The following is a 230,686-nucleotide window of genomic DNA, read 5'->3' on the forward strand; positions in this document are numbered from 1 at the left end:
TTCCTGACGGAAAGCGGTTTTGAGACGGAAGATGTCGTCATCTCTGGGGACGACGCGAATCTCGCTGTGACCCGTTATACGGAAGAATTCAGCCAAGAAGATATCAATGCCTTGAAAACAGCGGCAGTAGAGGAATACGGCGTAGAGCCGAACGTTTCCACTGTGTCGCCGACCGTTGGGCAGGAATTGGCAAAAAATGCGCTTTACGCGCTCCTAATCGCTGCAATCGGCATCGTCATTTACGCGACGCTGCGCTTTGAGTGGCGCATGGGTGTCGCTTCGATTGTTGCATTGATCCATGACGCATTCTTCATTGTTGCAGTGTTCAGCTTGCTAAGGCTTGAAGTCGACATCACGTTCATTGCCGCAGTGCTGACCATTGTCGGTTATTCAATCAATGATACGATTGTCACGTTCGACCGCATCCGCGAGAACATGAAGCGCGTGAAGAAAATCGAAACGGAAGAGCAATTGGCTGATGTGGTCAATAGATCACTGCGCCAGACACTCGTCCGTTCGGTCAACACAGTGCTGACAGTGGTGCTGGTCGTCGTTGCACTATTAATATTTGGTGCTCCTTCGATTACAAACTTCTCAATAGCGTTGTTGATTGGCTTAATTGCCGGTACGTATTCATCGATTTTCATCGCAGCTCAGCTATGGCTCGTGCTTAAAAAGCGCGAACTGAATAAAAAAGGCCCGATTGACATCGAGAAACTTGAAGAGAAAAACAAATGGGGTTCTGATGAACCTGTCGTATAAGTTTATAAAGGAAAAGAAACAGGGTATGGATAAAATGACCCTGTTTCTTTTTTTATTACCTTGAAAGGAGATGAATTTATTATGAAATTACAATGGTTGATTTTGCTTGGCCTTATTTTTGCAGTCATTATCGCGTTATTCGCAGTTGTCAATGTCGATTCGGTACCGGTCAATTATGTCTTCGGCGAAGCGCAATGGCCGCTGATCCTCGTTATTCTTGTATCGGCACTGCTCGGCGTCTTGCTCAGTTCGACAGTTGCCATCATCCGCACTTTTTCGTTGAAGCGCAAAGTCAAAGCTCTTCAAAAAGAAATGGCTGTTAAAGAATCATTGATTGCAACACAGCAGAACGAACTTGGTGAATACCAGAAGTTGGATGTTCAGCCTGAAGCAATGGTTGTTACTGACGGCAAAACGGTAGAAGATAAGGAAAGATTCTAGGCAAAAGGAGCGGCCTTCGATGTTAAATGGAGGCAACTCCTTTTTGTCTGCATTTTTTTCCTGTATAATGGACCGGTGAGGAAGTGATTGTCGATGATTGAATCCAAAAAAAGATGGCGCTTGACCACTCCCGATGAAGGATTGGTGCAAGCCATACAACAAGAATTATCCATTTCATCGGTATTGGCAAAAATTTTAGTGACGCGCGGTATTTCGAGCGCTGAAAAAGCGAAGAACTTCATGGCTGTCGGGATGGAAAACATACATAATCCCTATTTGATGAAAGACATGGACATTGCGGTTGAACGCATTCGCCGTGCTATTGAAAATCAGGAAAAAATTGTTGTCTACGGCGATTATGATGCCGATGGAGTTACAAGTACAACGGTCATGATGACGGTATTGGAAGACTTGGGGGCAGAAGCCTCGTTTAAAATCCCGAACCGTTTCAAACACGGCTATGGACCCAATAAAGAATTATTTCAGCAAGCAAGTGATGAAGGCGCAACGCTCATCGTCACTGTCGACAATGGCATTTCAGGAATTGATGAGGTCGCGTTCGCGAACAGCCTTGGGCTTGATGTCATCATCAGCGACCACCACGATATCGGAGACGTAATGCCGGATGCATTAGCGGTTATACACCCGCGCCACCCGGAAGGCACATATCCGTTCGGCGAGCTTGCCGGAGTGGGTGTGGCGTTTAAGATGGCGCAAGCGCTGTATGAAGAAGTGCCTGAGCATTTATTTGAATTGGTGGCAATTGGCACGATTGCCGACTTGGTACCCTTGCACGGCGAAAACCGCATCCTGGTGAAAGCGGGGCTTGCGGCGCTTAGAGATTCTCCGCGCCCGGCAATCGAGGCGCTTTCGGAAGTGTCCGGCGTCAAGCAGCGCGACATCACGGAAGAAACAATTGGATTTATGTTCGGACCCCGTGTCAACGCTATTGGCCGGCTCCAGGACGCAGATCCGGCAGTGCGCTTATTCATGACTGAAGATATGGCAGAAGCGAGAAACTTGGCTGGAGGCCTCGACGTGCTGAACAAAGAGCGCCAGGCAATCGTCAAGCAAATTGCCGAAGAAGCGACTGCGCAAGTCGAGCAGCGTTATCCCGATGGTCCGCCGCATGTGATCATTGTCGCGCAGGAAGGCTGGAATCCCGGCGTCGTCGGCATTGTGGCATCGAAATTGGTGGAGCAATATTACCGGCCGGCGATTGTGCTGTCGCTCAATCCAGAAACCGGAAAAGCGAAAGGCTCTGCCCGCAGCATCGAAGGATTCCACCTTTATAATGAGCTGGCAGAAAACCGTGACATCCTGCCGCATTTCGGCGGCCATCCGATGGCTGCTGGCATGACGCTGGACATCGAGCATGTCGATGAATTGCGCAGCCGTTTGAACAAGCAGGCGGAAGCGGGATTGTCTGAGGAAGATTTGGTGCCGGTTGTGGAAATCGATATTCCGGTGCGCTTGGATGAAATTGACACCGAAACAATTGAATCGATGCGTATGCTGGCACCGTTCGGCATGGGCTTTGCAAAACCGAAGTTTTTCCTTGGCGATGTGACGGTGTCGTCAATCCGCAAAATCGGCGCGTCGCAGAACCACTTGAAAGTGGAACTCGCGCAGGATGCGGCCACCATAGACGCGGTCGGTTTCGGCTTAGGTCCGGTTGGCGATGAACTGACGCCCGATGTGAAAATCGACGTGATCGGCGATTTGCAGGTCAATGAATGGAACGGCCGCAAAAAGCCGCAGCTGATGATTGAAGATGTCCGCACCGACGAATGGCAATTATACGACATTCGCGGCATCCGCCAAGTGGCTCGCTGGTCGAAATTGATTCCAGACAAAGGCCAAGTGTTCCTGGCGTTCCGGCCGGACACGGCTGCCGTCTTCGAAAGTTTGATCGGCCAGACGATTCTGGGGCCGGAGGATTTGAAAAAGCTCGAAGCACACAAGCACCATCTCGTGCTGCTTGATTTGCCGGATTCCGAGAATGAGCTGGCGGCTGTGCTCGCGGAACTCAAGCCGAAACGGATTTATGCGCATTTTTATGCCAAAGAATCGCAGTATTTCGAGCAGATTCCAACACGCGAACAATTCGCTTGGCTGTTTTCGTTCATTAAGAAACGCGGCACGTTCGACTTCAAGAAACATTGTGATGAACTGGCGAAGCATAAAGGCTGGAGCCGCGAAACATTATTTTTCATGCTGCAGGTGTTTTTTGAACTTGATTTTGTTACACTTAACAATGGACTTACAGAGCTTGCTAAAGCTCCGAGCAAACGTGATTTGACTGATGCGCCTATTTACAAAAAACGTGAGCAGCAAATCGCTTTGGAACAGAAGCTGCTGTATGCATCTTATAGAGACTTAAAACAGTGGTTTGACGCGAAAGTGGCAGCCAAGGAGGAAGAAATATGGATTTGAAACAGTTCGTTACAATTGTAGAAGATTGGCCGCAGCCCGGCATTCGCTTCAAAGATATCACAACGATCATGGACAATGGCGAAGCGTATAAATACGCGACAGACCAGATTGTGGAATACGCGAAACAAGTCAACGCTGAAATCATCGTTGGTCCTGAAGCACGCGGTTTCATCATTGGCTGCCCCGTTGCTTATGCCCTCGGCATAGGTTTTGCACCTGTTCGCAAAGAAGGCAAACTGCCGCGCGAAGTTATCCGCGCTGAATACGGCCTGGAATACGGCAAAGACGTCTTGACGATGCATAAAGATGCCATTAAACCAGGCAAGCGCGTGTTGATCACTGACGATTTGCTGGCTACTGGCGGCACGATCGAAGCAACAATCAACCTTGTTGAACAACTGGGCGGCGTAGTCGTCGGTTGTGCATTCCTCATTGAATTGACATATCTTGATGGCCGTGACAAATTGGTCGGCTATGATGTAATGACATTGATGAAATATTAATCACCTTCCTCCGCCTTTTGGGCGGAGGTTTTTTATTTGGATACATAACGGCTTTGAAAAAGGGTAAGGACTATGGAGGTGATGATTCATGCATTTAAGCAAATACCATGATCCAGCGAAAAACAATGCGCTGCTGGCAGAGATTCTCGAGGATACTGCGACAATCAGCGACATTACGGAAGAAACACGGAGTCTTTTCCGCAGCATACAAGGCAATGGGCCGAAGCCGGGCGGAACCTACCGGAAAGATTGGCGCGATCTCTTGTGGGCATTGCTCGCACAAGAAAATTCCATTGAAGATCCGAATGGTTATGCTGAACTCGTCGAAGGCGATGAAGCCGTGCCGGAATGGAAACAGGAGCTCGATGAAGAATACAAAGTGTTGGAAGAAGCGTTGACGCGCTGCGTCAATGTCGAAGATTTCGGCGCGAGGGGCGATGGAGTGACCGATTGCACAGCCGCTTTCAAAAAAGCTTTCGGCAGTGGCCGCACCGACGTTTATGTGCCGAAAGGCATCTTCGTTGTGCGCAAAATCGAGATGCCATCTTTTTCGCGGCTGCGGGGAGAAGGCAAAGGTGCGACGGTCCTGAAGCTCCACGATAAAGCACCTAAGCGGCAGCGGCTCGTCATGAATGCCAATCCGTTTCGCGGCAACCACCACATCTCGGTCGAGAACATCGGGCTGGACTGGAACGTCGAACGGCTGGGCGATGTTGAAAACACAAGTGCCGGCAATAACTTCTCGAGCTGCCTGACTTTTGCCAAAGTCACATATGGCTGGGCAAAAGGGGTGGCAGCAGTGAATCCCGGACTGCATTGCTTTGACGTGTCGTCGACTTTCTATAATTACGGCGGCGACGGCAAGCGTGCTAGAGGGGGCAGCCAGTTTATCTGGATTGACCGCTGCACAGGCTATGGGTTCGGGGATGACGGCGTAACGACTCATCACAGCGATTACATCTTCATTTCAAATTCGCATTTTTGCGACCCGAGCGGCCGTTCCCATAAGAAAGGATTTTCCAACTCGAACGGCATCGAAATTGATGACGGCTCGCGCTTTGTCTGGCTCCTGAACAATTCGACTTCAAATTGTTTCGGCGGAGTGGAAGTCAAAGCCCACGCTACTTCATCAGCGGCAACCGGGGTGTTCATTTCGGGCCATTTGTCGGTCCGCGACAACCGCTCGTTCAATTTCCGCCATATAGGCCATCACACAGCGGACGATCCGGATTCCATGACCGCGTATAACATCCTTGCCCAGCGGCTCGTCTCGGTTGCGCCTGTCTTCACTGAGATGTACGCAGGGTCAGCGCCGCGCGCGCTGGTGGTGTCGGGCTACCGCAATGTCGCAATCAACCATTTCTTGTTTATCGGCGATCCGGATACTGATTACAGCAATAATCCAGCGGCCGCAATCCAGTACAAAGCGGGGCATGTGTCACTTTCAAACGGCACGATCACAGGCTTCCGAAAAGCGAAAGCGGATGTCTTCGTCGCGGGAGGCAGCCAATGCGCTCACGACGTCACAGTCCGCAAACTCCGTTGCCTGCAATCTTCGGAGCGGGCCGTGCAGATCGGCAAAGGCAGCAAAAATATTATTGAAGAAGAAGTATTCCAGGAATAGCTGCTGGTTTATTTTATTAAGCAACTATATAAGTTGAACTAATTAAATAGCATAGAAAAATGCTTCGGACGCTTGGGGCAGAGCAAAGACGGTTGTTTCTGCATCGCTGCGCTAGCTTCGAAGCAAAGTAAATGGTCCAAATTCCATTTGGCCATTTACTTGCCTAGCCCCTTGACGCGCCTTCGCTAAGAAATATCTCGATATGGAGCAAAACAGCGGAGACGCCTGCGGGAAAGCGAGACAGCCGAGACCCCGCAGGGAATGATTGGGCAAAAGTAATTTGCATAATCATTTGCGACGAAGCTAGCGAAGCGATGCAGGAGCACAAGGTTTTCGAAGCGACCGAGGAGGCTTGGCGCTCGCCCGCGGCAAGCTTAGCTGTTTTGCGGAATATCGATTATAAGTGTTCACTAGTTTAACTTATATAGATCTGAGGAGGAAAACGATATGAAATTAACCGGAAAGAAAATATTAAGTTTCGTCCATCATGAATTTGAAGACTTGGAATTATGGTACCCGATTCTTAGGCTGCGCGAAGAAGGCGCTGAAGTGCATCTTGCAGGCGAGGAGGCAGGCAAGGCCTATATCGGGAAATACGGCGTGCCGGCAACTTCGGATTTTGCGTGGGGCGACATCACACCGAGCGACTACGACGCGCTGCTGGTTCCAGGCGGATGGGCGCCGGACAAAATCCGCCGTTTCCCGGAAGTGCTGAACATTGTGCGCTTCATGGACAAGAACAACAAGCCGATAGGCCAAATTTGCCACGCCGGCTGGGTCTTAATCTCGGCGGACATCCTAAAAGGCAGAAAAGTGACGAGCACGCCGGGCATTAAAGACGATATGAGCAACGCCGGTGCTGAATGGTTCGATGAAGCGGTTGTCGTTGACGGCAATTTAATTTCGAGCCGCCGCCCGCCGGATTTGCCGGATTATCTCAGAGAGTTCATTAAAGTCATGGAGAAACTGTGACAAAGCTTTACTTTTGGCCCAATTGTTTTTTATAATGTATAGATATACTTACGCAAAAATTAAAAGCAAGGTGGGCAATTATGGCGAAAGATCAAGTTAGGACTCCCGAAGACGTATTTGAAATGTGTGCGTCTTATATGAATGCCGATCATGTGAATACGATTAAAAAAGCTTACGAAGTGGCATTGAAGGCACATGAGGGGCAGTTCCGGAAATCCGGCGAACCCTATATTGTCCACCCTGTTCAAGTCGCCGGAATTCTGGCGGAATTGCAGATGGACCCTTCTACAGTTGCGGCGGGCTTTTTGCATGACGTCGTTGAAGACACCGAAGTCAGCCGCGAAGACATCGTCCGCGATTTTGACGAAGAAGTGGCGATGCTTGTTGATGGCGTGACAAAGCTCAGCAAGATTAAATACATGTCGAAAGAAGAGCAGCAAGCTGAAAACCACCGTAAAATGTTCGTAGCGATGGCGCAGGATATCCGCGTCATCCTCATCAAATTGGCTGACCGTCTGCATAATCTTCGTACGTTGAAATACCAGTCGGTTGAAAAGCAGCGCATCAAAGCGAACGAAACACTGGAGATTTTTGCGCCGATTGCTCACCGCCTAGGGATCAATACGATCAAATGGGAGCTTGAAGACACAGCGCTCCGTTATTTGAATCCGCAGCAATATTACCGCATCGTCAACTTGATGAAAAAGAAGCGGACTGAGCGGGAAGATTACTTGAATAAGGTGATGGATGAAATCCGCATCCAATTGGACGAAGTCCAGATTGAGGCGGATCTTTTCGGTCGCCCAAAACACATTTACAGCATCTACAAGAAAATGGCGCTGCAAAACAAGCAGTTCAACGAAATCTATGATTTATTGGCAGTGCGCATTACGGTCGACAGCATCAAGGATTGTTACGCCGTTCTCGGCATTATCCATTCAACATGGAAGCCGATGCCTGGCCGTTTCAAGGATTACATTGCGATGCCGAAACAGAACCTCTACCAGTCGCTGCATACGACGGTCATCGGGCCGCAGGGCGATCCTTTGGAAGTGCAGATTCGCACAGAGGAAATGCACCGCATCGCCGAATACGGGGTAGCTGCGCATTGGGCGTATAAAGAAGGCCGGAAAGTCGATATGCCAAAAAACACGGTCGATTCCCGCTTGACGTGGTTCCGCGAAATCCTGGATTTCCAGAACGAAGCGGACAACGCGGAAGAGTTTATGGAATCGCTGAAATACGATTTATTTTCCGATATGGTCTATGTATTTTCGCCAAAAGGCGACGTCATCGAAATGCCGGCTGGCTCTGTGCCAATCGATTTCGCATACCGGGTGCATTCGGAAATTGGCAATAAAACCATTGGCGCCAAAGTCAATGGCAAAATGGTGCCGCTTGATACGGAATTGAAAACGGGCGACATCGTCGAGATCCTGACATCGAAGCAATCGTTCGGCCCAAGCCGCGACTGGCTGAAAATCGCCAAATCGACGCAGACGAAAAACAAGATCAAGCAATTTTTCAAAAAGCAATTGCGCGTCGACAATGTCCAAAAAGGCAAAGACTTGATTGAGAAGGAAATCCGGGCGCAGGAATTCAACGTCAAAGACATTATGACAAATGAAAATATCAAGCGTGTCTGCGAAAAATTCAATTTCGCAGGCGAGGACGATATGTACGCGGCAGTCGGCTTCAGCGGCATCACAGCGCAGCAAGTCGTTAACCGCCTGGCAGAACGCCAGCGCAAACGCCGCGAACAAGAAGAAGCCATCGAGAAAATCACGGTGGAAATGAAATCGCCTGCACCGCGCAAGCAGACCGATTCAGGCGTCATTGTCCGCGGCATCGACAATATGATGATTCGTTTGTCCCGCTGCTGCAACCCGGTGCCTGGCGACAGCATTATCGGGTTTATTACGAAAGGCCGTGGAGTTTCTGTCCATCGCGCCGATTGCCCGAATGTCCATGCCGACCAGACCGACCGCTTGATCCCGGTTGAATGGGAAAACGCGGAATCACCAGAGAAAAAAGACTACGCAATCGATATCGAAGTCCAGGCGTATGACCGGACAGGGTTGATCAACGAAGTGATGCATATGGTCAGCGAAGCGAAGACGACAATCACGGCGGTCAGCGGCAAAGCTGACTCCGATAAAATCGCGACGATCAACATGACCATCATGATTCCGCACATTTCGCACCTGAACCGGGTAGTGGAAAAGATCAAGCAGATTCCCGATGTCTATTCCGTCATACGCGTCACGAATTAAGGAGGCATTATGCGGGTCATATTACAGCGTTCGAAAAAAGCGTCAGTGACTGTCGGCGGCGAAAGGGTCGGATCGATCGATTCCGGCTTTGTGCTGCTCGTCGGCATCACACATGGCGATACTGAGCAAGACGCGGCTTATGTCGCTAATAAGATTGCCGGACTGCGGCTTTTTGAAGACGGCGAGGGCAAGATGAACTTGTCGATCCAAGAAGCCGGCGGCAGCATCTTGTCGATTTCCCAGTTCACGCTTTACGGCGACGTCAGAAAAGGGCGCCGGCCAAGCTTTACCGCAGCGGCGCGCCCTGATATTGCCGAGCCGCTTTGGCTGAAGTTCAACGAAGAATTGCGGTCATGCGGCCTGTCTGTCGAAACCGGCGTGTTCGGGGCAATGATGGACGTCGAACTCGTCAACGACGGCCCCGTCACAATGATCATTGAATCGAAAGAATGAAAAAGGAGCTGTCCAATAAGTCGAAATAACAGACTTATTGGACAGCTCCTTTTCTAACGTAGCGCAGGGGAATACTATTGCTCCTGTCTCTGCATCGCTACGCTAGCTTCGAGACATGAAAGTGCGTTGCATCGCTGCGCTAGCTTCGTCGCAAAGGAGGTGCCCCAAATTACTTTTGGGGCACCTCCTTTTTTACATGAAAAAGCGGCATAGAGGAGATCCCCCATGCCGCTGGATAGTTATTGGCTTAATTTCGCATCGAAATAATTGACGATGCCATCATACAAGCCGAGTGCCGCTTGTTCTTGGAATTTGCTTGAAGTGACAATGCGTTCGTCGTTGTAATTGCTCAAATAGCCCAGTTCAACGAGCACAGCCGCTTGCTTGTTTTCCCTCAAGACGAGGTAGTTGCCATGGCGTGCGCCGCGGTTCCGCAAATCGATTTTGCCGCTAAGGCCTTCGTTGATCGATTCGGCAAGCGCTTGCTGGTAATCGAGCATGTAATACGACGTGAAGCCGGACACGCTATTGTCGTCGGTTGCGTCATAATGGAGGCTGATAAAAGCATCTGCCGCCACGCCATGGCCCGTGGAAACCCGCGAGCGCAAGTCGACATAGACATCCGATTGCCGTGTCAACAGCACTTCAGCGCCTGCAGATCGCAAGTGGTGAGACAAGATTTCCGAGGTTTTCAACGTCAAGTCTTTCTCTTTTGTTTCGCGAACTCCGACCGTTCCGCCGTCATTGCCGCCATGCCCGGGATCGAGCACGATCGTCAAACCGTTGAGCGTGCCTTTTTTGCGTGCCTGAGGTTCAGGGGCCTCCGCTGATTCGACTTTCATTTCGCCGTTCGTTACGACCCAGTCTGCGACAAAGGCATTTTGGCCATCCGGCAATAAAACCTGGTACCAATCGCCTTGCTTATCGACAACCGCGAATTCTTGGCCGGCATCAGCGCGGCTTGCGACGGCTGAAGCAGTGGACGGGCCCGTGCGCAAATTCGTTCCATCTGTCAAGATGGTGATGTTTTCGGCTTTCGGGCTTGCCGCTTTTTGAACCGGTTTATCAGACAAGTGGCCATGGAATGCATAGACCCAGCCGCTATCTTTTTCAGAAATTTGGATCTCGACCCAATTTCCTTCAATCGAACGGACCGGGAAAACTTCGCCCTTTTTTACGGTTTTCTGGATAGAAGAACTTAAATCCGGCTGATTCCTTACATTCAAGGCATCCACTGCGATTTCGAACGAAGAGACATCGCTTTTAGCAGGGGCGGGTTTTTCCTGGTTTTGGCCCGCAGTGCTTATGTATTGTTTGGAAACGAATCCTTTGACGCCCCGGAAATCGATTTCAAGCCAATTTCCTGCATCATTGACGATGAGGGCTTGGTCGCCGGCGCTCATCTGCGCCAGCACGGAAGAGGAAATATCCGCTTGAGCACGGATGTTCAAGTGGTCAACAGCAGCGACTGCTGTTTGCCCGGAAGCTTTGTTTGTTTCGTTGCTGCTGGTTTTTCGGGCCAGCCAAGAAGCGATCCAGCCGGAACCGCTGCCTGTGCTGATTTCCAGCCAATCACCGTTTTCAGAAACGATTGTGACTTTCTCCCCTTTTTCAAGCGCTCCGGAAACGCTATAGGAAAGGCCTGGACCGCTGCGGATGTTAACTGTCGATCCGGTAATTTCCGCTTCGCCGCCAACCGCCAATGCGGGGTTTGCCGAAAGCGGAGGAATTGTGCCGGCAATCATTAAAAAAAGTAGAATAAGACCAATTAACCATTTTGCGTTCATTCTGCACCACCTTTATAATCTATCTCTCTGTATTATGAAAAAAAAACGGCCGTTTGTCAAAAAAGGTTGACAAGATTTGTGGGAGTCCTTAAGATTAACTTTATTATCCTTATATATTAGCTGTTGACGAAGAAAGTAATTGCATGATCGACTGAAAAGAGAGGGGAAGTCCTAGGCTGTAAACTTTCCTGCAGGGATCTGCGACGAAAAACACTTAAGAGGCTCCTTTCTGAACGGCGCAACTGGCGTTTATTAGGAAAAGACGGAACCGGCCGTTACCCGGAATGAGAGGATGCTGGCATTATTTACATGGCATCAACTAGGGTGGAACCGCGGAAGCTTATCAAAAGCTCTCGTCCCTTGCGAAAGCAAGGGGCGGGGGCTTTTTTGTATGAAAAAAAAAGGAGTGGAAAAAATGGGCAAGAATATCCAAGCGCCGCGCGGCACATACGACGTGCTGCCGGACCAATCCGCCAAATGGCAGGAAGTTGAACAGAAAATTATTGAGTTATGCCGCCTATATCAATACAAGGAAATCCGGACGCCGATTTTTGAGCACACGGAATTATTCCAACGCGGCGTCGGCGACACGACCGATATCGTCACCAAAGAAATGTATACATTCAAGGACCGCGGCGATCGCAGTTTGACGCTGCGCCCCGAAGGCACCGCTTCAGTCGTGCGGTCATTCGTGGAAAATAAATTATTCGGTTTGCCGGACCAGCCGGTGAAATTATTTTATACGGGCCCGATGTTCCGCTATGAGCGCCCACAAGCCGGTCGTATGCGCCAGTTCGTGCAGTTCGGCGTGGAAGCGATCGGTTCGAAAGACCCGGCAATTGACGCGGAAGTGATTTCACTCGCAATGGAAACTTACCGTGCTGTCGGCTTGAAAAGCCTGCGCCTCGTCATCAACTCGCTGGGCGACACGGAAAGCCGTTTAACACATAAAGAAGCGCTGGTGGCGCATTTCGCACCGCACATTTCTGAGTTCTGCCCGGACTGCCAAGCGCGTTTGGACAAAAATCCGCTGCGCATTCTGGACTGTAAAGTCGACCGCAACAATCCTTTGATGGCCACTGCGCCTTCATTGGCAAATTATTTGAACGAAGAATCGCGCCAGTATTTCGATGAAGTGAAAGGCTATCTTGAAGAACTCGATATCCCTTATGTCGTCGATCCGAATCTTGTACGCGGACTGGATTATTACAACCACACCGCGTTCGAGATCATGAGCGACGCGGAAGGCTTCGGTGCCATCACGACGCTAGCGGGCGGCGGGCGCTATAACGGACTTGTCGAAGACCTCGGCGGGCCGGAAGCACCGGGCATCGGTTTTGCGATGAGCATCGAGCGGCTGTTATTGGCACTCGAAATGGAAAACGTGGAAATCGGGTTATCGGACACGTTGGACGTCTACGTGATCGCGATGGACGAAACGGCGAAGAAAAAAGCATTCAGCGTCGTGAAAGACTTGCGTGTGAATAAATTATCGGCAGATATGGATTATACAGCGCGCAAGCTGAAAGCGCAGATGAAATCGGCTGACCGCAAAAAAGCAGGATTTGTTGTTGTCATCGGTGAAACGGAAATGGCAAGCGGCAAAGCAAACGTCAAGGAGATGGCAACAGGCGAGCAGCACGAGGTTTTATTCGCTGACATTGCCAGCACGGTATTGAAAAAGAAATCATTGGAGGAATAGATATGTCGAGAACACATTATTGTGGAGAAGTCAGTGAAGCCGCCATCGGGCAGCGTGTATCATTAAAAGGTTGGGTGCAGAAGCGCCGTGATTTAGGCGGCTTGATCTTTGTTGACATGCGTGACCGCAGCGGCATCGTGCAAGCAGTATTCAATCCGGAAATTTCAGCGCCAGCAACAGAAATCGGCGAGACGCTGCGCAACGAATTCGTTATTCATATTGAAGGGCTTGTTGTAGCACGTGCGGATGGCCAAGTTAATGCGGCGATGAAGACCGGCAAAATCGAAGTACAAGTGGACCACGCAACAATCATCAACGCGGCGAAAAACCCGCCGTTCGCAATTGACGACCAAACGGAAGTCAGCGAAGATTTGCGCTTGAAATACCGTTACCTGGACCTGCGCCGGCCGGCGATGTACGAAACGTTCAAAATGCGTTCAGACATCACAAAATCGATCCGCCGTTTCTTGGACAATGAAGGTTTCCTGGAAGTGGAAACACCGATTTTGACGAAATCGACTCCAGAAGGCGCACGCGATTATTTGGTGCCAAGCCGAGTCCACGAAGGCGAATTCTACGCGCTTCCGCAATCGCCGCAATTGTTCAAGCAAATGCTGATGGTCTCTGGATTTGACAAGTATTACCAAATTGCACGTTGTTTCCGTGATGAAGATTTGCGCGCTGACCGCCAGCCTGAATTCACGCAAATCGACATGGAAATGAGTTTCAAGACGATGGAAGAAATCATCGAAATGAACGAGCGGTTGATGGGCATCATGATGAAAGACGTCAAAGGTGTCGACATCGATGCACAATTCCAGCGCATGAGCTATACCGAAGCGATGGACCGTTATGGTTCGGATAAGCCAGACGTACGCTTCGGCCTAGAACTTGTGAATGTTTCGGACCTGGTAAAAGATTCATCATTCAAAGTATTCTCTGGCGCCATCGAAAACGGCGGCCAGGTGAAATTGATCAATGTCAAAGGTAGCGCGGCAAACTACTCGCGCAAAGACATTGACGCTCTTGGCGAATTCGCTGCACGCTACGGCGCGAAAGGCCTTGCTTGGCTGAAAGTTGAAGCGGACGGCGTTAAAGGGCCGATCGCGAAATTCTTCGAAGGCGAAGCAGCTACAGCATTGACCCTGCGCGCTGATGCAGAAGCCGGCGATCTTTTATTATTCGTAGCGGATTCTGCTTCGGTTGTTGCAGACGCATTAGGTGCGCTGCGCATGAAGTTCGGCAAAGAGTTGAATTTAATCGACAACTCGGTTTATAAATTCCTATGGATCACGGACTGGCCGTTATTCGAATACGATGAAAAAGACGGCCGCTACTACGCAGCCCACCATCCGTTCACAATGCCGTTCGAAGAAGACATCGACAAATTGGATACAGAGCCGCAGAACGTCCGCGCGCAGGCCTATGACCTTGTGTTGAACGGCTATGAACTAGGCGGAGGCTCGCTGCGCATTTACCGCCGCGACATCCAGGAAAAAATGTTCAAGACGCTCGGCTTTTCCGACGAAGAAGCGCGCGAGCAATTCGGCTTCCTGATGGATGCATTCGAATACGGCACGCCTCCGCACGGAGGGATCGCTTTCGGCTTGGACCGCTTGGTAATGCTTCTTGCTGGCCGCACAAACTTGCGCGACACGATCGCATTTCCGAAGACGGCGAGCGCCAGCGACTTGCTGACAAGCGCACCGAGCCCGGTATCAAATGCACAGCTTGATGAATTAAGCCTATCTCTGAATGTTCAGAATACTGAAAAATAACCAGTATAAATTAGTTGTCGAATCAAAAAAGGTGTGCTAACATACAAGTAGTAGAGAATCCTGATGTGTTCGTTACGAGCAATTCAGTTTTGACCCAACATTTTGTCGTCGGGAGACCAGATTTCATCATGGCTAACATGCCCTAACCGGAAGTTATAAGTGATGACGAGGTCACCCACCTGCTTGAAGCGGGTTCAAAAACGATGCGCACCAAAACGGACGGCACGATTGGGATTCTCCGTTATTTCAAATTTTCGCCTCCCGGCAATTTGTCGGGGGGTTTTTATTTGTGTATAATCCCTAGTAGGTTAATCTGCATTATTATTTTATTTTGAAGGGTAGGCAAATCATGTTACATCAATTTTCCAGAAACGAATTAGCAATCGGCACAGAAGGCATGGATATGTTGAGAAACTCCACAGTCGCGATTCTTGGCATCGGCGGAGTGGGTTCATTTGCAGCAGAAGCATGCGCACGCAGCGGTGTCGGCCGGATCATCTTGGTCGATAAGGATAACGTCGACATCACGAACATCAATCGCCAGCTAGTTGCGAATTTATCAACGGTCGGCCAGTCGAAAGCTGGCGTCATGCAAAAGCGCATCGAAGACATCAACGCAGACTGTGAAGTCATTTCGCTGCACATGTTTTATACAGAAGAAACGTTCGAGGAGTTTTTCAGCTACCAGCCGGATTACGTCATCGATGCATCCGATACAATGATTTACAAAGTCCATTTGATCCAGGAATGCGTCAAGCGCGGAATCCGAATCATTTCAAGCATGGGTGCGGCGAATAAAACCGACCCGACGCGCTTCCGCATTGTGGACATCTCAAAAACGCATACCGATCCGTTGGCGAAAATCATCCGCAAGAAATTGCGCGCATCGGGCATCTATAAAGGTGTTCCTGTCGTATTCTCAGACGAAAGCCCGATCATCGTCCGCGAAGATGTTGTCGGGAAAGTAGGCAAACCCGAAGCGGAAATCCGCAAAGCCCAGATGCCGCCAAGTTCAAACGCCTTCACGCCTTCAGCGGTCGGCTTGATCTGCGCGAGCTGGGTTGTCAACGACATCACCAAATCGATTCCGATCAACCGCGTACGAAATAATTAATAGGGAGCCGGCTCGCACGATGAGCCGGCTTTTATATTTGAAAACGGCTGAGCGCGCGTAAAAGTTTCTGGACGCGCATAAACTTCAAAATCACCAAAACAAAAGCCATTTCCGCATGCGGAAATGGCTCAAACAATCTATTTTTTTCGGAACGATTTCAGTTTATCGTAGATGCCGGCGAATTTCTTCTCGGAACCGGCAATAATCGGTTTGTAGAATTCGGCGTTTTTAACTTCTTTCGGCAAATAATCCTGATCGGCCCAGCCGCCGAATGTGCCGAGTGGCGTATCGTGCGGATACTTATAGCCGCCGTGGCCGAGTTCGGCGCTGCCGGCGTAATGCGTGTCGCGCAGGTGCATCGGGATGTCGCCGACTTCGCCTTTATTGATCGAAGCAATTGCGGCGTCAATCGCTTTGTAAGCGGAATTCGATTTCTCGGACAAACACATTTCAGCAACTGCCTGAGCGAGCGGGATGCGGGCTTCCGGCAATCCGAGGCGGTCCGCAGCCTGGCAAGCGGCGAGTACGTGCGCGCCGACTTCCGGGCTCGCAAGTCCGATGTCTTCATAAGCCATGACGAGCAAGCGGCGCGTCACCGCTGTCAAGTCACCGTTTTCGAGCAGATGCGCCAAATAATACATGGCGGCATTGACGTCGCTGCCGCGCACGGATTTTTGCAGCGCGGACAATAAATTAAAATAATGGGAGCCCTTTTTGTCGCCGAAGACGCCGACGCGTTTTATCATTTGTTCGACCATTTGGTCTTCGACAATGTATTTGCCGTCGAGTTCGTCTGATGCGACGACAATCGATTCGAGCATCGTCAGCGCTTTCCGCGCGTCGCCGTTTGTGCCGTCGGCGATTCGATTGACTTGCGTTTCGGAAATTTCGATTTCGTAATTGCCGAGGCCGCGCTTCGGCTCGGCCAACGCCGAGTTCAGCAGTTGGACGATGTCGGCGTGCGTCAGCCGTTTGAGCTGTTTGATTTCGCCGCAGCGTGAGCGGATCGCCGGATTGACGTCGTGGAACGGGTTTTCCGTCGTCGCGCCGATCAATACGATGGCGCCGCTTTCGACATGCGGCAGCAGGGCATCTTGCTGGAGTTTATTGAAACGGTGGATTTCGTCCAAAAACAGCAGCACTTTGCCGGTGATGCGCGCTTCAGCGACGACTTCCTCGACATCTTTTTTACCGGACGTCGTCGCGTTCAACGCGATGAACGGCAGTTCTGAGGTGCCGGCGATAGCGTGGGCAATCGATGTCTTGCCGATTCCCGGCTCACCGTAAAGGAGCATCGACGGCACGTGGCCGTTGTGGATCATTTTATATAAAGCCGTATGCGGTCCGATGACGTCTTTCTGGCCGATCACTTCGTCGATCGTACGAGGACGCATGCGGAACGCCAATGGTTCATTTTGCAAAAGTAAAACCCCTTCCGTACATTCGTTCCGCTTTCAGTATATCGCGGCGCGAAATAAATGTCATTGCAAGTCCATTGCGCAGAGATATGCTATACTTTTAGGAAGAATAATTGGAAACTAACTTCGAGGTGTAACGATGAAAATATCGACTAAAGGCCGCTACGGCTTAACTATTATGATCGCATTGGCAAAACATTACGGCGAAGGCCCGATGCCGCTGCGTAAAATCGCTGCGGATTATAATTTGTCCGAAGCTTATTTAGAGCAGCTGGTCGGCCCGCTCCGCAACTCCGGACTGGTGAAAAGTGTACGCGGCGCTTACGGCGGCTATATGCTGACGCGCAGCCCGAAAGACATTTCAGCAGGGGACGTCATCCGCGTACTCGAGGGGCCAATCCAGCCGGTTGAAGGCATTGAAGACGAAGACCAGCCGCAGCGCGAATTGTGGGTACGCATCCGCGACGCCGTGAAAAATGTCTTGGATACAACGTCGATCGATGATTTGGCGAACCAGCAAGAAACTGAAAACGATAATTATATGTTCTATATATAAGGAGTTAATCAATCATGAATCGAATTTACTTAGACCATGCGGCCACTTCTCCGATGCATCCGGAAGTGGCTGAAACATTTTCACTGGCGCTCAGCACTGTCTACGGCAATCCTTCAAGCATGCACGGCACGGGGCGCATCGCGCGCAAAGCGCTTGATGATGCACGCCGTGTTTTCGCGCGGAGCATCAATGCAAACGATCCGGAAATCATTTTCACGAGCGGTGGGACGGAAGCCGATAACTTGGCGATTTTCGGCACTGCCGCGAAAAAGCCGGGCGGCCATATCATCACGTCGGCTGTAGAACACCACGCCGTTTTGCATGCTTGCGAGAAACTTGAGCGGGATGGCTATAGCGTGACTTATCTGCCAGTTGATGAAAACGGGCTTGTGCGAGCAGAAGACGTGAAAAATGCGTTGCGCAGCGATACAATCTTAGTGACCATCATGCTCGGCAACAATGAAGTCGGGACGGTCCAGCCGATCGAAGAAATCGGTATGCTGCTCCAAGGCACGGACGCAGTGTTCCATACAGACGCCGTCCAGGCTTATGGTGTCATGCCGATCGATGTGGAAAAGCTCCATGTCGATTTGCTGTCAGTATCGGCGCATAAACTGAACGGCCCGAAAGGCATCGGCTTCCTGTACCAGCGCAAAGGCGTCGCTTTGGCTCCGCTTTTTTACGGCGGTGAACAAGAACGCAAGCGCCGTGCGGGAACCGAAAACGTTCCAGCGATCTCGGCATTCGCTAAAGCGGTGGAACTCGCGCTAGCAACTATGCCTGAAAAAACGGCGCTTTATTTGACGTTTAAAGACAGGTTTAAAAACGTCTTAACGGACGAAGGCATCCCTTTCAAGGAAAACGGGGCCCACAGCCTGCCGCATATCCTGAACCTCAGCATTCCGGGAGTCGACATCGAGTCATTCCTGGTCAACCTCGACATTGCCGGCATTTCGGCCTCGAGCGGTTCAGCTTGCACAGCGGGTTCGATGGATCCGTCCCATGTTCTGGTTGCCATGTACGGCGGACAGGCGGACGAGCTCCGCAATTCCATCCGCTTCAGCTTCGGGCTTGGCTTGGACGTTGAACAAGTGCAGGAAGCTGCACTGAAAACAGCACAAATCTGCAAGCGTTTAGCGCTTAAATGAAAAGGTGAGATATTATGACTGCAAAAGCAATTCAAGATACACGCGTTGTCGTCGGCATGTCCGGAGGGGTCGACTCTTCGGTTGCCGCTTATTTATTGAAAGAACAGGGCTATGATGTCATCGGCATCTTCATGAAAAACTGGGACGACACCAATGAATTCGGCGTCTGCACCGCGACGGAAGATTACGAAGACGTCATCCGCGTCTGCAACCAAATCGGCATTCCGTATTACGCCGTCAATTTCGAAAAGCAGTATTGGGACAAAGTGTTCACGTACTTCCTCGAAGAATACAAAGCAGGGCGTACGCCGAACCCGGACGTCATGTGCAATAAAGAAATCAAATTCAAAGCGTTTTTGGAGCATGCGTTAAGCCTCGGCGCCGATTATTTGGCGACCGGCCATTACGCGCAAGTCGAGCACGCAGAAAACGGCGAAACGAAAATGCTGCGCGGCCAGGACAACAACAAAGACCAAACGTATTTCCTTAATCAGTTGAACCAGGAGCAATTGTCGAAAGTCATGTTCCCAATCGGCCATATGGAGAAAAAGAAAGTGCGTGAAATCGCATTGGAAGCGGAACTTGCAACGGCAACAAAAAAAGATTCGACCGGAATCTGCTTTATCGGCGAACGCAATTTCAAGGAATTCCTCGGCCAATATCTGCCGGCGCAACCAGGCGAGATGGTGACGATGGAAGGCAAGAAAATGGGCTCGCATGACGGTTTGATGTATTACACTATCGGCCAGCGCCAAGGACTCGGCATCGGCGGAGCGGGCGATCCGTGGTTCGTCATCGGCAAAGACCTTGAGAAGAACATCTTGTTCGTCGGGCAGAATATCCACCACGAAGCCCTGTTCTCAGACAGCTTGAGCGCCGTGAACTTAAGCTTTACATCGGATACAGCGCCTCAAGGCCTGTTCACGTGCACAGCGAAATTCCGCTACCGCCAAGCCGATGTAGGCGTTACCGTGGAAATGAAAGGCACTGAAGCGCTTGTGACATTCGATGAGCCGGTACGGGCAATCACGCCTGGGCAAGCAGTCGTTTTCTATGATGGCGACGAATGCCTTGGCGGCGGGACGATCGACCGCGTTTTCAAAAACGGCGCGCGATTGGAGTATGTAGGCTAATGGGACAATCAGCGATGAATTATAATGAAATCGGCATCCAAGCGCTGCAAGCAGGCGACACGGAAGCCGCAATCCAAGCATTTACGCAAGCAATTGAAGAACAGCCGGAAAATCCGCTCGGCTATATCAATTTCGGCCACGTGCTGACATCGATGGACGATGTCGAGCGGGCAGAACGCTTTTTCCAAAAAGCGCTGACGCTTGATGAAACATCCGCGACGGCTTATTACGGCCTTGCGAACTTGTATTTCAATGCGGAGCGCTTTGATGAAGCGTTGAAGCTTTATGAAAAAGCATTACATTACGGACTTGAAGGCTCGGATGCGCTTTTCATGATCGGCAAATGCTTCGAAAAAATGGACCAGCCGAAATTGGCGCTGCCTTACCTTCAACGGGCAGTGGAACTTGACGGTACCGACGTGCAAGCGCGCCTTAGCTACGGCATTGTCCTGGCCTCGATGGAATTGTTCACATTGGCAGAACCGCAATTTTTGGAAGTGCTGGCGCTCGACGCCAATCACGCCGATGCGCATTACAACCTGGGCGTGCTGTATGCCGTGTCGACAGATCGTGTTGAAGACGCAATGCATCATTTGAAGCAGGCTTACACGCTCGACGACCGCAACGAAATGGCGCGCTACGCGTATGACATGATCGCAGCAGAGCGGCAATAAAACATAAAAACAACATTAACCATTGTGAAAGGAGACGGCGACGATGACTGGACAAATTGATTTATTCCAAGAAGAAACGTACTTTGTGCTGGGCAGGCCAGTCGTCTCGATTTTTCACAATCCCCAAAACTTATTCTCCATCGCGAAAGTGAAAATCCAGGAAACCAATACCTCGTACCAGGAAAAAGAAATCATCGTCTCGGGCTATTTCCCGAAATTGTCGCTTGAGGAGTCCTACCGCTTTACGGGTGCTGTGAAAAACCATCCGCGCTACGGCGTCCAATTCCAGGTGGAAACCTTCACGAAAGAAGTGCCGGAAACAGAGCAGGGGATTGTGCATTATTTATCGAGCGATATGTTCAATGGCATCGGCCGCAAAACAGCGGAGACGATCGTCAAAAAATTGGGCAAAGACGCCATTAAGAAAATTCTTGAAGATCCGGAAGCGCTCGATGCGGTACCGCGGCTTTCTGATGAAAAAAAAGATACGATCCGTTCGACGCTGCAGCTGAATCTGGGGTTGGAGCGCGTCATGATCCAGCTCAACGACTGGGGCTTCGGCCCGCAGATTGGCATGCGCGTCTACCAGACCTATCGCGAAGATACGATCGACATTTTGACGAAAAATCCGTTTATTTTGATTGAAGAAATCGAAGGGATCGGTTTCCACCGCGCGGATGAACTCGGTGCGAAGCTCGGTATCACCGGCAGCCATCCGGACCGCATCAAGGCGTCGATTCTGCATCTGCTGAACCAGGCGTCGCTGTCGGAAGGCCATGTCTACGTCGATGCGAAAATGCTCATCCCGCAAGTCAAAGAAATGCTGGAAGCGAGCCAACGGGAAGACATTCCAATCGATGCGATTTCCAAAGCGATGATTGAAATGAATGAAGAAGGCAAAGTGTCGGGAGAAGAAACCCGGCTTTATTTGCCGTCGCTGTATTATTCGGAAGTCGGCATTGCGACAAAGCTTGAAACGATGCTAGCGTCGCAGGCGAACCGCGACCGCTTCCCTGCGTCGGAAGTGCGGAAAGCGCTCGGCGAAGCGGAAGAGCGGCTCGGCGTCAACTACGCGGAAACCCAAGTGGAAGCGATTGACTCGAGCATTAATTCCTCTGTCATGATTTTGACTGGCGGACCAGGTACCGGTAAGACGACTGTCGTGCGCGGCCTTGTTGAAGTTTATGCTGAGCTACACGGTTTGTCGCTCGACCCGAAAGAATATGCCAAGAAAAAAGAGCCGTTCCCGATCATTCTTGCAGCACCTACGGGACGTGCCGCGAAGCGCCTGAGCGAGTCGACGGGGCTTCCAGCCATGACGATCCACCGTTTGCTCGGCTTTAACGGACAGGAAAAAGACGAAGAAACCGAAAAAGAGATCGAAGGCCGCCTGATCATCATTGATGAAATGTCGATGGTCGACACGTGGCTCGCGCATCAATTGCTGAAAGCGGTGCCGGAAGATGCCCAGCTTATTTTCGTGGGCGACCAGGACCAGCTGCCACCGGTCGGGCCTGGCCAAGTGCTCCGAGATCTGCTTGAGTCGAAGCGCATTCCGACGGTCGAGCTGACCGACATCTACCGCCAGTCTTCTGGCTCCTCGATCATCGAACTCGCGCATCAAATGAAAAACGGGCAGCTGCCCGCTGATATCACCGCAAAAACGGCAGATCGTTCGTTCATCAAAGCGGGCCCAGACCAAATTGCATCGGTCGTGGAGAAAGTCGTCAAAAGTGCTCTGGCGAAAGGGCATTCGATCAAAGATGTTCAAGTGCTCGCCCCGATGTATAAAGGGCCTGCAGGCATTGACGCGCTGAACCGCATGATCCAGGAAATGGTCAATCCGAACGCCGACGGCAAACGCAAAGAATTGGTGTTCGGTGACATCACGTACCGCATCGGTGACAAGATTCTTCAGCTCGTCAACCAGCCGGAAAGCAATGTCTTCAACGGCGATATGGGCGAAGTCGTGGCAATCCTAAAAGCAAAAGAAACGGTCGAGAAGCAGGACATGCTCGTCGCGTCATTCGACGGCATCGAAGTGACTTACGAGCGCAGCGACCTCAACCAGCTGACGCTGGCGTATTGCTGCTCGATCCACAAATCGCAGGGATCGGAGTTTCCGACGGTCATCATGCCGATCGTCCGCGGCTATATGAAAATGCTGCGCCGGAATTTACTGTATACGGGCATCACCCGCAGCAAGGATTTCTTGATCTTGTGCGGCGATCCGCAGGTGTTCCGCTACGGAGTCGAGCGCACTGACGATACGCAGCGCATGACGACGCTGAAAAGCCGTCTGCAGCTATCGGAAGCGCCGCCTGCACCTAAAGTGGTTGAAGGGGCGCCAGAAGAAGCTGCAGCGGAGAAATCGGCTGTGCCAGTAGGTGCCGCGCCAACCCAATCGGGTCCAGCAAGCTTGACGGCGGAAAACGCCCACGCCATTCATCCGCTCATCGGCATGGAAGGCATCAAGCCCGCAAATTTTATTGAAGCTTAAAAGCATCCCATTGCGGATGCTTTTTTTCGTCTGGAAGCGTATTTATTCCGAAACGGAGCGTATTCGGGATTTTATAGAGCGTATTTCTACCGCAATGGAGCGTATTCGAGCGGCAACCGGGCGTATTTCAATAATTGAAGGAATAAACGCACCCTCCGCGCAAGAAAAAGCACGGCTATTGACATAGCGGAATCTTTTTCTATATAATTCAGGATATACATTTATACACAAACACCCAGATGGAGAAAGTACAGAATTGCGCGCGTTCAGAAAGAGGTTCCCCGGCTGAAAGGACCTTCGCCCCGCTGTTTTGGAAAGCTACTCCGGAGTGCAGCTAATCCCTGCCGTCACAGCCGCGTTAAGGCATAATGAGAGACACGGAGTTTTTTTGTCCGTGTAATTAGGGTGGTACCGCGAAATAAAGCCTTCGTCCCTTGCGCCAGCGCAAGGGATGGGGGCTTTTTAATATGGCTAGGAGGAGAAAATATGAAAAACATGAAAGCTGCAGACATCAGAAGATTGTATATCGAATTCTTTAAAGAAAAAGGCCACGACCAAGAGCCGAGCGCTCCGCTTGTGCCGTTCGAAGATCCTTCACTGTTATGGATCAACAGCGGAGTAGCAACGCTGAAGAAATATTTTGACGGACGGGTGATTCCGGCTAATCCGCGCATCGTCAACGCACAGAAATCGATCCGCACGAACGATATTGAAAACGTCGGTAAAACGGCGCGCCACCATACGTTTTTCGAAATGCTCGGCAACTTTTCAATCGGCGAATATTTCAAAACAGAAGCCATTCATTGGGCGTGGGAATTCCTGGTCGATCCAAAATGGATGGGCTTCGATCCGGAATTGCTGTCGGTGACGATTCATCCGGAAGATGAAGAAGCTTATAGCATCTGGCTCAATGAAGTCGGCGTGCCGGCTGAACGCATCATCCGCCTCGAAGGCAACTTTTGGGACATTGGCGAAGGCCCAAGCGGACCGAACTCGGAAATTTTCTATGACCGCGGCGAATCATACGGCAGCGATCCAAGCGATCCTGAGATGTATCCGGGCGGCGAAAACGATCGCTATTTGGAAGTTTGGAACTTGGTGTTCTCGCAGTTCAACCACAATCCGGACAATACGTATACGCCATTGCCGAAGCAGAACATCGATACAGGCATGGGCTTAGAGCGTATGGCTTCTGTCGTGCAAAACGTGCCGACGAACTACGATACGGATCTTTTCGTGCCGATCATCCAGAAAACTGAAGAGATTTCCGGCGTGCGCTACGGCACAGACGTCGAAACCGATATGGCGTTCAAAGTCATCGCTGACCATGTCCGCACTGTAGCATTTGCAATCGGCGATGGCGCATTGCCATCAAACGAAGGCCGCGGCTATGTCCTGCGCAGGCTGTTGCGCCGCGCTGTCCGCTATGCGAAAAAGCTGGGCATCGAAAAACCGTTCATGTTTGAGTTGGTCCCTGTCGTCGGCGCAATCATGAAGGATTTCTATCCGGAAGTAACCGACAAGCAGGATTTCATTATCCGCGTAATGAAGCTGGAAGAAGAACGTTTCCATGAAACACTTCACGATGGTTTGGCGATCTTGTCAGAAGTTGCAGCTCGACAAAAAGCTGCCGGGCGCAGCGAAATTCCGGGAGAAGATGCTTTCCGTCTTTACGATACGTACGGTTTCCCGGTTGAATTGACTGAGGAATACGCAGAAGAAGAAGGCATGGCAATCGACCACGCCGGATTTGAAACGGCGATGAATGCGCAGCGCGACCGTGCACGCAAAGCACGCCAAAGCGTCAATTCGATGCAGACGCAATCGGAAGTCTTAGGCAATATCAAAGTGGCCAGCGAATTTATCGGCTATGACCGTACGCTTGCAGAAGCGTCTGTGCTCGTCATCGTTAAAGACGGTGATGTGGTAGAAAGTGCTCAAGAAGGCGACGAAGTGCAAGTCATTCTCGACAAAACGCCATTCTACGCGGAAAGCGGCGGGCAGATTGCCGACCGCGGAACGCTTGGCAACGATCTGGTGCAGGCGACTGTGCTGGACGTTAAAAAAGCGCCGAATGGCCAGAACCTCCACTCTGTCCGGATCGATTCTGGCGAATTGACGGCTGGTTCAGTGGCAGCGGAAGTGGAATCTTCCCAGCGCCGCCACACGGTGAAAAACCACACAGCAACGCATTTATTGCACCAAGCGCTGAAAGATGTTCTGGGTACGCACGTTAATCAGGCAGGATCTTACGTAGGGCCAGACCGCCTGCGTTTCGACTTCTCGCATTTTGGAGGCGTCACCAAAGAGGAAATCACGCACATCGAACAAATCGTCAATGAAAAAATCTGGAACGGCATCGCAGTCGATACCGGCTTCCATGATTTGCAGGAAGCGAAAAAAATGGGTGCGATGGCTTTATTCGGTGAAAAATACGGCGATATTGTCCGTGTTGTGGAAATCGGCAATTTCTCGAAAGAGCTTTGCGGCGGCGTCCATGTTATGAATACAGCGGAAATCGGCTTGTTCAAAATCGTTTCGGAAAGCGGCATCGGTGCTGGCGTACGCCGGATCGAAGCGGTTACCGGAAAAGGCGCTTACGAAAACTTGCGGGAAACGGAACAAATTTTGGAAGAAGCCGCTTCGCTTTTGAAGTCTTCACCGAAAGACATGGTCCAGAAAGTTCAATCGTTCCAGCAGGAAATGAAATCATTGCAGCGCCAAAACGAATCGCTGATGGCGAAAATCTCCAATGCACAGTCGTCTGAAATTTTGACTGCGGCTCGTCAGATCAATGACATCACTGTCTTGTCAGCGAAAGTCGAAGCAAAAGACAATAATCAGCTGCGCCAGATGATGGACGATTTGAAACAGAAATTCGACAAAGCGGTAATCGTTCTAGGCGCTGTCGACGGCGACAAAGTCATGCTGATCGCAGGTGTTACAAAAGATTTGGCAGGCGGGAACTATCATGCCGGCCAAATCGTCAAACATGTAGCTGAGCAATGCGGAGGCAAAGGCGGCGGCCGCCCTGATATGGCGATGGCAGGCGCTAAAAATCCTGAAAAATTGGAAGCGGCTCTGGAATCTGTCTACGAACAGCTCAAATAGGTTTTATAAATGCCGGTTATCGTTTATAATGTAAGTCAGGCAGCGAGAGTCAAATTCTCCTATCTAAATCCGAAACGAGGTGCTTGTCGTGAGTTCATTTGATCAAACAATGAAATTCAATCCGTCTGATGAGTCGATGGAGCAGGAAGTGAAGCAAGTCATGCTTCAAGTCCATACGGCACTTGAAGAAAAAGGTTATAACCCGATCAATCAGATTGTCGGATATTTACTGTCAGGTGATCCGGCTTATATTCCTCGCCATCAGGATGCACGCAATATGATTCGCAAACTTGAGCGGGATGAAATCCTGGAAGAGCTTGTGAAATTCTATATCAAAAAGAATAACGGGGAACAAGAATGAGAATAATGGGACTGGATGTCGGTTCGAAAACAATCGGCGTCGCCATCAGTGATGCGTTGGGCTGGACTGCCCAGGGCATTGAGACCGTCAAGATCAACGAGGCGGCCGGTGAGTTCGGCATGGCGCGCCTGGGTGAATTGATCAAACAATTCGAAGTTACCCAAGTTGTCGTCGGATTTCCGAAAAACATGAACAATTCAATCGGTCCACGTGCGGAAGCATCGCAAAAATTTGCAGCTTTGCTCGAAGAAGTATATGCTATACCGGTGGTACTATGGGATGAGCGGCTAACGACAATGGCTGCAGAGAAGATGTTGATCTCTGCGGATGTAAGCCGCAAAAACCGCAAGAAAGTGATCGACAAGATGGCCGCAGTGATGATTCTGCAAGGCTACCTTGATTTTAAAAAATTATGAGGTGACGCAAATGGAACATGGACAAGAGCACATTACAGTCGTTGATGAAAACGGCGACGAACAATTATTTGAAATTTTATTCACATTTGAAAGTGAAGAATTCGGAAAATCATACGTATTGTATTTCCCAGTAGGCGCTGAGGAAGATGACGAAGGCGAAATCGAAATCCAAGCATCTTCATTCACTGAAAACACTGATGTAGACGGTAAAATCGCAGGCGGAGAACTTCGCCCGGTTGAAACGGATGCAGAGTGGGATATGATCGAAGAAATGCTGAACACGTTCCTTGACGAAGAAGAAGAGAACGAAGAACAGTAATCTTAAAAGGAGAAGGACGGAATTGCTTGTTGATTCCGTCTTTTTCTTTTGTCAGGAATTAGGTATACTGGAAAAGGAAAAAGCTAAGGGGGGGAACCCGTGGACAAAGGGTCAAAAAAAGAGATCATGTTTGAACGGATGAAAGAAAAAAAGAAAGAAGGAAAAACCGTGAGGCGCATAGTGGCAATCATCACTCTTGTTGTGCTCTTGATCGTCGGCATCGTCGGCTTCCAGACATACAACTTCGTGAGCGGAGCATTAAAGCCGGTTGATCCGGATTCTGAAAAAGTGGTGGAAATAGAAGTGCCGATCGGTTCAAACCTCGACAGCATCGCTGAACTTCTTGAGAAAAACGGCATCGTCAAAGATGCGCGCGTCTATAAATATTACGTCAAATTCAATAACGAATCGGAATTTCAGGCAGGCACGTACGGTTTGCTGCCGTCGATGACGCTCGATGAAATCACGCAAAGCTTGAAGACGGGGAAAGTCTACCGCGAGCCACTATTCGCAATTACAATTCCTGAAGGGCTGACGCTTGAGCAAATTGCCGAGAATGTCATCGCCAAGAAAACCGATTTCACTGCGGAACAATTTATGGAAAAAATCACGGATGAAGCTTACGTCGACGAGCTAATGGTGAAATACCCAACTTTGTTGACGGACGAAATCAAAAATGAAAATGTCCGCTACGATTTGGAAGGCTATCTTTATCCGGCCACTTATCCGTTTTATGAAGAAGATCCGTCGCTGACACTGATTATCGAACAAATGCTCAATGCGACGCAAGCAAACGTGGTACAATTCGAAGCTATCATGCAGGAGAAGAAAATGACGCCGCATACGCTGCTGACATTCGCCTCGCTGCTTGAGGAAGAAGCGACGTCGCAGAGTGACCGTCAGGCGATTGCCAGTGTGTTCTTTAACCGCATCAATGAAGACATGCCGCTGCAAACGGATCCGACCGTCATTTATGCGATGGGCGAGCATAAAGAGCGTCTATTCAATAAAGACTACGAATTCGAACATCCGTACAGCACTTACACGAACAAAGGGCTGCCGCCGGGGCCAATCGCTTCAGCAGGGATCGAATCGATCCAAGCCGTGCTGGATCCAGCAGATACGAAATATTTCTATTTCCTTGCGGATTCATCAGGCAAAAACCATTTTGCTGAGACCTATGATCAACATTTGGCAAACCGCGATAAATTCATCGGCCAATAAAAAACAATAACCCGACAAGAAGGAAGCGACCTCGCATTCCTTCTTGTTTTATGTTAGTATAAGTAGTAATTTTTGCTAGCGCGAGAAGGGGCTTGAATAATGGGACAACTAGAATTGGCAGAGACGCTGAAGTCGATCAAAAGCTACGCTGTTCAGCATCATGTGCCGATCATGGAAGAACAAGGCATCGATGAACTGACCCAGCTGTTGGACCAGCAGAAGCCGGCGTCTATTTTGGAAATTGGTGCGGCCATCGGCTTTTCTGCGATAAAAATGGCGCAGGCTTTGCCGGTTTGCAAAATCGACACAATTGAGCGGGATGCCAGCAGATTCGAGCAGGCACAGAAGTTCATCTCGGAATCGGGCTACGGAGAGCGCATCCGCATTTTCCACGCTGATGCACTGGAAATGGACTTTTCCCTTCTGAAGTCTTCTTATGAAGCCATCTTCATCGATGCCGCCAAAGGGCAATACGAGCGCTTTTTTGAGAAGTATGAAACGCTGCTGCCGGAGGGCGGAATCATCTATTGTGATAATATGCTTATGCACGGGATGGCGGACCAGCCGCTCGCCGATATACCGCGAAGAAAGCGGACGATGATCCGCAACATCAAGAAATTCAGGGACCATATGATGGAAAATCCGCTGTACGAGGTGCAATTACTGCCAGTAGGCGACGGTATTATGGTCTGTAAGAAGAAAAGCCAATAAAAAAGTCGATTTGCAAGGAGCTTGGAATAATGTCGAAAAACCGTCCGGTGGTAATCGGGATAGCAGGAGGTTCGGGCTCGGGTAAAACCAGCGTCACGAATTCTATTTATGAAGTGTTTAAAGAACATTCGGTCGTCGTGATCGAACAAGATTATTATTACAAAGACCAAAGCCATTTGGCTTTTGAAGAGCGTCTTGAAACGAATTATGACCATCCATTGGCGTTCGATACGGATTTGCTTATCGGCCATGTCAATAAACTACTGGACCGCGAAGCGATCGAAAAACCTATCTACAACTACGCAATTCATACACGTGCTGAAGAAACGGTACATATTGAGCCGAAAGATGTCATCATCCTTGAAGGTATTTTGGTTCTAGAAGACCAGCGTTTGCGGGAATTGATGGACATCAAATTATTCGTCGATACCGATGCGGATTTGCGCATCATCCGCCGCTTGCTGCGGGACATCAACGAACGGGGCCGGACAATCGATTCGGTGATTGAACAATACCTGACAGTAGTGCGCCCGATGCACAATCAATTTATCGAACCGACAAAGCGCTACGCGGACGTTATCATTCCTGAAGGCGGCCAGAATGAAGTGGCAATCGACTTGATGGTTACAAAAATTAAAACAATTCTTGAATAGATTGCCAGATTATAATATGATGATACGAGACTGACGGATGTACCGCATCTAGGGTCAGCAGTTGAAGGAGTGGGGAAAAATGGCTACTGAAAAACAATTTCCGATGACAGCTGCAGGAAAGCAGAAGTTGGAGGATGAACTAGACTTTCTGAAAACGATCAAACGCAAAGAAGTGGTTGAACGGATTAAAATCGCCCGTGATTTTGGTGATTTATCTGAGAATGCAGAGTATGACTCCGCAAAAGAAGATCAGGCATTCGTCGAGGGACGCATTTCGACATTAGAATCGATGATCCGCAACGCAGTAATCATAAATGAAAACGAAAAAAATAAAGATATGGTCCGTTTGGGCACAACGGTGACTTTCGTCGAAGTTCCGGACGGCGACGAAGAGTCTTATACAATCGTTGGATCAGCAGAAGCGGATCCGCTTGAAGGCCGTATTTCCAATGATTCGCCTATCGCGAAAAGCATGATCGGCCGCACTGTCGGCGAGATTGTCAAAGTGTTGACGCCAGGCGGCGAAATGGAAATCAAAATCGTATCAATCACTTGATGTAGAAAAACGGCCATTCCAACAAAGAATGGCCGTTTTTGGTAAAAATCGCTCTCCCTTGGAACATTACGTGCGCCCAATCGTCCTATGCGTTATGTGGCAACACGCTAAAAACATTTAAAGAGGAGGCATTTAAATGGCTAATGAAGAAAAACGATATCCTTCTCGCTTGAATAAGAAGAATCGATCCAATCCTGTCATGAATAATAAAAACCGGTCCAACTCGGTCTTGAACATGATGATCGGGCTGGTCTTCACTTTGATCCTCATTACAGGAGCATTTATTTTTCTTGATAAGGAAGAAGGAAGCATTGAACAGCCTGAATCGGTAAAAATCGCTTCTGAAACGGAGCAAGAAGAAAGCGGCGCAGCGGATGAACCGGAAGGCGAACCTGCTGACAGCGGCACTAAAGCCGACTCTAAAGAAGAAGAAGCTACTACCGAAAAGGAAGAGAAGCCTGAAGAAACAAAAGAAGGCAAAGTAACCGGGGGAACCATCACGAAAGAAGATTCAAACGATCCGGTCGTTAAAGAAACGATCATCAATACCAGCTGGGAGCCAGTCGGCACAAAGCAAAAAGGCGAGCACGTTTCCGTTTATGAAAAAGGCTCAGCAGACTGGAATGAAAAAATCAAAGCGATTTCTTACGCTACAGGCTTGGCTGAAGGCGATATGTACATCATGATGATTAAAAACGGCGGAGGCCCGCAGAAATCAATCGGAGTGGTGCAGTCCAAAGACCAATCGAAGAAATACCGCGTCCATATGGAATGGGTTGACGGCAAAGGCTGGAGCCCAGTCAAGTTGGATGTCCTAAAAACACTGAAGGGCGCCTATTAAAAAGGCGTCTTTTTTTATGGCTATATTATTGTCTAATGATATCTAATTATCGATATTCCGCAAAAATAACTGCGCTTGCCGCGGGCAAGACATGGGCCGAAGCTTGCAAGGTCCATGTCTTTGTCCCGAAGCTAGCGCAGCAATGCAAAAGCAGAAGGTCTTTAGCAATGAGACGAGTGTTCTTCTCGGCTTCTTGCGTGAGCCATGCCCTAAGCGTCCGAAGTGGAATAAAGAAGTAGATTTCTTGTGTTCAAATTTTATAGTTTCCTTATATAGAAATGAAAACAGCTAACAGAAAGGAAGTAGAATAGATGAAAATCGGTGTGATTGGTGCAATGGAAGAAGAGGTTCATTTGCTGCGTGCAAGCCTTGATAACGTAAAAACGGAGGAAATCGCTAATTGCGAATTCACCTCTGGAACGTATAAAGGGCAAGAAGTTGTTTTATTGAAAAGCGGCATCGGCAAAGTTAATGCCGCGATGTCAACAACGCTGCTGCTTCAGCAATTCAAACCGGATGTTGTCATCAATACCGGCTCTGCTGGAGGCTTTGATGCGGAACTTGAAGTCGGTGCAATCGTCATTTCCGATGAAGTCCGCCATCATGACGTTGACGTCACTGCTTTCGGCTATGAAATGGGCCAGGTGCCGCAATTGCCGGCTGCATTCCTGTCCAGTGCAGATTTGATGGATCACGCGGTGAAAGCGGTGGAAGAGCTTGGTGAGCATGCTTATGCAGTTGGCCTTATCGCAACCGGTGATTCGTTCATGGACGATGCGGAGCGCGTGGAAAAAGTTCGCGGCCATTTCCCGTTGATGAAAGCAGCCGAAATGGAAGCGGCGGCTGTTGCCCAAGTATGCCATCAGTTCGGCACGCCGTTTGTCGTTATCCGGGCGTTATCGGATATCGCTGGCAAACAATCCAATATTTCGTTTGAAGAATTTCTGCCAGTGGCGGCAAAACATTCCACACAAATCGTATTAAACGTTGTAGACCGCATAGCGGCCCAATAAAAAAAGCTGGAGGCGGCAATCGAGCCACTTCCAGCTTTTAAACTTTTTTAAGGGTGAATGTACTGACCATCAACAACGAGCACAGCAAGAACAGGAACATATAAGCGACGGGCGGGATGACCGCTAAGCCGAAATAGGACAAGGTGACAACTGTGCCTGCCGCTGTGATCGGCAAGCCGGTGAAATAACCGGTAGACTCTGAAATGTTAAAGCGTGCCAAGCGGAACGCGCCGCTTGCGATATAAATGACAGTAAATGCCATGCCGGCAATGCCGAAATCTACAAGCACAAGCTCGTACATCAGGATTGCCGGGGCTACTCCGAACGAGATGATGTCGCTCATGGAATCCAGCTGTTTGCCGAGTTCCGACTCCTGGTTGAATTTCCGTGCGACCATGCCATCGAAACGATCTAAAAACGCGGCTATGAAAATGAATAAAACACTAAAGCTATAATAGCCGTTAAGCGCTGCCATTAAAGACGCGCCACCAAAAGCCATATTGCCAATCGTGATCATGTTTGCGGCTTGGGATCTCAATTTTTTAATTGTGTGATCCATCCGTTCTATGAGTAGCAATGGAAAACACTCCTTTGTCATAAACTTCTTTAGTTCATTATACTGCCTAAGGCCAAAAAATGGTAGACTATTTTAAGCAACGGAGGTGTCTATATGAAGAAAAAGCTTTACCAACGTTCGATCGAATTGACTAATGGCCCGATTACTTCCGGCCTAATCAAGCATTTCGCCAAGTCGCGGCTTAGCCGTAGAGCGGTTCCGGGATATATTAAGACTTATAAAATAGATATGGCGGATGTCGTCGGGCCGCTGAATTCATTTCCAACGCTGCATGACTTTTTTATCCGCCAGCTGAAAGATGGAAGCCGGCCGAGTGCAGAACAAGCAGTGGTGTCGCCCGTCGATGCCAAAGTGGAAATCGCCGGCGATCTCCATGATAACATCCATTTCTTGGTGAAAGGGCAGCAATATTCTTTGGAAGATCTGCTGGCCACCCCGGAGCTGGCTGATTTCTACCGCGATGGCAAATACATTGTACTGTATCTGTCCCCAGCAGATTACCACCGCATCCATAGCCCGGTCGATGGGAATGTGCGGAAGCAATATGTTTTAGGGAAAAAATCGTATCCGGTGAACCAGGCGGGGCTGCAATTCGGCAAAGCCCCGATCAGCGGCAATTACCGGATGATCACCGAGCTCGACTATGCCTGCGGCAGGCTCCTGATGGTCAAAGTGGGTGCCATGTTCGTCAACTCGATCGAGCTGACAAACTTCGGCACGAGCTGGAAAAAAGGCGAAGAAGCTGCATATTTCAGTTTCGGTTCAACCGTCGTGATGTTTTTTGAGCGCGGCAAAGTCGAGTTCAGCGCCAATGTGCAAAACGGAAATTCAGTCAGGGTGGGAGAAGCCCTCGTCCATATGTTATAATCAGTTGAATTAAGTCCGTAGAAACAGGAGTTGTCAATTATGTATCATAAATTCGTACCAAGCCAATATGTAAAAAAAGTGTTTGATATCACGCCGCAAATGCTATTGGACAAAGGGATCCGCGGAATCATTACCGACCTCGATAATACGCTGGTGGAATGGGACCGTCCGGAAGCTACACCAATGCTGATCGATTGGCTGCGCTCAATGAAAGATGCGGGGATCCAAGTGGTCATCGTTTCGAACAACAACGAATTGCGCGTGAAATCTTTTGCGGATCCGCTTGGCATTCCGTTTATCTACCAGGCACGGAAGCCGATGGGCCGTGCATTCAGAAAAGCGCTCAAGCTGATGATGGTCAACCGTGAACACGTTGTGGTCATCGGGGATCAGATGCTGACCGATATCTTCGGCGGCAACCTCAATAAGCTTCATACGATTCTTGTGTTGCCAGTGGCTCAGTCCGATGGCTTTTTTACCCGTTTCAACCGGTTGGTGGAGCGCAGAATCATGAAAAGACTTAAAGATAAAGGCCAGATTATGTGGGAGGAAGAAAATTGAACGAAATGCCAACTTGCATCGGATGCGGTGCGTTAATCCAGACAGAACGCCAGGGAGAATTAGGCTATGCACCGCCATCTTCCTTAGATAAAGAAGAAATCATCTGTCAGCGTTGCTTCAGATTGAAAAATTACAACGAACTTCAGCCTGTATCGTTGACGGATGACGATTTCTTGAAAATTTTAAACGGCCTCGGCGAGAGAAAAGGCCTGATCGTTAAAATAGTCGACATTTTCGACTTTAACGGCAGCTGGCTGCCAGGACTTCATCGCTTTGTCGGCAGCAATGATATTTTGCTGATTGCCAATAAATCGGATTTATTGCCAAAATCGGTCAAGCAACATAAATTAATCAATTGGATGAAACAGGAAGCGAAAAAACTTGGCTTGAAACCGATTGACGTGCTGACAGTCAGCGCTCATAAAGGTACTGGCATTGTTGAAGCGATGGAAGCGATTGAGCATTACCGGAAAGGCCATGACGTCTATGTTGTCGGCAGCACGAATGTCGGGAAATCGACATTCATCAACCGCATCATCAAACAGTCGACCGGGCATTCAGATATCATTACGACTTCCCATTTTCCAGGAACAACACTTGATATGATTGAAATCCCGCTTGATGACGAAAACTCGCTTTTCGACACGCCAGGGATCATCAACCACCATCAATTGGCGCATTTTCTGCATTTAGAAGATTTGAAGATGATCATGCCTAAAAAAGAAATCAAACCGCGCGTCTTCCAGCTTAACCCGGAACAAACGCTTTATATCGGCGGCTTGGCCCGCTTTGATTTCATCCAAGGCGACCGCTCTTCATTCACGGTCCATGTGTCCAATGATTTGCCGATACACCGGACAAAATTGGAAAATGCAGATGCCTTGTACGAACAGCATTTAGGCGGAATGCTGGCACCGCCATCCGCGGAATTCAAAGACGACTTCCCGGAATTGGTGCGCCATGAATTCCGAGTCAAAGATAGCAAGACCGACATTGTCTTTTCAGGGCTTGGCTGGATTACGGTTCAGCATCCCAATGTGGTCATTGCCGCCTATGCACCGAAAGGCGTGGAAGTTATTTTGCGGCCATCCTTAATCTAGGGGGATTTTGATGAAAAAATGGTATGCAGTCATTGGGGATCCGATCGGACATTCATTGTCTCCGTTTATGCACGAGAAATGGTTTGAAGAGCATAACATCGACGCGGTTTATATTCCGGTCCGTGCGGAACCATCCGAACTTGAAAAAGTGTTTCATGCCATGAAAACTTTAGGCGTCAGCGGCTTTAATGTGACGCTGCCCCTTAAACAGGCCATTATACCGCTGCTCGATAATCTTGACGAAACGGCCATTGCCATGAACGCAGTCAATACGGTAACGTTTGATGGCAAGCGGACAATGGGCTGGAATACAGACGGCGATGGCTTTGTGCGTTCGCTGATGGCAAAGCAGCCGGACCTTAAAGGCAAAGTGCTGGTCATCGGTGCGGGAGGGGCGGCAAGAGGAATCGCTTTCGCTTTGAAAAAGGCAGGCTTTGAATCGATCACCATCACCAACCGCACTTTCCGGCGCGCCGAGGAATTGGCGAAAGCCATGAACGGAGCCGCGTTGACGCTGAGGGACGCTGAGGGGTCGCTTGCGGAGTTCAGCACCATTATCCAGACCACTTCTGTCGGTCTTGCCGAAGACGAAGGGCTGCCGTTATCGCTCGACCATGCGGCAGCCGGCACGCTTGCAGCGGACATCATCTACAATCCGCTCGAGACGCCGTTTTTGAAAGCGGCTGAAGCAAATGGTTGCCGGACATTGAACGGCATCGGCATGTTCGTTTATCAAGGCGCTATCGCTTTCGAGAAATGGACGGGCGCCAGTCCGGATACAGAAGAAATGATTAGAATTCTTACGGAAAAATTAGGAGGCAATTATGTTAACAGGTAAACAAAAGCGTTTTTTGCGCAGTGAAGCGCATCATTTAGACCCGATTTTTCAAGTTGGAAAAGGCGGTGTCAGCGGAGCAATGCTGCGCCAGATCGAAGAAGCATTGGAAGCCCGCGAATTGGTGAAAATCAGCATTCTTCAAAACAACGAAGACGGCAAACATGATGTTGCTGAGCAGCTGTCCCAAGGTACTAAAGCGGAATTGGTGCAATTGATCGGCCATACGGTCGTTCTTTACAAGCCATCCGTCAACAATAAACGCATCGAGCTGCCAAGAAAAGGATGAAAAAAGTCGGGATATTGGGCGGAACATTCAATCCTCCTCATCTCGGCCACCTGATCATGGCCAATGAAGCTTTTCATTCTGCCGGGCTTGATGAAGTTCGCTTTATGCCGAATTTCATCGCACCACATAAAGAAGTAAGCGGTACAAATGCAGGCCAGCGTCTGGAAATGGCCCGCCTGGCAATTGATGGGCATACCGGTTTCCGTGTAGAGGATTTTGAAATACAGCAAGGCGGCGTTTCGTATACGTATGACACCATGCTGAAATTGATGGCCCTCGAACCGGACACCAAATTTTACTTTATCATCGGCGGCGACAGCATCGCCGACCTGTCTTCCTGGCACCGGATTGATGAACTCGCCAGGCTGGTCCGTTTTATCGGCATCAGCCGGCCAGGCTATGAAAATACAACCCCGTACCCTGTGCGGATGATCGATTCGCCGGAAATGCATTTGTCATCGACGATGCTCCGCGACAGGATGGCGCAAGGCAGAACCATTTCATTTCTCGTACCGGAAAAAGTGGAAGCTTTTATTCGAAAGGAGCGGTTATATGGACCAGAGTGCAATGTTGCAGAAGGTGAAGACACGCCTTCCTGAAAACCGTTACAATCATGTTCTAGGCGTGCTCGGCACATCGGTGGAATTGGCGAAACGTTTTAATGTGCCGGAAGAAAAGGCGCAAGTGGCAGCCATTCTGCACGATGTCGCGAAGTTTTCGGACCGGCAGTGGATGCAATCGGTGATTATTTCCCAGAAAATGGATCCCCTATTGCTCGATTACCACGCGGAATTATGGCATGCGCCTGTCGGGGCATATGTTGCGAGCTACGAATTCGGCGTAAACGATGAAGATGTATTGAACGCCATTCGCTATCATACAACGGGTCGGGCAGGCATGTCTGACTTAGAAAAAATCATTTATGTTGCCGACATGGTCGAACCCAACCGCAAGTTCACTGGAGTCGAAGAATTGCGACAATTAAAAGAACAGGGATTGGATGTTATGATGGAAGCCTGCATCAAACATTCCATAGAATTTCTTGTATCAAAAAATCAACCGGTTTTTCCGGATTCATTGAAGTGTTACGAATACTTCACGAAACAGAAAGGGAAAGTGAAAGAATGACTAAACAAACTTTACTCCAAATGGCTTATAATGCCGTAGAAGATAAAAAAGCCGAGGATATTGTGGTTTTGAATATGGAAGGCATTTCGCTATTAGCGGATTACTTCCTCATCTGTACAGGAAACTCAGACCGCCAAGTGCAGGCAATTGCGCGTGCTGTGATTGAACAGTCCCACGAAGCCGGCAACGAAGTGAAAAGTGTCGAAGGATTTGACGCTGCGCGCTGGATTCTTGTTGATATCGGAGATGTAGTGGTTCATGTATTCCATAAGGACGAGCGTGATTATTACAACCTTGAGCGTCTCTGGAGAGAAGCGCCGACAATGGAAATATGAGGTATGGAAAATTTGCGTCAGTTTATGATGAACTGATGGAAGATATTCCGTACGAAAAGTATGTGGAATGGGTCGGGTCCTATGTCCAGTCGGGGAAACTCCTCGATCTGGCTTGCGGGACCGGGACCCTTTCGCAGCTTTTTAGCGAAGTCGGATTCGATGTGACGGCGAGCGATTTGTCGGAAGACATGCTGACCGTTGCGAGCAATCGCTTCACTGAAGCAAACTTAGCAATTCCGGTGCTGCAATTGTCGATGGACAATTTAGAAGGCATCGGCGGCTTTGATGCCGTGACGATTGCCATCGATTCGCTCAATTATTTGGAAACGGAAGAAGAAGTTAAACAAACTTTCACTGAAGTGCATGCCGCTTTAAATAAAGGCGGGCATCTTTTCTTCGACGTCCATTCTCTTTTTAAAATAGATCTTGTCTATATGGACAGCCCGTTTGTCATGGATGGCGAAAACGTCGCCTATATTTGGCATACGGAAAGGGGCGCCCATGCCCATAGCGTCATCCACGATATTACGTTTTTCATGCGTCATGGAGAAGCGTTCGAACGTTTTGAAGAAACCCATGAACAGCGGACATTTCCAGTAGAAACCTATAAGGCTTGGTTGGAACAGGCAGGCTTCCAAGTGGAATCAGTAACCGCCGACTTCACCGGGCAAAGCCCGGACGATGAAAGCGAGCGCATCTTTTTCCACGCAATTAAATAACCTGCAAAACCCCCGCGGCACGCCCGCGGGGGTTTTCATGCGCTTTTGCGAAGCAGGAGCCAAAAAATCGATAGACAGCAACTGGTAATTCGTATACAATTCAGACAGCTTCATTAATTGCCTCCTTGTGAAAGGAGCGCTCACCGCTGAACCTATCCCAGCTTCGCGGAAAATTAGGCTGGCTTGCCATCCCGGCAGCTGCAGCCCTGGCCATGGCCATCTATATCCTCTTCCCCCAGAGCGATCCGGAACTTGTTCCGGCTGAAACTCTTGAACAAATCCAAGCTGAGCCACCTCAGCAGACGGAAACCCCCACCCAGCAAGATGCACTCCCAGAAATCATCATGATCGATATCAAAGGGCAAGTCGCAAGCCCAGGCGTTTTTGAATTGCCGGCAGGCGCGCGTGCCAAGGACGCCATTGCAGCGGCGGGCGGCTTTTTGGAATCCGCCGACCCGACGGCCATCAATCTTGCGTTGAAAGTCCAGGATGAAATGGTGTTATATGTGCCGGCGGCAGGCGAAGAACTCCCTGTGCTTGCCAGCCCTGTGCAGGCAGGATCAGCAGCAGGGCCTGATGGCGGGTTGATCGACATCAATTTGGCTACGGATGTGGAATTGATGGAACTCCCGGGAATCGGACCTTCAAAAGCTGCGGCCATTATCGCGTACCGGACAGAAAACGGCAATTTTGAAAAAATCGAGGATTTGAAGGATGTCACGGGCATAGGTGATAAGTCTTTTGAACAATTGAAAGACGGCATCACGGTTCGGTAAAAAGCATTTGAGCCGGATGGACGGTTGACGAAAATCCACCCTCTGCTACACTTATTTTAAACAGACAAGCAGGAGGCAATTAGATGAAGCGAATAACTTGGGACCAATTTTTCATGGCGCAAAGCCATTTGCTGGCACTTAGAAGCACATGTACACGTTTGGCCGTCGGAGCGACAATCGTTCGGGATCGCCGCATCATGGCGGGGGGCTATAATGGCTCTATTTCCGGCGGCGACCATTGCATCGACCAAGGCTGCTTCGTCGTGGACAACCATTGCGTACGCACCATCCACGCGGAAATGAACGCCTTATTGCAATGCGCGAAATACGGCGTCAGCGTCAACGGAGCGGATATGTACGTCAGCCATTTCCCGTGCCTGCAATGTTCGAAATCGATCATCCAGGCAGGCATCGCCCGGTTGTATTATGCGGCTGATTACAAAAATCACTCCTACGCCATCGAGTTATTTGAGCAGGCCGGTGTGGAAGTCATACAGGTTATGTTCGACGAACGTAAAATCGATTTCCTGAGCGTCGAGAAAAACAGGCTGTACATGGAAATGCTTGAAAAGCTGCGGGAAAAAGGCAGCACTGAAGAAGAATTGGCCCATTTTACTGAACGGGTGAATGAATTATTCGGAGAAGTGGAAGTGTAAGCGGAAATTTTCTTCTATACAACGCGGCGGCGGTCATTATTGCCACCTATGCAGCCCATGAAACAGCGAAAGAGCTTGTCTTCATCGGGCTGCTTTTTTGTTGGATGTTCTGGAAACGCGAAAGAGCGAAACTGTTCATTCACATATTTGCAATAACTATCCTTGCTTTTGTGCTGCAGGAGCAGCGCGTCCCCGCTGTGAATACAGCCCCAGCTTACAGTGGTGAACTGGATTTTGCAGGAAACTACACGATTGACGGCGATAGCTTGCGCGGCTTTGCGGAACTTTCGCCTGGGCAAAAAGTTTATGCCTCCTACCGATTCAAGGATGCTGAAGAAAAAGCGGCGATTGAAGCATTGCTGCCGGCATCGAAGTTGGCAGTTTCCGGTACATTCGAGGCCGTTTCAGAACCTTCGCATCGATTCTCGTTCGATATGGCCCGCTATCTTGAAACAAACGGGGCTTCTGCGCTGCTCGTAATTGGAGCGATTGACGGGGCACAAGCACAGCATACGTTTTATGCCAAGATGCTGCAGCAGCGAAAAAAGCTGGGCGCGCACATCAATGCGACGTTTCCTGCAGCACTCGCCACTGAAGCGGAAGCGTTGCTGATAGGAGAGCAGCGGGGGATGGGCATCGAGGAACGGCAAATTTACCAGACGCTTGGCATCACGCATCTCTTTGCGATATCCGGGCTTCATGTCACGATTGTTGCGGGGCTCGCTTATTGGATCCTGGTCCGGATGCGCGTCCGCAAAGAATCCGCGCTGCTCGTGCTGCTGGCTGTGCTGCCGCTTTACGCCATCATGGCGGGAGGTGCACCATCCGTGTTGCGCGCAGTGTGCATGGTCAGCTTAGTATTGGCCGGCAAGCTCGCCAATATCCGGACAGGAGCATCCAGCGTGCTGCTCGGAAGCCTCATATTCTTCGTCATTTGGAACCCGTATGCCATCTACAATATCGGTTTTCAACTATCATACGGTGCTGCGTTCGGCATCATCTACTCGCGGCAGCTTTTGGCTAGGTGCACATCTGCTTTTCAGCAAGGGCTGCTGATTACGTCAATTTCACAAATGACGCTTTATCCTATTCTGCTGTTCCATTTTTTTGAAATTTCATTGTCGGCTTTTGTCGTCAACAGTCTTTTTGTGCCGCTTTATACCTTGGTCATTCTGCCCGTGAACTTGCTTGCCCTAGGTCTGACGCTGGTATTCCCGCCGGCTGCGGATGCATTGTTCTTCATTTATGGACCTTGCAGAGAGTGGATCGGGGACGGGATGCGCTGGCTTGCGTCGTGGCCGCATCAGATGTGGAATCCGGGGCGTCCCGCGCCATGGCTGGTAATGGGGCTCATAGCGAGCGTTGGGCTGTTTTACGGTCTCGCCGAAAAAAGATTTCGTGCGCGGCAGCTATTGATTGTTCTTTTGCCGGCAACTTTGTTTACGGCTATGCCATACCTAGATCCTAGTCTGAAAGTGGCCTTCCTGGATGTCGGCCAAGGCGACAGTGCGATTATTGAGTTGCCCCATAGGCGAGCCGTATATGTAATCGATACCGGAGGGCTTTTGCGCTTCGGTACGGAAGAATTCCGTATGAAAGAGCGGCCGTTCGAAATTGGAAGGCAAGTGGTGGTGCCATACCTGAAAGGGAAAGGCATCTCGGCAGTCGACCTCCTCATACTCAGCCATGCAGATGCAGACCACGCCGAAGGAGCCGAAGAATTATTCAAAGCGCTGCAGATCCACAATCTCCATCTGACACCCGGCTCTCAAACGACGCCGATCATGCAAGAGTTGGCTATCGATGCCAGTGAGGCAAAGCTGAGCTATCCCATAAGCGGGAGCGGCTGGACGGAAGGAGCAACCCGATTCCGTTATTTGTCTCCAACAGATACCGAATACAGCGGCAATGACGATTCATTGGTGCTGCTGTTACAAAACAGCGATTTCCGTGCACTGTTCACGGGAGATTTAGAGCTTGCAGGTGAAGAAAAAATTGTGGAAGCTTATAGGGGGGAATTAACCAACCTAAGCATCTTGAAGATCGGCCACCACGGCAGTAAAACGTCCAGTGGACAAGAATTCCTGGAAGCGGCAATGCCAAAGCTGTCGATTTTCTCCACCGGCAAAGACAACCGGTATGGGCATCCGAACCCCGAAGTGGTAAAACGTTTCAAGGACTTAAAGCTGCCGGTGTTGAACACAGCGGAAACCGGCACAATCGAAGTGGAATACCTCAACGGTGAGTTGAACATCCAGAAAATGCGCTGACACCAAAAATGGCCGCTTGAAAAACGAGAATAGAAAAGAGACAGTGCGGCAGTAAATTTTGCCTGCTGTTTTTTTCTTTAGCTATCAGAAGCGGCATTCCATATTTTACAAATAATTGTATACTGAATGTATATCGTGATTTCTGAGTTACCAAAGGGTGGGTGTGGAAATGGCAGAATGGCTGTTGGGGTTGTTATATCAAGTGGTGGCTGGAATTGGAAGGATTCTGGGCTGGATCGTTTCAGATATGGCAGAAAATAAAATATGCAGGGTTATAGAAAATTATTTTACAAATGACACGAAACTAGAAAAAAACGTAAAAGAGCTGGCTGGAGAGGGGTGGTTTGATGAACTGACCAACGATTTCCGCTATAGCCATATCATTTGGAATAATAATCGGGTCAGGCGCTATTTAAGCGATAATTCCAATATCCGTTTATTGAAAAAACATGAAGAAGAACAGCTGAAGTTTATCGAAATGATGAAACAGGAACATAGAAAGTTTGCAGGCATTTCATCGAAAGAATCTAGATAAGCGATCCGATAGAGATCGGGTTAGGGAAAGATTTAAGGCGCAGTGTTTTAGAATGAATTTCTGTAAGAGGCTATTTCCGGTGAATAATCGGAAATGGTCCTTTTTTCTTAAACACGCTTTTATTGAAAAAGTTTGGTTTATTTTCTATGTAATATGGAATGAATTAGGATATGCCAAATAGATTATTTTTTAAATAGTTAAATAATTAAACCATAAAGGATTGCTATTAATGTTTTCTTCCTAATATACTATATTTGGTAAATATAAAAAATATACATTAGGAGGAAAAAGTTTTGAAAATAAAAAAGCCGTTTTTGAATGTTTCATTAGCTGCACTTCTTGTATTGTCGGCAGCACCAGGGGTTCTTGCCCACGATGCGTTGGATGGCAGTGATTTGTCGAAAGGGGAACGCAGTGTTTTCTCCAATGAGCAATTAATTAACTTAAGCGACTCAAGCATCAGCGGTTCTAAAAATCTTTCATTCCTAAAAGAAGGAGCAGCCGCTCAACTCAAGGAACTAAATGGCGTGCAGAATAATACAGCTGATGTCTATGCCCATAAAGGTTATGCCTATGTTGGGACCCATACGGCCAATGGCGGGAACGGCGGCGTTCGGGTATTCGATTTGAAAGATCCAGCCAATCCAGAAGAAGTGGCTGTGTTCGGTCACGATGATGTGCCGGGAACCTGGCAGGAAAAAGTCATCGTCCAGAGCATCAATACACCTCATTTCAAAGGGGATTTAGCAGTGGTCAGTGTACAGCAGCTCAATCGGAATAATCCCGAGACATCAGGCGGATTCTTGCTGTACGACGTAACCGACCCTTCGAACCCGGAAAAACTCGGCTATTGGGAAACATATGCATCCACTCGCGGCACACATGAGCTTTACCTAACGATGCAAGGTGACCGCGCATTGGTATTTGCGTCAAATCCATATGCAGATTTCTATAGCGGCGGAGAACAAAAAGATTTCCAGATTGTCGATGTATCGAATCCAGCAAACCCGGAAACGCTTTGGCAGTTTGATCCGCGCTCACTGCCTGAAGTTCCGGATTCATTCAACGGCTATAACTGGAACGCCCCGGACGGCAAATCAAGAGCCGTCTTTAACCACAGCGTCATCACGGACCATAATGCGCAATTCGCTTACGTCTCTATGTGGGACCTCGGAACGGTCATCTTTAACATCAAAGATCCGGAAAATCCTGTATTCGTCGGACGCACGGATTTCTCTTCTGAACAACAAGGTGCAGCACATTCTGCAGCGTTGGCAAAAGGGGGCAATGTCCTGATCGAAACGCGTGAAGTGTCTAGCCCGGTTCGGCCAGGTTACGAAAAATCATACGGTTATACGCGTATCTTTGATATCAAAGACAAATCGAATCCAAAGCTTTTAAGCGAGTTTAAAACGGATTTGACTGAGAAAGTTGAAGACGGACCGACATTCGCAAATACCGTCCACGATCCAAAAGTGCATGGCAACACATTGTATTTGAGCCATTATGCCGGAGGCGTTTATGCAGTCGATATTACAGATCCAAGCAAGCCTGAACAGATTGGCCAATACACGCCGGACCAAGCCGATGTATGGGGCGTATTCGTGGACCGCAATTACGTACTGGCATCTGATATGGGCCAAGGATTGAAAGTATTGCTGAAAAACAATGCCCCACAAAAAGAGCAAGAAACAAAATAAACGCTAGCTATAGCAGGCAAAATAAAAAGGCCCCCGCAAAAGCGGGGACCTTTTTTTCTATTCATCGAGCTACGAATTGTACGACAGCCGCAGTGATAAAGATAAGTGCAAAGAAACCGAATGAAACAACAAACCCCATTCCAGCGTCTATTGCGTCGTTACGCTTCGACTGTACATTCTGTTCAAATTCATTCATTGCTACCCCTCCTAATTCCCTCTAATTATAAGTGAAGCGTGTGGAAAAATCTAGATTGAAGTCAAACTAATTAGCGTAAAAAAGGTGCCGACACAAAAATGTCAAATTACCACGCAAGCTTAAAATCCTTTATAGTAGAAGAAGGGGGTGCAATCCATGATCACTTCAGTATGGAAAGCCATCCGCAGCGGACAGATCGATCCTGTTTATGTCATTGCGGGGACAGAAAGTTATTTTATTGAAAAAACCTTGAATTTATTGAAAGAAAAAATGACCGATGGCGAACCGGAGTTTATCCATTTCGACTTGGATGAAGTGCCGGTCGACCACGTCATAGATGAGGCGGATACGATTCCGTTCTTCAGCGACCGAAAATTGATCATTGCGCGCAACGCATCGTTCTTGCGGGCAGCCGAACGCGGCAAAGAAAAAATCGACCACAACTTGAAGATGCTGGAGACGTGGCTTGAAAATCCGCCATCGGGCTCCGTGACGATTTTCGTCGCGCCTTATGAGAAATTGGACGAACGCAAAAAAGTCACCAAGCTTATGAAACAGCATGCGGTGATGATTGAAGCGAAACCGCTTCAGGCGAATGACCTCGAAGTGTGGGTGGAGCACGAGGCAAAAAGCTACGGCAAAAAAATTACGAAACGCTCGGCACAGCGCCTGATTGAAATGGCTGGCACGAATTTGACGCTGCTGTCTTCGGAAATCGAAAAGATGGCACTGTATCTCGGGTCAGAAGAAGAGATTACAAGCGAACTGATCGAAAGGATGACGGCACGCACGCTTGAGCAGGACGCCTTCAAGATGCTGCAGGCCTACTTGGATGGCAATATCTCTGAAGCGCTTAGCGTCTATTACGACTTGATCCGGCAGAAAGAAGAGCCGGTAGCGCTGACGGCGCTGCTTGCGTCGCAGATCCGTTTCATGGTCCACGTGTTTTACCTGCAGAAAAAAGGATACCATGCCCAGCAGATTTCCAAGCAGTTGAAGGCCCACCCATATCGGGTCAAACTATTGGTAGAAAAGCGCCAACAAATTCCGGAGCATCGCTTGCTCGAAGTTCTGAATGATCTCGCTGACATCGATTTGCAGCTGAAAACGCAAAGCGGAAACCGCGAGCGCATCCTGGAATTTTTCCTGATGAAACGCAAACAGCCGCGCAGCAAAGCTCAACTTTCATAAAAAAGACAAAGTAAAAAGACCGATTCCCAAGGGAACCGGTCTTTCGTCTTTTACGCTTGTTTCATCAAGCGAGATTTTCTACGAGCTGCAGTGTTTTTGTGGATAAGACCTTTAGAAGCTGCTTTTTCCACCTGTTTGATAGCCGCTTTGATAGAGTCGCTAGCGTTATCATCCTTGTTAAGAAGAGCTTGCTCAGCTTTTTTAACAGTAGAACGCATAGTTGATCTCTGGTGAGCGTTTTGAGCGTTTTTCGTTTCATTCGTGCGGACACGTTTGATAGCAGATTTAATGTTTGGCATGTATTTCACCTCCTAGACAAATAGGAACAGAGACGCGAAGGCCTCTTGTCTTTTATGTCTCTATACAACATGAATTATTTTATCAAATCGCGGAACGGATTGCAATAGATACGTGCAAAGAAGTTTGCCTTGACACTGAAATGATTTCAACAGGCTTTCATTGCTCAATAGTTGCTCTACTGCTATAATTCAAAGTAGTTTATATAGGAGTGAAGAGAATGAATCATGAGGAACGAGTAGCACGCCAAAGCAAAATCCGTAACTTCTCCATTATCGCACACATCGACCATGGAAAGTCTACACTAGCAGACCGCATATTGGAAAAAACGGAAGCTCTGACTTCCCGTGAGATGAAAGCGCAATCCCTAGACTCCATGGATTTGGAGCGTGAACGCGGCATTACCATCAAATTGAATGCTGTACAGCTGCATTATAAAGCGAAAGACGGAGAAACGTACATCATGCATTTGATCGATACTCCGGGCCACGTCGATTTTACGTACGAAGTTTCACGGAGCCTCGCAGCTTGCGAAGGCGCTGTTCTTGTCGTTGATGCGGCGCAAGGCATTGAAGCCCAAACGCTGGCCAACGTCTATTTGGCTTTGGACAATGAGCTCGAAATCCTGCCAGTCATCAATAAAATCGATTTGCCGGCCGCCGATCCTGAGCGTGTCCGCCATGAAATCGAAGAAGTGATCGGTCTTGATGCATCAGAAGCGGTTCTTGCTTCTGCGAAAGCAGGCATCGGCATTGAAGATATTCTGGAACAGATCGTGGAAAAAGTTCCTGCACCGACTGGCGACCCAAGCGCACCTTTAAAAGCGTTGATTTTTGATTCGCTTTACGATCCTTACCGCGGCGTTATCGCGTATATCCGGATTGTTGAAGGCACAGTGAAGCCGGGAGACCGCATCAAAATGATGGCTTCAGGAAAAGAGTTCGATGTCATCGAAACAGGCGTCTTTACACCGCATGCCTTATTATTGGAAGAATTGACAGTCGGCGATGTTGGATTTATCTCAGCAGGCATCAAGAATGTCGGCGATTCGACAGTCGGCGACACAATTACGCTGGCGAAGAACTCGGCGACCGATGCGCTGCCAGGCTATCGCCGTTTGAACCCGATGGTGTATTGCGGCTTGTATCCAATCGATACGTCAAAATACAACGACTTGCGCGACGCACTTGAAAAACTGGAATTGAACGATGCTGCGCTGCAATTCGAACCGGAATCGTCGCAAGCGCTTGGCTTCGGCTATCGCTGTGGATTCCTTGGGCTATTGCACATGGAAATCATCCAAGAGCGCATCGAGCGCGAATTCAACATCGATTTGATTACAACTGCGCCAAGTGTTATCTATGACGTCCACATGACGGATGGGGAAATCCTGAAAATAGACAATCCTGCCATGATGCCGGATGCACAGAAAATCGCAGTGGTTGAAGAGCCTTACGTAAAAGCGACAGTCATGGTGCCAAACGATTACGTCGGTGCTGTCATGGAAATCTGCCAGAAAAAACGCGGCAACTTCCTGACAATGGACTATATCGACGCAACGCGCGTCAGCATCGTCTACGAATTGCCGCTTGCCGAAATCGTCTACGATTTCTTCGATCAATTGAAATCCGGCACAAAAGGTTATGCGTCATTCGACTATGAGCTGATAGGCTATAAAGAGTCGAAATTGGTGAAGATGGACATTCTGCTGAATACCGAACAAGTCGATGCATTGAGCTTTATCGTCCACCGTGATTTTGCGTACGAACGCGGCAAAGTCATCGTTGATAAATTGAAAAACTTGATTCCGCGCCAGCAATTCGAAGTGCCGATTCAAGCAGCAATCGGCCAAAAAATCGTTGCTCGCCAAACGATCAGCGCAATGCGCAAAAACGTGCTTGCTAAATGTTACGGCGGCGATATTTCCCGTAAACGCAAACTTCTTGATAAGCAAAAAGAAGGTAAAAAGCGCATGAAGCAAGTCGGATCAGTCGAAGTTCCACAAGAAGCATTCATGGCCATCCTGAAAATGGACGACCAATCAAAATAAATCGAGGAGAGGAGGCCGATTTTGTGCCTCCTTTTGCTATTGTGTTTAAACTAAAGAAGAATGGATTAATATAACGCTTCGGCGGCTTTGGGCATGGCTCTTGCTATGAGCCGGGAAAAACACCCGTCTCATAGCTTCGCCTAGCCCTTTGACGCCCCTTCGCTGGATAAGCTCTCTAAAATTTAGAGAACTAAAGTAATTCATTTCTTTTAATAAAAGACATGGAGCAAAAAATGCCGAGACGCCTGCGGGAAAAGCGAGACAGCTGAGACCCTGCAGGAGCGCAGCGACGAAGCGGCTCAGCGCTCGCCCGCGGCAAGCGAGGCATTTTTTGCGGAATATCTCAAAAAATCTTAAAAAATATCTAACTCAACTTATTTAGAAAGAAGGGATGACATGGTAAAAGGATTGTATATCCATATCCCATTCTGCCATCAGATTTGCCATTACTGTGATTTTAATAAAGTATTCTTCAAAGACCAGCCCGTGGATGCGTACATCGATTCGGTTGGGAAAGAGCTAGCGCATTGGAAGCGAGAAGGTGCGCTCGATAAGCCACTCGAGACGATTTTCCTCGGAGGCGGTACGCCGACTTCGCTGACGCCGGATCAGCTGCGTAAATTATTGGCTTATGTTCATAAATATGTACCAATGGCGGAAAACTTGGAATGGACGTCGGAAGCCAATCCGGATGAGCTTACGCGCGAGAAGATGCAGGTCTTGTTCGACGGCGGCGTCAACCGCTTGAGCATGGGCGTGCAGTCATTCGATGCCGACTTATTGAAGCGGCTCGGCCGCACGCACAGCAATAACGATGTCCACAACGCCGTCCAAGCTGCGCGTGAAGTGGGCTTTACGAATATTTCATTCGACTTGATGTACGGCCTGCCCGGCCAGACGATGGAAGAATGGGAAGAGACGCTGAGGCAGGCATTTGAATTCGATTTGCCGCATTTCTCAGCGTATTCCTTGATTATTGAACCGAAAACGGTTTTCTATAACTTGATGACGAAGGGCAAGCTCAACACGGTGACAGAAGATCTGGAAGCTGATATGTACAATAAGCTGATGAATGAAATGGAAGCCCGTGGTTTGAAACAATACGAGATTTCGAATTTCGCGCGCCCAGGATTCCATTCGAGGCATAATCTCCTCTACTGGGACAATGCCGAATACATCGGCGTCGGTGCAGGAGCCCATGGCTATGTCAACGGTATTCGTTATTCAAACGCCGGTCCGTTGAAAAAATACATGGCGCCGCTTGACGAAGGGCAGCGGCCTGTGTTGAATACGCATGAAGTGCCGGTCCATGAAAAGATGGAAGAGGAAATGTTCCTCGGCCTGCGAAAAACAGACGGCGTGTCTGCCGAACGGTTCCAGGAAAAATTCGGCCAGCCGCTCGAAGCGGTCTACGGTGGAATCCTGGAGAAAGAAATTGCGAAAGGCAATCTTGCAAAGGAAGGCGGCAACTTGAAGCTCACGCGCCAAGGAAGATTTGTCGGCAACGAAGTGTTCGAGCAATTTCTTTTGGGCGAATAAATAACGCTAAAGGCTGTGCATAGAAAGGATGGACCCGGTAAATGGGTCCGTCCTTTTTTCATTTTGCTTCGGCTATCAGCCGCCGGCTTTTGGCTACGCCGAATAAAAATACAAAAAAAGGACCTCATCCGTTGACAAGGTTTCGGGAATTTGTTAATTTTAATATAGTCTTAGCACTCGAACCTATAGAGTGCTAACAGAGGTGATGATCATGTTAACAGAACGGCAGTTGCTCATATTGAAAGTAACAGTTGATGATTATATTGAGTCAGCTCAGCCGGTAGGATCGAACCAACTATCAAAAAAATCCGAACTTCCATTCAGCCCGGCTACGATACGCAATACGATGGCCGATTTGGAAAAGATGGGCTTTCTTGAAAAGACCCATACTTCTTCAGGTCGCATCCCGTCCCAAAAGGGATATCGTTATTATGTCGACCATATGCTGACACCGCGTCCGCTGCCGAAGCAAGATATCCTGCAACTGCAGTCGATCTTCGATGATAAAATCGCTGAAACAGAAGAAGTCATCAAGCGTTCAGCGATGATTTTATCGGAATTGACCAATTACACGGCGATTCTGCTCGGCCCTGACGTCCGGAAGCATACGGTGAAAAGGCTGTCGATTGTGCCGCTTGGCTCTGACAGCGCCGTGGCGATCATCGTCACTGATTCGGGCCATGTTGAAAATCGGGTATTCCCGATTCCTCCTGGCCTTGATCCGTCCGATATCGAGAAGATGGTCAACATCCTGAACGAGCGGCTGGCAGGCGTTTCATTGAACGACTTGCACATGCGGCTTGAACAGGAAACCTTGTCGATATTCAGGCAGCATGTCAACCGCTATGCCGAACTTTTTTCAACTTTCCGGCAAGCGGTCGTGCTGCCGCATGAAGACAATGTCTATTATGCGGGCAAGTTGAATATCCTGAAACAGCCGGATTTCCACGACATCCATAAAATCAGGAGCCTGATGGACGTCATGGAGGAATCGAAGCACATTCCGATGATCATGCCAGCCGGCAGCCTCGGACTCCAGATTCGCATCGGCTCGGAAAATACCTTGTCTGCGATGGAAGATTGCAGTGTTATTACCGTCGCTTATGCAATCGGGGAGGAACAGACGGGTTCGATTGCTATAGTAGGTCCAAAGCGCATGGATTACAAACGAGTCGTGACGCTTCTGGATACGCTGAGCGGCGATCTGTCCAAAGAACTGACCCGGTTAATGCGGGGCAAGTGAACAAAAGGAGGAACTGGATTTGGCTAAGAAAAAACAAGCTCCAAAAAACGAAGAAATAATTACAGAAGATGTGTTGCATGAAGAAGCAGCAGCTACTGACGAAACTGTCGTCGAGCCTGCCGAAGCAGTGGCACCTGAATCGGCTGCCGAAGAACAAGCGGTGGACGAAGGGGAAAAGCTGCGCGAAGAACTTGAAGCGGAACGCAATAAATACTTGCGCCTGATGGCGGATTTCGATAATTACAAGAGACGGGCGGTCAAAGACCGGCAGGAAGCGGAAAAATTCCGTGCCCAGTCAGTGCTGGTGGATCTTCTTCCGGTCCTTGATAATTTCGAACGCGCCCTCGCAATGGGCACAGGGAGCGAAGAATCGTCTTCTTTATTAAAAGGAGTCGAAATGGTCCAGAAATCATTGCTTGAAGCGGTCAAACGCGAAGGGCTTGAAGAAATCAAATCGGTCGGGGAAGCATTCGATCCGAATGTCCACCAAGCTGTCATGCAGGAAAAAGACGATTCGGCTGAAGCGGGTTCTGTATTAATGGAACTCCAAAAAGGGTATACACTCAAAGGCAGAGTCCTTCGTCCGGCAATGGTAAAAGTAAACGAATAAAAACAGTAATGGAGGAATTTTAAATGAGCAAAATTATCGGTATTGACTTAGGTACAACTAACTCAGCAGTCGCAGTATTAGAAGGCGGCGAACCAAAAATCATTCCAAATCCAGAAGGCAACCGCACAACTCCTTCTGTTGTAGCATTCAAAAATGGCGAACGCCAAGTCGGGGAAGTGGCAAAACGCCAATCAATTACAAACCCGAACACGATCCAGTCGGTCAAACGCCTTATGGGCACACAAGAAAAAGTGACAGCTGAAGGCAAAGAATATTCGCCACAGGAAGTTTCTGCAATGATTCTTCAATACTTGAAAGGCTATGCAGAAGAATATCTTGGAGAAAAAGTGACAAGAGCGGTTATCACAGTTCCTGCTTATTTCAATGATGCAGAGCGCCAAGCGACTAAAGACGCTGGCCGTATTGCCGGACTTGAAGTAGAGCGCATCATCAACGAGCCGACTGCAGCAGCACTTGCATACGGCCTTGATAAAATGGATACAGATGAAACAGTCTTGGTTTATGACCTTGGCGGCGGTACGTTCGACGTATCGATCCTTGAACTGGGCGACGGCGTTTTCGAAGTTAAATCGACTGCAGGCGACAACCGTCTGGGCGGAGATGACTTCGATAAATTGATCATCGATTACTTGGTGCAGGAATTCAAAAAAGAGAACGGCATCGACCTTTCAAAAGACAAAATGGCGACTCAACGTTTGAAAGATGCAGCTGAGAAAGCGAAAAAAGACCTTTCAGGTGTTTCTTCCACTCAGATTTCATTGCCATTTATCACGGCTGGCGAAGCTGGGCCGTTGCATTTGGAAGTGACAATGTCACGCGCGAAATTCGACGAATTGACGCATTCATTGGTTGAACGCACTATGGGGCCAACTCGCCAAGCATTGAAAGATGCCGGCATTTCTTCTGCTGATTTGGACCGCGTCATCTTGGTCGGTGGATCTACACGGATCCCGGCAGTACAAGAATCCGTTAAGAAATTGACAGGAAAAGAGCCGCATAAAGGCGTTAACCCGGATGAAGTAGTAGCAATGGGTGCAGCAATCCAAGGCGGCGTCTTGAGCGGCGACGTGAAAGATGTTGTATTGCTTGATGTTACACCGTTGTCACTCGGCATCGAAACAATGGGCGGCGTGTTCACGAAATTGATCGAACGCAATACGACAATCCCGACTTCTAAATCGCAGACATTCTCGACTGCGGCTGACAACCAGCCGGCTGTTGATATCCATGTATTACAAGGTGAACGCCCGATGGCCGCAGCCAACAAAACGCTTGGCCGTTTCCAATTGGCTGATATTCCGCCAGCACAGCGCGGCGTACCGCAAATCGAAGTTACTTTCGACATCGACAAAAACGGTATTGTCAGCGTAAAAGCGAAAGACCTGGGCACACAAAAAGAGCAGACAATCACAATCCAATCGAACACTTCACTTACGGATGAAGAAATCGACCGCATGATCAAAGAAGCGGAAGAAAACGCGGACGCGGATGCGAAAGTGAAAGAAGAAGTTGAACTTCGCAACGAAGCAGATCAAGCAGTTTTCCAAACGGACAAAACGATCACGGATCTTGGTGAAGTGGTAACTGAAGAAGAGAAAACACAAGCTGAAGAAGCACGCGACGAATTAAAGTCAGCGCTTGAAGGCGACAGCATCGACACAATCCGCGAGAAGAAAGATAAATTGCAGGAAATTCTGCAAGGCCTTTCGATGAAAGCGTACGAGCAAGCTGCACAAGCACAGCAAGCTGCCGGTGAACAAGGCGGCGCTCCAGAAAACGATGATATCGTTGACGCAGATTTTGAAGAAGTAAACGACGACAAAAAATAAAAACATGAAAAAGTCAAAGCAAAGCAAGCTGCTTTGGCTTTTTCAATGTCTTTGCAACCGCAATTAGAACCGTGTACAATAACAGTTGATTGCAAGAGGGAGAGTGACGTATGAACAAGCGAGATTATTACGAGGTGCTTGGTGTAACCAAGACTGCTTCTAAAGAAGAAATAAAAAAAGCGTACCGGAAATTGTCGAAGCAATTCCACCCGGATATCAATAAAGAAGCGGACGCTTCTGAAAAATTCCAGGAAGTGAAAGAAGCATACGAAATGCTGAGCGACGACCAGAAACGGGCGCAATATGACCAATTCGGCCATCAGGATCCAAACCAAGGCTTTGGCGGCGGTGGCGGTGCAGACGGTTTCGGATTTGAAGATATCTTCAGTACTTTCTTCGGCGGCGGCACGAGACGGCGCGATCCGAATGCACCGAGAAAAGGCGATGATCTTCAGTATTCGATGACAATCGAATTTATGGACGCCGTATTCGGCAAAGAAACGGAAATTGAATTGCCTAAAGACGAAACATGCGGCACATGCCACGGCTCAGGCGCAAAACCTGGCACGAAGCCGAAAACTTGTCCGTATTGCGAAGGTTCCGGCCAATTGAATGTTGCACAGGATACGCCGTTCGGCCGTATGGTCAACCGACGTGCCTGCCATCATTGCCAAGGGTCTGGCCAAATCATCGAGGAGAAATGCGCAACATGCCGCGGTGAAGGAACAGTCCGCAAAACGAAAAAAATCAAAGTCACCATCCCTGCAGGCGTGGACGATGGCCAGCAATTGCGCGTATCGGGCCAAGGCGGCGCCGGCGTCAATGGAGGACCAGCTGGAGATCTATATGTTGTATTCCGCGTCAAAGCGCATAAGGAATTCGAACGAGAAGGCGACGACATCTATTTGGATCTGCCGATTACGTTTGCGCAGGCAGCTCTCGGCGACGAAATCGAAGTGCCTACTGTTTCCGGCAAAGTGAAGCTTAAAATTCCTTCAGGCACCCAAAGCGGCGCACGTTTCCGCTTGAAAGGCAAAGGCGTCAAAAATGTACACGGCTATGGCACTGGAGACCAGCACATTGTCATCCGAGTGAAGACACCGACGAAACTCAACGAGCGCCAAAAACAGCTGCTTCGTGAGTTTGCTGAAATCAGCGGCGATATTCCGGAAGAGCAAGGCAGTTCGCTATTCGATAAAATCAAACGCACCATTAAAGGTGAGTAAAGGAGCCAATCCTACATGAAATGGTCAGAACTAGCAGTCCAAACGACAAATGAAGCCATTGAACCCGTTTCCAACATATTACACGAAGCGGGTGCCAGCGGCGTCGTCATCGAAGATGCGGAGGATTTGACGAAAGAGCGCGAATACAAATTCGGCGAAATCTATTCGCTTAATCCGGATGATTTCCCGAAAGAAGGCGTCATCTTGAAGGCTTATCTGCCCGTCAACAGTTTTTTGGGAGAAACGGTCGATGCCATCAAATTGGCGATCAATAACTTGGTTGACTATGACATCAATATTGGCGCCAATGTTGTCACAATCAGTGAAGTGGACGAAGAGGATTGGGCAACCGCTTGGAAAAAGTATTACCATCCAGTAAAAATTTCCCAGCGTTTTACAATCGTTCCGACCTGGGAAACGTATGAACCGGTTTCGAGCGACGAACTGATTATCGAACTGGATCCGGGCATGGCGTTCGGCACGGGCACCCATCCGACGACGGTTATGAGTCTGCAGGCACTTGAGAAGACAGTCCAGCCTGGACAGCGCGTCATCGATGTCGGTACCGGTTCCGGTGTCTTGGCGATTGGAGCGGCATTGCTTGGCGCTTCACATGTGCATGCGTTGGATTTAGATGATATTGCGGTCACAGCTGCTAAAACCAACGTCAAGCTCAATAAAGTACAGGACCGGACAACGGTCGTTCAGGGCAATTTACTGGACACGATCAAAGAGCCAGGCGATGTCGTAGTCGCCAATATTTTGGCTGAAATCATCATTTCATTTACCGATGACGCGTTCCAAGTGGTAAAACCGGGCGGCCATTACATCACTTCTGGAATCATTTCCGCTAAAAAGAATGATGTGAAAGAAGCGCTTGAGGCATCCGGCTTTATCATTGAAGACGTTATGATGATGGAAGACTGGGTCACGATCATTTCAAAAAAACCGGAATAACGGGGTGCGGAAATGCAAAGATATTTCATAGAAGGCAAATTTCCCGAAAACCGAATAATAACCATAACTGGCGATGATGCAAAGCACATCGCCAAAGTTATGCGCCAAGGCATCGGCGATCAATTTATCGCGGTCATTGAAGAAAGGGCATTTCTTGCCACGATCAAGGCTGCAGACTTCGATATTGAAGCGGCAGTCGGATCGGCAATTGAAGCAGAAGTGGAAATGCCGAAACAGGTAGCCATCGCCTGCGGATTGCCAAAAGGTGATAAACTCGATTTGATTGTGCAAAAAGCGACAGAACTCGGGATGCACGAAATGATTCCGTTCGCGGCGGAGCGGTCCATCGTCAAATGGGATGCGGGAAAAAGCGAAAAGAAACGCAGCCGGCTGGAGAAAATTGCTAAAGAAGCGGCAGAGCAATCCCACCGGACGCACATCCCGCACATACATAACGTCCATAGCTTCAAGCAATTGATGGAGAAGGCTGAGGACTATGATGCTGTTATCGTTGCTTACGAAGAAACAGCCCGCGACAGCGCAAGGACGCGGTTTGCCGAAATTTTAAAATCAATGTATGATAAAAGTTCATTCCTTTTGATTTTCGGTCCGGAAGGCGGAATCTCAGAAAATGAAGTGGAAGCCTTAAAACAAAACGGCGCGATCTTCACATCTCTTGGGCCGCGGATCTTGCGCACCGAAACCGCTCCTTTATATGCATTGGCTGCAATATCTTATGAATTTGAGTGACTGAATGACAAATAATATGAAAAACAGAATGGAGTTTTTGAACATGACAAACATCGCATCTTATATCGACCACACATTATTAAAGCCTGAGGCGACAAAAGAGCAGATCGTCAAGCTTTGCCAAGAGGCCGCTGAATATAAATTTGCTTCTGTCTGCGTTAACCCTGCTTGGGTATCGGTATCTGCCAAAGAATTGTCTGACAGCCCGGTAAAAGTCTGCACAGTAATCGGCTTCCCGCTTGGCGCTTCGACTTCAGAAACAAAAGCATTCGAAACGGCTGACGCTATCGCTAAAGGCGCAGAAGAAATCGATATGGTCATCAACATTGGCGCGTTGAAGAGCGGCGACGAAGAACTTGTGAAAAATGACATCAAAGCTGTCGTTGAATCAGCAAAAGGCAAAGCGATCGTCAAAGTGATCATCGAAACTTGCCTCTTGACTGATGAAGAGAAAGCTGTTGCTTCGCGCTTGTCGAAAGAAGCAGGCGCAGATTTCGTCAAGACTTCTACCGGCTTCTCTACAGGCGGAGCAACAGTTTCGGATGTCAAGCTAATGCGCGAAACTGTCGGTCCGGACCTTGGAGTGAAAGCGTCTGGCGGCGTAAGAAGCCTTGAAGATCTTCAAGCAATGATCGATGCCGGAGCGACTCGCATTGGTGCCAGCTCGGGCGTGCAGATCATGCAGGGTCTAACTTCAAAATCCGATTATTAAGTATTGACCTTAGATGCGGATTGCGTTATAATTTTATAGTATATAACACTAGTTGTTATCTGCTTCAACGTGTGTTCGGAGGGAGGGAAAAAGAGATGACAAAAACAACTGTTCGTAAAAACGAATCAATTGAAGATGCTCTTCGCCGCTTCAAACGCACTGTTTCTAAATCCGGAACAATGCAAGAGGTAAGAAAGCGCGAGTATTATGATAAACCGAGCGTGAAACGCAAACTGAAATCAGAAGCTGCGCGTAAACGTAAATTTTAATTGACTTTACTTTAAATTGACTATTAAAAAATATGAACGACAGCCTAAACCGTCTGCACATTCTTTGTGCAGGCGGTTTTTCTATGCCATTTTTAAGCTATATTAGATTAACTTAAGTATTGGTGTAAAAAATCGCTTCGGTCGCTTGGGCAGAGCAAAGACGATTGTCCGTGTCCCTGTCCCTGCATCGCTACGCTAGCTTCGGGACATGAAAGACCGTTGCATCGCTACGCTAGCTTCGGGACATGAAAGTGCGTTGCTTTTGCGCAAGCTCGTCGAAAAGACATGGACCGAAGATCTTTGGTACATGTCTCCACAGCTGTTTTGCAGAATATCGATTATGAATACTCATTAGTTCAACTTACATAAAAAAGTCGCCGCCAGCCGTTCATAATTTCATCACTCTTTGCTGGAAGCACCTCGTTTTGTAAGCGCATTCTTTCGTTTTCACGAAATGTTTCATCTATAATAGAATTATCAGCGGAATGTGAAACCATTTCCGCTGCCGTACGTAGAAATAGACAGCAGTAAAATGAAAGGAGCGATTCCCTTGCGCAGCGTCAAAGCCTTTGTGGCTTTTGGATTTCTGTTATTATCTTTTGCAATGCTGCTGCCGGCGTTCAACGCGGCTGGACCCACTGTCTACGTCGTACCGATTGAAGATGAGGTCGAGCGGGGCCTGCAGGCGTTCATTGAACGGGCGCTCGAGGAAGCGGAGGACGCGGGAGCGGAAGCGGTCATTTTTGAAATCGATACGCCGGGCGGTTTTGTCAATGCGGCAGACGGCATTGCGAGGCTGCTGAGCGACACGCCGCTCGATACCATCGCTTTTGTCAACCGTGATGCTTTGTCAGCCGGTGCGTTTCTGGCATTGAATGCGGATGAAATCTACATGCATCCAAACAGCCGCATGGGCGCTGCACAAGTGATCGACCAAGCTGGCAATGCGGCAGGGGACAAAGCGAACAGCGCTTGGCTTTCGTCAATGGAAAATGCAGCCGCATCGTCAGGGCGTGATCCGCTATATGCATTGGCAATGGCGGATGCCGGAATAGACTTGCCTGAGCTGCAGGCCGCTGAAGGACAGCTCCTGACTTTAAACGCCGTTGAAGCCCAAGAAGTGGGCTATTCGGAAGGGACAGTTTCTTCGATAGAAGAATTGCTCACGGCGAAAGGATGGCAGGATGCGCAGGTGGTTGCCGTAGATGAAACCTTCTCCGAGACATTGGCCAGGTTTTTGACAAATCCTATCGTCGTACCGTTTCTGCTGTCGATCGCGGCGCTCGGCTTGCTGCTGGAATTATTTACACCGGGGCTCGGCATTCCGGGATTCATGGGCTTGCTTTCGTTGATGCTCTTCTTTTATGGGCATCTGGTGGCAGGATTGGCCGGATATGAATCAATCGTCCTGCTGGTCATCGGACTGGGTCTGTTGATCACCGAGTTTTTTGTCCCTGGCGGCATTGCCGGCATTTTGGGAATCGCAGCAGTGCTCGGCAGCATCTTTTTGGCCGGTGGAGATCCGATGACCACGGCCATCTCAATTCTTATTGCAATGATAGCAGCTACAGCAGGGATGGTGATTATAGTGAAATTTTTCGGCAAACGGCCGCATCTTTTTAAGCGATTTATTTTGTCAGATGCGACGGACACCAAAAGCGGGTATGTGTCAGCGGTCAATCGTCCGGAGCTGGTGGGGCAAATTGCCGTAACCGCCACCGCCCTTCGGCCATCCGGCACAATCAAGCTTGACGATGAATGGATCGATGCCGTATCAGACGGCCGCTTTATCGATCCAAAAACGCAAGTGAAGATCATCAAGGTCGAAGGATCGCGGATTGTTGTCCGCGAGCTTGAAAAAGAAGAGGAGGAATAATTCATGGGTATTGAAGCAATCGGATTAGGTGCAATAATTATCGGCATTATCATCGTACTCGCAATATTCTTCACGTTTGTGCCAATCACGTTATGGATTTCGGCATTAGCTGCAGGCGTCAGAATCAGCATTTTCACGTTAATCGGGATGCGCCTGCGCCGTGTTATTCCATCGCGCATCGTCAACCCGCTGATCAAAGCATCAAAAGCGGGATTGACAGTTACCATCAATCAACTGGAAAGCCATTACTTGGCCGGCGGTAACGTCGACCGCGTTGTCAACGCATTAATCGCTGCTCATCGCGCCAACATCGAATTGCCGTTCGAACGTGCAGCAGCAATCGACCTAGCAGGGCGCGACGTATTGGAAGCCGTACAAATGTCAGTAAATCCGAAAGTCATCGAAACGCCGTTCATTGCCGGTGTCGCAATGGACGGGATTGAAGTAAAGGCGAAAGCCAGAATTACTGTGCGCGCGAATATCGACCGCCTAGTCGGTGGTGCGGGTGAAGAAACGATTGTAGCTCGTGTTGGTGAAGGGATTGTCTCGACACTTGGTTCAAGCACCAGCCATAAGAAAGTTTTGGAAAATCCGGATTTGATTTCACAGACAGTGCTTTCCAAAGGGCTCGATTCAGGCACGGCATTCGAAATCCTGTCGATCGATATCGCGGATGTGGATATCGGCAAAAACATCGGTGCTGAACTTCAAACAGAACAAGCAGAAGCCGACAAGAAAATCGCTCAGGCAAAAGCCGAAGAACGCCGCGCGATGGCCGTTGCCAGCGAGCAGGAAATGAAAGCCAAAGTTGTTGAAATGAGAGCGAAAGTTGTCGAAGCTGAAGCTGAAATTCCAATGGCGATGTCCGAAGCACTTCGTTCAGGCCATATGGGTGTCATGGACTACATCAATTACAAAAACGTCCAAGCGGACACAAGCATGAGAGATTCAATTGCACGGACCGGCTCTGATAAGTCAGACGATAAATAAAAGCCGCTAGCAAAGGAGGTTTTCGCATGGAAGGTCTCATATTGGCACTCGTCATCATGGCGATTGGCGCATTTTTCAATAACAAAAAAACAGATGGCGCAGAAACATCGGACAAAAGGCGGCCCGCACCGGCAACTACCGGACAACGCACCCTTAGACGGGTCGAAGACTACGCCAGGGAAAAGTACGGCGAATTGCAGACGCAGATGAAAGAACACCCGGAGCAGGCAAAAAAAGTGATGGAAAAAGTCGATCAAGCGAAAGCGAGGGTGCCGCGGCGTGAAATCCAACAAGCGATGAAACCAATCGCTTCGACTGGCAGGCTGTCCACCCATAAAGCACCTGAAGATCTCCGTACTTCGCGCAAAAGTGAGGATTTGGCTGATCTTTTTCCACTAGAGGCGAAAGATCTGCAGAAAGCGATTATTTTTTCGGAAATCCTGTTGCCACCCAAATCAAAAAGATGAATGCAAGCCGGCCAAAAACATTGGCCGGTTTTTTATTTTCTATAATAATATTATGTAATCTAATTATGGGAGAAATTGTTTTACAACTCTTCATCATAAATGATACAGTTGTTTTATAAAAAAATTTGAAATTTCAAGGAGCGACTACATGACAGACAACCCATTACTAGAACTGCATGTGAAGGATCCAAATGAAGCGGTGCTGCTGCTCGGGATTTCCGATAACCACATGACATTGATTGAAGAAGCATTACAAATCCAAATAATTACCCGCGGTGAAGTCATCCGGCTGTCAGGCTCGGAAGAAGGCCAACAAGTAGGTAAATTATTAATAGAGCAATTGCTGAAAGTGATCCGCAAAGGCATCAACATCGACCAGCGCGACATCGTTTCGGCGATTGAAATGGCGAAAGCTGGCACCATCGAGTATTTCGCTGAATTATACGATGAAGAAGTGGCGCGCAACGCCGCTGGCAAAGTGATCCGCGCGAAAACAATCGGCCAGCGCCAATATGTGCATGGCATTCGCGCCCATGACCTGATTTTCGCGGTCGGGCCAGCCGGCACCGGCAAAACGTATTTGGCGGTCGTGATGGCCGTTCAGGCTTTGAAAAATGGCCATGTCAAAAAAATCATCCTAACCCGCCCAGCTGTTGAAGCTGGCGAAAGCCTAGGATTTCTGCCAGGCGATTTGAAAGAGAAGGTCGATCCATACCTGCGGCCATTATACGACGCTTTGCACGACGTTCTTGGCTTGGAGCAAACCAACCGTTTCATTGAGCGCGGCACGATTGAAGTGGCTCCTCTCGCTTATATGAGAGGACGTACGCTCGACGAAGCTTTCGTCATTCTCGATGAAGCGCAGAATACCACGAAAGCCCAAATGAAGATGTTCCTGACACGGCTCGGGTTTGGTTCGAAAATGATCATTACGGGCGATAAGACCCAAATCGACTTGCCGCGTGGTGCAGAATCGGGGCTCATTGCAGCTGAAAAAGTATTGCAAGGCGTACGCGGCATCCACGTCCAATATTTAGAGCGTGGCGATGTTGTCCGCCATCCACTTGTGTCAAAAATTATTGAAGCATATGAAAACCAGCCTTCTGTCTAGGTTGGTTTTTTTCTGGTCATTTTAAGTGCAAAATTTCAAATATATAGAAATCTTCCGTGATATCCTCCCAATTAATTGGTATGATAAGAGTACTAGAAGCGGGGTGTCGTTATGGCAGAACGATGGAAGCGAATATATGAAAAAGCAGGATACCGGACGTTATCGATGGCGCTGCTGCTGGGCATCGGGTTGGCGATTTTTGGATTCCTTTATAATTCAGTAGCAGGCGAAAGCTATGATATTGAATTGTTCCAGCTGTCGGACGAAACAATCCGGTCAGCAAAAACAGTGGAAGACCCTGTCAGGACTGAACAAGAAAGGCAGCGGGCAGCTGCGGAAATATTGCCGAGCTACCAGTTCAATGAAGAAAGCGCGGACAATCAGTTGGCAGTCATCGAGTCGCTATTCGGTTATGTCAGCGATGCCCGCGCAACGCCGGGGCAAGAGCCAGAAGAAGGGCCAAAGATGCCTGAGATGCTGAATGCCTTGAGCGAAAGCTTACGGCTTATGGAGACGAGCGACAACGGTTTACGGCTGACTGAAGAGATGCAGCGCGAACTGCTGCTGCTGCCTGAAGAAAGCCTGCAAGCCATGGAAGGGATCATCAAACGGCTTGTTGAAGCGGAACTTGCAGAACCCATCCGGCTGGACGAATTGCCGGGGGTCCGCAATAAGGTCGAGCAGCAATTGCGAGAGGAAAGCGGAATTCCTGCTTCTGTCTTGCAGGCGGCGATTTCCATCGGGCGTTTCGCGATTGTCCCGAATGACATCATCAATGAGGAATTGACGCAAGCCCAAGCTAAACAGGCAATGGCAAGCATCGAGCCGACGCGCATCCTTCAAGGCCAGGTCCTTGTACAGGAAGGCCAAGTAGTGGATAAGGAAATCTATCGCCAACTGCAATTGAGCGGCATGACGCAAGACCAGGCGGATTATAAACCGGTCTATGGGCTGGCGCTTTTCGTGCTTATCGCAGTGGGGATATTGGCGGTCATCGTAAAGCGCACCCATAAGCCCCGATTGAACAAAATGACTTATCTTCTTGTCATGGGAGCAGTGCTGCTGATCTCGTTGTCGTTAATGAAACTGGTGGCTTCGGTCAGCGGCAATTTCGATGTCTTCATTGCGTTCCTGTTTCCTTCCGCGTTAGCGGGGATGCTCGTGCGATTGGTACTGGATGAACGGGCTGCGGTCTACATGACGTTTTTAGTAGGGGCCATCGGGGGTATGATGTTGCAAGAGGGCAGTGCCTTCACGATGCAGATGGAAATCACGCTTTACATCCTTTTCGGGGGATTGGCGGGTGTTTACTTGATCGACCAGGAAGGGCGCCGCGGCAAAGTGCTGCAAACAAGTTTGGCGGTTGCCGCCACCAATGCGCTGTTCATCGGTTTTTATTTATTGATTGCCCAAAGCCAGTATGACTGGCGTGAAATCGGTTTTTATTTCGCAGCCGCGCTGGTATCGGGGATTGCTTCTGGAGCGATGGCGATCGGCTTGCTGCCATTCTTTGAAATTGCATTCGGTATTTTGTCGACGATGAAGCTGATTGAGCTGTCGAATCCCAATCATCCACTGATTAAACGCATCTTGATGGAAACGCCTGGAACCTACCATCACAGTGTAATGGTGGCAAACCTGGCGGAAGCTTCGTGTGAGGCAATCGGAGCGGATGGTTTGCTCGCGCGCGTCGGCTGTTATTACCACGACATCGGTAAAACGGTGCGGCCGCAATTTTTCATTGAAAACCAAGTCCATATGAAAAACCCGCATGATTCGCTGCCGCCTGAAATGAGCCGCGACATCATTATCGCCCATGGCACACTGGGTGCAGACATTCTTCGCGAGCATAAGATGCCGAAAGAAATCGTCGATATTGCGGAACAGCACCATGGCACGAGCTTGCTGAAATTCTTCTATTACAAAGCGAAAGAAAAAGATCCGTCGCTCGATGATGAAGAATACCGTTATGCCGGGCCGAAGCCTCAGTCAAAAGAAGCAGCTGTCATCTCAGTAGCAGACAGCGTAGAAGCTGCTGTGCGGTCAATGAAAGAACCAACATCAGAAAAGATAAAAAAATTGGTCAATGCGATTGTAGAAGATAAACTGAAAGATGGGCAATTCGATGAATGTGACCTGACCATGAAAGAAATTCATGCAATCAAACAGATCATGTGTGAAACATTGAACGGGATATTCCATTCCCGCATCGAATATCCGGCAGAAACAAAATAATGGGAGGGATAGCCATGCTGACAATCGATTTGATGGATGAAACGGAAACATTGAAAAAAAGCGAACTGTCATTTGTGGAAAAAGTGCTGAAGCACGCTGCAGAGACGGAAAATGTGGGCGAAGCTGAAGTCTCGGTGACTTTTGTGACGAATGATATTATTCAGGAAATGAATAAAGAATACCGCGGCAAGGACACGCCGACCGATGTCATTTCATTCGCCATGGAAGAATTGGGCGAAGGGGAGCAGGTAATCGTCGGATCCGAAGAGCCGCGTATGCTTGGGGACATTGTCATATCATTGGACCGCACGAAGGAACAAGCGGGGGATTACGGCCATTCATTCGAACGCGAGCTTGGCTTTCTAGCGGTACATGGCTTTTTGCACCTGCTTGGCTACGACCATATGGATGCAGAAGAGGAAAAGGAAATGTTTTCAAGACAAGAGAAAATCCTTGCTTCACTCGGCATAACGCGTGGCGAGCATGGCGGGAACTAAGTTTTTTCAGTCTTTTAAATTTGCTGGCCAAGGGATTGCGGCTGCAACCAAGCGCGAGCGCAATATGAAATTCCATTTAGCGGCCGCGGCTTTGGTGATTCTGGCTGCTGCTCTGACAGGCGTATCCAGCAGTGAATGGTTGGCAATCATCGGGGTGATCGGGGGAATGATTGCGCTGGAAATGATCAATACCGCGATTGAGCGGGTCGTTGATTTGGCATCGCCGGAACTGCATCCTTTGGCGAAAGAAGCGAAGGACATTGCGGCGGGCGCAGTTTTGGTATTTGCCGCCGCAAGTGCTATAATTGGGTTACTAATATTTCTACCAAAATGGTTTTAACTTACAGAGGTGATTCGGAATGGAAAAAGGACAATTGATCAAAGAAGCAATAACAGCACGCGAACAGGCATATGTGCCATATTCGAAGTTCAAAGTCGGCGCCGCGCTGATTACTAAAAGCGGGAAAGTATACCACGGCTGCAATATCGAAAACGCAGCTTACTCAATGACGAATTGTGCGGAACGGACAGCGATGTTCAAAGCCGTATCAGAAGGCGATAAGGACTTTGCAGCAATCGCTGTTGTCGCCGATACAAAAGGCGCGGTTTCGCCGTGTGGGGCATGCCGCCAAGTAATTGCGGAATTTTGTGCGCCGGATATGCCGGTTTACTTAACAAATTTGCAAGGCGACGTACAGGAAACGACAGTCAGCGAACTGCTTCCAGGCGCGTTTTCAACGGAGGATTTAGATTATGCAGCAGGGAAATAATAATGGCTTCAAATCAGGTTTCATTTCGATTATCGGCCGCTCGAATGTCGGGAAATCGACATTCCTGAACCGTGTTGTCGGGCAGAAAATCGCCATCATGAGCGATAAACCGCAGACAACCCGCAATAAAGTGCAAGGCGTTGTTACAACAGACGAAAGCCAGATGGTTTTCATCGACACGCCAGGCATCAACGAACCGCGCCATAAACTGGGCGACTTCATGCTGAAAGTGGCAAAGAACACGTTCCGTGAAGTGGACGTGTTGCTTTTTGTCGCCAGTGCGGATGAGCGCATTGGCAAGCAGGACCGTTTCGTTCTCGATATGCTGCAAGGCATCGACGTGCCAGTTTTCCTGGTACTGAATAAAATCGACCAGGTCCACCCAGACGATTTGCCGAAAATCATCGAATCCTATAAAAAAGAATTCGATTTTGCTGAAGCTGTGCCGATTTCGGCCATTCAAGGCAATAACGTCGATAATTTGTTGGCGAAAATTGCTGAACGTTTGCCGGAAGGTCCGCAATACTACCCGTCCGATCAAGTGACGGACCATCCAGAGCGTTTTATCATCTCTGAACTGATCCGTGAAAAGGCGTTGCATTTGACGCGCGAAGAAATTCCGCATTCGATTGCTGTTGTTATCGAGAAAATTGCACCGGACGCGGAGCATGAGGGCATGATCCGCGTTCAGGCAACGATCATGGTCGAACGCGATTCCCAAAAAGGCATCGTCATCGGCAAAAAAGGCGTATTGCTGAAAGAAATCGGCTCACGCGCCCGTAAAGATATCGAAAACCTGCTAGGTTCTAGAGTTTATTTGGATCTATGGGTTAAAGTACAGAAAGATTGGCGCAACAAAGCAATGCACCTCCGCGATTTCGGGTTTAGAGACGACGAATACTAAGGAGCCGGCTTATGCTGAACCAATTAGAAGGTATTGTGATCCGCGCCCGCCCGTATGGTGAAAACAATAAAATCGTGACCTTATTTACGCGCGATGCCGGAAAAATCACGTGCATGGCGCGGGGGGCGAAAAAACCGTCCAGTCGTTTGGCAGCGGTGACGCAGCCTTTCACGCATGGCAGCTTTTCCATCTTCAAAGGCAAAGGGATGGGGACACTGCAAGGCGGAGATCAGCTGGAATCGCTGCGCCATATTCGGGAAGACATCATGAAAACCGCTTATGCCAGTTACATCGTCGAGTTGATCGACCGGCTGACAGAGCAGGACGAACCCCAGCCAGCCATTTATGAGTTGTTGTATCAAGCGCTGCACGCAATTGAGGAAGATTACGACCCGGAAGCGATTTCGCTATTCGTAGAATGGAAGATGCTGCCAACCGCAGGTTTGACGCCGACACTCCACGAATGTGCGAATTGCGGGGCGACAGATGGCGAATTCGCATTCTCGTTCCAGGAAATGGGCTTCTTATGCCATCGCTGCTTCCATATCGACCGCTACATCATCCGGCTCAGTCCATCGCTCGTGAAGCTCATCCGTACGTTTTATTTCGTGCCGATTGAGCGTGTCGGGTCGCTGAAACTGAAAAAAGAAACGAAATCGCTCGTTAAAGGAATCGTCCGTTCGATTTACGAAGAACAGGCGGGAATCCGGTTGAAATCGAGGAGCTTCCTCGAGCAGCTTGATCGGACGCCAGAGTTTCTGCCGAAAAAACCAGAACAAGACCCGCAGCAGGATGAATTTTCCTGAGCGGGCCTTTTTTTGTAAGGATAATAAGTTAGGAGATGGTTACTGTCCGCATTTTAGGAATACTGTTCGTTCGAGTTGAAATACGGTCCGCAACTGCTCCAATACTGTCGGGAACCACTCCAATTCTGTCCGTAAGCCGCTAAAAAAGCAAACCAATAAAAAAAACCGGGGCATCACGAAGATGCACCGGTCTAAAATGATTAGAAATGGATGTGTTTTTCGATATAAGCTTGTACTTCAGCGATCGGCATGCGCGTCTGTTCCATCGAGTCACGGTGGCGGACAGTAACTTGGCCGTCTTCGACTGAATCGAAATCATACGTGATGCAGAAAGGCGTACCGATTTCATCCTGGCGGCGGTAGCGTTTACCGATTGACTGGGAATCATCGTAGTCGACCATGAAATGCTTGGCAAGGCCAGCGAACACTTCAGTCGCGCCGTCAGCCAACTTCTTCGATAATGGCAAGATTGCCGCTTTGTACGGCGCAAGGGCAGGGTGCAGTTTCAGCACAGTGCGCTTATCATCGTTTTCAAGTTCTTCTACGTGGTAAGCATCTACAAGGAAGGCAAGTGTTACACGGTCCGCGCCGAGTGAAGGCTCGATGCAGTAAGGCACGTAGCGCTCATTCGTGATCGGGTCGATGTAATTGAAATCTTCGCCGGAATGTTCCATATGACGCTTCAAGTCGAAGTCTGTGCGGTCAGCGATACCCCAAAGCTCGCCCCACCCGAATGGGAATTTGTATTCGATATCGACAGTGGCATTCGAGTAATGCGACAACTCATCAGCGTCGTGTTCGCGCAGGCGGATATTGTCTTCGGACATGTCGAGGTTCAACAGCCAGTTTTTGCAGAAATCGCGCCAGTAAGCGTACCATTCCAAGTCTTCGCCCGGTTTGCAGAAAAATTCAAGTTCCATTTGTTCAAACTCGCGCGTACGGAATGTAAAGTTGCCTGGCGTAATTTCGTTTCGGAAACTTTTGCCGATTTGTGCGATGCCGAATGGCATTTTCTTGCGCATCGAGCGCTGAACGTTCTTATAGTTGACGAAAATCCCCTGAGCCGTTTCCGGCCGAAGGAAGATTTCGTTTGTGGAAGCTTCAGTAACTCCTTGGAACGTTTTGAACATCAAATTGAATTGGCGGATGTCCGTGTAATCTTGTTTGCCGCAAACAGGGCATTTGATTTCGTGTTCTTTGATCAGTTCAGCCATGCGGTCGAATGATAGGCCGTCGACGATCATCTCAATGCCTTTTGCGTCAAGCGCGTCTTCGATCAATTTGTCTGCGCGGTGGCGCGTTTTGCAGCTCTTGCAGTCGATCATCGGATCGTTGAAGTTTCCGACGTGGCCGGAAGCCACCCATGTTTTCGGATTCATCAGGATCGCAGCGTCTAAACCGACGTTATGCACCGATTCCTGGACGAATTTTTTCCACCATGCTTTTTTGATGTTGTTTTTCAGTTCGACGCCAAGTGGGCCGTAATCCCACGTGTTTGCTAGGCCCCCGTAAATTTCAGAACCTGGGAATACAAAGCCTCTGTGTTTTGCTAACGCTACTACATCTTCCATTGACATAAAAAAACCTCCATAAAATAAAAAATCGCACACGTCCCGGACATATAGTCCGAGGACGAGTACGTTATGACCCGCGGTTCCACCCCGATTGGCTGCACAGCATGCAACCCTCTTAAAAAATATGGCTCCAGAACGCCTTTTCCTGTCCTTGCGGGCTTTCACCATCCCCGCTCGCTGCATGTAACAGTACTTTAATTTCCATCATTGCCAGCTATTTAATTCTATAGTATTGTAACATGGCATTCTTTTCTTCGCAATATAGCCTTAATTAGTATATAATAATTAACATTGAGTATAACATATTTTGAGGCGGTGAGTCCGATCGAACTCAATAAGAGACAAGAAGAGATATTGCGCATCGTCAAAGGCAATGGCCCGATTACGGGTGAGCAGATTGCAGACCGTCTGCATTTGACGCGTGCTACATTACGGCCCGATTTGGCCATTTTGACTATGGCAGGGTTCCTGGATGCCCGACCGCGTGTCGGTTATTTTTATTCCGGCAAAAAACCGGGCCAGGACATTTCGGATACGATGAATAATATGAAAGTAAAGGATTTCCAGTCGATTCCGGTAGTTGTCCGCGAAGACGTCAGTGTTTATGACGCCATCAGCCAGATGTTTCTTGACGATGTCGGCACCCTGTTCGTCGTCGATAAGAATTCTTATTTGACTGGCGTCCTGTCCCGCAAGGATTTGCTGCGGACGAGCCTTGGCAGCCAGAATCTAGGTGCCATCCCTGTACATATCATTATGACGCGGATGCCGAACATTACATTCTGCACAAAGAACGATTCGCTGATCCAAGCGGCACACCGCCTGATCAACCAGCAAATTGACGCGCTTCCAGTCGTTGAAGAGCAGCCAGACGGATTCAAGGTCGTCGGCCGCCTGACCAAGACTAATATTACGCGCGCATTTTTATCTTTATCGGAAAGCCATGAATTGTGAGGTGCATAAAATGAAACAACTCCGCATGTTCGTTGTCTCCGATTCAGTTGGGGAAACGGGTGAATTAGTCGCCAAAGCCGCAGTAAGCCAATATTTGTATGCGGATCAAAATGCGGTGATGAAACGATTCCCGTATATCGATTCCGTTGAGCATCTGCATGAAATCATCCAGCTCGCGTCACAGCAAAACGCATTTATCGTTTACACGCTTGTTTCAAAAAAGCTGAGAACGTATTTGTCTACGGAAACGGTGAAGCTCGGCGTTCCCGCTGTCGATTTGATGGGGCCTCTTATGGACGCGCTCGAAGAAGAACTCGGGGCGAAGCCGCTTGAAGAAGCCGGCCTTGTGCGGAAATTGGACGACGATTATTTCAAAAAAGTCGAAGCAATCGAATTTGCGGTCAAGTATGACGACGGACGCGATCCGCGCGGCATTCTGATGGCCGATATTGTGCTTGTCGGAATTTCCCGGACTTCCAAGACGCCGTTATCGCAGTATTTGGCGCATAAACGTTTAAAGGTGGCAAATGTCCCACTGGTGCCTGAAGTGGATCCGCCGGAGGAATTGTATCAAGTGGACCCGGCTAAATGCTTCGGCCTCGTGATTTCCCCGGACAAACTCAATCACATCCGCAAAGAACGTTTGATTGCGCTTGGCTTGAACGACGATGCCAATTACGCGCAGATCAATCGCATTCATGAAGAAATCACTCATTTCTATAAAGTGGTTGACCGCATCGGCTGCGAAGTTCTCGATGTCACGAATCGGGCAGTAGAAGAAACGGCCAACTTAATTTTAAATAAACGAAAATAGAGCGACAGATGAAACCACCTGTATAGGCGGTTTTTCTGTTTTAATTGTGGATTATTTCAGGAAAACGTTTTATAATCAAGAATTGTGGATAAAACTATATTAAGGCGCGCAAAACGTGCGTCATCTTTTTGCAAAAAGATGAAGGAATTCACCAAAGAATCTCGAATTAAATATGTTAAGCAAAAAAGAATGGTGATGAAATGTCAAATCGAGTTCCTGAAGAAGTAATCGAGCAAATCCGCTCTACAGCAGATATTGTAGATATAGTCGGCGAGTACGTGCAGCTGACGAAAAGGGGGCGCAACTGGTTTGGCCTATGCCCTTTCCATGGTGAAAGCACACCTTCATTTTCTGTAACATCCGACAAGCAGATTTTTCATTGCTTCGGATGCGGCGCAGGCGGAAATGTTATTACATTTTTAATGGATATTGAAAATGTGACTTTCCAGGAAGCTTTGGCAAAGCTTGGCCAACGCGCGGGAATTGAAGTGGAAGTCAATACGTCGGGCGATTCCGCACCGGCGATTTCCAAAAGCGACAGCCAATTGATTGTGATGCATGAATTTGCTGCTGATATGTACCACCATATCTTGCTCAATACAGAAGAAGGGCAGGCAGCATTGGATTATTTGGAGAATCGGGGATTCACCCGTGAATTGATTGAGAAATACCGCATTGGCTGGTCTCTTCCAGAGTGGAATTACATGGCGACGGCGCTGCAGCGCAAAGGCTTCAGCGAAGAGGAATTGGCAGTAAGCGGATTGGCGATCCAGCGTGAGCAGGGCAATGGATATTTTGACCGTTTCCGCGGTAGAATAATGTACCCGATCATGAACGAAAGCGGCAAAACTATCGCATTTTCGGGAAGGGTCCTTGAAAACAACAAACAGGAAGCCAAGTACATGAACAGCCCGGAATCGCCCATTTTCCAAAAAAGCCAGGTTCTCTACAACGTCAACCATGCAAGAGGAGCGATACGCAAAAACCGGAAAATCGTTTTATTCGAAGGCTTTATGGATGTCATTGCGGCGTCCAAAGCCGGAGTTGAAAACGGTTTGGCGACGATGGGGACATCCCTGACTGCCCAGCATATCCGTGCGATGAAGCGTTTCGCGCAGGAAGCAGTCATTTGCTTTGACGGGGATGATGCAGGATGGGAAGCGGCGAAACGGGCTGCAATCGCCTTGAATGAAGAAAATTTCAAAGTTGAAGTAGCGGTTCTGCCAGGCAAAATGGACCCGGATGATTATGTCAGGGAAAACGGCAGCGAAGCCTTTAAAGATCAAATTATCGGCAAACCGCATGCTTTCATCGCGTTTGCCATGATGCATGCACGCAGGCACAAGAATTTTCAATATGAAAATGACTTGCTGCAATATATCCAAGAAGTGCTGCAATTGTTGGCGGGCCGTTCTTCCTCAATTGAGCGCGACTTATACATCAAGCAATTGTCAAATGAGACGGGATTGTCTGAAGAGGCGATTTTACAGCATTACCGCAAACTTGAAAATAAGTCGATAGAACGCAGCCGGCCGCCAAAAGAACAGCCCATTAACAACCAACCGGCGAAGCGGAGCCCTAAAAAAACAACTTCGCTGAATCGTGCAGAGCGTCTCCTTTTTTCGCATGCATTGGCCGATCAGCGAGTTATGGCTAAATTAGCGGCGGTCCAGTCGGGCATGCCATTTATCAGTGAAGAATACCAAGCGCTGTATGTCCAGCTCCTCGGCTTTTACGAAGAATGGGACAAAGCCGATTTCCATAAATTTTTGGAAACACTGCAAGATCCGGAGCTCCGAAAAATTGTCATGGAGACCGCAATGACTGAACGAGATCCGGAACATTCCGAAGAGGAAATAAAGGACTGCATCAAACATCTTGAAAAGCATTTGGTCGAACAAGAAATCAATCTTAAGATCCAGCAATCAAAAGAGGCGGAAAAACAGCATGATTTAAAACGTGCACTGCTTCTAGCCCAAGAAGTGATTGCTTTACGGAAATCATTGTAAAATCAATTCCGGTTTTTTTAAAGGAGGAAGTCGTATGGCTGAGAAATCAGAACACCAAAACGAAGTAGAAGCAAGCAATGTGTCATTGAGTTCAGAAGCGCCAGAAGCAACAGTCGAAGAAGCGAAAAAGCAATTAATTGAAATAGGTAAAAAAACCGGAGAACTGAATTATGAGCAGATTGCCGATAAATTAGCGGTTTTTGAAATGGAATCGGATGCAGTGGAAGAATTCATCGATCAGCTTGAAGGCCATGGCATTGAGCTTGAACGCAAATCAGATGACGAAGAGCATTTGGACCGCCTCATGAAACCGACTGAAGACAAATTCGATTTGAATGACCTGAGCGTTCCTCCCGGCGTCAAAATCAATGACCCAGTTAGAATGTACCTGAAGGAAATCGGCCGTGTCGACCTTTTGAAAGCCGAAGAAGAAGTCCGTCTCGCAAAATTGATCGAGCAGGGCGATGAAGAAGCCAAGAAACGTTTGGCTGAAGCAAACTTGCGCCTGGTTGTCAGTATCGCAAAACGCTATGTCGGACGCGGCATGCTGTTCCTGGATTTGATCCAGGAAGGGAATATGGGCCTTATCAAAGCGGTGGAAAAATTCGATTACTCGAAAGGCTTTAAATTCAGCACATACGCCACATGGTGGATCCGCCAGGCCATCACACGCGCGATTGCTGACCAAGCACGGACAATCCGCATCCCTGTGCATATGGTCGAAACGATCAATAAATTGATCCGTGTCCAGCGCCAGCTGCTTCAGGATTTAGGACGCGAACCTTCACCGGAAGAAATCGGTGAAGAAATGGATTTATTGCCTGAAAAAGTGCGTGAAATCTTGAAAATCGCACAAGAGCCGGTATCGCTGGAAACGCCGATCGGCGAAGAAGACGATTCGCATTTGGGTGATTTTATCGAGGATTCCGATGCACAATCGCCATCGGACCACGCTGCTTATGAATTATTGAAAGAACAGCTTGAAGACGTCCTGGATACGTTGACAGATCGTGAAGAAAACGTCTTGCGCCTGCGTTTCGGTCTTGACGACGGCCGCACGCGCACACTTGAAGAAGTGGGCAAAGTTTTCGGCGTCACACGCGAACGCATTCGCCAAATTGAAGCGAAAGCGCTGCGCAAACTGCGCCACCCTTCCCGCAGCAAACGATTGAAAGACTTTCTGGAATAAGCCGAAACCGTTCCCTCCAACAAAAGGGAACGGTTTTTTTCGCTAATTTGGGTTAAAGGTTGAGTTTGTCTAAATTTTTCCTATATAATGAATACTGAAAGCGCATACACAAAGGGGATGTAATTAAAATGAATTTTGATTTGACGCAAGAACAACAGATGATTAAGAAAACGCTCAAGGAGTTCGCCGATAAAGTGGTCGCTCCTGGCGCCATTGAGCGCGACCGCACAAAACAGTTTCCAACTGAGATTTTCAAACAGCTGTCCGACATGGGGATGATGGGATTGCCGTTTGAGGAGAAATACGGCGGAGCGGGAGCGGATACGACGAGCTTTGCGATTGTCACGGAAGAGTTGAGCCGTGCATGCGCTTCGACAGGCATCACATATTCGGCGCATATTTCACTTGGCGGTGCACCGCTTAGCCTTTTCGGCACCGAAGAACAGAAAGAGAAATACTTGACGCCGATCTGCACAGGCGAATCGTTCGGCGCATTCGGATTGACGGAGCCGAATGCGGGATCTGACGCTGGCGGCACGGAAACACGCGCTGTGGAAGACGGCGATGACTGGGTCATCAACGGATCGAAAGTATACATCACGAATGCCAGCCATGCGAAACACTTGGCAATCACGGCGATCACTGGCATGAATGACGGCAAAAAAGAAATCAGCGCAATCATCGTGCCGACTGACGCTGAAGGGTTCACGATTATCGATAATTACGATAAAATGGGCTTGAATGCATCGAACACGACTGAATTGGTGCTGGAAAACGTCCGCGTACCGAAAGAAAACTTGCTAGGGAAGCGTGGAGAAGGCTTTAGGCAGTTCCTGGTGACATTGGATGGCGGTCGCATTGGCATCGCTGCGATGGCTGTAGGGATCGCTCAGGCGGCCTTCAACAAAGCGTTGAATTATTCGAAAGAGCGCAAGCAATTCGGCAAAACATTATCGGAATTCCAGATCACACAATTCAAGTTAGCGGATATGGCGATGAAAATCGAATTGGCCCGCAACATGGTCTATAAAGCGGCTTGGTTGAAAGACCAAGGGCGCCCGTTCACGAAAGAAGCGTCAATGGCGAAATTATATGCGTCTGAAATGGCAATGGAAGTAGCCGACGAAGCCATCCAAATCCACGGCGGCTATGGCTATATGAAGGAATACGAAGTGGAGCGCTATATGCGCGACGCGAAATTGCTGGAAATCGGCGAAGGCACTTCAGAAGTTCAGCGCATGGTCATCGCTCGCCAAATCGGCTGCTAAATTACTGATTTTGTCACAATCTGCTAAAACTTATCCATTAAGACTTTTCGTTTTGTAAATAATACAGTACAATAATGAATGATACGAACACTATCATTAACGCAGAACTTAAAGAGGAGGGGTAACGGATGCAAAAAAATGCAATTGTACCTTATATCTTAATCATGGCTTTCGGTATTGGTCTAATTTTCTTCTTATCATTAGAAGGCGTTGGCAACCAAGAAGAAATTGCTGAAGAACATGCAACTGAAGAAGAAGGCGGAGCAGAGGGCGAAGCAGAAGGCGAAGGCGGCGGAGAAGCTGCTGCTGAATTCGATCCAGAAGCTGTCGCACAGCAAAGCTGTGTTTCATGCCACGGTTCAAGCTATGAAGGCGGAGTTGGTCCATCATTGATCGACACGGAGCTTGACCAAGCAGGAATTGAAGAAATTATTGCTAACGGTAAAGGCGCTATGCCAGGTGGCCTTGTTGAAGCCGACAACATTCCAGCAATGGCTGAGTGGATTTTAACACTCGAATAGTATTGAAAACCCTTAGTTCTTTGAGCTAAGGGTTTTTCTTTCATTATCTAGCGGCAACAGCCAGGCTCACGGGTCATATGCTGTTCAGGCTGTGTGGCAAAAAGCGCCACTTCGCCAGTCCATCTTATGCCTGTCGAGCCTAAAAGGCCGTTTCCGCTTATCTAAGTTAGGAGGCATTACATGAACGCTCAACAATTATCATACCGGCTTAGCCGAGTTGCAAGCCACGTACCGAAAGGGGCTATTGTCGCAGATATCGGCAGCGACCACGCGTATTTGCCATGTTATTTAGTAGCGGAAGGGCTCGCGGAAAGGGCCATTGCCGGAGAAGTGGTGAAAGGGCCTTTTGAGTCAGCGAAAAAACAAGTCCGGCAGGAACGCTTGGAAGACCGGATCACCGTCCGGCTTGCCAGCGGCCTGGCGGCTATCGAAAGGGAAGACGGCGTCACAGCAATTACGATCGCGGGCATGGGCGGTCCATTAATTGCGTCTATCCTCGAACAGGATAAAGCGCTCCTTAACGGGGTCCAGCGTTTGATCTTGCAGCCTAATGTCCATGCAAAAGCGATTCGCGAGTGGGCCGCAGCAAATGGCTGGCGCATTATCGATGAAGAAATTTTGGAAGAAAACAGCAAGATATATGAGATTGTCGTGCTCGAACCTGCAGAAGATGCTGTAGAGTTCGCGGAAAAAGAGCTGCTGTTCGGCCCAATGCTTATGGCGCAGCGTCCGGACGTTTTTCATGTGAAATGGCAGCGCGAAATGGCGCAATGGAAAAAGATTGTGATATCGATGGAAGCGAACGCCGAAGCCACTGACATTGTGGAGAAAAAGCAGGAATTGACACGAAAAATAAAACTGGTTGAAGAGGTGCTGAATGGTGAAATTTCCTAACGGACAGCAAATCATCGAAGAGTTTGAAAAATGGTCGCCGAAATATTTGGCGATGGAAGACGATCCGGTCGGCTTGCATGTCGGAACATTGAACAAAAAAATTGAACGGGTTTTGGTGACGCTTGACGTCAACGAAGCGGTCGTTGATGAAGCCATCGAAAAAGGTGCGGCGTTGATCATTGCACATCACCCGCCGATTTACCGTCCGCTGAAAAACCTGCAGACGGATTTCCCGCAAGGGCGGTTGATGGAAAAGCTCATCAAGCATGATATTGCTGTCTATGCTGCGCACACCAATCTTGATGTTGCAAGGGGCGGTGTCAACGATTTGCTGGCGGACGCACTCGGCCTTCAGAATACGACGGTAATGGTGCAGACCTACGAAGCGGAATTGGTGAAAATTGCCGTCTTCGTTCCGGAAAGCCACGAAGACCAAGTGCGCGAAGCTTTAGGTAAAGCAGGCGCAGGCGCAATCGGCGAATATGAATTCTGCAGCTACACGGTATCGGGCACGGGGCGTTTCCGGCCGACGCAAGGCGCAGATCCGTTTATCGGCGAAACCGGCAGGATGGAAAGGACGGCTGAATCGAAAATCGAAGTGGTCATCCGAAAACATGAAAGGGACCGTGCCATCAAGGCGATGATTGACGCACACCCTTATGAAGAAGTGGCGTACGATGTTTTCCCCCTTGAAAACAGGGAGCTGCCGATGGGGCTTGGACGAGTCGGTACGCTCGAATCCGGCATGGCATTGGAAGATTTCGCGGAATTTGTCAAAGAACGGCTCGATGTGCCGGCAGTGCGCGTGGTCGGGGATTTCTCAAAGCCGATCAAGAAAGTCGCAGTGCTTGGAGGCGACGGCAATAAATACATTACCGCCGCGAAACGCGCGAGAGCGGATGTCTATGTAACAGGAGACCTTTATTTCCACGTCGCACAAGATGCGGAGGCGATGGGGCTTGCCGTTGTCGACCCAGGCCATCACGTAGAAAAAGTGATGATCCAAGGGGTAGTTGATTATATGGCAGAACATAGCGGCTTGAAATGCACATTCCTGCCGTCGGAAACGAATACCGAACCGTTCCGGTTCAAATAAATCCATGTAATATGAAAAAGACACGCTCCGAGTGGGGGCGTGTCTTTTTGCTGTAATTTGGTTTTATTCGCCGACCGGGTATGGTTCGATGCGGTCAGAAGGTTTCGGGTGTTTGATCTTCGGCAAAATTTTGTTCAACGGCACAGAGCGCGCCAAATCGTGCGTCGATGGATCTTCGGGATCGTATTTATCCAAAAACACCATCACTTCTTTGACGATCGGCGTCGGCGTCGAAGCACCAGCTGTGATCGCTACGGTTTCAATGCCTTGCAGCCAGTCCAAATTCAGCTCGGACAAATCGGAAATGCGGTAAGCAGGGGTACCGGCGATATCTTGCGAAACTTGCGCCAAGCGGTTCGAGTTATTGCTCATTGGATCGCCGATGACAATCAGCAAGTCCGCATCGACTGCTTGTGTCGCGACAGCTTCTTGCCGTACTTGTGTCGCTAGGCAAATCTCTTTGTGGACTTCCGAATGCGGGAATTTCTCTTTGAGGCGTTCCATCAATTCAACAACATCCCATTGGCTCATTGTCGTCTGGTTCGTAACAATGATCTTTTCGGAATTCAACTCAAGCGCATTGACATCTTCTACAGTTTCCACTAAATGGACAAGATCCGGTGCGACGCCGATTGCGCCTTCCGGTTCAGGATGTCCGCTTTTGCCGATATAGATGATATGAAAGCCTTGGGCTGTTTTTTCGCGGATCAAGTCATGTGTCACAGTTACGTCCGGGCAAGTGGCGTCAATCGATACGAGGCCTTTGCGTTTAGCCAGTTCACGCACTTGTGGCGAAACGCCGTGTGCGGTGAAAATGACCGTGCCTGTTTCCACTTTCTCCAAAATTTCGAGACGGTTTTTGCCGTCAAGCGTGATGATGCCGTCTTGTTCGAAAGCATCGGTGACGTGTTTATTGTGAACAATCATTCCGAGTATATAGATGGGGCGTGGCAAAGTTTCATCCATTGCCGCATTTTTCGCGATGACCATTGCATCCACTACTCCGTAGCAATAGCCCCTTGGCGATATTTTCATTACTTTCATAACCGCACTCCTTTCAAAATCATAACTTCATTATAACGGAGACGGCACTGCTTTACAAAAGTTGCATTACGGAAAAAGTGATTTTGTGCTATAATGTCAAGAGCATAAGGAGGGGATTCAATCCCATGACAAAATTTAATGATTACAACCTGAAGCCGTTTATACTAGAAGCGGTAGAAAAACTAGGCTTTAAAGAGCCGACGCCAATCCAAAAAGAAATAATGCCCCATATATTGAAAGGCACTAGCGCTATTGGACAATCCCATACAGGGACAGGCAAAACACATAGTTTCATCATTCCGATCGCTGAACGGATCGACACGAGCCGCCAAGAAGTGCAGGCGGTTATTTGTGCGCCGACACGCGAACTCGGAACGCAGATCTACGCTGAGATGATGAAGCTTGTCGAAGGGTCCGACATCGAAGTGAAGAGCTTTATCGGCGGCACAGACAAACAGCGTTCGATCAATAAACTAAAGACTCAGCCGCATATCGTCATTGGTACGCCAGGGCGTTTGAGAGACTTAGTGAAAGAAAACGCGCTATTGGTCCACACAGGAAAAATCTTGGTAGTTGACGAAGCGGATCTGGCATTCGATCTTGGCTTTATCGAGGAAATCGACCAAGTGGCCGGCAAAATGCAGGAACACCTGGAGATGTATGTCTTCTCGGCGACTATTCCTGAAAAATTAAAGCCGTTCCTGAAAAAATACATGGAATCACCCGTCCATGTTAAAATCGGCGACAAGCGCCCTACTGCAGAAGGATTGGATTTCTATTTGATTCCTGCCCGCAGCAAGCGCAAAGTTGAACGTTTGAAGGAGATTATGGGAATCATCAACCCTTATTTGGCGATCATTTTCGTCAATACGAAAACCAATGCAGATTATGTCGCTGAAGAACTTGGCAAAGCGGGAATCCGCGTCGGTCGTGTGCATGGCGATTTAGCGCCGCGCGAACGGGTAAAAATGATGAAACAAGTGCGCGATTTGGAGTATCAATACATCGTAGCGACGGATTTGGCTGCGCGCGGCATCGATATTCAAGGCGTCAGCCATGTCATCAATTATGAATTGCCGGAAGACCTGGAGTTCTTCATCCACCGTGTCGGACGTACTGCACGCGCTGGCATGAAAGGCTTGGCCATCACGATTTTCAATCCGGAAGAAGAAGATGCAATCGTCCGTGTCGAGAAGATGGGAATCCCGTTCCAGCAAAAAGACATCGTCAATGGCGAGTTTGTTGATTTGAAAGACCGCCACAGCCGTAAAAACCGTGTCAGAACGGTAGATGCAGCTGACGTAAAAGCAAAATCGATGGTCCATAAACCAAAAGCCGTCAAACCAGGCTATAAGAAAAAGATGAAATGGAAAATGGACGAAATCAAAAAAGTGGAACGCCGCAAAAATCGTAAAAAGTAAGGAGTTTTTTCATGTTATTGGGATCACACGTATCAATGAGCGGGAAAAAAATGCTGCTTGGCGCAAGCGAAGAAGCCCTTTCATACGGAGCGACCACTTTTATGGTGTATACGGGCGCGCCTCAGAACACGCGCCGCAAGCCGATTGAAGAGTTGAATATTGAAGCGGGGCAGGCGCATATGGCGCAGCATAATTTGTCGAATATCGTCGTCCATGCGCCATACATCATCAATATCGCCAATACCTTGAAGCCGGAAACTTTTGCGCTCGGCGTGGAATTTCTCCAAAAAGAGATTGAACGCACGGCTGCACTTGGCGCCAAGCAAATCGTGCTTCATCCCGGTGCCCATGTCGGCGCTGGCGTTGAAGCGGGTACTGCAAAAATCATCGAAGGCTTGAACGAAGTCTTGTCACAGGATTTTCCGGTGAACATCGCACTGGAAACAATGGCTGGAAAAGGCACGGAAATCGGCCGGAGTTTCGACGAATTGGCTGCGATCATCAACGGAGTTACCCATAACGAACGCTTGTCGGTTTGCTTTGACACATGCCACACGCATGATGCAGGATACGCTATCAATGAAGACTTTGATAGTGTGCTTGCGGAATTTGATCGCATCGTCGGCATCGATCGTTTGCAGGTTCTGCACATCAACGACAGCAAAAACGTCCGCGGAGCTGGCAAAGACCGCCATGAAAACATCGGCTTCGGCGAAATCGGCTTCCAGGCGCTGCACGGCATTGTCCATCACAAACAATTGATGCACGTGCCGAAGATCCTAGAAACGCCATACGTCGGCATTGACGCAAAAAACAAAAAAGCGCCATACGCTTTTGAAATCGAGATGTTCAAGAACGGTGTTTTTACGCCGGGCGTCATCGAAGAACTGAAAGCCCCTCTGTAAAGAGAGGGCTTTTTTTTATGAGTTTTATTGGTTTACAAGAGTGTGTGCTTGTTTTATACTTTTCTAATGATGTAAATCGTAATCATTATGAATTGGAAAAGAGGCAGTGTTATGAACGCGCCATTAATTAACATTCAAGACATCAGTTTTGAATACGAGCAAACAAAAGCACTTGAGAATATTTCATTGAAAGTGGAAGAAGGGGATTTCCTGGCGATTCTTGGTCCCAACGGTTCCGGCAAGTCGACGCTGCTGAAAATCATGCTCGGCTTGATCAAGCCGACAAAAGGGAAAATCGAATTGTTCGGGACGGACTCGAAAAATTTCAAACATCGTGAGTGGATCGGCTACGTGTCGCAAAAATCCAATTCGTTCAACTCGGGCTTCCCAGCGACAGTGGAAGAAGTCGTAGCAGGCGGGCTCGCCAAAAAGTCCGGCTTGTTCCACCGCCTGCCGAAAAATTACAAAGCGCAAGTGAAAGAAGCGCTGGAAGCGGTCGGCATGGATGCATTCATTCACCGCAGCGTCAGCGAACTTTCAGGCGGCCAGCAGCAGCGAATTTTTATTGCACGCGCGCTCGTCGCTAAGCCGAAAGTGCTGATCCTCGATGAACCAACGGTGGGCATTGACCACCAGAACGTCCAATCGTTTTATAATATGTTGGCGTCGCTGAACCGCGATAAAAACATCACGCTGGTGCTGGTAACGCATGACGTTGATACGGTGACCGATAAAATCACCCATGTCGCATGCTTGAACCAGACTATCCATTTCCATGGCTATAAAGAAGAGCTGGACACGATGAGCGATGAAAAGCGTAAAGCGTGGTACGGCCATTCCGTGCGGAAAATCCATCACGCCGGAGGTGCTCATTGACCATGATCGACGCTATATTTTCCTATGAATTCCTGCAAAACGCCTTTGCAGCCGGTTTGATCATCGGCGTGATTGCGCCGCTGCTCGGCGTCTTTATCGTCGTGCGCCGGCTGTCGCTTATTGCCGACGCTTTGAGCCATGTGACGCTTGCCGGCATCGCTGGCAGTTTGTACTTGAGCCAAAGCGTCGCAGCTTTTGCACTGCTAAATCCTTTATTCCTGGGCATCGCCGCTTCTGTATTCGGTTCGGTGCTGATCGAGCGCTTGCGGAGCCTTTATAAGCATTACGAAGAATTGGCGATTCCGATCATCCTGTCGGCAGGCATCGGCTTCGGCGCGATCTTCATCTCACTCGCTGAAGGCTTTTCAAGCGACTTGTTCGGCTATCTATTCGGTTCCGTGTCAGCTGTCAGCCGTGAAGATCTTGGCATTGTCGCGGCCATCGCCGTTATCGTCTTTTTGTTTATCGGCATTTTCTTCAAAGAATTATTCGTCTTGTCGTTTGACGATGAATACGCGAAAGCTTCAGGCCTGCCGGCGAAGTGGATCCATTTCCTCTTCATGATCGTCACAGCGCTTGTAATTGCGGGCTCGATGCGCATCGTAGGCATCTTGCTGGTATCGTCATTGATGACAATTCCGGTCGCAACGGCGATGCGTTTGTCTAAGAGCTTCAAAGAGACGATTATCCTGTCGATCGTCTTCGGTGAAATTTCGGTCATCGCCGGCCTTGTCACAGCCTTTTACTTCGACCTGGCACCCGGCGGGACAATCGTCGTCACATCCATCATTTTGCTGCTGTTTGTCATCGGTTTCAAAAAGCTTTCAGTGTCAGTGAAAAAGGGGGCAGTCGCATGAACATCGAAAAAGCATGGGACATCTTAAAACAGAACGGCTATAAGGAAACTTCAAAACGCACGCAGATATTGGAACTCTTTTCCCAGGACGACCGCTATTTGACGGCGCGCGACCTGTTGGATGTCATGCAAAAAGATTACCCGAGCATGAGCTTCGACACGGTCTACCGCAACTTGGCGACATTCGTGTCGCTTGGGATTCTCGAGGAAACGGAATTGTCAGGCGAACGCCATTTTCGCATGCAATGCGAAAGCGATCATCACCATCACCATTTCATTTGCATGGACTGCGGCAAGATCAAAGAGATTCCCGTCTGTCCGATGGAAATGGTTGGAGCGGCATTGCCAGCTTACGAAATTGCCAACCACAAATTCGAAATCTACGGCAAATGCCCAGCTTGCAAATAGTTATTTCAATAAAACATAAAAGGAGCCGGCTCAACGGATGAGCCGGCTTTTATGTGCTTAAGATGTGAGAGAAATTTGTGCTGAACGCGCGTAAAAATTCCTGAACGCGCATAAATTTCGCTGAGCGTACGTAAACTCATCACTCCAATCATCAAGACGCAAAAATGCCATCAGCTCTCTCAAGCTGATGGCATTTTAACTTTATTTCGTCTGCAAACTTTCTTGGATGGCGAATTCTTTTTCCACCCATTGCTGGGCTTCCAGCCAGTTAGAGACGCGGATGACGTTTTTGGGAATCGGCTCCCGATTGTACGGGGTATCGAATAATATTACCGGAATGTCGAGCTCTTCGGAGATCTCGACAGCATTGTCGTGCTTGTCTTCGAAGAACAAGTCGACGGCATGCTTTTTCGCCGTTGCGATTTTATTGTGCGAACCGATCAATTCGATGTGGTCGTAATGGATCGCGTGCTGCGCGAACCAGTCAACTGTAATGTCTTTGACATTTTCACCGCGTGCCGAGATGTAATACAACTCGTAGCGGTCTTTCCAGCTGTCCAAAATCGACTTCGCGTTTTCCGACACGGGAGAGGCTGCGTAAATCGTCGATTCGGCTCCGCGGAACCAATCGTAGAACTCGCCTCTCGGCAGATGGGGAAGAGCGGCGGTCAAGTCGTATTGTTTTAAATCATCGAGCGTCAACTCGCTATTGAATGCTTCATTGATGTGGGGGATCAGCGATGTCGGGCACGTTACAGTGCCGTCGATATCAATGCCGAAACGGTATCTCATAACTTCACAACCTTATACTTCCAATTTGCCAGCAGCTTCTTTTTCAGCCGCCTGATTATCGAAATATTCCTGTGCAATTTTATCAATTTCCACTTTCAGTTCTTCGACCATTGTTGCTTCAGGCACCTTGCGCACCGTTTTGCCTTTCATGAACAACAAACCTTCGCCGCGAGCGCCGGCAATGCCGATATCCGCTTCACGTGCTTCACCCGGTCCGTTTACCGCGCAGCCAAGAACGGCTACTTTGATTGGCGCTTTGATGTGCGAAATGTATTCTTCCACTTCGTTGGCGATAGTGATCAAGTCGATTTCGATGCGTCCGCAAGTCGGACACGAAATCAATGTAGCGGCGTTAGATGACAATGCGAATACTTTCAGCAATTCGCGTGCCACTTTCACTTCTTCAACAGGATCGGCGCTCAATGAAATGCGTAGCGTGTTACCGATGCCTTTTGCAAGAAGTGCGCCAAGGCCGGCAGAACTTTTGATTGTTCCCGAGTACAATGTGCCGGATTCAGTGATTCCCAAGTGAAGGGGATAGTCGAACGCTTTCGAAGCTTTTTCGTAGGCTTCGATCGCCAGACTGACATCTGAAGCTTTCATTGACACGATGATGTCATGGAAGTCCAGGTCTTCAAGGATCTTAATATGATGCAGCGCGCTTTCGACCATGCCGTCAGCGGTTGGGTAGCCATATTTTTCAAGGATTTTGCGCTCTAATGAACCGGCATTGACGCCGATGCGGATAGGGATGCCTTTTGCTTTACACGCATTGACGACCGCTTCCACTTTTTCACGTCGGCCGATGTTGCCCGGATTGATGCGGATTTTATCGGCGCCTTGTTCGATGGCAATCAACGCCAATTTATAGTCAAAATGAATGTCAACAACAAGCGGGATGTTGATGCGTGCTTTGATTTCGCCGATTGAATAAGCTGCACGTTCATCCGGGCAAGCGACTCGGACGATCTGGCATCCGGCTTCTTCCAAACGCAGGATTTCAGCGACTGTCGCTTCGACGTCGTGTGTTTTGGTCGTTGCCATACTTTGAATGAATAATTCATTGCTGCCACCGATAGTCAGGTCTCCGACTTTAACGGGGCGGGTTTTTGTACGGTGAATAATTTCACTCATCTAAAATTCTCTCCTTTTTTGGGAGACCGGCCATTCTGCGCCAGCCCGCATTTCTGCAACTCAAAGTGTCCCTAGTTTGTTCCATTACCTATTGCCATTTTAGCAGTCTACTCCTATAAAAGACAAGAAAGACGGTTACACGCCTGTGTTTTTAGCAGGAGGGAGCTTCGGATAATAGCCCACCGCTAAGTAGAGATAGCCGATCGTCAACAAGCTTGTCAGCCCGGAAACCCAGAAGCCGGCATCCAAAAAGCTTAAGCCGAATGAAATAAATGTCGGAATCGTGACAGCCATTGCGGCAGTACGCCAAAGATGGCGGTATTCGCCGCGGCGCTTTCTTATAGAAAGAAACGCCAAGCCTACAAAGGCGAAAAGGCTGATTTTTACAAAGTGATAAATGGTCGTTGAAACAAATAAAAAGATGAAAGCGAACGGGTAAAGCAGCCATTCGATTTCTTCAACAAACTCAAGCAAACCCTCGACATTGCTTGCAGTGTCACCCAAGCCGGACGCCAAACCGATGAACGAAATGACGGTCATCGCTGCGATGACAACAAAAACAAAGCGAAGGATGCGGCCGATCGTCATAATACGGACGGCTGCCTGCTTTTTAGGTTCCATTAAACTGGCCTTGAATAGTTGGAATAAATTCACGTTTATCGTCCTTTCTATATATACCTTTATGGTACCACGACGAAAGGGGAATAATTATCCGCTTTGTTACGGGAATGTAAATTTTAAATAAAGGTGTTTACAATTCGGTAGCTAACTCTTCATAATAGACTAGGTGTGAAAAAGCTAAGTATATAGGAGTTGAACGGAAATCGTGGAGACGAACTGGCAAGAAATTCTCTTTACCTTCTTCGGCGGGTTAGGGATATTCCTTTTTTCAATTAAATACATGGGGGATGCCTTGCAGAAAGCTGCAGGCGATAAATTGCGCTCTATTTTAGACCGCTTCACGACCAACCCGTTCATGGGCGTCTTGGTGGGGATTATCGTGACAATCCTCATCCAGTCAAGTTCAGGGACGACTGTAATTGTCGTCGGGCTGGTAAGTGCGGGCTTTATGACATTGCGCCAAGCAATCGGCGTTATTATGGGAGCGAATATCGGTACAACCGTTACAGCGTTCATCATCGGCCTTGATGTCGGTGCTTACGCACTGCCAATCATGGCAGTCGGTGCTTTCCTCATTTTCTTCTTCAAGAAAAACCAGATTCAAAATGTTGGACAAGTCATTTTCGGGTTCGGCGGCCTGTTTTTCGGGATGGAAACGATGAGTGGAGCGATGAAACCGCTGCGTGAGTTGCCGGCGTTTATCGATTTGACAGTCAGCTTCAGTGAAAACCCGATGCTCGGAATCGTAGCGGGTACAGTATTCACATTCATCGTACAAAGTTCGAGTGGAACAATTGCAATTTTGCAGGCATTGTACGCGGAAGGTATTGTCGACTTGGATGCTGCATTGCCAATTCTTTTCGGTGACAATATCGGTACGACAATTACAGCAGTGCTGGCTGCGCTCGGCACATCAATCGCAGCAAAACGTGCGGCAGCTGTCCACGTATTGTTCAACATTGTAGGGACGATCATTTTCGTTATCTTGCTTATACCGTTCACGGCTTATATCGAATGGCTTTCGGGAATGCTGGCACTTGAGCCGAAAATGCAGATCGCATTCGCCCACGGGTCATTCAACGTTGCGAACACGATTATCCAGTTCCCGTTAATCGGGGCATGGGCATACTTGGTTACAAAAGTAATTCCAGGTGAAGAAGTGCTGATCGAGTTCAAACCGAAGCATTTGGATCCGAACTTTATTGAAGCTTCTCCTTCAATCGCGCTTGGCCAGGCAAAAGAGGAAATTCTCCGCATGGGCCAATACGCAGTCCAAGGTTTGGAAGAATCCTATGCTTACTTGAAAACAAAGAGTAAGAAAAATGCTGAAACAGGTTATCAATTGGAAGACGCAATCAATAACCTTGACAGCAAAATTACCGATTATCTCGTGTTGATATCTGCCGAACCTTTATCTGCCGGTGACTCAAACCGACACACTGTGCTGATGGATACAGTTCGCGACATCGAACGGATCGGTGATCATTTCGAGAACATCATCGAGTTGATCGATTACCAGGAAAACAACCGTGTCATCCTTTCAGAAGACGCAATGGAAGATCTGACGGAAATGTTCACGTTGACGATCGCTACGGTTCAGAAATCACTTGACGCATTAGATACGTCGAACCATGAATTGGCACGTGAAGTAGCACAACAGGAAGACTTAATCGACAAGATGGAACGCAAATTCCGCAAAAAGCACATTTTGCGTTTGACTGAAGGACTATGTTCAGCGCAAGCCGGAATCGTCTTTGTTGATATTGTCAGCAACCTGGAGCGCATCGGCGACCATTCAGTGAATATCGCAGAAGCCATTCTTGGCAACCGCGCGTAAACAAGGACTCCCTTTCATCGCTTTACATTTTTAAAAATGTGGGGCACGATGAAAGGGAGTTTTCTATTTAGGAGGAATAACATGGAAATAATCGGGTGGGTGCTTGTGCTGCTGTTTTTCGCTATCGGGTTTATCGGATTGCTTTATCCGATCATCCCTGCTGTTTTATTCATATTCGGGGGCTTTCTCATTTACGGGCTGTTTTTCGATTTCAGCGATCTGCCTTGGTGGTTCTGGCTGATCGAGTCGCTATTCGTCATTTTGCTGTTTGGTGCTGATATGCTCGCCAATGCGTTCGGCGTCAAAAAGTTCGGCGGATCGAAAGCGGGATTGTGGGGCAGTACGCTCGGACTGATTATTGGTCCGTTCGTCATCCCGATCGCCGGCATTCTGATCGGTCCATTCCTTGGCGCAATCATTGCGGAACTGTTGGTGAACCGTTCGACTCCTAAGCAGGCTGTCAAATCGGGGATTGGTTCGGTAGTAGGGTTTATCACCTCCGTATTCACGAAAGGCATCATCCAGATTGTTATGGTCGGGCTGTTCTTCTTCGTAATCTGAGGTCAGCCAAAAGTCTGATTAAAGGGACAGCTCATGCATTTTGATTGTAACGGCTTGGAAACTTTGATAACCTGTAAAGGTAGACAATTAGACTCAAGGAGGAATTTAATCATGGCTTACGAATTACCGGAATTACCTTACGCGTATGACGCACTTGAACCACATATCGACAAAGAGACGATGAACATTCACCACACAAAACACCATAATACTTATATCACAAACGTAAACGCTGCATTGGAAGGGCACGATGACTTAACTTCTAAATCAGTAGAGGAATTGATCGCTGATCTGGATGCAGTTCCTGAGTCAATCCGCACAGCAGTCCGCAACAACGGCGGAGGACATGCGAACCACTCTCTTTTCTGGCAGTTATTGTCACCTAACGGCGGCGGAACACCAACTGGCGCAGTTGCAGATGCAATCAACAGCAAGTTCGGCAGCTTTGACGAGTTCAAAGAAAAATTCGAAAACGCTGGCAAAACACGTTTCGGTTCAGGCTGGGCTTGGTTGATCGTTTCGAACGGCGAATTGGAAGTTGTATCAACTCCGAACCAGGATTCTCCTGTAATGGAAGGCAAAACACCAATTCTTGGAGTGGATGTGTGGGAACATGCTTACTACTTGAAATACCAAAACCGTCGTCCTGATTACTTGGCGGCTTTCTGGAATGTAGTAAACTGGGATGAAGTTACTAAACGTTTCGAAGCAGCAAAATAATTGTAAAAAATTGAAACTTTGCACACACTTTTTCGTCTGAAAAGGTGTGTGTTTTTCTATGTTCGATGATATACTAACAAGTGCATATTTTGGCGGAAGGAGTGCTCAATAAATGAATACCCCCCAGAAAAGACGTGTATCGCTTGCAAAAGCGAAACTGAAATCACATACCGTCTTTCGGATGAATATCCTCTTTTTCTCCATCTTCCTGCTATTTTCTGTATTGATTTTGCGATTAGGTTATCTGCAGATCGTCAAAGGCGAGGATTACACCCGGGCTTTGGCGCGTACAGAAGAAGTCCCGGTCAATACAAGTGTTCCGCGCGGCCGCATTTTCGATAGTGAAGGCCGTGTCCAGGTGGATAATAATCCCGTGAACGCGATTACCTATACAGCGATGCAGACAACGAAAAGAGAAGAAATGCTTGAAGTGGCCACGGAACTTGCGAAGCTGATTGAAAAAGATCCTAAACGGGTGACATTTCGTGATAAACAAGATTTTTACATCATGCTGAACAATGAAAAAGCAGCAGCAAAAGTGACGGATGAAGAAAGAGCCGCAATTGCTGCTGAAGACATTATAGAAAAAGAGAAAAACCAGAAGATTGATAGGCTCGTGCGCGAGAAAATCACCGATAAAGAACTAGAAAGCTTGACAGCAGAGCAATTGGAAACATTGGCGATTTTCCGTGAAATGACGTCTGGTTATGCGCTGGCTCCCCAAATCATCAAAAATGAAGACGTAACAGACGCTGAATTTGCGCGCGTTTCGGAGAGATTGACAAGTCCGAAATTGAAAGGCGTTAACACGGTTACTGACTGGAAGCGCATCAAAACAAGCGATTTGACGATACTCGGGAGTACAACCACACCCGAACAAGGGATTCCGGCAAATAAACTGGATTATTACATGGCGCGCGATTACTCGCGCAATGACCGCGTAGGCGTGAGCTTTCTCGAACAATTCTATGAAGAAGAGCTGCAAGGACAAAAATCCATCGTCAAAAATATTACCGATGGCAAAGGTCGCGTCGTTGAGACCATCCCCGTAGATGAAGGGAAGCCAGGCAAAGACCTCGTATTGACGATCGATTCCGAAATTCAAAGTGCGGTGGAAGGCATTGTCGAAAAGTATCTGCTCGAACTGAAAGCCGGCCCGAACTCGCAGCTTGTGAAAGACGCTTATCTCGTCATGATGGATCCGAGGACTGGCGAAGTCATTTCGATGGTTGGCAAGCAGCTCGACAAAGATGAGAACGGCAAGCAAATTGTCCGTGATTATTCATTCGGCGCCATTACGGCAGCTTATCCGAGCGGCTCTGTCGTCAAAGGCGCGACGCTTTTGACAGGCTACCAAGAGGATGCTGTCGAATTAAACCAAGTAATGATCGATGAACCGCTGCAATTTCCTGGCGGCGGTGCGATAAAAGGTTCGATTTTTAACCGGACGATGTTCAACCGGATACCGATGAGCGACTTACAGGCGATTGAACGTTCATCCAACGTTTATATGTTTAAAATTGCATTGGCGCTGTCCGGCAATACGTACGAATACAATCGCGGTTTCAGCGTCAGGCCTGAACATTGGGAAACGATGCGCAGATCGTTTGCGCAATTCGGCCTCGGCGTTCAAACCGGCATTGATTTGCCGAACGAAGGCACCGGTTATGCCGGAGACTATACGAAAGTCCAGCCGGGAACGTTCCTGGATTTGGCGATCGGCCAGTACGATACGTATACGCCGATGCAGCTGGTGCAATATATTTCAACAATCGCCAATGATGGATACCGCATGAAGCCGCATGTCGTCAAGGAAATCCGACAGCCTTCAGATGACGGCCAATCGCTCGGCCCAGTTGAGACGGTCATCGAGCCGACTGTTTTGAACCGCATCAATAACACGCAAGAAGAAATCGACCAAGTGAAAAAAGGAATGCGCCTCGTGTATTCCGGCAACTCAGGGTCGGCCCGTTCATTTTTCAACGATGCAGCTTATGAAGGTGCTGGAAAGACCGGTACAGCCCAGATCAATTATTACGATGACAAGAATAGCCCTTTCTATACAGAGCCTTCCGTCAACACAGCACACGTCGGTTTTGCACCATACGACAATCCGGAAATCGCATACGCCGTGATGATTCCCTATATCACGACAGACCCTAGCCGGGTGCCGACGGTAACGCATAAAATTGCCCGCGATGCGGTTGATAAATATTTTGAACTGAAAAACAAAGAATCCGCTGAACCGACTTCAGTTATTAAAGAACCTTATTCAAAGAAAGTGGTTGAAGAAGGAGAAGAAACAGCGGACTGAAAAAAGCGATGGCGGCATTGGGATCCAATGCCGCCATCGCTTTTTTGCGTTTACAATTTCTTAACATTCCCTTTATATGCACTCAACAATGAGAGTTTATAGTAAGTATTGTAAAGTAAACATAAACTTTAGGGGGAAACGTCAAATGAGAATTTGGAAATACGCAATGGCATCAACAATCCTTGGATCTGCATTAGTGCTGGGAGCTTGCGGCGGCGGCAACGCTACTGAACCTGGTGAGACAAGTGGAAAAGCTGGAGAGGCGACAGGGTCGGTAACTGGAGACGGTTCTTCGACTGTAGCACCTATCTTGGAAGGCATTGTTGAAGAGTATGCGGGAGTAGAGCCTGACGTGCAAGTTACTGTTGGTACATCCGGCACTGGCGGCGGCTTCGAAAAGTTCATTCAAGGCGAAACTGATTTCTCAAATGCATCACGCCCGATTAAAGAAGAAGAAATCGCAAGCCTTGAAGAAGCGGGCATCGAGTACACTGAATTGTTGCTGGCGTATGATGGCTTGACTGTAGTTGTCAACAAAGACAACGACTGGATCGAAGATTTGACGGTAGAAGATCTGAAAAAGCTATGGGTTGAAGACGGAACGACGAAAAAATGGTCAGACATCAATCCGGAATGGCCGGATGAAGAAATCGTCTTCTATTCTCCTGGGACGGATTCGGGCACATACGATTATTTCAACGAAGTGATTCTTGAAGAAGAAGACTTGGTCAGCTCGGCGACATTGTCAGAAGACGATAACGTTCTCGTGCAAGGCATCCAGGGCGATAAAAACGCCATCGGATTCTTCGGTTACGCTTATTACGTCGCTAACAAAGATACGTTGAAAGCTGTAACAATCGGTGGAGTTGAGCCGAACAGCGAAACAATCGAGTCTGGCGAATACGCGCCGCTTTCACGTCCGTTGTTCACATACGCTAAGAACGAATCGATGACTGAAAACGAAGCAGCATTCAACTTCATGAAATACACGATTGAAAATGCAGGCGAAATGGCTGACGCAGTCGGCTACGTAGCAGCGCCTGAAGAAGAGTACGAAAAAGACATGGAAGAATTGGAAGCTTTGAAAAAATAAATACAATAAAGTTCTAGTAAAAGGGTGAGCAGCCGCTGCTCGCCTTTTGCGGTTGAAAGGGGATTCGTTATGGGTACATCTGTGCAGGAAATGATCGCGCAGTCGAAAGGCAAGAAAAACAAGAAGTTCATCGAGAAAATCATTCCGTGGATTTTACTCTTGATTGCATCCGTGTCTGTGCTGACAACGATTGGCATTGTATTGACATTGATCATCGAAACCATCACATTTTTCACGCGTGTTTCGGTTTTCGACTTTATATTCGGCACAACATGGCTGCCGTTCTCGAACAAACAAGAATTATACGGCATCTTGCCGTTGATTGTGGGGACATTAAAAGTAACGTTAATCGCAGTAATCGTGGCTGTTCCAATTGGCATTTCAGCCGCCATCTACTTGAGTGAATATGCAAGTGAAACCGTGCGCCGCATTGTTAAACCGGTGTTAGAAGTTTTGGCTGGGATTCCGACTATCGTCTATGGTTTTTTCGCCTTAACATTTGTAACGCCGTTATTGCAGACTTTTTTTCCTGAAATCAAAATCTTCAACGCTATTTCTCCTGGGATCGTTGTCGGCATCATGATCATCCCGATGATCGCTTCGCTGTCGGAAGACGCGATGTCAGCTGTACCGAGATCAATCCGAGACGGCGCCTTGGCAATGGGTTCCACTAAATTTGAAGTGGCTTGGAAAATCATCGTGCCGGCCGCTTTGTCCGGCATCATCGCATCGGTTGTGCTCGCTGTTTCGCGCGCAATCGGAGAAACGATGATCGTATCACTAGCGGGTGGTTCGACGCCGAAGCTAGACGGAGATTTTGCAGGATCGATCCAAACAATGACTGCCTATATCGTCCAGGTTTCAAAAGGGGATGCAGGATACGGAACTACAATCTACTATTCCATCTATGCAGTAGGATTTACATTATTCCTTTTCACTATGCTGATGAACATCCTCGCCCAATACGTTTCAAAACGTTTCAGGGAGGAATATTAATATGAGATATGTCGAACAGGAAAAAGTCGTAAAACGCATGAACGGCCGCTTGGTCGTCAATACGATATTCAAAGGGCTTTTCATGGCAGCAACCTTATTGGCGTTATTGGCGCTCGTAATCTTGTTATACCGCATCGTCTCACAAGGATATAGCCATCTGTCATTAGACTTTTTAACAAATTTCGCTTCACGCTTTCCAGAACAGGCGGGTATTAAGGCAGCGTTGGTCGGTTCGCTTTGGCTGATGGCCGTTGTCGCTCCGACATCGATCATACTCGGCGTCGGTTCCGCCATTTACTTGGAGGAATACGCCAAGCAAAACCGTTTGACGACATTCATCCGCTTGAACATCTCGAATTTGGCTGGCGTGCCATCAGTAGTATTCGGATTGCTGGGCTTGACGATTTTCGTTCGCGCCTTTTCACTCGGCAACAGCATCCTTGCAGCCGGATTCACAATGAGCCTTTTGATTTTACCGGTCATCATTGTCGCTTCACAAGAAGCAATCCGTTCCGTGCCCAAAGAATTGCGCGACGCATCACTTGGCATGGGAGCAACTAAATGGCAAACTGTTGTCAACATCATTTTGCCAGCAGCCATCCCAGGTATTCTGACAGGAAGCATCCTGGCGTTATCGCGCGCCATCGGGGAAACGGCGCCGCTTATCGTCATCGGCATCCCGGTCATCATCCAGTTCCTGCCTTCAGGCGTATTCGATACATTTACAGCATTGCCAATCCAGATTTTCGACTGGGCAAGCCGTCCACAGCAAGAATTCCAAGTGGTGGCTGCAGCGGGTATCATCGTCTTGATGATTTTCCTGCTGATCATGAATTCAATTGCGGTCATTATCCGCAATAAATTCCAAAAACGCTATTAAAGCACTTTATGCGGAAGGGGTTTCAACATGACAACGATTAGAACATCTTTATCAAAGAAAGAGCCTGCACAGAAGGTAGATAAAAAATCCGTATACTTAACAAAACAGCTAAACCTTTGGTACGGGGATAACCACGCGCTCAAGAACATCGATTTGGATATAAAAGAAAACGAAGTAACTGCCATCATCGGGCCATCAGGCTGTGGCAAGTCGACTTACATCAAAACCTTGAATCGCATGGTTGAACTTGTGCCATCGGTCAAGACTTCAGGCCAGATCCTGTACCGCGACCGTAATATTTTCGATAAGGATTACGGCGTGGAAGAATTGCGCACACGGGTTGGCATGGTTTTCCAGAAGCCGAACCCGTTTCCGAAATCGATTTATGATAATATCGCTTACGGGCCGCGCATCCACGGCATCAAAAACAAGAAGATCTTGAACGAAATCGTTGAAAAGAGCCTTCGCGGCGCGGCGATTTGGGAAGAAGTAAAAGACCGTCTCGACGAAAATGCTTACAGCTTGTCAGGCGGCCAGCAGCAACGGATTTGCATCGCACGTGCATTGGCGATCGAGCCGGACGTCATCTTAATGGATGAGCCGACTTCAGCGTTAGACCCGATTTCAACATTGAAAATTGAAGAACTGGTACAAGAATTGAAAAAAGATTATAGCATCATCATCGTGACGCATAATATGCAGCAAGCGGCGCGGATTTCAGATAAAACAGCGTTCTTTTTAAACGGAGAAGTAATCGAATACGACGAAACTGATACGATTTTCTCCAATCCGTCCGATAAACGGACGGAAGACTATATTTCAGGCCGTTTCGGCTAAGACAGGGAGGAATAGAAAATGTCAGTACGCGAAAAATTCGATTATGAGTTAAACTCTGCACAAGAACAATTGATTTTATTAAGCAATATGGCGGTGACTGCCTTGACGAAAGCGGTCAATGCACTTGTAGCGCACGATATCGACGCGGCGCTAGAAGTGATTGAAGACGACGCGGAGATCAACCAGCTGGAAGAAGAAATCAATGACCGCGTAATTTTGCTGATTGCAAAACAATCGCCGGTTGCAACGGATTTGCGCCGTCTGATCGTTATCATCAAAGTGGCAACAGACATGGAGCGTGTCGGTGATTATGCAGTCAATATCGCGAAAGAAACGATTCGCATCGGCAAAGAGGAATTGCTTTCCCCAATCCATGAAATCCAGCAAATGCACGCCTTGGCTACAGCTATGCTGACGCAAGTCATCGAAGCTTTTGTCGAAGAAGACGTGATCAAGGCAAAAGAAATCGCTGAACTTGACGATCAAGTTGATGCCCTTTACGGCGAAGTCATCAATAAATTGATGTTGGCGGGTGCTCGAAATCCCGACAAGATCAACCAGATCACCCAGCTCGCTTTCGTTTGCCGCTATATGGAACGCTCAGCGGACCATGCAACAAATATCGCAGAGCAGCTGTTCTACCTTGTACGCGGACGGCATTACGATTTAAATAAATGAACCCTTTCCCCGGTCAGATGCGCCGGGGAATTTTATTTTTGCAAGAGCCGTTAAAAATCGAAGAATATCGGTAGACTTTCAAGCTGGATGTGCTATAATTATTAAGTCGTATAGATCATGCTTATTTACAACCGATCTTTGAAAGAATTAGGAGGGATACCGATGCGTGTTAACATCACTTTAGCTTGTACAGAATGTAGCGAACGTAACTACAGCACTGTTAAAAATAAGCGCAACAACCCTGAGCGTCTTGAAATGAAAAAATATTGCTCACGTGAAAAGAAAATGACTCTACACCGTGAAACGAAGTAATTGTTTGACTGCCAAAACCTCAAGGGGTTTTGGCTTTTTTCTTTATATAGGACTGTGTTTAGGCAGTCGGATGAGCTTAGCCTTATATAAAGAAAGTCTATTACATAGGAAGGGAAGTTGCGGCTATGGAAAAATCCGTTCAACGGAATTTGGTATTGGCGAAACTGAAAGAAATTGATACAGAAAAACATAAGGAGATGTCGACGGCAATCATTGAGGGCTTGGCTGCGGATCCTGTTTTTAAATCGGCAAAAGTTATCGGCCTGACAATCTCGGCATATCCTGAAGTTGACACGAAGAAGCTTATCGAGCGGATTTGGCGGGAAGGCAAGCAAGCGGCCGTGCCGAAATGTATTCCGAAAAGCAGGGGCATGGATTTTTATATTATCGATGATTTCAGCCAGCTGGAAGTGGTTTACATGAATTTGCAGGAACCCAAAACGTCTATTACGCGCTACGCCGCTCCTAATGAAATCGATTTGATGATCGTGCCAGGCGTCGTTTATTGCCATAGTGGCTATCGCATTGGTTTTGGAGGCGGCTACTACGACCGCTATCTTGCAGGATACAATGGACACACGAGGTCTCTTGCTTTCGGTGTGCAGCTGGTAGAAGCGATCGAAGCCGAATCTCATGATATTCCGGTGGAAGGCATTTATACGGAAAATGGTTTTATCGAAACGGGGAAGGTGCCGCGTTGAAGACGTTATATGATGTGATGCAATTATTGAAGCGTTACGGAACGGTTATTTATACCGGCGATTACCAGGCGGACCTTGAGCTGATGGAAGAAGAAATAAAGGAGCTTTACCGCCTGCAATTCATTTCGCCAAAAGATTATGCAAGTGCTTTGCTGATTTTGAGGCAAAAAAGTTCAAGCCGAAAAAAATAAAATTTCAAAAAAAGTGAAACGTTTTTTGGTTTGAAACGTCTTATAACGGGGAGTCCTATTAATAGAAACAACTTCCCAGTATATCGCAGGTTTGTAGAGTGGACATAAAGGACGCAATAAGATATTGTAAAGTATGATTTTCAATTAAAGGAGGATATGCCGGATGTTTAAAAAGGAATGGCCTAAACATTCTATCCTGGCAATCGCCATCATAGCTACTTGGCTCAAAACTTATGTAACTTATAAAACGAGTTTTTCCATTACCATTGATAATGCATTGCAGGAATTTATATTATTTCTCAACCCACTTAGCCTCTTGTTGCTCGTTTACGGGATTTCGCTGTTCTTCAAGAGCGATAAGCTGAAAAACCGATACATTTTGACGGTCGCGATTATCACGTCGATCATTTTGTACGGAAACGTGGCTTTTTATCGGTTCTTCAGCGATTTTATCACGCTTCCAGTCCTGTTCCAGACGAATAACTTCGGTGACTTGGGTTCAAGTGCTTCAGAAAGTATCTTTTGGACAGACATCGCATTCTTTTCGGATGTCATCATCATTTTTGCTGCCATCAAATTGCTGAACATCAGACCTTCAGCGAGAGACCTTACAGCTGCCCAGCGTAAATCGTACATGATTTTATCAGCAGCCGTGTTGTTCTTTAACCTTGGTTTGGCAGAAATGGAACGCCCTCAATTATTGACGCGCAGCTTTGACCGCGAAATGCTGGTAAAAAATATCGGCATGTACAATTACCATTTATACGATATTTACATCCAATCCAAATCCCAAGCGCAGCGTGCACTCGCTGACGGCTCTGAACTTGTAGAAGTGAACAGCTATGTGCGTTCGAATCAACCAGAGCCATCAGAAGAGATGTTTGCTGCTGCGGAAGGCAAGAACTTGATCGTTGTGACGCTTGAATCTCTTCAATCATTCGTTATCAATAACGAAATGAACGGCCAGACGGTCACACCATTTCTCAACGAGTTGACAAAAGATGAAGATACGATCTATTTCCCGAATTTCTATCATCAGACCGGACTCGGGAAAACATCCGATTCGGAATTCCTTTTGGAGAACTCGCTGTATCCTTTAAGCGGAGGAGCGGTATTCTTCACGCATAGTGGCAACACGTATAATTCCATGGCCGAAAGCCTTGGTGAAAACGGCTATCACACTGCTGTGCAGCATGCCAATACGAAGAGTTTCTGGAACCGCGATATGATGTACCAATCGCTGAATATCGAAGAATTCCAAGACATTGAAAGCTATACAGTCGGTGAAGGTGAAGCAGTGAACTGGGGCATGAAGGATATCCCGTTCATGGAGCAATCTGTTGACCTCATGGCGGAAATGCCGGAACCTTTCTACAGCCGAATGCTGACCCTTACCAACCACCATCCGTTTTATTTGGATGAAGAAGACAAGATGATCGACGAATACGATTCGAATTCGGGCACATTGAACCGTTATTTCCAAACTGCCCGCTATCTTGATGAATCGGTCAAAGTATTGTTCGATGAATTGAAAGCGAAAGGCCTTTATGAAAACTCCGTAATTGTCATGGTAGGCGATCATTATGGAATTTCCGAAAACCATAATGAAGCTATGGGGCAGTACTTAGGCAAAGAAATCACGCCTTACGAATCTGCGCAATTGCAAAAAGTGCCACTTTTCGTGCATATTCCAGGATCAGATAAAGGTTATGTCGAAGAAGAAGTTGGCGGCCAGATTGATCTGCGCCCGACAATCATGCACTTGCTTGGCATAGAAACTGAAAAAGACATGCAGTTCGGCGGCGATCTGTTTTCTAAAGAGCATGAAGAATTCGTAGTGTTCCGTGATGGACGATTTATCACTGATGAAAATGTCTACGCAGGAAATGTATGCTACGACAGTGAAACCGGGGAAGAAACGGATATGGCGCAATGCCAGCCTTTCATTGAGCCGGCTCTGCAGGAACTGGATTATTCCGAGTCGATTATCAATGGCGATTTGCTCAGATTTTACGATGAGAAGAACGGCCAATTGATTTTGACAGAGGAAGAAGAAGCCAAGCTGGAACAAGAGCAGCTCCAAAAAGAAAAGGAAACAAAAGAATAAAGCAAGCTACAACAAAAACCGCTCCAGTGCAATATAGACTGGGGCGGTTTTTTTATGTGTTCTTTTCTGCTCGTTTCAGGCAAAAAGAAAAAGCCGATGCATACGCATCAGCTTTCAGGAATTAGTGCAGGCTTGGCGGATATCCTTGTGTTATGAGAGTCGCTACTGTAAAAGCACCGAAAATCACAAACGTACCAAAGTTAAAAAGGAATCCTAAAATTTCTTTGTTTTTTAAGGTTTGTACAGAGCCGATTGCCGCTAATACAGCAATAAGACCAAAAATAACCATAAGCAAGTTCATCTATGACACTCCCTTCAACATTAACAGCCAGTGCCGTCTTGTTCTCTTTTATTGTAAAGAAATTCCGGATGTTTGTCGAGAGATAATATTGTCAGACCGATGAACTCTGAAATGCTATAATTTAATCGAGGTGAAGAAAATGCTGAAAATAAACCAAATGGAATTAGGGCCAGTCCAGACCAATTGCTACATCATTTCGAATGACGCCAAAGAATGCCTGATTTTCGATCCGGGCGAAGAAGCGGATAAGATTATCGGGTTCCTCCAGAAAAAACAATTGGCGCCAGTGGCGATTTTATTGACGCATGCGCATTTCGATCATATAGGGGCTGTGGACTCGCTGAGGGAAAAATACAAAATCCCCGCTTATCTGCACAAGCTGGAGAAAGAATGGCTGGGCAAGCCCAATTTGAACGGCTCTGGCAAATATTCGATGGTACCTGATTACCGCTTGAAAGATGCGGATATTCTGCTCGATGGAGAAAAGCGGCTGGAAATCAGCGGATTTAAGATGGATGTTTTCCATACACCCGGCCATTCGCCAGGAAGCGTGTCTTATTCGTTCGGACAAGAAGGCTTCGCCATTGTCGGCGATACATTGTTCCGCGGCAGCATCGGGCGGACGGATCTGGTAGACGGTTCAGAGAAGAAGCTCCTGAAGTCGATCCATGACTCGCTATTGACGCTGCCGGAGCATATGATCCTTTATCCAGGGCATGGACCGGAAACCACACCAGAGCAAGAGAAACAATCAAACCCATTCTTGCGCGGTTAAAAAATGCAAAATAAAAAAGCGGCCAAATTTGGCCGCTTTTTGCTTTAGATTTCGTTAATTAATGTCCAGCTCCGGGAATATGGATGAACGTTGTGTAATACGTGAATCCTACGAAGAATACAGTTAAGTAAGCTGCGAAAATGTACATGTACATGCGTTCAGAAATATTTAAGAATCCAAGAAGTACAAAAAATCCAGTGTTAGCGACCATTAATAATGATACTTCCACCATATCGCCTACATAAAACAGAACTGCAAAAATGCCAGTCCACCATCCCATTAATTTGAACATCTTATCCATGGGTAATCCCTCCTTTGCCACAACACAATAATCTCTTATTTATTATATAGGAAACGGAGTGAATGTGTAAACAGCGAGATGACTATTCTTTGTGACAAACAAGTGTATGAATTTTCCAAGGTGTTTCAGAAAGGTTAAAAAATTTGTGGAAAATGAGATTTGGCAGGGATACGGCGATCAAAAATTTATTTTGAAACAATCTATTCCTTTCTGAAAAAACGCTGGTTATACTATGTGGGAACAGGGCGGCGGCCCTTGTTCAAAACTCAGGACAGGAGGCGGCTATGCAGGAAATAGTTGAACGCAGATGCATCCAGCTGCTCACCCAAGCGGCAGAGAGCGGCACCACAGACATCCACATAAAACCCGGCCCAACCGGCTATGACGTCTCATTTCGCACGTTCCACTCGTTGCGGCAAGTGATGAAAATCCCCCTTGACCTCGGTGATCGCATGATTGCCTATTTCAAATACCTTTCCCTTTTAGATATGAGCGAAAAACGAAAACCTCAAACAGGATCCTTTCATCTCCCGATTCAAGAACTTCCATATTATTTTAGAATATCAACGCTGCCTTCTGTTCTAACGAAAGAAAGCATCGTCATCCGTGTGATGGCGGAAGAAGTGGCACGCAGCATCCATGAATTGGCTGCTTTTCGCGATTCAGCACGCTTGCTGGAAAAATTGTCGGAAGCGAACCAAGGGCTGATATTGCTCACAGGCCCGACCGGCTGCGGTAAATCCACGACTTTGTATTCGCTATTGAAGCATTGCGCCGAAAAACTCAACCGCAATATCATTACGCTGGAAGATCCCGTCGAGCGCAAAAACCAGTCGATTCTGCAGATCCAAGTAAATGAAAAAGCGGGGCTCAGCTACGCGGCCGGCCTGAAAGCCATTTTGCGCCATGATCCCGATATCATCATGATCGGTGAAATCCGCGACGCGGACACGGCCCAGATCGCCGTGCGAGCTGCATTAACCGGCCACTTGGTCTTTTCGACGATCCATGCGCGCCATTCAGTCGGCTGCCTGCACCGGCTGCACGATTTGGGTGTGTCGTTTGAAGACATGGCACAAACGCTTATTGCCATTTCCGCACAGCGCATTGTGCCCGTCTACGCGGATTTCGAACAGTCCAGCGCAGCTTACCGTGCGCTCTACGAAATTCTCCATGGAGAGCGGCTCGATGAAGCGCTGCTGTCTGCAAAAAATCAACAGTTGTATGTGTTGCCCGAACATCTGTCATTCGGTGGACAGATCCGCGAGGGGGTGAAAATCGGTGCCCTTGAAGCTTCTGCAGAGAAATAAGCGAATCGTCTTCCGTGACCGCGAAAATTTTCTGTCGCGTTTAGCCGTCCTCTTAAGGGAGGGCTATCTGCTGCCGACGGCGTTGACACTTTTGCTGCCGATGCACACGCCAAAACTGGATGAAGCATTGGACGGAGTCACATCAATCCTCAAAGGCGGAGGCAACGCGGCGGAAATCTTGAAATTTCTCGGCTTTAAAGACAATGTGTTGTTCCCGGTCGAAATAGCCGAACACCACGGGAGGCTTCCGGAATCGATTGACAGCATTTCGAAAAGCTTCTCACGCACCGAACAAGTTCAGAAAAAGCTGCGCAATATTTTGGTTTATCCCGTCTCGCTGCTGTTCTTCACTTCCGGCTTGTTCCTATTTTTCCGCACAAGCTATGTGCCGAACCTTGAAAAGCTGATGGCGTCGCTGAACGCAGACGGTGAAGGATCCGGAGTGCCGGCCTATCTGCTGAATCTGCCTGATCTGTTTATCGGCTGTTTTGCTGTCGCTGGTATAAGCGCGGCCGTTTTTGCGGCAATGCTGAAAAAAAGGGGGCCGGCGCAAAAGATTGAGTGGCTGACCCGGCTTCCGGTGTTGCGCAAAATCATGGTTTTTTATTGGTCGCATCTGCTGTCGCGGGAACTGGGAACGCTGCTCCATAGCGGCATCTCTCTGCAGGAATCGCTGCAGCTGCTGCAAAAACAGAATCACCATTCGATTATCCAATTCATGGCGGAAGTCTGCCACAGCGAAGTGGTGACAGGGGTCCCGCTGTCCGATGCATTGCGGCGGCATCCGTTTTTCGCGCCAGACATGGCGGCGTTTGTCCAGCACGGAGAGATGGCAGGGTTTTTAGGCAAGGAATTGATCCTTTACAGCGAAGTTATGATGGAAAGGATTGAAGCTCAAACGCAGCACCTTTTGAAAATTATTCAGCCTGCATTTTTCATCATGATTGCGGCGTGCATTATCGGTGCTTATTTAGCGATTTTGCTGCCCATGTACAATTTGGTCCACACTATCTAAGGGGGAAATTACATGCGTTTTATTAAAAATCAAAAAGGATTTACACTTATTGAAATGCTCATCGTTATGCTGATCATCACAGTGTTGATCGCCATCGCCATTCCAAACGTCACCAAGCAATCGGCATCGGTCGATGAAAAAGGCTGCAAGGCTTTTGTCCACATGGTTCAAGGGCAAGTGGAATCGTATCGTATGGATGAGAAGGCGGTGCCGACTCTGGCAAGCCTTGTGTCTAACGGCTATTTGAAAGAAGGCGAGACAAGCTGCCCGAACGGCGATACAATCGTCATCTCGGTTGACGGTGTCGTGTCATCGGCAGGCTCTTAAAGCAAGGCGGGTTTACGCTGCTTGAAATGCTGCTCGTGCTCAGTTTGCTGATGACTGTGTCGCTAATGGCCGTGCCATCTTATCAAGCAATGGCGGCGGAAAGAGCAGAATCGCGCTTTTTCGACAGCCTGATGCGCGACATCTATTATGCCCAGAGTGAATCGTATCGAACGAAAGCGCCAGTCATGGTCGTGTTTCGGGAAGCAGAGGGGCGATACGAAGTCGTCCAGTCTTTCAAAGCGATTTTGCCCTCGCGCAACCTTCCGGCAACTGTAAAACTGAAAGCCTCCAGCAATCTGAAGGCGGTGTCTTTTTCTGCTAACGGGTCTGTTTCGGCTGCAGGCACCTTATTATTCGATACAAGCGAAGGCGAGAAATCGCTGATCGTCCATATCGGCAAAGGGAGGCTGGTGTTTTCTGGATGAAAACGGCTTTTCATGGGCGGAGACAATGCTGAGCCTGGCAATGCTTTTCATGATGTTCGGAACGCTGCTGCCGGTGATGCAGCAACTCCAGCAATCGCTCCATGCGAAAAAAGAGCGGCTCGTCGCATATGAAACTTTGCATGAAGCCGCAATCGAGATAGCGGGCTTCGGCATAGCAAGGGGCGAACGCAAAGCCGCTGGCACACTTTATCGATGGGAAATGGCAGAACAGCTTTGTGTTTATTACGATGATTTCCGGAATGAACAGAAAAAGGAATGCCTCGAATGAAACGAGTGGCGGATGAAAAAGGCTTCACGTTTCTCACCTCGCTTTTTGAGATGATGCTGTTGATGATGTTTCTGCCGCTCATCGTGCTGTTTTATATTTTTATGCGAAGCTTTTTCGAAGAAGCGGATCCCCAGGCGGCGGAATGGTTTTTGTTTGCAGGGGAATTGCAAAGCTATTTGTCAGGCGCAGAGTCGCTTGTGATCATCAATAATGGCGCAGGCGTGCGGCTCGTCCAAGGAGGCAATGAATACGACATTGAAAGTTATGACAAGTTCATCCGCAAGCAGAAGTTTCGGCAAGGGCATGAAGTCATGCTGACGGGCGTGAAAAGGGCCAGTTTTTCTTTGGACGGCCATAGCTTGCTGCTGCAGGCGGAATTCACCGATGGCGTAATTTTGGAGGAAGAATATGTTTTTACGCAGCCTTAGATGCGGCAAAGGTTCGATTTATCCAGTATCCGCAGTCTTTTTTCTTTCCGCCCTTATCCTCATGTCGCATGCAGTAGCTGTCTACATTATTCAATATAAGACGTACGACAGTTTGGAAAATTTGCACAGACATGCTACGATACAACTACTAGAAGAAATCGCGCAACATAAAATACCTGAGTAGCAGGATGCAATGGGTGGTAAGATGAAAAGAATATATTTGGTCGGATTTATGGGCTGCGGCAAAAGTGCCGTCGGCAGAAGGCTCAGTTTTTTATTGAAAGTCCCTTTCTACGATATGGACAAGGAAATCGTCCGGCAGACAGGAATGGCGATTCCAGAAATCTTTGCACAGTTTGGCGAAGAACATTTCAGGGATCTCGAAACAGAGTTTTTGAAGAATTTCAGTCACGACAATTGCATCGTTTCGACGGGCGGTGGTGTTTCGATGCGTGAAGAAAATCGCAAAATCATGCGAGCGACAGGGCTGGTACTCTTCCTCGACGCCCCATTCCGGGAAATTTGGAGGCGGATCCACAAAGATCCGAACCGGCCGATTGTCCGAAACTCAACACGGGAAGAGATTGAAGCGATGTTTAAAAAACGGTACCGTTTCTATAAAGAAGCGGCGCATATCACAATCCGCACGGAGTTTCGGACGCTGCGGCAGATTACCCAATACGCCGCGTTTCAAGTGAACCGTCTAAAAGGCGAATGATTTTATTGTATAAACAATAATCATTCGTGTTTGGTTAGTTCTGTTAAAAAAGATTGCGCTTCCGCTCATACAATGTTAGGATATAGACAAAGTTATACTATTCTGTATAACGGTTTGGACCAAACATTTGATTTGGGCGGATGATTGCACGGGGAGAGAACGCGAAAGCGTCGCCGAAGGAGCAAATGACAATATGTCACGAATCTCTCAGGCAAAAAGACTCGTGCAGGACGCATCTCTGGAGAACGCTGCTCAGCAGCTACCAAAGAGGAAAGCCGTAAAGGTAAACTTTCAGGTTCCAGGACAGAGATTTCCCTATTCTAGGGGGAATCTCTGTCCTTTTTTTGTGGAATTTGACATCCAAGGAGGAAGACGAATGGGAGAATTGCAGCGCACCCCTCTTTTTGAGGCGTATTCAAAGTATGGCGGAAAGACAATCGATTTTGGCGGTTGGGAACTTCCGGTCCAATTTTCGAGCATCAAAGAAGAACATGAAGCAGTAAGAACGAAAGCTGGATTATTTGATGTATCCCATATGGGCGAAATTTTTGTGTCAGGCGAAGGCAGCCTCGAGTTTCTTCAGAACCTGGTGACGAACGACGTTTCCAAGATTAAGGACGGCCAAGCTCAATACACGGCAATGTGCTACGAAGACGGCGGTACAGTGGATGATTTGCTGGTCTACAAAATGGCCGACAACGATTACCTGTTGGTGGTTAACGCTTCGAACATCGAAAAGGATTTTGAATGGATGCAAAAAAACGCTGGAGATGGCGTCGTTCTCAAAAACGAATCTGAAAATTATGGTTTATTGGCTTTTCAAGGCCCTATGGCGGCCCAAATTCTTCAGCGGCTGACAGAAGAAGATTTATCTGCCATCCGCCCGTTCCGATTCAAAGCGGACGTTGAAGTCGGAGGCTATCCGGTCTTGTTATCCCGCACAGGCTATACCGGTGAAGATGGTTTTGAAATTTACGCAAGCCCGGAAGCTGTCGTGGCGTTATGGGATAAGATTTTGGAAGAAGGCAAAGAAGACGGCGCGTTGCCAACGGGCTTAGGTGCACGTGATACATTGCGCTTTGAAGCATGCCTGGCGCTTTATGGCCAGGAATTGACAAAAGACATCTCACCGCTGGAAGCAGGCATTAATTTTGTTGTCAAATTGGACAAAGAGCAGGATTTCAATGGCAAAGCAGCGTTAGCAGCTCAAAAAGCTGATGGCATCCCGCGCAAACTTGTCGGCATTGAAATGATCGACAAAGGAATTCCGCGCCACGGCTATAAAGTGTTCGCTAATGGGGAACTGATCGGTGAAGTGACAACAGGGACACAATCTCCTACCTTGAAAAAGAACATCGGCCTAGCGCTTGTCGCCCGCGAATTTGCTGAACTTGGCACAGAACTTGAAGTGGAAATCCGCAATAAACGATTGAAAGCGAAAATAGTCGAAACGCCATTTTACAAACGATCAAAATAATCTCATTTGAAAAGGGGACTGCACTCTATGAAACATCGCTACTTACCAATGACGTCTCAAGATGAAAAAGAAATGCTGGATGTTATTGGCATCCAGTCGATTGATGAGCTATTTGCAGATATTCCGGAGAAAGTTCGCTTTAAAGGCGAATACAAGATCAAAGCGGCAAAATCGGAATCTTCTTTGACGAAAGAACTGGCGCAATTGGCAGCGAAAAATGCTGACACAAACCGCTATGCTTCATTCCTTGGAGCGGGTGTCTACGATCATTACAAACCGATCATCGTCGACCATGTCATTTCACGTTCTGAATTTTATACGGCTTATACACCCTATCAGCCAGAAATTTCACAAGGTGAGCTGCAGGCGATTTTTGAATTCCAAACGATGATTAGCGAATTGACGGGCATGGACCTTGCGAACTCTTCTATGTATGACGGAGGCACAGCTCTAGCGGAAGCAGGAATGCTTGCTGCAGGCCACACGCGCCGCAAAAAAATCCTGGTGTCGCGCGCTGTCCATCCTGAAACACGTGATGTCGTCCGCACTTATGCGTTAGGGCAATCAATTGCTGTTGAAGAAATTCCATTGAAAGACGGACATACCGATCTTGATGCTTTGAAAGAAATGATTGACGGCGATACGGCTGCAGTCATGGTGCAATACCCGAATTTCTTCGGCCAAGTTGAAGACTTGAAAGGGCTGGAGCCGATTATCCATGAAGCGGGCGCATTGTTCGCGGTTTCGGCTAACCCATTGGCGCTTGGCGCATTGACGCCTCCCGGCAAACTTGGAGCTGACATCACTGTCGGCGACGCACAGCCTTTCGGCATCTCAGAAGCGTTCGGCGGTCCGCATTGCGGCTATTTCGCTGTTACCAAACAATTGATGCGTAAAGTTCCAGGGCGTTTAGTGGGTGAAACGGTTGATGAAGACGGACGCCGCGGATTCGTTTTGACGCTGCAAGCGCGCGAGCAGCACATCCGCCGCGATAAAGCGACTTCGAATATCTGTTCAAACCAAGCACTGAATGCATTGGCTGCTGCTGTGGCTATGACAGCTCTTGGCAAGGCAGGCGCGAAAGAAATTGCTGTACAGAACATTACTAAAACACATTATATGAAGCAGCAATTAAAAGGAGCCGGCTTTGACGTGATTTTTGACGGAGCCCATTTCAACGAGTTGACTGTGAAAACCCAAACACCTTCGAAAGAATTGAATGCACGCTTGCTCCAAAAAGGCATAATCGGCGGCTACGACCTCGGGCGCAGCTATCCGGAGCTTGAAGGCCATACGCTTGTCGCGGTAACCGAACAGCGGACAAAAGAAGAGATTGATGCATTCGTGCAGGAACTTGCTGCAGCAGTGCAGGAAATGGGGGCTACTCATGCATAAAGATAACCAACCACTCATCTTTGAAATGACGAAAGAAGGCCGCGTAGGCTATAGCCTGCCAGAATTGGACGTGCCGGAAGTCGACTTGAACGATATCCTGCCTGCGGGTTTGATCCGCGATGAAGCGGCTGACTTGCCGGAAGTATCTGAACTTGATATCATGCGCCATTATACGGCGTTGTCAAAACGCAACCATGGCGTTGATTCAGGCTTCTATCCACTTGGTTCTTGCACGATGAAATACAATCCGAAAATCAATGAATCCGTAGCGCGCTATCCTGGATTCGCGAATATTCATCCTTTGCAGGACGAGTCTACCGTCCAAGGAGCTATGGAATTGATGTTCGACCTTCAAGAACATTTGAAGGAAATCACGGGTATGGACGAAGTGACGCTTCAGCCAGCAGCGGGTGCACACGGTGAATGGACAGGATTGATGATGATTCGCGCTTACCACGAATCACGCGGCGATATGAACCGTACGAAAGTCATCGTTCCCGATTCAGCACACGGCACAAATCCTGCTTCGGCTACAGTTGCCGGTTTTGAAACGGTAACGGTCAAGTCGAATGAACACGGGCTTGTCGATTTGGAGGATTTGAAACGCGTAGTCGGGAACGACACAGCAGCCTTAATGCTGACCAACCCGAACACATTGGGCCTTTTCGAAGAACAGATTCTTGAAATGGCTGCCATCATCCACGAAGTCGGCGGGAAACTTTACTATGACGGCGCGAACTTGAATGCCGTTATGTCAAAAGCGCGCCCTGGTGACATGGGCTTTGATGTTGTCCATTTGAATTTGCATAAAACATTCACAGGACCGCATGGCGGCGGTGGACCAGGATCTGGGCCAGTCGGCGTCCATAAAGATTTGATTCCATATTTGCCAAGCCCAGTGCTGGTTAAAACAAATGATGCTTATACGTTCGACTATAACCGCCCGGAAACCATCGGACGCGTAAAACCGTTCTACGGCAACTTCGGCATCAACGTTCGTGCTTACACGTACATCCGCTCAATGGGGCCGGATGGCTTGAAAGCCGTGACCGAATATGCGGTATTAAACGCAAACTATATGATGCGCAAGCTGCAGCCATTCTTCGATTTGCCATACGACCGCCATTGCAAGCATGAATTTGTCTTGAGCGGCCGCCGCCAGAAAAAATTGGGCGTGCGCACATTGGATATGGCAAAACGCTTGCTGGACTTCGGCTACCACCCGCCGACGATCTATTTCCCATTGAACGTCGAGGAAGGCATGATGATCGAGCCGACTGAGACCGAGTCAAAAGAGACTTTGGATGCGTTTATTGATGCGATGATCCAGATTGCCAAGGAAGTCGAAGACAATCCGGAAATCGTTCAGAACGCACCGCACACGACGGTGATCAAGCGCCTGGATGAAACACAGGCTGCCCGTAAACCGGTTCTCCGCTACACGAAAGCTGAATAAAACAATATAGGAAAAGCCCGCCTGCGAAATTTCGCAGGCGGGCTTTTTTTAGCAATATCGGGTGCTTGTTTAGTAGAAACCGATTGGCGAATCAGCATCATCCCAATCGTTTTTTGCAGATCGTCTGCTTTGCTTCTGAAGTTCTTGGATGCGTTCTCCATATTTCGTTTCCCCTTCATAATGCCAGTTCAAGGCAGCAGACATATACAGTTCGTTTAGTTGGGAAATCGATAAGCCTTTTGAAAGCTTGGCCATATCCTCTAGTTGTTCTGGAGTGAAAATCGACTTGACGTCAAGCTTCTTCAAATATTGCTTGCGCAGCTTTTTGTCAGGCGAAGGGATCTCATAAGCTCGATCAAAGCGTCCAGCACGGTTTATAAGAGCTGGATCGATTCGTTCCGGGTAATTTGTCGTCCCGATGATAAAGAGTCCCTCGCGTGATTGTGTGCCGTCGAGTGTATTGAGAAACACGGATCGTGTAAACTCGGGCATCGAGTCGATATCCTCAATGACCAGAATGGCGGGAGCGAGACGCGACACTGTACTGAAAACTTCCTGAACGGTATAGCTGGAAGTAAACTCGGTGATCTGCCAGTAAACGACAGGCGCTTCAGTAGAACCGGTGATTGACTTCACCAGTGTCGTTTTGCCGTTGCCGGGCGCGCCATAAAGCAAAATGCCCCGTTTGTAAGGAACTCCGTATTCTTTGAAGAATACGCCGTCTTCCCGGAAGAATTCATCGATCGAGCGGAAAATGTCCTTCTTGACCCCAGCTTCGAGTATGACGTCATCACGGTTGACAATGGCCATCTCTCCATAATTTCGGCGTTTGACACCATCATCGGTATCAACAAGAAAAGTGATGCTGTTCATCAATTCGAGCCGCAGCAAATCATTCATGGCTTCTAGGAAAGCGAGTGTAGCTTGTTCTGATTTTGCGAAACACTGGAATTCTGGCCAGGCATTTTCAGCAGCAGTGAAAATGGGGTATTGCGATAGCGCTACATCAAATTCGGGAAAATAGATCAGACGGTTTTCGAAACTCAGCCGGACTCTTAGGCTGCCGCTTTGATCATCTTCTTCAGTGCTGGCAATTTTGCCGAGCGGACGGGCTTGATACAAGAAACCCAGCGTCTCGAATTGCAAGCTGCCTTTTTCCATAAGATCAATCAGGTGAGTATGGAGCTGTGTAATTGTATCCTCGATGTCGATGTGGAACCAAGGCCCTTCAGAACGTCCATCGAGCGCTGCCAATGCTTTTTCGGAAATCGCCGCAATTTCTGCATAATGCGGCAAAGTTTCACGCAGGCTTTCCCCGTGGGGAAATAAAATTTTAGGTAACATGTTTTTCCTCCAATTCATATAATGGGCCCAGCGATTGAAAAAAGCCTTTCCACACGCGGGAAAGGCTCTAAACTATTGTTTGATTTTGACCTTGCCGCTCCATTGCTTGAAGCCGCCTTGTAGTTGGTATAATTGGTCGTAGCCTTTTTTCTTCAGGAACAAACCGACGCGGCCGCTGCGTACACCGTTCTGGTCATAAATGTAAACGGGTTTGTCAGCGCGGATTTCTTTGTAGCGCTGGTTCAATTGTGTTTGCGGGATATTGCGCGCACCAAGGATATGGCCGTTTGCAAAATCTTTCGCTTCACGCACATCGATCAGCTGCGCTTTGCGGTAGCCTTCGATAAATTGTTCTTGTGTCAATGTGGTTACGGCTTTCTTGATGCGGAAATATGAAATTGCAGCAAAGATGAGCACTGCAACTACGACGCCTAAAGTGATGTAAAGAAAATCCAATGTTCTTGCCCCTTTCTATTCTCTCTTTATTATAAAAGATGAAGTGACTCTTATTCAATGGCAATGTTACACTAATTAAAGAATTTAGGGGGCGATCTTGTGAATTTTCAAGAATGGTTATTCATCGATACCGGCAAAGCGCCGGCTTCTTTTAATATGGCGCTCGATGAAGCGCTGCTGAATTGGCATAGTGAAGGACTGATTCCACCGGTTATCCGATTTTACGGTTGGGAGCCGGCTGCGCTGTCAATCGGCTATTTTCAGAAAGTCGAGCAGGAAATCGACATGGAGGCCGTGAAAAGACTCGGCCTTGGCTTTGTGCGCCGTCCGACCGGCGGCAGAGGCGTGCTGCACGAGCATGAGTTGACGTACAGCATCATTGTGAGCGAAGCCTATCCGGATATGCCGGAGACGGTGACAGCGGCCTATAGGGTGCTCAGCGAGGGATTATTGGAAGGCTTCAGAAATTTGGGGCTCGACGCCTATTTTTCGATTCCCGAAAGCGAAAATGAAATAGCGGATTTGAAAAAACCGAAAAGTGCGGTATGTTTTGACGCACCAAGCTGGTATGAAATGGTCGTTGCCGGCAAAAAGGTGGCGGGCAGTGCACAGACGCGCCAAAAAGGCGTAATCCTGCAGCATGGTGCGATCTTGATCGATTTGGATGCGGAAAAATTATTATCGGTGTTCAAGTTCAAAGATGAAGCTTCAAAAGAGCGGATGCGCAAAAAAATTCCGGAAAAAGCAGTATCGATCAATTCGCTGCTTGAGGACGGCGTCACCGCGGAGCAATGTGTTCCGGTGTTCAAAGCCGGATTCGAGAAGGCTTTAGCGATCCGATTGGCGCCTTACCATTTGTCGGAAAGCCAGCTCGCCGAAGTGAAAAAAATCGAAGAAAAACGCTACGCAAATGACGATTGGAATTTTCGCACCTAAGGAGACTAAAGACTCATTTTGGAGCGTCGGTTTTGGCAGAAACCGTTGCACATTCAGCTTTGAGACGTCTCATGGAAAAACCAGCAAAATTTTGTTATTGCAGTGACGTTTCAATATATAGTAGGATGGGAAATGTAATAATACTATATATAGTGTTTACTCCATATAATATGAAGGAGGAAATGTCAAATGGTTTCTGCCACTCAAAAAAAATATTCATTAAATCCGGTGTCGTTGAATAGCGATATCCAGTCGTTCCCTCAGGTCCATGCAATCACTCCGGACATGAAAACGACACATAAAGGGGTATCTCGCCTCGTGATGATCGACCGCTATTCTTTTAAGGATACGGAGAAAAAGACGCTCAAAGCAGGCGACTTTGTCGTATTGACCGTCAAGCAAGATCCGAAATTCCCAGCCCGCGGACTCGGGTTCATCGTTTCCGTCGACAAAGCGGCTAACACGGCGCAAATTTGGATCGAGGAAGATTACCGCAGCGCAATCGACAAACCGGAAGAAATGGAAGCCGGCATCGTCAACCGCAGCCTTGATGTCATCGAAAAACCTCTGGAAGTGTATTACGAACAAATCGCGAAACGCAACGCAACGGGCCTGGCGTCTGTTGAAACGACTCCCGAAAAGCGTGAGCATTGGTTCAATAAATTCTACGAGCAGCTTGTCGGGCTGAAATTCATTCCTGCAGGGCGCGTTCTATACGGAGCTGGTGCCGGAACAGATGTTACGTATTTCAATTGCTACGTGATGCCTTTCGTCGCTGATTCGCGCGAAGGAATTTCCGACCACCGCAAGCAAGTGATGGAAATCATGAGCCGCGGAGGAGGCGTCGGCACGAACGGCTCGACGCTTCGTCCGCGCAATACATTGGCGAGAGGCGTCAACGGCAAATCTTCCGGCTCTGTTTCATGGCTGGACGATATCGCGAAATTGACTCATCTTGTCGAGCAAGGCGGATCGCGCCGCGGTGCGCAGATGATCATGCTTGCCGACTGGCATCCGGATATTGCGGAGTTCATCATTTCAAAAATGCAGAACCCGCGGATTCTCCGCTACTTGATCGAAAACACAGAAGACGAAACGATTAAAAAACTTGCCCATGAAAAATTGAAGTTTAAAGCGCTGACAGAACAAGAAGACGCGATGTATCAAGGAATCCTGAATTACCGCGCGATTCCTGGAATGGGCGGCTTCAATGAAAAAATCATGCGCGATGCTGAAACAAAGCTGCGCGATGGCGGTACTTATACGGTCCATAACGAAGAATTCCTGACAGGTGCGAATATTTCAGTAACCTTGACGGACGATTTCATGAAAGCGGTCGAAAGGGACGCAGATTTCGATTTGCGATTCCCGGCAGTTGAATCGTACTCGAAAGAAGAAATGGCCGTCTATAACGAAAAATGGCAAGAAGTCGGAGACGTACGCGAATGGGAGCGTTTGGGCCATAAAGTGCGTGTCTACCGCACAATGAAAGCGCGCGAGCTATGGAACCTCATCAACGTTTGTGCGACGTATTCCGCAGAGCCAGGCATTTTCTTCATCGACAACGCCAATGCGAAAACGAACGCAACAGCTTACGGCCAAAAAGTCGTAGCAACAAATCCGTGCGGCGAACAGCCGTTAGCACCATATTCAGTGTGCAACTTGGCAGCTGTCAACTTGGCGCAATTCGCAGATGCGAAAACGAAAAGAGTCGATTTTAAAGCGTTGAAAGAAACGGTCAAAGTCGGTGTCCGCATGCAGGACAACGTTATTGACGCTACACCTTACTTCCTTGAAGAAAACCGGGTGCAGGCGCTTGGCGAACGGCGTGTCGGCCTTGGAGTTATGGGGCTTGCGGATCTGTTGATTTATTGCGACAAAGAATACGGCTCGCCTGAAGGCAACGAGTTGGTCGATGAAATCTTCAAGACCATTGCAGCAGCGGCATACGAAGAATCGGTTGAATTGGCGTCAGAACGCGGAAGCTTCCCATTCTTGATCGGCAAAACCGATGAAGAAACAGCAGCGCTGCGCAAAGCGTTTACAGAAACAGGCTTTATGCAAGACATGCCGGAAGAAATCCGTGCAGGCATCCTTGAAAATGGCATCCGCAACTCGCATTTGCTGACAGTGGCACCTACGGGTTCAACGGGCACGATGGTCGGCGTATCGACCGGCCTGGAGCCATATTATTCATTCACATATTACCGCAGCGGCCGCCTTGGTAAATTTATCGAGGTAAAAGCTGATATCGTACGTGAATACTTGAAAAACAATCCGGAAGCGGACGAAGAAAATCTTCCGAAAGCGTTTGTCACCTCCATGGACTTGGCTCCGGAAGCGCATGCGGATGTGCAATGCATCATCCAGCGCTGGATTGATTCGTCCATCTCCAAAACGGTCAATGCACCGCGCGGCTACACAGTGGAGCAAGTTGAAGGCGTCTACGAGCGTCTTTACAAAGGCGGCGCGAAAGGCGGGACCGTCTATGTCGATGGCAGCCGTGACTCGCAAGTATTGACTCTGAAAGCGGAGGACAACACATTCGAAGAACCGCATCAAGAAGAAGTGAAAGGCAAGCGTCCAATCGTTCTTATTGATACCATCCAAGATCTGCGTTCAACGAACGTCTCGATCGGCTCTGAAGTGGGCGATACTTGCCCAGTCTGCCGCCAAGGGACTGTTGAAGAAATGGGCGGCTGCAATACCTGCACCAATTGCAATGCCCAATTGAAATGCGGACTTTAATCGAATATCTATTCCAAAAGCGCGACGGCTCCAGCCGCCGCGTTTTTTTGCGTCCGAAAATTGATGCATACGCCTTTAGAAAAAAATAAATGTATATTATTACATAAGGTTTTTTTGATAAAAAATCAAGAACGTAACAAGAGCTTCGCAAAACGGACTTCTTTTAAAAGCTGAAGCCCTAAATCGGCATTAATTTAGAATTAACATGACGAAGCGGACAGTCTACATGAACTAAAGAGCGGTTGACATGAACTATTTTGAATTCAACCGGTACTAGCAAAAGAAGAGTTCTGCCTTCCAGTGAAGCGAAAGACCAAATAGATGAAAGATTTGCTCTCTTAGGCTGCTGTGATAAAATAATGAAGAATGTGACAGGATAGGAGTGGGGTCAATGAAAGTGTTGTGTTTGAATGGACCGAACCTGAACCGCCTCGGCAAGCGCGAAAAGGAAGCCTACGGCACGTTTACGCTGGAGGAGTTGGAAACAGAGCTGATGGATTTTTCAGCGGTCAATGGGATTGAACTTTCTTGCTTGCAGTCAAACCATGAAGGCGAACTGATCGACTGGATCCACAAGGCAGCGGACGATGGCACGGATGCCATTGTGCTGAATGCGGGGGCATATACCCATACAAGTGTAGCGATACGCGACGCAATTGCGTCCATCCAGATTCCTGTTATTGAAGTACATATCTCAAACGTTTACAAGCGGGAGGAATTCCGCCGCCATTCCCATATCGCGCCGGTTGCCGCCGGACAAATTACGGGATTCGGCAAAGATGTCTACAAACTTGCGCTGCATGCGCTGCTTTTAACCCAATCGAGAGGATGAATCCAGTGAAACTTCAAAAATTGCGAAACGAAATGGAACAGCAGAATATCGAGGCTTTATTGATCACCAGCCAAAATAATTTACGGTACATAACGGAATTTACGGGGTCCGCTGGCCTTGCGCTTGTATCGCAGGAAAAAGCTTTTTTCGTCACGGATTTCCGCTACACGGAACAGGCGTCAGCCCAAGTTAAAGAATTTGAAGTCGTACAGGCGAAGACCAACCTGCTAGAAGAGGTAGCCGAGATATCGAAATCGCTTGGCCTTGGATCGGTATCATTCGAACAGGATTATGTAACGTTTGCTCTTTACACGCAATACGTTGAAAAGCTGGAAGCCGAGTTGAAGCCGGCAAGCGGCTTGATCGAGAAGATCCGCATGATCAAAACGCCTGAAGAAGTAGAAATTTTGAAAGCGGCTGCGAAAATCGCCGATGACGCATTCGAGCATATTTGCACGTTCATCAAGCCGGGAATGGCTGAAGTGGAAGTATCCAACGAGCTGGAATTCTTCATGCGCAAACAAGGGGCGACTTCATCGTCTTTCGATATCATTGTCGCTTCAGGCGGCCGTTCTGCTTTGCCGCACGGCGTCGCAACGGATAAAAAGATCGAAGAAGGCGATATGGTCACCTTGGACTTCGGCGCTTTGTACAATGGCTATATCTCAGACATCACACGGACGGTTGCTGTCGGAGAGCCGTCTGAAAAGATGAAGGAAGTTTACCAGATCGTTTTAGACTCCCAGGTGCTAGCGCTCCAAAACATCAAACCCGGGATGACAGGAATTGAAGCGGACGCGATCGCGCGCGACCACATCAAGTCGAAAGGATACGGGGAAGCATTCGGCCATTCGACTGGCCACGGCATCGGCCTTGAAGTCCATGAAGCTCCCGGTCTTTCATTCAAATCGCAGACCATACTCGAGCCAGGAATGGCAGTGACAGTGGAGCCTGGAATTTATCTGCCGGGTATTGGCGGAGTCCGCATAGAAGATGATATACTAATAACCGAGTCCGGCAATGAACGATTGACCCACTCCACAAAAGAACTGCGTATTTTACAAGTAACGGAGGAAATTAAATGATCTCAGTAAACGATTTTAAAACAGGCGTCACAATAGAAGTGGATAACGGCATTTGGCGCGTTATGGAATTCCAGCACGTCAAACCGGGCAAAGGTGCGGCATTCGTGCGCACAAAGCTCCGCAACCTGCGTACAGGAAGCGTCACAGAGAAAACGTTCCGTGCTGGCGAGAAAGTCGCTAAAGCGCAGATCGACAACCGCAAAATGCAGTACCTTTACGCAAGCGGCGACGTCCATGCGTTCATGGATACAGAAACATACGACCAAATTGAATTGCCGGAAAAAAGCATTGAATACGAATTGAAATTCCTGCAAGAAAACATGGAAGTTCAAGTCATCCAATTCCAAGGCGAAGTGCTAGGAGTGGAATTGCCGAATTCAGTCGTGCTTGAAGTAGCCGAAACTGACCCAGGCATCAAAGGCGATACAGCGAGCGGCGGAACAAAGCCTGCTAAATTGACGACTGGCCTTATTATTCAAGTGCCATTCTTCATCAACGAAGGCGATAGGCTGATCATCAACACAACGGATTCTTCTTACGTCTCACGCGCACAATAATCCATGCAATCGGCCTCTATAATCTAGAGGCCTTTTTTTAAATATTCCGTTGGCTATTTCAAAATAGATTGAAAAAGTCTAAAATGGGATAGTGGCAACAAATATACATAAAAGGGGAGTAGGATCATTTGAAAATCCAAGAAATACGCGAAATCATCAAATTGGTGGATGGATCGTCTATCGACGAATTCACTTATGAGTCTGAAGGCGTCAAAGTGAAATTGAAGAAAAATGGCGGAGCTGTCCAAGCCCCGGCAACACAAGCTCCACCGGCATTACCTAAAGCTGAGACGAGTGCACCCGCACCGGCCGCAAACCCGGCTCCTGCAGCGAAAGCCGAAGAATTGATTTCAGAAGAAACACCGGAATTGGCAGTCGACAATAACGACGACCTGCATAAAATTTTGTCGCCGATGGTTGGGACATTCTATATGTCACCATCACCGGAAGACGAAGCGTATGTAAAAGTTGGATCGAAAGTATCCGCCGACCAAGTGGTCTGCATCGTAGAAGCGATGAAGCTGTTCAATGAAATCGAAGCGGAAGTGGATGGGGAAATCACGGAAATCCTGGTTCAAGACGGCCAGTTGGTTGAATACGGCCAACCTCTATTCCTCGTTAAAGCGAACTGAGGAGGGGAACCCTATGAAAAAAGTATTAATTGCCAACCGCGGTGAAATTGCTGTCCGCATTATCCGAGCCTGCAAAGAAATGGATATTGCTACAGTTGCAGTTTATTCGGAAGCCGATAAGGAAGCGCTTCACGTAGAGCTTGCTGATGAAGCGTATTGCATCGGACCGAAAGCGTCTAAAGACAGTTACTTGAACTTCTCTAATATCATTTCCGTAGCGAAATTGACGAATTGCGACGGCATCCACCCAGGATATGGCTTCCTGGCAGAAAATGCTAGTTTCGCAGAGCTTTGTGAAGCATGCGATATCATGTTCATCGGACCGACTTCAGAAGCCATTTCAAAAATGGGCACTAAAGATGTCGCGCGTGAAACAATGAGATTGGCAGGCGTCCCTGTAGTCCCAGGCTCCACCGGCATTGTCGGCAGTGAAAAAGAAGGCTTGGAAATCGCGGAAGAACTCGGATTTCCGGTCATCATTAAAGCGACAGCAGGAGGCGGGGGCAAAGGGATCCGCGTCGCCCGCAGCCGTGAAGATTTTATCACTGGCCTGCGCATGACCCAAAAAGAAGCAGCTGCAGCGTTCGGCAATCCCGGTGTTTACATCGAGAAATTCATCGAAGATTTCCGCCACGTGGAAATCCAAGTGATGGCGGATTCGCACGGCAACGCAATTCATTTGGGCGAACGCGATTGTTCGATTCAACGCCGCATGCAGAAATTGGTCGAGGAGGCGCCGTCTCCTGCACTCAGCCCGGAATTGCGTGCTGAGATGGGCGATGCCGCAGTGAAAGCGGCTCTTGCCGTCAATTACCGGGGAGCCGGTACGGTTGAATTCATCTTCGACGCCGTCAACCAGAAATTCTATTTCATGGAAATGAATACGCGCATCCAGGTAGAGCATCCGGTCACAGAAATGATTACCGGCATCGACTTGATCCAGCAGCAGCTGAAAGTCGCTTCTGGGGAAACCTTGGCATACACGCAAGAAGATGTAACGTTTAAAGGATGGGCGATCGAATGCCGCATCAATGCAGAAAATCCGGCGAAGAACTTTATGCCGTCTGCAGGAAAAGTGTCGATGTACTTAGCTCCAGGCGGCCTCGGCGTACGCGTCGATTCAGCAATGTACCCAGGCTATACAATTCCGCCGTATTACGATTCGATGGTTGCGAAGCTGATTACATTCGCCGATACGCGCGAAGAAGCGATTGCCAAAATGAAACGCGCATTGAGCGAGTTTGCAATAGAAGGCGTTCACACAACTATCCCGTTCCATTTGAAATTAATGGATCACGAAGTATTCAAATCCGGGGATTTCAACACGAAATTCCTTGAAAAATATGATGTTTTAGAGTCCTAAAAGGAGAGTTGCCATATGTCTGAAAAAACAGCACCGTATTTGCGCATGAAATCACATGGCGCACAGGATTTAGGCAGCATCGAAGTGGCACCTGAAGTATTGGAGATCATCGCAAGCATTGCGGTGTCCGATATCGAAGGGATCGCCAGCATGCGCGGCAATTTTGCATCAGGCGTCGTTGAGCGCTTGGGCAAAAAAGTCCATGGAAAAGGTGTCAAATCCGAGTTGTCAGAAGCCGGATTGATGATTGATGTGTATTGCGTCGTGAATTATGGCGTGTCTATTCCGAAAACAGCGCAGAAAGTCCAGGAACATGTGCGCCAAACGCTTGAGAATATGACAAGTCTTCAGACACAGGAAGTCAACGTCCATATCACCGGGGTGCAATTTGAAACGTCCCATACAGACGAACAGCATTAAAGAGCTGCCTGATAAGTCCGGAACCCGGGCTTATTGGGCGGCTTTTGTTTTTAATTTTTGGGGTGGCAATTTAGTTGATGATACTCCGCAAATCTGTTTCACTAGCTTCGAAGCAAAAACCAGTAGCCGCCGCAAGGCGGAGCTCATTTGTTTAGTTCAAGTGACGGTATTAGGATTTTATTTCTTTAATGAAGCTACGAGTATAACTATTGCTTCTGGATCGCTTCGCTAGCTTCGAAGCAAAAACCATGCCCCGCCGCCGGGCGGAACTCATATGTTTACAGACTGTGCTGGTAATAGGCATTAATTTCTTTAACTCCGCGAAGGGGATAACTATTGCTTCTGTCCCTGAATCGCTGCGCTAGCTTCGGGACATAGAAGAAATTGCATCGCTTAGCTAGCTTCGAAGCAAAAATCATGCTCCGCCGCCGGGCGGAGTTCATATGTTTACAGACTATGCTGATAATAGGCTTTTATTTCTTTAACTTCGCGAAGGGGATAACTATTGCTTCTGCATCGTTGCGCTCCGCTTCGCTAGCTTCGAAGCAAAAACCATGCCCCGCCGCCGGGCGGAGCATGGTTTTGTCTGAACATTTCAAACTTGGAACTTCTATTGGATTAGCTGTATAATGAGGGGTAATTAGTGTGAAAAGGGGACCGGAAATTATATGAAACGACATGAGGCACGAGAAAAGGCGCTCCAGACTTTATTCCAAATCGATGGCACGGAGCTGACAATCGGCGAAGCTAGTGAGCATGTGATGGGTGAAGGCGTGGAGAAAGATAATTTTTACGAGCTATTGGTCGAAGGTACGCATGCGAATATGGCGGCGATTGATGAAAAGCTGAAAGGCCATCTTGAAAACTGGTCACTTGAACGCCTTCCAAAAGTGGAGCGGACGATTCTTCGCATGGCAGTGTTCGAGCTTGCTTTCATGGAAGATGCTCCGGCAAGCGTCGTGATGAACGAAGCGATCGAGCTGAGCAAAACTTTCGGAGATGATAAATCCAGCCGCTTTGTTAATGGCGTGCTGTCGAAATTTACTGATGAACTAGCAAACTAAATTGGAGGGGTTTTTGTGACGGCGATTCTTATCGACGGGAAAGCAGTAAGCCAGAAGATTAAAGAGCAAGTGGAAGTGCGCGTAAAATCATTGAAGGAACAAGGGGTTTCGCCTGGACTGGCCGTTGTGCTGGTAGGGGAAGATTCCGCTTCGCTTACATATGTCAAAAACAAGAAAAAAACGTGTGAATCGCTCGGTATGCGTTCGGATCTCCATCAATACCCGGATCATTTGAGCGAAGAGGACTTGTTGGCGAAAATAGCGGAATTGAATAACGATCCCGAAATCCATGGCATCCTTGTGCAATTGCCGCTGCCAGAACATATCGATGAATTCAAAGTGATATTGGCAATCGACCCGTCCAAAGATGTCGATGGTTTTCATCCGATTTCTGTCGGCAATATGGTGATCGGCAAAGAAGCGTTCTTGCCGTGCACGCCGCATGGCATCATGAAACTGCTTGAACATTACGGCATCGATCCTGCCGGCAAACACGCCGTAGTCATCGGCCGCAGCAATATAGTCGGGAAACCGGTGGGCCAGCTGCTGCTGCAAAAGGACGCGACTGTTACGTTTTGCCACTCAAAAACCCAAGATTTAGCGTTATATACCAGACAAGCGGACATTGTGATCGCTGCTATCGGCAGAACCAAATTCATCGGCGCCGGACACATAAAACCGGGTGCTACCGTAATTGACGTCGGCATGAACCGCGATGAAAATGGCAAACTTTGCGGCGATGTCGATTTTGCTGCAGTGCAACAAATAGCGGGCTATCTTACACCAGTGCCAGGCGGTGTTGGGCCAATGACCATCGCGATGCTGATGGAAAATACGCTCCACTCTGCTGAGAATGGGCTGCAGAAAGACAAAAACGCCTAAACCATGTAAAATGAATAAAAATGAGCTGTTTTTCGAAAGAAAGACAGCTTTTTAATTTCTAAGATTGGGGTTGAAATTTTGGCGGCCGACCCGTATTTATCCGTAAAAGCATTAACCAAATACATAAAAAAGAAATTTGATGTGGATCCCCATCTGCGTGATGTCTATGTAAAAGGGGAATTATCCAACGTTAAAAGCCATACCAGCGGCCACATCTACTTCACGTTAAAAGATGATGCGTCGCGACTGCCGGCAGTCATGTTCTCAGCAAACGCCAAAGCGGTGAAGTTCAAACCGGAAAGCGGCATGACCGTGCTGATCCGCGGAGACGTCAACGTTTACGAGGCATCCGGCCAGTACCAGCTATATGCCCAATCCATGCAGGCAGACGGCATTGGCGATTACTACCTGGCATTTGAACAGCTGAAAGAAAAACTCGCCAAAGAAGGGCTGTTCAATGCCGCACATAAAAAGGCATTTCCACGCTTTCCAAAGCGTATCGCAGTGGTCACCGCGCCGACCGGGGCAGCTGTCCGCGATATTTGCATCACGCTGAACCGGCGCTACCCCCTCGCACACGTTGTCATTTATCCCACATTGGTACAAGGCGCACAGGCGACCCAATCGATTGTGCAATCCATCCAAGCGGCGAATCAAAAAGACTACGACATACTAATCGTCGGACGCGGAGGCGGGTCAATTGAAGACTTATGGTCCTTCAATGAAGAAGCCGTCGCGCGTGCCATTTACCAATCGCGCATACCAATCATCAGCGCCATCGGCCATGAAACGGATACGACAATTGCCGATTTTGTATCGGATTTGCGTGCCGCGACACCGACAGCCGCAGCGGAGCTCGCAGTGCCGAGCAAGGCGGAGCTTCTGGACCGGCTGCTCCAATACCGCAGCGGCATGTACCGGACGACTGCAAACACAATTTCGCGTGAAAAGGCTTCTTTGGAGCGGCTCACGACATCGTTTCCGCTCGCTTATCCGGACCGCTTGTACCGCCCCTTCATTGAACGGGTAGAACGGGCGACCGAGTCATTGCGGCGGGAAACGTTCCAGCAATTTAATTATGCCCGCGAACGGTACAAGAATTTGGACAAACAGCTGGCAACGCGCACCCCGGAAAGCCGAATCCGCCAATCTTCGCTGGAAATTGATGCGCTGAAAAAGAGGATCGACCAGCTGGCAGCGCTTGCGGTGCGGGACAATACCCAGCAATTAACATCAGCGATGAGAACGTTGGATGCCTTAAGTCCCTTGAAAATCATGGACCGCGGCTATTCCATCATCTATAAAGACGACAAAGTCATTAAAAGCGTCGAGCAAGTAGAAGCCGGCGATAGATTAAGCATTTCCATGAGAGACGGCGTTTTGAAAACGAGCGTAAGCGAACGAATCTTAAAAAGTGAAGGAGAGCGACAAGATGGCTGAAAAAGAAATCATGTTCAATCAGGCAATGGAACAATTGGAAGAAATTGTTCGTCAATTAGAGCAAGGTGATGTGCCGCTCGAGGAAGCGCTCACTTTATACCAAAAAGGCATGGAATTATCGAAAGTCTGCCACGACAAATTGCAGAATGCCGAAAAGCAATTAGTGACAATGATGCAAGAAGGCAAAGAAGTGCCAGTAAATCTTGAGGACGGTTCTGCCAAATGAACTTAAGCGAATTTAGAGCCCATTACGAACCGTTGATCCAACAGGAACTTGCGGACCAAATCCAAATGCTGTCCATTCCGGCGTCCTTGAAGGAATCGATGCATTATTCGCTGCAGGCAGGAGGCAAGCGCATCCGGCCAATCCTGCTTTTAGCAGTATTGCACGAACTTGGTGAAGACCATCCGGACGCGTTGAAAGTTGCGGCGTCGATTGAAATGATCCATACCTATTCGTTGATCCACGATGATCTGCCGAGCATGGACAATGATGATTTGCGCAGAGGCATGCCGACGAACCATAAGGTGTTTGGAGAAGCTGTGGCGATTCTTGCCGGCGACGCGTTACTCACGTATAGTTTCGGCGTGTTGGCTCGTTTGAACCACGTATCAAGCGATGACAAAGTGCGACTCATCGATTTGCTGAGTGTCGCTGCTGGTGCAGAAGGCATGGTTGGCGGCCAAGTACTCGACATCGAAGGCGAAGAGAAACAACTGTCGCTTGAAGAACTCGAACAAGTGCACCGCTTGAAAACGGGCGCATTGCTGACATACAGCATTCTTGCCGGCGCGATACTCGGCAACGCACAGCCGGAAGAAATGGTGGCGCTCGGCAAATTCGGCGAACACATCGGTTTGGCGTTCCAAATCCAAGATGATATTCTGGATGTCACAGGAACGTCACAAGAGCTTGGCAAGACCGCAGGCAAGGACGAATCGAGTGCGAAAAGCACTTATCCAGGCTTGTTAACGCTGCCAAAAGCGAAAGAAAAACTGGATTTCCATGCCCACGAAGCCCTGCAAGCAGTCTCGGTTTTGCGCGGAAGAACGTCGCTGCTCGAAGAACTCGCAGCATTAATCGTAAAAAGAAAAAGCTGAACACATACACTCTGATTTGTACTATGGCTTCAGATTGTTATAATAAAGACAGATTACTCTACGGTAAAATTATATAGAAGGTGTGTGATGGCAATGGATCTGCATACGATTACCAGTCCATCTTTCTTAAAAGGGCTGAACAATGATCAGCTCGTCGAATTAAGTGAAGATATCCGGAAATTCCTAATTGAAAACTTATCAAGAACCGGAGGCCATATTGGCCCCAATTTAGGTGTCGTCGAACTGACGCTCGCCTTGCATAAAGTGTTTGACAGCCCGTCCGATAAATTGATTTGGGACGTTGGGCATCAGTCATACGTCCACAAAATCCTGACGGGGCGCGCTAGCCAATTTGATACGCTGCGCCAGTTTAAAGGCTTATGTGGATTTCCGAAACGCATTGAAAGCGAGCATGATGTCTGGGAAACTGGCCATAGCTCGACTTCTTTGTCAGCGGCGATGGGCATGGCTGCGGCACGCGACATTCAGAAAACCAAAAATCACGTAATTCCGATTATCGGCGACGGCGCGTTGACCGGCGGAATGGCGTTTGAAGCGCTTAACCATATCGGACATGAAAAAACCGATATGATCGTCATCCTCAACGATAACGAAATGTCGATAGCACCGAATGTCGGCGCTATGCACAGTGTGCTTGGCAGAATGCGGACAGCCGGCAAATACAATAAAGTTAAAGACGATTTGGAATATTTGATGAAAAAAATTCCTGCGGTTGGCGGAAAACTCGCTTCTACTGCGGAGCGCGTTAAAGACAGCTTAAAATATCTGGTCGTTTCCGGCATGTTCTTTGAAGAGCTCGGATTTACGTACCTAGGTCCAATCGACGGTCATGACCTTGAAGAGCTTGAAGAAAACCTGAAATATGCCAAGAAAACCAAAGGCCCGGTATTGCTGCATGTCATCACGAAAAAAGGCAAAGGCTTCCTGCCCGCGGAAAACGATATCGTCGGTACGTGGCACGGAACCGGCCCTTATAAAATGGAAACAGGCGACTTGGTTGCATCTTCATCGAAAGCACCTTCGTGGAGCGGGTTAATCGCTGAAACCGTCCGCAAACTGGCGCGTGAAGACGAGCGTATCGTTGCCATCACGCCGGCAATGCCTGTGGGCTCGAAACTTGTTGGTTTCGCTACAGAATTCCCTGACCGCTTTTATGACGTCGGCATCGCTGAACAACATGCCATGACAATGGCTGCGGGTTTAGCAACGCAAGACATGAAACCGTTCTTAGCGATTTATTCGACATTCTTGCAGCGCGCGTATGACCAAGTGGTGCACGATGTTTGCCGCCAGAACCTGAATGTCTTTATCGGCATCGACCGGGCGGGCCTTGTCGGAGCGGACGGCGAAACGCATCAAGGCGTATTCGATGTGGCGTTCCTGCGCAACTTGCCGAACATGGTCATCATGATGCCAAAAGACGAGAACGAAGGCCAACACATGGTGCAGACGGCAATCGATTATAATGGCGGACCGATCGCTTTGCGCTATCCGCGCGGCAACGGCCTTGGTGTACCGATGGACAGTGAACTGAAAAGCTTGCCGATCGGCTCGTGGGAAGTTCTTGAAAAAGGCGCCGATGCGGTCATCTTGACGTTCGGCACAACGATTCCAATGGCGCTTCACGCGGCTGAACAGCTGCGCGAGCAAGGAATCCAGCTGGAAGTCGTTAATGCGCGATTCATCAAACCGATGGACGAAGCAATGCTGCATTCAATATTCGGGCGCAAAATTCCAATCATCACGTTGGAAGAAGCAGTGCTGCAAGGCGGCTTCGGTAGTGGGGTTCTTGAATTTGCGGAAGAAAACGAATATTACGGCGCAGTTATCCACCGCCTCGGCATTCCAGATCAATTTATCGAGCACGGCGATGTCGCTGAATTGATGGATGAAATCCATTTGAACAGCGACGAAGTGGTGCGCATTGCGAAAAAATTGACGGCTATGCAAAAGGCGGAATCGAAAGCCTTATGAACAAACCGAAAAAAGAGCGTGTAGATGTCCTGCTCGTTGAACGGGGTATCTGTGAAACGCGTGAAAAAGCGAAAAGAGCCATCATGGCAGGCATTATTTTTTCCAATGAAGAACGCATGGCCAAACCGGGCGAGAAAATCCCGGAAGACGCACCATTGCGGATGAAAGGCAATGATTTGAAATACGTCAGCCGCGGCGGGCTGAAGCTTGAAAAAGCGCTCGCCGAATTTGATTTATCGGTCGAAGGCAAATTGATGCTCGACATCGGTTCTTCGACCGGCGGATTTACGGATTGCGCCCTTCAAAACGGCGCGAAACATTGCTACGCCTTGGATGTGGGATCGAATCAGCTGGCTTGGAAAATCAGACAAGATGAACGTGTCACTGTTATGGAAAAAACCAATTTCCGGCATTCAAAACCGGAAGATTTCACTGAAGGTTTACCGGAATTTGCAACAATCGACGTCAGCTTCATTTCATTGCGCATCATCCTGCCGGTACTGAAACAAATTCTTGTGCCAGGCGGCGATGTGATTGCACTCGTCAAACCGCAATTTGAGGCAGGGCGAGAAGCTGTTGGCAAAAAAGGCATCGTACGGGAACCGAAAACACATCGCGACGTGTTGGCGAAAGTCGGCAATTTCGCAATCCAGTCGGGATTCCATGTGAAGAATATGTCTTTCTCACCGATTACAGGAGGCGAAGGGAATATTGAGTTCTTGTTCCACCTGCAATCGGCGACAGAAGGCAGTGAAATCGCTCCGGTGTCCGATGAAGCGATAACGAACCTTGTCAAATTGGCCCATGAAACACTGTAAGTACACTCCAAAAGGGCTGTCGAGAATTTCTCGGCAGCCCTTTTATTGCGCTTCAAGGCCATTTCATCACCTGTAACAAGCACAGCGACGTAGAAACAGGAACAGAAGAATAAGTTTTAACGGTGCTGTTAACTGGAATATTAGTCAAACAAAGTTGTTTCGATTAAGCGTTCACAACCCACGCAAATGAGATAAGTTTGCTTGTTTTCTTGTTCACTTGTTTTTCGTACAGAATAAAGGTACGCTATAAGGTATATGGAATAATTATTCATCCTTAGGAGGACTTCAATTGAACAAAGGGCAAAGACATATAAAAATCCGTGATCTCATTTCGAATCGTGAAATCGAAACACAGGATGAACTGGTGGACCTGTTGAAGTCAGCGGGCTACGAAGTAACGCAAGCGACTGTTTCAAGGGACATCAAGGAATTGCATTTAGTGAAAGTGCCGCTTCAGGACGGCCGTTATAAATACAGCTTGCCGGCTGACCAGCGCTTCAATCCTATGCAGAAATTGCACCGTGCTTTGACGGATGCTTTCGTCAGTATTGACGGCGCCAGCCATTTCTTGATCATGAAAACATTGCCGGGCAATGCCCATGCAATCGGCTCATTGATCGACCATTTGGACTGGGAGGAAATCCTTGGCACAATCTGTGGAGATGATACATGTCTCATCATCTGCCGTGATACAGACCAACGTGAAGTATTGAGACAACGTTTGATTGAGATGCTTTAAAAAAGAGGTGGACATATGCTGCGTGAATTGGATATACGCAATTTTGCAATCATCGAAGCGCTGACAGTCAGTTTTACAGAAGGACTGACTGTATTAACTGGGGAAACCGGCGCCGGTAAGTCGATTATCATAGATGCCGTTCATTTGCTTGCAGGTGGACGCGGAAGCCAGGAATTTATCCGCCATGGCGCGAAAAAAGCTGAAATTGAAGGCCTTTTCTCGATAGAAGATGGCAAGCATCCGGTATTCGCTAAATTAGCGGATTTCGGCATGGAGCCGACAGATGGCGAGATTTTACTGCGCCGCGAACTGAACGATAAAGGCAAAAACGTCTGCCGCGTCAACGGCAAATTGGTGACGATTTCGATTCTGCGGGAAATTGGCGGGGCATTGATCGACATCCACGGCCAGCACGAAACCCAGGAATTGATGGATGAGAAACAGCATCTGCATCTCTTGGATCAGTTCGCCGGGAATTCATTGGGCAAGGCGAAAGAAAGCTATTCGCACACTTACGACAAATACATGAAGCTGAAACGGGAATTTGCGTCTTACAATGAAAACGAGCAGCAAATAGCTCAACGCATCGACTTGCTGACGTTCCAATTGCGGGAAATCGAATCGGCGGAATTGATTACAGGCGAAGAAGAAGATTTGTTGCAGGAACGGAAAAAGCTGCAAAATTTCACAAAGATCTACGAATCGGTGTCAGCAGCCCATGAAGCAATCCAAGGCGAATCAAAGGGGCTTGACTGGGTCGGTTCCGCGATGTCGGAACTCGAGCATGCCGCGTCGGTTGATGAGCAATTCGAGAGCCATTCCGAACTGGTTTCAGGCGCATTTTATCAGCTGCAAGACGTTTCTTCTGAAATCAAACGCTTGATAGACGATATGGAATTCGATCCGAGCCGATTAAATGAAATCGAACAGCGCTTGGCGTTGATCCAATCGCTGAAGCGAAAATACGGCGCTTCCGTCGAAGATATACTCATCTACCACGAACAGCAAGCGGATGAACTGGATAAACTTGTGAACCGTGACCAGCGCTATCAGCTCGATCAAGCGAAGTTGAAGGAATTGACCGAAGACTTGCGCGTCGACGCTGACGAATTGACCATTCTGCGAAAAAAAGCCGCAAGCAAACTGGGCAAAGCAATCATGGAGCAATTGCGTGAGCTGCACATGGGCAAAGCATCATTTGAAGTCAATTTCAGTGCATTGCCAAACAACCGCTTTGACCGCAATGGCGGAGATGTCATTTCGTTCTATATTTCCACCAATCTTGGCGAGCCGCTGAAGCCGCTGACAAAGGTCGCTTCCGGCGGCGAATTGTCGCGAATGATGCTGGCATTGAAAACGATTTTCTCGAAACACCAAGGCATCACTTCAATTATATTCGACGAAGTGGACACGGGCGTCAGCGGCCGTGTCGCCCAGGCAATTGCTGAGAAGATTGCAGCGATTTCCGTCCATTCGCAAGTTCTGTGCATTTCGCATTTGCCACAAGTAGCAGCTATGGCGGATCAGCACCTCTTTATAGAAAAGAAAGTCGGGAAGCAGCGTACGACGACGGCAGTCCACGAATTGGACGGCCAGGAACGGACCGAAGAAATGAGCCGGATGCTGTCAGGTGCGGAAATCACTGATTTGACGCTGCAGCACGCTGAGGAATTGCTGACCCTTGCAAAAGATAGAAAACTTTCGTTGCGGTAGAAGTGCAGCAGCACCTAGCAGGAGGAGTTAGTTGATGGAAAAGATAAAAATTGCAATCGCGGATGATAATAGCGACTTAGTTAAACTAATGAGCGATTATTTAAGCAGCCAACCAAATATGGAAGTAGTTGCTGTCGCTTATAACGGCAAGACGTGCATTGAAATGCTGAACCAGCATGAAATCGATGTTCTGGTGCTGGATATCATCATGCCCTATTTGGATGGCATCGCGGTTCTCGACGCCATCAAAGAAGATGAAGGTTTACGCAATATTGAAGTAATCATGCTGTCAGCGTTCGGCCAGGAATCCATCATGTCACAGGCAGCCCAAAACGGCGCTTCCTATTTCATCATGAAGCCGTTTGAAGCCGAACGGCTGGCAATCCAGATCAACCACATTATGCAAAGCCGGCCGCTGCCGGAAAATCCGAAAAAAACGGCGGCGTTGAAGAACGAAGAAATCGTTGCCTTGATGAAAGATATCGGGATTCCGCCCCACATCCAAGGCTTTCACTACTTGAAAGAAGCGATTTCTCAAGTAATGGATAATCCTGCTTTGCTTAATAAAGTGACAAAGGAACTTTATCCGAATGTCGCAGAACGGATGGACTCGACACCGACACGCGTAGAGAGGTCTATCCGGCACGCCATCGAACTGGTATGGAACCGCGACGATACCCGGCACATTTCTGCCATATTCGGATACAGCGAAGAGTTGCTGAAAGAAAAGCCCACCAATTCGAAATTCATCGCCATGATCGTCAACAGCACAAAAAATGGGCAAGGGAAATAATCCCGGATTGCCAAACACGCCGCCTTGCATGCTCTCACCATTGCTGCAAGCGGCTTTTTTTATAAATTAAATAAGATATGAAAAAGCGATAAGCTAAAATAAAAGGTTACAAAACGCGAAGAAGGCTTTATAATATTTTGTGATGATGATAAAAATACGCTATTCAAACGAATGCAAATTATAAAGAAAGAAGATGGTTTAACGTGTCTGAACTGAGAATATACGCCCATCGCGGGGCATCCGGCTATTCGCTCGAGAACACTTGGAAAGCTTTCCGCAAAGCAGGCGAAAGCGGCGTCGGCATCGAGCTGGATCTCCAGATCACCAAAGATGGTGTCGTTATTGTCTACCATGACGATAATCTCAAGCGGCTCAGCGGAAAGAACCTGAAGATTGAAGAAGCCGAATACAGTTTGATGAAAGAATTGAAAATCGGCAAGCGATGGCATCGCAGGTTTTGGCACGACTCCATCCCGCTCGGCTACGAAGTCATCCAATGGGCCAAAGAGAAAAAGGTGCCATTGAACATCGAATTGAAAAGTTCGTTTGTGAAACACTCGGACGGCCCCCGCATTATCGCTTCGATGCTTGAAGGGGCGGAAGACTTTCATGTGTCTTCTTTCCACCCGGAGCTCCTCCGGAACATGAAAGCGCTGCTTCCAGAAACAGAAATGGCGTTGATCCTGAAGAAAAGAATGCCGCTGGAAATGCTCGACGGGATGGACTGGGTAGACAGCATCCATCTCCATAAGCGAATTTACTCCAGGCAGTTTTTAAAAGCTCTCCATGGAATGGAAAAGACTGTTCGCGTCTATGGCATCCGTGGCAGGGAAGCTGCGATGAAAAAATTGGCGCCAGAATTGAAAGGCATCATTACAGACTACCCGCACCGGGTAATAAAAAAATTGCGTCCGCCCTCAAAAGGGTAGACGCAATTTTTTTTTGCCGAATGGCGTTATTTCTGGAACCGTTTTGAAACGGTTCCTTTTTTGCGGTCGCGGTTCAACAGGAAACCGGCGAAAAACCCGATGCCGAGCACAACGAAAATGGTGCCGAGCGTAAACTGCAGCCACAATGCCGGATAAGGCTCGAGCAATTTATTAAACAAAGTATCACGCATCAATTTGATGCCGTAAGCTGCGAGGATTCCCGGTATGAGCAAGATGATAAAAGCGATAAGACGTCCCATGTTTCCACTCCTTCTCCGTCTATTGTTTTCCACTTTGCTGGTACTTGTCAAGAATCTAATCCTGCTGTACGCTTGAACGAGCATTGCAAGAAATTGCATAGATCAATTGGAAAGGTATGAAGTCCATTGCAAAACGTTGTTGTCATCGGAGGCGGGGCAGGCGGCTCAGCCATCCTTCAAATTTTAATGGAATCGGAATACTTGAATGTTTATGGCGTCGCGGATCTTAACTTGCAGGCGCCCGCCATACTCGCTGCACAAAAAAATGGCATTCGCGTCAGTGCGGATTTCCATGATTTTGCCAACGAAGATGTTGATATGGTATTCAATGTTTCCGGCAGTGAAGAAGTCCAGCGAGAGCTTCCTGGCCTGTTCCCTCGGAAAACGGTCATTATTCCAGGCGGCATCGCCAATGTCTTAGTGCGCTTGGTCACCGAAAAAGAGCAGTTCATTTCATTGATGAGTGAAGTCAGCCACAAACAAAACATCATCTTCAATTCGGTTGAAGAAGGAATGATCGGTATTGACCGGAAAGGGCGCATCAATTTCATCAATAGGAGCGCGTCCCGCATGATCGAAGTGACTGCCGAAGAAGCGATGGGCCACCCCATCAACGAATTGATCACAATGAGCGAATTGCCGCGGATTTTTGAAACCGGCCGAACCGAATTGAACCGGGAGCTTGAGCTGAAGAATGGCCTGAAGATTGTCACTTCGCGTTTTCCGATGGTCGACGAATTCGGGGAGACAATCGGCGCTTTTGCGGTGTTCAAAGACATAACGGAAGTGGTATCTCTCGCTGAACAGATTACGGATTTGAAAGAAATCCAGACGATGCTTCAAGCAATCATCGCCTCTAGTGACGACGCAATTTCAGTGGTGGATGAACAAGGGATCGGCCTGCTCGTGAATCCGGCTTATACCCGCATCACCGGACTCGAGATGGACCAGGTTATCGGCCAGCCTGCGTCGGCGGATATCTCCGAAGGGGAGAGCATGCACTTGAAAGCGCTGCAAACGCGGAAGCCATACCGCGGCGTCAATTTGAAGGTAGGTCCCGCTAACCGGGAAGTGATCGTAAATGTAGCACCGATCATTGTCGACAACAAGTTGAAAGGCAGTGTCGGGGTCATCCACGATACCACCGAAATCCGCTCGCTCATGAAAGAGCTTGACCGCGCTCGCAGCATTATCCGCACGCTCGAATCGAAATACACGTTTGATGACATCATCGGCTTATCCTCTGAAATGCAGTTGAGTTTGCAACAGGCAAAGTTGGCCGCGCAAACGCTCGTTACGGTTTTATTGCGCGGCGAATCGGGCACCGGCAAAGAATTGTTCGCCCATGCCATCCACAGTGAAAGCGAACGAAAGTTCAATAAATTCGTGCGTGTCAACTGCGCTGCTTTATCGGAAGAACTGCTCGATAGTGAATTGTTTGGATATGAGGAAAGCGCAATTCCAGGGAAAAGCGGAGAGAAAAGAGGCTTGTTCGAGGAAGCTAATAACGGCAGCATCTTCCTTGACGAAATCGGTGAATTGTCGCCGATGATCCAAAGTAAATTGCTGCGTGTGCTGCAGGAGCACGAAACGCTGCGTATCGGCGGCACCAAGCCGATTCCTGTCAATGTTCGGGTCATTGCCTCAACGAATGCCAATATGGAAAAAGCGCTGCTCGGCGGCACGTTCCGGGAAGACTTGTATTACCGGCTGAACCGCATGCCGATTCTCATACCGCCATTGCGCAACCGAAAGCAGGACATTCCGCGCATTGTTGACCGCTTGTTGATGAAGTTGAACCAGGAATACGGCCGCAATGTTGAAACGGTAACGGAGAAAGCCATGCAATTGCTACGGGTCTATGACTGGCCGGGCAATGTGCGGGAACTCGAGAATATCATCAGCCGCTCGATGATTTTCATGCAGATGAACGACAAAGTATTGACGGAAGAGTTTATTCCGCTGAATATGCTGAGGGTAGCTGAAGCAAAGAGTGAAGTGGTTATCGAATCATCTGTACCGCTGCAGGAACAATTGGATGCAGTGGAGCGGGGCATCTTGCACCATTCGCTGACGCAATTCAAAGGCAATAAATCCAAAACCGCGAAGCAGCTGGAAATTTCCTTGCGCACGCTTTATTACAAACTTGAAAAATACGGGTTAATGTGATTTGCAATTTCTTGCACGGTTTTGCAAGAAATTGCAAAGAAAAAAGCCGATAATCCAAAATAAAGCGCTTACAAGCCTTATATAATGCAGTTTTATCTGTTTTAATTAAAAAGGAATGGGGTGAAAAGATGACCACATTAACGAAAATAATGGATGAAATTTCAATGGAAGCCGATAATACGGTGGCTGTCGCTGCGGCGGCAGATTCCGAAGTTCTTGAATCCGTCAGCATGGCGCTCGAACGCAATTTGGCGAGTTTTCGGCTGTACGATGATGAGGTGAAAGTGAAGGAAATGATCAAACGTGATTTTCCACACTTGGTCGGCCATCCGAAAATCCAGATCCACCATGTTAGCGGCAGTGCCCAAGCGGCGAAAGAAGCCGTCAAATCTGTTTACATGAACGATTCGAACGTTTTGATGAAAGGGCATATTCCGACAGCCGTCTTATTGAAGGCAGTGCTGAATCCGGATTATGGTTTGCGGACAGGAAATGTGCTGTCCCATGTCGCTGCGTTCGAAATTGCAGGCTTCGATCGGCTGATTTTTATCACTGATGCCGGCATGAACATCGAGCCGGACCTGCAACAAAAAGCTCAATTAATTGAAAACGCTGTCTCTATCGCACGTTCAGTTGGAGTGGAACTTCCAGTGGTGGCGCCGTTAGCCGCCGTCGAGGTGATTAACCCGACCATGCAGGCGACATTGGATGCCGCTGCGCTGACCGCGATGAACAAGCGGGGCCAAATCAAGAATTGCATCGTCGACGGCCCGTTGGCCTTGGATAATGCAGTGTCTGTTACTGCGGCCCAGCATAAAGGGATCACAGGCGAAACTGCCGGCAAAGCCGACATCTTGCTTGTACCTACAATCGAATCCGGCAACATCCTATACAAATCATTGGTCTATTTTGCAAAAGCGAAAGTGGGAGGCGTCATTGCGGGTGCGAAAGCGCCAATCGTTTTGACTTCCCGCGCAGACAGCGCTGAAACGAAGCTTTACTCGCTCGCGCTGGCTATCCGCTCATCAAGCAGTCAACAAACATACTAGGGGGACTTGACAATGGAAATTTTCAAACGAATGGAACAACACGACTATGAGCAATTGGTGTTTTGCCAAGATAAAACTTCAGGATTGAAAGCAATTATCTGCATCCACGATACAACTTTAGGGCCGGCTCTTGGCGGCACGCGTATGTGGAACTACGAAACAGAAGAAGAAGCGATTGAAGACGCAATCCGCCTTGGACGCGGAATGACATATAAAAACGCAGCAGCTGGCTTGAACTTGGGCGGCGGCAAAACAGTTATCATCGGTGATCCGTTAAAAGACAAAAACGAAGAAATGTTCCGTGCTTTCGGCCGCTTTATCCAAGGCTTGAACGGGCGCTACATCACAGCTGAAGACGTTGGCACAACAGTTGCGGATATGGACTTGATCCACGAAGAAACTGATTTTGTTACAGGCATCTCTCCAGCATTCGGTTCTTCAGGCAACCCTTCACCAGTAACAGCTTACGGCTGCTACATCGGCATGAAAGCGGCTGCGCTTGAAGCGTGGGGCGACGATTCACTAGAAGGCAAAACAGTTACTGTGCAAGGCGTCGGCAACGTAGCTTACACACTTTGCGAACACCTGCATCAAGAAGGCGCTAAATTGATCGTAACGGATATCAACCAAGAAGCCGTAGCACGCGCAGTAAAAGATTTCGGAGCGACTGCCGTTGCACCGAATGACATCTACTCACAGCAAGCGGACATCTTTGCGCCTTGCGCAATGGGCGCAATCATCAACGATGAAACGATACCGCAATTGAAAGTTAAAGTTGTTGCTGGTTCAGCCAACAACCAATTGAAAGAAGAACGCCACGGCGACGAGCTTGAAGCATTGGGCATCGTTTACGCACCAGATTTCGTTATCAACTCAGGCGGCGTTATCAACGTTGCGGATGAATTATACGGATACAACAACGAACGTGCGATGAAGCGCGTTGAAACAATTTACGACAGCATTACGCGCATTTTTGCAATCTCGAAACGCGACGGAATTCCTAGCTACCAGGCTGCGGACCGCATGGCGGAAGAACGCATCGACCGTATGCGCAAATCAAGAAGCCAATTCTTGCGCAACGAACACAACATCATCTCAAGACGCTAAATGGCAGGCAGGCACGGCCGGTTCAACCCGGCTGGCGCCTGCTGCTTGTGTAGTTTAAAGAAAAGATGAAACGGAGGGATCGCTGTGCAAAAACAGCAGCAGCGGATTTTGGTCTTAAACCCAGGTTCGACTTCGACTAAGATCGGTGTTTTTGACAACGATATCCTGATAATGGAAAACACCATTCGCCATTCGACGGAATCGCTTGCACAATTCACGTCCATCATCGACCAATTCGAATTTCGCAAAAAAACAATTTTAGAAGCGCTCGATGAAGAAGGCATGAATGTTTCCAATTTGTCTGCGGTCTGTGGACGCGGTGGATTGCTTCGGCCGATCGAAGGTGGGACATACGCAGTCAATGAAACAATGCTCATCGATTTACGCAAAGGCGTATCCGGCCAGCACGCTTCGAATCTTGGCGGAATTATTGCCTTTGAAATTGCTCAGGCGCTGAACATCCCGTCATTCATCGTTGACCCGGTCGTTGTTGATGAATTGGACCCGATTGCACGCGTATCGGGCTTTGCATTGATTGAACGAAAATCGATTTTCCACGCATTAAACCAAAAAGCGGTTGCCCGCCGCTACGCGAAAGAGTCAGGGCGCGCGTATAGCGACTTGCGCTTGATTGTCGTTCATATGGGCGGCGGCATTACAGTCGGCGCACATATCGGCGGCCGTGTCGTAGATGTCAACAACGGCCTTCACGGTGATGGGCCGTTCAGCCCCGAAAGAGCGGGAACAGTGCCAGCTGGCGATTTGGTTGAATTATGCTTCTCAGGCCAATATTACCGCCAGGAAATTATGAAAATGCTGGTTGGGCAAGGCGGCTTGGTCGGGTATCTAGGGACCAATGACGCTGTAAAAGTGGAAAAACGAATTCAAAAAGGCGATCAGGAAGCGAAGCTGATTTATGACGCGATGGCCTATCAGGTAGCGCGCGAAATCGGTTCCGCAAGCGCCGTGCTTGAAGGCAAAGTGGACGCAATCATTCTGACAGGCGGATTGGCTTACGGCAAAAGTTTCGTGGAGTCGATTACAAACCGCATTAGTTGGATCGCAGATGTTGTTGTCCTTCCCGGCGAAAATGAGCTCCAGGCTCTCGCCGAAGGTGCGGCACGCGTATTGAACGGCGAAGAGCAAGCGAAAGTTTACCCGGCAGGAAAATAACAAAGGAGGTCGTCTTCACTTATGGCACAAAATTATGATGTAGTCATCATGGGCGGCGGAACAGGCGGCTACGTAGCTGCCATCCGCTCGGCTCAATTAGGATTAAAAACAGCGATTGTCGAAAAAGGCAATCTTGGCGGAACATGCCTGCATAAAGGCTGTATCCCAAGCAAAGCGCTGCTCCGCAGTGCTGAAGTTTATTCGACAACAAAAAACCACGCAGCTGATTTCGGCGTTGTTACAGGAGACGTGTCATTGGATTTTTCACGCGTTCAGCAGCGCAAACAAGCTATTGTCGACCAATTGCACAACGGCGTTCAAGGCTTGATGAAAAAAGGCAAAATCGATGTCTACGAAGGCATCGGCCGGATTCTTGGACCGTCGATCTTTTCACCGAATGCCGGTACGGTTTCAGTGGAAATGGCGAACGGTGAAGAAAACGAAATGCTTATTCCGAATAATGTCATCATCGCAACAGGTTCTCGACCGCGCACGCTACCGGGCTTGACGATTGACGGCGAATTCGTCATGAGTTCAGATGAAGCACTGCAAATGCAAGAATTGCCGAAATCGATTTTAATCGTTGGCGGCGGTGTTATCGGCATTGAATGGGCATCGATGCTCAATGATTTTGGCGTAGAAGTGACGGTCATCGAATACGCGGACCGCATCATTCCGACAGAAGACAAAGACGTGTCAAAAGAAATGCTGAAATTGCTATCGAAAAAAGGCGTTAAATTCGCTATCGGCGCTAAAGTGATGGCGGAGACGCTTGAAACAGGCGACAACGGCGTAACGATCCAAGCTGAAGTAAAAGGCGGCATGGAAACGTTTAATGCAGAAAAAATGCTGGTTTCTGTAGGCAGACAAGCAAATGTCGAAAACATCGGCCTGGAAAATACGGACATCATTGTTGATAAAGGCTTTATCCAAGTGAAAAATACATTCCAGACAAAAGAGTCCCACATCTACGCAATTGGCGATGTGATCGGCGGCCTTCAATTGGCGCATGTTGCATCCCACGAAGGCATTACGGCCGTTGAGCACATCAAGGGCAATAATCCGCATGCCATCAATTACGATTTGGTGTCGCGCTGCGTTTATTCCAATCCGGAAGCCGCAAGCGTCGGCATCACCGAAGAGCAAGCAAAAGAAAAAGGTCATGATGTCAAAGTCGGCAAATTCTCATTTAAAGCAATTGGTAAAGCGCTTGTTTTCGGGGAATCCGACGGCTTCGTCAAAATCATTGCCGATAAAGCGACAAACGACATTTTAGGTGTTCACATGATCGGACCGCACGTAACCGATATGATTTCAGAAGCTGGCCTGGCCATGGTTCTGGATGCAACACCGTGGGAAATCGCCGAAACCATCCATCCGCACCCGACACTATCAGAAGTGATGGGCGAAGCGGCATTGGCTGTAGACGGCAAAGCGATTCATAGCTAAAGGGGGAATTTCAATGGTATCAAAACACGAAGAAGCAGGTTTGTCACAAGACGATTTGCTGGAAATGTACGAAACAATGCTGACTGCGCGCCGTGTCGATGAGCGCATGTGGCTTCTAAACCGCGCGGGTAAAATCCCGTTCGTTATTTCTTGTCAAGGGCAGGAAGCGGCTCAAGTTGGCGCAGCATTTGCTTTGGACAACACAAAAGATTACATCGCACCCTATTACCGCGACCTAGGCGTTGTCTTGCATTTCGGAATGACGCCTAAAGACTTGATGTTATCGGCTTTCGCAAAAGCCGAAGACCCGAACTCAGGCGGGCGCCAAATGCCTGGCCATTTCGGGCAGAAGAAAAACCGCATCTTGACTGGTTCTTCACCGGTTACCACGCAATTGCCGCACGCAGTAGGCGTAGCAATGGCTGGCAAAATGAAGAAAAAAGATTTTATCACGTTTACAACGCTAGGCGAAGGTTCTTCAAACCAAGGGGATTTCCACGAAGGCTTGAACTTTGCAGGCGTCCATAAATTGCCGGTTATTACGCTGGTCGAAAACAATAAATACGCGATTTCCGTTCCTTATGACCGCCAAGTGGCGAGCAAGAACGTTTCGGACCGCGCAGCTGGATACGGCATGCCGGGCGTAACAATTGACGGCAACGACCCAATCGAAGTTTACAAACACGTCAAAGCAGCTGCCGACCGCGCACGCCGCGGGGAAGGCCCAAGCTTGATCGAAACAGTTTCAGAACGGATGACGGCCCACTCATCAGATGATGACCACCGCCAATACCGTTCAGCTGATGAATTGGCTGCACAAAAAGAAAAAGATCCGATTCTGTTATTCGGCGCTTATTTGAAAGAAAACAGCATCATGGACGACAAACTGGAAGCGGACATCAATGCCCGCATCATGGTTCTTGTCAACGAAGCGACGGATTATGCTGAAAACGCACCGTACGCTGCACCGGAAGACGCGCTGAAATACGTCTACGCGGAACAGGGAGGTAACGAATAATGGCAGTTATGAATTATATTGACGCCATCACGCTTGCCATGAAAGAAGAAATGGAACGTGACGAAAATGTTTTCGTTATAGGCGAAGACGTCGGCAAAAAAGGCGGCGTGTTCAAAGCGACGCAAGGCCTTTACGATCAATTCGGTGAAGACCGCGTTGTTGATGCACCGCTAGCAGAATCGGCAATAGCCGGAGTTGCGATCGGCGCCGCGATGTACGGCATGCGCCCGGTTGCGGAATTCCAGTTTGCGGATTTCATCATGCCAGCTGTCAACCAAATCATTTCGGAAGCATCACGCATCCGCTACCGCTCGAACAATGACTGGACATGCCCGATCGTTTTCCGTGCACCATTCGGCGGCGGCGTCCACGGCGCGTTGTACCATTCACAATCGGTGGAAGCCGTTTTCGCAAACCAGCCTGGTTTGAAAATCGTCATTCCGTCGACTCCATATGACGCAAAAGGATTATTGAAAGCGGCCATCCGCGACGAAGATCCGGTAATGTTTTTCGAACACAAACGCGCTTACCGTTTGATCAAGGGCGAAGTGCCTGAAGAAGACTACACGATTGAAATCGGCAAAGCCGATGTTAAACGCGAAGGCGACGACATCACAGTCATCACTTACGGACTGGCTGTGCATTTCGCGCTGCAAGCTGCAGAACGCCTTGCTGAGGACGGAATTTCCGCCCACATCCTGGACCTGCGCACAATTTATCCATTGGACAAAGAAGGCATCATTGAAGCCGCTAAGAAAACCGGCAAAGTCCTTCTCGTCACAGAAGACAATAAAGAAGGAAGCATCATCGGCGAAGTGGCAGCGATCATCGCTGAAAACTGCCTATTCGACCTGGATGCTCCAATACGCCGCCTGGCTGGCCCAGACGTTCCCGCAATGCCTTACGCGCCGACAATGGAGAAATTCTTCATGATCAACCCGGACAAAGTCGAAAAAGCAATGCGTGAACTAGCGGAGTTTTAAATAAGAAAAGCGGAAACGGCCGATTAGGTTCGACAGGCATAAGGCGGACCAGCGAAGTGGCGTTCTTTGCCACACAGCTGGGCTGGCTTATGACCCAAGAACCTGGCCGTTGCAGCTGGATCAAAAGAAAAGCGCATGCGCCTGTCAAGTCCCGACAGGCAAGTTATGGCCAAATGAAATTTGGGCCATGACTTTGCGACGAAGCACGTAGTGCTGCTGGAGCATATGTTTTAGACAGAACACCGAAACGGCATGTTTTCAGCCGTACAGACTCGAAAAGTAGAAGTGCCTGTTCAGCTCTGACAGGCATAAGACGGACCAGCGAAGTGGCGTTCTTTGCCACGCAGTTGGGACGGCCTATGACCCGAAGAGCTAGGCACGGAACTAGACACTGGGCTGACTTAAGACCCCGAGGGACTAGGCGCAGAAGCTGGATCAAAAAGTAAATCAAACAAGGAGGAATCCCTTTGGCTATAGAGAACATCAAAATGCCCCAGCTTGGCGAAAGTGTCACAGAAGGCACCATTGAAAAATGGCTTGTCGCTCCTGGCGACCACGTCAATAAATACGATTCGCTGGCGGAAGTCAATACAGATAAAGTAACAGCAGAAGTCCCTTCTTCGTTTACCGGCATCATTAAGGAATTGCTTGCTGCAGAAGGCGAAACACTCGCAGTCGGCGAAATCGTCTGCACAATCGAAACAGAAGGCGGCGATTCAGCTCCGGCTGAAGATGCGACACCTCAACAAGCGGACACAGGCAAAGAAAATACAATGCCTGCTGCAGATACTGCCGTATCGAAACAACCGTCTGGCGGCAATGGCCAGTCACAACCGATCCGCCCGTCTGGCTCGAAAGCACGCTATTCGCCTGCGGTCCTCCGTTTGGCGCAAGACAACGACATTGATCTTGCACAAGTCGACGGATCAGGCAATGAAGGGCGCATCACGCGCAAAGATTTGTTAAAACTGATCGAGAGCGGCAACATTCCGAAAGCTGGCGATGCACCTGCAGCTCCTGCACGCCAAGAAACTTCAGCGCCTCAAGCAGCGGCGCAGCAAGCACCGGCTTCAGCACCTGCAGCTAAGTCAGCGCCGATCGAAAGCGCACCTGGCGATATCGAAATCCCGGTAACAGGCATACGCCGCGCGATCGCTGCCAATATGCTGAAGAGCAAGCACGAAGCGCCGCATGCATGGATGATGATCGAAGTAGATGTCACGGACCTGGTTTCGTACCGCGATTCCATCAAAGGCGAATTCAAGAAAAAAGAAGGCTTCAACATTACGTATTTCGCCTTTTTCGTCAAAGCCGTTTCTCAGGCTTTGAAAGAATTCCCAATGATGAACTCGATGTGGGCTGGCGACAAGATCATCCAGAAAAAAGACATCAACATCTCGATCGCAGTTGCGTCGGACAGCGCATTGTTCGTGCCTGTCATCCGCAGCTCAGATGAAAAGTCCGTCAAAGGCATCGGCCGCGACATCAACGACTTGGCATTGAAAGCCCGCAACGGCAAATTGGGATCCACTGACATGCAAGGCGGAACGTTCACTGTCAACAACACAGGCTCGTTCGGCTCTATCCAGTCAATGGGGATCATCAATCATCCGCAAGCGGCAATCCTGCAAGTCGAGTCGATCGTCAAGCGCCCAGTCATCATGGGCAACGGCATGATCGCAGCACGCGACATGGTCAACTTGTGCTTATCGCTCGACCACCGCGTACTTGACGGACTTGTCTGCGGACAATTCCTGGGGCGCGTCAAAGAAATTCTTGAAAACATGAACAAGGAAAACACTTCCGTTTATTGATAGAAAGCCTGGAGTCTACGGACTTCAGGCTTTTTTTCCTTTTATGTCTGTGGATAGTCGGGTAAAATGAATAAAGAGACCTTTAGGGAGGGAACAGCTTGACTATCGAATCGATGAAAAAGACCCAATTTTCCGAACGTACATATGAAGACTGGCGGGAAGCGGCTGAAATAGCGCTGAAAGGCAAACCGCTGGATGAAACTTTGAAAACTCCGACGATAGAAGGCATTACCTTAGAACCGTTATACACAAAAGAAATGTTTGAGAGCCGTGGCCATGCTGCCGAGAGCCAAGCGGCAGCTGTGCAGAACGGCAAACGCTTGCCAGGCTGGTTCGTTGCCCAAGAAACCGCTTACGAAACAGCAGCGGATTTTTTAGCAGCAGCTAAAGAAGAATTGGCGCGCGGCAATGAAACAATCGTTTACACGAGCCAAAAAAATCTGCAATGGACAGATATGGAATTGCAAGAGCTCGCGGGTCTCATCATTACGCATCCGCTGTATTTTAAATTGGGATCTGATGATAACGGCATCTTGCGGGTGTTTGACTTTATTGATGAACAGCAGCTTAGGCATGTTCAAGGGGCGATTCAGTCTGATTTCGTTGTCACTGCGCCACCGAATGTACGCACGCTGATGGTTGATCTGATTCCGGTGCATGGCGCTGGCGGAACGATTATCCATGAACTTGGTGTCGCGCTCAGCATGCTGGCAGAAGCGATGGAAGCCGACAATTTCAATGCACAGGCAGAAAAAATCTGGGTGCGTTTTGCAGTCGACACGCAATTTTTCCAGGAAATCGCTAAGCTCCGCGCATTTCGTGTGTTGTGGAATGCATTTTGCGAAGCGTACGGCGAAAAAGCGCCGGCTGTTCCGGTCTTTACGGAAACATCGGTACGTTCTTATTCAAAACTGGACCCTTACGTCAATTTACTGAGAGCAGGCAACTCGACTTTTTCCGCTATCCTTGGGGGAACGAACGCGCATACTGTGCATCCGCATGATTTTCTGACGGGGCCGAATGGCCAAAGCCGCCGGATTGCGCGCAATGTCCAGCTAGTCATCAAAGAAGAAGCACATGCGGCCCACGTCTTGGACGCTTCAGCCGGCTCATATTACATCGAGTCGCTGACGCAGGAATACGTAGAAGCAGCTTGGCAATACTTTCTTGAAATCGAAGAAGCGGGCGGCTATACGGAAGTTATGCAGTCCGGCTGGCTGGCAGACGACATGCAGGCCAAATGGCTGGAACGCAAAAAGCAGATCGCTTTGCGCAATGCTTCCTTGATCGGCACGAATGTCTACGCTGACCCACAGGAAGCGGTCAAAGACGGCACAATCGACGAAAGCCATCTCGAATACATCACTGCGAAGCGCTTAGCTGCGCCATTTGAGAAAATGCGTGCACTCGCCAAAGAATGTATTTTAAAAACGGCAATTATCCACCTGGCACCGTTAAAAACAGTGAAATCCCAATCGGATTTCGTCGTCGGTTTCCTTGCGGTGGCAGGGATTGAACCATTGATCAGTCCGGAAATTAAATCTGCAGAAGAAGTCAATAAATTCTTGCAGGAAAACCACATTGATTATGCTGTGCTATGCGCTCCGGCAGACGTCATTGATGCCATTCTGCCAAGCTTGGAAACGTCTGCCGCCATTGATGTTGCAGGCAGAATCCCGAAAGAACGCAGTGAATTTTGGAGTAAACACGGCGTCACCGATTCCATTTACGGCGGCAAACACATCAATTCGAAATTAGAAGCGATCTTAAGTCTTGGAAAGGAGGCCTTCTAACATGGCAAAACCGGATTTTTCAAATGTCGATTTACAGCAATTGGCTATAGAGCTTCAAGAAGGGGTTCAAAAAGAACCGTTTGAAACGAATGAAGGCATCGCCGTCAAACCGGTGTATTCACCGCAAGACATGGAAGGCGTTGAAGACAGCTTGCCTGGTTTTGCCCCGAATGTACGCGGCCCTTACCCGACGATGTACGTATCACGTCCGTGGACCGTGCGCCAATATGCCGGATTTTCAACGGCTGAAGAAAGCAATGCTTTTTACCGCCGCAATTTGGCAATGGGCCAAAAAGGGCTTTCAGTCGCATTTGATTTGGCGACGCACCGCGGCTATGATTCCGACCATCCACGCGTTGTTGGAGATGTCGGTAAAGCCGGCGTCGCCATCGACAGTGTTGAAGACATGAAAATTTTGTTTGATGGCATTCCGCTCGACCAAATGTCGGTGTCAATGACAATGAACGGCGCAGTTGTGCCAATTATGGCCTTTTACATCGTGGCAGCAGAAGAGCAAGGCGTGTCGCCGGAGCAACTTGCCGGCACGATCCAGAATGATATTTTAAAAGAATACATGGTGCGCAATACGTACATTTACCCACCTGCAATGTCGATGAAAATCATTGCAGATATCTTTAAATACACGTCCGAAAAAATGCCGAAATTCAACTCGATTTCGATTTCCGGCTACCATATCCAGGAAGCGGGAGCGACGGCAGATATTGAATTGGCGTATACGCTTGCCGACGGACTGGAATACGTCCGCACCGGCCTTGCAGCCGGCATTGGCATCGATGCTTTTGCACCACGCCTGTCATTCTTCTGGGGCATCGGCATGAACTATTTCATGGAAATCGCGAAAATGCGTGCAGCCCGCGCCATTTGGTCGAAAATGATGAAATCGTTCGATCCACAAAACGACAAATCATTGGCACTCCGAACACATTCCCAGACTTCGGGCTGGAGTTTGACCGAGCAGGATCCGTTCAATAACGTCACGCGTACGCTGATCGAAGCGAATGCGGCGGCAATGGGCCATACCCAATCGCTGCACACAAATGCACTTGATGAAGCCATTGCTTTGCCAACCGACTTTTCTGCCCGCATTGCCCGTAACACGCAATTATTCCTGCAGGAAGAAACCTTAATGACCAAAGTCATCGATCCATGGGGCGGATCGTATTACGTCGAATCGTTGACCAATGAATTGATGGAGAAAGCTTGGCAATTGATTGAAGAAGTTGAAGAGCTTGGCGGGATGGCGAAAGCGATCGAAACCGGCTTGCCTAAAATGCGCATCGAAGAAGCGGCTGCGAAAAAACAGGCGCAAATCGATTCGAACGAAGAAATCATTATCGGCGTCAACCGCTACAGATTGGATGAAGAAGACCCGATTGACATTTTGAACATCGACAACACAATGGTGCGCAAAAAGCAGATCGAGCGCATCGAGCGCATGAAAGCGACGCGTGACAGTGCGAAAGTCGGCGTGGCATTGCGCCGTCTGGCAGCTGCGGCTAAAACCGGGGAAGAAAACATCCTGGAATGTGCGGTGGAAGCGGCACGAAATCGCGCAACATTAGGTGAAATATCGGATGCCATTGAAGAGGCTTCCGGACGGCATAAGGCGGTGATCCGTTCAGTGAGTGGCGTATACAGTTCGAACTTCTCGAATCAGCAGGAAATGGAAACCGTCAAAGAAATGACGGAAGACTTTATTGAGAACGAAGGGCGCCGTCCGCGCATCCTGATTGCAAAAATGGGGCAGGACGGTCATGACCGTGGAGCGAAAGTCATCGCGACAGCATTCGCGGACCTTGGATTTGATGTGGATATCGGGCCGTTGTTCCAGACGCCTTCCGAAACTGCGCAACAAGCTGCGGAAAATGACGTCCACGTCATCGGCGTCAGTTCGCTGGCAGCCGGGCATATGACATTGGTTCCGGACTTGGCAGCTGAACTGAAGAAAATCGGCCGTGAAGACATCCTGATCGTTGTCGGCGGCGTCATTCCGGCGCAGGATTATGAGTTCCTGCGCAATAACGGAGCGAGCGCCATCTTCGGACCCGGAACGGTCATCCCGGTTGCGGCACAAAAAGTCATTGAAGAGATATACAGCCGTCTTGGCTATGAGGAAGTGGCCGACTGATGGACCGCGAAAAAGGATCCCGGCGGGTCATGGGAGGCGTCAAAGCCAGTCACGACGGCATGCAGTCTGCGCCGCGCAAGAAATTCAAGAAGCCGCAGGCGCAGGGCTTCAAAACAGCTGAACTGGCTGAAGGGGTGATGAGTGGATCGCGCATCCATTTGGGCAAAGCGATTACGCTGCTGGAAAGCTCGAATCCGCAAGACAAGCAAATGGGTCAGGACTTGTTAAATCAGCTGCTGCCGCATACCGGAAACAGCATTCGCATCGGCATTACCGGTGTGCCGGGAGCGGGCAAAAGCACGTTCATCGAAACCTTCGGCGAAATGCTGACGCGGCTGGGCCATAAAGTGGCAGTGCTCGCCATCGACCCGAGTTCGTCGGTTACCGGCGGCTCAATTCTTGGCGATAAGACCCGGATGGAAAACCTGGCAAGAAATCCAGGAGCGTTCATCCGGCCGTCGCCGACTGCCGGAACGCTCGGCGGCGTCCACAAGAAGACACGCGAAACGATGCTGCTCTGCGAAGCGGCAGGCTATGATGTCATTTTGGTGGAAACTGTCGGGGTCGGCCAAAGCGAGACTTTGGTGCGCGGAATGGTCGATATGTTTTTGCTGCTTGTTTTAACTGGTGCGGGGGATGAACTCCAAGGCATGAAGAAAGGCATTCTGGAATTGGCTGACGCTATCATTGTCCACAAAGCGGACAGAGACAACATGAAGCTTGCTGAGAAGACTGTACGCGAATACAAAGGAATTCTACATTTTCTGCAGCGGGCGACTGAAGGCTGGAAAACGCAGGCGCTGCCGGCATCTTCACTTGAAGAAACAGGAATCCGAGAAATTTGGGATATGGTGAAACAATTCGAGGATACGGTCAAAGTGAGCGGTTATTTCAATGTGCGCCGTCAGGACCAGACGAAAGACTGGTTCCGTTCGATGATTACTGATGAATTGCTGAGCCGTTTCTACGGCGATCGGGAGCGCAGCGACAAGGTCAAAACGCTCGAGCAGCAAGTCCTGAAAGATGAGCTCACCGTATCACAAGCCATAACGGATTTATTCGAGTAAGCTTTTTTGCAAGTCTTTTCAAGTCCTGCTATGATTGAAAGAGGAAATAATAAGGAGTTGTTAACGGATGGCTATGGATTTTAACTTTATGATGAACGATATCGTTAAACAAGCGCGCCAGGAATTAGTAGACGGCGGCTATACACAATTGGAAACTGCAGAAGAGGTCAATGAAGCCTTTGCACAACCCGGCACGAGCCTCGTTATGATCAACTCGGTCTGTGGATGCGCAGGTGGCATTGCACGCCCTTCAGCATTGCATTCCGTGCATTACGACAAACGCCCGGACCGTCTATTGACAGTTTTCGCTGGACAAGATAAAGAAGCGACTGCACAAGCGCGCCATATTTTCGGCGATGACCACTTGCCGTCATCACCGTCATTCGTCTTGTTGAAAGACGGAAAAATGGTGGAGGAAATCGGCCGCCATGAAATCGAAGGGCATGACCCGATGTCTGTTATCACACACATCCAGGAATTGTTCGAAAAACATTGCAATGAAATTTAATGCAAACATGCCCCTTTTATAGGGGCATTTTTTTATAGAAAGCGTTTTCTCAATCAATGAAATCGATGAAAATGAACAGAATCTGGCTAAAAAGAGGAGCGGAACATGAAACTGAAGCGTTTTTCAATTGGCTATCGGACAATGAAGACAGCGGCTGGCGCCGCAATTGCGATATACCTGGCGCAGCTTTTGCAATTGGATTATTATGTATCAGCTGGAATACTGGCAATTCTTTGCATTCAGCCGACAAAGAAAAAGTCCATCCGGGCAGCGTTTTCGCGTTTTGTCGCAAGCCTCATCGGCATCGCCTACGCATTCGTCTTTTTTGAAGGCATCGCTTACCATCCAATCGTGTTCGGCGTCATGATTCTGCTGTTCATCCCAGTTTTGGTGTCGCTGAGATTTTCAGATGGTTTTGTTTCAAGTGCGGTCATCTTGCTGCACATCTACGACTCGAAAAATTTGACAGGCGGCCTTTTGCTGAACGAAGTTGCGCTCATGGCCATCGGCTTTGGCACCGCGCTCGCGGTCAATATCTACATGCCTAGCATTGAGAAAAAACTGGATGATTACCGCAATCAGATCGAGATGCTGTACTCTACGATCTTCAAGGAAATCGCCAATTACCTGCACCAAGGCGAATCGTCATGGAGCGGCGCTGAATTGATGGAAAGCGAAAAGCTGGTGAAAAAAGCAAAAGCGCTTGCTTACCAGGACGTTGAAAATCATGTCACCCGGTTAGAGAACAAATACTACCGTTATTTCGATATGCGGGAGCAACAGCTCGACATTATCGAGCGCATCCTTCCAAAAATTACCGAGCTGCCAGTCGAGGTCGGACAATCCCATCTAGTGGCTGAATTTCTCGAGGATTTAGCAGCACACGTCCATTCAGGCAACACGGCTGACCAATACCTTGGCAAACTCGACGCAGTGAAAGCGGACTTCGCCAAAATGCCGTTGCCCGACAACCATGAAAAGTTTCTGGCAATGGCGGCACTGTACCAAGTGATCGAGGAAATGGAAAGCTATTTGGAGATCAAGTCGTCTTATCAAGGATTCACCAATAAAAAACCAGCAGAAGCATAGGCTTCCGCTGGTTTTTTTATTGGTTGTTGAGATACTATTAATAGGTTTTTGATTTCGCTTCAGGCGGACGCGTTCCGCGGGCGAGCGCCGAGCCGCTTCGTCGCTGCGCTCCTGTCCCTGCATCGCTACGCTAGCTTCGGGACATGAAAACCCGTTGCAGGGTCTCGTCTGTCTCGCTATCCCGCAGGAGTCGCCGCCTTCCGCTTTAGTTAAAGGTGAATCTCAAACCAAATTATTTCTTTTATAGAAGTGAGGTAATGATACAATTGCTGCACTCTCTATACAATTTCCAGATATGGAGCAATATAGCTCCGACTCCCGCGGGGTAGCGTAGCGACGAAGTGCTGAAATCCACTCGGGCGTCAGCACGAGTTAGTTCGGCGCAAGCCCGCAGGAAAGAAATTGGCCGAAGGTCGTTCGGCCAATTCTTTGCGACGAAGCTAGCGCAGCGATGCAGGAGCATATGTTTTAGCGGGGCTGTTTTGTGGAATATCGACATTAATATATGGCATATACAAAGAAACCCCCAGCAGAATTATCTGTTGGGGGTTTTAAATACTTATACGATGAAGCTTAGGCCCATTAGCAATGATGACAAAAGCATCAAGGCGATCATAGAATAGACAACAATTTTGCGGAAAACTTGGTTTCTCATTAACAAATTGCTCCTTTATAACGTTTTAGTCTTTGAAGAAATGATAGCATATTTTCCGAAACATTTATAGGGAGAGCTTTTGAGCCGCTAAATATAGATGAACAGCTAGAGTTTTGGCGTCCAAATCTGTACAATAAAATAGAACATACAAAAGGAAGTGAAAAAGATGAAGAAAGTCGACCATATTGGAATAGCGGTGCGGAATCTGGAACAAGTCCTCCCATATTACACGGACGTTCTCGGCTGCCCTTTATTGAAAATCGAAGAAGTGGAATCGCAAAAAGTGCGCGTGGCATTCATCGATGCTGGCAACATCAAATTGGAGCTTTTGGAGCCGATGGATGACACTAGCCCAATTTTTAAATTCATGGAAAAAAGAGGCGAAGGCATTCATCATATCGCGTTCGGTGTCGAAAACATTGAACAACGCATGGCGGAGCTGCGCGCAGATGGGGTGCAATTGCTGAGCGAAACGCCGAAACCGGGAGCAGGCGGTGCGTTAGTGGCTTTCTTGCATCCAAAATCATCAAATGGGGTATTATACGAACTTTGTGAAAAGCAATGATTGAGGAGTGGGAGAATGGACATTTACGAAAGAATCAATGAATTGTATGACCGGAAACGTGAAATAGAGCTTGGCGGCGGCGAAGACCGAATTGCCAAGCAGCATGAAAAAGGCAAGCTGACAGCGCGCGAGCGGATCGACTTGCTGGTGGATGAAGGGTCATTCGTTGAATTGAGCCCATTTATGGAACATCGCACGACGGATTTCGGTATGGCGAAAGGGCCAGGTGAAGGGGTTGTCACCGGCTACGGTAAAGTTAACGGCCGTCCGATTTATTTGTTTTCACAAGATTTCACGGTGTTCGGCGGAGCGTTAGGGGAAATGCACGCGAAGAAAATTGCAAACGTCATGGATTTGGCAGCGAAAAATGGCGCTCCATTTATCGGCTTGAACGATTCTGGCGGTGCACGCATCCAAGAAGGCGTCTTGTCGCTTGATGGCTATGGCCATATTTTCTACCGCAATTCGATTTATTCCGGCGTGATTCCGCAGATTTCCGTAATCATGGGGCCCTCTGCTGGCGGCGCGGTGTATTCACCAGCCATCACGGATTTTGTCTTCATGGTCGACAAGACGAGCCAAATGTTTATCACCGGCCCGAAAGTCATCGAAACGGTAACAGGCGAAAAAATTTCGTCGGAAGATCTTGGGGGATCAAAAGTACATACCGCAATCAGCGGAAATGCGCATTTCCGCTCGGATTCTGAGCAAAGCGTGCTGGAAATGGTGCGCCGTTTGATCAGCTATTTGCCACAGAACAACCAGGAATTGCCTCCGCGTCTTGAAGTTGATGACAACGACGATTACCGTCCGAACCTGGCAGACATCGTACCGTACGAAGCGATCCGGCCATATGATGTGCGCCGAGTGGTGGAAGATGTTGTCGACACCGACAGCTTCATGGAAGTACAGCCAGAATTCGCACGCAATATCGTCGTAGGCCTCGCCCGCATCAAAGGCGAAACAGTTGGCCTTGTGTGCAACCAGCCAAAAGTCATGGCAGGCGGACTGGATATCGATTCTTCCGATAAAGCCGCCCGCTTTATCCGTTTCTGCGATTCTTTCAACATTCCATTAATCACGTTTGAAGATGTTACGGGCTTTTTCCCAGGCATCAAGCAAGAACACGGAGGCATCATCCGCCACGGCGCAAAAATCCTGTATGCGTATTCTGAAGCGACCGTGCCAAAAATGACGGTTATTTTGCGCAAAGCTTATGGCGGCGCATATGTCGCGTTAAACTCGAAATCGATCGGTGCGGATTTGGTGTATTCATGGCCGAATGCGGAAATCGCGGTTATGGGACCTAATGGCGCAGCGAACATTATTTTCGCGCGCGAAATAGCGGCGAGCGACAATCCAGAAGAAACACGCGCAGCAAAAATCGAGGAATACCGCGAGAAATTTGCGAATCCTTATGTTGCAGCGGCTGCGGGCATGGTAGATGATGTGATCGATCCACGCGAAACACGCATTAAATTAATACAGGCGCTTGAAATGATGCGCCATAAGAAAGATTCACGGCCAGCGAAAAAACATGGCAATATGCCTTTATAAGAGAAGGGGTACCAATCTTGAAAAAAGATAGATTACTGAACGAATTTCTTGAGTTGGTGCAGATCGACTCCGAAACGAAAAATGAAGGCGAAATTGCTGTTGTGTTAAAACACAAATTAGAAGCGATCGGGTTTCATGTAGCAGAAGATAATTCATCTTTCCATAACGGCCACGGCGCGAATAATTTAATTGCCACATTGCGCGGCGCTGCACAGGACGTTCCAGCCATCTATTTTACGGCGCATATGGACACGGTTGTGCCGGGCAGGGGCGTCAAGCCGGTGGTGCGCGATGGTTATGTGCAATCCGATGGCACGACGATTCTCGGTGCGGATGACAAAGCAGGCATAGCGGCGCTGCTTGAAATGATCCGTTCGATTCAGGAAGCCGAGATAGAACATGGCGATATTCAATTGGTGATCACGGCTGGCGAGGAAAGCGGTCTTGTGGGAGCAAAAGAACTGGATGCCTCACTCCTGTTCGCGAAATACGGCTACGCAGTCGACAGCGACGGGCAAGTTGGCGGCATTGTCACCTCTGCGCCGTACCAAGCGAAATTATGGACTACAATCCATGGCAAGACAGCTCATGCGGGCGTTGCGCCTGAAAAAGGCATCTCCGCTATCACCATTGCGGCTAAAGCCATTTCAAAAATGGCTTTGGGCCGCATCGATTCGGAAACGACGGCGAATATCGGCCGTTTCGAAGGCGGCAAAGCGACGAACATCGTCTGCGATGAAGTACATATCCTGTCGGAAGCCCGTTCTATCAAGGAAGAAAAGTTGGCTGCGCAGACAGCTCATATGGAATCGGTCTTTGAAGAAATGGCTGAAAGCATGGGCGGAAGCGCAGAAACAGAAGTAAAGCTGATGTACCCGGGCTTTCATTTCGCAGAAACTGAACCGGTCGTGGAAATCGCGAAAAAAGCGGCGGCGAAAATTGGCCGTCCTTCACCGGTGCTGACAAGCGGCGGCGGAAGCGACGCCAACATCTTTAACGGTTTCGGCATTCCGACGGTCAATCTTTGCGTTGGCTATGAAGAGATCCACACGAAAAAAGAGCGCATGCCGATCGAAGAACTCGAGAAGCTGGCTGAGCTTTTAGTGGAAATTGTCAAAGAGTCCGCTAAAGTCTAGAGCGTTAAAATAGCACGTCAAAAAGAGAGGGCGGTCCCGCCCTCTCTTTTGCTTGCCCTCAATCCATGGCAGGAGCGGTACGGGCATACGACCGGGCGCTGTGGTAAAATAAAGCAATAGAAGTCAATGAAAAGTGGAGCGATTAACATGGCGGGTCGAGTGATATTTCATATCGATATGAATAGTTTTTACGCATCGGTGGAGCAATCCCACGATCCAAGCCTGAAAGGCAAGGCGTTGGCGATTGCGGGAAACCCGAAAGAGCGGCGCGGCATCATTGTGACGTGTTCTTATGAAGCTCGGGCTCACGGCATCTACACGACGATGCAAGTCCATGAAGCGAAGCGCAAATTTCCGGACTTGATTTTGATGGCGCCGAACTTTGAACGTTACCGGACCGCATCAAAAGCGATGTTCGACATTTTGCGCTCATATACCGACAGCGTCGAGCCGGTGTCGATCGACGAAGGCTATGTCGATGTTACGGACCTGGCAGAGTTGCATCATCCGGTTGCACTTGCGAAGGAAATCCAACAGCGCATGCTTTCTGAGCTGGATTTGCCATGCTCCATCGGCATTGCGCCGAATAAGTTTCTGGCGAAAACCGCTTCCGATATGAAAAAGCCGCTCGGCATCACGATTTTGCGGAAACGGGACATCCAGCAAATATTATGGCCGTTGCCAGTTATCGATATGCACGGCGTAGGCGAAAGCACGGCAGCCAAATTCAAGCGTCTGGGCATTGAAACCATCGGCGAATTGGCAGTAGCCAATAATGGCTTATTGAAAGAAAAAATGGGCAAGAATGCTTTGCGGCTGCAGAATCGGGCAAATGGCATTGATGACCGCCTTGTCGACCCTGATTCGATCTATGACACCAAAAGTGTCGGCACCTCGACGACGTTGCCGATTGACGAAACCGATGAAACAGAATTAAAAGCGGTATTCAAACGGCTGTCCCAAAAAGTGGCAAACAGGCTGGAGTCAAAAGAGCTATCCGGACCGACTGTCAGCATCCAGACGCGCAGTTCCGATTGGAAAAACCGCACACGCAGCATCACGCTGAAAAACACTGTTTGGAAAGCGGATGACATTTTCCGCAACGCATGGCAGCTGTTTACAAAGCATTGGAACGGCGAAGCGCTGCGGCTGGTCGGCGTAACGGTGTCGAACGTTGCTGACAAAGGGGACATGACGGAACAATTGTCCATCTTTAATTTTCAAGAACACGCAAAAGAAGAACCGCTATTGGAGCTGATGTCGAAATTGGAAGCTAAATTCGGCAAAAGCGTGCTTATTAAAGGCGCGAAATACAAAAAAACTTCGTATGATTCCAAAACCAGTTTCAGCAAGGATTTTTTGGATGACCACGACCACGATAGAAAGTAGGGACATTATGCAGTTATTATTTCTGGGGACAGGGGCAGGCATGCCTTCAAAAATGCGCAATACAAGTTCGCTGGCCCTGAAACTGTTGGAAGAGCGCGGTACCGTCTGGCTGTTCGACTGCGGTGAGGCGGCACAACACCAAATCTTACATACGACAGTGAAATTGCGGAAAATCGAAAAGATTTTCATTACCCATATGCACGGCGACCATATTTTTGGACTGCCGGGGCTTTTGGGCTCGCGTTCGTTCCAAGGCGGGGACGAGCCGCTCGGCATCTATGGCCCGCCAGGCATCCGGGAGTACGTGGAAACGGTTTTGCGCTTGAGCCGAACGCACTTGACCTATGATATCTCATTCCATGAACTGGGAGAAAAAACTGTTTTCGAAGACGGTACGATGGTGGTTGAAGCGGCAGAGCTTGACCATGCTATTCCGTCCTGGGGCTACCGCATCACGCAAAAACCGCTGCCGGCAAAATTGCAGATCGAAAAAGCGGCGGCGCTCGGTGTCCCTAAAGGACCATTGCTGGCGAAGCTGAAAAATGGGAAAGACGTCTTGCTTGAAGACGGTCGGACAGTGCGCAGCGAAGACGTCACTGCTGTGCAGCAGCCCGGATTTGTCGTAACGATTCTCGGGGACACTCGGTTTTGCGAGAACGCCGTGGCGCTTGGCAAGGATGCCGACGTTTTGGTCCACGAAGCGACTTTTGACAGCGACACCCAGAAGCTCGCGGCGGATTACGGCCATTCGACATTTTTGGACGCAGCCCGCACCGGCAGCTTAGCGAAGGCTAAAACCGTCATCGCAAACCACATCAGCGCACGTTTTTTGCCGGAAGATGACAAGCGGCTCATCGGGCAAGTCAAAGATGTGCATTCCGATTTCCACATCGCCCGTGATTTGCTGGAATTCGAATGGCAACAGCAAACAAGGGAAATCAAAAAAAAATAAGAATTAATTGGAAAGCCAAGGAATGCCGATGGCTTTATTTGGGATAATATTAAAAAACTTATGGAAATAATAGAACAAGTGTTCCCTTTATGTTAAAATAAAAGTACAGCTGCATGAGGACGGTTTGGCCATTCCCGGAAAGGGGGTGGTGATATGACGATTACAGAATCATTCGGTCTCGTTTTTACGAGCATCGGTTTGACGATCAGTGCAGTGACTTTGGTCGTTTCCATGATTTTAGTCATTAACAAAAAAAAATAACCGTCCCTTGTGGTAGAGGAAAGACGGTTATTTTCTGAAACCAAGATTTCCAGCCAACCGCTCTTGCGCGGCATGCAGCTGGCCGAATGCCTAGGCATTCGGTTTTTTGCGTTACATTAAGTATACTAAATTAGCCGTTTTTTGCAACTGCCTTATAACCAGCCGCGCTCATACGGCACAGGAACGTCTATGTCGGCTTTCAATTCTTTTGCCGCCGCGTAAGCCCAGTATGGTTCGCGAAGCAGCTCACGCGCCAGGAAGATCATATCCGCGCGTCCGTTCTGCAGGATTTCTTCTGCATGCAGCGCGCTCGTGATGAGTCCGACAGCGCCTGTGTCGATTGGCGTTTCGTGTTTGATGGTCTCAGAGAACTTCACTTGATAGCCGGGGAACACCGGTATCTGTGCCGCCACCAATGCGCCAGAACTGACATCGACCAAGTCGACGCCTTGCTGTTTCATCCATTTCGTCATTTCCACGTATTGCTCAGGCGTCATGCCGCCATCAGTGTAATCATGTGCGGAGATGCGGACGAATAACGGGCCATCCCATACTTCATTGACCGCATCGATTGTTTCACGCAGGATGCGATAGCGGTTTTCCGGAGTGCCGCCGTATTCGTCGTCCCGTTTATTGGACAAAGGTGACAGAAATTCATTGATCAAATAGCCGTGCGCTCCGTGCAGTTCGATGACATCAAAGCCCGCTTTTTTGGCGCGGAATGCTCCGTCCTTGAACGCTTGCACGGTTTCATGGATTTCATCAGCGGTCATTTCAACCGGTGTCTGGTATTTATCGTTGAAAGCGATGGCGCTCGGTGCTTGAATCGGGCCTTCAACGGTCGCCTTTCTGCCAGCGTGTGCCAGTTGAATACCGGTTTTCGCGCCGTTTTGCTGCATCAGGTGAACAATTTCTGCCAAACCGTCGATGTGGCTGTCGTCCCAAATGCCAAGATCGCGGGAAGAAATGCGCCCTTGCGGCTGGACTGCTGTCGCTTCGACGATGATCAAGCCGACCTGGCCGACTGCGCGTGTCGGATAATGCACACGGTGCCAATCAGAAACTTGGCCGTCCTCTTTATCGCTTTGGTACATGCACATCGGCGCCATGACGATGCGGTTTTTAAATGTGGTGTCCTTGATCGTATATGGTTCAAACAACTTTGCCAATAAAAACGCCTCCTTCAAATTCTTCCCAACTGTTTTTCAGTATACCAGAAGGCATTATTTGAATTCCCGTCCTAAGGCTCGCGCACGGTCTGCTGCGTCTTTCACGCATTCGCCGACAATCCCCTTGAAGTTGTTTCGCTCGAGTGCAGCGAGGCCAGCTGCTGTGGTTCCGTTCGGACTGGTGACTTTTTTGCGCAATACAGCGAAATCTTCATGCTGCAGCATATCGGCCGCACCTGAGAAAGTCTGCCGGACGAGCCGTTTGGCATCAGCGGGCGACAAGCCGTTGGCTATCGCAGCTTCTGTCATCGCTTCCGCGAAATAATAGATATACGCCGGCCCGCTGCCCGCAACGGCAGTCACCGCATCAATCTGCTTTTCGTCGACTACAGTGACACTGCCAATCGAAGACAGCAAATCCCGCAAATCGTGCTGCTGGTCGAGCGTTACATATTTGCTCCACGCAACACCGGTTGCGGACTTGCCGACTTTCGCCGAAGTGTTCGGCATGGCGCGGGCGACAGGGAAGTTGCCGACATGTTTCTGGATTGTTTCAATCGATACGCCGGCAACCACAGAGATGATGACGGTGTTGCCGGTCAAATTGTCTTTAATATCCGTCAGTGCAGCCTCGACATCTTTCGGTTTCATCGCGAGCAAGATAAAATCAGCGTTGCGCAATTCCTGCCGCTCTTTCTGGACAATCTTCACGCCGTACTCATCGCTCAACAATTCCAGCCGGTCACGGTCGGACTTGTTCATCACAGCGATATCCTCCGCTTTTAAAATCCTTTTGTTAATCCAGCCATGGATCATCGATTCCGCCATGGAACCGGCTCCTACGCATACAATATTCATATTCAGCACTTCCTTTTCTTCTATAGTAGATACATGAACTCTAAATAAATGTTTGAACCTTTCACGTTGCCTTGCTGCAGAGCATATGACCCTCGAGTCGCTTCAACCTGTCTAGCAATGGCAAAGAGCGCCATAACCATTCAGGCTTCCAGCGCTTGTCGGTGCAAAACGGGCAATTCCGCTTTTCCAGGTGGCCAGCCCCGACAGGCGCCTGCGCTTTTCCATATAAAAAAGCGCAATCGTCCCTGCTTTTGCAAGGACGAAAACGCTTGGTTTCCGCGGTACCACCTAAGTTTGCCACAATGGCACTTCTCGAGATCCTTAACGCGGACGGACGGCCGTGTTTTGCACGGCAGCTCAAAAGCAGGTTCGGGAAGGGAGCGGGGGTGTGCGTTTCAGCAGGAGCACACTCTCTGGACACCTTCATCTTCCGTACTGGCCTTTTTCTTCGCTTATATATGTACATGCATTATAGGGGGATTTTGCGTGTTTTGTCAAATGGCTCCGTTGCGTGACGGCGCGGCCGTTTCGCGGTATGATAGATGAATAGTCATTCAGTTTAGAGGAGATGGAAATATGAGTTTACATAAAATTATTATTCCGACGCCTTTTGCGGTTGGGGACGTTAATTCTTATTTAATGAAGGGCGATATGCTGACGTTAATCGATGCAGGGCCAAAGACGCCCGAAGCTTGGGAAGCACTGAAAGCGGGGCTGAAAGAGGCAAATGTGGAGCCAGCTGACATTGAACAAGTCGTGCTGACGCATCACCATCCTGACCATGCTGGCTGGGTGGATGGCTTCAAAAACTCTACATTATATGGCCATCCATATAATGATTTGTGGCTTCGTCGGGACCAAGCCTTTTTCGATTACCACGACGCCTTTTATTTGGAACGCTTAAAAGAGGAAGGCGTGCCGGATGATTTGATGTTCTGGGTCAAGAAAATGAAGCGCCCGCTGAATTTGCTTGGCAGCCGGCCGCTGGATATGGCAATTAATGAAGGAGATACGCTGCCCGGCCATCCGGACTGGGCCGTGCTGGAGACGCTTGGCCACGCGCAAAGCCATTTGTCGTTCTGGAATAAAGAAACGGGCGAAATGATCGGCGGAGACCACGTTATCGCGAAAGTGAGTTCCAATCCGCTCATCGAACCGCCCCTAAACCCAGATGAAGGCCGTCCGAAATCATTGCTTCAATATAATGCATCATTAGCGCGGCTGCTCCAAATGCCGATTGACGTCATCTACAGCGGCCACGGCGAAGAAGTGCGCAATGTCCATGAACTGGTCACGCAACGGCTCGAGAAACAGCACCAACGGGCAATGAAAGTCCTGGCGATGATCAAGCAAGAAGAAGAGACGGTATACGGATTGACACAAAAATTATTCCCTCATGCCTATGAGAAAGAATTGGGATTGACGTTGTCGGAAACAATCGGCCAGATCGACTACCTGCTTGAAGAAGGTCAGATTATCGAACGGCTCGGAGAAAATGGCATTCTCTACTATAGCAAGGCTTAAGAGAATAGCTGCTTGCTATTGCAACAGGTCGCTGGAGCGGTTAAAATAAACCTGTTGGACTTTTCTAATAATGACGATACACCCCTGATCAACTAGCAAAGGAATGGATAATTTGAAGAAATTCGGTTTAATGATTGCTGGCCTGATGTTTTTGGCTGCATGTTCAGATGATAAAAAGGCAGAACCTGCCGCAAAAGAAACAGCGCCTCCAGTAGAACAGGAAGTGGCAGCGGAGCAGCAGGAAATGACGGAAGAAGGCTATATCACGCAAGTGACAGCAGACAAGATTCTCGTCAATAATATTTATTTCGATATTCCGGAAGAAGTGGCGGTCCAGCTTAAAAATGGCGAAGAGTCGACAGATGGCGTCATCAGCGACATCCGCACCGGCATGAAAGTCAACGTTGAATACACAGGCCCGCTTGCTGATGGATTTCCGCTAGAAGCACAGGCTGAAACCGTATCAATCTTGAACGACGCGGAATCGAAAAAAGAATCAGAAGCTTTGCTGGCGTTCATCGAAGGGGAGCAATTGCCTCGTTTGCTGATGCTGGGGCAGCCGCTTGTGCGCGACAACCAAATTGGTTTCCTGTTCACCAATATGGAAAACGGCAAGATGTCTGAAGTGAAAATCGACCTTGATACACATGAATATACAATAGGTGGAGAGTGAGAGCAGCTGCGGCTGCTTTTTTTTTATGTATTTTATAGAGTTATACGCTTGCACTTATAAATATTCCATGTTACTATATGTATATTCACAACACATAACTGTATAAAAATACATTGGAGGTTTTCATATTGAATAAAAAAATAGTATTAGCGTATTCAGGGGGATTAGATACATCGGTGGCCATTCCGTGGTTGAAAGCAGAAGGCTACGATGTCGTTGCAGTGTGCCTCGATATCGGAGAAGGCAAAGACTTGGAGTTCATCAAACAAAAAGCACTTCAAGTGGGCGCAGTTGAAAGTTATATGATTGACGCGAGAGATGAATTTGCGGATGAATATGCACTCATTTCATTACAAGCCCATACATTATATGAAGGAAAATATCCATTAGTGTCCGCGCTGTCGCGTCCGTTGATTTCGAAAAAACTGGTTGAAATTGCCGCCGAAACTGGCTCGACTGCAGTTGCGCATGGCTGTACAGGAAAAGGGAATGACCAGGTGCGTTTTGAAGTTTCCATCAAATCATTGAATCCTGCTCTTGAAGTGGTTGCGCCGGTTCGCCAATGGGGTTGGTCGCGTGACGAGGAAATCGCTTATGCGATCGAGCATGATGTGCCGATTCCAGTGAATTTGGACAGCCCATTCTCAATCGATATGAACCTTTGGGGCCGTGCCAATGAATGTGGCATCTTGGAAGATCCGTGGGCAACGCCGCCAGCTGATGCGTACGATATCACAGCGGCGCTAGAAGACACGCCAGATGTTCCAGACATCGTTGAAATCGAATTCTTCAAAGGCGTCCCGACTCAATTGAACGGCGTCTCATATAAATTTACAGACCTGATTTTAGAATTAAACCATATCGCCGGCAAACACGGCGTCGGCAGAATCGATCATGTTGAAAACAGACTGGTCGGCATCAAATCGCGTGAAATTTACGAAGCGCCTGCTGCGATGACGTTGATTGCGGCACATAAAGAATTGGAAGACATCACGCTAGTTAAAGAAATGGCACATTTCAAACCGGTCATCGAGAAAAAAATGACGGAATTGATTTATGAAGGCTTATGGTTCTCGCCGCTCCGCATCGCGCTTGAAGCATTCCTGAAAGAAACGCAGGAATTCGTCAACGGCACTGTGCGTGTGAAATTGTTCAAAGGCCACGCCATTACGGAAGGGCGTAAATCACCGAATTCATTGTACAACGAACAATTGGCTACTTATTCAACAGACGATACGTTTAACCACGCTTCTGCGGTCGGCTTTATCGAATTATGGGGCCTTCCAACAGTTGTCAACGCTATGGTCAATAAAAAAGAAGTGGCAGTCACGGAACAAGTGAAAGAGAAGGTGAACATATGACCAAACTGTGGGGCGGCCGTTTCCAGAAATCCGCCGAACAGTGGGTTGATGAGTTCGGCGCATCGATTCCATTTGACCAAAAGCTGGTAATGGAAGATTTGGAAGGAAGCACGGCGCATGTCAAAATGCTTGCGGCGTGCAACATCCTGTCGCAACAAGAAGGCGAGCAGATTTTGTCCGGCCTGGAAAAGCTGAAAGTCAAAGCCCAGGCAGGCGAGCTGGAATTCAGCACGGCAAACGAAGACATCCATTTAAATTTAGAGAAATTTCTGATTGACGAAATTGGTCCGGTGGGCGGCAAGCTTCACACGGCAAGAAGCCGAAATGATCAAGTTGCGACGGATATGCATTTATATTTGAAAAACCGGGTAAAGGAAATCATTGAAGCAATCGAAGCGTTCCAAAGCGCGATCGTCGAACAAGCGGAAACGCATGTCGAGACAGTGGTACCAGGCTATACCCATCTGCAGCGTGCGCAGCCGATTTCATTCGGCCACCATTTGCTGACGTATTTCTGGATGCTCCAGCGCGACAAAGAGCGCCTCACTGAATCGATGAAGCGCATCGACTTGTCGCCGCTCGGCGCAGGAGCGATGTCCGGCACGACATTCCCAATCGACCGTGAAATGTCCGCGAGCTTCCTTGGCTTTACAGGCGTTTACCAAAACAGCCTGGATGCCGTCAGCGACCGTGATTTCATCTTGGAATTCCTCAGCAACGCATCGATGCTAATGATGCATTTGTCGCGTTTCGCAGAGGAAATCATCCTGTGGTCGAGCGAAGAATTCCGCTTTATCGAACTTGACGATACCTTCTCGACGGGCTCAAGCATTATGCCACAGAAGAAAAATCCCGACATGGCTGAATTGATCCGGGGCAAAACGGGCCGCGTCTATGGCAATCTTTTCGGGTTGCTGACGACACTGAAAGGCTTGCCGCTTGCTTATAACAAAGATTTGCAGGAAGACAAGGAAGGCATGTTCGACACCGTCCATACGCTGATGGGCTCCTTGCCGATTTTTGAAGGCATGGTCCGCACAATGACGGTCCGCACTGATTCGATGGAAAAAGCCGTCCATTCGGATTTCTCGAACGCGACGGAGCTGGCGGATTACCTTGCCGCCAAAGGCTTGCCGTTCCGCGAAGCGCATGAAGTGACCGGCAAACTGGTCTTTACGTGCATCCAGCGCGGCTATTACCTGAAAGACTTGCCGCTTGCGGAGCTTCAGGAAGCTAGTCCGTTGATCGAAGACGACATTTACGGTGTGCTGTTGCCGAAAACAGCGGTAGCCCGCAGAAATTCGCTCGGCGGCACAGGATTTGACCAAGTACATTACCAATTGGGACTTGCCAAGCAACTCATCGGGTAACAAGTCCAAATTTATAAAGCCGAAGCGCTTGGTACCCGCTGTCGGCGCCCTTTGTCCGCAATTCCTATCCCCCTTAGGAATTGCGGCTTTTTTTTGCGGCACCTACATTTATATAATTGCAGGATGAAAAATCTTTGCTTATACATCTAAACAGTTCAGTTGAGGCGTATATTACGGATGGATGCAGGCTAAAGCAAGACCGCGTTAGGTAGCGCCTTTTTCTGCTCACGTACGATTGACGAGGCGACAAATGGGACAATGCAAATCTACCGGGTATTCCTGGCATTGGTCCATGCCTTTTACATCCGCAAGCCGGTCCGACAGATTTCCTTATCCATCGGCAATCTCGAAGAGGCATTCTCAATGCAGCTGTTCTGTTTTGAGACCTCAAGCGGGAGAACCGAAAGCTTGCGACAGCCATAGACAACATTCGGAATCACGATAACGAGAACGAAATTGTTTGAGGGGCTAAAGAATTGAACAAAAAAAACCAAGAAAAGTTGGCTTGGCTTTAGAACTTTAATGGAGTGAATACAGATAATTGAGGATTATCCAGAGAAAAAACATTTAAATAAATCATCAAAAGTATCGATTTTAATGCGAAACATTACGTTTAACTGATTAAACGTAATGTTTGCCACACTAAAACATCTAATGATACAAAAACAGTTAAGTAAAGATGAATCCTTGGTGAATATGTAACAATTTACTAATAAGTGATAATATAAAAAAAAGCCTCTTAGCTGGCTCGTATTAAAATGCGTAGTATTCTTAATTTTTCTAATGATAGATGAATTATTATTTATAATGTAATTTTTAAACTGGTGCTTTACTTGAACAAGGAGTAGTGCTTTTTCCTTTTTCGACTAACGCAACGATTGGAGTTGTTCGATGGACTGTATCATTTGTGGGAAACAAGTAGTAAATGAAAACAATCGATTGCAAAAGAAAGTGAAAGATTATTTGAGAATAACCACCGAACTAGATGTAAAGCATCTTTGGATTAAACAATGGAAAATCTGTTTTGACTGTAGTGAATCGTATACAAATGACAATCTTGTAAATAATTCTGAAGTTCTACAAAAAATAGAGAACCAGAAAAAGCGTAAGAAACAACTAGGAAAAGCTAAAAGAAAACAGGAGCCTTTGGGAGAAACACGAGCTTATTACATTGAGAGATATATTTATTATGCTACGTGTAAAGCAGAGCAAAAAGGTCAACATATAGTTAAACCACTACCCTTGATAAATAGCCGACAATACGATGCCGCCTATATTGAATATGTGAAAAGCAGTGAATCTACCGCTGTGTTGATTGTGCGGGATATGGTAAAGGATATAGACACAAAGGGAAAGTGGATTGATGTAAGGCATATGGAGACGCGATTTTTGTCTCATTCTGAGGGGGATTTTTCTTTTATCATTGTTGAATTATTTTCGAGAAAACAAAAACCAACTTATCCGAAGAAAATGGCAGGAGAGACGAATTCGGATTACAAAAATCGTATAGCGTATATCACGTGGCAAACCGCAACGGCTGACATACATGATCAGCGAACTCAAGGAATAAAGGGAGACGTATATATCGTGTTGCCTTGTCTAAAGAACGAACATGAGGGCACGTATGATAAGCATTATATCGTATGGGATAATTCGCACCGTCACTTCAAGCGCGTTAGAGAAAGCAATCAATATGTAAATATTTTAAAGCCGCCTATATGGGGATACGATATCGTTGCTACAAAAAAAATAAATCATCAACAGCTGCGTTATATTGAAAAAAACTTGTATCAAATCATTGGCAAAACCCATAAAAAAAGTGCCGTTACTCTTTCCATATTCAGCCCGCAAAAGAAAAAAGGGACTGCATCAAAATTGAAAAGGGAGATAAAAGGAGAAAGGGATAGAAAAACTGATCCGCGTCCCGTTTAATGAACAGTTTATAAAAAGGTACCCCGCAGCTAGGCTGCGACTAGATGACTTCGGTATTCTGCCGGAGTCATTTTTTTAGTTTCCCTAAATAATTTAAACATGGACAATAGAGGATTATCTAACGCTATTTATAGGAGTGAAAAAGCCGGCTTAAGTGCACAGTCTTCTAAATAATTTGGTTTTAATATTGCTGACTTGGTAAGTTCATGAACAAATCGACTAACTGGTCATGGTTGCTTTTAGTTCAATACGGCAAAAAAAGCGAGCATGCGCATCAAACGAAAACTAGCTGAAACCCTTGAAGTAGATTGAGCAGACTATACATGTGCGTCAGAGATCAAGCAAGTGGTGAGGTTCACGAGGTGTTTCTCTTTGCGGCTACTTTGTCCTGTAGTGGCTTTTGTATGTAGCAGGGTTTTATTTCATGAAAACGCTCTCCGACGCCATTTTTAAATGGGTGATCCATAGTTCGTGTTCCATGTTTATGACGGCAAGAATTCGATGAGTGAAGGCTCAGAATTCAGTTATAAGTATAAAAATCGCATTTAATTACTATATTGACTTTTCTTTTCATGGACTTATAATTGAATATGATAATCATTTTCAATTAAGCTATTTAAAGATAGCTTTCAGGAAGCGTAAAAGATGTTGACGTATAAACAAGCTACCATTACGATGTCAATGATGCATTATATAAAGCATTCAAAAAAGAAGCTGGTATTAAAGTATAGATCGTTAAAAGTGAGCCAAATGAGATATTAGCATGCATGAAGCGAGAGCATCATCTGCAAGTTGTAGTAGTTGAATCCTAAAAAATTGTCAGATACAGAAACTGTTTAAGCAAACAAGGCCTTCACACAGATGCAAGTGAAAGTAATTATTGAAAGGGCGTTAATGATGAAAAATATCGAAAAATATAGAAGTGTATTTATAGATGCGTTGGAATTGGAAGAAGACGAGGTAAGTGAAGATTTAGCACTAGGAGAAACAAGAGAATGGGATTCACTTGGACATATGATTCTCATTTCTACGATTGAAGATGTTTTTGATGTCTCAATAGATTCTGAATGGATTACAGAGTTCAATTCTTACCAGTCAGGAATGGAGCTATTGAATCGGTTGGGAGTAGACTTTATTAATGAATAGTTTCAAAAAAATTGAGGAGTTTGGAAACCGCACCGCTGTATATGCTGAGCGCGAATATTCTTACGCTGAAATGGTAGAAATTGCTGACGCTATCTCCGGTAAAGTAGGAGAAAGAACGCTCGTTTTTTGTTTATGTTCAAATAATAAAGAGTCTATATTTGGCTACGTGGGCTTTATTAGAGGTCGGGTTGTACCTGTTCTTTTGGATGCTTCCATCCAGATGGATCGGTTGCATAGACTGATTAACCTTTATAAGCCTGCATACATTTGGGCGAGTAGTGAAAATCAAGACCTATTAAAAACAATGGATTGTTCATATGTGTTTGGAGAATACACACTATATAGATGTCCGACATTTTTACAACATGATCTTGATGAACATCTTGCGCTCCTTTTATCAACCTCCGGAAGTACGGGCAGCCCCAAATTTGTCCGCTTAAGTTATGAAAATATTTTCGAAAATGCGGAATCCATTGTGAAGTACCTTGACATCCATGCAGATGATAAACCGATAACAACGCTTCCAATGAATTACTCCTATGGTCTTTCCATCATCAATAGTCATTTCATTCGCGGGGCGACGATCATTGTAACGGATGCATCTATCATACAAAAAGAGTTTTGGGACTTATGCAGAGAGCAGCGAGCAACGACTTTTGGTGGAGTTCCTTTCGTGTATGAGATGCTTAATAGACTGAAGTTTGAAGAGTTTAATCTTCCAAGTTTAAAAAAACTAACGCAAGCAGGTGGAAAATTAAGCGCGAATCTATCGTCTAAATTTGCTGAAGTATGCAATCAGAAAGGGATTCAATTTTTCACCATGTACGGTCAAACTGAAGCAACGGCGCGGATGAGCTATTTACCCCATGAAAAAAACTTTGATAAAGTCGGCAGTATTGGGATTGCCATCCCAGGTGGAGAACTGATGCTGCAAGATGACAATGGCAGCAAAATTACAGCGCCTAATGTTATCGGCGAATTGATCTACAAAGGAGCAAATGTTTCTTTGGGGTATGCTGAGTCGTTAGTCGATCTTTCGAAAAAAGACGAGAACAACGGTATGTTGTACACAGGTGATCTCGCTCACTTTGATCAGGATGGTTATTTTTTTATAACTGGACGAATCAAAAGAATCATTAAAGTCGCTGGAAACCGTATCAGCTTAGATGAAGTTGAAGGACTTTTAAATGAGCATGGTCATGATTGCGTCTGCGCTGGGACGGATGACCAAATGTATATTTACACATTAAAAGAAGATCGTGTTCAAATAAAAAAAATAATTAAGGAAAAATTAAACTTAAAGGGCTTTGAGATTATGAGAATTGAGGAAATCCCACGTAACCATTTTGGGAAAATACTCTATTCTGAGTTGCCTAAAAATGGATAATTCATTAACGCTTGAACCCGTAATAGGAAATGTAATGCATGTGACAAAACCTTAAATACTGAAAGCTGAAACTAAGTGAGCCACCTTTTACGAGAAAGTTGAGAGAATGTGGAACCAATATTAGTACAGGATTTATTCGTTCTTAAGCGTTTGGTCGACACATTTCAGAGGTTCACGCAATTTGGACCACTTTAGGATTATTGTTTATCTCGTTTTATGAAAAATCTTAAGTTTACTTTTTATCAGGTGATTGGATGACCTTTATATCAATTGAGTTTCTCCTGTTTTTCGCAATAACCGTTTTTACGTATTATCTATTCCCACATCGATGGAGATGGGTTCTTTTACTAGCAGCAAGTTACGGTTTTTACGCTACCTTGAGCAGCTACTTTATCCTGTTGCTACTTGCAAGCACAGCTTTTTCTTATTTTACTGGAATTATCATAGAGAAGCAGGAGACAAAGAAACAGAAGAAAAAAGTCATGCTATTTGGTATTTCCGCATTATTGTTTTTCCTCGGGTGGTTTAAATATTTTAATTTTGTAAATGACTCAGTTCGAGCAATTTCAACATACATGGATTGGAATTATGCCGTACCATACCAAGACATAGTCCTGCCCTTAGCCATTTCTTTTTATACATTTCAGGCCGTAAGTTATCTTGTGGACATCTACAATGGAAAACAAAAAGCAGAAAGACATTACGGCTATTTCTCAATCTATTTTGCTTTTTTCCCACAATTAGTTGCGGGACCGATTGAACGTGCGAAGAAATTGCTTCCGCAATTTAAAGTGGAACAAACGTTAAAATATGAAAATTTAAGCTATGGGATGAAGCGAATCGCATGGGGGTTTTTTAAGAAGACATTAATCGCTGATCGACTAGCTCCGATTGTAGCTAGTGTTTACGATAGTCCGGACCCGACTGGTTCACAAATCGTCTTAGCTACTATTCTATTTTCAATCCAATTGTACGCTGATTTTTCAGCACTTAGTGACATTGCTATCGGTTGTGCAAGAATGCTTGGGATAAAATTGACAGAAAACTTTAAGCAGCCGCACTTTGCCGTTTCGATAGCGGATTTCTGGAGTAGGTGGCATATTACGCTTTCTACATGGCTCAGAGACTATATCTTTGTGCCGTTATGTAAAGGGAAAAAGAAGAGAAGTGAAATTTATTTAGTCATTATCATTACTTTTTTAATAAGCGGCATTTGGCACGGAGCCGCTTGGACTTTTGTTATATGGGGGCTAATTCACGGGTTTTATCGTGTTTTTGGAGATCACACAAAACATGTTCGTGGAAAGATGGCGACATTTATACAATTGGATAGGAGTCCAACGCTGCATAAATGGATAAAAATTTCAATAACTTTCCTGCTAGTGTGTTTTTCTAGAGTTTTTTTCCGATCGGATTCCGTTACAGACGCATTTGAAAATGCACAGCTTTTCTTAACGTTCAGCTCATGGAGCCCATCAGGAATTATGAAGGCAGCTGAAATGTTTTCGCTGCTGGATCTAGTGATCTTCGGTTTTTTCTTTGTCATTGTACAACTGTTTCATTATATCGAACGAAAAAATGCTTCAACATGGACCTGGCTATCACAGCGTCCGGCATTCGCTCGATTTGCATTTTACATTTTAATCGTTGTCTCAATCCTTGTATTCGGTGTTTCGGGTGAAGGGTTTATCTATGGTGGCTTTTGATCGAAATGCAAATTACGTGGGCATTTTGTTGGCGGGCGATTCAACAATTTTGGCAAAAGAAGTACAGCATCGAAAGGATTTGCTATGAGCCGTTTATTCATTAAGTTAACAATCATCATTATGGTGGCTATACTGCTGTTTATCCCAGTAAATAAATTTGTCATGGATTCCTATGATTACAACATAAACCATGACATATTGGCGTTTAAGAAAAATCCACATCCCGTTGATATCATCAATCTAGGTGCATCTCATTCCATGTATGGGTATTATTTTAAACCTACTGGTTTATCCCATCTGGACTTAGCTCTTCCTGCGCAGACGATTCAATACGACTTTAAATTGTTGAAAGAGTATGGCGAGTATCTTAAAAGGGATGGTGTAGTCATCATTTCCATTTCTCAAATGACTTTTGCAAATTTTGAGACCCAGAATGTAGGAAATTATTATGAAGTTTTGGATCGTAACCAAATTGAACCGTTTCGGTTACTGGATTATTACAGTTACTTGTATTTACCTGGGGCAAATGGTGAGAGTTTCAATTCTGCGCTATCAGGCAAATTGAAAAGCTATAGATGGGATTCTCATCAGCCCTGGGCAAATAACGGCAAAAACTATGCGGAAAGAAAGTATGAATACGTAGAAGACCAATACAGAGAAGCGACTGAAAAAAATCACATTAAACAAAATCTGAGGCAGTTAAAGGAAATGTTGGAGTATTGTAAAGAGAAAGGCTATCAAGTCGTACTAACCATGGAGCCAGTGCATCAGGCTTATGAAGAACATTTCGATGAAGAAGTGATGAATCGACTTGTTTTTCAATACTTAAAACCGCTTGAAAAAGATGCTCCTTTTTTAAATTACATGAATGATCAACGGTTCGTTGACAACAAACACTATTTTATCGATGCCGACCATTTAAACAGTGAGGGCAGAAAGAAGTATTCTTGGATCGTTTACAAGGACCTCAAAAAATTAGGGTATTTCTGAGCGATTTGTATGACTAGCTCCTATTATTGATAATAACTTATTTAAACCTGAAAGATTTATTTTCTATTGATGTCCCTTTAAATGGAAGGTAACAAAGTTTGTGCTATCATCTCCTGGAAGACAAGAATTGAAAGACAATTCTTGTCTTCCAGGAGATTTTTTATGTCTACAATGGCAAAAGATGTGATTAAAATGAGGTGAAATCCAACACCACAATATCCGCTTCAATATTTTTCGTGAGGTCATTCCATTCCTGAAGAATCTCTTCTTTGTTCCGGCCAAACCGATTCAAGGAGTGGATCTACAAAATATCTCCTTTTCGAATAATCCGTTTTAGTAATTGGTAGTTTGCGCGTTCAAAGTTTTCCCCACTTTGCTGTCTAAATAAATGTCCCGTTCAATGATGCCCATTTTTCTTATGGCTTCCAATTGACGGCCTTCATTTTGATCTTTGGTGCTGACGCGTATGTAACCAAATTTGCGATGTTCCATAATTTACCTCGGTAAACGATTCTTTTCTCTCTTTATACACGTGAAGAGTTCGTAAAAGTGTGTGCAAAATCGCGAACGTTCGTAAAGTGATTTGACACGTTTACGAACGCTCTTTTTGGTCATTTTCAGCTCTTCTCGAAGCGTTCGTAAAAGTGTACTTTTACGAACGGTCCTATAACTCAATATAGGAAAATACCCGCATGGTATTTGGAAATCAAAAACGTTTTCTTACAAGTTCTAAAAAAATGCAGCTCCATACGTTAGATGAGTGTCTAACAGCAGAGGTGCAGATAATAAAGGGAATGTTTATATATTCTCTATTCCTTGATTTCATCTCTTTATCTAAAAAAGCGTCTTTAATATATCCCTTAAAGCAGATTACCGATATATTCTCTCTCCACGCTGAAAAGATCTAACAATGCTTCATTTTTTGCTTCATTTTTTAAAACTTTAAGAGATTGGATATATACCATATGGCGGGGATCATATTCAAAACCAGTTTCTTTTAATGTGACAATAGGGCGGTTAACATAGAAGATTTTTTTAGGTTTTGTCACAAATCCCCATTCCATCTCTGGGTATTCTTTTCGAAAAACTTCTCCGTAATAAATACCGATATCTATGATTAAACTTTGTGTTGCTAGAGTAAGTTCAGATGGATTTTTTGAATGAATTTCGTGCATCCATTCCGGGAGGTTTGCTAATTCCTCGGACAGTTGCTCAGGAGATTTTGGCTCAACATCTACCCGTGGTATAAACCACTTCCACAAAGCAACCAGAGATTCGGGTGATAAATCTAATGAAATTATATTGCTTTCGTTGCTCCACATATACAATTTTTTCAGCTGACTGAGACGGTCTGGTATCTGACTGACAAACCAATCGAAATGTTGTTGCGCTTCTTTCTTGGTCATTTCTTCAAATACCTTAAGCTCAAAGGGGGGTTCCATTGCATAGTAATCCATCCGTCTTCTCCTTTCACTTTTGTTATTTACGTTACAGACAAACTGAGTAATAATTTCCATGTTCCAATTAAACTTTCAATTTCCTGTTTATAGTAAGCTCATTTTATATTATCATTTTAAACAATTTACTAGTTTACATATCCCGAAATTATCAGAAGTAGTCGTAATTCTGCTAGCAAAATACACAGAGGAAAAGCAGCGCTTAATAGCATTGCTTTTCCTCTGTGTCTGTATAAGTGTACTTTTACGAACGGTTTTTTACAATCTCTATTGATTATGAAAAGTAGTTTAATAGTTGAAAGTAAAGCAGCCCATTTAAAAATATAATTGAAAACACTTAATCGCGCTGACTCCTATTTAAGTTTATACATTTCACAAGAAAAGAGAGTACTAAAAGAGGAACGACAACAAATGTCACTTTTACTAAAGAAATATGTTCTATATAAGAGGTATGGGTTGAACGGTCCGAAGTAAATATAGACCACCAAGTAGGTTCTGAAAAATATAATTGAGAAATTAATAACCATATTAAATAGAATAGTAAAACTGAAAACCAATATTTCTTCATCTTAAGCCTCCTTTTATTTTTAGACGGTTATGCAAATGAAAAGTCACATGAAGAAAATATATTCTTTAGATGAATTAAATGAAAATGAATAACTCATGAGCTATCAGTAGATTAAAAATAAAGTACTATTTAATTTATAGTAGATTACATATCAAGAGTTATCGGAAGCTGCACTAATAGAAAGGGAGAGAAGAGGCCGATAAGGCACATCTTCTCTCCCTTTGTTATTTTTCCCTAAAAAGTAGATTTACGAACGCTTAGTATGAAAACGTACTCGTTTATTCCTTAGTGTTGTTACTGAAGTTGGTTCCACATTGTGGAAAATGCATCTTTGTTCATTTCAAAAAACACCCCCATAAACCCGTAATAGATATACCCATCTTTGAGAAGAGTAAGGCTGACCCTAGAACCGTCATCCAAGTAAATGATCAGCTCCTTGAATTCCTCGTTGTTTCGGGAATCGCCGATTGGGTCAGAGTTTTGTTCGCGGGGACGAGGTTTTGCCTTATTCAGTTCTTCCAGGAAGACATTCACTGAGGCCGTATCTGGAATAGGTGTGAAATTATCAATCTCATTATCCCAATCACTGAATGTTCGCCACTGTGCAAAAGATACATTGCCCGCCATATTTAATTTGCCAAACACATCCTCACCGCTGCTTACCGTAATTCCATCCAGGTTTTCATAGAACTCCGCGTATTGCCCGCCATCTTGTTCCGAATAAGCCATGATCCTGAAGTCTTTATCGTAGCCTTTTACAGAATAAACATCTGTTACTCCGATTGTCGAAGCAAACTCTTCATCGTAGACTTCCTGCTGGCTCCATTCATCGATGGTTCCTTTCGTCGTTCCGAGTTTCTCGCCCAGAAGAGCTTTGGCATCTTCTGCATTGATCTCTGTTCTTGTTTGGGTGAAAGTTTTTCCGTTGTAGACAATTAAACCGATCATTTCGGCATTAGAAGTGTCTTCAGGCAATTGAAGCGCTGGGATTTCCACACTTCCGTCTTCGTTTACAATGAGTGCTTCGGAATTGCCTATTAAATTGTCTGTGGCAATACTATTAAAGAAGGCGAATGCGCCAAAGGATAAGAATAAAACTGCTGTAACCCCAAGGATTTTTCCATTAAATCTTTTTCTGCCCTTATGCATTTCTTTCTTTGCTTGCAAAACGCCTATTTTACTTCTGTTACTCAGTTCCGCAGGTATTTCGATTTTATTCACTTCTTGTTTAATATTATTACCCATATATATCGGCTCCTTTCCAATTCTTCCGCAGCTTGTCCAGTGCCCGGTATAAAATTGTTTTAGCGGTACCCAGTGGAATGTCCATTGTTTCAGCTATCTCTTTGAAAGATAAGTCTTCATAGAATCTCAAGAGAACAACACCCTTTTCGTCTTCATTCAATTGTTCGATCAAGTCACGGACCGTTATTTCTAAAGAAATATCTTCTTCGTTTACATCACCCGATATGTTTTCTTCGACTACCGGCAGCAATCGAATCACAGCTTTACGTTTTCGAAGTAAATCCAGGGAGCAATTGACCGCTATCCTAAGCAGCCAGGTCTTAAACAAACTAGGTTCTTTTAACGTTTTTATGGATTTGAATGAACGATAAGCTGTTTCTTGTACCACATCAAGTGCATCATTTTGATTTTTAACATAGACAAAAGCCATTCGGAAAATATCCTGTTCATATTGTTGAAATAAAGCGTAAAACGCTCCAGTATCACCTTTTTGCGCTTTCTTCACTAAATTCAGCAAGCAATAGCCACCTCCTTTTTCCCATTCTTTTATTAGACGTGCAAATTACTGATTTAGCCTTAACTTATTATAAAATAATCTTCCGAATAGAAAGATGATATAAAAAATCTGGCTCAGTATTTTTTTATATTGTTTCACTGACTGGTATAGGTATCTAAATATGGAATCAAATGTGGAAAATAAGATCATTCTAGGTTACGTTACGGGAAACTCAGTTTACATATGAGGGATTATGAGAAGTTACTGATATATCAAGGGAGAAAGGGGGAAATAGCATGTTTGTAGCTGATAAGATAGGTGCTCCGCCAGAATTGTTAGCTACAAGGTTTCTTATTACTACCTCTCAAAAGTATGCACCCTTTATCTTGAGATGCACCCTCGGAATTCAGAGGAAATGAAAAAATTATTGAGCATTATCCATTCCAAATTAAATCATAGTTAAGTCTAATAAATTATGAGAGCTCGAAGGACGAGGAGGAACTTGCAAAAAGTTTCTTCTTTTTTGTCCAGAAAAATGTACTTTTACGAACGGTTTTATCTTAAAGAAAAAAGATATTTTTTTCTGAATTGATGGAAATTAATGTTAATATAATTATAGTCGCTACCGAAGAGGTGGCTTAAGTTAATCAGTTAAAGTTTTGTTATTGAGGGAGGAATTCACTTGGGTATGGAACAAAAATTGTATGAAATAGTGATTGATTTAATTAAAGAAAGATATCCAGCAGGGTGGGGAGGTGCTGCAGCTGTGAGGCTAAACGATGATACTTTTCTCACTAGTGTAGCTCCTGAAATAATAAATGATTCAACCAACTTGTGTATGGAAACAGGAGCTTTATTGGAAGCACATAAGTTGAATAAAAGAGTCACACATTCGATATGCGTAGTTCGGGATGATGAAAACTCAGAATTTAAAGTTCTATCTCCCTGCGGGATATGCCAAGAAAGACTCTTTTATTGGGGTCCAGCAGTAAAAGCAGCGGTAAGTGTACCGGGGAAAGATCTAACTTTTAAAACACTATCCGAAATGCAACCGTATCACTGGACGGCAGCTTATGATCAATACCAAGAAAAATGGAAGGGAAATTAAAATTTTCTCTCATTATTCGGGTGATTTGTAAAAGAAAAAAGGTTTAAGATTTAGAAAAGTTTATATGCAAAAGCCTGGTTAAATTTTGAGGGGGAGAATTAATGAAGACAGCATTAATGATTATAGATGTTCAAAACGGAATGTTTCAAGAAGGCAATGTGGTTTTTGAAGGGGAAAAGCTGCTGAAAAATTTAAAATGTCTAATTGGACAAGCCCGTTCTACAGGGACACCAATTTTTTATATACAGCATAATGCCCCCGTTGGAAAACCATTAGAGTTTGGCGCAAAGGGATGGGAGTTACATCCTGAAATTGCTCCAGAAACTCAAGACATAATTGTTCAAAAAACTACTCCTGATTCATTTTTTAATACTTCATTAAATGAGGAATTGAAAAAACAAGGAATTGAACATCTAGTAGTTGCAGGTATCCAGACAGAAGCTTGTGTTGATACAACATGCAGAAGAGCATTTAGTATGGACTATAAAGTTACTTTAGCTTCAGATACACATAGCACATGGGATACAGACGAACTTACTGCCCAGCAAATAATAAATCATCATAATGGTGTATTGCGCTGGTTTGCAGACGTTTACTTGAGTGAAGAAATTTCATTCTAATAGCTGATAGTAATCTTACGAACTTAAATGAATAGAAGTTTTCATATCAAAATTTATCGGAAGCTACAAAAATAGAAGGGAGAGAAGAAGCCGATAAGGCACATCTTCTCTCCCTTTGTAATTGTTTCCTAAAAAGTACATTTACGACCGCTTAGTGTGGAAACGCATTCGTGTATTCCATAGTGATGTTACTGAAATAGGCTCCACATTGTGGCAAACACATCTTGATTCATTTTAAAATACACACCCATAAACCCGTAATAGATATATCCATCCTTGAGTAGAGTTAGGCGGATCCTTGGACCGTCATCCAAGTGAAGAGTCAGCTCTGTGTATTCCTCATTATTCCGGGAGTTTCCGATCGGGTCGGAGTTTTGTTCACGGGGGAGAGGTTCTGAGTTATTCAGCTCTTCTAAGAAGGTATACAATACGGCCATATCTGGACGCGGCTCATAATTCTCAATGTCGTTATCCCAATCAATAATAGTATAATTCCCATTTATCATGAAAATAGTCAAAATATTGTTTATTTTAATATAATTGTGATAGCATTATTTCAAAGGAGTTTCATATTTTTAGGTATGATATGAAATTCTTAACAATTTTCGATACTGGATTTCAGGAGACTGAAATTTAATATATATCCAGTTTAATATTTTAGAAAGGGGAGGAAAAACGATGACACAAGTTTCGTGGTCAAGATTAATGCTCTTTACAATGCTGATCTTTGTATTGGCTTTGGCAGCATGTGGCAATGATGAAACTTCAGACGAAGAATCAACTGATGACTCGGATGCTGCAACAGAAGAAAGTGCTGACGAGAGCCCTGAAACAGCAGAAGGTACTGACGAGGGCGTTGAGGAAAGTGCAGATGGAGAATCTGCAGAGACTGAACCAAAAGTTACTGAGTTTGAACCAGCATTTCCAGAACAAACAAGAGCACCTGCAGTAGTGACTGAAACAGAACTTGATGTGGAAGTTGTTGTTGAGGGTCTTGGCGTGTCTTGGGGGATGGCAGAGTTTGAACCCAACCGCTTACTAGTTACGCAAAGAGATGAAGCAGAACTTCTAATTGTAAACCTTGAAGATGGCGCTGTTTCAGATCCAATCGAAGGTACACCAGACGTAAATAACTCAGGTCAAGGTGGCTTACTTGATGTAACCATTGCACCTGATTTTGACGAATCAAGATTGGTATTTTTGACGTTTTCTCAAGATGCTGAAGGTGGTACTGTAACTGCTGTTGGTAAAGGAGTTTTATCAGAAGATGAAGCTTCATTAGAAGATTTTGAAGTAATCTTCCAAGCACTACCAGCATATGATGGTGACTTACACTATGGTGGACGTATTGTCTTTGATGAGGAGGGCAACCTGTTCTTAACAACTGGTGAGCGTTCAGATGATCCAATTCGCGAACGTGCACAAGACTTGGATGCTTACTTGGGTAAAGTCATTCACATTACACAAGATGGAGAAGCAGTAGATACGAATCCATTTGTTGAAGATGAAGACGCACTAGATGGTATTTACAGCTACGGTCACCGTAATATTCAAGGTGTGGACTTCCACCCTGAAACAGGAGACTTATGGATTGTTGAATTCGGTCCACAAGCTGGCGATGAACTGAATATTATTGAACCAGCAAATAACTATGGATGGCCAATTGTTTCTTATGGCATCGAGTATACTGGTGAATTAGTCAATGATGGTATTGCAGAACACGAAGCGCAAGGCTTTATTGAACCAAGATATTATTGGGATCCAACAAGTGCGCCAAGTGGTATGGCATTCTATGATAACAACGCAATTCCTGAATGGGAGAACAACTTGTTCATCGGTGGTCTAGTGTCGAGCTATATTGCACGTGTCGTTATTGAAGATGACATCATCGTTGGAGAAGAACGTCTATTAACTGAAGAAGGCGAACGTTTCCGTGATATTCTTGTAACTGAGGATGGTGCGCTTATTGCAATCACTGATGGCGGTGTGATTTATAAGATTTCTGCAGCAGGTTAAGGTGACTAAGTTGAAGGCGACGACGCTGAATAATTTATTATTCTTTAAAAGCACCCAACCTTATGTCAATGTCTAAACTGAACCCCAAATGGGGGACACTTTAAAAAGTGCCCCCCATTTGGGGTTCAGTTCAAGAATAAGTAACAAGAGGTTTTTTCCAAAACACGAAATGTAGTTAACATATGATTGCTTATCAGAAGTAGTAGTTATTCTCATAGCAAAATCCAAAGAGGATAAGCAGAGCTGATTAGCAATGCTTTTTTTTCTTTTTCAGTATATGTCTACTTTTACGAACAGTTTGTACAGGGCTACCATCAGGGAAATGGGCTTAGCGCTATAAATCTGCATTTTCCTGATGCTACCCCGTATATACCTTGAAAAGGATAAGGGGTTTTTAAGGAAAACTGAAATAATAGGGCATGCTTCAAAAAACGTAAAAAAAAAATTTTTATAGACACCTGGTTGAAAATTAATAGACACCTGAGTGCATACGGAAAAGGGCATACCATTGGCCTTTTTAAAAGAAGGAAGAGGTGTGGGGGAGTTTATTTCCCCCCTATATTCGGGCTATCCTTTTTGTTTGCAATTCCTCTTCTGTTTTACGTGATGATTGCTTATAATTAGAAAAGCTTTTAGCCCACGGGATGGCCATGTCGCCAATTTCTCTCTATTTCTTATCGGGGGAACCGGCTATCCAATATGCCAAATTATTTTCGTTGATTTGCTAAAAAGTGGAGATTAAGTTGCGCCTGCGCCGCGAAATTCCGCGACTGAGAAAGCAGAGATATTCTCAGCCGACAGCCGTTTTGCAACCATCATATCAGTCATCTGTTCGTAGATTTCTGCTCTTTCTTTGTTGAAGAGCTTGTATTGTTTTTAAGTAAGCATGACACCGGCAATTTCCCCTTCACCATTCCAAATCTATATTTGTGATTTTTCAGACATTGTGATAGTCTTTAGGGGAACAACTGAATCAATGCACCACTGGGGGAGCCGGTTACCGGCTGAGACGAGCAAAGCTCGGACCCTTTGAACCTGATCTGGATCATACCAGCGGAGGGAAGTGGGCGAGAGTATGCTGGATTTCTCTATTCCTTTGCGTATTATTGCCGCTTTCCTTAACTGGAAAGCGGTATTTTATTTTGCCTGAAAGGGGATGGAGAAGATGGTATTTACAATAGAAATGCAAGAAGCGAATGCAAGATTAAGGGATACGGATGATGAATGTCCTGTTGCCCAAAGAATGCCGGCTGGCAAATTAGCGATGTGGAAGAGACTGCAATTGCCGGCTTTGAAAGAAGCGGGTGTCTGGCATGTTGAATAGGATACGCAGTGAAAATCCGGTCATCCATTGCATCACCAATCACGTGGTTTCCAATTTTCAGGCGAACGGACTGCTGGCAATCGGCGCTTCACCTATTATGGGCGAGGCGAAAGAAGAAGTGGAAGAGCTGATTGGCATTTCCGGGGCATTGTCCCTAAATATCGGAACTTTGAATAAGGAGACGCTCGATAGCATGATCCTCGCCGGAAAAGAAGCAAATAAGAGGGGTGTCCCGGTCATTCTGGATCCGGTCGGAGCAGGCGCGACCGCTTTTCGGAAGGCTGCAGTCGAGAAAATTTTAACGGAGGTTGATGTCCGGGTGCTGCGCTGCAATGCAGCCGAAATTGCGGCGATCAGTGGAGTGTCATATGGTAGCTCCAAAGGAGTCGATGCAGGACATGCCAATGTCGATGTCGAAGAGCTGGCGAACCGCATGGCAAGAATATACGGGTTGATTGCTGCAGTGACGGGTGAAACCGATGTGGTGGCAGACGGTTCCCAAATTCAAAAGATTTCAGGCGGTGATCCGATGATGGCATCTGTGACAGGAATGGGTTGTCTGCTCAGCAGCGTAACGGCTGCTTTTGTCGCAATGGATCCGGAAAACCCGGCAGCCGCGACCATACAGGCTCTCCGTTTTTACGGAGCAGCCGGCGAAAAGGCAGCTGAAATTTCAAAAGGTCCAGGCAGTTTCCGGGAAGCCTTTTTGGATGTTTTGTTCACTATGAAGCAACAAGAACTAGAAGTCGAATTTCACAAAACAGAAGGAGGGGAAGAGTTGTGGCGGCGATCAAACAGGTCTTGACGATAGCGGGATCGGACTCTGGCGGCGGAGCAGGCATACAAGCGGATATCAAGACCTTTCAGGAGTTGGGGGTGTTCGGCACCTCGGCGATAACAGCGGTCACTGCCCAGAATACTTGTGGTGTTCACGGAGTTTATCCCTTGTCTGTTGAAGCGGTGAAAGCACAAATTGATGCTATTGGAGCGGACTTCCAAGTGGCGGCCTTGAAGACAGGAATGCTTTTCAACGCAGAAATCATTGCAGAAACGGCAAAAGGCATCAGCAAGTACGGCTGGAAAAACCTCGTCGTAGATCCGGTAATGATAGCAAAAGGCGGAGCTGTGTTGCTTCAGGAAGATGCGCTGGCAACATTGCGCGGATCATTATTGCCATTGGCAACGATTGTCACGCCGAATATTCCTGAAGCTGAAATGCTGAGCGGCATGGAAATCCGCAATGCCGGGGATCGAAAGAAAGCTGCTGAAAAAATTCTGGCTACAGGAACCAAAGCGGTTGTCATCAAAGGGGGCCATGCAAAAAAGTTTGTTTTTGCAGAGGATTATTACCTCCATCAGAATGGTGAAACGTTCATTTTGCGTTCGCCGTGGGTTGAAACAGAACAGACGCACGGCACCGGCTGCACATTCTCAGCGGCTTTGACAGCTGAATTGGCGAAAGGCAAAACGATGCGGGAAGCTTTGCATGTGGCGAAACGGTTTATCCAGGCAGCGCTCAGCCACCAGCTTCATATAGGTGCTGGCCACGGACCAACCAACCATGCAGCTTTCCAGCGCTTTCCAGCGAAAGGGGAGGTCTATCTTGTTCAATAAACCGGCGTTTTATTTCATCATGGGTACCGGCAATGTTGGTGAGAAAGACCCGTTGGTCATATTGGAAAAGGCTTTGCAGGGAGGCATCACTCATTTCCAGCTTCGAGAAAAAGGGGCAGGAGCTTTGCAAGGACAGGAGTTGCAGCGGTTTGCGAAAGATTGCCAATCCTTATGCGTAACTTATCAGGTGCCATTCCTGATTAATGACGATGTGGAACTTGCGCTAGCAATCGGGGCTGACGGCGTCCATATCGGCCAGGAAGATTTGGAATGCGGACAGGTTAGAGCGTTAATCGGCAAAGAAAAAATGCTGGGAGTTTCTGTGCATTCACTGGGGGAAGCTCAAATAGCCCTAGAGGCGGGAGCGGATTACTTTGGCATGGGACCGATTTTCGGCACACGGTCGAAAGCGGGTGCCAAACGGCCGGCAGGCACGTCCGAAATCGAAAAAGTCAGCAGCCATTTTCCGGCAATGCCGATTTTTGGCATCGGTGGGATTACCCCTCAAAATGCCGGGGCTGTCTGGCAAGCAGGAGCTACAGGTATAGCGGTAATTTCGGCGTTGGCGGCCGCTGAAGATGTCGGGATAGAACTAACACATTTCAGAAATTCGTATAAAGGAGAGCGTTAAAATGAAGACAAAACAGCTGGTCATTATGTCCATGTTTGTGGCGCTTGCAGTCGCAGGTTCCGCAGTCGTGTCCTTTCCGGCAGGAATTGCGCGTGCCTATCCGATCCAGCATGCGCTTAACGTCATAGCGGCTGTGTTCTTCGGCCCAATCCCTGCGGTTACGATTGCCTTTGTGACAGGTGTCGTGCGTGTGATGACTGGCACCGGTTCATTATTGGCTTTTCCGGGTGGAATGATCGGAGCCTTGCTGGCGGGGCTCTTGTACAAGATGTCCGGAAAAGTCGGCTTTGCGGCTGTGGGTGAAATGATTGGCACCGGCATCATCGCCTCTCTTATTGCCGTTCCGTATGCAAAATTGCTGATGGGGACTGAAACTGCGGCATTTTTCTTCATGCCGCCATTCCTTGTCTCAAGTATCAGCGGAGCTATTCTAGGTGTCGTGCTGGTTTATAAATTGGAGAAAAGTAAAGTTCGGGATTTATTATATTGATAGTCCCATACAATGTAGATGAATTAACATAAGAGCATTAAAGAAAGATAGGGATATGTTAATTAGTCAAATTCAATGATGTGACAATCGGTTCGCAAGAACCTTAAAAATTCTATACGAGGAGGAGTTACGATGAACAGAACAGTATTGGTAACGGGCAGTAGTAGAGGTTTGGGAGCCTCTATTGTAAAGACGTTGGCACAGCAAGGGTTTAAAGTGGTTATCAACTACTTTAAGAGCGAAGGAGCCGCTGAAAAACTTGTTTCTGAGCTGGGTAGAGAGAATGCTATTGCAATTCGTGCCAATGTCACAAATCGTCAAGAAGTTGAGGCCATGGTAAAGAAAGCAACAGAATATTTTGGCCAAATAGATGTCGTAGTCAACAATGCTTTGATAGACTTCAAATTTGATCCGAATAGACAGAAATCCTTTACAGAACTTACTTGGGAGGATTATCAAAAACAGCTGGATGGCACGTTAAAGGCCGCATTTAATGTAGCTCAAAGCGTTATGCCACAATTTATTGAACGACGAAATGGAAGTATTATCAGTATTGGCACTAATTTATATCAAAATCCTGTCGTCCCATACCATGAATATACAACAGCAAAAGCTGGACTGATTGGTTTTACGCGTAATATCGCTTCTGAACTAGGACAATACGGCATAAAAGCAAATGTAGTTTCAGGGGGCTTGTTAAAAACGACTGATGCGAGTTCTGTTACAACCCCAGAAGTATTCGATTTAATTGCTCAATCAACGCCATTGAAGAAAGTAACGACTCCTGAAGATGTAGCTAATATGGTCGCTTATTTATCTTCAGAAAATGCTGACGGTATTACAGGTCAGAATATAACAGTAGACGGCGGGTTGACCATGAACTAATAATCTACATTACAATAGATAGTTTTTTGAAAAAGAATATTTTAATCAGATAATCATGACATACGTAGAGGTGTAACGAATGAAAGAAACGCAAGGCAAACAACTACACTTAGGTGTTTTGCTGTATGGATGTGGGCATCATCAAGCTGCTTGGTTGATGCCTGATTCAAGGATTGAACGCATTGGGGACATTTCTTATTACCAATCCTTAGCACAGTTAGCCGAAACTGGTTGCTTTGATGCGGTTTTCTTTGCCGACAATCACTCATTCCCGGCTAACGATTCGGATGAAATGCCAGCATTTTGGCTAGATCCAGTGGTCAGTTTAACAGCTATTTCTCAAGTGACAAATTATGTGGGATTAGTTTCAACAATCTCCAGCACCTTTTCAAATCCTTTCACTGCTTCAAGACAGTTGTTAAGCCTAGATCACATTACTAAAGGACGTGTTGGGTGGAATCTTGTTACCTCAATGACGGATTGGGAAGCATTAAATCATAGTATGGAAGAACTGCCTTCCCATGACAAACGATATGAAAAAGCTGAGGAATTTGCTGTTTTAATGAATAAGTTATTTCTATCATGGGACAGCAATGAGTTTCTATATAATCGGACAGAAAGACAGTTGATCAACCCTGTAAATATACGACCTGTTAACCACAACGGTGCCTATTTTAAAGTAAAGGGCCCATCCACGACGCCTAAAAGCCCTCAAGGCAGACCAGTAGCCATGCAAGCAGGGGCTTCTAAACAAGGCATAACTTTAGCCGCAAAATATGCAGATGCAGTCTATTCCGTGTCATGGAGCTTAAATCAAGCAAAAAAGTTCCGCAAAAAGTTGGAGGAGCAGGTTAAGCGAAACAAAGGATGCGATCGGCATATTAAAGTATTCCCAGGTTTAGTCACGTATGTAGGTCGTACCCATGAAGAAGCTCTTGCCAAAAAATCAGCATTAGATGAGAAACTACCTGTAGAAACTGCTTTGAAACGGTTGAGTTTCTTTCTTCAACAAGATTGTTCAAATTGGGAAATCGATAAAAAAGTACCTCCCTTACCTCCAGCAGAAGAATTTATGGGTCCAGTTGGACGATACGAAACAATACTAGAAATTATTAACGATACTCAACCTACAGTAAAAGAACTATTAGGATATCTTAATGCAGGCGGCGGGCATTTCACGCTGATTGGTACTCCCGAGGAAATTGTGGATCAGATGGAGGTTTGGTTTGAGGCGGGTGTGGCTGATGGATTTAATCTTATGCCTCCTACATTACCCGGGAGTTTAAAGGACTTCGTTGACCTCATTGTTCCTGAAATGCAAAAAAGAAACATCTTCAGAAAGCAATATGAAGGGCGTACTTTCCGCGAACATTTAGGATTAACATGAATGAAGTAGTTTGAAGTGACTGAATTAGAGGCGAAGGTCGTTTTTGAAGGGGCAAGCCATTGGATGAAAGGGGCTTTGCTGCAAAATGAAACAAGTAGAAAAAGGTGCTTTGGCAAATGAAAATTTTAAGTACCATTCACTCCATTTTTTTACTTGCCTAAGTAATTTTCTAATGAGGGATGATTTACATATGAGGGATTATCAGAAGCTGCATAAATAGAAAGCGAGAAAATAGGTGGATTAAAGCTTGTTTTCTCGTTTTTTGTGTATGAAAGTGTTATTTTACGAACGGTTTATTTATGTGCACTACATTTATTGGTAAAAAAAGTTAAAGGAATCATGAAACAAATAACAGGAAAATAATGGTATGATTTTTCAAGAGAGAAAAGATCGAAAAAATTTTATATAGAGGGGGAATCATATGCCTAAAATTGACAATATGTTAGCAATTCTATGGATGCTTCGTTCAGGTGAAAAAATTACTGCACAACAAATTTCAGAAAAGTTGGAGATGAATATAAGAACTGTGTATCGGTATATTGATACAATTTCCACAAGTGGCGTACCTATCATTTCAGAACCAGGACATAACGGTGGATACACTTTAATGAACAATTTTATTGAGGCTCCACTTTTTTTTGATCTGGAGGAGCAGACTTCACTGGTTCACGCGGCTGTTTTTGCAGAAGAAGCCGGATATTATGGAGGCGAAGCGCTGAACAGGGCCATCTCTAAACTAAGTAACTACTCAAACCAAGAACAGGAAACAAAGATAAACCTACATTTGACAAGTCTTGAAGTCATCAGTCGATCAAGTTCACTCTCTACGGTACCTTTTTTGAAGGAGTTGGAGCAGGCCGTATCTGCCGGGTGTTCCGTAAAAATTCTTTACCATAAAAATGGCGAAACGCAATTCAATGATAGATTGATCGATCCGTATAGAATCATCTATTGGAATAATAAGTGGTATACGATCGGATTTTGTCATCTTAGACAGGATCTCCGTAGTTTTAGAGCAGATCGAATTGAAAGTCTCATCCAAACCGAACATAAGTTTAACCGGCCAGAAAATTTTTCAACTCGTGACTTTTTTATAAAAAATCTTCTTCCAGCTATCGAAGATAAGGAAGGGATAATTTCTCTGGTTATTAAGGGGGATAAAAATGTATTGGCTGATATTTGCCAACATTGGTTTTTAGGACATTATTTACAAGAACAGACTTCAAATCAAGCAGTGTTTCTTCTGGAAAAAGATGTGATACATACATATGTACCTTATTTACTTTTACCGTACAATAAATCACTTAAAGTTATTGAGCCAATAAGTCTTAAGAAAAGACTTATTGAAGTTCTGTCGGAATTAATTAAATTTCATGAAGTATGATGACTTCCCTGACGGTACCTGTCAGGGAAGTTATTTTATACTAGCACTATCAATTGAGATTGGAGTGTTATTGAATGCAAATAAAAAACGTTTTTCTCTATGTATTTAATACAATGTCGGACTGGGAATATGGATATTTAATTGCTGAACTAAACTCAGGAAGATATTTCAAAAAAGATGTAGCACCTTTAAAAGTAATTACAGTGGGAGCTAATAACGAAATGATTACTACGATGGGAGGACTGAGCATAAAACCAGATATTTCCCTTGATGAATGTGCTTTTGAGAGTAAAGATCTTTTAATTTTGCCAGGAGGGACTACTTGGAATGAAGAAATTCATCAACCTCTCTTGGAAAGAACTGGCCAAGCTTTACAGCTTGGTGTTATTGTTGCCGCAATTTGTGGGGCAATTGAGGGCCTCGCAAATATGGGATACTTAGATACCAGAACGCATACAAGTAATAACTTGGAATATACTAAAATGGTATCCCCTAATTATAAAGGAGAAGAGTTCTATGAGTTGGGATCTGCGGTATCCGATGCGAATTTAGTTACGGCAACAGGAATCGCTCCTCTGGAATTTGCCATGGAAGTACTGAAAAAAATAGATGTATTTACACCAGATGCATTAAATTCATGGTATAACCTGAATAAGAATCATCAACCTGAATACTTCTTCCAGTTAATGAATTCAATAAATAAGTGAAGTAACTGAAAAGCTCAATTTCTCTATTTTGATTTGTAGAGAAGTTGGGCTTTTTGATTTGGAATTTCCTTATCGTTGTAAATCCGCATTTTACTAATGCTAGCCCAATATCAGAAATTGTATAAAGGAATCTTTATCCACAAAATCAGTTAACATATGAGGAATTATCAGCAGTAGCGGTTATTCTAATAGCAACATACTAAGGGGAATGCCATGCTAATCAGCACGGCTTTTCCCTTTTGTCTATATGAGTATAGATTTACGAACGCTTTACTTTACAAAATTAGCTATCTATCTGCTTAGTAGGTCCGTATATTTAAAGAATCAGTTATTAAATTTAGCTTTTAAATAAATGGGGAAGCATAGAAAAAGTGCTGAACATAGATGCTCTTTAAAAAAGGAGATTAGTAAGTTGGATGAACTTTTACAGTGACAAATAAATCGATTACAGAACATGAACATTAGCTTTACAGTAATGCCAAACAAGGAGAATGAGTTAGAGCAGCGGTGGGAAGAAGCTTTTACTAAGGAGATCAGCAAATCCCAAAAGCGGAAGATGGCGTTTAAGCAATGTATGTGGAATGTCTTCAGCTGGAGTAAAATCGAGTGTTTAAAAGAGCAGTGGGCGATAGGTGCTTTTGATTTGCAGAAAAAGGCTGGATGCTATCTTATTTGTCCATCTAGCGAAGATGCACTACATATCCCAAAGGCTAGTCGACTAAAAGCGAAAGATATTGCTCCTATGGGTCGTGATCTCTATATCGTCGATAAACACTTCACCTGGACCTATGTTCTGACCCACGAAGAAGACTGTGGTCCTTATTTTTATAAGCTTTAAGATTACATTGCTCTTATACCGACTAATGTCTATATAAAACATCAGCAAATAATAAGGCGGTGAGAAAGTGGAAATATCACTAAATGATTTTTTAATTGGAGAAGGTTTTTCCTATACTTTTAAATGTGGGAAGAGCGGGAGGATTAATTTTTATTTTTTTATCGATTCAAATGAAGAGCATTTAACTAGGAGTTATAGCAAAGTTTTAAAAGAATTTTTAGAAAAGTTAAATAGGTACCCGATTTATCTGCATGGAATTAGTGGTTCGAAGGAAATCAATATATCAGAAGGAGCAACAATATTGAAAGTTATGCCTAGAAATTATCATCATCTAGTAGAACTAAATACAATTGAAGAGCTGCTTAATTATTTTTCTAAAGCATATTTGGACGCTTATAACAATGAGAGTATTTTGTTTTCTACCGAGAAAACGATAGAAATGGATTATACAAGCGACATTGGTTTAGCGAGATTTATTTTGGATTTTACAAAAACGGCATCAAAAGAAAGGTATTATCTTTGGATTGGCCATGACGGAATAGGTTTTGACTTCGTTTCGAATTTTTCTGATTATCCGTATAAGGAAGTTCCGATTACAAGGGAAGAGGATTAAATGAAAACATATCCATCTATTATGTTTATTAGAGATCTGGAAATAAATGTAACTGATATGCCGTTAAGTTATATTCAGAAAAGAAGGTAACATGATGAATCTATTACTCAAAAATTTTACAAGGGAGTATCGAAGGGGGAAATGTTCCATCATGAAATCCGGGCAAAAAATAATGATCATACAGGGATTACTCGAACAGGCTGGGCCGAATGCCATCGGAAAGATTGCCGCCTTTTTAGAAGATGAGGATTCCCACGTTATCTGGATGGCCATCGATGCTTTGGGAACATTGCCGATTAGTGAAAAAATCAAATCCATCTTGTTGTCCTTGATTGAAAATCCGAATGAAGAAATCCGATTCAAAGCTCTCGAATCACTGTGGGGTTATACGGGGGACGATGTTTTGCACGCGGTGGTCGCGCGGTTAAAAGACGACAATGAACTGGTGCGCATCTCAGCGATAGAAGCCTTGGGCGAGATGCGGGATAGCAGAGGGAAACAGCATCTGATAGCTGCCTTAACCGATGAGGAAGAGATTGTACGAAGGGAAGCGGCAGAAGGGCTAGGCGAACTTGGAGATGCATCGGCAATCCCTGTACTGCAAGCCTTTCTTCAGAACGAAACAAGCAGTACCGCGAAAGTCGGTTTCTATGTCGGTCTCTGCCTTTTGGGTGCTGAATTTCGCCTGCAGTCTCTTTTGAATCTATTGAAAGACCCTTCTTATCAGGTGCGTTGTTCAGTTGCCAACATCGTGTTGGATTTGATCGATGAAGAGAATAAAAAGCTTATTAAAAAAGCGCTGCAAGCAGCACTCAGGAGGGAAACGACAAATGCTGCCCGGTCCAGCTTGCAAAGCGCATTGGATGAACTAAGTTCCTCAAGTGATTCAACTATGAAGTGAGTATGTAAACAGTTGAATGTAACTTATTGGTAAGTAAGTACATTCAATTTTAAGTATAGGGTGGAGGGAATCAATTGAAAAAGCAATATTTTGTTCAATATTCAGATGCCAGTTTAATAAACGCTTTTGTCCTTCCAAAGGATATGTTTGAATCAATTGCTGTAGGAATTAGAGACATGGAAACCACCTTTCTTTTTACGTTGATTCAAAATATGTGCACCTTTCCAATTTTTTTCGTACTGGAATCGGTGATTTTTGAACACATAGAAATGAGTATTGCGGAAAAAAATATCTCGCCCTACAAATTTTCTTCGGACGGTTTTATTATTAAAATTGATTCGGCTGACACATTAGAATGGGTTTCCACTATTACGGTTGAGTTGGTTTTAAATGGAATAGAAGTGTTTATTTTCTTTGGAGAAGGTATCTCTGAAATGAATCTAGTTCCAATAAGAAATTGGGATAGGCCTACAGAATTTAAAAATCTTGATTTTGATAAAATCGAAACTTTTATAGATGCATACGAGGTTGGCCTTACTATATTTACGAAGAATGAAAAATACAACTCACCTAAAAAAGTTACACAGTACATACCGGCAGATTACTCGCTTGATTTAGAGAATAGTGACACTGAATACTAAAATATTTGTGGCTTTAGCAGCACTTGGTTATATACCATTTTGAATATAACTTATTGTGAATGAAGTTACATTCAAAACACGACTAATTTTAGGAGTTAGAAAATGAGAAAAGAATTTTAAAACAAGAGAAATGGAATATAGTACTTTTTCTTTTTGCAATGATAGTTGGATATGTTTCTAGTGTGATTTTTATTGGTGGTCCTGTTACTTATTCAGCACCAGCCGGTGTATTAATGGGGTTTCTTATACTTGAATCATGGAATTACAGAAACTTTAAAAAAGAATGGGAAATCAAAAGACAGAGCAGTACTTGGAGAAAGTTTTAATTCTTTCAAACTGAATGTAACTTAATAGCAATTAAGTTACATTCAATCTTCATTGTTTACAATCGATGTTTCAACTGGAAAATAGCTGGCCAGCTTTTCAATTGTCGAGGAACGGGGTTCGGTTGTATAGAGGTTAAACCCATCCCCATCATGCCAAATCTCGATAACTGTCGATGCACCATTCATATCAAAGTGAGGCCATATCCAAGTCTTCTCACGTCCAAACCAGCCCTTCCCTAACACGGATTTATACACGATATTATCTGAGAATGAAAAGGCGTAGAAGTTATTACAAGTTGCTATCCAAAAAGTTTCTTGTATAACAAATGCCAGTGAAGAAGGGGTTTCGATGGTGAGTTTAAAAACAGGAAACCGTTTGTTTTTCAGCCCCTCAAATCTTAAAGAGTATTCAATGTTTTTGCCTTGAAAAAGGCCTTCCAAATCCTCTTCCATCCCATTAAACGGTTCAAATGTAAAATAGATTGGAAATAGGAATTTTGTACAAATGAACTCAACGAGTAGTTCACCTGTTGAATTAGGATCAGCAATAGATTCAAAAGGAGCCATATGAAACTTCTCAACAGTTTGACCATCCTCACACAAAAGCATTTCTCCATCCGACCCAATAGTTTCAGGAATGATAAAAACCTTATCCATTAGTGCTGCCTCCTTTACATGGAAGAATATTTCACGTTCTTAGTATCACACTTTTATCTAGAATTTGCAGTTTACATAACGATGGTTGAATGTAACTTATTACAAATTAAGTTACATTCATGCCCCCCTATTCTAAAGAAGTTAGAAGCATTACAAGAGAAAGTGAATTTGCTAGAAAAAATGATACATACAAAAGGCTATTCTGTCAGGCTTAAAGCTAGGATAGTGAAGGACAAAGTTTACATATCATGAATTATCGGAAGTTATAAAAAAAGGAGCTGCTGGTTATTAGCAGCTTCTTTCTCTTTTTCTATTGATTGTCCATCAATTGATTTAATCTAAACAACGCTTCCGTGATCTCTTTTCGAAGTTGTTGCTCAGAAATTTCAAAAGGAGTTTCTTGTACTGGAAGACATTCATGCCAGTAACAATCTGCAGCTTCAAAGACAGCATTCAAAATCTCAAATTGAGCTTCCGTCATTCGATCATCCCATTCAATAAATTTTTTCATGTAAACTGTTTGAAATTCATCGGCCGATAGTTCACCCGTAAGAAACTTCACCATGAGGTCTTTATATTTGGCTTCTATCATTTTTCTTCCTCCCGATAACTTGTGATATGTAAACTACCAATACTGGTAAGCGCTGCTGCTGTTTTTTTAAAACAGATAGCTTCTTTCTATTTTTCGGCTCATAATTTAACTATGCACTTTTAGGACTTTAAATTGCTAAAAGCAAAAGGAGTAGTTCTATGATTCAATTACTTGAAGACCAGGAATGGAAATTAGTTCTGGAAGAAGAAAATCAAAAATACCGTTTTAAAATTACTCATAAAAATTTTATAGAAATAACGACGATGTTTATGGAATTTAATAAAGACATGCTGCTGATCACTCAAAAGGTGTTAAAGGATATTGGCAAAGAAATTGAAAAAGGAAAAACAAAAAGCAAATATGACTCATTTGAGCTCTTAGAAGATAATACCGGAAACTTTTTACTGACTATTGATTTAGGGGCATATCATAACTTTGACTTAAAATTTATTAATTACTCTGCAGATTTCCAATTAGATTTTATCGGACATTCTTACGAGTTAATAAAGTTAAAAGATGCTGTCAACTTAATTATCGAAGAGCAATCTTACTATCCTTAAAATTTCAGCAAACTGTTCGATGAAAAAAACTAAAACATGTATGAGTGATCGAACTCTTATAACATGAAACCAAAAGAGGTGGTGATGGTTTGATGATGACGCCGAGTGAAATAAGTGCCAAATTAAATATTCAACCCTCTACATTGCGAAAGTATTCGGCTTTGCTCGAACAGGAGGGCATTCAATTCAAACGAACCCATAAAAATGCCCGTCTTTACACGGATAGCGAGTACATAGCGATTGAAAGCATCATAGCGACAGTGCATAGCGGTAAGAAATCGCTTGAAGATGCTGTCATAGAAGCATCTATGATATAAAAAGGGGCATCTCTGTAGCGCCACGTGAGCGCGATAGCGACGACATAGCAACTGCTACGCAATGAAGTCAAACAGCTAAAAATCCAGCTACAGCAACAAGAGGAGCGTCAAAAAGAACGGGATATCATGTTTGTAGAAGTCCTGGAGAAAATGCAGCAGAAGATTGATCGGATGGAAGCACAACAGAAACAATTACTTGCACCAGTACAGGAAGAATCCGAGGTAGATGCGCCAGAATCGTCCTCACAGCAGCCAGAAAGCGAACCTGAAACGGTAACACCTAAAAAAGATACACGAAGTTTATGGGCCAGGATCTGGAACAAATAGAAGGCGCTAATTTAGGGGATGTGAATGTAACTTAAGTGCAGTTAAGTTACATTCAGATTCCATTATATTGACTTAGTAAAGCTTTTAAGAGCTTGGTTAGAAAGAGAAGTAAAAGTAGATATCTTATGGAGTAATATGATCTTAGTGGGGGAGGTTTCTTAATGACCAAGTACTTAAAAGATGCACTTACAGTGGTATTAGTAACATTTGTAGTATCAGTTATTTTGCACCTTATTCTCTTTGGAGAAGTAAGATGGGTCCCACTTATTAGCATCATTCCGATTATATTTGTTGGAAGATTATTTATACAACCTATCTTAAAAAGAAATTAGACAAGTTCAGTATTACACGAAAACTTATTCAACTGTAGCTGTTCTATCTATAGTGAATGTAACTTATTGTGATTAAGTTACATTCAAATTAGCAAAATACTTCATTCCTTAAAATATCTATAAAACTTAGAATATTTAATTAAATTACATGTTAAAGTTTAAAAACAGACCAAAGATTCGAATGGAGGACAAAATGAAAGGTTTACTTTTAGCAATCTTAGGGGCACTAGTAGCATGGTTCGTAATTAGTTTCTTTACAGATGATTGGAATGCAGGAGGACTAATAGGCATAGTCATTGGAATTGTAGTAGGATATCAAATCGGAAAAACAAATAAAGAAAAATCTAGCTAAATATTTTTTGTTAGAACTGAATGTAACTTAATAGCAATTAAGTTACATTCAAAGTCGTGGTACAATTTGGTATATATGGATTTATTATTTAGGGGGAGTTCAATGAACAACAAGTTTTGGAAAGTCGCTGGATTCTCATTTTTAATTGTATTTATTCTCACTTATTTGCTAGGCGATCACACAATAATGACAACTGATGTAAATGGAATGGTTTCACCAGCATTATTAACGGATTCCGAATACTTTTTCAAAACAGCTGGTTATTCTTTAGTGATTACTGCAATTATTTTATTAGTAGTTTACTTAATTAATTTGCTTCAGAAAAAAAGTCAAAAACAATCGTCTTGAGGCAGTACGTACTCAAAAGCTCTTATCGTCAATACGCATACCGACAATAAGAGCTTTTGGACTTTTTTATGGAAAACTGAATGTAACATATGTCTAAATAAGTTACATTCAAAACCCTGGTTCCATTGACTTTCCCAGAAATAACGAAGAAATAAAGATTTCTGAAAAAAAGATACATTCACATCCTTGATTTTACTGGACTCGCCTTTTCCTTGGCGGCACTCTGTTTACTTTAGTAAAAATCCTTAAGTAACTTGTTTGTAGGGAAATTTAGGTCGTACCAACAGAAGGAGGGAGAAAATTGGTGAAAAAATATGGGGTCGGCCTTATCTTATCCCTCGTTGTTTTACTTCTTATCTTTGTCGTGGATGCACAAATTTATCACCACGTGATGCTCTTGAACACCCCGATCATCCTTTTAAGTCTGCATGTAATCGTCCACAAACACCTTATACCGGAAAAGCGATATGGAGCCTATTTCTTTTTTGTGCTAATGGTGGGAGCCTCGATTTTCTTTTCGCTTCCGGAATTTACCTATCAGCAAGCCCGGGAACAGATTTTTGCTACCTACGGCCAGGATCTACATCTGATGGACCAAGACAACTTGCCCCTCGGTCGGGACGATGCCTGGCATCCCTTCGCGCCCAGATGGGGCTATGCTTTTGCGGGAACCGTGCCATCCAGCAACGAGCATATCTCCTTTCTCTTTATTCCGGACAGCGGAAGAATTTTCGAAATTGCCCCCTGAGAAACTTTTCGTTAATGCCTAGTTGTTCCGTAAAGATGAAAATGAACTAAGGCATACGCAGTGGAATGGACTTTTCTTATCGGTGAACGATTGGATACCGATAATGAAACGGACAACTGTCCATTTTAGATATGGCGGTCAGCAACATGCAATTGTGGCAATTAGTTCTATCTAGATGCTGGACTAATCGGAAAATCTCCTAGATTTCACTGCACGCATCTGTTTCAGTTTCATCAGTACAAGATTGAAGGGAGTGTATTACAAAGTAGTAGCGCTTCTTTTCAACGTTTGTTCGCAAAATCTTAATTTAGCGAACAAATCAAATCTATTTAAAGACGTAGGAAGAGGGGATAACTCTTTAATATTCTTAACCTAAAAGTTTACGCTAAATTCATCATTATTTTACATATGAGGGATCATCAGAAGCAGAAGTAATTCTTATAGCAAACACAAAAGAGAAAGAGAGTGCCGGAAAAGCACTATTCTTCCTCTTTTGTTTGTATAAGTGGACTTTTACGAACGCTTTTTAAATCGATTTGATTAATAATTTTCATAAGATATTTTCTGATTACTGGTAATATGATTGAAAGAGTATTTGAAAACAGACCATTACTATTGTGCGTAGGAAAACTATTTAAAATGGCTTAGGGGGATACTATGGAAAAAACGAATAGCTATACGTATTTTGGAATTGCCAGTAATGGGGAACTGGGCGACCGCGGGTTCCAAGCTAATAAAAAAGGAATGTTCAATCCAATAGAGATAACTGATTTGCTGGACATTCAGCCTTTTAGTAGTTGGGCCTATGGGGACAGCAGAGTGAGTGGACCTAAGTATCGTTTCTCTTCATGGGATGCGGAAAAATCCGATATTGATAGATTAGATGTAGAAGCCCAGTGCAGGGATACTATTAAAAGGTTAAAAAACAAAATTCCACTTCTCAATCAGATAAAGAAACAATATGACGTGATTTTTGTCCTGATGATTGTCCCTAGCATATATGGTGACGAACAGCCTTGGATCTAGTTTAATGAAGAAGTAATAGAATTTTGTTACTTAACAGGAACTACAATTAAAGTGGATATGTATATGCATTCTTTAGTGGATTAAGACGAAGAATCATTGAATTAACAAGCACTATCAATGAAAAGCAAACAAGGGATCCAAATCGTATTATTTTTTTGAAATACAGAGACGAAGCTTCATTAGAAAATGGTTCCAGTTGGAAGGGAATGTAACTAAAGTGCAGGGCAGGGCAGTGAAGTTATATTTAGAAAAAGTTCAAATAGAATTCTGCTAAGGGACTGAAGACATGGCAAATCTGTCAATCGATTTTAAATTGGATCCGGCGTTAAAATTGGATAAAAAGTTACTTCAACATAAAAACGGGAATTTATTGATCGATGTACAGGGAGAATTACAAATTAGCATTAATCAGTCAATTTTTTCCTGGAGCCGTCCTTAGCGATCCTTGAACTGGGAGTAGATTTGAAAAGTTGGAGAATGAAAGATCAATGAGCCGTAAACAACTTTTACTTTTTCACGATGGAACACGATGAACGAGAAGGCCCAATCTTAGCTTTTATTAAAAAAAGCGAAGAAGAGTGGCTTCTCTTTTCGATTTGGCAGGAATTTAAACAGGATGATACCCTAACCTCTGCTGATTTGATGAAAGCAGTAGATTGTTTTTTAACCGAATTAGAAGAAGTTTTAGTTAAGAAATTTATTATCAGGTACTCGGATTTTCATCAATGAGCGTTATGGTATGGAGCACATAATGTACTCGAACTTATAAACGAAAGGTATAATTTATTAACGACTTTCTATTGAATTACCTTCTCTTTTGCTTAACACCTATTATGTAGCTGAAGACATGAAAGGAACGAATGATAAACTTATGAGATGTTTGTGCGAAAAACAGGAAACACATGAAGTGAAATTGGAAGGGGATGTGGGAACAGATCCTCTTTGGTGCATTCATTGTGGATGCAATCTTGAAGTAGAAGATTTGCCAGTCTCAACTAACTTGCAAGTTGAATTAAATAAGTGGGCTGTAGCTTATGGGAACTTGATTGATTGGGAGATAGACAGATTGCTTCCTAATGGACAGATGCTTGAGAAAGAACACAATAAATTGGGAATGGATCTCACTGAAAAGTTAAAGGATGAGCTTAATGGAAGTTTAAAAGTTGTATTTTCACCTTCCTCAATAGTCAGCGATTATCAGGGAGAAAATTAAAGTGATCTAGAATATAGATTACAAAATGGTTTACAAGATAACCATTACTGGGGTGTTCGACTTTAGCATTTTGTGTTTTTTCAGTAATTTATGGTGAACTAGACCAATAAAAGACAGTTTACATATGGCCGCTTTATGAGCAGCTGCTTGAATATGAAGAGAGAGAAGATGTGGCAAGAGCACCTTTTCTCTCCTTTTTGTCTGTAAAAGTGTCTTTTTACGAACGGTTATTTTCTGATAAATTTTCATTGAGTATAATTTTAATATGGTATTATTGGTAAAAAATGAAAATCTAAAGTTGCACTGCTGATGAAACCGTACTAAAAGAGGAGGATTACCTTGTGGAGTGGAATTGGAATAAAACTAGCATCAATCTTCCGTATTCATATGAAAATCTTAAGACTCTTTTAGATGAAGTCTGCAAGAAAGAAAACCAATTTTCTCAAGTTGATTTTTGCATGTGGTGCGATAATTTAACAATGGCTTGGGAAGAAGAAGATTTAGATGACCAGGATGAATTAGCTTTTTCTATTGCCCGGGGATATTGAGTGTCAGTGGGATTTGTATGACCACGGTTTTTCTTCGTATGAAAAACTGATGAAAGAAGACCTTTCCAAATTGGAATTGCCACCTGAATGTTTTAAGGAATGGGCAGCTAAATTGAACAAAAAATAACCAAGGAATTACTGGATGTGAATGTAACTTAAATGCAGTTAAGTTACATTCGATTATCTATTCCATATAAAAATTGCTCTTATCTTTTATTGTCCAGACTAAAAAAAACTTTAAAAGTAAGATAGTTGTTACCGAAATGGAGGAAATCATGTGCAGGTATGGATTCCTTGGCTTGCGACTGTTTTGTTCGGATACTTTGCACTTTCCGGCTTGTATGCTGGATTGAAACCCTATAAAAATGAAGAGGAAAGAGAATTCGATGATGCCTTTTCCTATGGCGATGGAATCTTTGCGGCTGTGGGATTAGTTTTTGCCTTTGTCTTATGGGTAAGCGAAAAAATATTTCCTCAAAGATTCCAATTAGTCGTTTATAGGGGAGTTGCTCTTTTAATTGCTTTGGTTATGATGGGGATGATTTATTTATTTTGGTACTTTTATTTCAATTAAGCAGATGGAAATCTAAATAATTATGTAAGGATTAATGATTTTGAATGTAACTTATTGGTAAGTAAGTTACATTCGGAGTCACGAAAGAATTACAACCCAAAATGAAGATAGGATGTTTTTATGGAAAGACTCTATACAAAGTGGGAGTTAGAAAATCTGGAAGATCGGTATGAGTTTTTATTTCCAGTTCCTTATGAATCAAATACGATACCAGACAGATTGAAGGAAATGCGAGAAGTTTCTTTCGCTGCAATTACTTGCCAGTTGATTCAGGACGATTTTTCTTTGATTGTATGTATTCCCCATCTCCCAGTAGTTAAAGTATTAAAACAAGCCGAAGTGCTTAGTACGAGCTATTCTTTTAAGCTCTTAAGAATACCATCTCAAAATTACAATGCTGCTATCGAAGAATTTTTAATAGAAAACTCTACTGAATTAAAGTTTTTTTGGATAAAGGATATTCAGAAATTGCAGTTTGAGATGCCAAAAACCAGTTACGAAAGAATAAAATTAGTAAACATGAACCAAAATGAAATTTATAGTTTTTGGCTAGAAGATCGAGAATGTACAATTGCAACGTGGAATTAAATGCTTCTTATCTAACATTCTTAACTTCAATTTTTACTTGATTAAATAGCCGAAAAACAAATGTAACTTATTGTGAAGTAAGTAATATTCAGAACTCTGCTTTATGAAGGCTATTTTTTAATTATTAAACCTATTTAAACCAATATAAAAAAAGACAAATATATATAATAGTCACTACTGAAACATTCAATTTACTTTCTCTTCGGTTGAATGCAACGGTAAAAAGAAAGACAAAAAGAGAGAATAAAGCCAGTCGAATAGCAAAGGTATTAGTATAATCATTTTCATAAAAACTCATCAATATTACTCCTAAGGCAGCGCTAATAATTAAAATTAAAGTTTCATGCTGCTGCATTTTCTCTGCGAACGTTGGCTTCTCTCCAACTTCGTTCATGATGACATCTCTCCTTGCTTTAAATTATATGTGACTACTGTACCAAATTATTTCCAGCAAAGTTTTATCTTTTCTGAAATACGGATATGTAAGGGGATTTCTTTATTGAATCTGAATGTAACTTAATACTAATTAAGTTACATTCAGATTACGGTAATTCATAAGTAAGGAGACTAGAATTGAATATTAGAAAAGCAAATTTTTTGGATGCAAGGGGAATAGCTCAAGTTCATGTTGATAGCTGGATGACTACGTATCGAAACATCGTTCCGGACGACTACTTGAATCAACTGACATACGATGCCAGGGAACAATTATGGCAGCAGAATCTTGAAAATGGCGATGTCTTTGTCGCAGAAGACGAAAAGGGAAAGATCATCGGTTTTGCGGACGGCGGCAAAGAAAGGACGGGGAACTATGACAAGCTGGACGGCGAAGTCTATTCCATCTATGTATTGCAACATGAACAGAACAAAGGCGTAGGAAGATTTCTGCTAAAAGAAGTGGTCAACGATTTGAAGAACCAAGGCGTGAATTCGGTGCTCATCTGGGTGTTGAAGGATAATCGCTCTTGTAGGTTTTATGAAAAGATGGGAGGCAAGGTCGTGGACAGCAAATCCTTAGAAATCTCCGGCAAACGGTTGATCGAAGTCGCATATGGATGGGAAGACCTCACCATAATAAAATGAGTCATCCCTAAATTTCTAAAGAGGTTTGAATGTACCTTATTCTAAAGTAAGATACAGTTAGAAATCTGTATTTCATAAACTTTCCGACGAAAACAGACGAAAACTGCATTTGCAAGAAAAAATGATACATTCAAAAAATTTTTCTTAATGAGTGCAATTTACATATCATGATGATTCACTCGATATCAAGGGGAAGACACTGAAATTAACCAAGATGTTCTTAATCTGGAGACATACCTATCCATAATGGATAATGGAATAGCACGATTTACTGTGTGCATATTACAGGGAAATAAGTGACTATGAAATTCGGCAGAGCTGCTAAACCACTATCTAAGATGAATGAGAAGGAGCCAGTTTCAGGTCATTCACGTTATCTAATACATACAAGTGTCTGAAAATAAATGATGGGGGGATCATATGAAGAAGATTTTATTTGTCCTTTGTCTGGTTTTTGTGTTGATAGCCAGTGTATTTTACAGCCAATCCGGCAAAGCTACTGATGTGCAAGTGAATTTGGGAGAGTCTGTGAAGTTTTCTGATGAGGAATTAACTAATGCGGCAATAGCTGTAAAGAAAGAGGTCAGGAATTTTAAGGGCGTGGAACTTAAAGAGTTATGGTTTATGGAAGAAGAATCAGACAGAGTGGTTAAAGATTATATGAAGTATGGCCATGGTTCATCAAACGGAATAAAGAAAGAAAATGTAATCGTTCTGGTATCTAATTTTAAGACGGATGCTAAAGGTGGCGACGGCGGCTTTGAGCCTGATTTTTTATACACCGATTGGAACTGGATTCTAATTAGGGATGATCATTCCGGCAAGTGGCACGTCGATGACTGGGGATACTGAATAAAATTTGTAAATCCCAAACTTCTGAATGAAGTTTGAGCCAGGTCTGTAGACAAACTCAATAAAATGAGTTTGTCTACAGACCTGGCCCTCCATTAGAAAAAACATGCACTCAAAAGGCTACCCGATAAAGTTTTAAAAATCGAATCTCAAAAGGATATAGGTTTACATATCAAGCATTATTGGAAGACAAGAAACTTGAGTAAGAGGTTCTTGTTTTTTAGTTTGTAACCGTATCATTTTACGAACGTTTTATTCTGAAATTATGCATCTGTCATTTAGATCCTAAGGAAAAGTGAAATGGACCAAATACAAGTACATTTAGACTTAGGTTAGGCAACACTTGAAGTCAGCTCTTGAAGGTTCACCTATAGCCAGAAATAAAGATGGAGCTTTTCCTATTTTCCATTAAAAAAAAGTCCACCAAATCGGATGTGAAATGGAGGGCTTTTCAATTTATATTTATCCTTTTTGTACTTCAAAAAATAACCCGTTGCCTTCAAGATGTTTTTTTAGATAAATAAATAAGTTTGAATATTCTTGAAAAAGGGTAATTTACTATGTAGACTTTTTAAACGAGGGGGATCAATATGGAAAAAAATAATCGTGATGATTCTGTCCGAAAAGATTTGCAAGACACGCAGCAATTCCAGGCGGCAGATGCAGGTACAGATAGGAATATCGAAAAAAAAGAACAAGGGGATAACGAACTTCGAGAAAGAGGCAGTTCAAATACTAACAACGATAGTTCGAACGAGCCTTACTCTTCTGATGGGGACACTACACTTAGAAAAAAAGACCCGAATAATCCAGCAGACTGGCGGGAATCTGATGCACCAAATCCGAGTAAAGAAACAAGCGGTTGGCAATCAAGCAATGATTCGGATGACACCATTCGGGAACCAGAGGGAACCTATACAACGGGGGAACGTGGAAACGTAATAAACAGCGCAACTTGGGATCCAGAGAGTCACCTGCGTGAAGAAGATGTAGGGCATATAGATGTGAATGATTACACCCAAAACACCTCATCTGAAAACCAAACGAAGGAACAACAGATCAAACAGTCCGAAGAGCCTGTAAACGTGAACAAAGACCGTGTTCAAAAGGAAAAGTAAATGTAGGAAAGCACGTGGTGGTGGAAAACCAATCCATTGATGTGCCGAACTACCCCTCATATACCTGAGAAACAGAGAAGAAAATTACAATTTTCTTCTCTGTTTCTTTATTTTTGTCTCAAGCTGCTTTCATGATTTCTGAGCATCAACTTCGGAAAGAAGTAACCGAAGCGATGCTTGAATTGTGCAAAACAGGAGATATTCAATAGATTTGATGAAATAGAATTTAATTACAGTGATTAATTCCAAAGAGTCCTCTTAACGAATGATTTGTTAATATTTCAGCAGTTATTAGAAGTACCAGTTATTCTAATAGCAAAACACAGAAGAAGAGATTGGCTGATTCGTGTCACTGCCGGTGATAAAATACCCAATAACGCCGTTTTAAAATTCCCCATTTATCAAGGATAATTGACATATACCATCTTGTAGCGGAGTATGTGTCGATGTTGAAAATAGAGGAAATTTTTATGATTCGGGAACTGCACCAAAAAGAATGATCGCTAACGGCCATTGCCGAAAATACCGGCTTTGACCGGAAAACCATACGGAAATACATAAATGCCGGACCAAAGCAGAAAATTTAGACAAGGAATTCGTTTAGAAAATCGTTGTAGCAAAATAACGATATTATTCAATCGAAGCTTCAAAAGATTAGAGGGAATCTTTTCCGAGGAGCAGTCGATTAACATGACAAGATGCCCATCAGCTTGGGATTTGGGCAGTAAATTTGAGGCTTCCTCGACTGTAAAAATTGTGTTTTTTCAAGTTGTTTGACAAGCTCATTTCGTTATTCCCATGCTATAATTAGGTATAAGCAAAGAGGAGTTTGTCGAGCATCACCGCGATATTACGAACCTGGAAAACCGTGTTATGGCTCCATTAGTCCACCAACAATGTTGTCCTCAGCTTCACTTGCTTAGTCGCTTCCACACCAGCAGCATAGAGCAAGAAAAACTATTCTTATCTATGTATTTGAGTTATCTTGATTGAAGAATCACAGGTGACAAGAAGATAGGCACATTCTAAAAGCCCTTTTTGGAACCTCTTCCAAAAAGGGCTTTTTGTAGGGGAAAAGGAGTTTAGAGATATTCAAGGTTTTTGTAATGTGTTATACCGTAAGATTTGCTTTTATTAAAAGGAGCATGCTAAAAATGGAACTGCAGCGGGAGAAGAAATACATCCGGCTCGATCAAGTCAGCCAGCAAGAGATCGATTCATTGATTTCGAAGGTCAATAGCTGTTTGTGGCGGCAAACGTTTCATATTCAACCGGTTTCCGGGCTTCTCAATGATCCGAACGGCTTCTGTAACTATAACGGGGAATACCATCTGTTTTATCAATGGCATCCGTTAGGGCCGGTTCACGGCTTGAAATATTGGTACCATACCAAGTCCACAGATCTTGTGAACTGGAAGAATGTCGGGATCGCCATCCAACCGGACGATTATTTTGACAGCCATGGTGCGTATTCGGGAAGTGCCGTTGAACACGAAGGAAAAATCTATTTGTTGTACACGGGTAATACGCGGGATGAGCATTTTGAAAGACATCCCCATCAATGTATTGCCATTATGGATGCCGAGGGGAAAATCACGAAATTGGAAAAATCCGTTCTGGATAATGTCCCAGCTGGGTATACAGAGCATTTTCGCGATCCGAAAGTGTGGAGAGAGGGAGACCGTTTTTACGCGGTGATCGGAGCGCAACGAACGGATAAGACAGGGACCGTCTGTTTATTAAGTTCACCTAATCTGCTGGATTGGAAATTTGAAGGAGAACTGGACACAGAATTGGATTCCTTCGGATTCATGTGGGAATGTCCGGATTATTTTGAAATTGAAAATCAAGGCGTCCTGATTTTCTCTCCGCAAGGACTAGAACCTGAAGGGGATCTTTATCAAAATATTTACCAAGCGGGTTATGTGATGGGCAAGAAAATCGATCTGGAGCGAAAAGAATTGATCCACGAACATTTCATCGAACTGGACAGAGGCTTTGATTTTTATGCGCCCCATACGATGCAGGACCCGAATGGCAGACGTCTGTTGGTCGGCTGGATGGGGTTACCTGAAATCGAATACCCTACCGACATTAATGGATGGGCGCATTGTTTGACGATTCCTCGGGAATTGTCGGTCGACGATGGGAAACTGATTCAAAAACCTGTTCCCGAACTTCAGTCGCTGCGCAAAAAGAAAGTCCAAGCAGCGGATACCCTTTCAAATGAAAAGAAAGTGTATGAAGGATTTTCCGGTGACACCTATGAACTGGTGTGCGAGTTTGAACAGAGAGATGCTTTGGAATACGGAATCGAGTTCCGGGCGAATGGAGATGAAAAAACGGTGATTACGTATGATGCGGTCCAGGGGAAAGTCATCCTTGACCGAACGCTATCGGGCCAAGTGATTGGCAGCACATTCGGAACGGTAAGGAAATGCCACATCGATGGCGATGTGTACAAATTCCATTTGTTCGTCGATTCTTCATCAGTGGAGATTTTTGTGAACGATGGTGCAGAAGTGTTTAGCTCCCGGATTTTTCCGGATGGCAAAAGCCAGGAAATCCGCTTTTTTACAAAGGGTGGGTCTGCATCGTTCAAAGCGGTGAAGTGGGATTATAAAACAGCGCAAGGCATAAGTAGAGAGGTGTGCTGAAATGGGGCAGCTGTTTTCCATTGGCGAACTATTAATAGACTTTATTCCGCATGAAAAAGGAGTGGCATTGAAAGATGTAGTTTCGTTTACGCGAGTTCCGGGCGGTGCACCGGCAAATGTGGCAGCTGCGGTTGCAAAGTTTGGCGGAAAGGCTTCACTGATCACCAAATTAGGGGAAGATGCCTTTGGTGATTTTCTTTTGGAGCAGCTTATAGAGGCCGGTGTAGGCATAGATAAGGTATTCAGAACAAAAGAGGCGAAAACCGGCCTCGCGTTTGTTTCTTTGCGTGAAAATGGAGAACGCGACTTTTCATTCTACCGGAATCCTTCTGCAGATTTACTCTTTCGGGATTCAGAAATAGATGCCGACTGGTTCAATCATGGGGATATCTTGCACTTTTGTTCGGTGGATTTAGTGGAGAGCCCGATGAAAAAAGCACATGTGAAAGCGATTCAAGCAGTCAAGGTGCGCGGCGGGGTCATCAGTTTTGATCCCAATGTGCGTCTGCCACTTTGGGACGATCCGCAGGAATGTCGAAAGACGATTCTGGATTTTATACCAATGGCGCATATTGTTAAAGTTTCTGATGAAGAACTGGAGTTTATAACGGGTATAGCGGAAGAACAAAAAGCAATTGCGTCTTTGTTTACAGGGGATGTAAAGGTAGTGGTGCTGACAAAAGGTGCGAAAGGTGCAGATCTCTACGTCCTGAACAAAAAATATTCATCCGCGGGATATTCTGTCGAAGTAGAGGACACAACGGGCGCAGGAGATGCGTTCATCGGCGGCTTCTTGTATCAGCTGTTGAATCTGGATACTGATCAAGATAATTTAGTGGCCATAGTAAGTAAGCATCATCAAGAAATACTGGCATTTGCAAACGCTAGCGGAGCACTGTCAACTACTGGAAAAGGGGCAATCTCTTCTCTGCCTACGAAAGAACAAATTATGCAATTATTAAAATAAAACAAACTATTATGAATGGGTTAGTTTGTTGAACCAAGTTTAAGACTTAGCTCATGAACAAATTTTAAAGAGAAGGAGGCGACAGCGCTTTTTCTCTTGTTTTTTTGCAAAATAGTTTCTTCTTTTTTATTAATGATGTTTTCACAAACACTTCGTCTATATTATGTTACTTCATTATTTCACTAGCAATATAACCTAACAGATTTTATCTGAAAATAATTAGGGTATTGGTAGTTATAAGAAAAGATTAAAAGGAGGATTTTAATGGAGATCAGTGACTTTATAGCGCATATGAACCGAGGAGAAGCAGTGGAAGGTGGTTCGGAAATGCACCGAATGATGCATCAGCTCTCACAGGAAGCATTAAAAATAACTGTAGAATTGAACGGGCGTTATCATACTCCCGCAGAAGTTCGGGAACTGTTTTCCCAGTTAATTGGTGAATCGGTAGACCCTACGTTTGCTTTGTTCCCGCCTTTTTATACGGATTGCGGGAAAAATATCCATGTGGGCAAGAATGTCTTTATCAACTCAGGTTGCCGTTTTCAGGATCAAGGAGGTATTACCATTGGCGATAATGCTCTCATTGGACACAATGCGGTATTGGCTACACTGAATCACGACATCGATCCCAAAAAGCGCAGCACGATGCATCCCGCGCCTATTACGATTGGGAAAGACGTCTGGATTGGAGCAAATGCCACAATTCTTCCCGGTGTTGAAATTGGAGATGGTGCTGTTATTGCCGCAGGTGCAGTTGTTACTCGAAATGTGCCTCCTAATGTAATTGCAGGGGGTGTGCCTGCGAAAGTGCTAAAGAAAATCGAAGCCTAGTCAGAAATAAATCAGTGAACTGTCTAATACTAGGCAATGAAAAAAGAAGGTGGCTGATTAGCATTGACTATCCTCTTCAAGCCCTATAGAGATACTTTCATACACACTTTGAAAGGGGTAAAAGGAAGGGTGCTGATGTTATATAAAATAGTTCAGAAGCTAATGTATAGCTAAGCAAGCAGCGAAGAAACACGGTTTTCCTCTTGGAACCCCAAGAGCGATAACTTAGAGAATGTTATCTCGGTCAACATATCGCCAGATTATCAGTAGCTGCATATACAGAAAGGGAGAGAAGAAGCTGTGGACAGCAAAAGTACTGCCCCCCAAAAGTTAGAGTGGAAAATCAACTTTTGGGGGGCAGTACCAAGTCTTCTCTTTGATTTTAATAGATAGGTATAAATGGAAGCTTGCAAAAAAACAAGCTTCCATTTATATTGAAGTCATCATTTCTAGAGGATTTCGACTTTCTGTTGCAAGAAATCCTCGGTCGATGTTACTTCGGCATACATACCTTGGAGTGCGCCGACAAACGCATAATGAACCTGTTCTGCCGGAACGATCTGATCTTGATAAGTTAACTCTCTTGTCGCGCAAGCATCTTCGATCAGTGTCGTTTCGTAACCCAAATCCACGGCAGCGCGCACGGTGGCATCAATGCACATATGTGTCATCATACCAACCACTACTAACTTGGTTATCCCTTTTTCTTTTAATTGGCTTTCTAATTCTGTTTGTAGAAAGCTGTTTGCGAAATGTTTGACGATGACGCTTTCATGTTCTAACGGCTGAACCGCTTCATGTATTTCAGTACCTTCGGTGTCTGGAAGAAAGAATCCCATAGCGGGGTTGCTGGCAATATGCTGAACATGGAAAATATTTTCTTTGTGATTTTGTCTAAACCATTCCAGAACTTTAGCTGCATTGGCAGCTGCGCTTTCAGGATTGCTCAATTCCATTTTTCCGTTTGGAAAATAGTCCTTTTGTATATCGACAATGATTAAAGCTGTGCTCATTTTTTCCACCCCATTCATAAATTTTTCCTACAAGTTAATGATATACAGGTTCCAGGTTTTTATCGATAGGCTGATGAAGCATTTTTGTGTTAAAACATTTCACCATGAAAGGAAGCTACTATGGAACTTAACAATATTGATTTTCAAATCCTTCGCTTGTTGTCTGAAAACTCACGTATCCAGTGGAAAGACCTGGGTGAACAAATTCATATGACAGGACAGGCAGTTGGGAATCGCATCAAAAAACTAGAGGACAGCGGTGTCATTAAAGCTTATTCCCTGATCGTTGATGAAATGAAGTTAGGTTTTTCTTATACCGCTTTTGTCATCATTTACATGAAAACAGCCAACCACGGGAGGTTCATCGATTTTCTTAACGAACGACAAGAGGTGGTTGAAGCACATCGGGTGTCAGGAGAAGGTTGTTACCACTTGAAAATAAAAGTGGCTTCCCAAGAACAATTAAATCTTTTTTTGAATGCAGTTCTTGATTACGGGAATTATACCTTGTACCTTTCCATAAATGAAATCAAACAACGCAGTTCATTAATTGTCGGCAGTTAATTCCATGGATTTTATTCAGAGGATTGGATCGTGCAAACCCTGGCCTTGGTTCCTTCTTTACACGATTTTCTTATAGAGCGAATTTTTTAGTAAATACAATTTCCAAATTGAGCATTTTTTTCGCATAATCATGCGATGTACAATAACGGTAAAGTGCACAAAGGCAGCTGAACAGACCTGTTCGGCTGTTTTTTTTTAGTTAGCCATTTCTGAATAAAAAATTACTGGCTGGCATTATCAAAAAAGGCTGAGATTCTTGATCAAACAAGAATCTCGGCCTTTTTCCTATTCCCTAACTCCTCAAATTTCATGCAACTCCAATGCTTGCTGATGTTGCTGGAAAACTTAGCGAGTCGGTATTGTTTTTTTATTTCTCTTTATTGAATTCGCCCCATTGGCACATCTCTTGAATGATCGGCCAGAGCGTTTTTCCTTTCTCCGTAAGGCTATATTCAACCTTAGGGGGAATTTGCGGATATTCCTCACGATGAACTAAACCATCACTTTCCATTTCCTTCAATGTTGAACTAAGCGTCCTGTAAGTTATTTTGCCAATCATACGCTGAAGTTCGTTATAACGCACTGCATTGTTGTTCGATAAATAGTAAATAACCAACAGTTTCCATTTTCCATTGATGATGGAAAGTGTATAGCCAAAGAAGGTTTCCTGGTTATCAGCCACATTGATTTTTGATGTTTTCATGTTTACACTATCCTTTCTGATAGTATATGCGAAAAAAGTGCATACTTGTTTATGGATTTGTACTCACTATATAATACATTTAACTTCGAGTAAAGAGTTGCGGCATTTTAATCGTGAAATTTCAGGTAGTATGCACCTTGCGATTTCTTTAACATTCAACGGCGTTGAAAAAAAGTGTTAAATCGAAGTTCTATTGAGGAGGAGGATCAGAAAAATGAGTTGACACATCACTATGAAGAGTTGAAGAAACTAATGCCATACTCGTCGGCCATGCTTTAAGTTGGTGGCTTATATAATAACTTCTGCAGTGAAGGAAGAAGGGGTGGCATACGTTGTCCAATCACTGATTTCAGGCAATAAAAATCCTGTATTCTTCCGCCCGCGAAATATCTTACGTTCACAAATATTCGTTGTAAACAAGGTTATACCGCTAAAGGAGCTGGATAAGTGTGGTCATGACTACAGAAGAGTCCTATCGGGTCATTAGGTTGTCGATCTTAACGAAAAAAGACTATTAAATTTTAGAAAAGAGGATTTATCAATTATGAAGAAATTCAAAAACACTTCTATGCTTACAATATCAATGCTTTTAGTGAGTGGCATATTAGCCGCTTGCGGCACCTCTCAGAATACCCAACCGGTTGATGAGCAAAATGCTTCTCTACAACAAGAGCAGGATATGACTGTCCAGCAAATACGAAATGCTACAGTAACAGTTGAATACGGTGGTCAAAAGTTCTTAATTGATCCTATGTTTTCCAAAAAAGGCGACTTTGATCCTTTCCTTCCTGCCGAAAGAGATGGTCGAAATCCAATCGTTGAATTGCCAATGTCCGTTGATGAGATTCTTGAGGGTGTAGACGCTGTCATCGTAACTCATACACATGAAGATCACTTTGACCAAGCAGCAAAAGAACAGCTGCCTAAAGACATGAAGCTGATTATGCAAGATGAAGCGGATGCTGAAATGGCCAAAGAAGCAGGATTCACGAATATTGAAGTCATGGAAGAAGAAGTAGGTATAGACTTTAATGGAGTTGAACTTACTGAAGTGGATGGTCGCCATGGACATGGGGAAACGGCAAAGCTCATGGGGAATGTGATGGGGATTGTCTTCCAACACAAGGATGAAAAAACTTTGTATCTAGCTGGTGATACCGTCTGGTATGAAGAAGTACAAGAGATTATCGATACCTACAAACCCGAAGTGATTATGCTAAACGGTGGCGAAAACCAATTTGTTGAAGATGGCCCAGTTGGCCCTCTTATTATGGGCAAAGAAGACATATACGAAGTATACAAGGCTGCTCCTGAAGCTGACATCGTTGTTAGCCATATGGAAGCAGTGAACCATTGGGGATTGTCCAGAGAAGAATTGAAGAACTTTATCAACGAAAAAGGGATCGAGTCTAATGTAGTTGTGCCGGATGACGGAGAAGCTTATTCGTATTAAGGTGGAAATAGAAAAACGTGTAATAGATCTCGACTTTTAGAGCAGGGGATCCTTGGAGGGTCTCTTTTATCCGTATTAAAATCAATCGGGCTCAAATGATGGCAGAAAAGAGTAACCAAAAGGAGTCAACGGTATGAATTTAAAATTAGAACCATTAACAAAAAAATCTAATGAATTCACTAAAGTAAAAGAGTTGTATGATGGATCATTCCCTAAAAATGAACGGATACCTATGAATCTTTTATTATGGAAAGCAAAAAAGGATTTTGTAGACTTCCTTGTTATTTATGATGAGGATGTATTTGTTGGCTTTACTTATTTAATCACCCGCGAAGATTTAACATATGTTCTGTATATCGCAATCGATGGCAATGCCAGATCAAAAGGCTATGGCGGCCGGGCACTTGCCGAAATTAAAGAGAAGTACACGGACAATCGAATCATCCTCAATATAGAAGTCATTGATGAGACTGCGAGCAACTACGAGCAACGGGTCACCAGAAGAAAGTTCTATACCCGGAATGGTTATGAAGGTTCATCATATTTATACAGGGATCGCTGGGGTTTATACGAGGTTATGATTCAGGGAGGCAAGGTTCATGCGGAAGAATTTCATGCTTTATTAAAAAGATTTGCAGGAACTTTGCTGTTTTCAGTTTTCAAGCCTCAAATCACACGATCCGCGGAAATGTAAAACAAGCTCTTAAACGAAGGGGCGTAGAACTCAAGAAGTTAAAGTTCATGAGCGGTGACTAAACGGTCTTTGCTGCCGTGAAGAAGGCATGCCCATTGCATAATAACGAAGCAAACAATAAATCTTAGAGGTGAAATGATGAAGAAATTTGATGTATCTGTTTTATCTGTTGCTCCATTAAGACAAGGTGAAACCATGAAACAAGGGATTGATTCTGCGGTATCGTTAGCGAAAGCGGTCGATAAGATGGGCTATAAACGGATTTGGTTTGCGGAACACCATAACCACGATGCCTATGCAAGTGCCGCTACCGTATCAATCGTGCAACATATATTGGCCAATACCGAAAACATTCGGGTAGGTTCAGGTGGAATTATGCTGCCGAACCATTCCCCGGTAGTCGTAGCAGAGCAATTTGGAACCCTTGAAACTTTGTATCCAAACCGGGTAGATTTAGCGTTAGGCCGAGCGCCGGGAACAGATCAAAAAACAGCTGATGTGATTCGCCGTTCGAATCATAATGGGGTGTTTTTCTTTGAACGGGAAGTCCGGGATATCTTGCGTTATGTGGGGGATGAAGAAGATCAGGGAGAGGTTCGTGCTTATCCAGGCATCGGGACCAATGTTCCGGTTCTAATTTTAGGTTCCTCAACCGGTTCAGCCAAAATCGCTGCGAATCTGGGACTGCCATATGCTTTTGGCGCTCAATTTTCACCTGAGGTGATGGAAGAAGCACTCGCGATTTATAGAGAAAACTTCCAGCCATCTGCTTATTTACATGAGCCTTATGTGATCGCTGCCATTAATGTGATTGCAGCAGACTCGATGGAAGAGGCTGCATTAATTTCCGCCAGCCATTTGCAGGTGTACATCGATATTTATACAAACAATTTAAGCCAGCTGATTCCGCCAACCAAGGATTTTCTTGAATCGTTATCACAAGGTGAATTGGAAATTCTTCATCATCGATTGGGGTATACCATCATGGGGGACGCCGAAACAACTCGCCGGGACATAATTGAATTCCAACAGACATACGCAGTAGATGAAATCATAGCCATATCCAATATCTACGAACCCAAAAAGGAAATTCATTCCTATGAAATTTTCAAGCAGGTTAGCGATGACTTATTTAAATAAAAGGTAATTCTTCTTTAAATCTAAATAATTTGACTGTTTTTCGTTCTGAGTTTGTTCGCTGTAGTCACAGTGCAGAAGAAGAGAACCAGGAGGAGTGAATCGCAAAAAAAAACGCCTAACTGTTTTAATAGTTAGGCGTTTTTGTGTATCACAGCGTATAAATGGTTTGGTTAGGATGAAGTTTTCTTGATTCACATCAAGGTCTCTGCAGCAGTCATGGTTTATATTAAGTGGAGAGGTGGTCTTAAGAATAAAATATTTATCCCGATTTAAAGATGTCCATTTAAAAAACTAACCTTTTCTAGGGAAAGAAAGCTACTTATAATTAGCTATAAATTATTTTCGGAATATTCAGATATAAATGTTACTATAAGGATGTATTGATTTATATTTAATGAAAATTTTAAGAGGTTCGCGGCAAAGAAGAGTTTCTTTACTCTGTAAATGATGTTTGTTCTTATATTCACGAAAGAAGGGATTGATTTATTTTGGGAGAAGCAGCAAAAACGGTAATTTTTGAAATCGAACGCCGAAATGCTCCAGATGGAGATTCGTATTTGGAAAAGTTCGAATTAGCATATCGTCCGAACATGAATGTCATCTCGGCATTGATGGAAATCCGTCGCAACCCTGTCAATATGGAAGGCGAAAAAACCACGCCGGTTGCATGGGATATGAACTGCTTGGAGGAAGTATGCGGGGCATGCTCTATGGTCATCAATGGCAAAGCGCGCCAATCATGTACAGCATTGGTCGATCAGCTGGAACAGCCTATTCGGCTGCAGCCGATGAAAACATTTCCGGTTGTCCGTGATTTGATCATTGACCGCAGTTCCATGTTCGATACATTGAAAAAATTGAAGGCTTGGATTCCGATTGACGGAACCCATGATCTTGGCGAAGGTCCGCGCATGCCGGAACGCAAACGCCAATGGGCGTATGAATTGTCCAAATGCATGACGTGCGGAGTCTGCTTGGAAGCATGCCCGAATGTCAATGACAAAACCGACTTTATCGGCGCAGCCCCAATTTCACAAGTACGCTTGATGAATGCGCATCCCACGGGTGCCATGAATAAAGATGAGCGCTTGAATTTGCTGATGGGGCCTGACGGAATCCAATTATGCGGGATGGCCCAAAACTGCGTGGAGTCCTGTCCGAAAGGCATCCCTTTGACAACATCCATCTCGTCGATGAACCGCGATACGACCGTTCAAATGTTTCGTAATTTCTTTGGAAGTGACAGGATGGTTGATTAGGCATAAGGATTGAAAAAGACGGACACTCTAAAATTATGAAGAAGAATGGAGTAAAAAATCATGGCGGTAAAAAACTGCAGGATCTGCAAACATATGATGAAGAAAAGATGGCAAAACAAATTGTTTTCAATGAACTAAAAAGCAAGGCCATCGTGTTTAACTTTCTCCCAGGGCAAGCGATGCCTCAGCATGGGCATCCTCATAAAAATGCCTACGTGTTTGTTATCGAAGGAAAAGGAATATGTTCTTTGGATGACGTCGATTCCGCTATTCGACAGGGGGATATCATTCACTGTAATTCCCAGCAAACAATCTCTATTAAAAATACTGAGCTGCATCAATGACGGTATATATCGTGCTTGCAGAAGAATAGATTGGCCGTTTTACAGAAGATAATTATAGAAATTATAGGAGGGAATTATATGAGTGAAGAATCTTGGTTGCCAACCCTAAAGACAGATACGCCCGAGGAAGGATACAACTTAGCCCTTAAGTTAGCACGTAAAGCTGTAGGAATGACTCAACCAGATGAAAATGTACGCAAAAAATTACGTCCAGTATATGCAAATAACGCAGATAGCCTAACTCTTGCTTCCCAAGTTGTGGCTATTAATTTTCAAACAGTAGCTGCAGCTAATAATTACTGGAGAGATTAGTGGCCATAAAGCAACTTAAAAAAATTTGCAAACTGAAAGTTGATATAGAGCATTCCTACCCCGAAGCGGCAGACCGAAATCTAATCCAATCTCACATCAAAAAACCGACGGCGAAAAAGAAATCCTTTCCGCCGCCGGTTTTATTTTAAGGACTTATAGGACAGCCGCGTTTTGTTCCTCAAGCTTATTTCGCTTCAGAAAAGATGGAGTGTACGGCCATTTTTGCTATAGTTCCGTTGGACATGATAAATTTATCCACCTTAATGTGCGAGAAACTCGGGATATGTTCCTCCCGTTCAATTTCCACGGTCGTATAAACACCTGGAGACATTCTTTCTACAGCTGTGGCAATCAGCAGCGATTTTCCATCAGTCAGCATCTGATCATCAATCCGGTCATCTGCAAAAATGAGAACCGCTTTGGCTCCTTGTACATTTGCCTGCTGCAGTACTTTTTCGTGCGTGGCATTTCCTCTGACATAGTGAATTCTGGTATTGATCTCTTTTGCTTTTTCAATCCGATCAATCACAACAACTTCGATTTGTTCATCTTGCTTCAGTATCTCCGCTATCGCATTTTCAGCTTTATACGACCAATCGATGATGATGATATGGTTTTGTCCCTTGAACATCAACTCACCTCTTTCTTCCCGTTTTTTATGTAACGATAGGCTTTCGATCGCTTTTCCGATGAATGACGCAAACAAGCCAATGCCGATTATGTATAAAAAAACAGCTGTAAAAATTCTTCCTGCACCGGTGGCAGGATAAAGGTCGCCGTAACCGACAGTCAGGATAGTCGTCATGGTGAACCACAATGCATCTGAATATCTGGTAAAAGTTGACGGCTCTATGACAGGCAGCATGAACGTACTGAATGCAATCAGTATGATTGTGCTGACAGTAAGTATTAGCCAGGAAAGGCTGGTCGCCTGCAGGTAAAGTCGGCGGAGTATAATCAATTCTGAACCTCCCTTTTTACTATTAGTATACACTAGTACATATGCGTGCCGGGAGAGCTGCATTTTATTCGCTTTTTCTCTAGCTTAAAGTTCTCAAGAAAGGGTGCATGAGTTTGAAACAAAGAAAAGCTAAAAGATTGTTGAAAGAATTAGTAAGTGAAGATGAAAAATATTTATCGATTACCGACGATCAGCTCATTGAAGAGGTTAAGGAAGAAATCATGGATTTGGAAATTTCCGCAGAAATTTTGAGCAATCATTTAACAGTGAAATATAAGCAAAGATTTGAATGTGAAAACAAAACTAATTTAAGAATTTGGGTTGCAAGAGATATAGATGGAACTGAATCAGAAGAAATTACCATGCTTGATTGCTTAGAAAAAGAATATCGATCCCAAATAGCAATCGATTATCTTGGTTCTAAATATGACGAAGATTTTTATGCGGACAGCATTTATTTGTGGCATTATTCCGGTAGTTCACGAAGAAGTATAGGAGGATTATATGATAGAGAAAAATTCACTCTTGAAAAAGACATTGAAGCAAAGCTGGAAAAATTGTTAGAGACGTTTAATGATTACGGCGCAGAGAAATCTTAGTATACTTACACAGCACTTATCGATATGAATAAGAATGTGTAGAATGTAGATTGCTGCGGTAGGGAAGCAGAGCACATTGTAGACCGCATCATGGGAGATGATAAATGGACGGAATAACTGGGATGAACCGGGTCCGAAAAACCAGTATCGTTGTACAAACGAAATTAAATAAGCAGAAATACAATTGTTCTATTTAATCACTCACATGCGTCGCTATGAATTCATTCACATATTCGCTCATCTCTTTATAACGAGTCCCATGAAGATAATGAGTTCCTTCCAACATTATAAGTTCATTTGAAGATCCGTTGCGTAAAAGTGTTTCATAAAAAGTTATTTTAGATTGTCCATCTTCGTCTATGTTTTCCACTTTCGGAGTAAAAATCATTACAGGCATTTCAGACGGGAATTTCATATCGATCGTTTTATCGATATTATGATGAATATTCGCTGTTTCATTCGCTACATTTTTGTTAAATGAATTCCAAACAGAAATCGCTTTGGTCATCTTTATATTTTCTTCGGAATAAATCCCTTCCTCGGCTGAAGAAAAGAATACATCTGGAGCCAGCAAAAACGCCAATCGTGCAATCCCGGTTGGTGCTAGATGAAATTGAGGCATTGCTTCGGAATCAGTAACGTTCGGCTCTGTATGGGGAGAATGATTAAATCCTGGCAATGTGGGATCAATTGCGATAACCGCTTTGACTTCATCTGAATATTCGTTGGCATAATACATACTATAAATGCCAGAAATGGAGTGTGGCATTAAGATATAAGGCCCCTCTATGTTTGCTCTTTTAAGCGCAATTCTGATTTCCGCAACTATGTTTTCCACCGTTCGTTCCTTATCAGTTGAATCACTCCAGCCATATCCAAAAAGCTCTACAACAACAATTTTATTATTCTTTGCCATCTCATTAATCAAAGGTTCAAAATCCAGAGCAGGTGCAGCCGTACCCAATCCACCTAACAAGACAATAGTATTCTCACCATCACCCTTTGTATAAACGTGCATATTCTTGCCATCCACTTCAACTAACTGCCCAATTGCTGGGTACTTTTTTTGCTCATTTGCGGTCATCACCTTATCCAAAACGAAAAGAAATACAAGTGCTGCCACTATAATCAATGAAATGTTTCTCATAATCATCCAAAACCTAAACTTTTTTTTAGTTTTCATTATTATCCCTACTCTCCATAAGAATATAACGTTGGTTTTTAACAGCGTATTTTTTGGATGGCATACGAATTCTCTAATTAACTTTAATCTAAATATCCAACTAGCCTCAGTAGTAACTTAATAACAAACCGTTGAATAAATGAAGATGCAACATAACTTGCCCTTTTCTGAACATGATTCTACTGGTTATAAAAGAAATCTATCACTTTAGTCGATATGTTCTCTTGCTTTCACTCATAGTTTAATGCATATGCGACTAATAGTGTTAGTCCAATCAAGTAGGTTTATGATGCATTGGTATTGAAAAAACTTGATATATGTAAATTGTTGAATTCATATCCTTGGAAAGAATTCTCAGAACTAAACATCATAAAAAAACCGAGAGAAAGCCTTTTATTGGTTTTCTCTCGGTTTTTCAAATTAATGAACCTATTAGATTGTGGATAGACATTTAAAGCGAAGTATTGAATCCTTCATCCTGCTTATAAATTTTGTATTCGTCATGATCCGCTTTTTTTGCTTCATATAGGGCCATGTCCGCGTACTTTATCAATTGTTTTTCATTTGTCGTATCGTCTGGATAAAGGGAGATGCCAATCCCAGCGCCCATCTGAATGTCAAACCCATTAAAGCTTAAAGGCTCTTCATACGATTTTAAAATTCGTTTTGCTATGTTTTCGGCCATTTCTATTGAATCAAGCTCAGGTAAGACAACTCCCATTTCATCGCCGCCTAACCGTGCGGCTGTATCGATAGGCCGTACACACGCCTGAAGCCGTTGGGCCATTTCCTTGATAACAGCATCTCCTGCATCGTGGCCGTATTGATCGTTGATTTTTTTGAACTTGCGTCCGTCGAGCATTAAAATGGCTACTTTTTTGCCAGAAGATTCTGCTTGATGAATGGCCTTAATCAGCTTATCATCAAAAGTCCGGCGATTGGGTATTCCAGATAAATGGTCGTAAAAAGCCATTTTCGCAATTTTCTCCTGCAGCCTTCTGCGCTCTGTAATATCTCTGGCAATCGTAAATAATTGTTTCACTTCGCCGTCCACTAAGATGGGGGTAGGGGAAACTTCCATCCAAATATAATGCCCCTCTTCATGCAAAAAGCGAATTTCTACAATTCGCGGCTCTCTACCTTCAATGAGAGAAGTAATGCTTTCCATCAAATCGAACGCATCTTCCGGATGCACATTTACAGTATATGGGTTGCCGATATGCGTATGAGCGGGATATCCTAGAATTTTTTCGTTTGCAGGGGAGACGTATTCGATTTGGCCCGATAAGTTAATCAAAGTAATAATATCAAAGGTACTCTCTGTAATGATTTTGTATTTTTCCTGACTTTTTTGAAGCTCTTTTTGGGCTTTTTTAAGTTTCGTTACATCTTTGTATATGATGGTCGCGCCGATAATTTCTTTGTGTCCATTGCGTACGGGAGAATACGAGGAAATAATATTTAACGGCTTTCCTGTTTTGGTTACACGGATTGTTTCGTAGGAACTCACCTTTTTTCCGTGCATAATTCTCTCGACAATATCGATTTGATCCGATTTCATATGCTTAGGAATGATAGTGCCTGCTCCACTGATCATTTCTTCTTCTTTGAATTCAAAGATTTCTTCAAAAGCAGGATTCACTTTTAAAATATCACCTGCCGTATCAATAGAAAAAATAGGATCGGTTGAGTTTTCCCAGAATACTTCAAGTTGGTCGTTTGCTTCAGTTAAGTTTTTTTGAGCCTTTTGAAGTTCCTGGTTTTTGCGTTCTCTTTCTGTAACGTCTCTTACGATTGCTAGTATGTAGAGGCATTGGCCGTCGTTTGCCAGTATCGGATTAAGTATGGTTTCCCCGATGAATTCATTGTCCACGGTTTCAATTATTTCAGTAAATTCCATGGGTTTTTGAGTTGTTTGTACTTTTTGGTATTGATGAATCAGTTTTAGGCTGGGTTCTGGCAGAAACACTTCTTCAATTCGCTTTCCAATGATCTCGTCGTGCGGCAAAAGAGCTAAGGCAGATGGATTTACGTAGACATAACGGAAAGAATCATGATCTTTCTGCATCAAAAAAATCGAATCTTTAACCAAATCAAAAAGTGCGGTTGAAGCTAAAATATCCGGCCCTATTTTTTCTGACAAGTACTTCATCGTTAATAATCCCCCTTTGGCAAATATAAACTAAATCACTTACACATCCTGTTAAAAAATTGAACTAAAGTCATTATAGCAGAGAAGAAAAACATACTGATTTTAATATTCTTAACTTATACCTATCAATCAAAGAAGAACATCTTCATTTGGTATTGGCGATGAAGTTCCATGTGCGTGGCTTTAAAGGGAGAAACAAGACATTCTTTTACTGAATGCGGTGAAAGACAGCATGCAGCAGTGACAATTCTAAAAAAACCACCTGCATTTCATCCGTGAAGATGGAAGGCAGGTGGTTTTAAATCCCTTATGAAATTTCTATTTTATCGGTTTTGTGGATGTCTTCCGTTCCGGCATCTAGAGCCCTCTGGTAATACAGGCATTTATGCTCGATGACTTCCAATGTTTTCTTTAGTTCGTCCATCTGCGCGTTGACAATCGCTTTTCGTTCCATAAACATATCAAAACGGTTTTGAAGCGTGGAATCTCCATCAGAACACCAATCGATGAAATGTTTGATTTCTTTGATGGGCATGCCAGTCGCTTTCAGGCATTCAATGATTTTTAAAGCTGCGATATCCGATTCTTTAAACAAGCGGGTACCGCTTTCAGTCCGTTCGATAAAAGGCATCAGTCCTTCTTTATCGTAATAGCGCAAAGCATATACCGAAAGATTCAATTCTTTCGCCACTTCACTGATCGAATAAGTGCTCATACTGTTGTTCCTCCTTATGCTAATCTAAACCTCGAGCGAACTCTATGAAATGCGAAAAGCTTATCACGGTATTTTTGGAATGTCAAAAGGCTTCTATTATAAATTAAACTTAAATTTTATAAGTTTCGATATTCCGCGAAACAGCTGCGAAGGTATCGACCCAAGAATTGGGGAGATACCTTTGCGACGAAGCACGAAGTGCTGTAGGAGCACATGTTTTTTGCCGCGGGCGAGCGCCAAGCCTCCTCGATCGCTTCGAAAACCTTGTGCTCCTGCATCGCTTCGCTAGCTTCGTCGCAAATGAATGGGCAAATGACTTTGCCCATTCATTCCCTGCGGGGTCTCGGCTGTCTCGTCGCTACGCTGCCCCGCAGGCAAGACTTACCCGAAGCCTGCGAGGGCAAGTCTTTGCGACGAAGCGCAGAGAGCTGCAACGCACTTTAATGTCTCGAAGCTAGCGCAGCGATGCAACGGTTTTTCATGTCCCGAAGCTAGCGAAGCGTTGCAGGGACAGAGACAGGAGCAGTAAGGTTTTCTCCGCTGTTTTGCTCCATATCGAGAGATATCTTAGCGGAGGCGCGTCAAAGGGCTAGGCAAGGAGATGGCCAAATGGAATTTGGGCCATTTCCTTTGCTTCGAAGCTAGCGTAGCGATGCAACGCACTTTCATGTCTCGAAGCTAGCGCAGCGATGCAGAGACAGAAGCAGAAGGGTTTTAGCTATGAGACAAGTGTTCTTTTCGACTCATTGCGAGAGCCATGCCCAAAGCGTCCGTGCGAGTATATAAAATACTTTCTTTTGTTCTACTTATATAGCAATTCATTTCAGTAAAATGATCTTATCGCTTGCCCTAGAGTTAACTCTAAGGGTTACGATTGGCTTGCAAGGGGAAAAGATGCGGAGAGGTGAATAGAGTTAAAGAATAAGTTCATTTCCTTTTTGCGCGATAAATCAATTCTCTTGAAAACTACAAACTCTTGGAGGTTTTTCTATGTATACTGCTAAAGCACGGGCTGTTGACGGTCCAAAAAAATCGTTTCAGGCGACTGAAATCCAGCGCCGCGATCTTGATACACATGATGTTCTGATTGAAATCCATTTTGCAGGCATCTGCCATTCAGACATCCATACCGCACACGGTGAATGGGGCGAAGTGAATTATCCGCTCGTACCCGGCCATGAAATTGCAGGTATTGTCACGGAAGTGGGGCCAGAGGTCTCGAAATATAAAGTGGGCGACCGTGTTGGGGTCGGCTGCATGGTTGATTCGTGCGGTGAATGTGATAATTGCGAACGTGGGGAAGAGCAATATTGCCATAATGGCATGGTGCCTACCTACGCAGGTGTTGATAAATACGGTGAACCGACCCAAGGCGGCTATTCAAGCCATATTGTCGTAGTCGAGGACTTTGTTCTTGGAATTCCGGACAGCATCGAGCTTGACGCTGCAGCACCACTGCTTTGTGCAGGAATTACAACATTTTCTCCATTGAATCATTGGAATGCAGGTCCTGGCAAGAAAGTAGCGGTTGTCGGGATGGGTGGACTTGGCCACATGGCTGTCCAAATTGCGCATGCCATGGGAGCTGAAGTGACCGTATTGTCCCAGTCGTTAAAGAAAAAGGAAGACGGAATGGCATTGGGTGCGGACGAGTACTATGCGACAAGCGATCCGAAAACATTTAAGAAACTGGCCGGGAAGTTTGATTTGATCATCAATACGGTCAGTGCAAAAATCAATTTGGATGATTATTTAGGGCTGATTGCGCTGAACGGCACATTGGTAAACGTCGGTGCGCCTGCAGAACCGCTGCCCGTCAGTGTGATGAATTTGATCGGCCACCGCCGTTCATTTGCAGGATCTCTGATCGGAGGCATCAAGGAAACGCAGGAGATGCTGGATTTCTGTGCAAAACATAATATTGCACCGATGATTGAAGTGATTTCGGCCGACCGCATTGACGAAGCCTATGACCGCGTTTTGGCTTCCGATGTGAAGTATCGGTTCGTCATTGATGTCAGCACGATGTAAGGTTTTTTGGTTGATCTGTTTTAAAGCATAAACAAAAGGCGTCTTAAAAGCTTAGCTTTTAAGACGCCTTTTTATGGGTTCAGGTTCATTTTTTTTCATGCACGGTGCGCTTGGGCCCTTTCATGAGAATCGGCGCGCACGGCTTCGGGTTTCGGCCCGAGCTGGAACAACAAAGCGCCGCTGCCGATTAATACAAGCGCAACAAGCGATTGCCACGTGAACGGAACTTCCTCAAGGCCGAACCAGCCGAGCGTGTCCCACATGAGTCCGAAGAAAATCTGGGATACCATGACAAGCGAAATGGCGGCACTCGGCCCTAAGTTCTGCACGCCTTGCGTGACGCAAGCGACGACGCCTACGCCAATGATGCCGCTGAACCAGAACCAGGGCTCAGCCTGGAACTTGAAAAGCGTTGAGCCTTCAAAAGCGAGTCCCGCTGCCAATGACGCAGCAAAGCCGAGAAGCAGCACGAGGGCAGTTGTCGACCAAACGCTGACTTTCTTTTTGACGTTTGCATTGAAAATGTTTTGGAGGCACACGAACGTGCCGCCGAGTAAAGCTAGTAAAATGCCGATGGCCATTCGATTTCCTCCTATTCGTAAATGTTCTGCCCCGTCTGTGCAAGCAGGGCGCTGCGGTCGGTTATGGTGATTTTGCCGCGTTTTTTTACAAGCCAGCCCTGTTCTTCAAAATGCTTCAAGACCCTGTTTAAATGCCGATAGCTCGTGCCGATCAAATCGGCCATGTCGACGAGCGAAGTGGAATCGAGCGTCGATTGGTTTGGCGTCATTGCCAGTAAATAACTCGCAACGCGCACATCCACCGTGTAAAGCAGGTTGAAATTCATGGCATGCGATTTGATTTCGAATTTACGGGTGATGGATTCGAGCAAAAACTGCAGCCATTCGGCGTTGCCGGCCATTTCACTCTCCAGCACACCGTAGGGAATGCGGATGACGGTCGTCGCGGTGACGGTTTCGAAGGTATTGATCAGCCGGCATTTCCGCACGTATTCGATATCCCCGACAAAATCGAAAGGGGATTTGAATGCTAAAATGAGCCGTTTGCCTTCAGGCGACAGCATCGAAATTTTCAACTTTCCTTCTGCCAGCAAATACAGCGCCCGGGCTTCTTCGCCTTGTGAAAAAAGCCGGCTGCCGCTTGCGAACGTTTCGAGCCGCATCGCCGCTTGGACGCGCTCCGGAAACATGGTGTCGAGCCCGAATTTCGCCAGATAACCTGCTATCACTTGTTTTTCCATCCTGTCACCCCCTTACCATTTCAAGACAATAACACCCGCAATCATCAGCGCAACGCCGAGGATCTGACTACGGCCGATATTCTTTTTCGGCATATCCAACCAGCCTTTTGTGTCGATCAGTACAGCGGTAATGAGCTGTGCAATCAAAAATAATCCGATCGTCAGTGTGACGCCCATGCGGTGGACCGCTGTCATATTGCTGAACAGCACGATTGCCGCTAACATCCCTCCGGATGCATAAAGCGGCGGCACCTGCGGCAAATTCCGGTACGAGCGATCTTTCAGCGCTAAGACAATTGCCAGTGCCAGGACGAATCCAGTGAACTGCGTCATCGTCGCTGCTTGCCATGTGCCGATTCCATTGCTGATGGCGGCGTTCGCAACACTTTGGAAGGTCAGGAAAAAACCGCCTGCCAATGCGAATAAAATGCCTTTCATGGCTTTCACGCTCCTTTTTTCTTTACTATAAAGCTTATCCGCAAAGCTCAAAAGGACATATGTCCCATTATTATTTCGCTCTTGCCGCCGTTTGTCCAGCCCAACTGGAAAAGAATGAAAAATTCTATTTGAAGATAGAATTTTCATTCAATTTTCACTTAAGGCTTGTAGAATGGAAAAAAGCGCGACGCCCGGCATCAAAAAAATGCTTATATGGACGCGCACAGCGGAAATCCAGACAAATGACGAGAGAAGCGGGGTTATAATATGGCAGACATCTACTTTGACGAACGCTACGGACGTTTATTCGAAAAAATTGAAGCAGGGCACTTTGAGGTGTTTGAATTTCTGCATGAGTCTGGTGCGATCCGGCATTCGTTCATCAAGCGTGAAATCCCCGTGCCGTTTTCTGGACGGCAATATTATGATCTCGTGACGCCATACGGCTACGGCGGTCCACAAATCCTGCATTGCGCAGCAGGCAAAAAGGCAGAACTGGTGCAGGCGTTTGAAGGAGCGTTTCAGCGTTATTGCGCCGACAACGATGTTGTCAGCGAATTCGTACGCTTCCATCCGGTGCTCCAAAATGCACAAGACTTCCTGGCGTGCTACGACGTCGTGTACTTGCGCGATACCGTGGGAACGAACCTGGAAGACGCCGAGGCGTCCATCGACTTGGAATTCTCCAAATCGACGCGCAAGAACATCCGCCAGGCGCTGAAGTCCGGCGTCGAATACCGGACAGTATTGAATCCGCAGGACCTCAGCGCGTTCAAACGCATTTATTACGCGACAATGGAACGCAATCAAGCCCATTCGTTTTACTATTTCGGCGATGATTATTTCGAAGACTTGATGGCATTGTTAGGCGGCAACGTGTTATTGGTTGAAGTGCTCTATGGCGGGCAAGTCATTGGCGCGGGGCTGAATTTCATTTACGGAAAACTGGCGCATACGCATTTATCTGGCACGCTTGCAGAGTTCAATCACCTGTCGGCCGCATCGGTGTTGAATTATGCGCTGGCTTTATGGGGAATCGAGCACGATGTGGCATTGATCCACGGCGGCGGAGGCCGGTCGAACAGCCCGGACGACAGCCTGTATCTATTCAAAAAGCAGTTCGGCCGACAAACCGCTTTTAAATTTTACACCGGCAGGAGAATATGGAACCGAGCGGTCTACCACGAATTATGTGGTCGGCTGGAGGCTGGAGGGGAACCGGAGTTTTTCCCGGCTTACCGCTCCGAAACGATCCGCACGCAAGAATTCGACCGGGTTTGAGCTTGCTGGTTTGCAGGATACTCAGTCACCTATTATAACTTCCTTAACACACTTGCAGGACACGGCTAAATCATGCCGTATCCTGTTTTTTTTGATGTCCATTTGCGGTTGTGATAAAAACCATGCGGTGTTTACGTTGCGGGCAAAACGGTTATTGATTAAGAACAAGTGTTCGTATATGCTGAAGATAATGGCAGCGAGCGATGAGGAAGAAGGGGTTCACATGTATGAAGAGATGGAGCGGCGGCCGATTATTTGCATTGATATGCGCAGCTTTTATGCGAGCTGTGCAGCAGTCGACCTCGGGCTGGATCCGATGACGGCGTGCATCGCGGTGATCGGCAACCAGGAACGGCGTGGCAGCGTGGTGCTTGCGGCGTCGCCGGTGTTGAAAAGGGATTTCGGGGTGCGCACGGGCACACGGTTGTTCGAGATTCCGGACGACCCGCGCATCCAAAAAATCGAGCCGAAGATGGGCTTTTTCCTGAAAGTGTCGATGGAAATCACCAAGCTTTTGGCGCAATATGTGCCGACGGAAGCGATCCATGTCTACAGCGTTGATGAAAGCTTCGTCAACCTCACCGGTACGGAAAAGTTATGGGGGACGCCGGAGACGCTTATTGCTCGCATTCAGGACGACATCATCCGGCAGTTTTCGCTGCCGTCGGCGATTGGCATGGGACCGAATATGCTGTTGGCGAAGCTGGCGCTCGACCTCGAAGCGAAAAAGACAGGCTTTGCGCATTGGACGTTCGAAGACGTAGAGGCGAAGCTCTGGCCAGTCGCGCCGCTCAGCAAGATGTGGGGCATCGGCTCGCGTATGGAAAATACATTGAACGGCATGGGCATCTTTTCGGTCGGCGATTTGGCGCGTGCGGAGCTTACGGAACTTGAAGACGTGTTCGGCATTGTCGGGAACCAACTCTACCATCATGCCTGGGGCATCGATTTGTCGGAACTCGGCGCGCCGCTCGTGGAAGGGCAGGTCAGTTATGGCAAAGGGCAGATTTTGTACCGCGATTACACGACAGTCGAAGAGATTTCCGCGGTGCTGCTGGAAATGGCGGAAGACGTGGCGATGCGCGCCCGCACCGCCGGCAAGGCCGGCCGCACGGTGACGCTCGCCGTCGGCTACAGCAAGCATGCGTTCGGCGGCGGCTTCAACCGGGCACTGACAATGGAAGAGGCGACGAACGACACGCTAAAATTGTATGGCGCGTGCCGGGCGCTGCTAGAGAAATTCTATATCGGGCGCCCGGTCCGCCGTTTGTCCATCACACTCGGCAAACTGGAAGACGAAACGTCGATGCAGCTGAGCTTATTCGAACAGCGCAAATGGCAGACACGGCGCTTAGGTGCTGCGATGGATCAGCTGCGCCAGAAATACGGATCAACAGCAGTGCTGCGCGCGGTTTCGTACACGGAAGCGGGCACTGCACGGGAACGCGCGAAGCTGATCGGCGGCCACAAGGCGGACGGCAATCTCTTTACGCCAGAAGGCTGATTTATTTCAAAAACCGAATTATTTTCTCCTCTTGCTGAATGATTTTTGCTAGAATGAAAAAGATTGAATACATACAATACATACATTACAGCAAGGGGAAAAGAACATGCGCGTATTTTTGGAGTTGGGCTGGTTTTTCAAGGAACGGAAAAAGCAATACGCTATTGGCATTTTCATGCTGCTGATTGTGGCATTCCTCGGTGTTCTGCCGCCGCGCATCATCGGTTTTATCGTCGATGAGATTAGCCGCGGCACCTTGACGGCAAGTTTTCTAGGAAAGTGGCTTGGTGTGCTCGCGGCAGCGGCGCTCGGCATGTACGTTCTGCGCTATGCTTGGAGGCTGATGATATTCGGTTCGGCGGTCATCCTGGCGCGTGATTTGCGCGAGAACTTGTTCCGCCATTTCACGCGGATGTCGCCTTCGTTCTACCAGAAGCGCCGCGTCGGAGATTTGATGGCGCACGCGACGAATGATTTGCAGGCGGTGCAGCTAACGGCCGGCGCAGGCGTATTGACGCTTGTCGATTCGATTGCGACAGGCGGCTTCGTCATTGCCGCCATGGCGCTGACAATCAGCTGGAAACTGACGCTGATCGTTTTGCTGCCGCTGCCGTTTATGGCATATATGACCAATTATTACGGCAAAATGATGCACGAGTGTTTCCACGGAGCACAAGCTTCTTTTTCCGGGCTCAACGACAAGACACAGGAAAGCATATCCGGCATGAAAGTGATCAAGACCTTCGGCCAAGAGAAGCAAGACATCGAAGATTTCAAGCGGCTGTCCGGCGAAGTAGTGGATGAAAACATCCGTGTGGCGAAAGTCGACTCGCTGTTCGATCCGACAATTTCGGCCATCATCGGCGTCTGTTACTTGCTGGCAATCGGTTTCGGTTCGTATTTCGTGGTCGGCGGCGAGATGACAATCGGCGATTTGATCGCCTTTACCGCTTATCTCGGTTTGCTCGTCTGGCCAATGCTGGCGTTCGGATGGCTTTTTAATATTGTCGAACGCGGGCGCGCTTCATATGACCGCATCCGTGAGCTGCTGGCGCAGCCCGCTGAAATCGATGACCGCGAAGATGCCATTGACCGGCGGCCGACAGGCGATATCGAGTTCTCACTCCAGAAGTTCCAGTTCACTGGCGATGAACGCTCGGCGCTCCGGGACATCCATTTCACCATCAAGCGCGGCGAAACGCTCGGCATCGCCGGCAAGACAGGATCCGGAAAATCGGCAATCCTGCGTTTGTTGCTGCGGGAGTTTGACAATTACGAAGGCGACATCACATTCGATGGCGTATCTATCAACCGCTATAAAAAGCAGCGGCTGCGCGAAGCGATCGGCTATGTTCCGCAGGATCATTTCCTGTTTTCAGCGACAGTGGCCGGCAATATCGCGTTTGCCCGTCCAGATGCTTCTATAGAAGAAATCCACCAAGCGGCGAAGCTTGCGCATATCCACGATGACATCCTGAACTTCACGTTCGGCTATGACACCGTTGTCGGAGAGCGGGGCGTATCGCTGTCAGGCGGACAAAAGCAGCGGATTTCCATTGCCCGTGCGCTGATGATGGAGCCGGAATTGCTCATCTTGGACGATTCTCTGTCTGCAGTGGACGCGAAAACCGAAGAAGCGATATTGGAATCGCTGAAGAAAACCCGCACCGGCGAGACGACGATCATTACGTCCCACCGGTTGAGCGCCATCCAGCATGCCCATCAGATTCTGGTGATGCACGAAGGGACGGTTGCGGAAATCGGTACGCATGAAAGTTTAATGAAGAAAAAAGGGCGTTATTTCGAAATGTATGAGCTGCAGCAGCTTGAAGCGCTCGTCGAAATGGGAGGCGAAGCGTAATGGAAAAGCAGCGTGAATTGACAGGAAAAGACCAATGGCTCGTTTTCAAAAGGCTGCTGGGTTACTTGCTGCCGCATAAGAAAATGGTCGCGTTGGCGATGGGGCTCCTCGTCCTGACGGTCATTGGCGACGTCTTAGGGCCGTTCCTCATCAAAACTTTTATCGATGACTATTTGACGCCAGGGAATTTCCCAACAGGACCCGTCGTCGGGCTCGCAGTAGCGTACGTCTTTATCCAAGCGTCAAATGTCGTCATCAGTTATTTTCAATTATTGAAGTTCCAGGAAGCAGCGCTGAAAATCATCCAGCAGCTGCGCATCGATGTGTTCACGAAAGTGCAGAACCTTGGGATGCGCTATTTCGACCGCACACCGGCAGGCAGCATCGTGTCGCGCGTCACGAATGACACCGAAGCGATCAAGGAAATGTTCGTCAGCGTGCTCATCGGCTTTCTGCAAAGCGCATTCCTAGTGGTCGGCGTCTATATCGCGATGTTCATCCTCAATTGGCGCCTGGCGCTCATTACCGTCGTGCTGCTGCCATTACTCGGATGGATCATCTATTTGTACCGCAAATACAGTTCGGTGTTCTACCAGGACCTGCGCGAAAGGCTTGGCCAATTGAACGCCAAGCTGTCCGAATCGATCCAAGGCATGGGCATGATCCAGGCTTTCGGCCAGGAATCTCGTTTGCAGGATGAATTCAACGACATCAATGGCCAGCATTGGCAGGCGGGCAAGCGCAACATCAAAATCGACGGGCTGTTATTGCGTCCAGCGATTGACTTGGTCTACGCGTTGGCGCTCATCATGGTGCTCAGCTATTTCGGCATCACGTCATTCTCCAACACCGTTGAAGTCGGCGTCATTTATGCGTTCGTGACCTATATCGACCGCTTTTTCGAACCGATCAACCAAGTGATGCAGCGGCTGTCGATTTTCCAACAGGCAATCGTCGCAGCGTCCCGCGTCTTCGCATTGCTAGATGAAGAAGACCTGGTGCCACATCAGGCCGGGACAGCGGGGGAAATCAGCAAAGGCGAAATCGAATTCCGCAACGTGACATTTTCCTATGACGGACAAACCGACGTCTTGAAGAACATCTCGTTCAAGGCGCTGCCGGGCCAGACTGTCGCGCTGGTTGGCCACACAGGCAGTGGGAAAAGTTCGATCATCAATTTGCTGCTGCGCTTTTACGAATTCAGGGATGGCGACATTCTAATCGATGGCAAGTCCGCAAAAGAATACGCTGAAAGGGAGCTTCGCAAAAAAATTGGTCTCGTGCTGCAAGACCCGTTCTTGTTTTACGGCACGATTGAAAGCAATATCCGACTCCACAACAGCGCCATGACCGACGAGGAAGTGCGGGCGGCGGCGCAATTTGTCCAAGCCGATAAATTCATCAATAAATTGCCGGACGGCTTTTTGCAGAAGGTGACAGAACGCGGTTCGACGTTCTCCAGTGGGCAGCGCCAATTGGTGGCATTCGCCCGGACGATGGCGGCTGACCCGAAAATCTTGGTCCTCGATGAAGCGACGGCGAACATCGATACCGAAACCGAAGTGGCGATCCAGCAAAGTCTTGAGCGCATGCGCCTGGGGCGGACGACGATTGCAATTGCACACCGCTTAAGCACAATCCAGGATGCAGACTTGATTCTCGTGCTGCACCACGGCGAAATCGTCGAACGGGGCACGCACCAGCAATTGCTGGCGCAACGCGGGCTTTACCATAAAATGTATTTGCTGCAAAACGGCATTGTCGAAACAGCGAAAAGATGACACGGCGGCTCCGGCCGCCATTTTCTTTGTCTAACACAATCCGGACAATCGGCCAAAAACCGACTCCGGTCTTTGAAGAAAATAAATGTATATAACTACATAAGGTTTTATGAAATAAAAAAAAGAGCGTAACAAGAAAAACCAAAAAAGCGCAGGACAATAGACAAAAACAAAGCGACCAGCGAGCCATCCCTTGATTGTCCACAAAGATGTCACAGGCAAAGGGGCAGTGCAGTACTGGGAAATTTGGTAAGATAGGGGGAGATACCAAAGGAGTGACTTTTGTGGGGACCGATATCAATTTATTTCTGGCGTTTGGCGCGGGATTCCTGAGTTTCATCTCTCCGTGTACATTGCCTTTGTATCCAGCATTCTTATCCTATATTACGGGAATGACGCTGGATGAAATCAAGAATGACAAAAAGACGATGCAGCGGCGCGGCATGTTCCACACGCTCTTTTTCTTGCTTGGCTTCTCAACCATTTTCATCGCATTAGGATTCAGCACTTCTTTCTTCTACGAATGGTTCTTGCGCTACGATGATTTGATTCGTCAGATGGGCGCGATTTTCATCGTCATCTTCGGACTGATCGTCGTTGGGATCTTTACACCGAAGTTTTTGATGCAAGACCGGAAATTCGCTTTCAAAAACCGGCCAGGTGGTTTCTTAGGCACATTCGTTATCGGCCTTGCGTTTGCGGCAGGCTGGACGCCTTGTACCGGACCGATTACAGCGGCAATTTATGCACTAGCAGCAACCAACCCAGGTTCGGGCATTTGGTATATGCTCGCATATGTTCTTGGATTCGGCATTCCGTTCTTCGTGCTTTCATTCTTTGTCGCACAGACCGGCTGGCTGCGTCGCAATAGCCAGAAAATCATGAAAGCGGGTGGCTACATCATGATTGCTGTCGGCATCTTGCTATTCTTCGATGGAATGACGTATATTATACGTATCCTCAGCCCGTTTTTCGGAGACTTTCAAGGATTTTAATTAATTAAGCAGGTGGAAAAAATGAAAGAAACGTTCCATAGAGAAATTAGGCATAAAGCAGAGGAGGGGCAGCATGTTTGAATGGATTTCTCCTGAACTGATGCTCATTGCCACAACGATCGGCGCAGCTGGCATGGGGGTTCTAGCTATGTTCGTGCGCTCCAAATCGGCAAAAAAGCCGGCTTCAGCCAAAAAGATCATCTTGCCGCCGTTGTTTATGTCGACTGGTGCGCTGATGTTCATCTTCCCATTTTTCCGGGTAGCACCGATGCAGATTGTCGAAGCGTTGCTTGTCGGCATGCTGTTTTCAACTGTGCTCATCTGGACATCGAAATTCGAAGTGCGTGACGGCGATATCTATTTGAAGCAATCGAAGGCATTCGTTTTCATCTTGATCGGCTTGCTGCTGGTGCGCCTGATCGGCAAAGTGATCTTGAGCGCGACAATCGACATCGGCGAACTCGGCGGCATGTTCTGGATCCTGGCATTCGGCATGATCGTCCCGTGGCGCTTCGCGATGTTCTTCCAGTTCAAGAAACTGCAAGACAAAACGGAAAACGCTGTTCCTCAATAGAGGGACAGCGTTTTTTAGTGTTTTTATAGCCGATATTCCGCAAAACAGCTACGCTTGCCGCGGGCGAGCGCCAAGCCTCATCAGCCCGCTAACGCGTGCTTCCGGGGTCTCGGCTGTCTCGCTTTCCCGCAGGCGTCTCCGTTGTTTTGCTCCATATCTAGGAATCAACTAGAAGCTTCAAATATTGAATCTTTCATGTTCTTTGATAAAAGAATTGGATTTGATATTTAGAACATTACTTTGACTGAAGCCAGGCCCGCGGAAAGCGTCCACCTGCAGCGAAATGAAAAGGGTAATAAGAGCAACAAAAAAGCTGTCCCTCGATGAGGAACAGCTTTTTAGCGTTCGAAATATTGCTCGTATGGGTTTACATCAATCTTCATTTCCGCTAGCTTTTTCCGCAGAAACTTGTGATCGCGCTTTGGTGTTGCGAGGATATAGCCTCGGATGATGTGTTCGAGCTGGATCGATTTCGCTTTCTCATCCAGCAAGATTTGCCCGATGCGTCCGGCGATTTTTTGTTTCGCCACTGGCCGGAACAGATCCGGAACCGGCTGCACCAATTCGTTTAACAACGCTTTTTCTTCAGAGCCCCATAAATGTATGGTTTTGTCGACATAATATTCTTCCCAATTTAAATCCGACAGTCCATCTTTTTTCGGCATGGACTTGAGGAATTTGCGGAACATGAAGAAGCCGCCTATCGCAAACAATCCGACGAGCACCACGACCCAAAAAAGGATAAACCATAAAAACCAGCCATCTAGTGCCACTTTGTTCACCTCTTTTATTCTTACCTAATCCCATTATAGAAGGGTTTCTGAAAAAATTCATTAAAAAGGTATCCTCTTTTCGCATTTGTGTCTATATAGCGAATGAAAGGAGGTGATTGACATGGCAGTAGGAGAATTCAAGAGCGCAAGCATCCGTTGCACGTTGGACAATGGCGTGGACGGCGAAGGGAAAACGGTCAAGAAAGTGAAAGCGTACCATAACGTAACAGACGTAGCAGGTGCCAATGAAATTTTGGCAGCGGTAACGGTCTTAACAGGATTTGGCACAAAGCCGTTGATGTTCCTGGAAAAGCAGACGGCCCAGAACATTTACGCTTAATAATTTAAAAGGGGGAAACGGAAATGGCGAAAACTTTGGAATTGATTTTTGAGACGGGGGCTGGCAAGGACGTGACTTTGTCGGTGGAAGATCCGAGAGAAGATCTGACGCAGCTGGAGCTCCAAGCTGGCATGCAGACGATCATCGACCAGAACATTTTCCACGTGCAAGGTTCGGCATTGACGCTTGCGAAAGCGGCGCGCATCGTGGAGCGCAACATCTTTGACTACGAAGTCTAAAACAGCATATTAAACAGAATCGGCTCTCCTGCAAGGGAGGGCTTTTCTGGTGGAAGCGGGGGGAGAAGGATGGATGAGTGGATGCGTTTGATCCAAGAAGTGGGATTCCCGATATTTGTATCGTTTTACTTGATGCACCGGGTGGAGTCGAAACTTGTGGCGATTCATGATGCGTTGATCACGATGAAAGTTTCCTGATGTCACGGTTTTGTCGGAAAGTCCGGCGCGCGGCGATTGAACCCTGTCGCCGGATTCGCTAAAATGGTGGGTACA

General features: G+C 46.3%; 230 protein-coding genes, 1 other RNA gene, 2 pseudogenes, 2 riboswitches and 3 other annotated features (1 of these 238 only partly in view). Of the genes and pseudogenes, 198 read left to right on the plus strand and 35 right to left on the minus strand.

The window, feature by feature from the left end; all coding sequences use genetic code 11:
- The 8 genes from secDF to dtd form a co-directional block, all read left to right on the plus strand.
- Window positions 1-762, plus strand: partial view of a protein translocase subunit SecDF gene (gene secDF, locus AC4EHJ_RS01195; protein WP_490973778.1) — the 3' portion only. 1,515 nt of this gene lie to the left of the window's left edge; 762 of the gene's 2,277 nt are visible here — the last part of the coding sequence; the start codon falls outside the window, past its left edge; it ends in the stop codon at window positions 760-762.
- 81 nt (window positions 763-843) lie between these two features.
- Complete coding sequence (locus AC4EHJ_RS01200) at window positions 844-1,203, plus strand: LapA family protein (protein WP_490973779.1); 360 nt, start codon at window positions 844-846, stop codon at window positions 1,201-1,203.
- Window positions 1,204-1,296: 93 nt separating this feature from the next.
- Entirely contained in the window at window positions 1,297-3,639 is a 2,343-nt protein-coding gene (recJ, locus tag AC4EHJ_RS01205; RefSeq protein WP_490973780.1) for a single-stranded-DNA-specific exonuclease RecJ, read from the plus strand.
- A complete protein-coding gene (locus tag AC4EHJ_RS01210) occupies window positions 3,630-4,142 on the plus strand; it encodes an adenine phosphoribosyltransferase (RefSeq protein WP_490973781.1) in 513 nt (170 codons plus the stop codon). Before recJ ends, AC4EHJ_RS01210 begins: the two co-directional genes overlap by 10 nt.
- A gap of 88 nt (window positions 4,143-4,230) precedes the next feature.
- A complete protein-coding gene (locus tag AC4EHJ_RS01215) occupies window positions 4,231-5,766 on the plus strand; it encodes a glycosyl hydrolase family 28-related protein (protein ID WP_490973782.1) in 1,536 nt (511 codons plus the stop codon).
- Window positions 5,767-6,213: 447 nt separating this feature from the next.
- Window positions 6,214-6,738, plus strand: a complete 525-nt coding sequence (locus tag AC4EHJ_RS01220) for a type 1 glutamine amidotransferase domain-containing protein (protein WP_490973783.1) — start codon at window positions 6,214-6,216, stop codon at window positions 6,736-6,738.
- An 80-nt stretch (window positions 6,739-6,818) separates the two neighbouring features.
- Window positions 6,819-9,011: a RelA/SpoT family protein gene (locus AC4EHJ_RS01225; RefSeq protein WP_490973784.1), complete on the plus strand. Its 2,193-nt coding sequence runs from the start codon at window positions 6,819-6,821 to the stop codon at window positions 9,009-9,011.
- A 9-nt stretch (window positions 9,012-9,020) separates the two neighbouring features.
- Complete coding sequence (gene dtd / locus AC4EHJ_RS01230; RefSeq protein ID WP_490973785.1) at window positions 9,021-9,464, plus strand: D-aminoacyl-tRNA deacylase; 444 nt, start codon at window positions 9,021-9,023, stop codon at window positions 9,462-9,464.
- 239 nt (window positions 9,465-9,703) lie between these two features.
- Here the strand turns inward: dtd and AC4EHJ_RS01235 are convergent, their stop codons facing one another.
- Entirely contained in the window at window positions 9,704-11,251 is a 1,548-nt protein-coding gene (locus tag AC4EHJ_RS01235; RefSeq protein ID WP_490973786.1) for an N-acetylmuramoyl-L-alanine amidase family protein, read from the minus strand.
- Window positions 11,252-11,365: 114 nt separating this feature from the next.
- Window positions 11,366-11,615, plus strand: a binding site (T-box leader).
- Window positions 11,616-11,642: 27 nt separating this feature from the next.
- Here AC4EHJ_RS01235 and hisS point away from each other — a divergent pair.
- From hisS to AC4EHJ_RS01255, 4 genes are all read left to right on the plus strand, one after another.
- Window positions 11,643-12,953: a histidine--tRNA ligase gene (gene hisS / locus AC4EHJ_RS01240; RefSeq protein ID WP_490973787.1), complete on the plus strand. Its 1,311-nt coding sequence runs from the start codon at window positions 11,643-11,645 to the stop codon at window positions 12,951-12,953.
- A 2-nt stretch (window positions 12,954-12,955) separates the two neighbouring features.
- Window positions 12,956-14,731 carry an aspartate--tRNA ligase gene (gene aspS / locus AC4EHJ_RS01245; protein ID WP_490973788.1) on the plus strand — a complete coding sequence of 592 codons (1,776 nt, stop codon included), beginning with the start codon at window positions 12,956-12,958 and terminating at the stop codon, window positions 14,729-14,731.
- Window positions 14,732-14,785: 54 nt separating this feature from the next.
- Window positions 14,786-14,970: non-coding RNA, 6S RNA (gene ssrS / locus AC4EHJ_RS01250), on the plus strand.
- Window positions 14,971-15,080: 110 nt separating this feature from the next.
- Window positions 15,081-15,845 carry a tRNA threonylcarbamoyladenosine dehydratase gene (locus AC4EHJ_RS01255; protein WP_490973789.1) on the plus strand — a complete coding sequence of 255 codons (765 nt, stop codon included), beginning with the start codon at window positions 15,081-15,083 and terminating at the stop codon, window positions 15,843-15,845.
- 137 nt (window positions 15,846-15,982) lie between these two features.
- On the opposite strand, the gene AC4EHJ_RS01260 is transcribed toward AC4EHJ_RS01255, so the two are convergent.
- Window positions 15,983-17,266: a replication-associated recombination protein A gene (locus tag AC4EHJ_RS01260; RefSeq protein ID WP_490973790.1), complete on the minus strand. Its 1,284-nt coding sequence runs from the start codon at window positions 17,264-17,266 to the stop codon at window positions 15,983-15,985.
- A 136-nt stretch (window positions 17,267-17,402) separates the two neighbouring features.
- Here AC4EHJ_RS01260 and cymR point away from each other — a divergent pair, with 136 nt between their 5' ends.
- The 15 genes from cymR (at window position 17,403) to mtnN (ending at window position 32,479) form a co-directional block, all read left to right on the plus strand.
- A complete protein-coding gene (cymR, locus tag AC4EHJ_RS01265) occupies window positions 17,403-17,819 on the plus strand; it encodes a cysteine metabolism transcriptional regulator CymR (protein ID WP_490973791.1) in 417 nt (138 codons plus the stop codon).
- 14 nt (window positions 17,820-17,833) lie between these two features.
- Window positions 17,834-18,967 carry a cysteine desulfurase family protein gene (locus tag AC4EHJ_RS01270; protein ID WP_490973792.1) on the plus strand — a complete coding sequence of 378 codons (1,134 nt, stop codon included), beginning with the start codon at window positions 17,834-17,836 and terminating at the stop codon, window positions 18,965-18,967.
- A 14-nt stretch (window positions 18,968-18,981) separates the two neighbouring features.
- Window positions 18,982-20,100 (plus strand): tRNA 2-thiouridine(34) synthase MnmA, encoded by a 1,119-nt coding sequence (mnmA, locus tag AC4EHJ_RS01275; RefSeq protein ID WP_490973793.1) that lies wholly within the window; start codon window positions 18,982-18,984, stop codon window positions 20,098-20,100.
- Window positions 20,100-20,774, plus strand: a complete 675-nt coding sequence (locus tag AC4EHJ_RS01280; protein WP_490973794.1) for a tetratricopeptide repeat protein — start codon at window positions 20,100-20,102, stop codon at window positions 20,772-20,774. The genes mnmA and AC4EHJ_RS01280 overlap by 1 nt, the downstream gene beginning before the upstream one ends.
- Before the next feature lie 43 nt (window positions 20,775-20,817).
- The gene (gene recD2 / locus AC4EHJ_RS01285) at window positions 20,818-23,274 is read left to right on the plus strand and encodes an SF1B family DNA helicase RecD2 (protein WP_490973795.1); all 2,457 of its coding nucleotides are present in this window, start codon (window positions 20,818-20,820) and stop codon (window positions 23,272-23,274) included.
- A gap of 227 nt (window positions 23,275-23,501) precedes the next feature.
- Window positions 23,502-23,712: a binding site (T-box leader), on the plus strand.
- Between the two features lie 48 nt (window positions 23,713-23,760).
- Complete coding sequence (gene alaS, locus AC4EHJ_RS01290; RefSeq protein WP_490973796.1) at window positions 23,761-26,385, plus strand: alanine--tRNA ligase; 2,625 nt, start codon at window positions 23,761-23,763, stop codon at window positions 26,383-26,385.
- An 88-nt stretch (window positions 26,386-26,473) separates the two neighbouring features.
- On the plus strand, window positions 26,474-26,746 hold the full coding sequence (locus tag AC4EHJ_RS01295; protein ID WP_135500710.1) for an IreB family regulatory phosphoprotein: 273 nt from the start codon (window positions 26,474-26,476) through the stop codon (window positions 26,744-26,746).
- Window positions 26,743-27,162: a Holliday junction resolvase RuvX gene (gene ruvX / locus AC4EHJ_RS01300; protein ID WP_490973797.1), complete on the plus strand. Its 420-nt coding sequence runs from the start codon at window positions 26,743-26,745 to the stop codon at window positions 27,160-27,162. Before AC4EHJ_RS01295 ends, ruvX begins: the two co-directional genes overlap by 4 nt.
- A 10-nt stretch (window positions 27,163-27,172) precedes the next feature.
- Window positions 27,173-27,481 (plus strand): DUF1292 domain-containing protein, encoded by a 309-nt coding sequence (locus tag AC4EHJ_RS01305; protein WP_490973798.1) that lies wholly within the window; start codon window positions 27,173-27,175, stop codon window positions 27,479-27,481.
- Window positions 27,482-27,580: 99 nt separating this feature from the next.
- A complete protein-coding gene (gene mltG / locus AC4EHJ_RS01310) occupies window positions 27,581-28,705 on the plus strand; it encodes an endolytic transglycosylase MltG (RefSeq protein ID WP_490973799.1) in 1,125 nt (374 codons plus the stop codon).
- 99 nt (window positions 28,706-28,804) lie between these two features.
- Complete coding sequence (locus tag AC4EHJ_RS01315) at window positions 28,805-29,416, plus strand: O-methyltransferase (protein WP_490973800.1); 612 nt, start codon at window positions 28,805-28,807, stop codon at window positions 29,414-29,416.
- Window positions 29,417-29,445: 29 nt separating this feature from the next.
- Window positions 29,446-30,069 carry a uridine kinase gene (gene udk / locus AC4EHJ_RS01320; RefSeq protein ID WP_490973801.1) on the plus strand — a complete coding sequence of 208 codons (624 nt, stop codon included), beginning with the start codon at window positions 29,446-29,448 and terminating at the stop codon, window positions 30,067-30,069.
- A gap of 79 nt (window positions 30,070-30,148) precedes the next feature.
- Window positions 30,149-30,625 carry a transcription elongation factor GreA gene (gene greA / locus AC4EHJ_RS01325; protein ID WP_490973802.1) on the plus strand — a complete coding sequence of 159 codons (477 nt, stop codon included), beginning with the start codon at window positions 30,149-30,151 and terminating at the stop codon, window positions 30,623-30,625.
- Window positions 30,626-30,761: 136 nt separating this feature from the next.
- Complete coding sequence (locus AC4EHJ_RS01330) at window positions 30,762-31,466, plus strand: YrrS family protein (protein ID WP_490973803.1); 705 nt, start codon at window positions 30,762-30,764, stop codon at window positions 31,464-31,466.
- A gap of 311 nt (window positions 31,467-31,777) precedes the next feature.
- Complete coding sequence (mtnN, locus tag AC4EHJ_RS01335) at window positions 31,778-32,479, plus strand: 5'-methylthioadenosine/S-adenosylhomocysteine nucleosidase (RefSeq protein WP_490973804.1); 702 nt, start codon at window positions 31,778-31,780, stop codon at window positions 32,477-32,479.
- 37 nt (window positions 32,480-32,516) lie between these two features.
- On the opposite strand, the gene pssA is transcribed toward mtnN, so the two are convergent.
- Complete coding sequence (gene pssA, locus AC4EHJ_RS01340; RefSeq protein WP_490973805.1) at window positions 32,517-33,056, minus strand: CDP-diacylglycerol--serine O-phosphatidyltransferase; 540 nt, start codon at window positions 33,054-33,056, stop codon at window positions 32,517-32,519.
- A 93-nt stretch (window positions 33,057-33,149) separates the two neighbouring features.
- On the opposite strand from pssA, the gene AC4EHJ_RS01345 reads away from it, so the two are divergent.
- The 14 genes from AC4EHJ_RS01345 (at window position 33,150) to AC4EHJ_RS01410 (ending at window position 44,827) form a co-directional block, all read left to right on the plus strand.
- Entirely contained in the window at window positions 33,150-33,923 is a 774-nt protein-coding gene (locus AC4EHJ_RS01345) for a phosphatidylserine decarboxylase (RefSeq protein WP_490973806.1), read from the plus strand.
- Between the two features lie 39 nt (window positions 33,924-33,962).
- Window positions 33,963-34,484, plus strand: a complete 522-nt coding sequence (locus tag AC4EHJ_RS01350; protein ID WP_490973807.1) for a YqeG family HAD IIIA-type phosphatase — start codon at window positions 33,963-33,965, stop codon at window positions 34,482-34,484.
- Window positions 34,481-35,584, plus strand: coding sequence for a ribosome biogenesis GTPase YqeH (gene yqeH, locus AC4EHJ_RS01355; RefSeq protein WP_490973808.1), 1,104 nt, complete (start codon window positions 34,481-34,483; stop codon window positions 35,582-35,584). The genes AC4EHJ_RS01350 and yqeH overlap by 4 nt, the downstream gene beginning before the upstream one ends.
- Window positions 35,585-35,594: 10 nt before the next feature.
- Window positions 35,595-36,422, plus strand: coding sequence for a shikimate dehydrogenase (aroE, locus tag AC4EHJ_RS01360; protein WP_490973809.1), 828 nt, complete (start codon window positions 35,595-35,597; stop codon window positions 36,420-36,422).
- Window positions 36,409-36,708, plus strand: coding sequence for a ribosome assembly RNA-binding protein YhbY (gene yhbY, locus AC4EHJ_RS01365; RefSeq protein ID WP_490973810.1), 300 nt, complete (start codon window positions 36,409-36,411; stop codon window positions 36,706-36,708). Before aroE ends, yhbY begins: the two co-directional genes overlap by 14 nt.
- Complete coding sequence (locus tag AC4EHJ_RS01370; protein ID WP_490973811.1) at window positions 36,705-37,307, plus strand: nicotinate-nucleotide adenylyltransferase; 603 nt, start codon at window positions 36,705-36,707, stop codon at window positions 37,305-37,307. Before yhbY ends, AC4EHJ_RS01370 begins: the two co-directional genes overlap by 4 nt.
- The gene (yqeK, locus tag AC4EHJ_RS01375) at window positions 37,261-37,836 is read left to right on the plus strand and encodes a bis(5'-nucleosyl)-tetraphosphatase (symmetrical) YqeK (RefSeq protein ID WP_490973812.1); all 576 of its coding nucleotides are present in this window, start codon (window positions 37,261-37,263) and stop codon (window positions 37,834-37,836) included. Before AC4EHJ_RS01370 ends, yqeK begins: the two co-directional genes overlap by 47 nt.
- Entirely contained in the window at window positions 37,833-38,171 is a 339-nt protein-coding gene (gene rsfS / locus AC4EHJ_RS01380) for a ribosome silencing factor (protein ID WP_490973813.1), read from the plus strand. Before yqeK ends, rsfS begins: the two co-directional genes overlap by 4 nt.
- A complete protein-coding gene (locus tag AC4EHJ_RS01385) occupies window positions 38,168-38,890 on the plus strand; it encodes a methyltransferase domain-containing protein (RefSeq protein WP_490973814.1) in 723 nt (240 codons plus the stop codon). The genes rsfS and AC4EHJ_RS01385 overlap by 4 nt, the downstream gene beginning before the upstream one ends.
- Window positions 38,891-39,102: 212 nt before the next feature.
- Window positions 39,103-39,666, plus strand: coding sequence for a helix-hairpin-helix domain-containing protein (locus AC4EHJ_RS01390; RefSeq protein ID WP_490973815.1), 564 nt, complete (start codon window positions 39,103-39,105; stop codon window positions 39,664-39,666).
- Between the two features lie 83 nt (window positions 39,667-39,749).
- A complete protein-coding gene (locus AC4EHJ_RS01395; protein WP_490973816.1) occupies window positions 39,750-40,322 on the plus strand; it encodes a ComE operon protein 2 in 573 nt (190 codons plus the stop codon).
- 197 nt (window positions 40,323-40,519) lie between these two features.
- Entirely contained in the window at window positions 40,520-42,592 is a 2,073-nt protein-coding gene (locus tag AC4EHJ_RS01400; RefSeq protein ID WP_490973817.1) for a DNA internalization-related competence protein ComEC/Rec2, read from the plus strand.
- A 169-nt stretch (window positions 42,593-42,761) separates the two neighbouring features.
- Window positions 42,762-43,127 carry a hypothetical protein gene (locus AC4EHJ_RS01405; protein WP_490973818.1) on the plus strand — a complete coding sequence of 122 codons (366 nt, stop codon included), beginning with the start codon at window positions 42,762-42,764 and terminating at the stop codon, window positions 43,125-43,127.
- Between the two features lie 293 nt (window positions 43,128-43,420).
- Window positions 43,421-44,827 carry an LVIVD repeat-containing protein gene (locus AC4EHJ_RS01410; protein WP_490973819.1) on the plus strand — a complete coding sequence of 469 codons (1,407 nt, stop codon included), beginning with the start codon at window positions 43,421-43,423 and terminating at the stop codon, window positions 44,825-44,827.
- A 61-nt stretch (window positions 44,828-44,888) separates the two neighbouring features.
- On the opposite strand, the gene AC4EHJ_RS01415 is transcribed toward AC4EHJ_RS01410, so the two are convergent.
- Window positions 44,889-45,023 carry a YqzM family protein gene (locus tag AC4EHJ_RS01415; protein ID WP_135500732.1) on the minus strand — a complete coding sequence of 45 codons (135 nt, stop codon included), beginning with the start codon at window positions 45,021-45,023 and terminating at the stop codon, window positions 44,889-44,891.
- A 156-nt stretch (window positions 45,024-45,179) separates the two neighbouring features.
- Between AC4EHJ_RS01415 and holA the strand changes: the two genes are divergently transcribed.
- Window positions 45,180-46,214: a DNA polymerase III subunit delta gene (gene holA, locus AC4EHJ_RS01420; RefSeq protein ID WP_490973820.1), complete on the plus strand. Its 1,035-nt coding sequence runs from the start codon at window positions 45,180-45,182 to the stop codon at window positions 46,212-46,214.
- Between the two features lie 50 nt (window positions 46,215-46,264).
- Here the strand turns inward: holA and rpsT are convergent, their stop codons facing one another.
- Window positions 46,265-46,513, minus strand: a complete 249-nt coding sequence (gene rpsT, locus AC4EHJ_RS01425; RefSeq protein ID WP_135500734.1) for a 30S ribosomal protein S20 — start codon at window positions 46,511-46,513, stop codon at window positions 46,265-46,267.
- Window positions 46,514-46,731: 218 nt separating this feature from the next.
- Here rpsT and lepA point away from each other — a divergent pair, with 218 nt between their 5' ends.
- The 20 genes from lepA (at window position 46,732) to recO (ending at window position 67,373) form a co-directional block, all read left to right on the plus strand.
- Window positions 46,732-48,561, plus strand: coding sequence for a translation elongation factor 4 (lepA, locus tag AC4EHJ_RS01430; RefSeq protein WP_490973821.1), 1,830 nt, complete (start codon window positions 46,732-46,734; stop codon window positions 48,559-48,561).
- 396 nt (window positions 48,562-48,957) lie between these two features.
- Window positions 48,958-50,100, plus strand: coding sequence for a radical SAM family heme chaperone HemW (gene hemW, locus AC4EHJ_RS01435; protein ID WP_490973822.1), 1,143 nt, complete (start codon window positions 48,958-48,960; stop codon window positions 50,098-50,100).
- Between the two features lie 211 nt (window positions 50,101-50,311).
- Window positions 50,312-51,343: a heat-inducible transcriptional repressor HrcA gene (gene hrcA, locus AC4EHJ_RS01440; protein ID WP_490973823.1), complete on the plus strand. Its 1,032-nt coding sequence runs from the start codon at window positions 50,312-50,314 to the stop codon at window positions 51,341-51,343.
- Between the two features lie 19 nt (window positions 51,344-51,362).
- The gene (gene grpE, locus AC4EHJ_RS01445) at window positions 51,363-51,953 is read left to right on the plus strand and encodes a nucleotide exchange factor GrpE (protein WP_490973824.1); all 591 of its coding nucleotides are present in this window, start codon (window positions 51,363-51,365) and stop codon (window positions 51,951-51,953) included.
- Between the two features lie 23 nt (window positions 51,954-51,976).
- Entirely contained in the window at window positions 51,977-53,803 is a 1,827-nt protein-coding gene (gene dnaK / locus AC4EHJ_RS01450; RefSeq protein ID WP_490973825.1) for a molecular chaperone DnaK, read from the plus strand.
- 110 nt (window positions 53,804-53,913) lie between these two features.
- Window positions 53,914-55,029: a molecular chaperone DnaJ gene (gene dnaJ, locus AC4EHJ_RS01455; protein WP_490973826.1), complete on the plus strand. Its 1,116-nt coding sequence runs from the start codon at window positions 53,914-53,916 to the stop codon at window positions 55,027-55,029.
- Between the two features lie 15 nt (window positions 55,030-55,044).
- Window positions 55,045-55,986 carry a 50S ribosomal protein L11 methyltransferase gene (prmA, locus tag AC4EHJ_RS01460; protein ID WP_490973827.1) on the plus strand — a complete coding sequence of 314 codons (942 nt, stop codon included), beginning with the start codon at window positions 55,045-55,047 and terminating at the stop codon, window positions 55,984-55,986.
- A 12-nt stretch (window positions 55,987-55,998) separates the two neighbouring features.
- A complete protein-coding gene (locus AC4EHJ_RS01465; protein WP_490973828.1) occupies window positions 55,999-56,736 on the plus strand; it encodes a 16S rRNA (uracil(1498)-N(3))-methyltransferase in 738 nt (245 codons plus the stop codon).
- Between the two features lie 43 nt (window positions 56,737-56,779).
- Window positions 56,780-57,448, plus strand: a complete 669-nt coding sequence (deoC, locus tag AC4EHJ_RS01470) for a deoxyribose-phosphate aldolase (RefSeq protein WP_490973829.1) — start codon at window positions 56,780-56,782, stop codon at window positions 57,446-57,448.
- Between the two features lie 95 nt (window positions 57,449-57,543).
- On the plus strand, window positions 57,544-57,717 hold the full coding sequence (gene rpsU, locus AC4EHJ_RS01475) for a 30S ribosomal protein S21 (protein WP_008431605.1): 174 nt from the start codon (window positions 57,544-57,546) through the stop codon (window positions 57,715-57,717).
- 550 nt (window positions 57,718-58,267) lie between these two features.
- Window positions 58,268-59,593, plus strand: a complete 1,326-nt coding sequence (locus AC4EHJ_RS01480; RefSeq protein ID WP_490973830.1) for an NfeD family protein — start codon at window positions 58,268-58,270, stop codon at window positions 59,591-59,593.
- 3 nt (window positions 59,594-59,596) lie between these two features.
- Window positions 59,597-60,583: a flotillin-like protein FloA gene (floA, locus tag AC4EHJ_RS01485; protein ID WP_490973831.1), complete on the plus strand. Its 987-nt coding sequence runs from the start codon at window positions 59,597-59,599 to the stop codon at window positions 60,581-60,583.
- A gap of 26 nt (window positions 60,584-60,609) precedes the next feature.
- Window positions 60,610-61,050 (plus strand): YqfB family membrane protein, encoded by a 441-nt coding sequence (locus AC4EHJ_RS01490; RefSeq protein WP_490973832.1) that lies wholly within the window; start codon window positions 60,610-60,612, stop codon window positions 61,048-61,050.
- A 148-nt stretch (window positions 61,051-61,198) separates the two neighbouring features.
- Window positions 61,199-62,161 carry a PhoH family protein gene (locus AC4EHJ_RS01495; RefSeq protein ID WP_490973833.1) on the plus strand — a complete coding sequence of 321 codons (963 nt, stop codon included), beginning with the start codon at window positions 61,199-61,201 and terminating at the stop codon, window positions 62,159-62,161.
- Window positions 62,162-62,272: 111 nt separating this feature from the next.
- On the plus strand, window positions 62,273-64,396 hold the full coding sequence (locus tag AC4EHJ_RS01500) for an HD family phosphohydrolase (protein WP_490973834.1): 2,124 nt from the start codon (window positions 62,273-62,275) through the stop codon (window positions 64,394-64,396).
- Between the two features lie 14 nt (window positions 64,397-64,410).
- On the plus strand, window positions 64,411-64,893 hold the full coding sequence (ybeY, locus tag AC4EHJ_RS01505; protein WP_490973835.1) for an rRNA maturation RNase YbeY: 483 nt from the start codon (window positions 64,411-64,413) through the stop codon (window positions 64,891-64,893).
- On the plus strand, window positions 64,880-65,233 hold the full coding sequence (locus AC4EHJ_RS01510; protein ID WP_490973836.1) for a diacylglycerol kinase family protein: 354 nt from the start codon (window positions 64,880-64,882) through the stop codon (window positions 65,231-65,233). Before ybeY ends, AC4EHJ_RS01510 begins: the two co-directional genes overlap by 14 nt.
- Before the next feature lie 19 nt (window positions 65,234-65,252).
- A complete protein-coding gene (locus AC4EHJ_RS01515; protein WP_416144517.1) occupies window positions 65,253-65,663 on the plus strand; it encodes a cytidine deaminase in 411 nt (136 codons plus the stop codon).
- Window positions 65,647-66,567, plus strand: a complete 921-nt coding sequence (gene era, locus AC4EHJ_RS01520; protein WP_490973837.1) for a GTPase Era — start codon at window positions 65,647-65,649, stop codon at window positions 66,565-66,567. Before AC4EHJ_RS01515 ends, era begins: the two co-directional genes overlap by 17 nt.
- 11 nt (window positions 66,568-66,578) lie before the next feature.
- Complete coding sequence (recO, locus tag AC4EHJ_RS01525) at window positions 66,579-67,373, plus strand: DNA repair protein RecO (RefSeq protein WP_490973838.1); 795 nt, start codon at window positions 66,579-66,581, stop codon at window positions 67,371-67,373.
- Window positions 67,374-67,573: 200 nt separating this feature from the next.
- Here recO and AC4EHJ_RS01530 read toward each other — a convergent pair whose 3' ends face one another.
- A complete protein-coding gene (locus AC4EHJ_RS01530) occupies window positions 67,574-68,950 on the minus strand; it encodes a glycine--tRNA ligase (RefSeq protein ID WP_490973839.1) in 1,377 nt (458 codons plus the stop codon).
- Between the two features lie 312 nt (window positions 68,951-69,262).
- On the opposite strand from AC4EHJ_RS01530, the gene ccpN reads away from it, so the two are divergent.
- The 8 genes from ccpN (at window position 69,263) to AC4EHJ_RS01570 (ending at window position 77,692) form a co-directional block, all read left to right on the plus strand.
- Complete coding sequence (gene ccpN, locus AC4EHJ_RS01535) at window positions 69,263-69,901, plus strand: transcriptional regulator CcpN (RefSeq protein ID WP_135500755.1); 639 nt, start codon at window positions 69,263-69,265, stop codon at window positions 69,899-69,901.
- A 10-nt stretch (window positions 69,902-69,911) separates the two neighbouring features.
- Window positions 69,912-70,715 (plus strand): pyruvate, water dikinase regulatory protein, encoded by an 804-nt coding sequence (locus AC4EHJ_RS01540; protein ID WP_490973840.1) that lies wholly within the window; start codon window positions 69,912-69,914, stop codon window positions 70,713-70,715.
- 200 nt (window positions 70,716-70,915) lie between these two features.
- Window positions 70,916-72,724, plus strand: a complete 1,809-nt coding sequence (gene dnaG, locus AC4EHJ_RS01545) for a DNA primase (protein ID WP_490973841.1) — start codon at window positions 70,916-70,918, stop codon at window positions 72,722-72,724.
- Window positions 72,725-72,758: 34 nt separating this feature from the next.
- A complete protein-coding gene (gene rpoD, locus AC4EHJ_RS01550) occupies window positions 72,759-73,913 on the plus strand; it encodes an RNA polymerase sigma factor RpoD (RefSeq protein WP_135500758.1) in 1,155 nt (384 codons plus the stop codon).
- Between the two features lie 128 nt (window positions 73,914-74,041).
- Complete coding sequence (locus tag AC4EHJ_RS01555) at window positions 74,042-75,181, plus strand: acyl-CoA dehydrogenase (protein WP_490973842.1); 1,140 nt, start codon at window positions 74,042-74,044, stop codon at window positions 75,179-75,181.
- A 128-nt stretch (window positions 75,182-75,309) separates the two neighbouring features.
- Window positions 75,310-75,702, plus strand: a complete 393-nt coding sequence (gene cccA / locus AC4EHJ_RS01560; protein WP_490973843.1) for a cytochrome c550 — start codon at window positions 75,310-75,312, stop codon at window positions 75,700-75,702.
- 180 nt (window positions 75,703-75,882) lie between these two features.
- A complete protein-coding gene (locus tag AC4EHJ_RS01565) occupies window positions 75,883-76,596 on the plus strand; it encodes a tRNA (adenine(22)-N(1))-methyltransferase (protein WP_490973844.1) in 714 nt (237 codons plus the stop codon).
- A complete protein-coding gene (locus AC4EHJ_RS01570) occupies window positions 76,583-77,692 on the plus strand; it encodes a Nif3-like dinuclear metal center hexameric protein (protein WP_490975595.1) in 1,110 nt (369 codons plus the stop codon). Before AC4EHJ_RS01565 ends, AC4EHJ_RS01570 begins: the two co-directional genes overlap by 14 nt.
- Before the next feature lie 63 nt (window positions 77,693-77,755).
- Here AC4EHJ_RS01570 and AC4EHJ_RS01575 read toward each other — a convergent pair whose 3' ends face one another.
- Window positions 77,756-78,736 (minus strand): 4-hydroxy-3-methylbut-2-enyl diphosphate reductase, encoded by a 981-nt coding sequence (locus AC4EHJ_RS01575; RefSeq protein ID WP_490973845.1) that lies wholly within the window; start codon window positions 78,734-78,736, stop codon window positions 77,756-77,758.
- 125 nt (window positions 78,737-78,861) lie between these two features.
- On the opposite strand from AC4EHJ_RS01575, the gene AC4EHJ_RS01580 reads away from it, so the two are divergent.
- The 5 genes from AC4EHJ_RS01580 (at window position 78,862) to AC4EHJ_RS01600 (ending at window position 83,202) form a co-directional block, all read left to right on the plus strand.
- A complete protein-coding gene (locus AC4EHJ_RS01580) occupies window positions 78,862-80,157 on the plus strand; it encodes a DEAD/DEAH box helicase (protein ID WP_490973846.1) in 1,296 nt (431 codons plus the stop codon).
- Window positions 80,158-80,168: 11 nt separating this feature from the next.
- The gene (locus AC4EHJ_RS01585; protein ID WP_490973847.1) at window positions 80,169-81,062 is read left to right on the plus strand and encodes a deoxyribonuclease IV; all 894 of its coding nucleotides are present in this window, start codon (window positions 80,169-80,171) and stop codon (window positions 81,060-81,062) included.
- Between the two features lie 111 nt (window positions 81,063-81,173).
- Window positions 81,174-81,938: a metal ABC transporter ATP-binding protein gene (locus AC4EHJ_RS01590; protein ID WP_490973848.1), complete on the plus strand. Its 765-nt coding sequence runs from the start codon at window positions 81,174-81,176 to the stop codon at window positions 81,936-81,938.
- Window positions 81,939-81,940: 2 nt separating this feature from the next.
- Entirely contained in the window at window positions 81,941-82,795 is an 855-nt protein-coding gene (locus AC4EHJ_RS01595) for a metal ABC transporter permease (protein ID WP_490975596.1), read from the plus strand.
- Window positions 82,792-83,202 carry a Fur family transcriptional regulator gene (locus AC4EHJ_RS01600; protein ID WP_490973849.1) on the plus strand — a complete coding sequence of 137 codons (411 nt, stop codon included), beginning with the start codon at window positions 82,792-82,794 and terminating at the stop codon, window positions 83,200-83,202. Before AC4EHJ_RS01595 ends, AC4EHJ_RS01600 begins: the two co-directional genes overlap by 4 nt.
- Window positions 83,203-83,403: 201 nt before the next feature.
- Here AC4EHJ_RS01600 and AC4EHJ_RS01605 read toward each other — a convergent pair whose 3' ends face one another.
- The 3 genes from AC4EHJ_RS01605 to AC4EHJ_RS01615 all read right to left on the minus strand — a co-directional run bounded on the left by AC4EHJ_RS01605 (window position 83,404) and on the right by AC4EHJ_RS01615 (window position 85,782).
- Window positions 83,404-83,994 (minus strand): hypothetical protein, encoded by a 591-nt coding sequence (locus AC4EHJ_RS01605; RefSeq protein WP_490973850.1) that lies wholly within the window; start codon window positions 83,992-83,994, stop codon window positions 83,404-83,406.
- Between the two features lie 12 nt (window positions 83,995-84,006).
- Window positions 84,007-85,128, minus strand: a complete 1,122-nt coding sequence (gene ispG / locus AC4EHJ_RS01610; protein WP_490973851.1) for a flavodoxin-dependent (E)-4-hydroxy-3-methylbut-2-enyl-diphosphate synthase — start codon at window positions 85,126-85,128, stop codon at window positions 84,007-84,009.
- Window positions 85,129-85,263: 135 nt separating this feature from the next.
- Window positions 85,264-85,782 carry a DUF1189 family protein gene (locus AC4EHJ_RS01615; RefSeq protein ID WP_490973852.1) on the minus strand — a complete coding sequence of 173 codons (519 nt, stop codon included), beginning with the start codon at window positions 85,780-85,782 and terminating at the stop codon, window positions 85,264-85,266.
- Window positions 85,783-85,954: 172 nt separating this feature from the next.
- Here AC4EHJ_RS01615 and AC4EHJ_RS01620 point away from each other — a divergent pair, with 172 nt between their 5' ends.
- From AC4EHJ_RS01620 to AC4EHJ_RS01680, 13 genes are all read left to right on the plus strand, one after another.
- Window positions 85,955-87,586, plus strand: coding sequence for a Na/Pi cotransporter family protein (locus tag AC4EHJ_RS01620; RefSeq protein WP_490973853.1), 1,632 nt, complete (start codon window positions 85,955-85,957; stop codon window positions 87,584-87,586).
- An 81-nt stretch (window positions 87,587-87,667) separates the two neighbouring features.
- The gene (locus tag AC4EHJ_RS01625; RefSeq protein ID WP_490973854.1) at window positions 87,668-88,147 is read left to right on the plus strand and encodes a DUF456 domain-containing protein; all 480 of its coding nucleotides are present in this window, start codon (window positions 87,668-87,670) and stop codon (window positions 88,145-88,147) included.
- 111 nt (window positions 88,148-88,258) lie between these two features.
- Window positions 88,259-88,867 carry a superoxide dismutase gene (locus tag AC4EHJ_RS01630; protein WP_490973855.1) on the plus strand — a complete coding sequence of 203 codons (609 nt, stop codon included), beginning with the start codon at window positions 88,259-88,261 and terminating at the stop codon, window positions 88,865-88,867.
- Between the two features lie 112 nt (window positions 88,868-88,979).
- Window positions 88,980-91,181, plus strand: a complete 2,202-nt coding sequence (locus tag AC4EHJ_RS01635) for a peptidoglycan D,D-transpeptidase FtsI family protein (RefSeq protein WP_490973856.1) — start codon at window positions 88,980-88,982, stop codon at window positions 91,179-91,181.
- Between the two features lie 145 nt (window positions 91,182-91,326).
- Window positions 91,327-92,274 carry a PstS family phosphate ABC transporter substrate-binding protein gene (locus AC4EHJ_RS01640; RefSeq protein ID WP_490973857.1) on the plus strand — a complete coding sequence of 316 codons (948 nt, stop codon included), beginning with the start codon at window positions 91,327-91,329 and terminating at the stop codon, window positions 92,272-92,274.
- Window positions 92,275-92,343: 69 nt separating this feature from the next.
- Window positions 92,344-93,270, plus strand: a complete 927-nt coding sequence (pstC, locus tag AC4EHJ_RS01645) for a phosphate ABC transporter permease subunit PstC (protein ID WP_490973858.1) — start codon at window positions 92,344-92,346, stop codon at window positions 93,268-93,270.
- A 1-nt stretch (window position 93,271) separates the two neighbouring features.
- The gene (gene pstA, locus AC4EHJ_RS01650) at window positions 93,272-94,150 is read left to right on the plus strand and encodes a phosphate ABC transporter permease PstA (protein ID WP_490973859.1); all 879 of its coding nucleotides are present in this window, start codon (window positions 93,272-93,274) and stop codon (window positions 94,148-94,150) included.
- Window positions 94,151-94,177: 27 nt separating this feature from the next.
- Entirely contained in the window at window positions 94,178-94,987 is an 810-nt protein-coding gene (gene pstB / locus AC4EHJ_RS01655; protein ID WP_490973860.1) for a phosphate ABC transporter ATP-binding protein PstB, read from the plus strand.
- An 18-nt stretch (window positions 94,988-95,005) separates the two neighbouring features.
- Window positions 95,006-95,665 carry a phosphate signaling complex protein PhoU gene (phoU, locus tag AC4EHJ_RS01660; RefSeq protein WP_490973861.1) on the plus strand — a complete coding sequence of 220 codons (660 nt, stop codon included), beginning with the start codon at window positions 95,006-95,008 and terminating at the stop codon, window positions 95,663-95,665.
- A gap of 162 nt (window positions 95,666-95,827) precedes the next feature.
- Window positions 95,828-95,977 (plus strand): 50S ribosomal protein L33, encoded by a 150-nt coding sequence (gene rpmG / locus AC4EHJ_RS01665; RefSeq protein WP_036809376.1) that lies wholly within the window; start codon window positions 95,828-95,830, stop codon window positions 95,975-95,977.
- Between the two features lie 125 nt (window positions 95,978-96,102).
- Window positions 96,103-96,678 (plus strand): 5-formyltetrahydrofolate cyclo-ligase, encoded by a 576-nt coding sequence (locus AC4EHJ_RS01670; protein ID WP_490973862.1) that lies wholly within the window; start codon window positions 96,103-96,105, stop codon window positions 96,676-96,678.
- Complete coding sequence (locus AC4EHJ_RS01675; protein ID WP_490973863.1) at window positions 96,675-96,869, plus strand: YqgQ family protein; 195 nt, start codon at window positions 96,675-96,677, stop codon at window positions 96,867-96,869. Before AC4EHJ_RS01670 ends, AC4EHJ_RS01675 begins: the two co-directional genes overlap by 4 nt.
- Window positions 96,870-97,032: 163 nt before the next feature.
- The gene (locus AC4EHJ_RS01680) at window positions 97,033-98,976 is read left to right on the plus strand and encodes an LTA synthase family protein (protein ID WP_490973864.1); all 1,944 of its coding nucleotides are present in this window, start codon (window positions 97,033-97,035) and stop codon (window positions 98,974-98,976) included.
- Window positions 98,977-99,097: 121 nt separating this feature from the next.
- On the opposite strand, the gene AC4EHJ_RS01685 is transcribed toward AC4EHJ_RS01680, so the two are convergent.
- Window positions 99,098-99,277, minus strand: a complete 180-nt coding sequence (locus tag AC4EHJ_RS01685) for a DUF2759 domain-containing protein (RefSeq protein ID WP_490973865.1) — start codon at window positions 99,275-99,277, stop codon at window positions 99,098-99,100.
- Window positions 99,278-99,416: 139 nt separating this feature from the next.
- Between AC4EHJ_RS01685 and AC4EHJ_RS01690 the strand changes: the two genes are divergently transcribed.
- A complete protein-coding gene (locus tag AC4EHJ_RS01690; protein WP_490973866.1) occupies window positions 99,417-100,052 on the plus strand; it encodes an MBL fold metallo-hydrolase in 636 nt (211 codons plus the stop codon).
- Between the two features lie 58 nt (window positions 100,053-100,110).
- On the opposite strand, the gene AC4EHJ_RS01695 is transcribed toward AC4EHJ_RS01690, so the two are convergent.
- Window positions 100,111-100,353, minus strand: coding sequence for a DUF2626 domain-containing protein (locus AC4EHJ_RS01695; protein ID WP_135501257.1), 243 nt, complete (start codon window positions 100,351-100,353; stop codon window positions 100,111-100,113).
- 284 nt (window positions 100,354-100,637) lie between these two features.
- On the opposite strand from AC4EHJ_RS01695, the gene comGA reads away from it, so the two are divergent.
- The 10 genes from comGA (at window position 100,638) to gcvPB (ending at window position 109,193) form a co-directional block, all read left to right on the plus strand.
- Entirely contained in the window at window positions 100,638-101,663 is a 1,026-nt protein-coding gene (gene comGA, locus AC4EHJ_RS01700; RefSeq protein WP_490973867.1) for a competence type IV pilus ATPase ComGA, read from the plus strand.
- Window positions 101,635-102,678 carry a competence type IV pilus assembly protein ComGB gene (gene comGB, locus AC4EHJ_RS01705; protein WP_490973868.1) on the plus strand — a complete coding sequence of 348 codons (1,044 nt, stop codon included), beginning with the start codon at window positions 101,635-101,637 and terminating at the stop codon, window positions 102,676-102,678. The genes comGA and comGB overlap by 29 nt, the downstream gene beginning before the upstream one ends.
- A 12-nt stretch (window positions 102,679-102,690) precedes the next feature.
- Window positions 102,691-103,005: a competence type IV pilus major pilin ComGC gene (gene comGC, locus AC4EHJ_RS01710; protein WP_490973869.1), complete on the plus strand. Its 315-nt coding sequence runs from the start codon at window positions 102,691-102,693 to the stop codon at window positions 103,003-103,005.
- On the plus strand, window positions 102,990-103,430 hold the full coding sequence (gene comGD / locus AC4EHJ_RS01715; RefSeq protein WP_490975597.1) for a competence type IV pilus minor pilin ComGD: 441 nt from the start codon (window positions 102,990-102,992) through the stop codon (window positions 103,428-103,430). Before comGC ends, comGD begins: the two co-directional genes overlap by 16 nt.
- A gap of 25 nt (window positions 103,431-103,455) precedes the next feature.
- Entirely contained in the window at window positions 103,456-103,719 is a 264-nt protein-coding gene (locus tag AC4EHJ_RS01720; protein ID WP_490973870.1) for a hypothetical protein, read from the plus strand.
- Complete coding sequence (gene comGF / locus AC4EHJ_RS01725; RefSeq protein ID WP_490973871.1) at window positions 103,716-104,147, plus strand: competence type IV pilus minor pilin ComGF; 432 nt, start codon at window positions 103,716-103,718, stop codon at window positions 104,145-104,147. The genes AC4EHJ_RS01720 and comGF overlap by 4 nt, the downstream gene beginning before the upstream one ends.
- A gap of 205 nt (window positions 104,148-104,352) precedes the next feature.
- Complete coding sequence (locus AC4EHJ_RS01730; protein ID WP_490973872.1) at window positions 104,353-104,865, plus strand: shikimate kinase; 513 nt, start codon at window positions 104,353-104,355, stop codon at window positions 104,863-104,865.
- A 140-nt stretch (window positions 104,866-105,005) separates the two neighbouring features.
- Window positions 105,006-105,098: riboswitch (glycine riboswitch) on the plus strand.
- Between the two features lie 143 nt (window positions 105,099-105,241).
- The gene (gene gcvT, locus AC4EHJ_RS01735; protein ID WP_490973873.1) at window positions 105,242-106,342 is read left to right on the plus strand and encodes a glycine cleavage system aminomethyltransferase GcvT; all 1,101 of its coding nucleotides are present in this window, start codon (window positions 105,242-105,244) and stop codon (window positions 106,340-106,342) included.
- Between the two features lie 27 nt (window positions 106,343-106,369).
- Window positions 106,370-107,737, plus strand: a complete 1,368-nt coding sequence (gcvPA, locus tag AC4EHJ_RS01740) for an aminomethyl-transferring glycine dehydrogenase subunit GcvPA (RefSeq protein ID WP_490973874.1) — start codon at window positions 106,370-106,372, stop codon at window positions 107,735-107,737.
- On the plus strand, window positions 107,730-109,193 hold the full coding sequence (gene gcvPB / locus AC4EHJ_RS01745) for an aminomethyl-transferring glycine dehydrogenase subunit GcvPB (protein ID WP_490973875.1): 1,464 nt from the start codon (window positions 107,730-107,732) through the stop codon (window positions 109,191-109,193). Before gcvPA ends, gcvPB begins: the two co-directional genes overlap by 8 nt.
- 69 nt (window positions 109,194-109,262) lie before the next feature.
- Here the strand turns inward: gcvPB and AC4EHJ_RS01750 are convergent, their stop codons facing one another.
- Together AC4EHJ_RS01750 and AC4EHJ_RS01755 are read right to left on the minus strand one after the other, a co-directional pair.
- The gene (locus AC4EHJ_RS01750; RefSeq protein ID WP_490973876.1) at window positions 109,263-110,537 is read right to left on the minus strand and encodes an AAA family ATPase; all 1,275 of its coding nucleotides are present in this window, start codon (window positions 110,535-110,537) and stop codon (window positions 109,263-109,265) included.
- A gap of 72 nt (window positions 110,538-110,609) precedes the next feature.
- A complete protein-coding gene (locus tag AC4EHJ_RS01755; protein ID WP_490973877.1) occupies window positions 110,610-110,993 on the minus strand; it encodes a rhodanese-like domain-containing protein in 384 nt (127 codons plus the stop codon).
- 156 nt (window positions 110,994-111,149) lie between these two features.
- On the opposite strand from AC4EHJ_RS01755, the gene AC4EHJ_RS01760 reads away from it, so the two are divergent.
- The 19 genes from AC4EHJ_RS01760 to AC4EHJ_RS01850 all read left to right on the plus strand — a co-directional run bounded on the left by AC4EHJ_RS01760 (window position 111,150) and on the right by AC4EHJ_RS01850 (window position 131,040).
- Window positions 111,150-111,929, plus strand: coding sequence for a lipoate--protein ligase family protein (locus tag AC4EHJ_RS01760; protein ID WP_490975598.1), 780 nt, complete (start codon window positions 111,150-111,152; stop codon window positions 111,927-111,929).
- A 189-nt stretch (window positions 111,930-112,118) separates the two neighbouring features.
- Window positions 112,119-114,677: a vitamin B12-dependent ribonucleotide reductase gene (locus AC4EHJ_RS01765; RefSeq protein ID WP_490973878.1), complete on the plus strand. Its 2,559-nt coding sequence runs from the start codon at window positions 112,119-112,121 to the stop codon at window positions 114,675-114,677.
- A 391-nt stretch (window positions 114,678-115,068) separates the two neighbouring features.
- Window positions 115,069-115,509, plus strand: a complete 441-nt coding sequence (gene aroQ / locus AC4EHJ_RS01770; protein ID WP_490973879.1) for a type II 3-dehydroquinate dehydratase — start codon at window positions 115,069-115,071, stop codon at window positions 115,507-115,509.
- Window positions 115,506-116,594, plus strand: coding sequence for a M24 family metallopeptidase (locus AC4EHJ_RS01775; RefSeq protein WP_490973880.1), 1,089 nt, complete (start codon window positions 115,506-115,508; stop codon window positions 116,592-116,594). Before aroQ ends, AC4EHJ_RS01775 begins: the two co-directional genes overlap by 4 nt.
- The gene (gene efp / locus AC4EHJ_RS01780) at window positions 116,591-117,151 is read left to right on the plus strand and encodes an elongation factor P (RefSeq protein ID WP_490973881.1); all 561 of its coding nucleotides are present in this window, start codon (window positions 116,591-116,593) and stop codon (window positions 117,149-117,151) included. Before AC4EHJ_RS01775 ends, efp begins: the two co-directional genes overlap by 4 nt.
- 128 nt (window positions 117,152-117,279) lie before the next feature.
- The gene (gene accB, locus AC4EHJ_RS01785) at window positions 117,280-117,783 is read left to right on the plus strand and encodes an acetyl-CoA carboxylase biotin carboxyl carrier protein (protein WP_490973882.1); all 504 of its coding nucleotides are present in this window, start codon (window positions 117,280-117,282) and stop codon (window positions 117,781-117,783) included.
- A 13-nt stretch (window positions 117,784-117,796) separates the two neighbouring features.
- Window positions 117,797-119,146: an acetyl-CoA carboxylase biotin carboxylase subunit gene (gene accC / locus AC4EHJ_RS01790; protein WP_490973883.1), complete on the plus strand. Its 1,350-nt coding sequence runs from the start codon at window positions 117,797-117,799 to the stop codon at window positions 119,144-119,146.
- A gap of 15 nt (window positions 119,147-119,161) precedes the next feature.
- Window positions 119,162-119,566, plus strand: coding sequence for an Asp23/Gls24 family envelope stress response protein (locus tag AC4EHJ_RS01795; protein WP_490973884.1), 405 nt, complete (start codon window positions 119,162-119,164; stop codon window positions 119,564-119,566).
- Between the two features lie 668 nt (window positions 119,567-120,234).
- On the plus strand, window positions 120,235-120,630 hold the full coding sequence (gene nusB / locus AC4EHJ_RS01800; RefSeq protein ID WP_490973885.1) for a transcription antitermination factor NusB: 396 nt from the start codon (window positions 120,235-120,237) through the stop codon (window positions 120,628-120,630).
- Between the two features lie 15 nt (window positions 120,631-120,645).
- Window positions 120,646-121,512: a bifunctional methylenetetrahydrofolate dehydrogenase/methenyltetrahydrofolate cyclohydrolase FolD gene (gene folD, locus AC4EHJ_RS01805; RefSeq protein WP_490973886.1), complete on the plus strand. Its 867-nt coding sequence runs from the start codon at window positions 120,646-120,648 to the stop codon at window positions 121,510-121,512.
- A gap of 78 nt (window positions 121,513-121,590) precedes the next feature.
- Window positions 121,591-122,952, plus strand: coding sequence for an exodeoxyribonuclease VII large subunit (gene xseA, locus AC4EHJ_RS01810; RefSeq protein ID WP_490973887.1), 1,362 nt, complete (start codon window positions 121,591-121,593; stop codon window positions 122,950-122,952).
- The gene (xseB, locus tag AC4EHJ_RS01815) at window positions 122,945-123,178 is read left to right on the plus strand and encodes an exodeoxyribonuclease VII small subunit (protein WP_135501209.1); all 234 of its coding nucleotides are present in this window, start codon (window positions 122,945-122,947) and stop codon (window positions 123,176-123,178) included. Before xseA ends, xseB begins: the two co-directional genes overlap by 8 nt.
- Window positions 123,175-124,053 (plus strand): polyprenyl synthetase family protein, encoded by an 879-nt coding sequence (locus tag AC4EHJ_RS01820; protein ID WP_490973888.1) that lies wholly within the window; start codon window positions 123,175-123,177, stop codon window positions 124,051-124,053. Before xseB ends, AC4EHJ_RS01820 begins: the two co-directional genes overlap by 4 nt.
- A gap of 93 nt (window positions 124,054-124,146) precedes the next feature.
- Window positions 124,147-126,048: a 1-deoxy-D-xylulose-5-phosphate synthase gene (dxs, locus tag AC4EHJ_RS01825; RefSeq protein WP_490975599.1), complete on the plus strand. Its 1,902-nt coding sequence runs from the start codon at window positions 124,147-124,149 to the stop codon at window positions 126,046-126,048.
- Window positions 126,045-126,866: a TlyA family RNA methyltransferase gene (locus AC4EHJ_RS01830; protein ID WP_490973889.1), complete on the plus strand. Its 822-nt coding sequence runs from the start codon at window positions 126,045-126,047 to the stop codon at window positions 126,864-126,866. The genes dxs and AC4EHJ_RS01830 overlap by 4 nt, the downstream gene beginning before the upstream one ends.
- A gap of 289 nt (window positions 126,867-127,155) precedes the next feature.
- Window positions 127,156-127,605 carry a transcriptional regulator AhrC/ArgR gene (ahrC, locus tag AC4EHJ_RS01835; RefSeq protein ID WP_135501202.1) on the plus strand — a complete coding sequence of 150 codons (450 nt, stop codon included), beginning with the start codon at window positions 127,156-127,158 and terminating at the stop codon, window positions 127,603-127,605.
- Between the two features lie 15 nt (window positions 127,606-127,620).
- On the plus strand, window positions 127,621-129,318 hold the full coding sequence (gene recN / locus AC4EHJ_RS01840; RefSeq protein ID WP_490973890.1) for a DNA repair protein RecN: 1,698 nt from the start codon (window positions 127,621-127,623) through the stop codon (window positions 129,316-129,318).
- A gap of 34 nt (window positions 129,319-129,352) precedes the next feature.
- Window positions 129,353-130,111, plus strand: a complete 759-nt coding sequence (spo0A, locus tag AC4EHJ_RS01845) for a sporulation transcription factor Spo0A (RefSeq protein WP_490973891.1) — start codon at window positions 129,353-129,355, stop codon at window positions 130,109-130,111.
- Window positions 130,112-130,314: 203 nt separating this feature from the next.
- Window positions 130,315-131,040: a glycerophosphodiester phosphodiesterase gene (locus tag AC4EHJ_RS01850; protein WP_490973892.1), complete on the plus strand. Its 726-nt coding sequence runs from the start codon at window positions 130,315-130,317 to the stop codon at window positions 131,038-131,040.
- Between the two features lie 26 nt (window positions 131,041-131,066).
- Here the strand turns inward: AC4EHJ_RS01850 and AC4EHJ_RS01855 are convergent, their stop codons facing one another.
- Entirely contained in the window at window positions 131,067-131,300 is a 234-nt protein-coding gene (locus AC4EHJ_RS01855; protein WP_135504737.1) for a DUF2627 domain-containing protein, read from the minus strand.
- Window positions 131,301-131,426: 126 nt separating this feature from the next.
- Between AC4EHJ_RS01855 and AC4EHJ_RS01860 the strand changes: the two genes are divergently transcribed.
- The 13 genes from AC4EHJ_RS01860 (at window position 131,427) to AC4EHJ_RS01920 (ending at window position 148,668) form a co-directional block, all read left to right on the plus strand.
- Window positions 131,427-133,469 (plus strand): sigma-54 interaction domain-containing protein, encoded by a 2,043-nt coding sequence (locus tag AC4EHJ_RS01860; RefSeq protein ID WP_490973893.1) that lies wholly within the window; start codon window positions 131,427-131,429, stop codon window positions 133,467-133,469.
- A 128-nt stretch (window positions 133,470-133,597) separates the two neighbouring features.
- Window positions 133,598-134,518, plus strand: a complete 921-nt coding sequence (gene yqiS / locus AC4EHJ_RS01865; RefSeq protein ID WP_490973894.1) for a phosphate butyryltransferase — start codon at window positions 133,598-133,600, stop codon at window positions 134,516-134,518.
- 12 nt (window positions 134,519-134,530) lie between these two features.
- Window positions 134,531-135,625, plus strand: a complete 1,095-nt coding sequence (locus AC4EHJ_RS01870) for a Leu/Phe/Val dehydrogenase (protein ID WP_490973895.1) — start codon at window positions 134,531-134,533, stop codon at window positions 135,623-135,625.
- A gap of 84 nt (window positions 135,626-135,709) precedes the next feature.
- Entirely contained in the window at window positions 135,710-136,798 is a 1,089-nt protein-coding gene (gene buk, locus AC4EHJ_RS01875; protein ID WP_490973896.1) for a butyrate kinase, read from the plus strand.
- Window positions 136,799-136,819: 21 nt separating this feature from the next.
- The gene (gene lpdA, locus AC4EHJ_RS01880; RefSeq protein WP_490973897.1) at window positions 136,820-138,247 is read left to right on the plus strand and encodes a dihydrolipoyl dehydrogenase; all 1,428 of its coding nucleotides are present in this window, start codon (window positions 136,820-136,822) and stop codon (window positions 138,245-138,247) included.
- Between the two features lie 13 nt (window positions 138,248-138,260).
- The gene (locus AC4EHJ_RS01885; protein ID WP_490973898.1) at window positions 138,261-139,265 is read left to right on the plus strand and encodes a thiamine pyrophosphate-dependent dehydrogenase E1 component subunit alpha; all 1,005 of its coding nucleotides are present in this window, start codon (window positions 138,261-138,263) and stop codon (window positions 139,263-139,265) included.
- On the plus strand, window positions 139,265-140,248 hold the full coding sequence (locus AC4EHJ_RS01890; protein ID WP_490973899.1) for an alpha-ketoacid dehydrogenase subunit beta: 984 nt from the start codon (window positions 139,265-139,267) through the stop codon (window positions 140,246-140,248). The genes AC4EHJ_RS01885 and AC4EHJ_RS01890 overlap by 1 nt, the downstream gene beginning before the upstream one ends.
- Window positions 140,249-140,715: 467 nt before the next feature.
- A complete protein-coding gene (locus tag AC4EHJ_RS01895) occupies window positions 140,716-142,062 on the plus strand; it encodes a dihydrolipoamide acetyltransferase family protein (RefSeq protein WP_490973900.1) in 1,347 nt (448 codons plus the stop codon).
- 98 nt (window positions 142,063-142,160) lie between these two features.
- Complete coding sequence (locus tag AC4EHJ_RS01900; protein WP_490973901.1) at window positions 142,161-143,855, plus strand: methylmalonyl-CoA mutase family protein; 1,695 nt, start codon at window positions 142,161-142,163, stop codon at window positions 143,853-143,855.
- A gap of 1 nt (window position 143,856) precedes the next feature.
- Entirely contained in the window at window positions 143,857-146,004 is a 2,148-nt protein-coding gene (gene scpA, locus AC4EHJ_RS01905; RefSeq protein WP_490973902.1) for a methylmalonyl-CoA mutase, read from the plus strand.
- Window positions 146,004-147,071, plus strand: coding sequence for a methylmalonyl Co-A mutase-associated GTPase MeaB (gene meaB / locus AC4EHJ_RS01910; protein ID WP_490973903.1), 1,068 nt, complete (start codon window positions 146,004-146,006; stop codon window positions 147,069-147,071). Before scpA ends, meaB begins: the two co-directional genes overlap by 1 nt.
- Window positions 147,072-147,138: 67 nt before the next feature.
- Window positions 147,139-147,579, plus strand: coding sequence for a BrxA/BrxB family bacilliredoxin (locus tag AC4EHJ_RS01915; RefSeq protein WP_490973904.1), 441 nt, complete (start codon window positions 147,139-147,141; stop codon window positions 147,577-147,579).
- A 105-nt stretch (window positions 147,580-147,684) separates the two neighbouring features.
- Complete coding sequence (locus AC4EHJ_RS01920; protein WP_490973905.1) at window positions 147,685-148,668, plus strand: aromatic acid exporter family protein; 984 nt, start codon at window positions 147,685-147,687, stop codon at window positions 148,666-148,668.
- Between the two features lie 559 nt (window positions 148,669-149,227).
- On the opposite strand, the gene prli42 is transcribed toward AC4EHJ_RS01920, so the two are convergent.
- Entirely contained in the window at window positions 149,228-149,323 is a 96-nt protein-coding gene (gene prli42, locus AC4EHJ_RS01925) for a stressosome-associated protein Prli42 (RefSeq protein ID WP_490973906.1), read from the minus strand.
- A gap of 166 nt (window positions 149,324-149,489) precedes the next feature.
- On the opposite strand from prli42, the gene mce reads away from it, so the two are divergent.
- The 5 genes from mce to rnz all read left to right on the plus strand — a co-directional run bounded on the left by mce (window position 149,490) and on the right by rnz (window position 154,922).
- On the plus strand, window positions 149,490-149,888 hold the full coding sequence (gene mce / locus AC4EHJ_RS01930) for a methylmalonyl-CoA epimerase (RefSeq protein WP_490973907.1): 399 nt from the start codon (window positions 149,490-149,492) through the stop codon (window positions 149,886-149,888).
- 15 nt (window positions 149,889-149,903) lie between these two features.
- Window positions 149,904-151,445 (plus strand): acyl-CoA carboxylase subunit beta, encoded by a 1,542-nt coding sequence (locus tag AC4EHJ_RS01935; RefSeq protein ID WP_490973908.1) that lies wholly within the window; start codon window positions 149,904-149,906, stop codon window positions 151,443-151,445.
- A gap of 17 nt (window positions 151,446-151,462) precedes the next feature.
- A complete protein-coding gene (locus tag AC4EHJ_RS01940) occupies window positions 151,463-152,581 on the plus strand; it encodes a M20/M25/M40 family metallo-hydrolase (protein ID WP_490973909.1) in 1,119 nt (372 codons plus the stop codon).
- Window positions 152,582-152,728: 147 nt separating this feature from the next.
- Window positions 152,729-153,970: a DNA polymerase IV gene (locus tag AC4EHJ_RS01945; protein WP_490973910.1), complete on the plus strand. Its 1,242-nt coding sequence runs from the start codon at window positions 152,729-152,731 to the stop codon at window positions 153,968-153,970.
- A gap of 7 nt (window positions 153,971-153,977) precedes the next feature.
- On the plus strand, window positions 153,978-154,922 hold the full coding sequence (gene rnz / locus AC4EHJ_RS01950; RefSeq protein ID WP_490973911.1) for a ribonuclease Z: 945 nt from the start codon (window positions 153,978-153,980) through the stop codon (window positions 154,920-154,922).
- Window positions 154,923-155,335: 413 nt separating this feature from the next.
- Here the strand turns inward: rnz and namA are convergent, their stop codons facing one another.
- Both namA and proC read right to left on the minus strand, forming a co-directional pair.
- The gene (gene namA / locus AC4EHJ_RS01955) at window positions 155,336-156,352 is read right to left on the minus strand and encodes an NADPH dehydrogenase NamA (RefSeq protein ID WP_490973912.1); all 1,017 of its coding nucleotides are present in this window, start codon (window positions 156,350-156,352) and stop codon (window positions 155,336-155,338) included.
- Between the two features lie 54 nt (window positions 156,353-156,406).
- Complete coding sequence (proC, locus tag AC4EHJ_RS01960; protein ID WP_490973913.1) at window positions 156,407-157,210, minus strand: pyrroline-5-carboxylate reductase; 804 nt, start codon at window positions 157,208-157,210, stop codon at window positions 156,407-156,409.
- Window positions 157,211-157,462: 252 nt separating this feature from the next.
- Window positions 157,463-157,668 (minus strand) — a binding site (T-box leader).
- Between the two features lie 118 nt (window positions 157,669-157,786).
- On the opposite strand from proC, the gene AC4EHJ_RS01965 reads away from it, so the two are divergent.
- The 10 genes from AC4EHJ_RS01965 (at window position 157,787) to AC4EHJ_RS02010 (ending at window position 169,299) form a co-directional block, all read left to right on the plus strand.
- Window positions 157,787-158,734 carry an MBL fold metallo-hydrolase gene (locus tag AC4EHJ_RS01965; protein ID WP_490973914.1) on the plus strand — a complete coding sequence of 316 codons (948 nt, stop codon included), beginning with the start codon at window positions 157,787-157,789 and terminating at the stop codon, window positions 158,732-158,734.
- Between the two features lie 112 nt (window positions 158,735-158,846).
- Window positions 158,847-159,407 carry a DUF3221 domain-containing protein gene (locus AC4EHJ_RS01970; protein ID WP_490973915.1) on the plus strand — a complete coding sequence of 187 codons (561 nt, stop codon included), beginning with the start codon at window positions 158,847-158,849 and terminating at the stop codon, window positions 159,405-159,407.
- Between the two features lie 128 nt (window positions 159,408-159,535).
- Entirely contained in the window at window positions 159,536-160,768 is a 1,233-nt protein-coding gene (locus tag AC4EHJ_RS01975; protein ID WP_490973916.1) for an argininosuccinate synthase, read from the plus strand.
- Window positions 160,765-162,138, plus strand: a complete 1,374-nt coding sequence (gene argH, locus AC4EHJ_RS01980; protein WP_490973917.1) for an argininosuccinate lyase — start codon at window positions 160,765-160,767, stop codon at window positions 162,136-162,138. Before AC4EHJ_RS01975 ends, argH begins: the two co-directional genes overlap by 4 nt.
- A 234-nt stretch (window positions 162,139-162,372) precedes the next feature.
- Window positions 162,373-162,561: a DinB/UmuC family translesion DNA polymerase gene (locus tag AC4EHJ_RS01985; protein ID WP_490975600.1), complete on the plus strand. Its 189-nt coding sequence runs from the start codon at window positions 162,373-162,375 to the stop codon at window positions 162,559-162,561.
- A gap of 468 nt (window positions 162,562-163,029) precedes the next feature.
- Window positions 163,030-164,070 carry a hypothetical protein gene (locus AC4EHJ_RS01990; RefSeq protein WP_490973918.1) on the plus strand — a complete coding sequence of 347 codons (1,041 nt, stop codon included), beginning with the start codon at window positions 163,030-163,032 and terminating at the stop codon, window positions 164,068-164,070.
- An 897-nt stretch (window positions 164,071-164,967) separates the two neighbouring features.
- Window positions 164,968-165,216 (plus strand): acyl carrier protein, encoded by a 249-nt coding sequence (locus tag AC4EHJ_RS01995; RefSeq protein WP_490973919.1) that lies wholly within the window; start codon window positions 164,968-164,970, stop codon window positions 165,214-165,216.
- Window positions 165,209-166,603 carry an AMP-binding protein gene (locus tag AC4EHJ_RS02000; protein WP_490973920.1) on the plus strand — a complete coding sequence of 465 codons (1,395 nt, stop codon included), beginning with the start codon at window positions 165,209-165,211 and terminating at the stop codon, window positions 166,601-166,603. Before AC4EHJ_RS01995 ends, AC4EHJ_RS02000 begins: the two co-directional genes overlap by 8 nt.
- Before the next feature lie 254 nt (window positions 166,604-166,857).
- Window positions 166,858-168,309 (plus strand): MBOAT family O-acyltransferase, encoded by a 1,452-nt coding sequence (locus AC4EHJ_RS02005; protein WP_490973921.1) that lies wholly within the window; start codon window positions 166,858-166,860, stop codon window positions 168,307-168,309.
- Window positions 168,310-168,393: 84 nt separating this feature from the next.
- Window positions 168,394-169,299 (plus strand): hypothetical protein, encoded by a 906-nt coding sequence (locus AC4EHJ_RS02010; RefSeq protein ID WP_490973922.1) that lies wholly within the window; start codon window positions 168,394-168,396, stop codon window positions 169,297-169,299.
- Window positions 169,300-169,501: 202 nt separating this feature from the next.
- On the opposite strand, the pseudogene AC4EHJ_RS02015 reads toward AC4EHJ_RS02010, so the two are convergent.
- The 4 genes and pseudogenes from AC4EHJ_RS02015 to AC4EHJ_RS02030 form a co-directional block, all read right to left on the minus strand.
- Window positions 169,502-169,791 (minus strand): annotated as a pseudogene (locus tag AC4EHJ_RS02015) (recombinase family protein); the annotation flags it as partial.
- Between the two features lie 368 nt (window positions 169,792-170,159).
- The gene (locus AC4EHJ_RS02020) at window positions 170,160-170,756 is read right to left on the minus strand and encodes a hypothetical protein (protein WP_490973923.1); all 597 of its coding nucleotides are present in this window, start codon (window positions 170,754-170,756) and stop codon (window positions 170,160-170,162) included.
- An 862-nt stretch (window positions 170,757-171,618) separates the two neighbouring features.
- The gene (locus AC4EHJ_RS02025) at window positions 171,619-172,569 is read right to left on the minus strand and encodes a hypothetical protein (protein WP_490973924.1); all 951 of its coding nucleotides are present in this window, start codon (window positions 172,567-172,569) and stop codon (window positions 171,619-171,621) included.
- Entirely contained in the window at window positions 172,562-173,086 is a 525-nt protein-coding gene (locus AC4EHJ_RS02030) for an RNA polymerase sigma factor (protein WP_490973925.1), read from the minus strand. Before AC4EHJ_RS02030 ends, AC4EHJ_RS02025 begins: the two co-directional genes overlap by 8 nt.
- A gap of 661 nt (window positions 173,087-173,747) precedes the next feature.
- On the opposite strand from AC4EHJ_RS02030, the gene AC4EHJ_RS02035 reads away from it, so the two are divergent.
- The 16 genes from AC4EHJ_RS02035 to AC4EHJ_RS02110 all read left to right on the plus strand — a co-directional run bounded on the left by AC4EHJ_RS02035 (window position 173,748) and on the right by AC4EHJ_RS02110 (window position 188,224).
- Window positions 173,748-174,173 (plus strand): cytidine deaminase, encoded by a 426-nt coding sequence (locus AC4EHJ_RS02035; RefSeq protein WP_490973926.1) that lies wholly within the window; start codon window positions 173,748-173,750, stop codon window positions 174,171-174,173.
- A 101-nt stretch (window positions 174,174-174,274) separates the two neighbouring features.
- Window positions 174,275-174,793: a cysteine hydrolase family protein gene (locus AC4EHJ_RS02040; protein WP_490973927.1), complete on the plus strand. Its 519-nt coding sequence runs from the start codon at window positions 174,275-174,277 to the stop codon at window positions 174,791-174,793.
- Window positions 174,794-175,471: 678 nt separating this feature from the next.
- The gene (locus AC4EHJ_RS02045) at window positions 175,472-176,809 is read left to right on the plus strand and encodes a PQQ-dependent sugar dehydrogenase (RefSeq protein ID WP_490973928.1); all 1,338 of its coding nucleotides are present in this window, start codon (window positions 175,472-175,474) and stop codon (window positions 176,807-176,809) included.
- Window positions 176,810-177,785: 976 nt separating this feature from the next.
- Window positions 177,786-177,888: riboswitch (TPP riboswitch) on the plus strand.
- Window positions 177,889-177,974: 86 nt separating this feature from the next.
- Window positions 177,975-178,133 carry a hypothetical protein gene (locus AC4EHJ_RS02050; protein WP_490973929.1) on the plus strand — a complete coding sequence of 53 codons (159 nt, stop codon included), beginning with the start codon at window positions 177,975-177,977 and terminating at the stop codon, window positions 178,131-178,133.
- Window positions 178,123-178,938: a hydroxyethylthiazole kinase gene (gene thiM, locus AC4EHJ_RS02055; protein ID WP_490973930.1), complete on the plus strand. Its 816-nt coding sequence runs from the start codon at window positions 178,123-178,125 to the stop codon at window positions 178,936-178,938. The genes AC4EHJ_RS02050 and thiM overlap by 11 nt, the downstream gene beginning before the upstream one ends.
- On the plus strand, window positions 178,914-179,747 hold the full coding sequence (gene thiD / locus AC4EHJ_RS02060) for a bifunctional hydroxymethylpyrimidine kinase/phosphomethylpyrimidine kinase (RefSeq protein WP_490973931.1): 834 nt from the start codon (window positions 178,914-178,916) through the stop codon (window positions 179,745-179,747). The genes thiM and thiD overlap by 25 nt, the downstream gene beginning before the upstream one ends.
- Window positions 179,737-180,378 (plus strand): thiamine phosphate synthase, encoded by a 642-nt coding sequence (gene thiE, locus AC4EHJ_RS02065; protein WP_490973932.1) that lies wholly within the window; start codon window positions 179,737-179,739, stop codon window positions 180,376-180,378. Before thiD ends, thiE begins: the two co-directional genes overlap by 11 nt.
- 1 nt (window position 180,379) lies before the next feature.
- Window positions 180,380-180,868 (plus strand): energy coupling factor transporter S component ThiW, encoded by a 489-nt coding sequence (gene thiW / locus AC4EHJ_RS02070; RefSeq protein ID WP_490973933.1) that lies wholly within the window; start codon window positions 180,380-180,382, stop codon window positions 180,866-180,868.
- A gap of 132 nt (window positions 180,869-181,000) precedes the next feature.
- On the plus strand, window positions 181,001-181,753 hold the full coding sequence (locus AC4EHJ_RS02075; protein WP_490973934.1) for a 3-oxoacyl-ACP reductase: 753 nt from the start codon (window positions 181,001-181,003) through the stop codon (window positions 181,751-181,753).
- Between the two features lie 79 nt (window positions 181,754-181,832).
- The gene (locus tag AC4EHJ_RS02080; protein WP_490973935.1) at window positions 181,833-183,140 is read left to right on the plus strand and encodes an LLM class flavin-dependent oxidoreductase; all 1,308 of its coding nucleotides are present in this window, start codon (window positions 181,833-181,835) and stop codon (window positions 183,138-183,140) included.
- A gap of 421 nt (window positions 183,141-183,561) precedes the next feature.
- Window positions 183,562-184,524 (plus strand): helix-turn-helix transcriptional regulator, encoded by a 963-nt coding sequence (locus AC4EHJ_RS02085; RefSeq protein ID WP_490973936.1) that lies wholly within the window; start codon window positions 183,562-183,564, stop codon window positions 184,522-184,524.
- 74 nt (window positions 184,525-184,598) lie between these two features.
- Window positions 184,599-185,231 carry a type 1 glutamine amidotransferase family protein gene (locus AC4EHJ_RS02090; protein WP_490973937.1) on the plus strand — a complete coding sequence of 211 codons (633 nt, stop codon included), beginning with the start codon at window positions 184,599-184,601 and terminating at the stop codon, window positions 185,229-185,231.
- A gap of 436 nt (window positions 185,232-185,667) precedes the next feature.
- Window positions 185,668-186,069 carry a DUF4275 family protein gene (locus tag AC4EHJ_RS02095; RefSeq protein WP_490975601.1) on the plus strand — a complete coding sequence of 134 codons (402 nt, stop codon included), beginning with the start codon at window positions 185,668-185,670 and terminating at the stop codon, window positions 186,067-186,069.
- A 67-nt stretch (window positions 186,070-186,136) separates the two neighbouring features.
- Window positions 186,137-186,682, plus strand: coding sequence for a hypothetical protein (locus AC4EHJ_RS02100; RefSeq protein WP_490973938.1), 546 nt, complete (start codon window positions 186,137-186,139; stop codon window positions 186,680-186,682).
- A gap of 151 nt (window positions 186,683-186,833) precedes the next feature.
- Window positions 186,834-187,583, plus strand: a complete 750-nt coding sequence (locus AC4EHJ_RS02105; protein WP_490973939.1) for a HEAT repeat domain-containing protein — start codon at window positions 186,834-186,836, stop codon at window positions 187,581-187,583.
- A 74-nt stretch (window positions 187,584-187,657) separates the two neighbouring features.
- On the plus strand, window positions 187,658-188,224 hold the full coding sequence (locus AC4EHJ_RS02110; protein WP_490973940.1) for a hypothetical protein: 567 nt from the start codon (window positions 187,658-187,660) through the stop codon (window positions 188,222-188,224).
- Window positions 188,225-188,592: 368 nt separating this feature from the next.
- Here AC4EHJ_RS02110 and AC4EHJ_RS02115 read toward each other — a convergent pair whose 3' ends face one another.
- On the minus strand, window positions 188,593-189,207 hold the full coding sequence (locus AC4EHJ_RS02115) for a hypothetical protein (RefSeq protein ID WP_490973941.1): 615 nt from the start codon (window positions 189,205-189,207) through the stop codon (window positions 188,593-188,595).
- A gap of 310 nt (window positions 189,208-189,517) precedes the next feature.
- Window positions 189,518-189,799, minus strand: a complete 282-nt coding sequence (locus AC4EHJ_RS02120; protein ID WP_490973942.1) for a colicin immunity domain-containing protein — start codon at window positions 189,797-189,799, stop codon at window positions 189,518-189,520.
- Between the two features lie 158 nt (window positions 189,800-189,957).
- Here AC4EHJ_RS02120 and AC4EHJ_RS02125 point away from each other — a divergent pair, with 158 nt between their 5' ends.
- From AC4EHJ_RS02125 to AC4EHJ_RS02180, 12 genes and pseudogenes are all read left to right on the plus strand, one after another.
- Entirely contained in the window at window positions 189,958-190,359 is a 402-nt protein-coding gene (locus tag AC4EHJ_RS02125; protein ID WP_490973943.1) for a hypothetical protein, read from the plus strand.
- Between the two features lie 92 nt (window positions 190,360-190,451).
- Window positions 190,452-190,676, plus strand: coding sequence for a MerR family transcriptional regulator (locus AC4EHJ_RS02130; RefSeq protein WP_490973944.1), 225 nt, complete (start codon window positions 190,452-190,454; stop codon window positions 190,674-190,676).
- A gap of 126 nt (window positions 190,677-190,802) precedes the next feature.
- Window positions 190,803-191,003, plus strand: coding sequence for a hypothetical protein (locus AC4EHJ_RS02135; protein ID WP_490973945.1), 201 nt, complete (start codon window positions 190,803-190,805; stop codon window positions 191,001-191,003).
- A 525-nt stretch (window positions 191,004-191,528) separates the two neighbouring features.
- The gene (locus AC4EHJ_RS02140; RefSeq protein WP_490973946.1) at window positions 191,529-191,687 is read left to right on the plus strand and encodes a tRNA U-34 5-methylaminomethyl-2-thiouridine biosynthesis protein; all 159 of its coding nucleotides are present in this window, start codon (window positions 191,529-191,531) and stop codon (window positions 191,685-191,687) included.
- 102 nt (window positions 191,688-191,789) lie between these two features.
- Window positions 191,790-192,035, plus strand: coding sequence for a hypothetical protein (locus AC4EHJ_RS02145; RefSeq protein WP_490973947.1), 246 nt, complete (start codon window positions 191,790-191,792; stop codon window positions 192,033-192,035).
- A gap of 301 nt (window positions 192,036-192,336) precedes the next feature.
- Entirely contained in the window at window positions 192,337-192,783 is a 447-nt protein-coding gene (locus tag AC4EHJ_RS02150) for a hypothetical protein (RefSeq protein WP_490973948.1), read from the plus strand.
- A gap of 657 nt (window positions 192,784-193,440) precedes the next feature.
- Complete coding sequence (locus AC4EHJ_RS02155) at window positions 193,441-193,809, plus strand: DUF4279 domain-containing protein (RefSeq protein ID WP_490973949.1); 369 nt, start codon at window positions 193,441-193,443, stop codon at window positions 193,807-193,809.
- A 507-nt stretch (window positions 193,810-194,316) separates the two neighbouring features.
- Window positions 194,317-194,538: pseudogene (locus AC4EHJ_RS02160) on the plus strand (DUF7878 domain-containing protein); the annotation flags it as partial.
- A 118-nt stretch (window positions 194,539-194,656) separates the two neighbouring features.
- Window positions 194,657-195,022, plus strand: a complete 366-nt coding sequence (locus AC4EHJ_RS02165) for an immunity protein CdiI family protein (protein WP_490973950.1) — start codon at window positions 194,657-194,659, stop codon at window positions 195,020-195,022.
- Between the two features lie 341 nt (window positions 195,023-195,363).
- Window positions 195,364-195,570 (plus strand): hypothetical protein, encoded by a 207-nt coding sequence (locus tag AC4EHJ_RS02170; RefSeq protein WP_490973951.1) that lies wholly within the window; start codon window positions 195,364-195,366, stop codon window positions 195,568-195,570.
- Between the two features lie 277 nt (window positions 195,571-195,847).
- The gene (locus tag AC4EHJ_RS02175) at window positions 195,848-196,144 is read left to right on the plus strand and encodes a hypothetical protein (RefSeq protein WP_490973952.1); all 297 of its coding nucleotides are present in this window, start codon (window positions 195,848-195,850) and stop codon (window positions 196,142-196,144) included.
- Between the two features lie 120 nt (window positions 196,145-196,264).
- Window positions 196,265-196,732 carry a hypothetical protein gene (locus tag AC4EHJ_RS02180; RefSeq protein ID WP_490973953.1) on the plus strand — a complete coding sequence of 156 codons (468 nt, stop codon included), beginning with the start codon at window positions 196,265-196,267 and terminating at the stop codon, window positions 196,730-196,732.
- Window positions 196,733-196,862: 130 nt separating this feature from the next.
- Here AC4EHJ_RS02180 and AC4EHJ_RS02185 read toward each other — a convergent pair whose 3' ends face one another.
- Window positions 196,863-197,126 (minus strand): hypothetical protein, encoded by a 264-nt coding sequence (locus AC4EHJ_RS02185; protein ID WP_490973954.1) that lies wholly within the window; start codon window positions 197,124-197,126, stop codon window positions 196,863-196,865.
- A gap of 245 nt (window positions 197,127-197,371) precedes the next feature.
- On the opposite strand from AC4EHJ_RS02185, the gene AC4EHJ_RS02190 reads away from it, so the two are divergent.
- The 6 genes from AC4EHJ_RS02190 (at window position 197,372) to AC4EHJ_RS02215 (ending at window position 204,243) form a co-directional block, all read left to right on the plus strand.
- Window positions 197,372-197,815 carry a GNAT family N-acetyltransferase gene (locus tag AC4EHJ_RS02190; RefSeq protein WP_490973955.1) on the plus strand — a complete coding sequence of 148 codons (444 nt, stop codon included), beginning with the start codon at window positions 197,372-197,374 and terminating at the stop codon, window positions 197,813-197,815.
- Window positions 197,816-198,235: 420 nt separating this feature from the next.
- Window positions 198,236-198,667 carry a DUF4829 domain-containing protein gene (locus tag AC4EHJ_RS02195; RefSeq protein WP_490973956.1) on the plus strand — a complete coding sequence of 144 codons (432 nt, stop codon included), beginning with the start codon at window positions 198,236-198,238 and terminating at the stop codon, window positions 198,665-198,667.
- A 590-nt stretch (window positions 198,668-199,257) separates the two neighbouring features.
- Window positions 199,258-199,785, plus strand: a complete 528-nt coding sequence (locus AC4EHJ_RS02200) for a hypothetical protein (RefSeq protein ID WP_490973957.1) — start codon at window positions 199,258-199,260, stop codon at window positions 199,783-199,785.
- Between the two features lie 1,154 nt (window positions 199,786-200,939).
- On the plus strand, window positions 200,940-202,442 hold the full coding sequence (locus AC4EHJ_RS02205; RefSeq protein ID WP_490973958.1) for a glycoside hydrolase family 32 protein: 1,503 nt from the start codon (window positions 200,940-200,942) through the stop codon (window positions 202,440-202,442).
- Between the two features lies 1 nt (window position 202,443).
- Window positions 202,444-203,409, plus strand: coding sequence for a carbohydrate kinase family protein (locus tag AC4EHJ_RS02210; protein ID WP_490973959.1), 966 nt, complete (start codon window positions 202,444-202,446; stop codon window positions 203,407-203,409).
- A gap of 264 nt (window positions 203,410-203,673) precedes the next feature.
- Entirely contained in the window at window positions 203,674-204,243 is a 570-nt protein-coding gene (locus tag AC4EHJ_RS02215) for a sugar O-acetyltransferase (protein ID WP_490973960.1), read from the plus strand.
- Window positions 204,244-204,692: 449 nt separating this feature from the next.
- On the opposite strand, the gene AC4EHJ_RS02220 is transcribed toward AC4EHJ_RS02215, so the two are convergent.
- The gene (locus tag AC4EHJ_RS02220) at window positions 204,693-205,256 is read right to left on the minus strand and encodes a cysteine hydrolase family protein (RefSeq protein ID WP_490975602.1); all 564 of its coding nucleotides are present in this window, start codon (window positions 205,254-205,256) and stop codon (window positions 204,693-204,695) included.
- A gap of 120 nt (window positions 205,257-205,376) precedes the next feature.
- Here AC4EHJ_RS02220 and AC4EHJ_RS02225 point away from each other — a divergent pair, with 120 nt between their 5' ends.
- Window positions 205,377-205,820: an Lrp/AsnC family transcriptional regulator gene (locus AC4EHJ_RS02225; RefSeq protein WP_490973961.1), complete on the plus strand. Its 444-nt coding sequence runs from the start codon at window positions 205,377-205,379 to the stop codon at window positions 205,818-205,820.
- A 367-nt stretch (window positions 205,821-206,187) separates the two neighbouring features.
- Here AC4EHJ_RS02225 and AC4EHJ_RS02230 read toward each other — a convergent pair whose 3' ends face one another.
- Window positions 206,188-206,523 carry a winged helix-turn-helix transcriptional regulator gene (locus AC4EHJ_RS02230; protein WP_490973962.1) on the minus strand — a complete coding sequence of 112 codons (336 nt, stop codon included), beginning with the start codon at window positions 206,521-206,523 and terminating at the stop codon, window positions 206,188-206,190.
- 679 nt (window positions 206,524-207,202) lie between these two features.
- Here AC4EHJ_RS02230 and AC4EHJ_RS02235 point away from each other — a divergent pair.
- The 6 genes from AC4EHJ_RS02235 to AC4EHJ_RS02260 all read left to right on the plus strand — a co-directional run bounded on the left by AC4EHJ_RS02235 (window position 207,203) and on the right by AC4EHJ_RS02260 (window position 211,725).
- Window positions 207,203-207,976 carry an MBL fold metallo-hydrolase gene (locus tag AC4EHJ_RS02235; RefSeq protein ID WP_490975603.1) on the plus strand — a complete coding sequence of 258 codons (774 nt, stop codon included), beginning with the start codon at window positions 207,203-207,205 and terminating at the stop codon, window positions 207,974-207,976.
- A gap of 133 nt (window positions 207,977-208,109) precedes the next feature.
- Window positions 208,110-208,670 (plus strand): GNAT family N-acetyltransferase, encoded by a 561-nt coding sequence (locus tag AC4EHJ_RS02240; protein WP_490973963.1) that lies wholly within the window; start codon window positions 208,110-208,112, stop codon window positions 208,668-208,670.
- Window positions 208,671-208,808: 138 nt separating this feature from the next.
- The gene (locus tag AC4EHJ_RS02245) at window positions 208,809-209,810 is read left to right on the plus strand and encodes an LLM class flavin-dependent oxidoreductase (RefSeq protein WP_490973964.1); all 1,002 of its coding nucleotides are present in this window, start codon (window positions 208,809-208,811) and stop codon (window positions 209,808-209,810) included.
- 488 nt (window positions 209,811-210,298) lie between these two features.
- Window positions 210,299-211,069: a succinate dehydrogenase iron-sulfur subunit gene (gene sdhB / locus AC4EHJ_RS02250; RefSeq protein WP_490973965.1), complete on the plus strand. Its 771-nt coding sequence runs from the start codon at window positions 210,299-210,301 to the stop codon at window positions 211,067-211,069.
- Between the two features lie 35 nt (window positions 211,070-211,104).
- On the plus strand, window positions 211,105-211,413 hold the full coding sequence (locus tag AC4EHJ_RS02255) for a cupin domain-containing protein (RefSeq protein WP_490973966.1): 309 nt from the start codon (window positions 211,105-211,107) through the stop codon (window positions 211,411-211,413).
- A 78-nt stretch (window positions 211,414-211,491) separates the two neighbouring features.
- Complete coding sequence (locus AC4EHJ_RS02260) at window positions 211,492-211,725, plus strand: hexameric tyrosine-coordinated heme protein (RefSeq protein WP_490973967.1); 234 nt, start codon at window positions 211,492-211,494, stop codon at window positions 211,723-211,725.
- Between the two features lie 184 nt (window positions 211,726-211,909).
- On the opposite strand, the gene AC4EHJ_RS02265 is transcribed toward AC4EHJ_RS02260, so the two are convergent.
- A complete protein-coding gene (locus AC4EHJ_RS02265) occupies window positions 211,910-212,686 on the minus strand; it encodes an ion channel (protein ID WP_490973968.1) in 777 nt (258 codons plus the stop codon).
- 113 nt (window positions 212,687-212,799) lie between these two features.
- On the opposite strand from AC4EHJ_RS02265, the gene AC4EHJ_RS02270 reads away from it, so the two are divergent.
- A complete protein-coding gene (locus AC4EHJ_RS02270) occupies window positions 212,800-213,285 on the plus strand; it encodes a hypothetical protein (protein ID WP_490973969.1) in 486 nt (161 codons plus the stop codon).
- 193 nt (window positions 213,286-213,478) lie between these two features.
- Here AC4EHJ_RS02270 and AC4EHJ_RS02275 read toward each other — a convergent pair whose 3' ends face one another.
- The 3 genes from AC4EHJ_RS02275 to AC4EHJ_RS02285 all read right to left on the minus strand — a co-directional run bounded on the left by AC4EHJ_RS02275 (window position 213,479) and on the right by AC4EHJ_RS02285 (window position 217,335).
- Complete coding sequence (locus tag AC4EHJ_RS02275; RefSeq protein WP_490973970.1) at window positions 213,479-214,468, minus strand: alpha/beta fold hydrolase; 990 nt, start codon at window positions 214,466-214,468, stop codon at window positions 213,479-213,481.
- Window positions 214,469-214,919: 451 nt separating this feature from the next.
- Window positions 214,920-216,620 (minus strand): PAS domain S-box protein, encoded by a 1,701-nt coding sequence (locus AC4EHJ_RS02280; protein WP_490973971.1) that lies wholly within the window; start codon window positions 216,618-216,620, stop codon window positions 214,920-214,922.
- A gap of 307 nt (window positions 216,621-216,927) precedes the next feature.
- Window positions 216,928-217,335 carry a MerR family transcriptional regulator gene (locus AC4EHJ_RS02285; protein WP_490973972.1) on the minus strand — a complete coding sequence of 136 codons (408 nt, stop codon included), beginning with the start codon at window positions 217,333-217,335 and terminating at the stop codon, window positions 216,928-216,930.
- Between the two features lie 990 nt (window positions 217,336-218,325).
- Here AC4EHJ_RS02285 and AC4EHJ_RS02290 point away from each other — a divergent pair.
- A complete protein-coding gene (locus tag AC4EHJ_RS02290) occupies window positions 218,326-219,366 on the plus strand; it encodes an NAD(P)-dependent alcohol dehydrogenase (RefSeq protein WP_490973973.1) in 1,041 nt (346 codons plus the stop codon).
- A 95-nt stretch (window positions 219,367-219,461) separates the two neighbouring features.
- Here the strand turns inward: AC4EHJ_RS02290 and AC4EHJ_RS02295 are convergent, their stop codons facing one another.
- Genes AC4EHJ_RS02295 through AC4EHJ_RS02305 form a run of 3 tightly spaced genes read right to left on the minus strand, consistent with a single transcriptional unit; the run spans window position 219,462 to window position 221,065 of the window.
- Complete coding sequence (locus AC4EHJ_RS02295) at window positions 219,462-219,947, minus strand: DMT family transporter (protein WP_490973974.1); 486 nt, start codon at window positions 219,945-219,947, stop codon at window positions 219,462-219,464.
- An 11-nt stretch (window positions 219,948-219,958) separates the two neighbouring features.
- On the minus strand, window positions 219,959-220,627 hold the full coding sequence (locus tag AC4EHJ_RS02300) for a Crp/Fnr family transcriptional regulator (RefSeq protein ID WP_490973975.1): 669 nt from the start codon (window positions 220,625-220,627) through the stop codon (window positions 219,959-219,961).
- A 12-nt stretch (window positions 220,628-220,639) separates the two neighbouring features.
- Window positions 220,640-221,065 carry a DMT family transporter gene (locus tag AC4EHJ_RS02305; RefSeq protein WP_490973976.1) on the minus strand — a complete coding sequence of 142 codons (426 nt, stop codon included), beginning with the start codon at window positions 221,063-221,065 and terminating at the stop codon, window positions 220,640-220,642.
- A gap of 267 nt (window positions 221,066-221,332) precedes the next feature.
- Between AC4EHJ_RS02305 and AC4EHJ_RS02310 the strand changes: the two genes are divergently transcribed.
- From AC4EHJ_RS02310 to AC4EHJ_RS02335, 6 genes are all read left to right on the plus strand, one after another.
- Window positions 221,333-222,346, plus strand: a complete 1,014-nt coding sequence (locus AC4EHJ_RS02310) for a GNAT family N-acetyltransferase (protein ID WP_490973977.1) — start codon at window positions 221,333-221,335, stop codon at window positions 222,344-222,346.
- A 223-nt stretch (window positions 222,347-222,569) separates the two neighbouring features.
- Window positions 222,570-223,850, plus strand: coding sequence for a Y-family DNA polymerase (locus AC4EHJ_RS02315; protein WP_490975604.1), 1,281 nt, complete (start codon window positions 222,570-222,572; stop codon window positions 223,848-223,850).
- A 106-nt stretch (window positions 223,851-223,956) separates the two neighbouring features.
- Window positions 223,957-225,711, plus strand: a complete 1,755-nt coding sequence (locus AC4EHJ_RS02320; protein ID WP_490973978.1) for an ABC transporter transmembrane domain-containing protein — start codon at window positions 223,957-223,959, stop codon at window positions 225,709-225,711.
- On the plus strand, window positions 225,711-227,492 hold the full coding sequence (locus AC4EHJ_RS02325) for an ABC transporter ATP-binding protein (protein ID WP_490973979.1): 1,782 nt from the start codon (window positions 225,711-225,713) through the stop codon (window positions 227,490-227,492). Before AC4EHJ_RS02320 ends, AC4EHJ_RS02325 begins: the two co-directional genes overlap by 1 nt.
- A gap of 284 nt (window positions 227,493-227,776) precedes the next feature.
- A complete protein-coding gene (locus tag AC4EHJ_RS02330) occupies window positions 227,777-228,487 on the plus strand; it encodes a cytochrome c biogenesis CcdA family protein (RefSeq protein ID WP_135504905.1) in 711 nt (236 codons plus the stop codon).
- Window positions 228,488-228,560: 73 nt separating this feature from the next.
- Window positions 228,561-229,061, plus strand: coding sequence for a CcdC family protein (locus tag AC4EHJ_RS02335; protein ID WP_490973980.1), 501 nt, complete (start codon window positions 228,561-228,563; stop codon window positions 229,059-229,061).
- Window positions 229,062-229,399: 338 nt separating this feature from the next.
- Here the strand turns inward: AC4EHJ_RS02335 and AC4EHJ_RS02340 are convergent, their stop codons facing one another.
- The gene (locus tag AC4EHJ_RS02340; RefSeq protein WP_490975605.1) at window positions 229,400-229,834 is read right to left on the minus strand and encodes a DUF2621 family protein; all 435 of its coding nucleotides are present in this window, start codon (window positions 229,832-229,834) and stop codon (window positions 229,400-229,402) included.
- Window positions 229,835-229,955: 121 nt separating this feature from the next.
- On the opposite strand from AC4EHJ_RS02340, the gene AC4EHJ_RS02345 reads away from it, so the two are divergent.
- The 3 genes from AC4EHJ_RS02345 (at window position 229,956) to AC4EHJ_RS02355 (ending at window position 230,611) form a co-directional block, all read left to right on the plus strand.
- Window positions 229,956-230,174 (plus strand): DUF1659 domain-containing protein, encoded by a 219-nt coding sequence (locus AC4EHJ_RS02345; protein ID WP_490973981.1) that lies wholly within the window; start codon window positions 229,956-229,958, stop codon window positions 230,172-230,174.
- A gap of 23 nt (window positions 230,175-230,197) precedes the next feature.
- Entirely contained in the window at window positions 230,198-230,413 is a 216-nt protein-coding gene (locus tag AC4EHJ_RS02350; RefSeq protein ID WP_490973982.1) for a DUF2922 domain-containing protein, read from the plus strand.
- A 69-nt stretch (window positions 230,414-230,482) separates the two neighbouring features.
- On the plus strand, window positions 230,483-230,611 hold the full coding sequence (locus tag AC4EHJ_RS02355; protein WP_135503621.1) for a YvrJ family protein: 129 nt from the start codon (window positions 230,483-230,485) through the stop codon (window positions 230,609-230,611).
- The last annotated feature ends 75 nt before the right edge of the window (window positions 230,612-230,686 follow it).

The organism is Planococcus sp. TJ-301, from assembly GCF_058268475.1.

Excerpts from the sequence above, each read along its gene's own strand:
- AC4EHJ_RS01200 (WP_490973779.1), top strand. The coding sequence starts at position 844 with ATGAAATTACAATGGTTGATTTTGCTTGGCCTTATTTTTGCAGTCATT.
- recJ (WP_490973780.1), top strand. The coding sequence starts at position 1,297 with ATGATTGAATCCAAAAAAAGATGGCGCTTGACCACTCCCGATGAAGGA.
- AC4EHJ_RS01210 (WP_490973781.1), top strand. The coding sequence starts at position 3,630 with ATGGATTTGAAACAGTTCGTTACAATTGTAGAAGATTGGCCGCAGCCC.
- AC4EHJ_RS01215 (WP_490973782.1), top strand. The coding sequence starts at position 4,231 with ATGCATTTAAGCAAATACCATGATCCAGCGAAAAACAATGCGCTGCTG.
- AC4EHJ_RS01220 (WP_490973783.1), top strand. The coding sequence starts at position 6,214 with ATGAAATTAACCGGAAAGAAAATATTAAGTTTCGTCCATCATGAATTT.
- AC4EHJ_RS01225 (WP_490973784.1), top strand. The coding sequence starts at position 6,819 with ATGGCGAAAGATCAAGTTAGGACTCCCGAAGACGTATTTGAAATGTGT.
- dtd (WP_490973785.1), top strand. The coding sequence starts at position 9,021 with ATGCGGGTCATATTACAGCGTTCGAAAAAAGCGTCAGTGACTGTCGGC.
- AC4EHJ_RS01235 (WP_490973786.1), bottom strand. The coding sequence starts at position 11,251 with ATGAACGCAAAATGGTTAATTGGTCTTATTCTACTTTTTTTAATGATT.
- hisS (WP_490973787.1), top strand. The coding sequence starts at position 11,643 with ATGAAAAAAAAAGGAGTGGAAAAAATGGGCAAGAATATCCAAGCGCCG.
- aspS (WP_490973788.1), top strand. The coding sequence starts at position 12,956 with ATGTCGAGAACACATTATTGTGGAGAAGTCAGTGAAGCCGCCATCGGG.
- AC4EHJ_RS01255 (WP_490973789.1), top strand. The coding sequence starts at position 15,081 with ATGTTACATCAATTTTCCAGAAACGAATTAGCAATCGGCACAGAAGGC.
- cymR (WP_490973791.1), top strand. The coding sequence starts at position 17,403 with ATGAAAATATCGACTAAAGGCCGCTACGGCTTAACTATTATGATCGCA.
- AC4EHJ_RS01270 (WP_490973792.1), top strand. The coding sequence starts at position 17,834 with ATGAATCGAATTTACTTAGACCATGCGGCCACTTCTCCGATGCATCCG.
- mnmA (WP_490973793.1), top strand. The coding sequence starts at position 18,982 with ATGACTGCAAAAGCAATTCAAGATACACGCGTTGTCGTCGGCATGTCC.
- AC4EHJ_RS01280 (WP_490973794.1), top strand. The coding sequence starts at position 20,100 with ATGGGACAATCAGCGATGAATTATAATGAAATCGGCATCCAAGCGCTG.
- recD2 (WP_490973795.1), top strand. The coding sequence starts at position 20,818 with ATGACTGGACAAATTGATTTATTCCAAGAAGAAACGTACTTTGTGCTG.
- alaS (WP_490973796.1), top strand. The coding sequence starts at position 23,761 with ATGAAAAACATGAAAGCTGCAGACATCAGAAGATTGTATATCGAATTC.
- ruvX (WP_490973797.1), top strand. The coding sequence starts at position 26,743 with ATGAGAATAATGGGACTGGATGTCGGTTCGAAAACAATCGGCGTCGCC.
- AC4EHJ_RS01305 (WP_490973798.1), top strand. The coding sequence starts at position 27,173 with ATGGAACATGGACAAGAGCACATTACAGTCGTTGATGAAAACGGCGAC.
- AC4EHJ_RS01315 (WP_490973800.1), top strand. The coding sequence starts at position 28,805 with ATGGGACAACTAGAATTGGCAGAGACGCTGAAGTCGATCAAAAGCTAC.
- udk (WP_490973801.1), top strand. The coding sequence starts at position 29,446 with ATGTCGAAAAACCGTCCGGTGGTAATCGGGATAGCAGGAGGTTCGGGC.
- greA (WP_490973802.1), top strand. The coding sequence starts at position 30,149 with ATGGCTACTGAAAAACAATTTCCGATGACAGCTGCAGGAAAGCAGAAG.
- AC4EHJ_RS01330 (WP_490973803.1), top strand. The coding sequence starts at position 30,762 with ATGGCTAATGAAGAAAAACGATATCCTTCTCGCTTGAATAAGAAGAAT.
- mtnN (WP_490973804.1), top strand. The coding sequence starts at position 31,778 with ATGAAAATCGGTGTGATTGGTGCAATGGAAGAAGAGGTTCATTTGCTG.
- AC4EHJ_RS01345 (WP_490973806.1), top strand. The coding sequence starts at position 33,150 with ATGAAGAAAAAGCTTTACCAACGTTCGATCGAATTGACTAATGGCCCG.
- AC4EHJ_RS01350 (WP_490973807.1), top strand. The coding sequence starts at position 33,963 with ATGTATCATAAATTCGTACCAAGCCAATATGTAAAAAAAGTGTTTGAT.
- aroE (WP_490973809.1), top strand. The coding sequence starts at position 35,595 with ATGAAAAAATGGTATGCAGTCATTGGGGATCCGATCGGACATTCATTG.
- yhbY (WP_490973810.1), top strand. The coding sequence starts at position 36,409 with ATGTTAACAGGTAAACAAAAGCGTTTTTTGCGCAGTGAAGCGCATCAT.
- AC4EHJ_RS01370 (WP_490973811.1), top strand. The coding sequence starts at position 36,705 with ATGAAAAAAGTCGGGATATTGGGCGGAACATTCAATCCTCCTCATCTC.
- yqeK (WP_490973812.1), top strand. The coding sequence starts at position 37,261 with ATGGACCAGAGTGCAATGTTGCAGAAGGTGAAGACACGCCTTCCTGAA.
- rsfS (WP_490973813.1), top strand. The coding sequence starts at position 37,833 with ATGACTAAACAAACTTTACTCCAAATGGCTTATAATGCCGTAGAAGAT.
- AC4EHJ_RS01385 (WP_490973814.1), top strand. The coding sequence starts at position 38,168 with ATGAGGTATGGAAAATTTGCGTCAGTTTATGATGAACTGATGGAAGAT.
- AC4EHJ_RS01390 (WP_490973815.1), top strand. The coding sequence starts at position 39,103 with ATGGCCATCTATATCCTCTTCCCCCAGAGCGATCCGGAACTTGTTCCG.
- AC4EHJ_RS01395 (WP_490973816.1), top strand. The coding sequence starts at position 39,750 with ATGAAGCGAATAACTTGGGACCAATTTTTCATGGCGCAAAGCCATTTG.
- AC4EHJ_RS01405 (WP_490973818.1), top strand. The coding sequence starts at position 42,762 with ATGGCAGAATGGCTGTTGGGGTTGTTATATCAAGTGGTGGCTGGAATT.
- AC4EHJ_RS01415 (WP_135500732.1), bottom strand. The coding sequence starts at position 45,023 with ATGAATGAATTTGAACAGAATGTACAGTCGAAGCGTAACGACGCAATA.
- holA (WP_490973820.1), top strand. The coding sequence starts at position 45,180 with ATGATCACTTCAGTATGGAAAGCCATCCGCAGCGGACAGATCGATCCT.
- rpsT (WP_135500734.1), bottom strand. The coding sequence starts at position 46,513 with ATGCCAAACATTAAATCTGCTATCAAACGTGTCCGCACGAATGAAACG.
- lepA (WP_490973821.1), top strand. The coding sequence starts at position 46,732 with ATGAATCATGAGGAACGAGTAGCACGCCAAAGCAAAATCCGTAACTTC.
- hemW (WP_490973822.1), top strand. The coding sequence starts at position 48,958 with ATGGTAAAAGGATTGTATATCCATATCCCATTCTGCCATCAGATTTGC.
- hrcA (WP_490973823.1), top strand. The coding sequence starts at position 50,312 with ATGTTAACAGAACGGCAGTTGCTCATATTGAAAGTAACAGTTGATGAT.
- dnaK (WP_490973825.1), top strand. The coding sequence starts at position 51,977 with ATGAGCAAAATTATCGGTATTGACTTAGGTACAACTAACTCAGCAGTC.
- dnaJ (WP_490973826.1), top strand. The coding sequence starts at position 53,914 with ATGAACAAGCGAGATTATTACGAGGTGCTTGGTGTAACCAAGACTGCT.
- prmA (WP_490973827.1), top strand. The coding sequence starts at position 55,045 with ATGAAATGGTCAGAACTAGCAGTCCAAACGACAAATGAAGCCATTGAA.
- AC4EHJ_RS01465 (WP_490973828.1), top strand. The coding sequence starts at position 55,999 with ATGCAAAGATATTTCATAGAAGGCAAATTTCCCGAAAACCGAATAATA.
- deoC (WP_490973829.1), top strand. The coding sequence starts at position 56,780 with ATGACAAACATCGCATCTTATATCGACCACACATTATTAAAGCCTGAG.
- rpsU (WP_008431605.1), top strand. The coding sequence starts at position 57,544 with ATGACAAAAACAACTGTTCGTAAAAACGAATCAATTGAAGATGCTCTT.
- floA (WP_490973831.1), top strand. The coding sequence starts at position 59,597 with ATGGGTATTGAAGCAATCGGATTAGGTGCAATAATTATCGGCATTATC.
- AC4EHJ_RS01490 (WP_490973832.1), top strand. The coding sequence starts at position 60,610 with ATGGAAGGTCTCATATTGGCACTCGTCATCATGGCGATTGGCGCATTT.
- AC4EHJ_RS01495 (WP_490973833.1), top strand. The coding sequence starts at position 61,199 with ATGACAGACAACCCATTACTAGAACTGCATGTGAAGGATCCAAATGAA.
- AC4EHJ_RS01500 (WP_490973834.1), top strand. The coding sequence starts at position 62,273 with ATGGCAGAACGATGGAAGCGAATATATGAAAAAGCAGGATACCGGACG.
- ybeY (WP_490973835.1), top strand. The coding sequence starts at position 64,411 with ATGCTGACAATCGATTTGATGGATGAAACGGAAACATTGAAAAAAAGC.
- AC4EHJ_RS01510 (WP_490973836.1), top strand. The coding sequence starts at position 64,880 with ATGGCGGGAACTAAGTTTTTTCAGTCTTTTAAATTTGCTGGCCAAGGG.
- AC4EHJ_RS01515 (WP_416144517.1), top strand. The coding sequence starts at position 65,253 with ATGGAAAAAGGACAATTGATCAAAGAAGCAATAACAGCACGCGAACAG.
- era (WP_490973837.1), top strand. The coding sequence starts at position 65,647 with ATGCAGCAGGGAAATAATAATGGCTTCAAATCAGGTTTCATTTCGATT.
- recO (WP_490973838.1), top strand. The coding sequence starts at position 66,579 with ATGCTGAACCAATTAGAAGGTATTGTGATCCGCGCCCGCCCGTATGGT.
- AC4EHJ_RS01530 (WP_490973839.1), bottom strand. The coding sequence starts at position 68,950 with ATGTCAATGGAAGATGTAGTAGCGTTAGCAAAACACAGAGGCTTTGTA.
- AC4EHJ_RS01540 (WP_490973840.1), top strand. The coding sequence starts at position 69,912 with ATGAAACAACTCCGCATGTTCGTTGTCTCCGATTCAGTTGGGGAAACG.
- dnaG (WP_490973841.1), top strand. The coding sequence starts at position 70,916 with ATGTCAAATCGAGTTCCTGAAGAAGTAATCGAGCAAATCCGCTCTACA.
- rpoD (WP_135500758.1), top strand. The coding sequence starts at position 72,759 with ATGGCTGAGAAATCAGAACACCAAAACGAAGTAGAAGCAAGCAATGTG.
- AC4EHJ_RS01555 (WP_490973842.1), top strand. The coding sequence starts at position 74,042 with ATGAATTTTGATTTGACGCAAGAACAACAGATGATTAAGAAAACGCTC.
- cccA (WP_490973843.1), top strand. The coding sequence starts at position 75,310 with ATGCAAAAAAATGCAATTGTACCTTATATCTTAATCATGGCTTTCGGT.
- AC4EHJ_RS01565 (WP_490973844.1), top strand. The coding sequence starts at position 75,883 with ATGAACGCTCAACAATTATCATACCGGCTTAGCCGAGTTGCAAGCCAC.
- AC4EHJ_RS01575 (WP_490973845.1), bottom strand. The coding sequence starts at position 78,736 with ATGAAAGTAATGAAAATATCGCCAAGGGGCTATTGCTACGGAGTAGTG.
- AC4EHJ_RS01580 (WP_490973846.1), top strand. The coding sequence starts at position 78,862 with ATGACAAAATTTAATGATTACAACCTGAAGCCGTTTATACTAGAAGCG.
- AC4EHJ_RS01585 (WP_490973847.1), top strand. The coding sequence starts at position 80,169 with ATGTTATTGGGATCACACGTATCAATGAGCGGGAAAAAAATGCTGCTT.
- AC4EHJ_RS01590 (WP_490973848.1), top strand. The coding sequence starts at position 81,174 with ATGAACGCGCCATTAATTAACATTCAAGACATCAGTTTTGAATACGAG.
- AC4EHJ_RS01595 (WP_490975596.1), top strand. The coding sequence starts at position 81,941 with ATGATCGACGCTATATTTTCCTATGAATTCCTGCAAAACGCCTTTGCA.
- AC4EHJ_RS01600 (WP_490973849.1), top strand. The coding sequence starts at position 82,792 with ATGAACATCGAAAAAGCATGGGACATCTTAAAACAGAACGGCTATAAG.
- AC4EHJ_RS01605 (WP_490973850.1), bottom strand. The coding sequence starts at position 83,994 with ATGAGATACCGTTTCGGCATTGATATCGACGGCACTGTAACGTGCCCG.
- ispG (WP_490973851.1), bottom strand. The coding sequence starts at position 85,128 with ATGAGTGAAATTATTCACCGTACAAAAACCCGCCCCGTTAAAGTCGGA.
- AC4EHJ_RS01625 (WP_490973854.1), top strand. The coding sequence starts at position 87,668 with ATGGAAATAATCGGGTGGGTGCTTGTGCTGCTGTTTTTCGCTATCGGG.
- AC4EHJ_RS01630 (WP_490973855.1), top strand. The coding sequence starts at position 88,259 with ATGGCTTACGAATTACCGGAATTACCTTACGCGTATGACGCACTTGAA.
- AC4EHJ_RS01635 (WP_490973856.1), top strand. The coding sequence starts at position 88,980 with ATGAATACCCCCCAGAAAAGACGTGTATCGCTTGCAAAAGCGAAACTG.
- AC4EHJ_RS01640 (WP_490973857.1), top strand. The coding sequence starts at position 91,327 with ATGAGAATTTGGAAATACGCAATGGCATCAACAATCCTTGGATCTGCA.
- pstC (WP_490973858.1), top strand. The coding sequence starts at position 92,344 with ATGGGTACATCTGTGCAGGAAATGATCGCGCAGTCGAAAGGCAAGAAA.
- pstA (WP_490973859.1), top strand. The coding sequence starts at position 93,272 with ATGAGATATGTCGAACAGGAAAAAGTCGTAAAACGCATGAACGGCCGC.
- pstB (WP_490973860.1), top strand. The coding sequence starts at position 94,178 with ATGACAACGATTAGAACATCTTTATCAAAGAAAGAGCCTGCACAGAAG.
- phoU (WP_490973861.1), top strand. The coding sequence starts at position 95,006 with ATGTCAGTACGCGAAAAATTCGATTATGAGTTAAACTCTGCACAAGAA.
- rpmG (WP_036809376.1), top strand. The coding sequence starts at position 95,828 with ATGCGTGTTAACATCACTTTAGCTTGTACAGAATGTAGCGAACGTAAC.
- AC4EHJ_RS01670 (WP_490973862.1), top strand. The coding sequence starts at position 96,103 with ATGGAAAAATCCGTTCAACGGAATTTGGTATTGGCGAAACTGAAAGAA.
- AC4EHJ_RS01680 (WP_490973864.1), top strand. The coding sequence starts at position 97,033 with ATGTTTAAAAAGGAATGGCCTAAACATTCTATCCTGGCAATCGCCATC.
- AC4EHJ_RS01685 (WP_490973865.1), bottom strand. The coding sequence starts at position 99,277 with ATGAACTTGCTTATGGTTATTTTTGGTCTTATTGCTGTATTAGCGGCA.
- AC4EHJ_RS01690 (WP_490973866.1), top strand. The coding sequence starts at position 99,417 with ATGCTGAAAATAAACCAAATGGAATTAGGGCCAGTCCAGACCAATTGC.
- AC4EHJ_RS01695 (WP_135501257.1), bottom strand. The coding sequence starts at position 100,353 with ATGGATAAGATGTTCAAATTAATGGGATGGTGGACTGGCATTTTTGCA.
- comGA (WP_490973867.1), top strand. The coding sequence starts at position 100,638 with ATGCAGGAAATAGTTGAACGCAGATGCATCCAGCTGCTCACCCAAGCG.
- comGC (WP_490973869.1), top strand. The coding sequence starts at position 102,691 with ATGCGTTTTATTAAAAATCAAAAAGGATTTACACTTATTGAAATGCTC.
- AC4EHJ_RS01720 (WP_490973870.1), top strand. The coding sequence starts at position 103,456 with ATGCTGAGCCTGGCAATGCTTTTCATGATGTTCGGAACGCTGCTGCCG.
- comGF (WP_490973871.1), top strand. The coding sequence starts at position 103,716 with ATGAAACGAGTGGCGGATGAAAAAGGCTTCACGTTTCTCACCTCGCTT.
- AC4EHJ_RS01730 (WP_490973872.1), top strand. The coding sequence starts at position 104,353 with ATGAAAAGAATATATTTGGTCGGATTTATGGGCTGCGGCAAAAGTGCC.
- gcvT (WP_490973873.1), top strand. The coding sequence starts at position 105,242 with ATGGGAGAATTGCAGCGCACCCCTCTTTTTGAGGCGTATTCAAAGTAT.
- gcvPA (WP_490973874.1), top strand. The coding sequence starts at position 106,370 with ATGAAACATCGCTACTTACCAATGACGTCTCAAGATGAAAAAGAAATG.
- gcvPB (WP_490973875.1), top strand. The coding sequence starts at position 107,730 with ATGCATAAAGATAACCAACCACTCATCTTTGAAATGACGAAAGAAGGC.
- AC4EHJ_RS01750 (WP_490973876.1), bottom strand. The coding sequence starts at position 110,537 with ATGTTACCTAAAATTTTATTTCCCCACGGGGAAAGCCTGCGTGAAACT.
- AC4EHJ_RS01760 (WP_490975598.1), top strand. The coding sequence starts at position 111,150 with ATGGCGCTCGATGAAGCGCTGCTGAATTGGCATAGTGAAGGACTGATT.
- AC4EHJ_RS01765 (WP_490973878.1), top strand. The coding sequence starts at position 112,119 with ATGGTTTCTGCCACTCAAAAAAAATATTCATTAAATCCGGTGTCGTTG.
- aroQ (WP_490973879.1), top strand. The coding sequence starts at position 115,069 with ATGAAAGTGTTGTGTTTGAATGGACCGAACCTGAACCGCCTCGGCAAG.
- AC4EHJ_RS01775 (WP_490973880.1), top strand. The coding sequence starts at position 115,506 with ATGAATCCAGTGAAACTTCAAAAATTGCGAAACGAAATGGAACAGCAG.
- efp (WP_490973881.1), top strand. The coding sequence starts at position 116,591 with ATGATCTCAGTAAACGATTTTAAAACAGGCGTCACAATAGAAGTGGAT.
- accC (WP_490973883.1), top strand. The coding sequence starts at position 117,797 with ATGAAAAAAGTATTAATTGCCAACCGCGGTGAAATTGCTGTCCGCATT.
- AC4EHJ_RS01795 (WP_490973884.1), top strand. The coding sequence starts at position 119,162 with ATGTCTGAAAAAACAGCACCGTATTTGCGCATGAAATCACATGGCGCA.
- nusB (WP_490973885.1), top strand. The coding sequence starts at position 120,235 with ATGAAACGACATGAGGCACGAGAAAAGGCGCTCCAGACTTTATTCCAA.
- xseB (WP_135501209.1), top strand. The coding sequence starts at position 122,945 with ATGGCTGAAAAAGAAATCATGTTCAATCAGGCAATGGAACAATTGGAA.
- AC4EHJ_RS01820 (WP_490973888.1), top strand. The coding sequence starts at position 123,175 with ATGAACTTAAGCGAATTTAGAGCCCATTACGAACCGTTGATCCAACAG.
- dxs (WP_490975599.1), top strand. The coding sequence starts at position 124,147 with ATGGATCTGCATACGATTACCAGTCCATCTTTCTTAAAAGGGCTGAAC.
- AC4EHJ_RS01830 (WP_490973889.1), top strand. The coding sequence starts at position 126,045 with ATGAACAAACCGAAAAAAGAGCGTGTAGATGTCCTGCTCGTTGAACGG.
- recN (WP_490973890.1), top strand. The coding sequence starts at position 127,621 with ATGCTGCGTGAATTGGATATACGCAATTTTGCAATCATCGAAGCGCTG.
- spo0A (WP_490973891.1), top strand. The coding sequence starts at position 129,353 with ATGGAAAAGATAAAAATTGCAATCGCGGATGATAATAGCGACTTAGTT.
- AC4EHJ_RS01855 (WP_135504737.1), bottom strand. The coding sequence starts at position 131,300 with ATGGGACGTCTTATCGCTTTTATCATCTTGCTCATACCGGGAATCCTC.
- yqiS (WP_490973894.1), top strand. The coding sequence starts at position 133,598 with ATGACCACATTAACGAAAATAATGGATGAAATTTCAATGGAAGCCGAT.
- AC4EHJ_RS01870 (WP_490973895.1), top strand. The coding sequence starts at position 134,531 with ATGGAAATTTTCAAACGAATGGAACAACACGACTATGAGCAATTGGTG.
- lpdA (WP_490973897.1), top strand. The coding sequence starts at position 136,820 with ATGGCACAAAATTATGATGTAGTCATCATGGGCGGCGGAACAGGCGGC.
- AC4EHJ_RS01885 (WP_490973898.1), top strand. The coding sequence starts at position 138,261 with ATGGTATCAAAACACGAAGAAGCAGGTTTGTCACAAGACGATTTGCTG.
- AC4EHJ_RS01890 (WP_490973899.1), top strand. The coding sequence starts at position 139,265 with ATGGCAGTTATGAATTATATTGACGCCATCACGCTTGCCATGAAAGAA.
- scpA (WP_490973902.1), top strand. The coding sequence starts at position 143,857 with ATGGCAAAACCGGATTTTTCAAATGTCGATTTACAGCAATTGGCTATA.
- meaB (WP_490973903.1), top strand. The coding sequence starts at position 146,004 with ATGGACCGCGAAAAAGGATCCCGGCGGGTCATGGGAGGCGTCAAAGCC.
- AC4EHJ_RS01915 (WP_490973904.1), top strand. The coding sequence starts at position 147,139 with ATGGCTATGGATTTTAACTTTATGATGAACGATATCGTTAAACAAGCG.
- AC4EHJ_RS01920 (WP_490973905.1), top strand. The coding sequence starts at position 147,685 with ATGAAACTGAAGCGTTTTTCAATTGGCTATCGGACAATGAAGACAGCG.
- prli42 (WP_490973906.1), bottom strand. The coding sequence starts at position 149,323 with ATGAGAAACCAAGTTTTCCGCAAAATTGTTGTCTATTCTATGATCGCC.
- mce (WP_490973907.1), top strand. The coding sequence starts at position 149,490 with ATGAAGAAAGTCGACCATATTGGAATAGCGGTGCGGAATCTGGAACAA.
- AC4EHJ_RS01935 (WP_490973908.1), top strand. The coding sequence starts at position 149,904 with ATGGACATTTACGAAAGAATCAATGAATTGTATGACCGGAAACGTGAA.
- AC4EHJ_RS01945 (WP_490973910.1), top strand. The coding sequence starts at position 152,729 with ATGGCGGGTCGAGTGATATTTCATATCGATATGAATAGTTTTTACGCA.
- rnz (WP_490973911.1), top strand. The coding sequence starts at position 153,978 with ATGCAGTTATTATTTCTGGGGACAGGGGCAGGCATGCCTTCAAAAATG.
- proC (WP_490973913.1), bottom strand. The coding sequence starts at position 157,210 with ATGAATATTGTATGCGTAGGAGCCGGTTCCATGGCGGAATCGATGATC.
- AC4EHJ_RS01965 (WP_490973914.1), top strand. The coding sequence starts at position 157,787 with ATGAGTTTACATAAAATTATTATTCCGACGCCTTTTGCGGTTGGGGAC.
- argH (WP_490973917.1), top strand. The coding sequence starts at position 160,765 with ATGACCAAACTGTGGGGCGGCCGTTTCCAGAAATCCGCCGAACAGTGG.
- AC4EHJ_RS01990 (WP_490973918.1), top strand. The coding sequence starts at position 163,030 with ATGGACTGTATCATTTGTGGGAAACAAGTAGTAAATGAAAACAATCGA.
- AC4EHJ_RS01995 (WP_490973919.1), top strand. The coding sequence starts at position 164,968 with ATGAAAAATATCGAAAAATATAGAAGTGTATTTATAGATGCGTTGGAA.
- AC4EHJ_RS02000 (WP_490973920.1), top strand. The coding sequence starts at position 165,209 with ATGAATAGTTTCAAAAAAATTGAGGAGTTTGGAAACCGCACCGCTGTA.
- AC4EHJ_RS02005 (WP_490973921.1), top strand. The coding sequence starts at position 166,858 with ATGACCTTTATATCAATTGAGTTTCTCCTGTTTTTCGCAATAACCGTT.
- AC4EHJ_RS02010 (WP_490973922.1), top strand. The coding sequence starts at position 168,394 with ATGAGCCGTTTATTCATTAAGTTAACAATCATCATTATGGTGGCTATA.
- AC4EHJ_RS02020 (WP_490973923.1), bottom strand. The coding sequence starts at position 170,756 with ATGGATTACTATGCAATGGAACCCCCCTTTGAGCTTAAGGTATTTGAA.
- AC4EHJ_RS02025 (WP_490973924.1), bottom strand. The coding sequence starts at position 172,569 with ATGGGTAATAATATTAAACAAGAAGTGAATAAAATCGAAATACCTGCG.
- AC4EHJ_RS02040 (WP_490973927.1), top strand. The coding sequence starts at position 174,275 with ATGAAGACAGCATTAATGATTATAGATGTTCAAAACGGAATGTTTCAA.
- AC4EHJ_RS02045 (WP_490973928.1), top strand. The coding sequence starts at position 175,472 with ATGACACAAGTTTCGTGGTCAAGATTAATGCTCTTTACAATGCTGATC.
- AC4EHJ_RS02050 (WP_490973929.1), top strand. The coding sequence starts at position 177,975 with ATGGTATTTACAATAGAAATGCAAGAAGCGAATGCAAGATTAAGGGAT.
- thiM (WP_490973930.1), top strand. The coding sequence starts at position 178,123 with ATGTTGAATAGGATACGCAGTGAAAATCCGGTCATCCATTGCATCACC.
- thiW (WP_490973933.1), top strand. The coding sequence starts at position 180,380 with ATGAAGACAAAACAGCTGGTCATTATGTCCATGTTTGTGGCGCTTGCA.
- AC4EHJ_RS02075 (WP_490973934.1), top strand. The coding sequence starts at position 181,001 with ATGAACAGAACAGTATTGGTAACGGGCAGTAGTAGAGGTTTGGGAGCC.
- AC4EHJ_RS02080 (WP_490973935.1), top strand. The coding sequence starts at position 181,833 with ATGAAAGAAACGCAAGGCAAACAACTACACTTAGGTGTTTTGCTGTAT.
- AC4EHJ_RS02085 (WP_490973936.1), top strand. The coding sequence starts at position 183,562 with ATGCCTAAAATTGACAATATGTTAGCAATTCTATGGATGCTTCGTTCA.
- AC4EHJ_RS02090 (WP_490973937.1), top strand. The coding sequence starts at position 184,599 with ATGCAAATAAAAAACGTTTTTCTCTATGTATTTAATACAATGTCGGAC.
- AC4EHJ_RS02105 (WP_490973939.1), top strand. The coding sequence starts at position 186,834 with ATGAAATCCGGGCAAAAAATAATGATCATACAGGGATTACTCGAACAG.
- AC4EHJ_RS02115 (WP_490973941.1), bottom strand. The coding sequence starts at position 189,207 with ATGGATAAGGTTTTTATCATTCCTGAAACTATTGGGTCGGATGGAGAA.
- AC4EHJ_RS02120 (WP_490973942.1), bottom strand. The coding sequence starts at position 189,799 with ATGATAGAAGCCAAATATAAAGACCTCATGGTGAAGTTTCTTACGGGT.
- AC4EHJ_RS02125 (WP_490973943.1), top strand. The coding sequence starts at position 189,958 with ATGATTCAATTACTTGAAGACCAGGAATGGAAATTAGTTCTGGAAGAA.
- AC4EHJ_RS02130 (WP_490973944.1), top strand. The coding sequence starts at position 190,452 with ATGATGACGCCGAGTGAAATAAGTGCCAAATTAAATATTCAACCCTCT.
- AC4EHJ_RS02135 (WP_490973945.1), top strand. The coding sequence starts at position 190,803 with ATGTTTGTAGAAGTCCTGGAGAAAATGCAGCAGAAGATTGATCGGATG.
- AC4EHJ_RS02140 (WP_490973946.1), top strand. The coding sequence starts at position 191,529 with ATGAAAGGTTTACTTTTAGCAATCTTAGGGGCACTAGTAGCATGGTTC.
- AC4EHJ_RS02145 (WP_490973947.1), top strand. The coding sequence starts at position 191,790 with ATGAACAACAAGTTTTGGAAAGTCGCTGGATTCTCATTTTTAATTGTA.
- AC4EHJ_RS02155 (WP_490973949.1), top strand. The coding sequence starts at position 193,441 with ATGGAAAAAACGAATAGCTATACGTATTTTGGAATTGCCAGTAATGGG.
- AC4EHJ_RS02165 (WP_490973950.1), top strand. The coding sequence starts at position 194,657 with ATGAAAGGAACGAATGATAAACTTATGAGATGTTTGTGCGAAAAACAG.
- AC4EHJ_RS02180 (WP_490973953.1), top strand. The coding sequence starts at position 196,265 with ATGGAAAGACTCTATACAAAGTGGGAGTTAGAAAATCTGGAAGATCGG.
- AC4EHJ_RS02185 (WP_490973954.1), bottom strand. The coding sequence starts at position 197,126 with ATGAACGAAGTTGGAGAGAAGCCAACGTTCGCAGAGAAAATGCAGCAG.
- AC4EHJ_RS02190 (WP_490973955.1), top strand. The coding sequence starts at position 197,372 with ATGACTACGTATCGAAACATCGTTCCGGACGACTACTTGAATCAACTG.
- AC4EHJ_RS02195 (WP_490973956.1), top strand. The coding sequence starts at position 198,236 with ATGAAGAAGATTTTATTTGTCCTTTGTCTGGTTTTTGTGTTGATAGCC.
- AC4EHJ_RS02200 (WP_490973957.1), top strand. The coding sequence starts at position 199,258 with ATGGAAAAAAATAATCGTGATGATTCTGTCCGAAAAGATTTGCAAGAC.
- AC4EHJ_RS02205 (WP_490973958.1), top strand. The coding sequence starts at position 200,940 with ATGGAACTGCAGCGGGAGAAGAAATACATCCGGCTCGATCAAGTCAGC.
- AC4EHJ_RS02210 (WP_490973959.1), top strand. The coding sequence starts at position 202,444 with ATGGGGCAGCTGTTTTCCATTGGCGAACTATTAATAGACTTTATTCCG.
- AC4EHJ_RS02215 (WP_490973960.1), top strand. The coding sequence starts at position 203,674 with ATGGAGATCAGTGACTTTATAGCGCATATGAACCGAGGAGAAGCAGTG.
- AC4EHJ_RS02220 (WP_490975602.1), bottom strand. The coding sequence starts at position 205,256 with ATGAGCACAGCTTTAATCATTGTCGATATACAAAAGGACTATTTTCCA.
- AC4EHJ_RS02225 (WP_490973961.1), top strand. The coding sequence starts at position 205,377 with ATGGAACTTAACAATATTGATTTTCAAATCCTTCGCTTGTTGTCTGAA.
- AC4EHJ_RS02230 (WP_490973962.1), bottom strand. The coding sequence starts at position 206,523 with ATGAAAACATCAAAAATCAATGTGGCTGATAACCAGGAAACCTTCTTT.
- AC4EHJ_RS02235 (WP_490975603.1), top strand. The coding sequence starts at position 207,203 with ATGACTGTCCAGCAAATACGAAATGCTACAGTAACAGTTGAATACGGT.
- AC4EHJ_RS02240 (WP_490973963.1), top strand. The coding sequence starts at position 208,110 with ATGAATTTAAAATTAGAACCATTAACAAAAAAATCTAATGAATTCACT.
- AC4EHJ_RS02245 (WP_490973964.1), top strand. The coding sequence starts at position 208,809 with ATGAAGAAATTTGATGTATCTGTTTTATCTGTTGCTCCATTAAGACAA.
- AC4EHJ_RS02255 (WP_490973966.1), top strand. The coding sequence starts at position 211,105 with ATGAAGAAGAATGGAGTAAAAAATCATGGCGGTAAAAAACTGCAGGAT.
- AC4EHJ_RS02260 (WP_490973967.1), top strand. The coding sequence starts at position 211,492 with ATGAGTGAAGAATCTTGGTTGCCAACCCTAAAGACAGATACGCCCGAG.
- AC4EHJ_RS02275 (WP_490973970.1), bottom strand. The coding sequence starts at position 214,468 with ATGAAAACTAAAAAAAAGTTTAGGTTTTGGATGATTATGAGAAACATT.
- AC4EHJ_RS02280 (WP_490973971.1), bottom strand. The coding sequence starts at position 216,620 with ATGAAGTACTTGTCAGAAAAAATAGGGCCGGATATTTTAGCTTCAACC.
- AC4EHJ_RS02285 (WP_490973972.1), bottom strand. The coding sequence starts at position 217,335 with ATGAGCACTTATTCGATCAGTGAAGTGGCGAAAGAATTGAATCTTTCG.
- AC4EHJ_RS02290 (WP_490973973.1), top strand. The coding sequence starts at position 218,326 with ATGTATACTGCTAAAGCACGGGCTGTTGACGGTCCAAAAAAATCGTTT.
- AC4EHJ_RS02295 (WP_490973974.1), bottom strand. The coding sequence starts at position 219,947 with ATGGCCATCGGCATTTTACTAGCTTTACTCGGCGGCACGTTCGTGTGC.
- AC4EHJ_RS02300 (WP_490973975.1), bottom strand. The coding sequence starts at position 220,627 with ATGGAAAAACAAGTGATAGCAGGTTATCTGGCGAAATTCGGGCTCGAC.
- AC4EHJ_RS02305 (WP_490973976.1), bottom strand. The coding sequence starts at position 221,065 with ATGAAAGGCATTTTATTCGCATTGGCAGGCGGTTTTTTCCTGACCTTC.
- AC4EHJ_RS02310 (WP_490973977.1), top strand. The coding sequence starts at position 221,333 with ATGGCAGACATCTACTTTGACGAACGCTACGGACGTTTATTCGAAAAA.
- AC4EHJ_RS02315 (WP_490975604.1), top strand. The coding sequence starts at position 222,570 with ATGTATGAAGAGATGGAGCGGCGGCCGATTATTTGCATTGATATGCGC.
- AC4EHJ_RS02320 (WP_490973978.1), top strand. The coding sequence starts at position 223,957 with ATGCGCGTATTTTTGGAGTTGGGCTGGTTTTTCAAGGAACGGAAAAAG.
- AC4EHJ_RS02325 (WP_490973979.1), top strand. The coding sequence starts at position 225,711 with ATGGAAAAGCAGCGTGAATTGACAGGAAAAGACCAATGGCTCGTTTTC.
- AC4EHJ_RS02335 (WP_490973980.1), top strand. The coding sequence starts at position 228,561 with ATGTTTGAATGGATTTCTCCTGAACTGATGCTCATTGCCACAACGATC.
- AC4EHJ_RS02345 (WP_490973981.1), top strand. The coding sequence starts at position 229,956 with ATGGCAGTAGGAGAATTCAAGAGCGCAAGCATCCGTTGCACGTTGGAC.
- AC4EHJ_RS02350 (WP_490973982.1), top strand. The coding sequence starts at position 230,198 with ATGGCGAAAACTTTGGAATTGATTTTTGAGACGGGGGCTGGCAAGGAC.
- AC4EHJ_RS02355 (WP_135503621.1), top strand. The coding sequence starts at position 230,483 with ATGGATGAGTGGATGCGTTTGATCCAAGAAGTGGGATTCCCGATATTT.